Annotated in this window: 204 protein-coding genes, 4 tRNA genes and 2 pseudogenes (2 of these 210 cut by a window edge); 122 read left to right on the top strand and 88 right to left on the bottom strand. The window is 32.7% G+C overall.

The features are described from left to right. The 3 genes in view from FG167_RS03750 to FG167_RS03740 are tightly spaced (at most 10 nt apart) and all read left to right on the top strand, a layout consistent with a single transcriptional unit that may run on beyond the window. Positions 1 to 414, top strand: partial view of a polyprenol monophosphomannose synthase gene (locus tag FG167_RS03750; RefSeq protein WP_203460096.1) — the 3' portion only. It extends 309 nt beyond the left edge of the window; 414 of the gene's 723 nt are visible here — the last part of the coding sequence; its start codon lies off the left edge, out of view; it ends in the stop codon at positions 412 to 414. A gap of 10 nt (positions 415 to 424) precedes the next feature. After that, entirely contained in the window at positions 425 to 1,771 is a 1,347-nt protein-coding gene (locus tag FG167_RS03745) for a dihydroorotase (RefSeq protein WP_203460095.1), read from the top strand. Next, the gene (locus FG167_RS03740) at positions 1,771 to 2,178 is read left to right on the top strand and encodes a DUF4296 domain-containing protein (RefSeq protein ID WP_203460094.1); all 408 of its coding nucleotides are present in this window, start codon (positions 1,771 to 1,773) and stop codon (positions 2,176 to 2,178) included. Before FG167_RS03745 ends, FG167_RS03740 begins: the two co-directional genes overlap by 1 nt. 68 nt (positions 2,179 to 2,246) lie before the next feature. Here FG167_RS03740 and FG167_RS03735 read toward each other — a convergent pair whose 3' ends face one another. Continuing rightward, the gene (locus FG167_RS03735; protein WP_203460093.1) at positions 2,247 to 3,254 is read right to left on the bottom strand and encodes an NAD-dependent epimerase/dehydratase family protein; all 1,008 of its coding nucleotides are present in this window, start codon (positions 3,252 to 3,254) and stop codon (positions 2,247 to 2,249) included. A gap of 86 nt (positions 3,255 to 3,340) precedes the next feature. Between FG167_RS03735 and tyrS the strand changes: the two genes are divergently transcribed. Then, positions 3,341 to 4,648 carry a tyrosine--tRNA ligase gene (gene tyrS, locus FG167_RS03730; protein ID WP_203460092.1) on the top strand — a complete coding sequence of 436 codons (1,308 nt, stop codon included), beginning with the start codon at positions 3,341 to 3,343 and terminating at the stop codon, positions 4,646 to 4,648. Positions 4,649 to 4,855: 207 nt separating this feature from the next. Here the strand turns inward: tyrS and FG167_RS03725 are convergent, their stop codons facing one another. The 5 genes from FG167_RS03725 to FG167_RS03705 all read right to left on the bottom strand — a co-directional run bounded on the left by FG167_RS03725 (position 4,856) and on the right by FG167_RS03705 (position 10,453). Next, positions 4,856 to 5,296: a YHS domain-containing (seleno)protein gene (locus FG167_RS03725; protein WP_203460091.1), complete on the bottom strand. Its 441-nt coding sequence runs from the start codon at positions 5,294 to 5,296 to the stop codon at positions 4,856 to 4,858. A 51-nt stretch (positions 5,297 to 5,347) separates the two neighbouring features. After that, positions 5,348 to 6,328, bottom strand: coding sequence for an acyl transferase (locus FG167_RS03720; RefSeq protein ID WP_203460090.1), 981 nt, complete (start codon positions 6,326 to 6,328; stop codon positions 5,348 to 5,350). Between the two features lie 127 nt (positions 6,329 to 6,455). Continuing rightward, the gene (locus FG167_RS03715; RefSeq protein WP_203460089.1) at positions 6,456 to 7,994 is read right to left on the bottom strand and encodes a T9SS type A sorting domain-containing protein; all 1,539 of its coding nucleotides are present in this window, start codon (positions 7,992 to 7,994) and stop codon (positions 6,456 to 6,458) included. 336 nt (positions 7,995 to 8,330) lie between these two features. Beyond that, positions 8,331 to 8,510, bottom strand: a complete 180-nt coding sequence (locus FG167_RS03710) for a hypothetical protein (RefSeq protein ID WP_203460088.1) — start codon at positions 8,508 to 8,510, stop codon at positions 8,331 to 8,333. 155 nt (positions 8,511 to 8,665) lie between these two features. Then, the gene (locus tag FG167_RS03705; RefSeq protein ID WP_203460087.1) at positions 8,666 to 10,453 is read right to left on the bottom strand and encodes a T9SS type A sorting domain-containing protein; all 1,788 of its coding nucleotides are present in this window, start codon (positions 10,451 to 10,453) and stop codon (positions 8,666 to 8,668) included. A 251-nt stretch (positions 10,454 to 10,704) separates the two neighbouring features. On the opposite strand from FG167_RS03705, the gene FG167_RS03700 reads away from it, so the two are divergent. Beyond that, positions 10,705 to 11,388 (top strand): response regulator transcription factor, encoded by a 684-nt coding sequence (locus FG167_RS03700; protein WP_203460086.1) that lies wholly within the window; start codon positions 10,705 to 10,707, stop codon positions 11,386 to 11,388. A 77-nt stretch (positions 11,389 to 11,465) separates the two neighbouring features. Next, positions 11,466 to 12,509 (top strand): cell wall metabolism sensor histidine kinase WalK, encoded by a 1,044-nt coding sequence (locus FG167_RS03695; protein ID WP_203460085.1) that lies wholly within the window; start codon positions 11,466 to 11,468, stop codon positions 12,507 to 12,509. Here FG167_RS03695 and FG167_RS03690 read toward each other — a convergent pair. Continuing rightward, complete coding sequence (locus tag FG167_RS03690) at positions 12,492 to 13,544, bottom strand: glycosyltransferase (protein WP_203460084.1); 1,053 nt, start codon at positions 13,542 to 13,544, stop codon at positions 12,492 to 12,494. The two genes, FG167_RS03695 and FG167_RS03690, sit on opposite strands and share 18 nt — an antisense overlap. Before the next feature lie 68 nt (positions 13,545 to 13,612). On the opposite strand from FG167_RS03690, the gene trmB reads away from it, so the two are divergent. The 3 genes from trmB to FG167_RS03675 are packed head-to-tail and all read left to right on the top strand — an operon-like array spanning position 13,613 to position 15,250. Beyond that, positions 13,613 to 14,287, top strand: a complete 675-nt coding sequence (gene trmB / locus FG167_RS03685; protein ID WP_203460083.1) for a tRNA (guanosine(46)-N7)-methyltransferase TrmB — start codon at positions 13,613 to 13,615, stop codon at positions 14,285 to 14,287. Between the two features lies 1 nt (position 14,288). After that, entirely contained in the window at positions 14,289 to 14,918 is a 630-nt protein-coding gene (locus FG167_RS03680; protein WP_055442690.1) for a LysE family transporter, read from the top strand. After that, entirely contained in the window at positions 14,918 to 15,250 is a 333-nt protein-coding gene (locus FG167_RS03675; protein WP_203460082.1) for an MGMT family protein, read from the top strand. The genes FG167_RS03680 and FG167_RS03675 overlap by 1 nt, the downstream gene beginning before the upstream one ends. On the opposite strand, the gene FG167_RS03670 is transcribed toward FG167_RS03675, so the two are convergent. Next, positions 15,245 to 16,564, bottom strand: a complete 1,320-nt coding sequence (locus FG167_RS03670) for a Fic family protein (protein WP_203460081.1) — start codon at positions 16,562 to 16,564, stop codon at positions 15,245 to 15,247. The two genes, FG167_RS03675 and FG167_RS03670, sit on opposite strands and share 6 nt — an antisense overlap. A gap of 267 nt (positions 16,565 to 16,831) precedes the next feature. Here FG167_RS03670 and FG167_RS03665 point away from each other — a divergent pair, with 267 nt between their 5' ends. The 4 genes from FG167_RS03665 (at position 16,832) to FG167_RS03650 (ending at position 20,017) form a co-directional block, all read left to right on the top strand. Then, a complete protein-coding gene (locus FG167_RS03665) occupies positions 16,832 to 17,968 on the top strand; it encodes an Mrp/NBP35 family ATP-binding protein (RefSeq protein ID WP_203460080.1) in 1,137 nt (378 codons plus the stop codon). Positions 17,969 to 17,971: 3 nt separating this feature from the next. Further along, the gene (locus tag FG167_RS03660; protein WP_203460079.1) at positions 17,972 to 18,214 is read left to right on the top strand and encodes a NifU family protein; all 243 of its coding nucleotides are present in this window, start codon (positions 17,972 to 17,974) and stop codon (positions 18,212 to 18,214) included. Between the two features lie 310 nt (positions 18,215 to 18,524). After that, a complete protein-coding gene (locus FG167_RS03655; RefSeq protein ID WP_203460078.1) occupies positions 18,525 to 19,586 on the top strand; it encodes an NAD(P)/FAD-dependent oxidoreductase in 1,062 nt (353 codons plus the stop codon). A 98-nt stretch (positions 19,587 to 19,684) separates the two neighbouring features. Continuing rightward, positions 19,685 to 20,017 (top strand): 2Fe-2S iron-sulfur cluster-binding protein, encoded by a 333-nt coding sequence (locus FG167_RS03650; RefSeq protein WP_055442685.1) that lies wholly within the window; start codon positions 19,685 to 19,687, stop codon positions 20,015 to 20,017. 166 nt (positions 20,018 to 20,183) lie between these two features. Here the strand turns inward: FG167_RS03650 and FG167_RS03645 are convergent, their stop codons facing one another. From FG167_RS03645 to FG167_RS03625, 5 genes are all read right to left on the bottom strand, one after another. Next, the gene (locus FG167_RS03645; protein ID WP_203460077.1) at positions 20,184 to 21,083 is read right to left on the bottom strand and encodes a metallophosphoesterase family protein; all 900 of its coding nucleotides are present in this window, start codon (positions 21,081 to 21,083) and stop codon (positions 20,184 to 20,186) included. A gap of 208 nt (positions 21,084 to 21,291) precedes the next feature. Next, positions 21,292 to 22,470, bottom strand: coding sequence for an acyl-CoA dehydrogenase family protein (locus FG167_RS03640; protein WP_203460076.1), 1,179 nt, complete (start codon positions 22,468 to 22,470; stop codon positions 21,292 to 21,294). Positions 22,471 to 22,582: 112 nt separating this feature from the next. Further along, positions 22,583 to 23,242 (bottom strand): tRNA1(Val) (adenine(37)-N6)-methyltransferase, encoded by a 660-nt coding sequence (locus FG167_RS03635; protein WP_203461046.1) that lies wholly within the window; start codon positions 23,240 to 23,242, stop codon positions 22,583 to 22,585. Between the two features lie 56 nt (positions 23,243 to 23,298). Continuing rightward, positions 23,299 to 23,829, bottom strand: coding sequence for a ribosome maturation factor RimM (gene rimM, locus FG167_RS03630; RefSeq protein ID WP_203460075.1), 531 nt, complete (start codon positions 23,827 to 23,829; stop codon positions 23,299 to 23,301). Positions 23,830 to 24,023: 194 nt separating this feature from the next. Next, positions 24,024 to 24,521 carry a 30S ribosomal protein S16 gene (locus FG167_RS03625; protein ID WP_203460074.1) on the bottom strand — a complete coding sequence of 166 codons (498 nt, stop codon included), beginning with the start codon at positions 24,519 to 24,521 and terminating at the stop codon, positions 24,024 to 24,026. Between the two features lie 136 nt (positions 24,522 to 24,657). Between FG167_RS03625 and FG167_RS03620 the strand changes: the two genes are divergently transcribed. From FG167_RS03620 to FG167_RS03585, 8 genes are all read left to right on the top strand, one after another. Then, positions 24,658 to 25,710 (top strand): DUF6252 family protein, encoded by a 1,053-nt coding sequence (locus FG167_RS03620; protein ID WP_203460073.1) that lies wholly within the window; start codon positions 24,658 to 24,660, stop codon positions 25,708 to 25,710. Between the two features lie 135 nt (positions 25,711 to 25,845). Next, a complete protein-coding gene (dnaE, locus tag FG167_RS03615) occupies positions 25,846 to 30,231 on the top strand; it encodes a DNA polymerase III subunit alpha (protein WP_203460072.1) in 4,386 nt (1,461 codons plus the stop codon). Between the two features lie 215 nt (positions 30,232 to 30,446). Continuing rightward, entirely contained in the window at positions 30,447 to 30,764 is a 318-nt protein-coding gene (gene trxA, locus FG167_RS03610) for a thioredoxin (RefSeq protein ID WP_203460071.1), read from the top strand. Positions 30,765 to 31,012: 248 nt separating this feature from the next. After that, on the top strand, positions 31,013 to 31,942 hold the full coding sequence (locus FG167_RS03605; RefSeq protein ID WP_203460070.1) for a DUF58 domain-containing protein: 930 nt from the start codon (positions 31,013 to 31,015) through the stop codon (positions 31,940 to 31,942). An 81-nt stretch (positions 31,943 to 32,023) separates the two neighbouring features. Further along, positions 32,024 to 32,097 (top strand) — tRNA-Asp (locus tag FG167_RS03600). A 476-nt stretch (positions 32,098 to 32,573) separates the two neighbouring features. After that, the gene (locus tag FG167_RS03595; RefSeq protein WP_203460069.1) at positions 32,574 to 32,741 is read left to right on the top strand and encodes a hypothetical protein; all 168 of its coding nucleotides are present in this window, start codon (positions 32,574 to 32,576) and stop codon (positions 32,739 to 32,741) included. Between the two features lie 130 nt (positions 32,742 to 32,871). Then, a complete protein-coding gene (locus FG167_RS03590) occupies positions 32,872 to 34,881 on the top strand; it encodes a tetratricopeptide repeat-containing sensor histidine kinase (RefSeq protein ID WP_239004438.1) in 2,010 nt (669 codons plus the stop codon). Positions 34,882 to 34,899: 18 nt separating this feature from the next. After that, the gene (locus FG167_RS03585; protein ID WP_203460068.1) at positions 34,900 to 35,574 is read left to right on the top strand and encodes a response regulator transcription factor; all 675 of its coding nucleotides are present in this window, start codon (positions 34,900 to 34,902) and stop codon (positions 35,572 to 35,574) included. Positions 35,575 to 35,853: 279 nt separating this feature from the next. On the opposite strand, the gene FG167_RS03580 is transcribed toward FG167_RS03585, so the two are convergent. After that, on the bottom strand, positions 35,854 to 36,363 hold the full coding sequence (locus FG167_RS03580) for a DUF456 domain-containing protein (RefSeq protein WP_203460067.1): 510 nt from the start codon (positions 36,361 to 36,363) through the stop codon (positions 35,854 to 35,856). A gap of 121 nt (positions 36,364 to 36,484) precedes the next feature. On the opposite strand from FG167_RS03580, the gene FG167_RS03575 reads away from it, so the two are divergent. The 3 genes from FG167_RS03575 (at position 36,485) to FG167_RS03565 (ending at position 38,922) form a co-directional block, all read left to right on the top strand. Continuing rightward, positions 36,485 to 36,844 (top strand): BlaI/MecI/CopY family transcriptional regulator, encoded by a 360-nt coding sequence (locus FG167_RS03575; protein WP_055442671.1) that lies wholly within the window; start codon positions 36,485 to 36,487, stop codon positions 36,842 to 36,844. 2 nt (positions 36,845 to 36,846) lie between these two features. Further along, positions 36,847 to 38,286, top strand: a complete 1,440-nt coding sequence (locus FG167_RS03570; RefSeq protein ID WP_203460066.1) for a M56 family metallopeptidase — start codon at positions 36,847 to 36,849, stop codon at positions 38,284 to 38,286. Between the two features lie 219 nt (positions 38,287 to 38,505). Continuing rightward, a complete protein-coding gene (locus FG167_RS03565; RefSeq protein WP_239004437.1) occupies positions 38,506 to 38,922 on the top strand; it encodes an energy transducer TonB in 417 nt (138 codons plus the stop codon). Here FG167_RS03565 and FG167_RS03560 read toward each other — a convergent pair. From FG167_RS03560 to FG167_RS03550, 3 genes are read right to left on the bottom strand one after another with little or no spacing between them, the layout of a single operon-like run. After that, positions 38,919 to 39,650: a Bax inhibitor-1/YccA family protein gene (locus tag FG167_RS03560; RefSeq protein ID WP_203460064.1), complete on the bottom strand. Its 732-nt coding sequence runs from the start codon at positions 39,648 to 39,650 to the stop codon at positions 38,919 to 38,921. The genes FG167_RS03565 and FG167_RS03560 overlap by 4 nt on opposite strands. Before the next feature lie 51 nt (positions 39,651 to 39,701). Then, a complete protein-coding gene (locus FG167_RS03555) occupies positions 39,702 to 40,826 on the bottom strand; it encodes a glycosyltransferase (protein ID WP_203460063.1) in 1,125 nt (374 codons plus the stop codon). Next, entirely contained in the window at positions 40,823 to 41,794 is a 972-nt protein-coding gene (locus tag FG167_RS03550) for a lysylphosphatidylglycerol synthase domain-containing protein (protein WP_203460062.1), read from the bottom strand. The genes FG167_RS03555 and FG167_RS03550 overlap by 4 nt, the downstream gene beginning before the upstream one ends. A 38-nt stretch (positions 41,795 to 41,832) precedes the next feature. Between FG167_RS03550 and FG167_RS03545 the strand changes: the two genes are divergently transcribed. From FG167_RS03545 to FG167_RS03490, 12 genes are all read left to right on the top strand, one after another. Next, positions 41,833 to 42,468: an outer membrane beta-barrel protein gene (locus tag FG167_RS03545; protein WP_203460061.1), complete on the top strand. Its 636-nt coding sequence runs from the start codon at positions 41,833 to 41,835 to the stop codon at positions 42,466 to 42,468. After that, on the top strand, positions 42,468 to 43,022 hold the full coding sequence (ruvC, locus tag FG167_RS03540; RefSeq protein ID WP_203460060.1) for a crossover junction endodeoxyribonuclease RuvC: 555 nt from the start codon (positions 42,468 to 42,470) through the stop codon (positions 43,020 to 43,022). The genes FG167_RS03545 and ruvC overlap by 1 nt, the downstream gene beginning before the upstream one ends. Positions 43,023 to 43,081: 59 nt before the next feature. Beyond that, on the top strand, positions 43,082 to 44,233 hold the full coding sequence (gene hemW, locus FG167_RS03535) for a radical SAM family heme chaperone HemW (protein WP_203461044.1): 1,152 nt from the start codon (positions 43,082 to 43,084) through the stop codon (positions 44,231 to 44,233). A gap of 11 nt (positions 44,234 to 44,244) precedes the next feature. Beyond that, complete coding sequence (locus FG167_RS03530) at positions 44,245 to 44,997, top strand: cyclase family protein (RefSeq protein ID WP_203460059.1); 753 nt, start codon at positions 44,245 to 44,247, stop codon at positions 44,995 to 44,997. Positions 44,998 to 45,044: 47 nt separating this feature from the next. Further along, a complete protein-coding gene (locus FG167_RS03525; protein WP_203460058.1) occupies positions 45,045 to 45,656 on the top strand; it encodes a DUF4230 domain-containing protein in 612 nt (203 codons plus the stop codon). Positions 45,657 to 45,664: 8 nt separating this feature from the next. Further along, positions 45,665 to 46,027 (top strand): MmcQ/YjbR family DNA-binding protein, encoded by a 363-nt coding sequence (locus FG167_RS03520; protein ID WP_203460057.1) that lies wholly within the window; start codon positions 45,665 to 45,667, stop codon positions 46,025 to 46,027. A 140-nt stretch (positions 46,028 to 46,167) separates the two neighbouring features. Then, the gene (locus FG167_RS03515) at positions 46,168 to 46,446 is read left to right on the top strand and encodes an anti-sigma factor antagonist (RefSeq protein ID WP_203460056.1); all 279 of its coding nucleotides are present in this window, start codon (positions 46,168 to 46,170) and stop codon (positions 46,444 to 46,446) included. A gap of 56 nt (positions 46,447 to 46,502) precedes the next feature. After that, the gene (locus FG167_RS03510) at positions 46,503 to 46,781 is read left to right on the top strand and encodes an STAS domain-containing protein (RefSeq protein WP_203460055.1); all 279 of its coding nucleotides are present in this window, start codon (positions 46,503 to 46,505) and stop codon (positions 46,779 to 46,781) included. Positions 46,782 to 46,844: 63 nt separating this feature from the next. After that, positions 46,845 to 47,423, top strand: a complete 579-nt coding sequence (locus FG167_RS03505) for an alkylphosphonate utilization protein (RefSeq protein WP_203460054.1) — start codon at positions 46,845 to 46,847, stop codon at positions 47,421 to 47,423. Positions 47,424 to 47,631: 208 nt separating this feature from the next. After that, the gene (locus FG167_RS03500; protein ID WP_370568397.1) at positions 47,632 to 47,865 is read left to right on the top strand and encodes a DUF1272 domain-containing protein; all 234 of its coding nucleotides are present in this window, start codon (positions 47,632 to 47,634) and stop codon (positions 47,863 to 47,865) included. A 128-nt stretch (positions 47,866 to 47,993) separates the two neighbouring features. Continuing rightward, the gene (locus FG167_RS03495; RefSeq protein ID WP_203460053.1) at positions 47,994 to 49,292 is read left to right on the top strand and encodes an aminopeptidase P family protein; all 1,299 of its coding nucleotides are present in this window, start codon (positions 47,994 to 47,996) and stop codon (positions 49,290 to 49,292) included. A 1-nt stretch (position 49,293) separates the two neighbouring features. Further along, complete coding sequence (locus FG167_RS03490; protein ID WP_203460052.1) at positions 49,294 to 50,502, top strand: Xaa-Pro peptidase family protein; 1,209 nt, start codon at positions 49,294 to 49,296, stop codon at positions 50,500 to 50,502. 39 nt (positions 50,503 to 50,541) lie between these two features. On the opposite strand, the gene FG167_RS03485 is transcribed toward FG167_RS03490, so the two are convergent. The 8 genes and pseudogenes from FG167_RS03485 to FG167_RS03455 all read right to left on the bottom strand — a co-directional run bounded on the left by FG167_RS03485 (position 50,542) and on the right by FG167_RS03455 (position 57,185). Further along, entirely contained in the window at positions 50,542 to 51,867 is a 1,326-nt protein-coding gene (locus tag FG167_RS03485) for a S28 family serine protease (RefSeq protein WP_203460051.1), read from the bottom strand. A gap of 29 nt (positions 51,868 to 51,896) precedes the next feature. Beyond that, positions 51,897 to 52,328 (bottom strand): DUF4440 domain-containing protein, encoded by a 432-nt coding sequence (locus tag FG167_RS03480; RefSeq protein WP_203460050.1) that lies wholly within the window; start codon positions 52,326 to 52,328, stop codon positions 51,897 to 51,899. Positions 52,329 to 52,369: 41 nt separating this feature from the next. Beyond that, the gene (locus FG167_RS03475) at positions 52,370 to 53,326 is read right to left on the bottom strand and encodes an ornithine cyclodeaminase family protein (RefSeq protein WP_203460049.1); all 957 of its coding nucleotides are present in this window, start codon (positions 53,324 to 53,326) and stop codon (positions 52,370 to 52,372) included. Positions 53,327 to 53,423: 97 nt separating this feature from the next. Beyond that, positions 53,424 to 54,524: a DUF4407 domain-containing protein gene (locus FG167_RS03470; protein WP_203460048.1), complete on the bottom strand. Its 1,101-nt coding sequence runs from the start codon at positions 54,522 to 54,524 to the stop codon at positions 53,424 to 53,426. A 133-nt stretch (positions 54,525 to 54,657) separates the two neighbouring features. Beyond that, positions 54,658 to 56,061 carry a hypothetical protein gene (locus FG167_RS03465; protein ID WP_239004436.1) on the bottom strand — a complete coding sequence of 468 codons (1,404 nt, stop codon included), beginning with the start codon at positions 56,059 to 56,061 and terminating at the stop codon, positions 54,658 to 54,660. Between the two features lie 15 nt (positions 56,062 to 56,076). Then, positions 56,077 to 56,388 (bottom strand): annotated as a pseudogene (locus FG167_RS17495) (M56 family metallopeptidase); the annotation flags it as partial. A gap of 99 nt (positions 56,389 to 56,487) precedes the next feature. After that, on the bottom strand, positions 56,488 to 56,817 hold the full coding sequence (locus tag FG167_RS03460) for a hypothetical protein (protein ID WP_203460047.1): 330 nt from the start codon (positions 56,815 to 56,817) through the stop codon (positions 56,488 to 56,490). A 2-nt stretch (positions 56,818 to 56,819) separates the two neighbouring features. Then, positions 56,820 to 57,185, bottom strand: coding sequence for a BlaI/MecI/CopY family transcriptional regulator (locus tag FG167_RS03455; RefSeq protein ID WP_203460046.1), 366 nt, complete (start codon positions 57,183 to 57,185; stop codon positions 56,820 to 56,822). 120 nt (positions 57,186 to 57,305) lie between these two features. Between FG167_RS03455 and FG167_RS03450 the strand changes: the two genes are divergently transcribed. Beyond that, complete coding sequence (locus tag FG167_RS03450; RefSeq protein ID WP_203460045.1) at positions 57,306 to 58,679, top strand: M28 family peptidase; 1,374 nt, start codon at positions 57,306 to 57,308, stop codon at positions 58,677 to 58,679. Here the strand turns inward: FG167_RS03450 and FG167_RS03445 are convergent. Beyond that, complete coding sequence (locus tag FG167_RS03445) at positions 58,676 to 59,545, bottom strand: DMT family transporter (RefSeq protein WP_203460044.1); 870 nt, start codon at positions 59,543 to 59,545, stop codon at positions 58,676 to 58,678. The genes FG167_RS03450 and FG167_RS03445 overlap by 4 nt on opposite strands. A gap of 207 nt (positions 59,546 to 59,752) precedes the next feature. Continuing rightward, on the bottom strand, positions 59,753 to 61,141 hold the full coding sequence (locus FG167_RS03440; RefSeq protein WP_203460043.1) for a dipeptidase: 1,389 nt from the start codon (positions 61,139 to 61,141) through the stop codon (positions 59,753 to 59,755). Between the two features lie 115 nt (positions 61,142 to 61,256). Between FG167_RS03440 and FG167_RS03435 the strand changes: the two genes are divergently transcribed. Together FG167_RS03435 and FG167_RS03430 are read left to right on the top strand one after the other, a co-directional pair. Further along, positions 61,257 to 61,338, top strand: a tRNA-Leu gene (locus tag FG167_RS03435). A gap of 176 nt (positions 61,339 to 61,514) precedes the next feature. Continuing rightward, the gene (locus FG167_RS03430; RefSeq protein WP_203460042.1) at positions 61,515 to 62,507 is read left to right on the top strand and encodes a LacI family DNA-binding transcriptional regulator; all 993 of its coding nucleotides are present in this window, start codon (positions 61,515 to 61,517) and stop codon (positions 62,505 to 62,507) included. 107 nt (positions 62,508 to 62,614) lie between these two features. Here the strand turns inward: FG167_RS03430 and FG167_RS03425 are convergent, their stop codons facing one another. The 5 genes from FG167_RS03425 to FG167_RS03405 form a co-directional block, all read right to left on the bottom strand. Continuing rightward, the gene (locus tag FG167_RS03425; protein WP_203460041.1) at positions 62,615 to 63,535 is read right to left on the bottom strand and encodes a T9SS type A sorting domain-containing protein; all 921 of its coding nucleotides are present in this window, start codon (positions 63,533 to 63,535) and stop codon (positions 62,615 to 62,617) included. Between the two features lie 14 nt (positions 63,536 to 63,549). After that, complete coding sequence (locus FG167_RS03420; protein ID WP_203460040.1) at positions 63,550 to 66,429, bottom strand: alpha-amylase family glycosyl hydrolase; 2,880 nt, start codon at positions 66,427 to 66,429, stop codon at positions 63,550 to 63,552. A gap of 70 nt (positions 66,430 to 66,499) precedes the next feature. After that, positions 66,500 to 67,576 (bottom strand): SusE domain-containing protein, encoded by a 1,077-nt coding sequence (locus FG167_RS03415; RefSeq protein ID WP_203460039.1) that lies wholly within the window; start codon positions 67,574 to 67,576, stop codon positions 66,500 to 66,502. A gap of 16 nt (positions 67,577 to 67,592) precedes the next feature. After that, entirely contained in the window at positions 67,593 to 69,131 is a 1,539-nt protein-coding gene (locus FG167_RS03410) for a RagB/SusD family nutrient uptake outer membrane protein (protein ID WP_203460038.1), read from the bottom strand. 11 nt (positions 69,132 to 69,142) lie between these two features. Beyond that, positions 69,143 to 72,244 (bottom strand): TonB-dependent receptor, encoded by a 3,102-nt coding sequence (locus FG167_RS03405; protein ID WP_203460037.1) that lies wholly within the window; start codon positions 72,242 to 72,244, stop codon positions 69,143 to 69,145. A 224-nt stretch (positions 72,245 to 72,468) separates the two neighbouring features. Between FG167_RS03405 and FG167_RS03400 the strand changes: the two genes are divergently transcribed. The 9 genes from FG167_RS03400 (at position 72,469) to FG167_RS03355 (ending at position 87,087) form a co-directional block, all read left to right on the top strand. Beyond that, the gene (locus FG167_RS03400; RefSeq protein WP_203460036.1) at positions 72,469 to 73,509 is read left to right on the top strand and encodes a LacI family DNA-binding transcriptional regulator; all 1,041 of its coding nucleotides are present in this window, start codon (positions 72,469 to 72,471) and stop codon (positions 73,507 to 73,509) included. A 136-nt stretch (positions 73,510 to 73,645) separates the two neighbouring features. Then, a complete protein-coding gene (locus FG167_RS03395; RefSeq protein ID WP_203460035.1) occupies positions 73,646 to 75,019 on the top strand; it encodes an MFS transporter in 1,374 nt (457 codons plus the stop codon). A gap of 2 nt (positions 75,020 to 75,021) precedes the next feature. Further along, positions 75,022 to 75,678, top strand: coding sequence for a beta-phosphoglucomutase (gene pgmB / locus FG167_RS03390; protein WP_203460034.1), 657 nt, complete (start codon positions 75,022 to 75,024; stop codon positions 75,676 to 75,678). Between the two features lie 59 nt (positions 75,679 to 75,737). Continuing rightward, positions 75,738 to 78,044: a glycoside hydrolase family 65 protein gene (locus FG167_RS03385; protein WP_203460033.1), complete on the top strand. Its 2,307-nt coding sequence runs from the start codon at positions 75,738 to 75,740 to the stop codon at positions 78,042 to 78,044. A gap of 52 nt (positions 78,045 to 78,096) precedes the next feature. Further along, positions 78,097 to 80,055, top strand: coding sequence for a glycoside hydrolase family 13 protein (locus FG167_RS03380; protein ID WP_203460032.1), 1,959 nt, complete (start codon positions 78,097 to 78,099; stop codon positions 80,053 to 80,055). 42 nt (positions 80,056 to 80,097) lie between these two features. Then, positions 80,098 to 83,568, top strand: a complete 3,471-nt coding sequence (locus FG167_RS17405; RefSeq protein ID WP_239004435.1) for a TIM-barrel domain-containing protein — start codon at positions 80,098 to 80,100, stop codon at positions 83,566 to 83,568. Positions 83,569 to 83,575: 7 nt separating this feature from the next. Further along, entirely contained in the window at positions 83,576 to 85,228 is a 1,653-nt protein-coding gene (locus FG167_RS03365; protein ID WP_203460031.1) for an alpha-amylase family glycosyl hydrolase, read from the top strand. Positions 85,229 to 85,235: 7 nt separating this feature from the next. Next, positions 85,236 to 86,657: an alpha-amylase family glycosyl hydrolase gene (locus FG167_RS03360; protein WP_203460030.1), complete on the top strand. Its 1,422-nt coding sequence runs from the start codon at positions 85,236 to 85,238 to the stop codon at positions 86,655 to 86,657. Between the two features lie 10 nt (positions 86,658 to 86,667). Then, entirely contained in the window at positions 86,668 to 87,087 is a 420-nt protein-coding gene (locus FG167_RS03355) for a hypothetical protein (RefSeq protein ID WP_203460029.1), read from the top strand. A gap of 108 nt (positions 87,088 to 87,195) precedes the next feature. Here the strand turns inward: FG167_RS03355 and FG167_RS03350 are convergent, their stop codons facing one another. Next, the gene (locus FG167_RS03350; RefSeq protein WP_203460028.1) at positions 87,196 to 88,788 is read right to left on the bottom strand and encodes a kelch repeat-containing protein; all 1,593 of its coding nucleotides are present in this window, start codon (positions 88,786 to 88,788) and stop codon (positions 87,196 to 87,198) included. A 200-nt stretch (positions 88,789 to 88,988) separates the two neighbouring features. Between FG167_RS03350 and FG167_RS03345 the strand changes: the two genes are divergently transcribed. Next, a complete protein-coding gene (locus FG167_RS03345; protein ID WP_203460027.1) occupies positions 88,989 to 91,361 on the top strand; it encodes a GAF domain-containing protein in 2,373 nt (790 codons plus the stop codon). Between the two features lie 2 nt (positions 91,362 to 91,363). Here the strand turns inward: FG167_RS03345 and FG167_RS03340 are convergent, their stop codons facing one another. Further along, the gene (locus tag FG167_RS03340) at positions 91,364 to 92,560 is read right to left on the bottom strand and encodes a Pycsar system effector family protein (RefSeq protein ID WP_203460026.1); all 1,197 of its coding nucleotides are present in this window, start codon (positions 92,558 to 92,560) and stop codon (positions 91,364 to 91,366) included. Positions 92,561 to 92,652: 92 nt separating this feature from the next. Continuing rightward, the gene (locus FG167_RS03335) at positions 92,653 to 93,495 is read right to left on the bottom strand and encodes a hypothetical protein (protein ID WP_239004434.1); all 843 of its coding nucleotides are present in this window, start codon (positions 93,493 to 93,495) and stop codon (positions 92,653 to 92,655) included. Positions 93,496 to 93,634: 139 nt separating this feature from the next. On the opposite strand from FG167_RS03335, the gene FG167_RS03330 reads away from it, so the two are divergent. Both FG167_RS03330 and FG167_RS03325 read left to right on the top strand, forming a co-directional pair. After that, entirely contained in the window at positions 93,635 to 94,846 is a 1,212-nt protein-coding gene (locus FG167_RS03330; protein ID WP_203460025.1) for an NAD(P)/FAD-dependent oxidoreductase, read from the top strand. A 2-nt stretch (positions 94,847 to 94,848) separates the two neighbouring features. Beyond that, entirely contained in the window at positions 94,849 to 95,379 is a 531-nt protein-coding gene (locus FG167_RS03325; RefSeq protein ID WP_203460024.1) for a DUF1697 domain-containing protein, read from the top strand. On the opposite strand, the gene FG167_RS03320 is transcribed toward FG167_RS03325, so the two are convergent. Both FG167_RS03320 and FG167_RS03315 read right to left on the bottom strand, forming a co-directional pair. Beyond that, on the bottom strand, positions 95,368 to 95,946 hold the full coding sequence (locus tag FG167_RS03320; protein WP_203460023.1) for a TetR/AcrR family transcriptional regulator: 579 nt from the start codon (positions 95,944 to 95,946) through the stop codon (positions 95,368 to 95,370). The genes FG167_RS03325 and FG167_RS03320 overlap by 12 nt on opposite strands. Before the next feature lie 3 nt (positions 95,947 to 95,949). Beyond that, entirely contained in the window at positions 95,950 to 96,483 is a 534-nt protein-coding gene (locus tag FG167_RS03315; RefSeq protein WP_203460022.1) for a TetR/AcrR family transcriptional regulator, read from the bottom strand. A gap of 200 nt (positions 96,484 to 96,683) precedes the next feature. Between FG167_RS03315 and mvaD the strand changes: the two genes are divergently transcribed. The 14 genes from mvaD (at position 96,684) to FG167_RS03245 (ending at position 108,855) form a co-directional block, all read left to right on the top strand. Beyond that, the gene (gene mvaD, locus FG167_RS03310; RefSeq protein ID WP_203461040.1) at positions 96,684 to 97,763 is read left to right on the top strand and encodes a diphosphomevalonate decarboxylase; all 1,080 of its coding nucleotides are present in this window, start codon (positions 96,684 to 96,686) and stop codon (positions 97,761 to 97,763) included. Positions 97,764 to 97,811: 48 nt separating this feature from the next. After that, on the top strand, positions 97,812 to 98,741 hold the full coding sequence (locus FG167_RS03305; RefSeq protein ID WP_203460021.1) for a mevalonate kinase: 930 nt from the start codon (positions 97,812 to 97,814) through the stop codon (positions 98,739 to 98,741). A 15-nt stretch (positions 98,742 to 98,756) separates the two neighbouring features. Then, positions 98,757 to 98,975, top strand: a complete 219-nt coding sequence (locus FG167_RS03300) for a hypothetical protein (protein WP_203460020.1) — start codon at positions 98,757 to 98,759, stop codon at positions 98,973 to 98,975. Then, entirely contained in the window at positions 98,975 to 99,280 is a 306-nt protein-coding gene (locus FG167_RS03295; protein WP_203460019.1) for a type II toxin-antitoxin system RelE/ParE family toxin, read from the top strand. The genes FG167_RS03300 and FG167_RS03295 overlap by 1 nt, the downstream gene beginning before the upstream one ends. A 4-nt stretch (positions 99,281 to 99,284) precedes the next feature. After that, positions 99,285 to 100,196: a geranylgeranylglycerol-phosphate geranylgeranyltransferase gene (locus FG167_RS03290; protein ID WP_203460018.1), complete on the top strand. Its 912-nt coding sequence runs from the start codon at positions 99,285 to 99,287 to the stop codon at positions 100,194 to 100,196. 266 nt (positions 100,197 to 100,462) lie between these two features. Further along, entirely contained in the window at positions 100,463 to 101,338 is an 876-nt protein-coding gene (locus FG167_RS03285) for a pseudouridine synthase (RefSeq protein WP_203460017.1), read from the top strand. 147 nt (positions 101,339 to 101,485) lie between these two features. Continuing rightward, positions 101,486 to 101,920: a hotdog fold thioesterase gene (locus FG167_RS03280; RefSeq protein ID WP_203460016.1), complete on the top strand. Its 435-nt coding sequence runs from the start codon at positions 101,486 to 101,488 to the stop codon at positions 101,918 to 101,920. 471 nt (positions 101,921 to 102,391) lie between these two features. Beyond that, positions 102,392 to 103,789, top strand: coding sequence for an arginine decarboxylase (locus tag FG167_RS03275; RefSeq protein ID WP_203460015.1), 1,398 nt, complete (start codon positions 102,392 to 102,394; stop codon positions 103,787 to 103,789). Then, positions 103,779 to 104,720, top strand: a complete 942-nt coding sequence (gene speB, locus FG167_RS03270) for an agmatinase (protein ID WP_203460014.1) — start codon at positions 103,779 to 103,781, stop codon at positions 104,718 to 104,720. Before FG167_RS03275 ends, speB begins: the two co-directional genes overlap by 11 nt. After that, complete coding sequence (locus FG167_RS03265; RefSeq protein WP_203460013.1) at positions 104,710 to 105,684, top strand: deoxyhypusine synthase family protein; 975 nt, start codon at positions 104,710 to 104,712, stop codon at positions 105,682 to 105,684. Before speB ends, FG167_RS03265 begins: the two co-directional genes overlap by 11 nt. Beyond that, positions 105,684 to 107,219 carry a bifunctional GNAT family N-acetyltransferase/carbon-nitrogen hydrolase family protein gene (locus tag FG167_RS03260; protein WP_203460012.1) on the top strand — a complete coding sequence of 512 codons (1,536 nt, stop codon included), beginning with the start codon at positions 105,684 to 105,686 and terminating at the stop codon, positions 107,217 to 107,219. The genes FG167_RS03265 and FG167_RS03260 overlap by 1 nt, the downstream gene beginning before the upstream one ends. A gap of 71 nt (positions 107,220 to 107,290) precedes the next feature. Further along, complete coding sequence (locus FG167_RS03255; protein ID WP_055442629.1) at positions 107,291 to 107,605, top strand: hypothetical protein; 315 nt, start codon at positions 107,291 to 107,293, stop codon at positions 107,603 to 107,605. Between the two features lie 57 nt (positions 107,606 to 107,662). Next, a complete protein-coding gene (locus FG167_RS03250) occupies positions 107,663 to 108,076 on the top strand; it encodes a VOC family protein (RefSeq protein WP_203460011.1) in 414 nt (137 codons plus the stop codon). Continuing rightward, the gene (locus FG167_RS03245; protein ID WP_203460010.1) at positions 108,076 to 108,855 is read left to right on the top strand and encodes an RMD1 family protein; all 780 of its coding nucleotides are present in this window, start codon (positions 108,076 to 108,078) and stop codon (positions 108,853 to 108,855) included. Before FG167_RS03250 ends, FG167_RS03245 begins: the two co-directional genes overlap by 1 nt. A 102-nt stretch (positions 108,856 to 108,957) precedes the next feature. On the opposite strand, the gene FG167_RS03240 is transcribed toward FG167_RS03245, so the two are convergent. The 10 genes from FG167_RS03240 to FG167_RS03195 all read right to left on the bottom strand — a co-directional run bounded on the left by FG167_RS03240 (position 108,958) and on the right by FG167_RS03195 (position 116,833). Continuing rightward, a complete protein-coding gene (locus tag FG167_RS03240; protein WP_203460009.1) occupies positions 108,958 to 109,284 on the bottom strand; it encodes a multidrug efflux SMR transporter in 327 nt (108 codons plus the stop codon). 7 nt (positions 109,285 to 109,291) lie between these two features. Then, complete coding sequence (locus tag FG167_RS03235) at positions 109,292 to 109,684, bottom strand: ACT domain-containing protein (protein ID WP_203460008.1); 393 nt, start codon at positions 109,682 to 109,684, stop codon at positions 109,292 to 109,294. Further along, the gene (locus FG167_RS03230; RefSeq protein WP_203460007.1) at positions 109,685 to 110,458 is read right to left on the bottom strand and encodes a type 1 glutamine amidotransferase domain-containing protein; all 774 of its coding nucleotides are present in this window, start codon (positions 110,456 to 110,458) and stop codon (positions 109,685 to 109,687) included. A 210-nt stretch (positions 110,459 to 110,668) separates the two neighbouring features. After that, a complete protein-coding gene (locus FG167_RS03225; protein ID WP_203460006.1) occupies positions 110,669 to 111,232 on the bottom strand; it encodes a Crp/Fnr family transcriptional regulator in 564 nt (187 codons plus the stop codon). Between the two features lie 210 nt (positions 111,233 to 111,442). Continuing rightward, positions 111,443 to 111,721: a hypothetical protein gene (locus FG167_RS03220; RefSeq protein ID WP_203460005.1), complete on the bottom strand. Its 279-nt coding sequence runs from the start codon at positions 111,719 to 111,721 to the stop codon at positions 111,443 to 111,445. Positions 111,722 to 111,731: 10 nt separating this feature from the next. Continuing rightward, positions 111,732 to 112,295 carry a helix-turn-helix domain-containing protein gene (locus FG167_RS03215; protein ID WP_203460004.1) on the bottom strand — a complete coding sequence of 188 codons (564 nt, stop codon included), beginning with the start codon at positions 112,293 to 112,295 and terminating at the stop codon, positions 111,732 to 111,734. A 230-nt stretch (positions 112,296 to 112,525) separates the two neighbouring features. Next, positions 112,526 to 113,515 carry an SH3 domain-containing protein gene (locus FG167_RS03210; protein WP_203460003.1) on the bottom strand — a complete coding sequence of 330 codons (990 nt, stop codon included), beginning with the start codon at positions 113,513 to 113,515 and terminating at the stop codon, positions 112,526 to 112,528. Positions 113,516 to 113,655: 140 nt separating this feature from the next. Next, the gene (locus FG167_RS03205) at positions 113,656 to 114,420 is read right to left on the bottom strand and encodes a DUF6090 family protein (RefSeq protein WP_203461154.1); all 765 of its coding nucleotides are present in this window, start codon (positions 114,418 to 114,420) and stop codon (positions 113,656 to 113,658) included. Positions 114,421 to 114,606: 186 nt separating this feature from the next. Continuing rightward, entirely contained in the window at positions 114,607 to 115,428 is an 822-nt protein-coding gene (locus FG167_RS03200) for an alpha/beta hydrolase (RefSeq protein WP_203460002.1), read from the bottom strand. Next, on the bottom strand, positions 115,418 to 116,833 hold the full coding sequence (locus tag FG167_RS03195; protein ID WP_203460001.1) for a mannosyltransferase: 1,416 nt from the start codon (positions 116,831 to 116,833) through the stop codon (positions 115,418 to 115,420). The genes FG167_RS03200 and FG167_RS03195 overlap by 11 nt, the downstream gene beginning before the upstream one ends. A gap of 224 nt (positions 116,834 to 117,057) precedes the next feature. Between FG167_RS03195 and FG167_RS03190 the strand changes: the two genes are divergently transcribed. Then, a complete protein-coding gene (locus FG167_RS03190) occupies positions 117,058 to 117,405 on the top strand; it encodes a hypothetical protein (RefSeq protein ID WP_203460000.1) in 348 nt (115 codons plus the stop codon). A 262-nt stretch (positions 117,406 to 117,667) separates the two neighbouring features. Next, on the top strand, positions 117,668 to 117,988 hold the full coding sequence (locus tag FG167_RS03185; protein WP_203461039.1) for a RidA family protein: 321 nt from the start codon (positions 117,668 to 117,670) through the stop codon (positions 117,986 to 117,988). A gap of 183 nt (positions 117,989 to 118,171) precedes the next feature. Here the strand turns inward: FG167_RS03185 and FG167_RS03180 are convergent, their stop codons facing one another. From FG167_RS03180 to FG167_RS03160, 5 genes are read right to left on the bottom strand one after another with little or no spacing between them, the layout of a single operon-like run. After that, positions 118,172 to 119,662 carry a cellulose synthase family protein gene (locus FG167_RS03180; protein WP_203459999.1) on the bottom strand — a complete coding sequence of 497 codons (1,491 nt, stop codon included), beginning with the start codon at positions 119,660 to 119,662 and terminating at the stop codon, positions 118,172 to 118,174. Beyond that, positions 119,659 to 120,351, bottom strand: a complete 693-nt coding sequence (locus FG167_RS03175; protein WP_055442614.1) for a glycosyltransferase family 2 protein — start codon at positions 120,349 to 120,351, stop codon at positions 119,659 to 119,661. The genes FG167_RS03180 and FG167_RS03175 overlap by 4 nt, the downstream gene beginning before the upstream one ends. After that, entirely contained in the window at positions 120,352 to 121,260 is a 909-nt protein-coding gene (locus FG167_RS03170) for a toxin-antitoxin system YwqK family antitoxin (RefSeq protein WP_203459998.1), read from the bottom strand. Positions 121,261 to 121,297: 37 nt separating this feature from the next. Further along, positions 121,298 to 122,938 carry a 4Fe-4S dicluster domain-containing protein gene (locus FG167_RS03165; RefSeq protein WP_203459997.1) on the bottom strand — a complete coding sequence of 547 codons (1,641 nt, stop codon included), beginning with the start codon at positions 122,936 to 122,938 and terminating at the stop codon, positions 121,298 to 121,300. 10 nt (positions 122,939 to 122,948) lie between these two features. After that, a complete protein-coding gene (locus FG167_RS03160; protein ID WP_203459996.1) occupies positions 122,949 to 124,250 on the bottom strand; it encodes an NAD(P)/FAD-dependent oxidoreductase in 1,302 nt (433 codons plus the stop codon). Between the two features lie 257 nt (positions 124,251 to 124,507). On the opposite strand from FG167_RS03160, the gene FG167_RS03155 reads away from it, so the two are divergent. The 5 genes from FG167_RS03155 (at position 124,508) to FG167_RS03135 (ending at position 129,393) form a co-directional block, all read left to right on the top strand. After that, positions 124,508 to 125,224, top strand: a complete 717-nt coding sequence (locus tag FG167_RS03155; RefSeq protein ID WP_203459995.1) for a DUF547 domain-containing protein — start codon at positions 124,508 to 124,510, stop codon at positions 125,222 to 125,224. 29 nt (positions 125,225 to 125,253) lie between these two features. After that, complete coding sequence (locus tag FG167_RS03150; RefSeq protein WP_203459994.1) at positions 125,254 to 126,174, top strand: hypothetical protein; 921 nt, start codon at positions 125,254 to 125,256, stop codon at positions 126,172 to 126,174. A gap of 88 nt (positions 126,175 to 126,262) precedes the next feature. After that, positions 126,263 to 127,261: a glycoside hydrolase gene (locus FG167_RS03145; RefSeq protein ID WP_203459993.1), complete on the top strand. Its 999-nt coding sequence runs from the start codon at positions 126,263 to 126,265 to the stop codon at positions 127,259 to 127,261. An 80-nt stretch (positions 127,262 to 127,341) separates the two neighbouring features. Then, positions 127,342 to 128,532 (top strand): outer membrane protein assembly factor, encoded by a 1,191-nt coding sequence (locus FG167_RS03140; RefSeq protein WP_370568394.1) that lies wholly within the window; start codon positions 127,342 to 127,344, stop codon positions 128,530 to 128,532. Between the two features lie 123 nt (positions 128,533 to 128,655). Further along, a complete protein-coding gene (locus FG167_RS03135) occupies positions 128,656 to 129,393 on the top strand; it encodes a metallophosphoesterase family protein (RefSeq protein ID WP_203459991.1) in 738 nt (245 codons plus the stop codon). A 118-nt stretch (positions 129,394 to 129,511) separates the two neighbouring features. Here the strand turns inward: FG167_RS03135 and FG167_RS03130 are convergent, their stop codons facing one another. The 13 genes from FG167_RS03130 to FG167_RS03070 all read right to left on the bottom strand — a co-directional run bounded on the left by FG167_RS03130 (position 129,512) and on the right by FG167_RS03070 (position 142,542). Continuing rightward, positions 129,512 to 131,026 carry a carboxypeptidase-like regulatory domain-containing protein gene (locus FG167_RS03130; protein ID WP_203459990.1) on the bottom strand — a complete coding sequence of 505 codons (1,515 nt, stop codon included), beginning with the start codon at positions 131,024 to 131,026 and terminating at the stop codon, positions 129,512 to 129,514. A 73-nt stretch (positions 131,027 to 131,099) separates the two neighbouring features. Further along, positions 131,100 to 131,849 carry a TIGR04283 family arsenosugar biosynthesis glycosyltransferase gene (locus FG167_RS03125; protein WP_203459989.1) on the bottom strand — a complete coding sequence of 250 codons (750 nt, stop codon included), beginning with the start codon at positions 131,847 to 131,849 and terminating at the stop codon, positions 131,100 to 131,102. Continuing rightward, positions 131,842 to 132,768 carry a DUF547 domain-containing protein gene (locus FG167_RS03120; RefSeq protein ID WP_239004433.1) on the bottom strand — a complete coding sequence of 309 codons (927 nt, stop codon included), beginning with the start codon at positions 132,766 to 132,768 and terminating at the stop codon, positions 131,842 to 131,844. Before FG167_RS03120 ends, FG167_RS03125 begins: the two co-directional genes overlap by 8 nt. A 56-nt stretch (positions 132,769 to 132,824) precedes the next feature. Beyond that, positions 132,825 to 133,718, bottom strand: a complete 894-nt coding sequence (locus FG167_RS03115) for a sterol desaturase family protein (RefSeq protein WP_203459988.1) — start codon at positions 133,716 to 133,718, stop codon at positions 132,825 to 132,827. Between the two features lie 148 nt (positions 133,719 to 133,866). After that, positions 133,867 to 134,835 carry an arsenosugar biosynthesis arsenite methyltransferase ArsM gene (gene arsM, locus FG167_RS03110; protein WP_203459987.1) on the bottom strand — a complete coding sequence of 323 codons (969 nt, stop codon included), beginning with the start codon at positions 134,833 to 134,835 and terminating at the stop codon, positions 133,867 to 133,869. A 381-nt stretch (positions 134,836 to 135,216) separates the two neighbouring features. After that, positions 135,217 to 136,029 carry a purine-nucleoside phosphorylase gene (locus FG167_RS03105; RefSeq protein WP_203459986.1) on the bottom strand — a complete coding sequence of 271 codons (813 nt, stop codon included), beginning with the start codon at positions 136,027 to 136,029 and terminating at the stop codon, positions 135,217 to 135,219. Continuing rightward, positions 136,022 to 136,633 carry a TIGR04282 family arsenosugar biosynthesis glycosyltransferase gene (locus FG167_RS03100; RefSeq protein ID WP_203459985.1) on the bottom strand — a complete coding sequence of 204 codons (612 nt, stop codon included), beginning with the start codon at positions 136,631 to 136,633 and terminating at the stop codon, positions 136,022 to 136,024. Before FG167_RS03100 ends, FG167_RS03105 begins: the two co-directional genes overlap by 8 nt. Further along, entirely contained in the window at positions 136,626 to 137,138 is a 513-nt protein-coding gene (locus FG167_RS03095) for a rhodanese-like domain-containing protein (protein ID WP_203459984.1), read from the bottom strand. Before FG167_RS03095 ends, FG167_RS03100 begins: the two co-directional genes overlap by 8 nt. 33 nt (positions 137,139 to 137,171) lie before the next feature. Then, a complete protein-coding gene (locus FG167_RS03090; RefSeq protein WP_203459983.1) occupies positions 137,172 to 137,999 on the bottom strand; it encodes a metallophosphoesterase in 828 nt (275 codons plus the stop codon). 28 nt (positions 138,000 to 138,027) lie between these two features. After that, positions 138,028 to 139,377 carry a sodium:solute symporter gene (locus FG167_RS03085; RefSeq protein WP_203459982.1) on the bottom strand — a complete coding sequence of 450 codons (1,350 nt, stop codon included), beginning with the start codon at positions 139,375 to 139,377 and terminating at the stop codon, positions 138,028 to 138,030. Positions 139,378 to 139,423: 46 nt separating this feature from the next. After that, on the bottom strand, positions 139,424 to 140,488 hold the full coding sequence (arsS, locus tag FG167_RS03080) for an arsenosugar biosynthesis radical SAM (seleno)protein ArsS (RefSeq protein WP_203459981.1): 1,065 nt from the start codon (positions 140,486 to 140,488) through the stop codon (positions 139,424 to 139,426). 182 nt (positions 140,489 to 140,670) lie between these two features. Beyond that, positions 140,671 to 141,006, bottom strand: a complete 336-nt coding sequence (locus FG167_RS03075; protein WP_203459980.1) for an arsenosugar biosynthesis-associated peroxidase-like protein — start codon at positions 141,004 to 141,006, stop codon at positions 140,671 to 140,673. 81 nt (positions 141,007 to 141,087) lie between these two features. Next, positions 141,088 to 142,542 (bottom strand): membrane dipeptidase, encoded by a 1,455-nt coding sequence (locus tag FG167_RS03070; RefSeq protein ID WP_203459979.1) that lies wholly within the window; start codon positions 142,540 to 142,542, stop codon positions 141,088 to 141,090. A 136-nt stretch (positions 142,543 to 142,678) separates the two neighbouring features. Between FG167_RS03070 and FG167_RS03065 the strand changes: the two genes are divergently transcribed. From FG167_RS03065 to FG167_RS03050, 4 genes are all read left to right on the top strand, one after another. Continuing rightward, complete coding sequence (locus tag FG167_RS03065) at positions 142,679 to 143,920, top strand: sodium:proton antiporter (RefSeq protein WP_203459978.1); 1,242 nt, start codon at positions 142,679 to 142,681, stop codon at positions 143,918 to 143,920. Positions 143,921 to 143,925: 5 nt separating this feature from the next. Next, on the top strand, positions 143,926 to 144,696 hold the full coding sequence (gene xdhC, locus FG167_RS03060) for a xanthine dehydrogenase accessory protein XdhC (RefSeq protein WP_203459977.1): 771 nt from the start codon (positions 143,926 to 143,928) through the stop codon (positions 144,694 to 144,696). A 94-nt stretch (positions 144,697 to 144,790) separates the two neighbouring features. Further along, on the top strand, positions 144,791 to 145,798 hold the full coding sequence (locus tag FG167_RS03055) for a hypothetical protein (protein ID WP_203459976.1): 1,008 nt from the start codon (positions 144,791 to 144,793) through the stop codon (positions 145,796 to 145,798). Then, entirely contained in the window at positions 145,795 to 146,313 is a 519-nt protein-coding gene (locus FG167_RS03050) for a nucleoside-triphosphatase (RefSeq protein WP_203459975.1), read from the top strand. The genes FG167_RS03055 and FG167_RS03050 overlap by 4 nt, the downstream gene beginning before the upstream one ends. A gap of 454 nt (positions 146,314 to 146,767) precedes the next feature. Here the strand turns inward: FG167_RS03050 and FG167_RS03045 are convergent, their stop codons facing one another. The 5 genes from FG167_RS03045 to FG167_RS03025 form a co-directional block, all read right to left on the bottom strand. Beyond that, positions 146,768 to 147,142, bottom strand: a complete 375-nt coding sequence (locus FG167_RS03045; protein ID WP_203459974.1) for a hypothetical protein — start codon at positions 147,140 to 147,142, stop codon at positions 146,768 to 146,770. Positions 147,143 to 147,263: 121 nt separating this feature from the next. After that, on the bottom strand, positions 147,264 to 147,833 hold the full coding sequence (locus FG167_RS03040) for a GNAT family N-acetyltransferase (protein ID WP_203459973.1): 570 nt from the start codon (positions 147,831 to 147,833) through the stop codon (positions 147,264 to 147,266). After that, on the bottom strand, positions 147,833 to 150,169 hold the full coding sequence (locus tag FG167_RS03035) for a xanthine dehydrogenase molybdopterin binding subunit (RefSeq protein WP_203459972.1): 2,337 nt from the start codon (positions 150,167 to 150,169) through the stop codon (positions 147,833 to 147,835). The genes FG167_RS03040 and FG167_RS03035 overlap by 1 nt, the downstream gene beginning before the upstream one ends. Then, positions 150,162 to 151,571, bottom strand: a complete 1,410-nt coding sequence (locus FG167_RS03030) for an FAD binding domain-containing protein (RefSeq protein WP_203459971.1) — start codon at positions 151,569 to 151,571, stop codon at positions 150,162 to 150,164. Before FG167_RS03030 ends, FG167_RS03035 begins: the two co-directional genes overlap by 8 nt. Positions 151,572 to 151,731: 160 nt before the next feature. Continuing rightward, positions 151,732 to 152,205 carry a nucleoside deaminase gene (locus FG167_RS03025; RefSeq protein ID WP_055442587.1) on the bottom strand — a complete coding sequence of 158 codons (474 nt, stop codon included), beginning with the start codon at positions 152,203 to 152,205 and terminating at the stop codon, positions 151,732 to 151,734. A 315-nt stretch (positions 152,206 to 152,520) separates the two neighbouring features. Between FG167_RS03025 and FG167_RS03020 the strand changes: the two genes are divergently transcribed. The 8 genes from FG167_RS03020 to FG167_RS02960 all read left to right on the top strand — a co-directional run bounded on the left by FG167_RS03020 (position 152,521) and on the right by FG167_RS02960 (position 167,831). Continuing rightward, on the top strand, positions 152,521 to 156,852 hold the full coding sequence (locus FG167_RS03020) for a PAS domain S-box protein (RefSeq protein ID WP_203459970.1): 4,332 nt from the start codon (positions 152,521 to 152,523) through the stop codon (positions 156,850 to 156,852). 42 nt (positions 156,853 to 156,894) lie between these two features. Further along, complete coding sequence (locus tag FG167_RS03015; RefSeq protein ID WP_203459969.1) at positions 156,895 to 159,051, top strand: ATP-binding protein; 2,157 nt, start codon at positions 156,895 to 156,897, stop codon at positions 159,049 to 159,051. 69 nt (positions 159,052 to 159,120) lie between these two features. Further along, positions 159,121 to 159,489, top strand: coding sequence for a response regulator (locus FG167_RS03010; RefSeq protein ID WP_203459968.1), 369 nt, complete (start codon positions 159,121 to 159,123; stop codon positions 159,487 to 159,489). A 7-nt stretch (positions 159,490 to 159,496) separates the two neighbouring features. After that, on the top strand, positions 159,497 to 164,752 hold the full coding sequence (locus FG167_RS17395) for a PAS domain S-box protein (RefSeq protein ID WP_239004432.1): 5,256 nt from the start codon (positions 159,497 to 159,499) through the stop codon (positions 164,750 to 164,752). A 178-nt stretch (positions 164,753 to 164,930) separates the two neighbouring features. Then, complete coding sequence (locus FG167_RS02975; RefSeq protein ID WP_203459967.1) at positions 164,931 to 165,353, top strand: hypothetical protein; 423 nt, start codon at positions 164,931 to 164,933, stop codon at positions 165,351 to 165,353. A gap of 1 nt (position 165,354) precedes the next feature. Continuing rightward, complete coding sequence (locus FG167_RS02970; RefSeq protein WP_203459966.1) at positions 165,355 to 165,768, top strand: hypothetical protein; 414 nt, start codon at positions 165,355 to 165,357, stop codon at positions 165,766 to 165,768. After that, positions 165,755 to 167,599, top strand: coding sequence for a PAS domain S-box protein (locus FG167_RS02965; RefSeq protein WP_203459965.1), 1,845 nt, complete (start codon positions 165,755 to 165,757; stop codon positions 167,597 to 167,599). Before FG167_RS02970 ends, FG167_RS02965 begins: the two co-directional genes overlap by 14 nt. Before the next feature lie 52 nt (positions 167,600 to 167,651). Beyond that, entirely contained in the window at positions 167,652 to 167,831 is a 180-nt protein-coding gene (locus tag FG167_RS02960) for a hypothetical protein (protein ID WP_203459964.1), read from the top strand. A 312-nt stretch (positions 167,832 to 168,143) separates the two neighbouring features. Here the strand turns inward: FG167_RS02960 and FG167_RS02955 are convergent. Further along, positions 168,144 to 168,219: transfer RNA gene (locus FG167_RS02955), tRNA-Phe, on the bottom strand. 180 nt (positions 168,220 to 168,399) lie between these two features. On the opposite strand from FG167_RS02955, the gene FG167_RS02950 reads away from it, so the two are divergent. The 6 genes from FG167_RS02950 to FG167_RS02925 all read left to right on the top strand — a co-directional run bounded on the left by FG167_RS02950 (position 168,400) and on the right by FG167_RS02925 (position 176,187). Further along, on the top strand, positions 168,400 to 169,128 hold the full coding sequence (locus FG167_RS02950) for a type III pantothenate kinase (RefSeq protein WP_203459963.1): 729 nt from the start codon (positions 168,400 to 168,402) through the stop codon (positions 169,126 to 169,128). Beyond that, on the top strand, positions 169,128 to 170,441 hold the full coding sequence (locus tag FG167_RS02945) for a hypothetical protein (RefSeq protein WP_203459962.1): 1,314 nt from the start codon (positions 169,128 to 169,130) through the stop codon (positions 170,439 to 170,441). Before FG167_RS02950 ends, FG167_RS02945 begins: the two co-directional genes overlap by 1 nt. A 19-nt stretch (positions 170,442 to 170,460) precedes the next feature. Then, complete coding sequence (locus FG167_RS02940; RefSeq protein ID WP_203459961.1) at positions 170,461 to 171,789, top strand: hypothetical protein; 1,329 nt, start codon at positions 170,461 to 170,463, stop codon at positions 171,787 to 171,789. Further along, positions 171,789 to 172,340 carry an LPS export ABC transporter periplasmic protein LptC gene (gene lptC / locus FG167_RS02935; RefSeq protein WP_203459960.1) on the top strand — a complete coding sequence of 184 codons (552 nt, stop codon included), beginning with the start codon at positions 171,789 to 171,791 and terminating at the stop codon, positions 172,338 to 172,340. Before FG167_RS02940 ends, lptC begins: the two co-directional genes overlap by 1 nt. Positions 172,341 to 172,577: 237 nt before the next feature. After that, entirely contained in the window at positions 172,578 to 173,867 is a 1,290-nt protein-coding gene (locus FG167_RS02930) for a hemolysin family protein (RefSeq protein ID WP_203459959.1), read from the top strand. A 196-nt stretch (positions 173,868 to 174,063) separates the two neighbouring features. Continuing rightward, the gene (locus FG167_RS02925; RefSeq protein WP_203459958.1) at positions 174,064 to 176,187 is read left to right on the top strand and encodes a SurA N-terminal domain-containing protein; all 2,124 of its coding nucleotides are present in this window, start codon (positions 174,064 to 174,066) and stop codon (positions 176,185 to 176,187) included. 94 nt (positions 176,188 to 176,281) lie between these two features. On the opposite strand, the gene FG167_RS02920 is transcribed toward FG167_RS02925, so the two are convergent. From FG167_RS02920 to FG167_RS02910, 3 genes are all read right to left on the bottom strand, one after another. Next, positions 176,282 to 176,917, bottom strand: coding sequence for a hypothetical protein (locus FG167_RS02920; RefSeq protein ID WP_203459957.1), 636 nt, complete (start codon positions 176,915 to 176,917; stop codon positions 176,282 to 176,284). Between the two features lie 143 nt (positions 176,918 to 177,060). Next, a complete protein-coding gene (locus tag FG167_RS02915; protein WP_203459956.1) occupies positions 177,061 to 178,014 on the bottom strand; it encodes a GYDIA family GHMP kinase in 954 nt (317 codons plus the stop codon). A 42-nt stretch (positions 178,015 to 178,056) separates the two neighbouring features. After that, positions 178,057 to 179,349, bottom strand: a complete 1,293-nt coding sequence (locus tag FG167_RS02910; RefSeq protein WP_203459955.1) for a hydroxymethylglutaryl-CoA reductase, degradative — start codon at positions 179,347 to 179,349, stop codon at positions 178,057 to 178,059. A 190-nt stretch (positions 179,350 to 179,539) separates the two neighbouring features. Between FG167_RS02910 and FG167_RS02905 the strand changes: the two genes are divergently transcribed. From FG167_RS02905 to FG167_RS02890, 4 genes are all read left to right on the top strand, one after another. Continuing rightward, positions 179,540 to 181,738, top strand: a complete 2,199-nt coding sequence (locus tag FG167_RS02905) for a S9 family peptidase (RefSeq protein WP_203459954.1) — start codon at positions 179,540 to 179,542, stop codon at positions 181,736 to 181,738. Between the two features lie 53 nt (positions 181,739 to 181,791). Beyond that, the gene (locus tag FG167_RS02900; RefSeq protein WP_203459953.1) at positions 181,792 to 183,381 is read left to right on the top strand and encodes a peptide MFS transporter; all 1,590 of its coding nucleotides are present in this window, start codon (positions 181,792 to 181,794) and stop codon (positions 183,379 to 183,381) included. 44 nt (positions 183,382 to 183,425) lie between these two features. After that, positions 183,426 to 185,204, top strand: coding sequence for a peptide MFS transporter (locus FG167_RS02895; protein WP_203459952.1), 1,779 nt, complete (start codon positions 183,426 to 183,428; stop codon positions 185,202 to 185,204). A 74-nt stretch (positions 185,205 to 185,278) separates the two neighbouring features. Then, entirely contained in the window at positions 185,279 to 185,827 is a 549-nt protein-coding gene (locus tag FG167_RS02890; RefSeq protein WP_203459951.1) for a thioredoxin fold domain-containing protein, read from the top strand. A 32-nt stretch (positions 185,828 to 185,859) separates the two neighbouring features. Here the strand turns inward: FG167_RS02890 and FG167_RS02885 are convergent, their stop codons facing one another. The 5 genes from FG167_RS02885 to surE all read right to left on the bottom strand — a co-directional run bounded on the left by FG167_RS02885 (position 185,860) and on the right by surE (position 190,752). Next, positions 185,860 to 187,878, bottom strand: a complete 2,019-nt coding sequence (locus FG167_RS02885) for a ComEC/Rec2 family competence protein (protein WP_203459950.1) — start codon at positions 187,876 to 187,878, stop codon at positions 185,860 to 185,862. A 58-nt stretch (positions 187,879 to 187,936) separates the two neighbouring features. After that, the gene (locus tag FG167_RS02880; RefSeq protein WP_203459949.1) at positions 187,937 to 188,500 is read right to left on the bottom strand and encodes a C40 family peptidase; all 564 of its coding nucleotides are present in this window, start codon (positions 188,498 to 188,500) and stop codon (positions 187,937 to 187,939) included. Between the two features lie 8 nt (positions 188,501 to 188,508). Further along, a complete protein-coding gene (gene lpxB, locus FG167_RS02875; protein ID WP_203459948.1) occupies positions 188,509 to 189,627 on the bottom strand; it encodes a lipid-A-disaccharide synthase in 1,119 nt (372 codons plus the stop codon). After that, the gene (locus FG167_RS02870) at positions 189,628 to 189,909 is read right to left on the bottom strand and encodes a hypothetical protein (protein ID WP_203459947.1); all 282 of its coding nucleotides are present in this window, start codon (positions 189,907 to 189,909) and stop codon (positions 189,628 to 189,630) included. 66 nt (positions 189,910 to 189,975) lie between these two features. After that, a complete protein-coding gene (gene surE / locus FG167_RS02865) occupies positions 189,976 to 190,752 on the bottom strand; it encodes a 5'/3'-nucleotidase SurE (protein WP_203459946.1) in 777 nt (258 codons plus the stop codon). A gap of 188 nt (positions 190,753 to 190,940) precedes the next feature. On the opposite strand from surE, the gene FG167_RS02860 reads away from it, so the two are divergent. Then, on the top strand, positions 190,941 to 193,142 hold the full coding sequence (locus tag FG167_RS02860) for a carboxy terminal-processing peptidase (protein ID WP_203459945.1): 2,202 nt from the start codon (positions 190,941 to 190,943) through the stop codon (positions 193,140 to 193,142). 8 nt (positions 193,143 to 193,150) lie between these two features. Beyond that, positions 193,151 to 194,245 (top strand): ABC transporter permease, encoded by a 1,095-nt coding sequence (locus tag FG167_RS02855; protein WP_203459944.1) that lies wholly within the window; start codon positions 193,151 to 193,153, stop codon positions 194,243 to 194,245. A 53-nt stretch (positions 194,246 to 194,298) separates the two neighbouring features. Here FG167_RS02855 and yihA read toward each other — a convergent pair whose 3' ends face one another. Next, positions 194,299 to 194,904, bottom strand: a complete 606-nt coding sequence (yihA, locus tag FG167_RS02850; RefSeq protein ID WP_055442561.1) for a ribosome biogenesis GTP-binding protein YihA/YsxC — start codon at positions 194,902 to 194,904, stop codon at positions 194,299 to 194,301. Between the two features lie 127 nt (positions 194,905 to 195,031). Next, positions 195,032 to 195,796, bottom strand: a complete 765-nt coding sequence (locus FG167_RS02845; RefSeq protein ID WP_203459943.1) for an alpha/beta fold hydrolase — start codon at positions 195,794 to 195,796, stop codon at positions 195,032 to 195,034. A 296-nt stretch (positions 195,797 to 196,092) separates the two neighbouring features. Between FG167_RS02845 and mraZ the strand changes: the two genes are divergently transcribed. From mraZ to FG167_RS02730, 23 genes are all read left to right on the top strand, one after another. After that, a complete protein-coding gene (gene mraZ / locus FG167_RS02840) occupies positions 196,093 to 196,563 on the top strand; it encodes a division/cell wall cluster transcriptional repressor MraZ (RefSeq protein ID WP_055442559.1) in 471 nt (156 codons plus the stop codon). Next, entirely contained in the window at positions 196,550 to 197,446 is an 897-nt protein-coding gene (gene rsmH / locus FG167_RS02835) for a 16S rRNA (cytosine(1402)-N(4))-methyltransferase RsmH (protein ID WP_203459942.1), read from the top strand. Before mraZ ends, rsmH begins: the two co-directional genes overlap by 14 nt. A 170-nt stretch (positions 197,447 to 197,616) precedes the next feature. Then, positions 197,617 to 197,937 carry an FtsL-like putative cell division protein gene (locus FG167_RS02830; RefSeq protein ID WP_055442558.1) on the top strand — a complete coding sequence of 107 codons (321 nt, stop codon included), beginning with the start codon at positions 197,617 to 197,619 and terminating at the stop codon, positions 197,935 to 197,937. Between the two features lie 60 nt (positions 197,938 to 197,997). Continuing rightward, on the top strand, positions 197,998 to 199,959 hold the full coding sequence (locus FG167_RS02825) for a penicillin-binding protein (RefSeq protein WP_203461036.1): 1,962 nt from the start codon (positions 197,998 to 198,000) through the stop codon (positions 199,957 to 199,959). Then, positions 199,956 to 201,419: a UDP-N-acetylmuramoyl-L-alanyl-D-glutamate--2,6-diaminopimelate ligase gene (locus FG167_RS02820; protein WP_203459941.1), complete on the top strand. Its 1,464-nt coding sequence runs from the start codon at positions 199,956 to 199,958 to the stop codon at positions 201,417 to 201,419. The genes FG167_RS02825 and FG167_RS02820 overlap by 4 nt, the downstream gene beginning before the upstream one ends. A gap of 105 nt (positions 201,420 to 201,524) precedes the next feature. Next, positions 201,525 to 202,766 (top strand): phospho-N-acetylmuramoyl-pentapeptide-transferase, encoded by a 1,242-nt coding sequence (gene mraY, locus FG167_RS02815; RefSeq protein WP_055442555.1) that lies wholly within the window; start codon positions 201,525 to 201,527, stop codon positions 202,764 to 202,766. 48 nt (positions 202,767 to 202,814) lie between these two features. Continuing rightward, positions 202,815 to 204,197 carry a UDP-N-acetylmuramoyl-L-alanine--D-glutamate ligase gene (gene murD, locus FG167_RS02810; protein ID WP_203459940.1) on the top strand — a complete coding sequence of 461 codons (1,383 nt, stop codon included), beginning with the start codon at positions 202,815 to 202,817 and terminating at the stop codon, positions 204,195 to 204,197. 59 nt (positions 204,198 to 204,256) lie between these two features. Beyond that, positions 204,257 to 205,450 carry an FtsW/RodA/SpoVE family cell cycle protein gene (locus FG167_RS02805; protein WP_203459939.1) on the top strand — a complete coding sequence of 398 codons (1,194 nt, stop codon included), beginning with the start codon at positions 204,257 to 204,259 and terminating at the stop codon, positions 205,448 to 205,450. Positions 205,451 to 205,502: 52 nt separating this feature from the next. Beyond that, on the top strand, positions 205,503 to 206,609 hold the full coding sequence (murG, locus tag FG167_RS02800; RefSeq protein ID WP_203459938.1) for an undecaprenyldiphospho-muramoylpentapeptide beta-N-acetylglucosaminyltransferase: 1,107 nt from the start codon (positions 205,503 to 205,505) through the stop codon (positions 206,607 to 206,609). A 28-nt stretch (positions 206,610 to 206,637) separates the two neighbouring features. After that, positions 206,638 to 207,987: a UDP-N-acetylmuramate--L-alanine ligase gene (gene murC / locus FG167_RS02795; protein ID WP_203459937.1), complete on the top strand. Its 1,350-nt coding sequence runs from the start codon at positions 206,638 to 206,640 to the stop codon at positions 207,985 to 207,987. Next, complete coding sequence (locus tag FG167_RS02790; protein ID WP_203459936.1) at positions 207,980 to 208,702, top strand: cell division protein FtsQ/DivIB; 723 nt, start codon at positions 207,980 to 207,982, stop codon at positions 208,700 to 208,702. The genes murC and FG167_RS02790 overlap by 8 nt, the downstream gene beginning before the upstream one ends. Before the next feature lie 3 nt (positions 208,703 to 208,705). Next, positions 208,706 to 210,028 carry a cell division protein FtsA gene (ftsA, locus tag FG167_RS02785; RefSeq protein WP_203459935.1) on the top strand — a complete coding sequence of 441 codons (1,323 nt, stop codon included), beginning with the start codon at positions 208,706 to 208,708 and terminating at the stop codon, positions 210,026 to 210,028. Between the two features lie 31 nt (positions 210,029 to 210,059). Next, the gene (ftsZ, locus tag FG167_RS02780) at positions 210,060 to 212,114 is read left to right on the top strand and encodes a cell division protein FtsZ (protein WP_203459934.1); all 2,055 of its coding nucleotides are present in this window, start codon (positions 210,060 to 210,062) and stop codon (positions 212,112 to 212,114) included. A gap of 337 nt (positions 212,115 to 212,451) precedes the next feature. Continuing rightward, positions 212,452 to 212,901 carry a GatB/YqeY domain-containing protein gene (locus FG167_RS02775; RefSeq protein WP_203459933.1) on the top strand — a complete coding sequence of 150 codons (450 nt, stop codon included), beginning with the start codon at positions 212,452 to 212,454 and terminating at the stop codon, positions 212,899 to 212,901. Between the two features lie 220 nt (positions 212,902 to 213,121). Next, positions 213,122 to 213,244, top strand: a complete 123-nt coding sequence (locus tag FG167_RS17390; protein WP_239004431.1) for a GIY-YIG nuclease family protein — start codon at positions 213,122 to 213,124, stop codon at positions 213,242 to 213,244. 131 nt (positions 213,245 to 213,375) lie between these two features. Continuing rightward, positions 213,376 to 213,449: transfer RNA gene (locus tag FG167_RS02765), tRNA-Arg, on the top strand. A gap of 687 nt (positions 213,450 to 214,136) precedes the next feature. Further along, positions 214,137 to 215,714 carry a phage tail sheath C-terminal domain-containing protein gene (locus tag FG167_RS02760; protein ID WP_203459932.1) on the top strand — a complete coding sequence of 526 codons (1,578 nt, stop codon included), beginning with the start codon at positions 214,137 to 214,139 and terminating at the stop codon, positions 215,712 to 215,714. Between the two features lie 36 nt (positions 215,715 to 215,750). Then, positions 215,751 to 216,212, top strand: coding sequence for a phage tail protein (locus tag FG167_RS02755; protein ID WP_203459931.1), 462 nt, complete (start codon positions 215,751 to 215,753; stop codon positions 216,210 to 216,212). Continuing rightward, entirely contained in the window at positions 216,205 to 216,684 is a 480-nt protein-coding gene (locus tag FG167_RS02750) for a phage tail protein (protein WP_203459930.1), read from the top strand. The genes FG167_RS02755 and FG167_RS02750 overlap by 8 nt, the downstream gene beginning before the upstream one ends. A gap of 102 nt (positions 216,685 to 216,786) precedes the next feature. Further along, positions 216,787 to 218,583, top strand: a complete 1,797-nt coding sequence (vgrG, locus tag FG167_RS02745) for a type VI secretion system tip protein VgrG (protein ID WP_203459929.1) — start codon at positions 216,787 to 216,789, stop codon at positions 218,581 to 218,583. A gap of 12 nt (positions 218,584 to 218,595) precedes the next feature. Beyond that, a complete protein-coding gene (locus FG167_RS02740) occupies positions 218,596 to 218,892 on the top strand; it encodes a PAAR domain-containing protein (RefSeq protein WP_203459928.1) in 297 nt (98 codons plus the stop codon). A 241-nt stretch (positions 218,893 to 219,133) separates the two neighbouring features. Next, on the top strand, positions 219,134 to 219,649 hold the full coding sequence (locus tag FG167_RS02735; protein ID WP_203459927.1) for a contractile injection system tape measure protein: 516 nt from the start codon (positions 219,134 to 219,136) through the stop codon (positions 219,647 to 219,649). A 36-nt stretch (positions 219,650 to 219,685) separates the two neighbouring features. Beyond that, a complete protein-coding gene (locus FG167_RS02730) occupies positions 219,686 to 220,561 on the top strand; it encodes a zinc-dependent peptidase (RefSeq protein ID WP_203459926.1) in 876 nt (291 codons plus the stop codon). Here FG167_RS02730 and rpe read toward each other — a convergent pair. From rpe to FG167_RS02715, 3 genes are all read right to left on the bottom strand, one after another. Then, positions 220,558 to 221,220 (bottom strand): ribulose-phosphate 3-epimerase, encoded by a 663-nt coding sequence (rpe, locus tag FG167_RS02725; RefSeq protein WP_203459925.1) that lies wholly within the window; start codon positions 221,218 to 221,220, stop codon positions 220,558 to 220,560. The two genes, FG167_RS02730 and rpe, sit on opposite strands and share 4 nt — an antisense overlap. Positions 221,221 to 221,468: 248 nt before the next feature. Further along, positions 221,469 to 222,332 (bottom strand): RNA polymerase sigma factor RpoD/SigA, encoded by an 864-nt coding sequence (locus tag FG167_RS02720; protein ID WP_055442537.1) that lies wholly within the window; start codon positions 222,330 to 222,332, stop codon positions 221,469 to 221,471. 354 nt (positions 222,333 to 222,686) lie between these two features. Next, positions 222,687 to 223,325, bottom strand: a complete 639-nt coding sequence (locus tag FG167_RS02715) for a hypothetical protein (RefSeq protein WP_203459924.1) — start codon at positions 223,323 to 223,325, stop codon at positions 222,687 to 222,689. Positions 223,326 to 224,432: 1,107 nt separating this feature from the next. Here FG167_RS02715 and FG167_RS02710 point away from each other — a divergent pair. The 3 genes from FG167_RS02710 (at position 224,433) to FG167_RS02700 (ending at position 227,251) form a co-directional block, all read left to right on the top strand. Further along, positions 224,433 to 226,349: a peptidase M61 gene (locus FG167_RS02710; protein WP_203459923.1), complete on the top strand. Its 1,917-nt coding sequence runs from the start codon at positions 224,433 to 224,435 to the stop codon at positions 226,347 to 226,349. Positions 226,350 to 226,505: 156 nt separating this feature from the next. Continuing rightward, positions 226,506 to 227,045 carry a DUF2975 domain-containing protein gene (locus FG167_RS02705; RefSeq protein WP_203459922.1) on the top strand — a complete coding sequence of 180 codons (540 nt, stop codon included), beginning with the start codon at positions 226,506 to 226,508 and terminating at the stop codon, positions 227,043 to 227,045. Positions 227,046 to 227,047: 2 nt separating this feature from the next. Further along, on the top strand, positions 227,048 to 227,251 hold the full coding sequence (locus FG167_RS02700; RefSeq protein ID WP_203459921.1) for a helix-turn-helix transcriptional regulator: 204 nt from the start codon (positions 227,048 to 227,050) through the stop codon (positions 227,249 to 227,251). Positions 227,252 to 227,321: 70 nt separating this feature from the next. Here the strand turns inward: FG167_RS02700 and FG167_RS02695 are convergent. The 4 genes and pseudogenes from FG167_RS02695 to FG167_RS02680 form a co-directional block, all read right to left on the bottom strand. Continuing rightward, positions 227,322 to 228,146 (bottom strand): annotated as a pseudogene (locus FG167_RS02695) (IS3 family transposase); the annotation flags it as partial. Positions 228,147 to 228,172: 26 nt separating this feature from the next. Next, a complete protein-coding gene (locus FG167_RS02690) occupies positions 228,173 to 228,544 on the bottom strand; it encodes a transposase (RefSeq protein WP_055434618.1) in 372 nt (123 codons plus the stop codon). A gap of 95 nt (positions 228,545 to 228,639) precedes the next feature. After that, positions 228,640 to 229,806, bottom strand: a complete 1,167-nt coding sequence (locus FG167_RS02685) for a tyrosine-type recombinase/integrase (RefSeq protein ID WP_203459920.1) — start codon at positions 229,804 to 229,806, stop codon at positions 228,640 to 228,642. A gap of 91 nt (positions 229,807 to 229,897) precedes the next feature. After that, positions 229,898 to 230,686, bottom strand: partial view of a polyribonucleotide nucleotidyltransferase gene (locus FG167_RS02680; protein ID WP_203459919.1) — the 3' portion only. 1,467 nt of this gene lie beyond the right edge of the window; the window shows 789 of its 2,256 coding nt (coding positions 1,468-2,256); its start codon lies off the right edge, out of view; its stop codon occupies positions 229,898 to 229,900.

The following is a 230,686-nucleotide window of genomic DNA, read 5'->3' as shown; positions in this document are numbered from 1 at the left end:
ATTCGCTTATACAACACCTGTCATGTGGATGGAGCAGATTTAGCAATTGGTTCTCGTTATGTAAAAGGTGTAAATGTGGTAAATTGGCCTATGAGTAGGGTTCTACTTTCTTATTTGGCTTCCAAATATGTGCGTTTTATTACACGAATGAAAATTCATGATACGACCGCAGGATTTATTTGCTATAAAAGAGAGGTTTTAGAATCATTTGATTTAAATAAAATAAAGTTTACAGGGTATGCGTTTCAAATAGAAATGAAATTTAAAGCATATTGTAAAAAGTTTAAAATAAAAGAAATACCAGTTATTTTTACGGATAGGGCAAAAGGCGAATCTAAATTAAGTTCGGGTATCATTTCTGAAGCCATTTTTGGCGTAATCTCGATGAAATTTAAAAGTCTATTTAAAAAGTAAAATTAAGTTCATGCAACACAAACAAACACTTATTAAGAACGCAAAAATTGTAAATGAGGGTAGTATCTTTGAGGGAGATATTCTTATTGAAGGCGAATATATTAAAGAGATAAGTGAATCTATAAGCGCAAAATCTTCAGATGTTCACATATTTGATGCCGAAGGTAACTATTTACTTCCAGGTGTTATAGATGATCAAGTACATTTTAGAGAACCAGGATTAACACAAAAGGCAAATATAGAAACAGAGTCTAAAGCGGCCATTGCTGGCGGAATTACTTCTTTTATCGAAATGCCAAACACCAATCCGCAAACAACAACCATAGAAAAGCTTAACGAAAAATTTGAGATAGCTTCCAAAACGTCTTCTGCTAATTATTCTTTTATGTTTGGTGGTACTAATGATAATTTAGATGAAATATTAAAAGTAGACCCGAAACAAGTTGCAGCATTAAAATTGTTTTTAGGTTCGTCTACAGGAAATATGTTGGTGGATAATCCGGAAGTTTTAGAAAAAATATTTTCTAGTACTAAATTACTTATTGCTGTGCACTGCGAAGACGAAGCAACGATTAAAAATAATCTTGCTAAGTATATGGAAGAATTTGGTGAAGACATACCAATAAAGCATCATCCAGATATTAGAAGTGAAGAGGCTTGCTATATATCTTCTTCTAAGGCTATTGAACTTGCTAAAAAAACAGGTGCTCGACTGCATGTTTTTCATCTCTCTACAGCAAAGGAAACGAGTTTGTTTACCAATAAAATTCCGTTAAAAGATAAAAAAATAACTGCTGAGGTTTGTGTACATCACTTGTGGTTTACAGACGAAGATTACGATGCAAAAGGAACCTTTATAAAATGGAACCCTGCAGTAAAATCCCAAAAGGATAAAGATGGTTTATGGAAAGCTTTGTTAGATGACAGAATAGACGTTATTGCAACAGACCATGCGCCACATACTTTAGAAGAAAAGACAAATGTATATACCAAAGCGCCTTCAGGAGGACCTCTTGTGCAGCATGCGCTTCCTGCGATGTTAGAAATGCATCATAGAGGCAAAATTACGCTCGAAAAACTAGTAGAAAAAATGTGTCATAATCCTGCTATATTATTTCAAGTGGAAAAACGTGGGTATATAAAAGAAGGCTATTTTGCAGATTTAGTATTAGTAGATTTAAATAATCCTTGGACCGTTAAAAAAGATAATATTTTATATAAATGTGGTTGGTCTCCTTTTGAAGGTACTACTTTTAAATCTAGAATTACACATACCTTTGTAAATGGAAGTTTAGCATATAAAAACTTTAAGTTTTATGATGTTAAAGCAGCTAAACAATTAACATTTAATAGATAATGAGAAATTTTTTATATGCAATCTGTGTATTGTTATTGGTGTCTTGTTATAGCCAGCACAAACCTAAGAAACCAAAGAATCTTCTTTCTAAGGAGCAGATGGTTGATATAATAATTGGTGTGTCTTTGTATAACTCTGCAAAGGGAGTTAATAAAAAGGTGTTGGAAAGAAATGGCGTTAAGCTACAAGAACATATTTATAAAAAGCATAAAATAGATAGTGCTCAGTTTGCTGATAGTAATTATTATTATACATATCATCCTGAAGTGTATGAAGAAATATATAATATAGTTAGAGATAGTTTGAAAAAGCTAAAAGAAAAACATACTGCAATCGACAAAGAGGAAAGTAAACTAAAGAGAAAAAAAGATTCTATTAAACGTGCAAAGTTAAAGTCAATGCCTTAGGTAGATATTTTGAAAAAATCATTAAAGGATTTCTTTCTTCTAAAAATAAATCACAATACTAGACTAATTTATTGCTCTTTTAAAAATAATGCAGTAACCATTTCTATACTCTTTTCCATTGGTATAAAATGAAAGTCTAAAGCTTTACTAATTTTTTGGTTGCTATAATCTATAACAGATAAAGCGGTAACGGCATTTTGTTTTGTTAAGCTTCTTGGTTTTCCAGTTAAAAAACTTTTTAACCAATCTGCTCGCCAAGCCATTTCAAGCATTAATGACGAAGCTCGTTTTTGTGGTGCTTTCACTTTTAAATATTTCGCGGCAATTTCTGTGAAAAGTTTAAAACTTAAATTTTTAGCTACAATAACAAAACGTTGGTTTATAATATTGCTTTGCATGAGTTGAAGCATAGATGCTACAACATCTCTTACATCTACATATCCAGTAGTTCCAGTAACGTAATACGGAAATTCACTATACACCTTCTTAAAGAGTAATCCGCTACCAGACTTCCAGCAACCAGCCCCTATAATAATTCCAGGATTTACAATTACAGCATCTAATCCTTCTTGGGTACCACGCCAAACTTCCATTTCTGCACCATATTTAGTGATGCTATACACGTTATTATCTGCTTCCGGATTCCAAAACGTTTCTTCGTCAATTAAACTATTATCTTCAGGATTTCCTAGAGTAGCAATAGAACTTACGTAACACAGTTTTTCAATAGTATTAGCAAGACATAAATTAACAATATTCGCAGTGCCTTCAATATTTGTTTTTCTAAGTTTATGATAATCTTTTGGGTCGAAAGAAATAAGCGCTGCGCAATGGTACACATGGGTGATGTCTTTAAAAACTTCCGTTAAAACAGGAATATCTAATATATCGGCTTTAATCCATTCAATCGTATTAAAAAGTGTAGAAACGTCCTCCGTAAAATAAGAAAACACTTTTTTTACCGTGTGTAGCTTTTCTTCATTTCTATAAATAGCGCGAACCTTTTGGTCATTTTTAACCAATTCATACAGTAAATGTGACCCTACTAAACCTGTTCCTCCTGTAACTAAAATCATAAAGCTAAAATACTAATTTTGTAATTAGCTTTCCTCTTTTCAAGGATAAACATATCTTTGCTAGACTTTAGAATAAAATACAAGAAATGAACTATAATATAGTAGAAGAATTAACGTGGAGAGGAATGGTACATGATATCATGCCCGGAACAGAAGAGCAATTAAATAAAGAAATGACAACGGCTTATATTGGTTTTGATCCAACATCAGATTCGTTGCATATTGGTAGTTTAGTTCCTATTATTTTATTAATGCATTTAGAAAAAGCAGGACACAAACCAATTGCATTAGTTGGTGGAGCAACAGGAATGATTGGTGATCCTTCAGGTAAAAGCGATGAGCGTAATTTACTAGACGAAGCTACCTTAAACCATAATGTTGCAGGAATTAAAAGTGTACTATCTCGTTTTCTTAACTTTTCTTCGGAAGAAAAAAACGCGCCAATTTTAGTGAATAACTACGATTGGATGAAAACCTTTAGCTTTATTGATTTTGCACGTGATGTTGGTAAACGAATTACCGTGAACTATATGATGGCAAAAGATTCTGTAAAGAAACGTTTGTCTGGTGAAGAAGGAAACGTTGGTATGTCTTTTACAGAGTTTACTTACCAATTAATTCAAGGATATGATTTTTACCACTTGTATAAACAATACAACTGTTTATTGCAAATGGGAGGAAGTGACCAATGGGGAAACATTACTACAGGTACAGAGTTAGTAAGACGTATGAATGTTGGCCAAGAAGCGAAAGCATACGCCATGACATGCCCTTTAATAACAAAAGCTGATGGTTCTAAATTTGGTAAAAGTGAAGGCGGAAACGTTTGGTTAGATACCGACAAGACTTCGGTATATAAGTTTTACCAGTTTTGGTTAAACACAAGCGATGAAGATGCAGAAAAGTATATTAAAATTTTTACCTTTTTAGATAAAGATACTATTGATGCTTTAGTTGTGGAGCATAAAGAAATGCCTCATGTGCGTTTATTACAAAAACGATTAGCAGAAGAGGTAACTACATTGGTACATTCTAAATCGGATTTTGAAAATGCTGAAAAAGCTTCTAATATTTTATTTAGTAAGTCTTTTAAGGAAGATATAAATACCTTGGATGAAAATACTTTTTTAGATGTTTTTGAAGGTGTACCTCTAGCTGAAGTTTCTAAACAAGAAATTGAAGAAGGCCTAGATATGATTGCTGCACTAGCTGCACAAACAAACTTTTTAGCATCGAATGGAGAAGCACGAAGAGCTTTAAAGGAAAACTCGGTTGCGGTTAACAAAGAAAAGGTTAAGGAAGATTATAAGATTACTAATGACGATTTAATTAATGGTACGTATGTAGTTATTAATAAAGGAAAACGTAATACCTATATTATAAAAGCGGTTTAAGTTTTTACAACTATTATTTTAAATGCTTCTTCTTTTTTACTAAAGGAAGAGGCATTTTTCTTTTAGATTAAAACTCGAAAGTTTGGATAAAAAGAAGCCTGACTATTTTCATAATCAGGCTTTAAAAACTAACCAATTTACTAAAAAACTAATTTTTCTTTTTCTTAGCACTTATATAGTCGGTATTCTTTTTAATTACTTACAGTATTATTGTTTTATTTTTTCCCAATTTTTGTCGGCCTTGGTTTTTAATTCGTTCGGCTTTTCTTCGTTCCACAGTTCTAAGGTGTTGGTTCCCCAAGAATTATAAAAAAGATATAATTTACCATCTCGAATTTCAAAAGTTTCTGGGTCTATAGATACTTTTTTAGATTTCACTGCTACCGCATAGGCGCAATACCCTCCATATTGAGGTGTATAATTTTCAGGGTTTTCAATAAAGATATTTCGGTTTTTTTCAGAAGAAAATAAATACGTTACACCATCGTATTGTGTGGTGTATTTTTTGTTTCCTTCTACAGCTTCGTTGTTAAAGTATGCAACAACATCATAACCTGCTACAGCAACGCCGTTTTTTGTGTTATAATCTATTTGTTGTGCTTGGATTGTTCCTGTTGCGATAAAAAATAAAAAGATAAGCGTTCTCATAAGTTGTTTTTTTATGAGTCGTTTTAATCGAATACTAATTACATAAGAGAATTATAATACCATGAGGTTGCAACCTCTAATATCGCTATTATCGAATCTTCCTAGTATTTCAAAAGTACCATCTTTGCTTACTTTTGCTAAATCTTGTGTTGCTATAAAAGAACAGGAATTTATATTTGCTAAATCGATAACGTTTAGCCCACCAGTTTTTCCTGGTGTTTGTATAGATAAAGGATCTTCGGTATCACGAGTAAGAACACGCATCCAATTTGGACATTTAAAAACACCATTTCCTATAGAGTATGCTTGGCTTAATAATTCGGTCATACCATATTCGCTATGAATGTTTTGAACACCAAAACCTTGTTTTAAAATGTCGTGTAATTCTTCGCGTATTAATTCTTTTCGTCTTCCTTTCATACCACCAGTTTCCATGATGATGGTGTTTTTTAATTGAAATGTATGACTTTCCACTAGATCTAATAGTGCAAAAGAAACACCAATAAGTAATACTTTTTCACCTTGGCTATCTAGCGTTTCTAATTTGCTTTTTAAGGCGGAAAGATTATCTAAATAAAAGCCACTTTCGGGTTTATTAGAATGGTTAATCAAATCATGAACCATATAGACTAAAGAAGAACCTTCGCGTTCTAAGTAGTTAGGAAGTAAGGCAAGAATAGTATAGTCTTCTATGTTGCCATAAAAGTGTTTAAAACCGCTTCGGAAGCTTTCCTCATAAATAGAAACATTAGTCACCTGATGTTTGCTAGTTACGCTTCCTGTGGTACCACTACTTGTAAATGTTTCTTCAATTTCTTCCGAAGTACTCAATATAGCATGTGTTTTAAAAAAAGAAATTGGTAAAAACGGAATATCTTCAACACGTTTTACATCGCTAGAATGAATGTATAATAAATCGCAAAAAGAACGATATACAGCATTGTTTTCAAACTGAAATTTAAAAACTTGTAGTGCTACCGTTTCAAAATCTGTCTGACTTTTAATGTTGAAAATGTCTTTTGTGTTTATCATGACTATTTTGTCCGTTCAAGTGATTTTTAGTTTTTGAAAAACTAAAAATTATATCGAGAACAAAAGTAGGTAAAATAAAAAAGCGTCACTCTATGAGCAACGCTTTTTATAATATGTAAAATGGAAATTATTTAATCACTAATTTTTTAGTAGTACTATTTCCGTTTTGAGATACTTTTAAAATGTAAATACCACTAGTTAAAGAAGCAACATTTAAAGTGTTATTGCTTATTTCTTGATTCATTATTTGTTTTCCTAATGTATCAAATATAGTGACATTAATCTTTTGGTTTGTTTTGCTAACGATGTTTACAAAACCATTATTAACAGGATTTGGGTATATAGAAATTTGGTTAATAGAAGTTTCTACAATAGATAGTGTTGAACAATCTGCAGCAGTTCTTGTTCCTAATACAGGACAATCTCCATAAGCAGCTAATGCTACATTCGATATTTCCCAATCTGAATATCCGTCAGCTCCATTATCCACATATTGCATACCAATATAAAAATCTGTACCAGTTGCTGCAGATAAGTCGATTGAAATAGCACCTTCATCAGATCCCGTTAAAATTTGCGCGTTTGTCCAAGTTGAATTAGATGGACAACCACCATAATCACTGGTGTAATTGATAGATAATGGCGTATCTGAAAAGTTTTCATAAGCATCAAATGCTAAAGATAATCCAGAAACGCTAGAAATATCTAGAGGTCCAAAAACTAACCATCCATCTACAGCTTCTTCACAACCATTACCACAGTAACCGTTTGCTGTATATGTTCCATTGCTTTCTTCCCATACTGTACTTGTTTCTGCGTTAAATATTTCAAATTTATCAGTACCATTACTGATGTCAAAACAAGTATTTAAAGTAGGATCACAGTGATTAGAAGGTACTGTTCCAGAAGTAGAAAGCAGTCCGCAATCTCCTCCGTTAAAACTTAGATCCCAAGTACCTCCTTCAGATAACCCCGTAATTGTAATGATACCGTTTTCTGTAGCTGCAGGATTGTCTCCTCCAATCATACCCGTAGAAGTAGTTGTTAGGCTTGTTATAGAAGCGTCTGATCCTGTGTATGGGATTTCAATGGTTACTGTATCATTATCATTACCAACCGTATTCGAATTACACGTATAGCTTGCAGTATTGATTGCAACGTTACAGTTGATGCTAAAGCCTGTCCAAGAAATATCATCAATAATTACTTGTTTACCTGTTGTATTTGTAATTTCAATGGTTATATCTCCAGCAATGTTTAAGTTTGTTAAAGAAAAAATATGTTCGTCATAATCATCAAAAGATGCAGATGTTCCTTGAGACGTTCCGTTAATGAATAATTCCACTTGTCTTGATCCTGAACCTGTAAATCCTTTATATAGTTTTACTGAAAAGTTTTGAATACCTCCAGAAATTGTGCTTGAAGTTATTTTACTATTGTCTGAAGATTGTCTTAGCATTAAAGCTGGTAAGTTTATACCAGATTCATTATCGTCTCCATTTGCATCTCTAGACTCTATGTATGTCCAAGTAATGTTACTATTTGTGTTTGTGAAAGAACCATCATTGTAACCTGAGTTAGCATTAGAATTAGAGAAATCTTCTAACCCTTGTCCAAAGCTAAGTGTTGCTATCATGAAGATAACGATAAAGTAAATTTTTTTCATTTTTATTTTTTATAAATGTTTGTATCGCGAAAATAGTAGAATTATTATTATAATACCTATTGCGAAATGATAAATTTTATGGCTGTTTTGAATGATAAATTTAACGAAACAATTAATTAATGAAAACTTAAAACAAGGCATAAAAAAAGGCACTACAATTAAAGTAGCGCCTTGTATATTATTAGGGTCGTAAGCTAAAACCTGATCTCCAGATCCAGAAAGATTAATACCAGAGATGACAAATGTACCGAAGTTAGCTGTTCCTGCAACTATTGTAATGGCAGGTGAAGTCCATGTGGCAGTTCCTTCATTTGATCTAAAACCTCCAGCGGCTTTTCATCCATTATCCGTGAATATAATTACAGTATTGGCAGGGATTTCAACAAAAGTTACAAACGAAAAGCTGTCTGTGCCGTCAGAATTATAGCCAGTGAAAGCTATGTCTCCAGTTTGTAGTTGTGCATTAGCCGTAAGGATACATGACAATGTAAATAATAATAAGTAGATTTTTTTCATAATAAATAATTGTTTTTTTTTGCCTTGTTAAGGCAATTATATTGCCATTTAAAGATTAATATTAAGCAATTTTAAAAATTATTTTGACAAAAATATTACAAAAAAAAAGACTGGTAAATGAATACCAGCCTTTTAACAATAACTTAATATTGGAATTATTTTATCACTAATTTCTTAGTAGTAACGTTTCCGTTTTGTGATAGTTTCAAAATATAAACACCACTTGTTAAAGAAGCAACGTTTAAAACGTTATTGTTTACTGTTTGGTTGATTACTTGTTTACCAAGAATATCAAAAACAGTGACAGTAATTGCTTCGTTAGAAGTACTAGTGATATTTACAAAACCATTTGTAGTAGGGTTAGGGTATACTGCAAATGTGTTTTTGTTAAAGTTTTGTGTAGATAACGTAGTTTCAGAAAAGTTTTGAGAAATCACTAAATTATCAACAAGAACAGTTTCATTTGTAGATGAAGATGATTGTCTAAGTGAAAATGCTTCCATTGAATTTCCTGGATCTGCATCATCTCCACCTAATATAGAAGTGTCTCCAATAGCAGTAGCATCTATCCATAATTGCGTTAAATTAGCATCTTGATCATACATTACTATTGCACGATAAGTAGTTCCGAATGAAAGATCTGCAGCCCAAGTAGCTTCAGCAATGCTTGTTCCTGTAGAAATACCAACAGTATAATCACCACCAGAAGTAGCTTCTACGATATCAAGACGAGCTTTAAAACCAAACCCAGAGTCTTTAAAATGTGCAAAGTATTCAAAATCACTACCAGTAATTGGTGCACCTGGATCAACTACAGAAAAGTCTAATCCATAATAAATTTTTCCAGAAACTGGTGTAAAAGGTATAATTACATCTTCACTAGGTGCTCCTTGGTCAACCACAGCTTGTCCAGAAGCAACTAAGAAATCACCAGCAGTACCACCATTGGTTAACCAAAGCCCGTTTGGAATAAGACTACCATCTGCATAGGTAAAGTCATCTGTTATAGGTAGTGTATTTGAAGGTACACATGTTGCAGCAGTAATTGTACTCATTACATTACAAAGATTAGTGTCATTGGCAGTTATTATAACGTCAACTCCTTCGGTAAGTCCTGTAATAGTAATTGTACCTGTTGCATCTGTAGCAGGATCTCCACCACTTAAATCAACAGAACCAGCATCAGCAAATACTGTAAAAGCAGGGTTTCCTCCACCAGTAAAATCAATAGTAGCAGTATAAGTATCGACACCAGCAGTAATTGCGTCACATGTTGCAGAAGGATTAGTAAAACTAAAGCTACATGTTGGTGTTCCCCATGCACCTGGATCAAAATCACCAGGAGCTGTTCTTGGTGCATTTACATGAGATGTACAACCGGTTACATCCGAATCAGCCCAAACATTCCATTCTGCTTCATTAAATGTTGTTGCACCCATTGTTACAGAAGTAAGTCTTTCTGCTCTACCATCTTCATATTCTGAACAAGTACCAGTGTTATCTGTGTTTGTACCAGTCATACTATCATACACTCCCCAGAAATCAACTATAGTATCAGTTCCATCAATTAAAACTAAATCATCATCACCATTACTTCCAGCAACACCGTTATTTACAGCATCTAGTTGGTTAGCAGTCATTCCGTATACAGAAGCAAAAGTTCCAGAGGTATTATTATCATATGCTATAATATAGAAGCCACCAGCAGGAATAGATCCTGTTAAGTCTAAAGAAACGGAAACGGCATCACTTGCATTCGTGTATTTGTCAATTTGCCACCCGTTACCTTCAGTAAAGTCTACTGCAGAAGTACCTAAGTTATGTAATTCAATATAACGTGCATCCGCATTGTTATTTGGGTCAGCAATTTCCGTGATAATTACCTGTGCAAAAGAGACAGAAGTCATTAATACGGATAATAATAAAAAGTAAATTTTTTTCATAATTATGTTGTTTATAGTTAAGAATACAAATATAGGTAGAAATATGATTTTATCTATTATGAAAATTAAATATTCATGGTAATATAACATTCGCTATCTTCTTATGTATTAGATTTATAAAAAAATTTATCTATTTTAAAGGTTCTAAGTTGGTTATAGTGTGCCCTATGTTACTATATTGTTATTAGTATGTAAACTAGAACAGATTTTTACTATTAATTTTATCTTTACATTATCTTAACTTTAAATAAATGAAGAAGAAAGACATTAAAATATTACTAGTAGATGATGAACCAGACATTCTTGAAATTGTTGGTTATAATCTAACTACGGAAGGATATCAAGTTATTACAGCGGAAAACGGTATACAAGCAGTAAAAAAAGCCAAAAAGGAAAAGCCGCAACTTATTATTTTAGACGTAATGATGCCAGAAATGGATGGTATTGAAGCTTGCGAACAAATACGAAAAATAGATAGTCTAAATAATACGATTATTACTTTTTTAACGGCAAGAGGAGAAGATTACTCGCAAGTAGCCGGTTTTGATGCGGGAGCAGATGACTATATAACAAAGCCCATTAAACCAAAAGTTTTAGTTAGTAAAGTTAAGGCATTGTTGCGTCGCTTTAAAGAGGTTGATGGAAACGAAAATATTCTAAAAATAGGAAGTCTTATTATTAATAGGGAAGAATATAAAATAGAACTCAAAGGAAAGGAAATCATCTTACCAAGAAAAGAATTTGAATTATTATCTTTACTAGCCTCTAAACCTGGTAAAGTTTTTAAACGAGAAGATATTTTAGATAAGGTTTGGGGAAATGAAGTAGTTGTTGGAGGAAGAACCATAGATGTACACATTCGAAAACTTAGAGAAAAAATAGGGGATGACTATTTTAAAACCGTAAAAGGAGTTGGTTATAAATTTGTAGATTAATACTATTTTATACTTCGTATTTTAAAATTCATAAACAATTTAGGTTGTGTACATCCTTTTATAATTAAGTTAGTATCATGCAAAGAAAATTAAAAAGAACGTACAAGTTTGCTTTTAAAACAGCCTCGTACATCACTGTTTTTTTAACGCTCTTAATGAGTGTTTTTTTGTATATATTTTATATCCTAGATTGGATTCAAATTGTATTCATTGCTTTAACATGTTTTGTTTCTTCTTTTGTTATTATTCAGTATCGTGTAGAACAATTTATCTACAAACGTGTTAAAAAAGTATATGATGATCTTACCCTTTTAGAGTCTTCCACTTTAAAAAAAGAAAGAATTACCACAGATATGGCAACGCTTACTAAAGAAATAGATAAGTATGCCAAAGACCGTAAGCTAGAAATTGAAATGCTTAAAGTGCGTGAAGAATACCGAAAAGAATTTCTTGGTAATGTTTCACACGAACTAAAAACACCATTATTTACTGTACAAGGTTATATTTTAACCTTACTAGACGGTGCCGTAAAAGATGAAAACGTCCGCGATAAATATTTAAGTAATGCCAATAAAGGGGTAGACCGACTTATTTATATTGTAAAAGATTTAGATATGATTACTAAATTAGAAATTGGTGATCTAAGACTAAATATAGAGACTTTTGATATTGTAGAATTGATAGAAAGTGTTTTCGAACTTTTTGAAATGAAAGCCTCCAAAAAGAATATCACTTTAGCTTTTGATATCGATTATACAGAACCAATTCTAGTGAATGCTGATAAAGAACGAATAGAACAGGTGCTTACTAATCTTATTGTAAATTCTATAAAATACGGAAGCCAACAAGGTACCACCGAAGTGAGTATTGAAAACCTTATTAAAAATAAAGTGATTGTTCGTATAACAGATAATGGAGAAGGTATTGAGAAAAAACACATCCCAAGATTATTTGAACGTTTCTACAGAGTAGATAAAAGTGGTTCGCGTAAAGAAGGCGGTTCCGGATTAGGTTTAGCGATAGTAAAACATATTATTGAAGCACACGACGAAAAAATATACATAGAAAGTGAATTTGAAGTCGGAAGTGAGTTCTCTTTCACGCTAGAAAAGGCCGAATAACCTTTTATAATTCACATCATAGTCAAAATGCTTTAATCCAGAACTAGTTGCTACTGCTTGTAGTTTGTCAATGGTGAAATCTTCCTGTTTACAACTAGGCACAATACCTAAAACATCTAATCTTTTTGCTAAATATTCTTGTTCAAACTGCCCAGGAGTTGGTATAAAAAACGCTTTCTTTTCTAATTTTGCTAAATCCATTATGGTCGTATAACCAGAACGAGATAACACCAATGCGCTTTCATTTAATGTTTGCTCTAACAAATCACTAGTCATAAAGTTATAAATAGTCATATGGTCTTTTTGTAATTTGGTTTGGACTTCTTCAATAATTCCTTTTACAAAAACAATACTTCCTTTAAACGCTTTTAATTCCTCTAATAGCTTTACTTCTAGAAATGTACGTTGTGGTTCTGGTCCAGAAAGTATCACTAGTAAATCGGTAGTGATTTCTGTATCTTTTTTATGAAATCTACTTAAAGGTCCAAGATATTTTTTTGGTAATTCAGGCACATCCACATGACCAAGCTTTCCGCTTAAATTAGGTTCTCCTAAATTATCAGGAACCCAACAAACATCAAACTGTTGCATTATTTTTTGATGCATTTTAGTACTCAACCAAGTAGTGCTTCCGCTTAAAACCTGAAGTTGGTGACTTATAAAAACACAAGGCACATTTTTATTATGCAAACCAAGTCTGTTGTCACTAATAATTCCAGTTATATTATAGGTGTCAATAATTCCTTTGATTGCTTTTTTTTCCGCTTTAATAGCTTTCAAAACCTTAGGAGAATCTTTTAATAATTTCCATTTAAAAAGTTTCGCGTTTTTAGCATAAGCAATATTATAAGATGGGAGTTCTAGCGCTTCCAAATCAGGAAATTCCTTTTTTAGTAATTGCAAAGCAATCCCATCGCTAGCCAAAACAACTTCAAAATTATGTGCCAATAATGCACGAATAATTGGTATGCAACGGGTAGCATGTCCAAGTCCCCAATTTAGAGGTGCAACTAATATTCGTTTTTTACCTTTCATAAAAAACAAAGATAAGCATAAACAAGGCTCATAATATTTCCTTAATTTTGCCAAAACATTAAATAATTGTGGGAAGTAAAAATAAACTGAAACGTTTTAAAGAAAACGAAACTTTTAAAAACGTATTTGAGCCAACAAGAGAAGAGCTAGTAGATGCGCAATACAAATTAAAAGGAAACTGGTGTGCTACCTTTTTTGAAAATGATAACCCTTTAGTTTTAGAACTTGGTTGTGGTAAAGGAGAGTATAGCGTGGCTTTAGCTGAAAAATATCCAAATAAAAACTTTATAGGTATCGATATTAAAGGTGCGCGTTTTTGGCGAGGAGCTAAAACAGCAATCGAAGAAAATATACCAAACGTAGCTTTTATTCGTACACAAATTGAATTGGTAGAACATGTTTTTGCCGAAAATGAAGTAGATGAAATTTGGATTACTTTTCCAGATCCACAAATAAAATATAAACGTACCAAACATAGAATGACGAATTCTGAATTTTTAAAACGTTATAAAACGATTTTAAAACCAGACGGAATCATGAATCTTAAAACAGATAGTGAGTTTATGCATGGCTATACTTTAGGATTGTTGCATGGTGAAGGGCATGAGGTGTTATATGCAAACCATAATGTATATAAACAAGAAGGGAGTCCAGAAGAGGTAACCAGTATTCAAACCTTTTATGAAAGCCAATATCTTAAAGAAGACAAAGCAATTACGTATATTCGTTTTAAAATAAAATAGTTTGACTATAACCATTACTTTTTTTTTAGGATTACTTGTAGCTTTAGTTGGTGTAACTCCTCCAGGATTACTCAACATGACGGCAGCTAAAATTAGCCTAAAAGATGGGTATTCTAGAGGAATTACTTTCTCTATAGGAGCTTGTGTTATCATTATAATTCAAACCTATATTGGTGTGCTTTTTGCGCGCTATTTGAGTAGTCATCAGGATGTTGTAGATGTTTTGCAACGCGTGGCATTTATTTTATTTGTACTGATAACAATCTATTTCTTATTAATCGCTAAAACCGAAGATAAGCCCAAAGCAGAACTCAAAGTGAAAAGTAAAAAAAGTAGATTTTTTCAAGGTATGCTGCTTTCTGCTTTAAATGTTTTTCCTATTCCGTATCAGGCATATATGAGTATAACACTAGCTTCTTTTGGCTGGATGAGTTTCGAAAAAACAAGTATTTTTTCCTACGTTGCTGGAGCTGCAACAGGGAGTTTTGTGATTTTTTATATCTATATTTTCTTTTTCGATAAAATAAAAAGCAAGACACTTACTACCCAAAAAAGCATGAACTATCTTATAGGTGCTGTTACAGGAATAATTTCTATTATTACCTTGTTTCATATTATTAAAGATCTGTAATGCAAGAAAAGACATTAAATTTTTTCGAAAAAGTATATGAAGTCGCTCGCTTAATACCAGATGGTCGCGTTACCAGTTATGGTGCAATTGCAAAATATTTAGGAGCAGCAAAAAGTGCTAGAATGGTTGGTTATGCCATGAATGGATCGCATAATAAAGAAGATATTCCTGCGCACCGAGTAGTAAACCGAAAAGGCTTACTTACTGGTAAGTTTCATTTTGACGGAACAAACCTCATGCAGCAACTTTTAGAGAACGAAGGGGTTGAAGTGGTTGAAAATCAAATTCAAAACTTTGAAGCACTGTTTTGGGACCCTGCCAAGGAGTTATAAAATTGTTTTATCAAAGCTGTCTCCTTTCCAATAATTAAAACTCTTTTTGTTTATTGCAATTTTCTTAAGAAGGTCTATTTCTACTAACTCTTCAATATCTGTTCTTGCTGTTTGGTTAGTTATATTAAATGTGTTTTCTATTTCTTTTACCGTAAAAAATCGATTTTCATCTTCTTCAATTTTTTGAAGAATAATTGCTTGTCTTTCGTTGATGTTTTCTAATCGTAAATATTTAGCGAGTTTTGTTTGTTCCTTTTTCTTTTTTGCAACATATGTTTTTAACTCTTCAAAAGCACGCATTAAAACTTTAACTTGGTAATGAATAAAATAAGAAACATCCATACCATCTATTTCTGTGTATAGATAGGCTTTTTCATATTGCACTTTGGTTTTCATAATTACTCTGGAGATTGATAAGTATTCGGTTAACCAATAACCATTCTTCAATAAATACCAATAAAGAATAGCACGTGCTGTTCTACCATTTCCATCTACAAATGGATGAATATATCCTATTAAGAAATGAAGAATACTTCCTTTTACAATAGGATGAATAAAATCTTCTTTTGGGTTGTTATTAAAAAAATTGCAAAACGATTTCATTAAACCATTAAGTTCTTCAAAATTTGGTGGTGTATGGACAATCTCTCCAGTTAATTCGTTAACAACATTAACTTCGTTATTATCTCTAAATACACCAACGTTTTCATCTTCTAATGTGTTTTCTGTAACTAATCTATGAATCTCGTATAATTTTTCAATAGACATTTGATCGTCTTGATGCTCACTAATGTATTGAATGGTTTTGTAATTATTCAATATCATTTGCTCACTTTTGTTTTTAGGCTTTTTGTTTTTTAACAGCATGTCTTTAGCCTTAACACGTGTTGTTGTAGCGCCTTCTATCATAGATGAAAAAATAGATTCTTCCATGAGTGCATTATTTAAGTAATCTTGTTTGTCTAAGTCTGTAAGTAGTTTTTCTTTTTGTAAACCTGCGCCAAAGTTTGTGTCTAAGTATTGTAGTTTTTGAGTTAGATATTGATTAGTGTTAAAGTTTAATTTGATAAAGTTCTTGTTATCTATATTTACAGATCTTTCGCTTAATATTCGTTTGATTTTTATTAATTGCCAAATATCAGTTGATTTTGAGTTTTCAAATTTTAAATATTTGATTTTGTCCCAATAGAGATATTCTTCTTCAATTTTACTAATCGTTACATTTTTAATTCCACTAGAAAGTCGATACATAATTGTTGCATACCATAAATCTGTATTTGGTTCTATAGTTATTTCAGGTGCTTTTTCCATCATAATCTCTGTTATTTCCTAATTTAATAAAAATTTACAAATATCATCAAATATACAAAATATACTATTATTTCCTAATTTTCATAAAATTTACAAATAATTACATATTTTTTCTGTCTATAGTTTCCATCAATAATACTATAAAAAACTTCCAGCTTCAATCTTCTCACTTACAGCAATATTAATTATCTTTGCTGTTTAGAATAAATCTTAATAGAATTTGAAAGTTTTGTCTGTTTTATTAGACTCTATTTTCAATAGATATACCATATGAAAATCAATAAACAAGACGTATTAAAAGCGTTAGAAACCATTTCTGCTCCTGGTGAAGGACAAAACATGGTAGAAAGTGGTGCAGTTACTAACGTAATAACTTTTGGCGATGAGGTGGTTGTAGATATTACAATAGCAAACCCTAGCTTACAAGCAAAGAAGAAAACCGAAGTAGAAATTCTTCAAACCATTCATAGATTAGTTTATGAAAAAGCGAAGATAACAGTCAATATAAAAGTAGTAGCACCAACAAAATCTGCTCCTAATGTAATTAAGGGAAAATCGATTCCTGGAATTCAAAACATAGTAGCAGTAGCTTCAGGTAAAGGAGGTGTTGGTAAATCAACAGTTACCGCAAATCTTGCCGTTACTTTGGCTAAAATGGGATTTAAAGTAGGAATCTTAGATGCAGATATTTACGGTCCTTCTATTCCAATTATGTTTGATGTAGTTAACGAAAAACCATTAGCAGTAAATGTAGATGGAAAATCTAAAATGCGACCTGTAGAAAATTACGGCGTTAAAATTTTATCGATTGGCTTTTTTACAAAACCGGACCAAGCAGTAGTATGGCGTGGACCAATGGCTGCTAAAGCATTAAATCAAATGATTTTTGATGCCGCTTGGGGAGAATTAGATTTCTTACTTTTAGATTTACCTCCAGGAACAGGAGATATTCATTTAAGTATCATGCAATCGCTACCAATAACGGGTGCCGTTATAGTAAGTACGCCACAAAACGTAGCTTTAGCAGATGCTAAAAAAGGAGTCGCAATGTTTCAACAAGAAAGCATTAACGTTCCAGTTTTAGGAATAATTGAAAATATGGCTTACTTTACACCAGAAGAATTGCCAGAAAATAAATACTATATCTTTGGTAAGGAAGGAGCAAAACATCTTTCCGAAGATTTACAAGTGCCATTTTTAGGAGAGTTACCTTTAGTACAAAGTATTCGCGAAGCAGGTGACATTGGTCATCCAGCAGCATTGCAAACCGCAACAGCATTAGAGCAAGCATTCGAGAAAATAACACGAAATGTAGTGCAAGAAGTAGTGCGAAGAAATGATGATTTGCCACCAACCGAAGCGGTTAAAATAACAACAATGGCTGGCTGTTCAGCAGTAAAAAAATAATAAATGACTACAGAAGAACTAAGATTAAATATAGAAAAAGCCTTAGATGAAATTCGCCCTTTTTTACAAAGTGATGGTGGCGATATTTCCTTACTTTCTATAGAAGATGATAAAGTGGTAAAGGTACAGCTAGAAGGTGCTTGCGTTGGTTGTAGTGTAAATCAAATGACACTAAAATCTGGTGTAGAAATGACTATTAAAAAGTATGCACCGCAAATAGAACAGGTGATCAATATAGAGGCTTAATTGGGCGTGACCACAAGGGTCAGGCCTGCCTGCCGGCAGGCAGGCTTTCACTACTCGCTCTCTGCGAGGAGCTCAAACAAGCCGCTCTATCCCTGCCTGCCGGCAGGCAGGCTTCACGCAAACTGATAAATGTCATGAAACATGGTAATTATATTGCCTAATTTTGACATTATTAAAATACATAAAAAAGAACCTGCAAGGTTTCAAAAATCTTGTAGGTTTTTAATTGAAAAACAAGGTGATAATACCAAGATTGCTACCTTGAAAATGAAGTTAAATTAAAAAGATACCCACTTTCGTGGGCATTTATATGATTAAAACAGATATACTTATAATAGGAGCTGGTCCAACAGGATTATTCGCTGTATTTGAAGCTGGCTTACTAAAATTGAAATGCCATTTAATTGATGCATTACCACAACAAGGAGGACAATGCTCAGAGCTGTATCCTAAAAAGCCTATTTATGATATTCCTGCATATCCAGAAATTCTTGCCGGCGATTTAACCCATAAATTAATGGAACAATGCAAGCAGTTCGAACCAGGATTTACACTTGGTGAGCGTGCAGAAACCATAGAAAAACAAGAAGATGGTAGCTTTATTGTTACCACAAATAAAGGAACAAAACACCAAGCACCAGTAGTAGCAATCGCAGGTGGACTAGGAAGTTTTGAACCTAGAAAACCTTTAATACATAACATTGCAGCCTTTGAAGATAAAGGTGTGGAGTATATGATTAAAGAACCAGAATTTTATCGTGATAAAAAAGTGGTTATTGCTGGTGGTGGAGATTCTGCTTTAGATTGGAGTATCTTTTTAAGTGATATTGCTAGTTCCGTAACTTTAATTCATAGAAGAAATGAGTTTCGCGGACATCTAGATTCTGTAGAGAAAGTACAAGAGCTTAAAAATGAAGGAAAGATAAATTTAATTACACCAGCAGAAGTCGTTGGTATTTTAGGAGATAAAAAACTAAAAGGAATCGTAGTTAAAAAAGCAGAACATATAGAAAAAGAGATAGAATTAGAATGTGATCATTTTATTCCTCTTTTCGGACTCTCACCAAAGCTAGGACCTATTGCAAATTGGGGATTAGAAATAGAAAAAAATGCGATTAAAGTAAATAACGCATTAGATTATCAAACCAACATACCAGGAATCTACGCTATTGGAGATGTAAATACCTATCCAGGGAAATTGAAATTAATTCTTTGCGGATTTCACGAAGCAACGCTAATGTGTCAGTCTGCTTATCAAATAATAAATCCAGGAAAAAGATATGTGTTAAAATACACTACTGTTGCTGGAGTAGATGGGTTTGATGGAACACGTAAAGAATCACCAAAAGCAGTAGTAAAAAAAATAGAATAAGTTTACCGTATGCAGTCGCAGTAAATAGTTTTTACCCGAATGCATAAACAATCTCAGTGTAAAAATTAAAAAGATTCCCGCTTTCGCGGAAACTAAAGATGGAACAAGACATAAATATTAAAATAACAGATAGAGATGGTGTAACACATGAAGTGTTGGCGCCAACAGATATGGCAATGAACTTAATGGAAGTTGTTCGTTCTTACGAGCTTGCTCCAGAAGGTACTATTGGTATTTGTGGAGGTATGGCTATGTGTGCTTCTTGTCAGTGTTATGTTTTAAGTGAAACCGAATTACCAGAAATGCAAGACGACGAAGAGGCGATGCTTAGCGAAGCTTTTAATGTAAAAGATAATTCTCGTTTAGGTTGTCAAATTCAAATGACTCCAGCAATGGAAGGTTTAGAGGTAGAGCTTGCTCCTGAAAGTTAAGGGTTGCGTTAAGGATTGAAATGGCATCCTTTTTTGTCTGGTTGCGCGCAGTCGAAACCTATGAGATAAAAAAGATATAATGAAAAGCCTGACGCTACGAAGCTTAGTTATAAATAGTCTTTGAAGTACTTTCTTTAAAAGCGTAGTAGGGGAACGCCCAAATAAATTACCCTGTTTTATAATCTATTAGCTTTTTAGGGCCTTCTAATAATACACGTACAATTTTTAGAGTACCATCATCACTTGTGGCAATCTGCCATTTAATTAGTGAAATTGCGCCGTTTTCAATTTCAATTCCAGTAATGCTTCTTGGGTGTACACAACTACCATCATTAAAAAAAGCAATATCTCCAGGCTCCGGAAAACGTGGTCTGTGCGTATGACCAACCACAGTAATTAGATTGTCATTTTCTGTAATCCATTTTTTGGTTCTGCGCTCTACTTTAATAAGCTCTTTGTAGTTTTTTGCAGGACTTGTGGGATCTGCAATTCCCATAACGTTTAAAGGTTTCCAAAGTGCTCTAACTAGAAATCGACTCCATTTCCAAAAGGTGTAATTCCACCAATCTGCTTGATGTCCATGTGTTAAAAAGACTTCTTGTTGTGTTTCTGTATGCTTTAATATAATACCTTCATGGTATTCAATATCTTTAAAAAGCACTACGTCTTCACCAATTTTTGGGTCAAAATAGGTAGAAAGATTTTTCTTTACATATTCGGGATTCCGATATACCATATCGTGGTTTCCCCAAATCATATGTAAACGCTCTTGCTCATGAAATAATTTCATTAGCATATACACGTTTTTATGTGCTTCTAATATGGGTGTAAAAGATAAGTTTTCCCAAAGTTCATCACCATCTCCAATTTCCGCATAGCTAAACCCTTCCGCATAATAATTTTTTAAAGCATGGAAATAAATGTTTCGGTTGTTGGCAAAATCATCAGCAAAACTATTGTCTCCACGATGGCAATCGCTAAAAAGAATAAATTTCGAATCGTTATCAAAACCTAATACTTTCGCTTCTTTATACGCTCTATCTAATCTTTTTTTTGCTGAAAACATAAAGTAAATGTAAGTGATACCTTTTAGACTATGAAATAGTCAGAATAAAAAGATGTGATTTTAAATAAAAAATGCTTCCCAATTACGGAGAAGCATTTTATAAATTTTATTTCTAGATAGATTAGATCGCAATGAAATAATCAAACTTTATTTAATTATTCGTAATAACAATCCCGCAAGAGTGCGATAATTAAATAAGCCTTAGGCTTTACTTAAAAGCATTTAAGCCAGTAACATCCATTCCTGTGATTAGTAAGTGAATATCGTGCGTACCTTCATAAGTAACAACACTTTCTAAGTTCATCATATGTCTCATAATAGAGTATTCGCCACTAATTCCCATACCGCCTAACATTTGTCTAGCGTCACGAGCAATAGTTAAAGCCATATCTACATTGTTTCGTTTAGCCATAGAAATTTGTGCGGAGGTTGCTGTTCCATTTTCACGCATCACACCAAGTCGCCAAGCTAATAATTGTGCTTTGGTGATTTCGGTAACCATTTCTGCTAATTTCTTTTGTTGTAATTGAAATTGTCCAATAGGCTTGCCAAACTGGATACGCTCTTTACTGTAACGTAAAGCAGTATCGTAACAATCCATTGCAGCACCAATTGCTCCCCAAGCAATACCAAAACGAGCAGAATCTAAACATCCTAATGGTGCTCCTAATCCAGATTTGTTTGGTAATAGGTTTTCTTTTGGCACTTTTACATTATCAAAAATAAGCTCACCAGTAGCAGATGCTCTAAGTGACCATTTATTATGTGTCTCCGGCGTAGTGAAGCCTTCCATGCCACGTTCTACAACAAGACCATGAATACGACCTTCTTCATTTTTAGCCCAAACCACAGCGATATTACAAAAAGGGGCATTAGATATCCACATTTTTGCACCATTTAAAAGATAATGATCTCCCATATCTTTAAAATTGGTAACCATTGCGCCCGGATTACTACCGTGATCTGGTTCTGTTAATCCAAAAGAACCTATCCATTCTCCCGAAGCTAATTTTGGTAAGTATTTATTTCGTTGTTCTTCGTTTCCGTATTTCCATATTGGGTACATCACTAAAGACGATTGTACAGAAGCTGTACTACGAACTCCAGAATCACCACGTTCTATTTCTTGCATGATTAAACCATAAGAAATTTGGTCTAATCCAGCACCTCCATATTCTTCTGGTATGTATGGTCCAAAAGCGCCAATTTCGGCTAATCCTTTAACTATTTGTGTTGGAAATTCTGCTCTTTGTGCAAAGTCTTCAATAATAGGAGAGACATCACGTTTTACCCATTCTCTTGCTGCATCACGAACTAATTTGTGTTCTTCAGTAAGTAATTCATCAAGGTTGTAATAATCTGGTGCTTCGAATAAATCGGCTTTCATTCTAATTATGATATTTTAAGCTTCTAGTTTTTGAGAATTAATCAAAATAGAAGGCGTTATTTTATAAGTTTAACAAAAGTAACGAAATCGTTTTCATTGCCAAATATAAATATCACATTTTAAGATAAAAATCTTTCGTTAAATTAATGTAGTCTTTTGTGTATTGGTGTCTTGTAGTTTCTATAATAAGTTCTTCTTTTTGTATTTCGCTTTCGCGGAAAGAAAATTCTAAAAGACTTCGTTTTATTTCTGAAGTAGGCGAACCCTTGACATGTAAAATTCTATTCGGAAATAATTGTACTTTGGATGCTAATTCTATAAAATTAGCTTCTTCTTTAAACGGAATAACAACCGAAAAAATACCATCTTCTATTAATAAGGAAGCAACGCTTTCTGTTAAATGATGAAAAGGCATCGCATCTGAAAAACGTGCTAAATCGCGTTGCGTGCTTTCGGTTTTAAAGTCTTCGGAATAGAAAGGAGGATTCGATATAATCAAATCGTATTTATCTTCAATCTCTTCGGTAAATTCATCTAAAGCTGCGTGGTAACAAAAGAGCCTGTCTGCCCAAGGTGCATTTTCAAAATTATCGACACATTGCTCATACGCATGTTCATCAATCTCCATCGCATCTATAACTTCTGCTTGGCTACGTTGTGCTAGCATTAATGACAAAACACCAGTTCCTGCACCAATATCCAGAATAGCAAAAGGGTTTTGTTGAACAGAAGTCCAAGCACCAAGTAACACAGCGTCTGTGCCAATTTTCATTGCACAACGATCTTGGTTTACTTGAAACTCTTTAAATTGAAAAGGTTTTTGTGACACTATTCTTCTAAGTATAAATCAATCAATCCTTCAGGAGTTTCCACGAGAATTACTTTATTTTCTTTATCTACTTTTTTAATAAAATGGTCATTCATCGGAATTAAAATTTCAATACCATCTCTGTCTATTTCAAAAAGCGCTTGTGCTGTGGTATCATTAATTCCTGTAATAATTCCAACATCACCAAAGTTGGTGTCTTTAACCGTAAAACCTATAATTTCATGAAAGTAAAATTTATCGCCTTCTAGTTTTGGTAAAAATTCTAAAGGTAAATAGAGATTGCTTTTTAGTATCGCATCTGCATCTTCTTCGGTATGTACGTCTTCAAACTGGATACGTAATAATTCCGATTTATGTAATTGTGCATGTTCAATAAAAAAAGGAATAAGATTTCCTCTTAAATCAATAAAGACAGATTCTAATCCATCATAAATATCTGGCTCGTCCGTATCTAGTTTTACTAAAACTTCTCCTTTAAAACTGTACTTTTTTACAATTTTACCTAAAAAAAAACAATCTTCTTTTTTCATAATAATGCAATTATTGTGTCACACTGAGCGCAGTCGAAGTGTTTCGTACTAGTATAACATAGAGGTTTCGACTGCGATCCACCTGCCATGGATTGAAAATTGGACTGTTTACATGAAATAAACAATATTATTTCCAATAAAAAACTCCAATACAGAAATTGTATTGGAGTTTAAAAGTATAAAAAATATTTTTTTTATTCTTCTTCTTCGTTAGAAGCTTCTTCTGCAGGAGCTTCTTCTACAACTGGAGCTGCTGCTGCAATTCTAGCTTCGTTAGCTGCTTTTTCAGCTTCAAAAGCTTTCGCTTTTGCTTCTGCTTCCACTTTCGCTAAACCATCTGTTTTTGCACCAACTTTACCTTCTTTTTCTTCTAACCAAGCAGTAAACTTTGCTTCTGCTTGCTCTTCAGTTAAAGCACCTTTAGTTACTCCACCTTTTAAATGTTTTTTTAACAAAACACCTTTGTAAGATAAAATAGCTTTAGCTGTGTCAGTAGGTTGAGCACCATTTTCTAACCATGTTACAGCACCGTCAACATTTAAATCAATAGTTGCTGGGTTAGTGTTTGGGTTGTAAGCACCTAATTTCTCTAGGTATTTACCATCTCTTTTCGCGCGAGCATCTGCTGCTACGATCCAGTAATAAGGTTTTCCTTTCTTACCGTGTCTTTGTAATCTAATTTTTACAGGCATAATAATTAATTCATTGAGGTTCTCGACCTCTGGTTATTAATAAGTGCGCAAAGATACTATAAATAATTTATATTCATCTTTTATTATTAATCATTTTTTTTATGCTATTTTTAGGCTCTCAAATTATATAAAATTTATGAAAAAGGTATTCCTATTTGTTGTTACTGCTTTATTAATGGTTAGTTGTGGTGAAGAACTTGAGTTTAATACACCTGCTTTGCAAGGTAAAAAAGACGGTACGTTATGGCGAGCAGATTATTATAGTGCAGAAATTAATAGTAGCGGAGAGTTAATAATTAGTGGAGGAAGAGGAAGTGAGATCGTTACATTAAGAATGGGTGCAGCAGTTGGTACTTATGTTCTAGGCGAAGGAAGTTCTAGTGAAGCTGGTTTTACTAGTGTGCAAGATATAGCATATTCTACAAATAATGAACCAAGTGAGATTATACTGAATTATCCAGCCGATGGTGAAATTGTTATAGAAAAATATAGTGCTTCTGGAAGCAAAGTGTCTGGTACATTTTGGTTTAATGCATTTTCTGCATCTGGTTTAAATAAAGTGAATTATAGTCAAGGTGTTTTTTATGAAGTGCCAATTTCTGGTGGTGGAGGTTCTACGGTTGTTTCTTGTGATGGTGCTGTTATTGCTTCTCAAGCAGCTTTAACGATTTACGAAGCTACTAATAACACAAGTTCAGAGTATCCTCCTGCATGTAATGCATATAAAGCGGCATTAATGCAACAAATTACTAGTTGTGGTGATGATACCAATACCTTACAAGATATTATAGATGGTTTAGATTGTACGCTTCCTTGTGATGTAGCTACCGCTAATACCGATGCAGCTTTTGCAATTTACGATGTTACGGATAGCTCAAGTGCTGATTTTGCTTCCGTGTGTAATGCGTATAAAACAACATTAGAGCAGCAGATTGAAAGTTGTGGAGATGATAGTAGTGAGCTACAAGATATCATAGATGATTTAGATTGTGTTGAAGAAGTTGTCATTCCTGGAGGATGTCAAACTTGTTCTATCACTTCATTCCCTGATACCGAATATTGTGATAATGGTAATGGGACAATGACGGTATCAGTTAGTGGTGCTCCAGATACTACTATAGATATTCCTGGGGATTCTTTTAATGATTATATTCTAGCTCTAGAAAGCGCAGGATATTCATGTAATTAAATATTTAAAAACTATAAAAAACGCAATCAATTTGGTTGCGTTTTTTTTGTTTAAAACTGTTTATAACTTTCCCATATATAAAGGTCAATTTTTCGTAATTTTATCGTTCTCTTTTGTTTATAAGAAAACACCTCTATGTACTTAATTTTTGATACCGAAACTACTGGTTTACCGAAACGTTGGGACGCTCCAATTACTGACACAGATAATTGGCCTCGATGTATACAAATAGCTTGGCAATTGCACGATGCTATGGGGAACTGTATCGAAAGTCAGGATTATTTAGTGCAGCCAGAAGGGTTTAACATTCCGTATGATGCCGAAAAAATTCATGGTATTTCTACCGAATTAGCGCAAGAACAAGGAGTGCCTTTGGTCGAAGTTTTAGAGAAATTTAAGGTAGCTTTAGGGAAAACAAAGTTTGTGGTTGGTCAGAATGTAAAGTTTGACCTAAATATTATGGGAGCCGAATTTGTTCGTGGTGACGTAGCAAATCCATTACAAGAACTTCCTGTTTTAGATACGTGTACAGAGCATACCGCTAGTCTGTGTGAACTTCCAGGTGGTAGATATGGTAAGTTTAAATTACCAACTTTAACCGAGTTGCATCAGTTTTTATTTGATGCTCCTTTTGGGGAAGCGCATAATGCAACCGCAGATGTTGAGGCAACGACGCGTTGCTTTTTTGAGTTAATCCGTAGAGAAGAATATACCCTGGAGCAGTTGGATGTTCCTGAGGATTATTTTCAGAATTTTTCCGAAGCCAATCCAAAAACGATTCAGCTAATTGGTTTAAAACATATTAATCTGAAGCGTGAAAGTGCTAAGATTAATGAACGATTACAAAAAGCCCAAGCGACAGATCTTTCTTCGCAAGAAATAAAAGAAAATATAGCGAGTCTGCAAACCGTAGATTTTATGCATTTGCATAACCACTCGCAGTTTTCGGTATTACAATCTACCATTAGTGTTCCAAATTTAGTGGCTTCGGCAGCAGAATATAATATGTCTGCAGTCGCACTTACAGATCATGCGAATATGATGGGAGCTTTCCATTTTGTGAAAGCAGTAAACAATCATAATAAAAGTGTAAAAGCTAAAAATGCGGAGGCTATAGAGAGAGGAGATCCTGCAACATTAAACGAAATGAAACCTATTATTGGTGTCGAGTTTTTTGTTTGTGAAGATCATTTAGATAAAACAAGAAAGGATAATGGGTACCAAATTGTACTTATTGCTAAAAATAAAAACGGGTACCACAACTTAGCCAAACTATCCTCACACGCCTTTGTAAACGGATTTTACTATTTACCAAGAATTGATAAAAAACTAATAGAAGCGTATAAAGAAGATCTTATTTGTCTAACTGGAAATCTGTATGGTGAAGTACCAAGTAAGGTTTTAAATGTTGGAGAAAATCAAGCGGAAGAATCTCTAATATGGTGGAAAGAACTGTTTGGTGATGATTTATATATAGAGTTAATGCGTCATAATCAAGATGACGAAAATAGGGTGAATCCTGTTTTAATTAACTTTTCAAAGAAGCACGATATTAAACTCGTAGCTACCAATAATACCTATTATTGTAAAAAAGGAGATGCGAATGCACACGATATTTTATTGTGTGTGAAAGATGGGGAAAAGCAAGCTACTCCAATTGGTAGGGGACGAGGATATCGATACGGAATGCCAAATCAGGAATACTATTTCAAGTCTCCTGATGAAATGAAAAAACTGTTTAAGGATGTTCCTGAAGCGATTTCAAATATTCAAGAAGTTGTAGATAAAATAGAACCTTTTCAATTGGCTCGTGATGTATTATTACCTGCCTTCGATATTCCAGAAGAGTTTGTTTTTGAAGAAGACAAAGCAGATAACGGAAAGCGTGGGGAGAATAAATTCCTTAGACATTTAGTTTACGAAGGTGCCAAAAAGCGCTATGGCGAAGAACTTTCAGAAGAAGTTGTAGAACGTTTAGATTTTGAGCTTAGCGTCATTGAAAAAACAGGATATCCTGGGTATTTCCTTATTGTAGAAGATTTTATCCGAGAAGCCAGAAATATGGATGTTTCCGTAGGTCCTGGACGTGGATCGGCAGCAGGTTCTGTTGCAGCATACTGTTTAAAGATTACCAATATTGACCCCTTAAAGTATAACCTGCTTTTTGAGCGTTTCTTGAATCCGGATCGTGTAAGTATGCCGGATATTGATATTGATTTTGATGATGAAGGTCGTGGTCGTGTTATGGATTACGTTATCGAGAAATACGGAAGCAATCAGGTAGCACAAATTATTACCTATGGTACGATGGCTGCTAAATCTTCTATTCGAGATACCGCTCGTGTTTTAGATTTACCACTATTTGATGCCGATAGAATAGCCAAGCTAATTCCTAATATGTCTAAGTTAGGAAAGATTTTTGGTGCAGACGAAAAGAAGCTGAAAAGCATGTTTCGTGCGGAAGATTTAGAGAAAGTAAATGAACTTTTAAATATTTCGGATGGAGATGATTTACCAGCCGAAACCGTAAATCTAGCAAGAACACTAGAAGGGTCGGTTCGTAATACCGGAATTCACGCCTGTGGTGTAATTATTACACCAGATGATATTACGAAGTTCGTTCCAGTTTCTGTAGCAAAAGATTCTGGTTTGTATGTCACACAATTTGATAACTCGGTTGTAGAAGATGCTGGACTACTAAAAATGGATTTCTTAGGTTTAAAGACATTAACCTTAATAAAGGATACCGTAAAAATTGTAAAGCAAAAACATGATATTCTATTAGATCCAGATAGTTTTCCTTTAGATGATGTAAAAACTTATGAGCTCTTCCAAAGAGGAGAAACGGTTGGTGTATTTCAATATGAATCGCCAGGAATGCAGAAGCACCTTAAAGATTTAAAGCCAACAGTTTTTGAAGATTTAATTGCCATGAATGCCTTGTATCGTCCTGGTCCAATGGAATATATTCCTAGTTTCGTAAAACGTAAACATGGAGACGAAGAGATAGAATATGACCTTCCGGCCATGGAAGAATATCTTAAAGAAACCTACGGAATTACAGTATACCAAGAGCAAGTAATGCTACTTTCTCAAAAGCTAGCAGATTTCACCAAAGGTGAAGCCGATGTATTACGTAAGGCAATGGGTAAAAAGCAAATTGCGGTTCTAGATAAAATGAAACCAAAGTTTATTGAGCAAGCAAGTGCAAAAGGTCATGATGCAAAAAAACTAGAGAAAATCTGGAAGGATTGGGAAGCCTTCGCTAGTTACGCCTTTAATAAATCGCACTCTACATGTTATGCATGGATTGCGTATCAAACCGCATATTTAAAAGCGCATTATCCTGCAGAATATATGGCAGCGGTGCTTTCTAATAATATGAATGATATTAAATCGGTTACCTTCTTTATGGAAGAATGTAAGCGTATGAAATTAAACGTACTTGGCCCTGATGTGAATGAAAGTTTCTATAAGTTTTCGGTAAATCAAGATTATGCTGTCCGTTTTGGAATGGGAGCCATTAAAGGAGTTGGTCATGGTGCGGTAAAAACCATTGTCGATAACAGAGAAAAAGAACCGTATAAATCCATTTTCGATTTAGCAAAAAGAATCGATTTACGTGCAGCAAATAAAAGGGCTTTCGAAAACTTAGCGCTAGCTGGAGGGTTTGATGGTTTTGGCGATACACATAGAGCACAATATTTTCATGATGATGGTGACGGCATTACCTTTTTAGAGAAAGCAGTAAAATATGGTGCAAAACACCAAGAAAATGAAAACTCTGCACAAGTAAGTTTGTTTGGAGCAGCCAGTGATGTGCAAATTGCAGAACCCGAAGTGCCTCCTTGTGAAGAATGGGGAACCATGGAAAAACTAGCACAAGAAAGAGAAGTAGTAGGTGTTTATATTTCGGGACATCCTTTAGATGATTTTAAAACAGAAATGAAAACCTTCTGTAATGCGAATATTTCGTTGTTTAACGACTTAGACACCTACGTCAATAGAGAGCTTACCTTTGGTGGTGTGGTTAGAGATATACAGCATAGAGTAAGTAAGCAGGGTAAAGGTTGGGCAATGTTTACTATTGAAGATTATACCGATAGTTTTGAGTTTCGAATGTTTGGTGAGGAATACCTAAAATTCAGACATTTTTTAATGCAAAACAACTTTGTGTATGTTAAGATTTTTATTCGAGAAGGTTGGGTGAACAAAGATACCGGAAAGAAAAGTGATCCTAGAATGCAATTTAATAGTTTTCAGCTGTTGCATGATGTTATGGAAACCTATGCTAAAAAATTGTCTATTCAATTAAATATAAAAGAATTAGAAGAAGAAAAAATAAGAAAGTTGAAGGAGTTATTACAAATGCATCCAGGAAATCAAGCTTTAAACTTTGTGATTTATGATAATGCCGATCAAATTAAATTGCCAATGATTAGCCGAAAACAAAAAGTAAAGGTGAGTCAGGAGTTATTAAGTGAATTAGATGATCAACAAGTGTATTATAAGTTAAATTAGAACTCGCGCAAAGGATTGATGCGGCATCCTTTTTTGCTATTAAAAGTAAAAAAGATACAGCGGAAAGCCTGGTTTATGCGCCAAAATAAAAAAAAACAATAGACGAAAACAATACATCAATAAGCAGAACAAATAGGCAGTTTGTAAGCTTTGGTATATTTTTTGACTAATATTGCATATAAACAAGAAGTAAAATTCAATTAAAACATAAAATTATGGCATTAGAAATCACAGATGCAAACTTTGAAGAAACAGTATTAAAAAGCGACAAGCCAGTAGTGGTAGACTTTTGGGCAGCTTGGTGTGGACCATGTAGAATGGTTGGACCAATCATTGACGAAATTAGCACAGAATACGACGGTAAAGCGGTTGTAGGGAAATTAGACGTAGATGCAAACCAAGAATTTGCAGCTAAATATGGTGTGCGTAACATACCAACGGTATTAATTTTTCAAAACGGAGAAGTTGTAGGTCGTCAAGTAGGTGTTTCACCGAAAAAGACATATACAGATGGAATAGACGCGCTTTTATAGTATTAAAAGTAAAAGAAAAGATAAAAGGTTTGCTGTTATGGCAAACCTTTTTTAGTTTAGAGCTATTGTAATTTGAGCGTTTTTTATTTTGAAAAAAAAACAAAATAAAACCGGGCTTTACACTGTATCTTTTTTGCTTTAATGGCAAAAAAGGATGCCGTTTCAATCCATAACGCATCCATTTGGTTTTGTCCTTTTTAGTACAAAGCCACTTCTTGTTTTAAAAGAAGAAGCATTAATATATACTTATGAATTTAAGAGACGAACTAAATAAGGCTGGCGGATTTAAAAACCTCGAACTTCTTGCCAAGCAAGTGGTAGAAGGGTTTATATCTGGTATGCATAAAAGTCCGTTTCATGGATTTTCAGCAGAATTTGCCGAACATAAAATCTATAATCAGGGGGAAAGCACCAGACATATAGACTGGAAGTTATTTGCTAAAACAGATAAACTATACACCAAACGCTATGATGACGAAACCAATTTGCGTTGTCATATTATTTTAGATAATAGTAGCTCAATGCATTATCCCGAAATGCAAAATTTTTCTATAGATCATTTAAATAAAACGGCTTTTTCGGCATTAGCATCTGCATCCTTAATGCACATGTTAAAAAAACAACGCGATGCCGTAGGTTTAAGTATTTATAGTGATGCCTATGATTTTTACGCACCAGAAAAAGGAAGCGAGCGTCACCACCAAATGTTACTGAAACAATTAAGTGACGCGGTAATTACCAAAACGCTAAACAAGAAAACTGAAACCTACACCTATTTACATCTAATTGCCGAAAAGATCCACAGAAGGTCTTTAATATTCCTCTTTACAGACATGTTTCAAACGAGTGAAGATGAAGTACGATTATTTGAAGCATTACGTCATTTAAAGCACAATAAGCACGAAGTGGTACTATTTCATGTATTTGATAAAAGTAAGGAGCTAAGCTTTGATTTTGATAATAAGCCAAAGCGTTTTATAGATGTAGAAACTGGAGAGCACATAAATCTATACGCAGATAGCGTAAAAGAGAATTATGAAAAGGCGGTTTCGCAATATTTTGATGCTCTAAGATTAAAATGTGGCCAATACAGAATAAAATATGTGGAAGCAGACATAAATAAAAATTTTGATAATATCCTGACTACCTACATGGTAGAGCGTAGGAATTTTGTTTGATGAATTTTTTTTTAAAAAAACTCAAAAAAATGTTTGTAAAACTAAATATGCTATGTATATTTGCACTCGCAATAACGCAACGGTCTGGTAGTTCAGTTGGTTAGAATACCTGCCTGTCACGCAGGGGGTCGCGGGTTCGAGTCCCGTCCAGACCGCGAAAATTGCTAAAGCTTCTCCTCGGAGAAGCTTTTTTTGGCAATAAGATTTAGTTGTGTTGTTTGATAGATGTAAAAGTCTATCAATGGTTTAAGTAGTTAAACCGATGGAAAGCTTTCCTTTTTCACTTGTGAGATTGGGATGCTTTTTTGTTTTCTGCCCTTTTTTTTGCACATTAAATATTAAAACTATACCTTTGAGCGATAAAATAAGTATTTTATCGTGTTTTTTATTTTCTTAATTTTGGATTACTATATATTTGCCTTCCTTAATTAAGTTTTCTAAAGAATTGATTTCTAATTATTAAGGTTTTTTAATCCATTTTATTTATTCCCTCAATAAATTCAAAATAGACTAGGTGTCTACTTTGTCTTTTACAGTAAGTTTTCTAATTCTCTTGTATAAAGATATCTGCTTAAGTAGATGCCTTGTATACATTATATATAAAAGATTATTAACTATAAAATTAAATAAAATGAAATCCCTAAAAATTACAGTATTAGCAGTAGTAGTATGTGCAATCTTCGCATCTTTAACTCCACAAGACAAACCATCTCACGAAAAAGATAAAAATAGTGATGCTATTGTAAAAGTTACTCTTAAAAAAGAAAAAAAAGGAATTAAAATTCCACAACAAAGTTAAAATATACCACTTATATAGAAAAAAGGTATTTCAAAAGATATAGAGGTACCTTTTTTATTTAGCTAATTATTTATTTTGAATGTTGTTAAATTAAAAAAGTATAAATTTGATTTAACACATAAATAAATCATTGAATAAATTTTTTCTTTTTATCATTACGGTTCTAATTGCGTCTAATTTATTTTCTCAAAATAAAGAATTAGATAGTATTGTTATACTTCGAAATCTTGCTAATAATAATGAGATTGAAATAGCTATGCGTTTTGAATATGCTAGAAAAGCTATTGAGAATTCCTTAGATACAAAGCAAGATTCTACAGTATTAACAAGTAAAAGAGTACTCTCTTACCTATTTCTAATTCATGGAGATTATGATTCGTTATTTAAAATTAATCATGAAAATCGAAAATTAGCAACAAGAATACAAGATTCTTCAGCGCTTGCAAATGCAAACAATATTCTTGGTTTGTATCATCATATCAATGAAAAACATGATAGTGCTTATTACTATTATTTTAAAGCAGTTAAGCTATTTGAATCCTTACAAGATATAAGAAATCAAGGAGAAGTATTAGCCAACATGGCAGATATTCAAGAAACCGAAAGAGATTATATAGGTTGTGAAAACAATGCTATTAAATCTATTGCTTTAATAGAACAGTTGCCAGAGTATGATTATAACCTGGAAACTTTATGGTATGCAAATAATTTAATAGCTATAGTTTCTGCCGAATTAGAACAATACGACAAAGCCTTAGAATATTATAATAAGACACTTGCTATTTGTGATAGGATGGAGGATTCTTATGAGAAAAGATTGTTTTCTAATATCAATATAGCTGCTTTATACAGACGAAAAAAAGATTATATAACAGCAGAAAGACTGTATCAAAAGCTATATACAGATGAATCTGTTTATGCGTATGATCCAACCTCTTATTCCATGATTCTATCCGGATTGGCTAATGCAAAATTTATTAATAAAACTGCCAGTAATAGTGAAGTTAAAAGGTTATTTAATGAGGCTTATGCTATTAGTAAAAAAGAAAACGATGATGTTGGTCTTTTATCTATAAGTATGGATGTATCCGAATTCTATCTAGAAACAAATAATATAGATAGTGCTAGATATTATGCAGATAATGCATATCAAATTAGTAAAGAGTTAGTGGCAAATGAAACGATTTTAGAAGCGCTTCTACTAAAATCGAAACTAGAAACAGGAGATAAAGCGAAAACGAGTTTGAATGCCTATATAACATTAAGCGATAGCTTGCAAAAAGCAGAGCGTTCTATTCGAAATAAATTTGCTAGAATCGATTATGAAACCGATCAAATAAAAGCGGAAAAAGAACAAGTATCCAAGGAAAGATTTTTCTTCCTATGGATCTCTATTGGTTTATTAGTTACGCTTGCTTTGCTGTATATTATTTTTACACAGCGTTCTAAAAACAAAGAATTAAGGTTTGTACAGGAACAACAAGAAACCAATGAAGAAATTTATAATCTCATGCTGTCGCAACAAGATAAAATTGATGAAGCAAGAAGTACCGAAAAAAGAAGAATTTCGGAAGAACTGCACGATGGTATTTTAGGAAGACTTTTTGGGACTAGACTTAGTTTAGATAGCTTAAATATGAGTAATACACCAGAAGCTATTAGGTCTAGAGAAAATTACATCGATGAGTTACAAGCAATCGAACAAGAAATACGAAAAGTATCTCATGAATTAAATACCGATTTTGTTTCCGGATCCGGTTTTGCAGATATTATTAAAGCGCTATTAGAAACGCAAACAAAAGCGTATGGGTTGGACTATAAATTTACCCGCAGTGACTCTATACACTGGGATAATGTAAACAACAAAACTAAAATACACATCTATAGAATATTACAAGAATCGCTTCAAAACATCTATAAACACGCTAATGCTTCCATGGTGGAAATTAGCTTTAGTATAAAAAATAATGTAATTTGTATCACAATTACAGACGATGGTTCTGGTTTTGAAGTAAACAAATCCAAAAAGGGAATTGGTATTAAAAACATAACCTCCAGAGTAAAAGAAATTAAAGGAGTATTAAAAATTAAATCACAAATAAATAAAGGCACTACCATTGCCATTACTATTCCAATCTAGCAAAAAAGACCTAACCAAATGCAAGAAATAATTAATATATTAATGACAGATGACCATCCTATGATTATAGAAGGTTATCAAAATACACTTTTAGCAACCAAAAAGGAAACACAAGAATTACACATAGATATTGCAAATACATGTGATCAATCTATAGCATTAATGCAAAAGTCTATTGAGAATGAAAATCCATATAATATTTTATTTATGGATATTAGTTTGCCTCCTTCATCAGACGGAAAAATAACCTCTGGAGAAGACTTATCTAAATATGCTAGAACTATTTTACCTGAAGCTAAAATTATTATTCTAACCATGTTTAATGAACCATATAGAATACATAATATTATTAAAGAAATTAAGCCAGAAGGCTTTGTTATAAAAAGTGATTTAACTTCTAGAGAACTAGCTAGTGCATTTCAAGCAGTTATAAATAATCCTCCGTTTTATAGCACAACGGTTACTAAATATCTTAAAACGGCTTTAGATTCTGAAATTGAAATAGATGATATTGATAGAAAAATATTATACTTATTATCTCAAGGTATTAGAACAAAAAGTTTAACGAAACATTTAGGAGTATCTACAAGCTCCATAGAAAAGAGGAAAAAGAATTTAAAAGAGCTTTTTTGTATAACAGATAGTCAAGATGAATCATTACTAAATGAGGCAAGAAAAAAGGGTTTTCTTTAAAATTTGTAAGATATACCTTTTTCTAAATGTTAATTTTTCAATTTCTTTTCTTTTTTTTTACATCTTCAAACACTCTAAAACCTTGAATAGTATGGTTTTTCCGCAATCCTGTTACGGTTTTTCCGTAAGTGAGTTCTGTAGATTATGTATACCTTTGTACCATCAACAACGCATAATTAATTAGTCCCCCTCACATAAAATTATGTTGATTATAGCATGAATTAAGCCTTGTGATTTCATTTTCTTTGAAATTATAGGGCTTTTTCTATGTTCTTTTTTTTAAAAAGAAAAAATAACAGTTTTGTATTCCCAAAAGGTCATAATAAAAAATCCAAAGTAAACTACCGCAACAATAAACTTTAAAAAAGTCCCAGTTAAAAAACCTAAAAAGGAACCAAATGCAGCTTTTATTGCAGTTTTAGAATCTGCTTTATTAATTAACTCGCCTACTAATGCGCCAACAAAAGGCCATATAATAATACCAAAAAAACCAAATATTGGAAAGAATATAGAAATCAATAAACCCACTGTGGTTCCAATCATACCCGTTTTGCTACCTCCAAACTTTTTAGTACCAAGTGCAGGTATTATATAATCTAAAGCAAAAACAATAAGTGCTACCACTAAAGTAATTATCAAAAACCACATGTTATTAGGTACCGCTTTGGTTAGGTATAAAAGGAGTAATCCTATCCAGCTCATTGGCGGACCAGGAAGCACGGGAAGAAAACTACCTATAAGTCCGATAACTATAAAAAGAAAACCCAAAAGAGTTAAAAATATATCCATACAATTTTTATTATAAGACGAAGGTAATTAAAGAATGTTACATTTTTTATAACTAAATAATTAGTTTAAACTAATTATTTAGTTATATTTGCTTTATTAAACTAAAATTTTAGTTCTAAAAATGAAGCAACTTACCAAAGCAGAAGAGGATATTATGCAAGTACTTTGGCAACTAGAAAAAGCCAATGTAAAAGCTATTATAGAAGTATTTCCAGAACCTAAGCCAGCGTACAATACGGTTTCTACTATTGTACGAATTTTAGAAAGCAAAGGCTTTGTAGATTATGAGAAAATTGGAAAAGGACATGTTTACTTTCCCTTAGTACAACAACAGGAGTATAGTAACCAATCTATTAATAAGCTAGTGGATAATTATTTTCAAGGATCTTTTAAAAGTATGGTTTCGTTTTTTATGAAAAAAAATGATATTAGTTTAAATGAACTAGAATCGGTTTTAAAAGAAATCAATAAAAAAGAATAATTATGCTACACTATATTATACAAACCATAGCGTTTCAATGTTTCTTTTTACTTTTATATGATGTGTTTTTAAAAAGAGAAACCTTTTTTAATTGGAATAGATGCTACCTTCTTGGTACCGCTTTTTTATCCTTAATTATTCCTTTTATTAAAATTGAAAGCCTAAAAACGGTGGTTCCAAAAAACTATATGATTTGGCTACCAGAAGTGGTTTTAGGAAATCAAAATAATACTCTGATACAACAAGAAATTCCTGTTGTAATCTTGTCGAATATTGAAAGTGTATGGACTTGGACTCATCTTATGTATTTAGGAATTACCATTTCAAGTATGTTTTTTGTGTATAAGATTTTTAAAATTATGTATTTAATTCTTACAAACCCAAAGCGCAAGAAAGGAAACATTACACTAATTAGTTTATTAAATAAAGAAGATGCTTTTTCCTTTTTTCATTATGTATTTATAGGAAATAGTATTCCGCAAAAAGAAAGAGAAACCATTTTAATTCATGAGATGGTGCATGTACAACAAAAACACACTTTAGATTTATTGTTTTTTGAAGTATTGCGTATCCTATTTTGGTTTAATCCTTTAGTATATATGTATCAAAATAGGATAGCGAGTTTGCATGAATTTATTGCCGACGAAAAATCTATAAAACAACAAAGTAAGAAAGCATATTATGAAAACTTGTTAGGGCAAGTCTTTCAAGTAAAACAAATTTCATTCATCAATCCATTTTTTAAACAATCATTAATCAAAAAACGAATCGTTATGTTAAACAAATCAAAATCAAAAAAAACGAACCTAGTTAAGTATGTGTTTTTATTACCAATAATTGCAGGTATGTTAGTGTATACATCTTGTTCGCAAGAAGAAAACGCTGTAAATACAGATCAAGATTTTGACCAAGTTGTCGAAAAATTTAGAAACCAATTACAAACAGAAAATAGTACACTAAGCAAAGAAGAACGTATAGAGTTGGCAGAATACATTATTGACGAACTTAAAGCGAATGTAGAAGACAATGGTAAAACAAGCTCGGGAAGCATTACTGCATCTAGTTTTAATAGTAGTGATGAAGTGTCTTTTTCTGAAATTGAAAACGTACCTGTCTTTCCAGGATGTGAAGGCGAAATAGATAATAAAGAAAGAAAGAAATGTATGGCTTTGGAAATAAGCAAATTTGTAAATCAAAATTTCAATGTAAATTTAGCAAATGATTTAGGTTTAGAAGCTGGAAAACATAGAATTAGCGTTCAGTTTAAAGTAGATGAAAAGGGAAATGTAGTAGAAGTGAAAGCAAGAGCGCCACATGCAAAATTAGAGCAAGAAGCAATACGAATTGTAAGCTTATTGCCTAAAATGAAACCGGGAATGCATCTTGGAAAAGCGGTAACTGTGCCTTACGGATTTCCAATTCAGTTTCAAATAAAGGAGTAGCCTAATCAGATTATAGCGTATAAAAAACCGAAAGTTAGCTTTCGGTTTTTTGCTATTTATAGAATTAAACTTGAAGATAATTTAGTTATAGCCTCTTTGCTTCCTAGAAACAATACCATTTCATATAAAAATTGTACATTTCGGTTTCGTAAAAATTATATGCAAAGAATAGTTATTTTTTTTATTCTTATAAGTTTCACATCGTGTAACTATTTTAATGTGAAGAAAACATCTTCCGAAGCGATTCTTCAAGAAGAATTGCAAACATTTAATTGGAATGAAGTTGATGTTTATCCAAGTTTTGAAACATGTAATACTTCCGCAGAAAAAGAGGATAAGAAAAAGTGCTTTCAAAATACCTTAACGGAAGCTATTTATAAAAGTTTAGCAGCAGAAAAAATAGTGGTCACTCAAGATATTCAAGATACTATTTTAGTGCATTTTCAAATATCGGAAACAGGAGAGTTACATCTTATGGATGCTAAAATTGATTCTTTAACTATTGTAGAAATTCCGAATATGGAAATTTTATTACACCAAAGCTTAGATTTTCTTCCAGAAATATATCCAGCAATTAAAAGAGGACAACAAGTAAAAACACAGTTTACATTGCCTATTAGTATTCAAGTAGATTAATAGCGAATCGCCAATTTTTTCATCAGTCTTAAAATTTCTACATACAACCAAACCAAAGAAACCAAAAGGCCCCAAGTAGCCAACCATTCTTTGCTTTTAGGCGCTTTCCCTTTTTGTTTTTCTATATATTGAAAATCTAAAAGTAAGGTTAAGGATGCCACCACTGCTGCAATTACGTTGAATGCAATAGCTACTAAAGAGGTTCCCCAAATAAAAGATTGGATTCCGAAAAAACCTAAAATCCACGAAATAATATACACTAAAAAGATGCTGGAAGCAGCAGTAATAATGATGCTTTTTAGTTTTTGAGTTACCACAATAATTCTAGTTTGATACAGAAAAAGTATGGTGAAAAAAGTAATGATAGTAACACCAATAGCTTGGTAAGGCATGTTGGGAAATTTAGCATGTGCGAAACTACTTAATCCTCCTAGAAAACATCCTTTAGCAATGGCATATAAAGGCACTAAAAAGGATGCCCAATCATGTTTGTAGGATATAATAACGCTGATTATAATAGACGAAATAATTCCGCCATAAAGAAACCATTCAATATCAAATCCAGAACTGTAAAGACTCCATACATAAACTGTTATTGCAGCAATAATAGCAATACACAAAAGCGATTTTATAATAATACCCGAAACCGTCATTTTTGCAGAAGAAGACTTTTTATCATCCCAAAAATAATTTGAAAAAGCAGGATTCGATGTTTTATCTAAACGCATAGTAAATAAATTTTATTCTTGTAAAACTACAAAATATATAATGCAAAACCATTATTTGCTAAATGCTCTTCCTTTCCATTTATAATTAGAAAAAATCGAAATAAAAACAACGTAAACACTAAAAAAAGGGTAAAGTAAACAACTAAAAATAAAGGATGCTAAATAGGATTCTTGCTGGTAAAAACGAACTGTTTTAAACAACAGTAAGAAATCAATACTGCACTTTATTAAAAACAGATATACAAGCATATTAAAGTTGAAAACACCAACAATACTAAGTGTTAATCCGCAAATAAGAGATGCATTCATTAATAAAACGATAAGACCAACTACCTTGGCAAAGTTATTTTTATAGTTCGCAGATTTGGAAGCCCAACGTACCCGTTGCGAAATTAAATCGGTAGTTGTTTTTTCTGCTTCTGTAGTTACAATTGCATGTTTGCTTTTTAAATAGTGTACTTGCTTAGCATCTTGTTTTAAAGCCTTTTCTAATAAGAAAATGTCATCTCCACTTGCAATATTATTGTTTCCTTGAAATCCGTGAGCCGCTTTGAAAAAACTTTTTTTATATGCTAGATTTGCGCCATTACATAAAAAGGGTTTTTGCATACCAAATCCGCCAATAGTAGCACCTTGCAGGCTTAAAAAATCTAATAATTGAAAACGATCTAAAAACGAATGCACATTACTATAGGTAACTGGAGCAACAATAAAGTTGGCAGCATTTTTTTGAATAAAAGCATCAAAAGTATCTAGCCAGAACTTAGGTAAAACGCAATCGGCATCTGTAGTAACAATCCAATCGTGCTTAGCCAATTGTATTGCCGAAGTAATGGCATCTTTTTTTGGCGAATTACTTTCCCGCTTATTATTAATAATTTTTATGTTAGTTGTAGTGAATTTATCTGTTTTAATAACCGAAACCGAATTATCTTCAGAAGCATCATCCACCAAAATAACTTCAAATAAATGTTTTGGGTAGTGTAAAGCAGCAATAGATTTTAAAAGCTCGGGTAGATTTTCCGCTTCATTCCTAAACGGAATAATCACAGAAAACGTTGTCTTTGCTTCTACCTCTTCTAAAGGAAAAGGCTTCACTTTATCAAAACCAAAGGCCAAACTTCCTATTAAAAATAAGTACGCAAGCGTGATGCCAACAAAAATTAAAATCATCATGCTGTTTTGTTTTTTGGTAGGGTAAAGGTAAGCACATAGAAGCTTCCAAGTATGCTTGGTAAAACAAAATTTAAAATCCACATAAGTAGTACAATACTTAAAATGGTAAATTCATTTACGCCTACAATGGTGAAAATATACATAGCCACGCTACCTTTAATTAATACATCAAAAATAAATATGGAAGGGATTACAGATGCTAGTAAATACATACTTGTTATGGCAACCATGGCATGAAAATAAGAAACTTCAATACCGAAAATACCGAGTAAAAAGTAAAACTGAAACGAGAAAGTCAAGTATCTTAAAAGCGATAAAACAAAAGTCGAAACCTTAATTCTTATAGCAAGGTTTTTAATGAAGTCGATTACTTTTTCGATAGAAAAACCTTTTATTTTAAATCGTTTTTGTTTTAACCCGAAAATTGATAATATAGAAACAACCGAAATAATGATTAAGAATCTAGATACACGTAAAAAACTAAAATCTACCTGATATTCGGTGATAAAAAAATATAAACCAAAAACGCCAAAAAGCACTGTAATTGCCATTTGCATCATATTGCCAATGAAGTTTAAAAGCACGATGCGTTTTCTATAACTAGCGGAGAAATACAAAGCTTTAGCTCCATAATCTCCTATCCTGTTTGGTGTTAAAAGTGAAGCAGTCAAAGCGCCTAAACTTTGTTTTTGGGCTTCAAAAAAAGATATTTTTTTTATAGAAGATACTAATTCTTGCCATTTTAATATTTCTAAAAACCAATTAAAAAGGCTTAAAAAAATAAGAAAAATAACGTTTTTTAAAGAAAAAACATTGTTTTTGTGCAGAAATTCAATGAATTCGGTAAAATCTAAATCGTTGTTTGTGGTCAGTTTATTATAAATAAAATAAAAAGCACCAATTACAATACTTAATTTAATAAGTACAAAAAAGAATTGTTTAGTTTTGTAAGGTAGTGCTCTATACATTGTGTACTAAAATGCGCAAATTAAAACAATATTGCCTTATGACGATACCATTTAAAACATTTAAGTCCTCCATATTTTTTTTTCTATTAAGTTTCATTGCTGTTTCCGGATTTTCGCAAAGCGAAACGAGTACCTGGAAAGCACAATTTGCTGTAGGAATTAATAGTCCGAGTCAAACTGCATTTGTTTCTACTTTTGAAGCAAAACCAATAAATTTCCCAACTGTTCATATTGGACTACAACGTATGTTTAGTAGAAATTTAGGAGCGAAAATAGATTTTGGTTATAATAGACTTTCCAATGCAAGTAATTCACCAGAATTTAAAGTCAATTATTCTAGAGTAAATTTACAAGCGGTTTATGATCTAGAAGGTTTAATACGATTACCTCAAAACTATGCTATCATGGCGCATGCTGGACCCGGATTTACTTTTGTAAAACCATTAGGTGATTATACAGATAATAAAGAATCCTTTTTAAATGCAATGGCTGGTTTGGAGTTTCATTACGGAATTTCACAAAGCCTTTCCCTATTTTTAGATACTTCGTATATCTTTGCATTTAGTAGTGATTATGATAATGTTTCAGACGGATTTGGAACTTTTAACGGAAACCTTGTAACAGCAACCATAGGTATTTCTATTTCATTAAGCGGTTGTTACTATTGCGAATAATGAGCGAAGAAAGAATTATTTTAGGAATTGATCCAGGAACAACTATCATGGGTTTCGGACTCATTAGAGTGAAGAATAAGAAGATGGAATTCTTGCAATTAAACGAACTAGATTTAAAAAAATACAAGGACCATTATCTAAAACTGAAGCTTATTTTTGAACGTACTATAGAATTAATAGATACACATCATCCAGACGAAATAGCAATTGAAGCACCTTTTTTTGGAAAGAATGTACAAAGTATGCTGAAGCTTGGTCGTGCACAAGGAGTAGCGATGGCAGCAGGACTTTCTCGTGAAATACCAATTACAGAATATCTGCCTAAAAAGATAAAAATGGCAGTTACTGGAAATGGTAATGCTAGTAAAGAACAGGTTGCTAAAATGCTGCAAAGTTTATTGGGTTTAAAAACACTACCTAAAAATCTAGATGCAACAGATGGGTTAGCGGCTGCAGTTTGCCACTTTTATAATTCTGGAAAAATTACGGTAGGTAAAAGCTATTCTGGTTGGGATGCTTTTGTAAAACAGAATGAGGGTCGCGTGAAAAAGTAAAAAGTCGCAGTATTCAGCTATAGTATTAGCTTAAAATCGTTAATTTAAAATCAAAAATCATCTCAGGAATCTATATACACATACCATTTTGCAAGCAAGCTTGTCATTATTGCGACTTCCATTTTTCTACTTCTATGAAGAAGAAAGACGAGTTAATAGATGCACTAATTATAGAGTTACAGCTTCGTAAAAACGAATTGCAAGATCAAGAAGTAGAAACTATTTATTTTGGAGGAGGAACACCTTCATTACTTAGCAATGAAGAATTGGTTTTGTTAATAGAATCTGTATATACGAATTATAAAGTATCCGCAAATCCCGAAATTACTTTAGAGGCAAATCCAGACGATTTAACCGAACAACGAATTATCGCATTATCAAAAACGCCAATCAATAGATTAAGCATCGGAATCCAATCTTTTTTTGAAGACGATTTGAAAAGCATGAATCGAGCACATAATGCAAAAGAAGCAGAAAAGTGTTTAGAGTTTGCAACGCAATATTACGATAATATTACTATTGACTTGATTTACGGAATTCCTAATATGAGCCTTGAAAAATGGCAAGCAAACCTGGAAAAAGCATTTCGTTTTGGGATAAACCATATTTCAAGCTATGCCCTAACTGTAGAACCTAAAACAGCCTTGGCTACTTTTATTAAAAAAGGAAATTATCCACCAATAGATGAAGAGCTCGCATTAGAACATTTTAATCATTTGGTTGCAGAAACCGAAAAGCAAGGTTTTGTACATTATGAAATTTCAAATTTTGGAAAGCTTAACTATTTTTCAAAACATAATACTAGTTATTGGCAAGGCAAAACCTATTTAGGTATCGGACCTTCGGCACATTCGTTTCATCAAACAAAACGTAGTTGGAATGTTTCCAATAACAGTATATACATCCAAGAAATACAAAATAATACGCTTCCAAATACGGTAGAAATCTTAAGTGTTTCAGATCAATATAACGAATATGTAATGACTGGATTACGTACTATTTGGGGTGTTTCCTTGCAAAAAGTAGAAAATGATTTCGGAGTAGATTATAAAAAGCATTTGTTGAAAGTTTCACAAAAATACATAGAGGAAGAATTGCTTGTCACTTCGAGTGATTTTGATGTGAATCAAAATAGTATCGAGAAGTTAAAAACAACACAAAAAGGTAAATTTTTAGTCGACGGAATTGCGTCTCAACTCTTCGTGATTTAGTATATTTGGGTATGATAGCAACTATAGAAACCAATTCAAAAAAATATAAGATAGATTTTTCTAAACCTTTAGATATTTCTATTCCTCTAATCGCTTCAAAAAACAATGTAAATGCGTGGTATTTAGCCGAGCCAACTATAATGCCGGTTCAGGACGAGGGCTGGACAGCAAGTGTAAAAGAAGGTGCGAGTATTAATTTTAATAATATATCTTTCAATCCGCATGCACATGGTACACATACCGAATGTGTTGGTCATATTGTGGAAAAAGTACACTCTGTAAATAAAGGTTTAAAGAAGTTTTTCTTTTTAGCGGAAGTCATTACTGTAGCTCCAGAAAAACTAGGTGACGACTTTGTAATCTCTAAAAAGCAGATCCAATTTGCATTAGGAAACAAAAAACGAAAAGCAGTAGTGATACGTACGTTGCCAAATACTAGCGAAAAGTTATCGGCACAATATTCACATACCAATCCACCTTATTTATTAGAAGATGCTGCAATATATTTAAGAGAAAAAGGTGTAGAGCATTTGCTAATAGATTTACCAAGTGTAGATAAAGAAAAAGACGAAGGCAAGCTTTTAGCACATAATGCATTTTGGAATACCAAAGGAAAAGTGCGATTGGGCGCAACAATAACCGAATTTATTTTTGTGCCAAATAATGTAAATGATGGAACGTATTTTCTTAATTTACAGATAGCGCCTTTTGAAAACGATGCTTCACCAAGTAAGCCAATTTTGTACGCACTTTTAAACGAGTAATTTTTGGTATGTAAATTGCTTATAAAAGAATAAAACCAATTAAATAAATGGAAGCCTTTTTAGGAATTATTATAGGAATATTAGCAAGTTTAGGTGTTGTTACTTATTTTAAATCGTTTAAAAATAAACAACTTGTAAACTCCCAATCTTTATTGTTATTAGATAAAGTAAAAACAGTTTGTAAATTTATTACTGTAGAAGGTGACTTCGCCGAAATTTACCATTACGAAGATGTGAAAGAACGTTTTTTGAAAATGGTAAATAGTAAGAAGAAAGCTCTGGTTATAATAAACGCTAAAGCATATGTTGGTTATGATTTAAGTAAAATTCAATTAGAAGCAGATAATAAAAACAAACGCATTATTCTAGCGCATTTTCCGCAGCCAGAAGTATTATCTGTAGAAACGGATTTAAATTATTACGATAAAAAAGACGGTTACTTTAATAAGTTTGAAGCTTCCGATTTAACCGGATTAAACCAAGAAGCGAAACAACATATTTTAGATAAAGTTCCAGAAAGTGGTTTAATACAAGCCGCACAAAAAGAAGCTTTACAAACCATTTCTTTAATGGAAAGTATTGTAGAAACTATTGGTTGGAAACTGGATTATTCCGCATTAAAATTAGAGGAAGCTCCGGTAAAGAAAATCGAAGAATAAATCGAATCATGAACATAGAACAACTTCGGGACTATTGTTTAAGTAAAAAAGGAGTTACAGAACATTTTCCTTTTGATGAAACGACGCTTGTATTTAAAGTGCAAGGAAAAATGTTTGCTTTAACCTCTTTAAAAGCTTGGGAATCTGGTACACCATCTATAAACTTAAAATGTGATCCAGAGTATGCACAAGAACTTCGTGGAACATACCAAAGCATTGCCCCAGGATATCACATGAGCAAAAAACATTGGAATACCATTCAATTAGATCAAACCGAACTAGACTCTTCGTTTGTAATACAATTAATTAATCATTCGTATGATTTGGTAGTTAAAGGGTTATCCAAAAAACTTCGAGATTCTTTAAACTAATGCATGAATAATATTACGATTTTTCACCTTCAACAATTTATACCGTATTTCATCGAACATATTAGGTGTAACTAATAATAAATCACATATTTACATAGATTAATAGCGCTTAATATTTTATAATTTAAAACATTTAAAAGATGGCACTAGAAATCACAAATTCACTAAATACGTTTAAAGTAACAGGAGTTCTTAATAAAACAAACGTAAAAAAATTTCAAATTTATTTCCAAGATATTTTTAGCACAACGAATGAGTTGGTTATTAATATTGACGAGCTTAAAAGTATAGATCGAGAAGGTGTTTCCGCTTTCGAGAACATCTACAAACAATCCTTAAAAGCACATAAACCTTTTTTTATTACTGGTATAGGAAGCAAAGAAATATTCGATGATATAACAACTATCGATGCAGCCTAATTATTAGTAAATAGTCGATTATAGCACCAAATCCTATTACCAAATAAAAGAAAATTATGAAACTTAAAATTACAAATAGTAACAATATATATAAGGTACAAGGAAACCTTATAAAGATGAATATACCCATTTTTAAAAACGAATTAAAAGATGTTTTTAATCAGGCAGATACAATTGTGTTAAACCTACAAGAGTTAACTAATATTGATAATCAAGGCGTCGTTGCAATTGCTCAATTGCATAACGAAGCACTTTCTAAAAACAAAAAACTTTCTATAGTTGGCCTAGAAAATGGCCAGCTATCTAATCCTTTTAAACCGCATCAAGTAGCTTAACAGCATTTCTGCTTGCTGTACTCTAAGAATAAATGTACTTTTGTTTTTCAAAAATGTACTTAAATGAGTTTAGAAAGAGAATTAAATAAACGCGCAGATGGTAAGTGTGAATTATGCCAAAATGAAGAGCATTTACAACTATATACTTTAGCGCCTAGAAAAGATCAAAGCCTTATAGAAACCCTTACCGCTTGCAAGACCTGCGTAGATCAAATAGAAGATCCAGAAAGCACAGACCCTAATCATTGGCGTTGCTTAAATGATAGCATGTGGAGCGAACACCAAGCCGTACAAGTTGCAGCATGGAGAATGTTATCCCGTTTAAGAAAAGAAGGATGGCCTCAAGATTTATTAGACATGATGTATCTAGAAGAAGATGTTTTAGAGTTTGCAAAATCTACAGGTGAAGGAGAAGACGAAGAAGGAAAACTAATTCACAGAGATGTAAATGGTGTTGTTCTAGAAACAGGAGATTCTGTAGTACTTATAAAAGATCTTAAAATAAAAGGATCTAGCCAAGTTGCTAAACAAGGAACTGCGGTTAGAAATATACGTTTAGATCGTGATAACGAAACCTATATTGAAGGTAAAGTTGGACCAACACTAACCGTTATTATTACAGAGTACGTAAAGAAAATATAGGTTTATGGCATTACCTTTTGTGATACTTCCAGGTTGAAAAAACCTTCAGGATCACAAAACGTCAGGCTATCCACTATACTTGCCTGCCGGCAGGCAGGTCTTTTTATGAAAAATAAAAAGGATGCCGTTTCAAATGCGAAGCACTCACGATTTCTTTACAAATAAAATGTATGAGTAATCCTTAACGCAAATCATCTTAACAAACCATATGTTAGAAATAAGACCAACTTGCGAACATTGTAACAAATCATTGCCTTTTTATTCTAAAGAGGCAATGATTTGTACTTTTGAGTGTACCTATTGTACTGCTTGCGCAAAAGAAGTCTTTAAAAATATATGTCCAAATTGTGGAGGTAATTTTACGTCAAGACAATTCGTCCAGAACATTTATTATCCAAATATCCAGTTTCAACTACAGTCGTTCATAAACCTAAAGACATAGAAGCGCATTATAAAAAATACCATTTATAAGTTTTTTGTTTTTCTTCTTCTATATTTCTTTCCGAAGTATTGTAAATACTAAAAGCGTATTTATATATAATACTTTTCATCCCTACAAAAGCATTACCTATGAGATACCAACCAATTCCGAATACCTTATTCCAAAAAAACAGAAAGCATTTCATTTCTAAAATGGAACCAAATACTATTGCTATTCTTACTTCTAATGATGTCAAGCATAATAATGCCGATGATATCATGGGCTTTACACAAAACAATGATTTGTTTTATCTCTCTGGAATAGACCAAGAAGAAACCATTCTAGTTTTATATCCAGATGCGCATAAAAAAGAGAACAAGGCTATTTTGTTTGTCAAAGAAACCAATGAACAAATAAAAATTTGGGATGGTGAAAAACTAACCAAAGAACAAGCAACAGAGGTTTCTGGAATTTCTAGAGTAGAATGGGTGCAAGACTTCGAAATGCTTTTACAATACATGGCTTTTGAAGCAGATGGTTTTTATCTAGGGCATAATGAATATTTAAAACGCGCAACAAAAGATCAGGAAACACAGCAAGATAGAATGATACAATGGTGTAAAAAGAAATATCCTTTACATAATTATCATAGAGCTGCAAAGATTACTAGAGATCTACGTCCCGTAAAATCGGAAGTAGAAATTGCACAAATGCAAAAAGCGGCAGATATTAGCGTGGTTAGTTTTAAACGCGTTTTAAAATCGTGTACACCTAATATAAATGAATACGAGTTAGAAGCAGAGTTAATCTATAATTTAGTAAAATCTGGAGCAACAAGACACGCATTCAAACCTATTGTAGCTTCTGGTAAAAATGCTTGTGCATTGCATTATAATGCCAATGATGCTGTTTGTAAAGATGGTGAAATGATACTTATGGATTTTGGCGTTTGTTATGCAAATTATAATAGTGATACTACTAGGTGCTTTCCGGTAAATGGAAAATTCAGTAAAAGACAAAAAGAAGTATATAGTGCCGTTTTACATTGTTTAAAAGAAGGAAGTAAGCTTTTAAAACCAGGAGAGCTTCCATTAGATTATGAAAAAAGCATGGCAAGCTTAGTAGAAGCGGAGTTGATAAAACTAGGATTGTTAGACGCAGATGCGGTTGCTAATCAAGATCCCGAAAAACCTTTATATAAAAAATATTTCATGCATGGTACTGCACACCATATCGGATTAGACGTACATGATGTTGGCTTATATTCTCGCGCTATTGAAGTGGGAATGGTACTTACTTGCGAGCCTGGGATTTATATTCCAGAAGAAGGTATTGGTTGCCGATTAGAAAACGATTATGTAATTACAGAAAACGGAAATAGGAATTTAACAGCAGCAATGCCCATTGAAATAGAGGAGATTGAGGCTATAATGAATAATGGAAAATAATATGATAGGAATAGGAGGATCCACAATAGAAGCAGAATTAAAGGCTATAAAACCAACAGCACATTTAGTACAGCCCATTCAAAAAGAAGAGTTTCAACAACGAATGGATAAAGCTTGTATACTTATGCAAGAGCAAAATGTTCCAGCGTTGTATTTACATGCAGGTACCAATTTATTCTATTTTACAGGAATGAAATGGAGTGCAAGTGAGCGTATGGTTGGTGCTTTATTATTTCCAAACGGGAAGCTTATTTATATTGCTCCCGAATTTGAAAAAGGAACGATTTTCGATTTCATGCTAATAGAAGGAGATGTTAAAGGTTGGGAAGAACACGAATCTCCTTACCAATTATTCACAACACTTTTAAAAGAAAACGGTGTAGATTCTGGAGCTATTGCTATGGATGAGGCAACACCATTTTTTGTTTTTGATGGCATTAGAAGCTGTCAGGATTCTTATACTTTAGTAAGTGCGAAAGCTATTACTGCAGGGTGTAGAATGATTAAATCGGAAGCAGAGATTGCTATTATGCAACATGCTATGAATATCACTTTAGAAGTGCATAAAGCAGTAGCTAGAATTTTATACGTAGGAATTTCAGCCAAAGAAGTCACCGATTTTATTAACGAAGCACATATAAAATACGGAGCGACTTCAGGATCTTATTTCTGTATCGTTTTGTTTGGTGTAGATTCGTCTTTTCCGCATGGCGTAAAAACACCGAAAGATTTAGAAGAAAACGAAGTGGTTTTAGTCGATACAGGTTGTATGCTACATGATTATATTTCAGATATTACAAGAACCTATGTTTTTGGGAAAGCAAATGAAGAGCAAACGCATATCTGGAACATTGAAAAAGAAACACAACAAGCTGCTTTTGATGCTGCGCAATTAGGAAATACGTGTGCTGATGTGGATAACGCATCTAGAGTGGTTCTAGAATCTCACGGATTAGGACCAGATTATAAATTACCAGGATTGCCACATCGAACAGGACATGGTATCGGATTAGGAATTCATGAATGGCCATATATTGTTAGAAACGACAAAACGGTTTTAAGAGCAGGAATGACCTTTAGTGATGAGCCAATGATTTGTGTTCCAGATAAATTCGGAATCCGATTAGAAGACCATATTTACATGACAAATGATGGTCCGAAATGGTTTACAAAACCAATGCATAGTATTGATAATCCATTTGGGATTTAAAGAAAACGGAAGAAGATTATTCGATAATAATTTGCTGCCTTATTCTTTTAGCCAACCATCAATAATAGTATAAATTCTGTTTTTGGTTTCCGGGTTAAAACTTTTGATTCTTGTAGTGTGACTTCCTTTTGGGTTTACAAATTTATAAACTTCTCTTTGTGAAGCATCTTCCGTAAGTTCCACAGCAGTTGCACTCCAAGAATCATATTCACCATAAATAAACAACATGTCTTCTGCAGAAGTATCTATAAAAGATTTAATTTCTTGCATCGGTTTCAGGTTGTAGTTTTTTGAAATGCCTTCCGGAAAAGCCCAATCAAATTTATAAATTTCTTCGGTGTTTAAATAGGCTTTAAAAGGAGCCGTTTCATACCCGTAAATTCCTTGTTCTGTTAAAGCAGCCCAAAAATAAGGTTGTAAATCGGCAACAGCTTCTTCGTCAAAAAAGCCATAACCAACAACGTCTATTAAATGGTTGTAGATGTTTTCGATGCTTGGATTTTCAGTAGGAATACTAGCTATGGGAGTTCCCCATTGCCAAAAAGCAAACGAGTATTCTAGAATCGTATAATCTATAGCTTTGTCTACACCAAACTCCCAAGTCATGCCTTTTTCTTCTCCAATATTTTTCATCATTTCTAAAAGGGCACTTCTATTTTCAAAGCATAATTTTTGAAAGGCTGTAATCTTTTCGCGTTCTTCTTTAGTACCTACATTCTTTAAAAACGAATATACTCTAGGATCTTCTCTTTGGTAATTTAACGGGCCAACATAACATACACTTGCGTCTACATTTTTTGGAAAATATCTGCGGTGTGCCATCGTAGTTTGACAGCCTTTAGAAATTCCTGTAGAGACAAATTTTGCGTCAGGATATATCGCATTTTTTATTCCTGTAATTATATTTTCTTGGTCTTTCGCTGCGTTTTCAATGGTTAACGTGTTCCAGTCTATATTTTCAGGACGCGAATTATTAAAGTAACGATGTTCAATAGTTAATTGATTCGCTTGGTAATGATCAGCTAATTCTCCAGCTCTTTCAGAACCTATTCCATAACCACGAAGTTCTACAATAACGGGTTTGTTTTTATCTTCAAAACCTAAAAAGACACGTTGTTTAAATGTACCTTTAGATAAATCATTATGATCTATTGGTTGCTGAAACCATATTTCGTAATTTTCATCAAAGTGACTTACTGGATTGTGTTTTTCAATACTTACCACATTTTTTATGGAAGCTAGTTTCTCAAAATTAGAAATTTCAATAGCAATTTCAGAAGGAACTTTATCAGTAACTTGAGAAGTTTTACAACTAATAAATAATAGGACTAGAGATATTATAAAGTAAGATCTAATATTTTTCATGTTAGTTATTTTTTTAGTTTTTCAGAAAATTAGCAAGAAGTATCTGCGATAATTTTCCATTCCCCATTTATTTTTTTAAATATAATCATAAAAACACCATTTGCATCACCTACTTTTCTTTTTAAATAGTATGTTCCCATAACCCAATAATTCCCATCACTAATTTTTGAAATATCCTTTATTGTAAAGGTTAAAGTACCAGCATGTTCTTTTGTAGGATATCCTTTTTTGTAGTTATCTAGTGTTTGTTGCCATCCTTTTGTTAGTCCGTTGCTACCATAAAATTTTAAAGAATCACTTTTCCAATAGCCTTGCATAAAACCTTCCAAGTCATTATTAGACCAAGCTTTTTCTTGTAGTTTCATAACAGCTATAATGGCTTCCTGATCTTCTTTTACGATGGTTTGAGAAGTGCAAATGCTAACATTAATGAAACAAAGTAATAGGATGATTTTTTTCATAATTTCTAGTCCGTTTTAGAACGTGTATTTTGTGTTAGGCTTTATTCCTTTGTGAATTTATTATAGTAATAATTAGCGGCAGCTAAATCTTCTATACCGTGGCCAACAGATTTAAAAACAGTTATTTCATTATCGTTCTGTCTGCCTTTTGTTGAATTAGAAGTTAAACTGAATAAATCCCCTTTTATATCTTCCTCTTTAAGGATTCCATTTTTAAGGGGAGTAACCATGTCGCCACTTTCTTTTAATCCGCCATAAGTATCTACGTAAACGGAAGCCTTTTCTATGGTTTCGTCATCGGCTTCCCGCATGTCCACTTTATAAGCACCAACTAAATCGATATGTTGGCCTTTTTTTAAATATTTCCCTAAAATCAATGGTGTTGTAGAAAGTGTAGCGGAGGAAATAATATCTACATCCGATATTTTTTCTTCGATCGTTTGGATTGCCTGAACGGTAAAATTTTCATTTTTTAAATTGGAAGCAATCTCTTTCGCTTTTTCAAAATTTCTTCCCCAAATATACACTGTTTTTATAGGTCTCACGGAAGCGTGTGCTTGAATTAGATTTGCCGACAAAGCGCCTGATCCAATCATGAGCATACTGCTAGAATTTTGTTTAGATAAGTAAACGGATGCCAAAGCCGAAGCTGCAGCTGTGCGTTTAGCAGTTAAACTTTTAGCTTCTAATATAGCCTTAATGTTTCCTTTAATAGCATCTAAATAAATATAGATTCCTTGAATAGCAGGTAAATTGAATTGTCCGTTTTCAGGATGCACTGTAACTATTTTTACTCCTGCATTTTTATCCGGATGCCATGCAGGCATTAATAAAAGCGTAGCGTCTTTTTTAACTGTAGGATTTGGGAAATCATGGTGGTGACGCATAGGTACCATAATACTTTTATCAGAAAAGGATTGTTTTATTTCTTGAATCAATTCTGTAAAAACAGTGTTTTGTTCTATAAAATCTCCATCGATTTGTAGTATGTTTTTCATAACTATAAAAGTAATGAAATCTTAAGTTTTAACCACTATGTAATTAACCATCCAATAAAATTATATACCATATAATACAAGTTGATATTTGAAGTTTTTATAATATTTTAGTCTGTTTGGTATAAAAAGTATCTTGTTGTTTTTTCATTAGTTCACGAGCCATTTTCTTTTTGTAAGCGTAGATTTCTTCTTCTTCCGCAATGTCTTTGTATACTTTATCATTTAATAAAGTATCTGCTTCCAGCATTCTTTTTTCTTGATGCACTTGTTGTGTGGTCCAGGTTCTAATTTTATGTTCTTCGTTTTCAAACTTAAAGTCGTATTCTCCTTTTGTTGATAGTAATTTTGCGATAATAGGAGAAGTTTCAATTGCTAAAAACAATAAGAATATGAATAGACTTGGTAGCCAAGGCAATTGATTTAATGCATTTACTCTAGCCATTAAACCATCAAAGCCATCAATAATAGGTTGTGTAGTTGCCACTTGTGTTTCGTAATCTGTTTTAAGCTGTGCTATTTGTGCTTCGTTAGTTGCAATTTTTTCTTTGTTTGTGGTTTTTAATTCTTGTAATTCGGCTAAAGCAGCATCGTGTTTATCTCGTTTTTCTTTGTACACAGGACCTTTGCCTAAAAGTTTGGTTCCTGCAGTTCCTTCTGCTTCGTTAATAAAGATGGCGTACAATTCGTTTAATTCGGTTTCTTTGGTGTCTATTTGGGTTTGCAAAGTGGTAATGCTGTTTTCTAAAGCTTGGACTTCTGGGGTAAATTGTAAGGCTATTTGATCTTTGTTAGCAAGTGTTAATTCGTTTTTTTGTTCTAAAAGGACTTGATTAATTTCCTTTTCAAAAATCTTTAATTCTAAGGGTTTAGAGATAACTATTGCTATAATAATAGCCAATATTATTCTTGGAGAAGCTTGGATAAATTCATCCATAAAACGATCTCTTTTTTTTATGGTAGAAACAATAAAACGGTCTAAATTAAAAATGAGTAATCCCCAAATAAGTCCGAAAAATATAGCCGTATATAGATTATCGAAAACCGTAAAAAGCGCATAACTAGAAGCTGTAAATGCCATGATTGCAGTAAAGAATACAGTAGCTCCAATTCCTGCGTATTTGTTTTGCTCTCCATTAGAGCAATCTTTTAAAATATTGGTATCTGCGCCAGAGCAGATAATGAAAAATTGTTTTAACATGATTTGATTGTTTTGATTGATAGATGATTGTCTATTAGAACGCTAACTATACTATTTTGTTACAGTTTTTCTCAAAAAAAAGACCCTTCAGGTTTTTAAAACCTGAAGGGTCTGAATATTGGAATGGTTACCTCTAATCTAGTAGCACTCCTTTTTCATTAACTTTTTTTCCGTATCTATTAAAATACGTTATTTTTTTATTTTTAACAACATAGAAATAAGTAGTACCATTTATTTCTACATATCCATTTTTGTCTTTTTGAGTATTCGATTTTACGTCTTGTAATGTTTCTACTTTAGTGATCACTTTTCCGTTATCATCGGTAATCACTGGATGTGTAGTTATGTTTACCATGGGTTTTTTAAAACCTTTTGTTTGCGTAGAAATACTTAAGTCATCATCGTTTTTTATTATTTCAATAGCTTTATCGGATGTGATTTTCTTCCCTTCAAAATAAAAATTAGCATCTTTTTTTGCCATTTCGACTACGTGATCTAATGGAGACTTTGGCGGTGGCGGCGGCGGAATGTTAGAAACTTCCCCTTTTAATACTTTAGGTGCTGGAGGAGGAGGGGGTAATATATTTCCTTTATCATCCGTAATATATCCATCCTTGTTGTAATAGGTTTTTTTACCATCATTTACCGTAAAATAATGGGATTCACCATTGTCTAGCATTTCGTAACCAGATTCCACACTTTTTGGTGTTTTGTTAATGATTTCATTTAACGTTAATTTTTTTCCTTTTTCATGTTGTGGAACTTTTGTTGGAGGCGGTGGAGGAGGAATGTTACTTACTTCTCCTTTTTTAACAATTGGGGAATGCGAATAATTTTTGTCGTTTTTATCTACTAAAGTAATTAGTATTGGCGGAAATTTATCCGTTTCGGTTTTTATATTAAACAACTGAACAATGGTTCCAATTTCCAAATTATTTAGTTGGTTTTTCGCTTCTTCATTTAAAATGTTTCCTGTTATTCTTACTGTTGGTTTTCCGGCTATTTTAAAAAGGAAACTCTTGATATTTTGATTGGTAGTTGTTCCTAAAATCAGATTTTCAATTCCTTTTTTAGATAGGTTTACTTCACAGGCACCATTACATGTAATTCCGTTTATTGTAGGAAGTGTTTTTTTTGAGTAATCTGTATTGTCTTGAATATAAGCATTTTCAGAAAGTATAATTTTGTTTAAATTATCTTTTGTTTTGCTCATTATTTCTTTAATGATTTCATAATCAATTGCTCCAGAAGTTTTAATTTTTAAATCCGATTTTTTGTTACCAGTTATGGTTTTAAAATCATCTTTTAAATTATTAAAATTGGTTTCCTTTCTATTTAGTGATAGTTTAAAAGGATTTTTTTGTACTTCCAACTCTGGAGTTGTGGTTTGTGAATTTTCTGAAGAAAATTCTACTTTAGTTTGTACTTCTTTCTCAACCTGTTTTTTAGTGCTAAAGCTGAAAATTAAGAATGCTAATAGTGGCAGTAGTAATAAACTACGAAGCCAAAAGGTTTGTTTGGATGTTTGTGTTTTCATAACTGTAAATCGTTTTTTGATGGATGAATAATTGATTGCGTGTTCTAAGGTTAATTCTTGCTGGTTTGATGAGAACGATAACAAGATTTTTTGATAATTAGTACTTTCTATTCCGTTGTTAATAACTGCTTGGTCCGCTAAAAATTCATGGTTTAATTTTATGTCTTTCTTTAAGATGTAGACCAAAGGATGAAACCAAAATATTATTTGTAAGACCTCTATAAAGAGTATGTCTATACTGTGTTTTTGTTTGGCGTGTGTTTGCTCATGAAGTAAAACTTCTTTTGGGATTTCGTTATTTTCAAATTTTGTTTTATTGAAGAAAATGTAACTAAAAAAGGTGTGTGGTACTATGAAATCTTTTAATAAAACACTGATAAAATCGTTTGTTTTTTGCTTCGGATTTCTCCTTATTTTTAAGGCTATTTACGTTAGGTTGTATACAAATCGTATTAAAAATAATAAAACTCCTATTCCGTAAATGCTCCATAAAACTATAGGTAAATAGTTTGTTGGCTCTTTTAGGATTGGGTTTTGGCTTTCAGAAAAACCTGTTACTTCAGAAATATTGGTTAAAGCATTTTGAGGCTCTATATATTCTATAAAAGTTATAAAAGGAATGGTAATAGAAACCAATACAACACCTAATAAGTAAATGCGTTTAAATTGATGGTTACTTGTTCTTTCTAAAAATACTTTATAGAAAGCAATAAAAGCAAGCAAACATATACTGGATTTTAATAGTGCGATTTCCATGACTATTTGTTTTTTATTTCTAGATCTATTATAGCTCTTAAATCTTCTAATTCTTTTTTAGATAGATTGGTTTCTTTTGTAAAAAAAGAAGCAAATTGCGAACTGCTATCGTTAAAAAAGTTCTTTATTAATCCGTTTACATGTTTAGAGAAATAATCTTTTTTCTTTACTAAAGGATAATATTCCCGTGAATTACCAAAAAGAGTGTACGCAATAAATCCTTTGTCTGTCATGCGTTTTAAAAGCGTCGCAACCGTTGTATTTGCTGGTTTAGGTTCTGGATATGCTTCTAGTAAATCTTTCATAAAAGCCTTTTCTAATTTCCAGATATGATTCATTAAATCTTCTTCTGTTTTGGATAATTGCATCTCTACATGTTTAGATTGTTCTCTACAAATGTAGAATATAAAATTCAATTCTACAAGTGTAGAGCAAAAATACTTTTATTTGCATTATCTTTACCCTGAAAAATTATTGCTATATATTTTATGAAAAAAAATCACCTTGTCCTTTTGTGTGTACTACTTATTTCTTCTTTTGTAAAGGGGCAAACTATTGCAGAAGTAATACAGCAAATGGATTTAGATTCTTTACAACTTACCTTAAGAGAGTTTACAGGAGAACAGCCTACTATCATTAACGGAAACGAGGTGGCTATAGCCAATAGAGTTCATTCTAATAATGAATTGGCTGCAGATTATTTATACCAGAAATTAGATCGATTAGATAATATTACGGTAAGCAACCAGCTAATTGATGGTGAGGCGGGAAGGCGAAACATCATCGGGACTCAATTAGGTAAAACCAATCCGGATAACATATATATTATTTGTGCACATTACGATTCTGTAGCAGGTTATTGTGCCGATGATAATGCATCTGGAACAGCTACAGTTTTAGAGATAGCAAGAATTTTATCTACCCAATGCCTAGATAATACTATTGTGTATGCACTTTGGGATGAAGAGGAAATAGGTCTGAAAGGAGCACAATATTATGCCAATCAAGCGGCTGCAAATAATGACAATATTTTAGGTGTTTTAAATATTGATATGATGGGTTATGATGGAAATAATGATAATAATTTTGATATTGATGTTAGAGATGTTGCAAACTCTTTAACTATGAAAGATGATATCATTTCTATTTTGAATACGCCGGAATACGGATTTACATTAACGGTAAACGTGGTAAATCCGGGGACTAGTTCTAGTGATCATTCTAAATTTTGGAATAAAGACTATTCTGCTGTTTTGGTTGGAGAGTCTTGGGAAACGAATGATGAAACGCCTTTTTATCATAGTTCAAATGATAGATATAGCACTTTAAATTTTCCATATTACCATGAGCTTTCTAAATTGATTATGGGATATATGGTAACCAAAGCTGGACTTATAAATATAGATAATACCGTTAGTCAGAATGCAAATACTTTAACCGCTAATCAAAACGGCGCGTCTTATCAATGGGTGAATTATGCTACCAACACGAATATTGCAGGAGCAACAAACCAAAGTTATACACCAATAATTAATGGTAATTACGTTGTAGAAATTAGTTCTGGTGCTTGTGTTGAAAGGAGTATGCCTATTACTGTTACTTCTTTGGGAATGGAAACGTTTAGCGATAGTGATATTTTGTTATATCCTAATCCGGTGAAAACGAATTTGATGGTAGAAATACCTGCTAGTTCGGATGCAGTAGTTTTGGAGTTATATGATATCACAGGAAAAAAGATACTAGATAAAACATCTTCGGGAACGAAGACTGTATTAGATTTAAGTGCTTTAAGTAATGGCGTTTATTTCTTAAAAATACGTACAAATAATAAATACAAGATTTCTAAAATTGTAAAAGACTAATCCGTTTTTTTCTTTTTAGAGCGTACACTTTCTATAATAACCGTAGCAATTATTAAAGAACCACCAATGTAGGTGTTAAACGTTGGTATTTCGTTTAGAAAAATATATGCTAAAATTATTCCGAAAACGGGTTGTGTACTGCTAATTATACTTGCGGTACTCACGCTAAAATACTTTAGCTTTTTTATAAATAATGTATGTCCGATTGCCGTAGTTAATAAAGCTAATATAAGTACATAAGGATATTCTGTTTTTATGGAGCTAGTATCTTTGAAAAATAAGAATGGTGCCAATAGTACCGTCAGTATTAATAACTGATACACCATTAATGTGGTACCATTGTATTTAGCTACATGTTGTTTTAATATCAGAATTCGTAAGGCATAAAAAACAGCAGAAAGAAGCCCTAAAAATACTCCTTTTACATTCGAATTTTCTAGATTAAAATCTGGAGCAAGAATATAAATGCCTAAAAGCACTAGTATTCCTAATACGATATGTATTGGATCGAATTTTATTTTAATAAATAAAGGTTCTAAAAGTGCAATAATAACCGGAAAGGTATACAAGGAAAGCATTCCCAAGGCTACATTAGATAGTTTGAGCGCATAGAAATAGGAAATCCAATGTGCTCCCATAAAAAAGGCACTTAGAATAAAAGGAAGCCTGTCTTTTTTAGAATGAAGCTTTAGGTCTATTGTTTTATACCTGCAATACGCAAAAAGGATTATAAAAGCTAATGCACTTCGCCACCAAACAAGTACTTCGGTAGGCATGTCTATATATTTACCTAAAACACCAGAAGTACTTATAAAGCAAGTTGCTAATGTAAGTTCTAATAGATGTTTAAAGTGGCTATTCTTCATTTAATAGTTATGTCTGCTTTGTGTTAGCAATTGCAATGGCATCCTTTTTTGTGAAGCTCTTATTCTTGAAATTTAAACATTTTAGTATTAATAAATTTATGTGTAAGATCCCAAAACAAGTTTGGGACTGCTTCGCAGAAAAGATATAATGAAAAGTGCGACCTCCTTTTGCTTATTAAAAAAGCAGAAGGAGGTAACACCCAAATACTATTTATTTAGTTCTGTAAAATAGTGGTAGAAATAAGGAATAGTTTCAATACCTTTTAGGTAATTCCATACGCCGAAATGCTCATTTGGTGAGTGAATAGCATCGCTATCTAAACCAAATCCCATTAAAATAGTTTTACTTTTTAATTCTTTTTCAAACAAAGAAACAATAGGAATACTTCCTCCGCTACGTTGCGGAATTGGCGTTTTTCCAAAGGTATCGGTATATGCTTTACTTGCTGCTTTGTAACCAATACTATCGATAGGCGTTACATAACCTTGTCCGCCATGATGCGGAGTAACTTTTACGGTCACGCCTTTAGGAGCAATGCTTTCAAAGTGTTTTTTAAAGAGTTGTGTGATTTCTTTCCAATCTTGATTTGGTACTAAACGCATCGATATTTTTGCAAATGCTTGGCTTGCAATTACGGTTTTTGCGCCTTCACCAGTGTAACCTCCCCAAATTCCGTTAACATCTAAAGTTGGTCTTATCGAGTTTCTTTCGTTGGTAGAATATCCTGCTTCCCCATAAACAGCGTCAATATCTAATGCTTTTTTATAGTTTTCTAAAGAGAAAGGTGCTTTTGCCATTTCTGCTCTTTCTTCTGTACTAAGTTCTTCTACATTATCGTAAAAACCAGGAATGGTAATATGATTGTTTTCATCATGTAAAGAAGCAATCATTTTGGTTAATACGTTTATTGGGTTTGCAACTGCACCACCATAAAGGCCAGAGTGTAAATCCCTATTGGGACCAGTAACTTCTACTTCTACATAGCTTAAGCCACGTAATCCGGTAGTTATAGAAGGTGTGTCTTTGGCAATCATTCCAGTATCTGAAATTAAAATAACATCGTTACTTAGTTTTTCATGGTTTTCTTTTACAAAATCGGCAAGACTTGCACTACCTACTTCTTCTTCCCCTTCAATCATGAATTTCACGTTACAAGGCAATTGGTTGGTTTGCGTCATAAGCTCCATGGCTTTAACGTGCATATACATTTGTCCTTTGTCATCACAAGCACCACGAGCAAAAATTGCGCCTTCTGGATGTAGTTCTGTTTTTTTAATAACAGGTTCGAAAGGAGGAGAATCCCATAAGTTAATTGGATCTGGTGGTTGCACGTCATAATGACCATAAACGAGCACTGTTGGCAAGTTTTTATCAATGATTTTATCACCATATACGATAGGATATCCCTTAGTTTGACAAATTTCTACGTTTTCACAGCCTGCTTTTTCAAGACTGGACTTAATTTCGTCTGCTGTTTTTAAAACGTCCTTCTTGTATGCAGAATCTGCGCTAATAGACGGAATTTTAAGTAGTTCGATCAATTCGTTTAAGAATCTATCCTTGTGCTGATCGATATATTTTTTAATGTCTTTCATAATAAAATTGCGGTTTTTGTAAAAGTACAAAAAAGGGGTATAATTTTCTTTATTTAGATGTTATGAATATTAAAAGTATTGTTTATATTTGCAATCCGAAATTATCGGATAAGTTGCAGGCGTGGTGGAATTGGTAGACACGCTAGACTTAGGATCTAGTGCCGCGAGGTGTGAGAGTTCGAGTCTCTCCGCCTGTACAATTAAAGAAGCTTCTCTGTTTAGGGAAGCTTTTTTTATGTGTAATTTATGCGCTTTTTTACTTTTGAAATGACGTCTAATGTTATAAAAAGGAATAAAAGAAGTATTTTTACTAAATAGAGTAGTACGTTTTCAGGATACTGTAAACGATTAAATAAATAAAACCGCGATTTAAATGCCATCAAACAGAACAACTTTAGCTTCTATTGCTCAGGCTTTAGAGATTTCTATCTCTACAGTTTCTAAGGCGCTTTCTAATAGTTCAGAAATTGGTGCCGCAACAAAGAAAAGAGTTTTAGAATATGCAAAAGCTAATAATTATACACCAAATAGCTTTGCATCTAGTTTTAGAAAAGGAACTACAAGTACTATAGGATTAATAATACCTAATATACTAAACCCGTTTTATGCTAAAGTATTAGTTGGGGTAGAAAGCTATTTAGACGACAATGGTTATAAATTAATTACTTCTATTTCTAATGATCTTATTGAAAAGGAAACGAAGAACATTTCTGTAATGTCTAGTGGTTTTGTGGATGGATTAATTTTGTGTGTTTCTAAAGAAGCGGAACAAAAAAATGAATATCAGCACATTAAAACATTAATTGATAATGGGACTCCCATAGTAATGTTCGATAGAATTTGTGATGAGTTGGAATGTGATAAAGTGATTACAGATGACTTTCAAGCTGCTTTTGATGCCACAGAATTCTTAATACAAAAAAGAGATTGTAAACATATAGTAATAACCTCAAAAACAAATAACTTACACCATTTAAACCTAAGAAGAAAAGGATTTGAAGCAGCTATTGAAAAACATAAAGCTGCTGTAAAATGTACTGTGATTACAGATGAGAGATCCAAAGGTTTAAAACAAAAGCTGAAAGAATTATTAAAAAAAGATGCTAGTATTGATGGTATTTTTGGTTTAAACGAAAAAAGCGTTTTACATGCTATTTTGCTTACTAATAAATTACAGAAAGCAAATAGTAATATAACAATAACTGGTTTTTGCAACGATATGCAATTAAAGTATGATTCTTCTCTTATTGTAATCAATCAAAATGCGAAAGAAATTGGTAAGGAGTCTGCGAAGTTATTATTAGAAAGAATAAAAAGTAAAGATAAATCTAGTTTTAAAACCAAAACGATAGCTATAGGTCTTTAGAAAACAGCATTAAAAAACAGAAAAAGTTTAGAAAAAATATAATAAAAAGCGCAATCCAGAAAACTGGTTGCGCTTTTTTTAGTTAGAACTTAAATTCTATTTAGATATTAAAATTTAATTAGTTTAGTGGTACTTAATTGTCCTAACGTATTTTTAATTTTTGTTAAATAGATTCCGTTTGCTAATTCGGAAACCGTAAAAGTGGTGTTTTTTCCAAAAGAACCTTTGTATTCTTTTACCAGTTTCCCCGAAATATCAAATATTTGAAGACTAGTAATTTCCTTGTTAACTTTAAAGGAATTGTTTGTTGGATTTGGAAACATAGAAACCATATGCTCCTTAGCATTTTTTGGTGTACTTAATGTATTTGCATACACATACTCGCTAGTTGGTTTCCAAAAAATGTTCTGGTTAGCGGAACCATTCCAATCATCTGCAAGATAAATGGAATAGCCAGTGATGTTTGAATTGTTTAAAGTTACCGTAAACATTGCTGCTCCATCATTAATAGATACTTGCATTGTTGTTGCCGTTTGCAATGTAAATTTGAATTTATAATCAGCATACGTTGTAGCTCCACTTATAGTTGTTACATCTACAGTTCCTCCATTAGATATAATTTCTATAGGGTCAAAGGCACCTTCATTACCATCCATATTTACTTGTACAGCATAATTATTGTGTCTGTCTGTCCAAGAGGAAGTAGCAGTAGGACTTGATAAAAGAGCAATGCCAATTTGGCCGTATGCTCGAGTAGCGCTAACTATTGTTGTAAAACTATCTCCTATAGCCATTGTTGACCCGGTACCTCCTGGTAACCCTGTTTCGGTGAAGTTTCTAAAAGCTACAACTTCCTTTCCATCATAATTGGCCCACATTCCCAGATTTTCTGTTCCATCATCATAGACTCCAGCACCATTAGCAACTATATTATAGTGTGCTTGTCTTTGGGGGTAATTAATGGTTGTTTGTGCATTTAATAATATGGTTGCTCCTAAAAAAAGGAATGTCGTATATATTTTTTTCATGATTTTTATATTTTTCAGTTAATAATAAGGCGTTTAGAAACAGAAGTAGCGTTAGATTCTATTTTTACTATATATAGACCTTCTGCTAGTTGAGAAATATTAAAATCGGTGTTCTTTGTAAATCCACCATGGTATTCTTTTACTAGTTTTCCAGAGATGTCAAATATTCTAAGATTAGTAATGTCTTTATTTAATTTAAAAGAATTACTTGTTGGATTTGGGTATAATGCAAATTCCGATTCTTGTTGATAAGCATTTATGCTAAGAGTAGAAGATTGATTTCCGAAAATTCTAAATTGACCAGCAGGAATAGTAATGGTTGTTTGTATAGATTGAATAGTAGTATTTCCTGTTTCATCCATTAAATCATACCAAGTCCCACTTGTCGGGAAGCTGGTGTTAACCGTTTGCGAAACCACATCAAAGTTTGCTAAAACAATCACATTTCTTAATGCTGTAGTAGGAATAGAAGTATCATAAATATCGATTCTTGGTGTTAAGCTTCCAGAACTAATAGTGTAATCTCCTTCAAAAACAGGTTCGTTAATTTTTAAATAATTGATTCGAGACCAATCCCTGTACACTTGACTTCTAGTTGCATCTGCTTCCCAGTTGTCTGCCCATTGTGGTTGCGGTTTTGTATCTAATTTACAATCTCCATCTGTTCCACCTGGTTCATTTACAGTTCCGTTATTACATGTGAATATAGAGTTTTCCATACCTAATTCTCCAAAATGCCATATCATTTTTGGACCAGGAATAGTTAAACTTACAGCACCCAATGCCGACATTCTTGAAATTGCTACATTTAAATCTGTTACATCATGAGAAGAATTAGAAGCATTACCATATCTTACATTTTTATACATTAAACGTTCTTCATCATGGCTTTCTGCATAACCAACTAATCTAGGCGCATCAAAGCCTCTAGCGACATGGCCCATGCCGTCAAAATTATTATCCGAATTATACCCCATTGTTAATTGGTTATACGGATTAGTCAATTTCCCCCAAAGCATAATTCCTTTTGGTTCCGTATCTGTAAGTCTGTAGTTTGCCCATTCTGTTTCTTCTTGTGCGCTTCCGCCAAAACCTAAATGTTCAAAAATCACATAATGTGTTGGATCTAATGACCAAGAATAATCTGCATATTCTTTTAAGATAGCAACACGATCTGCTTGGTATGCGTTTGTTTGCGAATCACTACCGGTTGCATTTTGTGTAAACCCTTTAGTTAAATCCCATCGTAAACCATCAATTTTGAATTCTTCTACCCAATGTTTAACTACACGTTCCACGTAGTGTTGTGTTAATTCCGATTGGTGATTAAAATCAGAACCAACACTATAACTATGTCTTGCTGTGGTGTTAAAATACGGGTTTTCTGTACTTGGTTCTCCCCAACCGTCGCCATCTGCATCGTTCATCCACATTCTGTTCATAGGATTTCTACCAAAAGCATGGTTTAGAGCAACATCTAAAATTACAGCAATATCATTTTGGTGACATAAATCGATAAATTCTTTGAATTTGTCTTCCGTTCCATAAAACTTATCTAAAGCTAAATGAAAAGAAGTGTTGTACCCCCAACTTTCATTACCTTCAAATTCCATTACTGGCATAAGTTGAATAGCATTCACGTTTAAATTTTTAAAATAATCTATTTTATCGATTAAGTCTTGATAATTTCTATCGGCATCAAAATCTCTAATTAAAACTTCATAGATTACTAAATCTTCTTTTTTAGGTTTTTCAAAATCTGTAACCACCCATGAATAATCTGCTTGTCCGGTTTCTAATACCGTTACTTCACGTTCCTGTCCAACAGGATATGCTGGTAAGTTTGGATAAGTGGAAGCAGGGATCCATGGATCATCAAAAGGAGATAATACTAAAGTAGAAAAAGGATCTGCTGTTTTTACCATAGCGGGTGAATTAGCTATAGGAGATTGATCCATAACCCAATATTGGTACGTTTCTATTTGATTAGGAGTTAAATTGGTAAGTTCCAACCAAAAGATACCAGTTGCTGGATCTTTTTTCATTAAATCAGAATTAGTAGGTTGGTAGTTATTAAAACTACCGGCTACATATATATAATCTTTATTCGGAGCCTCTAAAACAAGAGTTGCTTTAGTGTTATCCGAAGTATTGTAGTTTATACCGTTGTCCAAGCCATTAGGTACGTTTTCATTAACAGGTGTGGCATTTACTAATGCCGAAAAATGTTTTATGATAGTATCAGAACCTTGGGTAATAGTTAAAGTATAGTACTGGTTTTCGGTAATGTTAGTATGTGTAAAATTATAGCTAGTTACGCCATTTAGTGTGTTTAAAACGCTGCCGTTAGAGCTTAATGTGTAGTTTGCATTTCCGTTTGTATTTGTAGCTTCTATGCTTAAGTTACTTCCAGAATTTAATTGTGTAACACTGCTTTCTAATGGGTTTGTTAAATTAACCTGAAAGGTCCCTACATTATATATAAAGTCAACGCAGCCATTATCTTTAAATTCTTGGCTTCCATTTTCATTTCTAAATACCATACCTAATTTGGTAGCAGAAGATGCTTGTGCTGCAGATAAGGCATAGTATGTTTCTGGAACAAAGGAAATACTCCAAGTACCATTTCCATTATTTGTCATTGCTCCAACACCATCGTCTTGTCCCCAGTTTCCAATGGCATTATAACCAAAGGCATTGGTGTTATCTCCAATTCCAGAGTGTAAATAAATAGTTGTGGGGTTATTAAAGCCATTACAATCTGTGTCTGTTGAATTGGCATCAACAGTAATGGTAATGCTTTCATTTACATTAAAAGGAAGCGGTGAGATACTTACTTGAGCTTGCGCAAATAAAGATACCAGTAATGCTAGTGAAAAGTAATATTTTTTCATTTTTAAAGAATTTTAAATTGAATAAAAAAGGCTTTGATAATATTCAAAGCCTTTAAAAAATAAAAGAGTATTAGTTTAAGGTTAAACTATAAGTGTAGTTTCTTGGTGTGCTTAAATCTAAAACAATAGTGTAATTTCCTGCAGATGGCACAGGAATATTTGTGCCAGAATTAAATTCTAAAACACCATCACCTTCATCATCTCCGTAATTCCAATCCCAACCGTCATTAGATCTGAATTTAATTTCTTCGGCAGTTAAGTCCATAGTAAGTGTCCACGTAGAAGTTGCACTATCGTAAGTCATATCTGTGTCATTATCCCAAGAACCTGTTGCAGAACCAATAACACCCCAGTTGTGGATTGTTTCTGAATATGTCAATGCTTCTGTATCTGCTTGAATAAAGTAATATCCAGCACCATCTGGAGCACCAATATTACCTTCGCCATCTGCAATTAAAGCTTCTGTGTAAGTTCCATCTGCTCCAGATGCGTCACCCCAATCTGTATTTCCCCATTCAAAATTACCATCTGCATTTGTTGCGATAAATTTATGATCGCCATCTAGCCAAACATATCCTTCAAAGTCCGTTTCTCCGTAGGCAGAAGCAAATAAACTAGGTGCTGTAGGAGGATCCCAACCTTGATGATTTCCAGGTACACCAATTTTTGGTGCTTCCGTTGTATATGGAGTAATAGATATAGTCACGATTTCTGAGAATACAGCTTCTGAACCATTAGTACCCGTAGAAGATTTAATACGCATATCTACATCTCCAGGAGAAAAAGGAGTTAGACTTAGGGTCCCAACAGCTATGCCATTTAATTCTTCGTTAGTCCAAACTAAATAATTGGTGGTAGTTGTTGCTACATCAAAAGATGTTTCAAAATCTGTTCCTGCTGCTGCAAATTGTAATGTGTAATCTATTGCCGTAGGTACATTGTATACAGCATCTTCCCAAACTACAGTAGTTGCGGTAACAGTAGGGTTTGCAATATCTAAAACAATGGAAGTTCCAGATGTTGGTAAATTAATAATTGCGGCTCTTGATTCAGATGGAAGTATTTCAAAATTAGTATCATCTTCATCGCAAGAGTTAAAGCTAATTAATGCAATAGCTGCTATTAATACGATTTTTAAATTTTTCATTTTTATGTTTTTTAAATTAATAACCAAGATTTTGTGTTAGATTAGGATTTGCTTGTAAAGCGGTAGACGGAATAGGAAATACATTGTACGTGGAAGGAATGGAAGTACCATTAAGGGTGTTTCCTTTCCAAGGCCATAAGTAACTTCCTCCTGTAAACATGCCAAAGCGTATTAAGTCGGAACGTCTATGTCCTTCTAAGTTCAGTTCTCTTCCTCTTTCGTCTATTAAAAAGCTTAAAGTAAGATCACCCATTCCTATAGCATCTGCATTAGAACGTGTTCTTACACTATTTACATAGGTAAGTGCATCATTCATATTTGCATTTGAAGCACCTCTAACGGCACATTCTGCATACATTAAATACGCATCTGCTAATCTGAATAATGGGAAATCTGTACTTGAAAAAGAAGAAGCTAATGAAGTACCATTAAAATTGGTGTTTCTAAATTTAATAGAAGGATATCCATCAGTCCAAGTTGTGTAATCTGTCATTTCATATTCATGACCTTCGGTCCAAAATAGACTTGCTCTTACATCATTTGAAGTAGATAAATCTCCAAATAGACCATACCAGCCTTTAGATGCTCTATGTCCTCCCCAACCTTCTGTTGCACCAAATTCGCTTAAAGGCATGGTGTCAGAATTTAAATTTCCATTCACAATATAGGTTGTGTTTCCAAAACTCTGACTTACAACAGCATCAGCAATTAAAGGAAAAATGATTTCATTAGATGTATTATTATCAGCAGAAAACAAACTCACAAAATCATCTGCTAAGGTGTGACTAGAAGCAATCACCACGTTTAAATAAGTAGCAGCATCATTGTATCTAGCAGTTCCTGTATATACTTCAGCATTTAAATATAATTTAGATAGTAACATCGCTGCAGCGCTTTCTGTAGCTCTACCATACGTGTTGGTTGCAGGTAAACTAGATTGAATAGCTAATAATTCAGCTTCTGTAAAATCAAATAATTCTTGTCTTGAAGCTTCAGGTAACGGATTTGTTTCTCCGAAATTTTCTTGTGTAGCTAAAACACCTTTTCCAAATACATCAATTAGATAATAGTATGCTAGAGATCTAATAAATCTTACTTCCGCAAGTATTTGTTCTTTATTATCAACATCTACATTTTCTAAAATAGAAAGTAAATTGTTACACTGAGGTATGGTAAAGAAAATTCTGTTATACATATATCTAAAAAACTTGTTTTCAGAATTCCAGTCAGAAGTTGTAGTTAATTGATCTAATCCATTATCTCCCCAACGGTTTTTCATACCATCTGCGGTGAAATCTTGTAGATTCACAATTCCTCTTAGAAATGGAGACTCCCCTGGATCATCACTAATATCTGAACTTCCAGGTCCATCTGCGCCAGAAAGTGCAAAGGATGCATAAAGTCTAGATAAAATACCTTCAACGGCATTTGGGTCTTGAGCTAATAGATCTTCCAATGAAAGTTCTACTTTTGGCTCTGTATCTAATTCATTAGTACAACCTACAAAAAGCAGGATACTAAGACTAAATAAATATTTTAAAATGTTATTTTTCATAGTTAATTTTATTAAAAATCAATGTTAACTCCTAGATTATACACCGTTGCTCTTGGATAGAAATTGGTGTCAATTCCACCAAAATTTTCAGGATCTTGTCCGCTATAATTTGTAATAATAAAAGCATTATTTACAGCGCCATATAATTTAATAGTTGTGTTTTTAAATAGGTTATTAGGAAGCGTATATCCTAAAACAATATTTTCACATCTTAAAAAAGCAGCCTTTTCTAAAAAGTAATCGGAATATTGAATAGGGTCTCTAATTTCGGTAAAAGCTAAATCTGCTTCGCCTGAATAATAGTCTAAAGTATTATTTAAAGATTGCTGATCTAAAGAAACTGCATTTTGAATAACTCCAGCAGTTAATCGTCTAGAATTATATACTTCTCCATCTAGCTGTCCTCTAAAACTAGCTCCAAGATCCCAGTTTTTATAATTCATATTTAAACCAAAACCAAAAGTCCAGTTAGGTTGTATTGCTCTATAGTATCTATCCTCTTCATTAATTTTATTATCCCCATTTAAATCTACAAAACTTCCAAGAATAGGATTTCCATCGATATCATATACTTGTTTTAATACCCACGCAGAACCTGCTTGTTCTCCAACGGCGTGTCTTAATAAATTGTTACCTGTACCAATTGGTAAACCGCCACCTGCAGGTGTTTGCTCAATACCTTTTAAGTCGGTAACTTCATTAATGTTATATGCAATGTTTCCGTTTAAGGATAACTCAAAATTATCTGTACTTATAGGATTTAAATTTAAACCTAATTCAAAACCTTTACTATCTGTAGAACCAACATTTTGTATTAGCAAATCACTTAATGCTTGTCCTGGAGGTACATTAGTTACTACTAATAAATCGGTAGTTTCTCTTTTAAAGATATCAAAAGAACCGCTTATAAGACTATTTTTAAAGAAATCAAAATCGATACCTAAATTATAAGTAGTTGTTTTCTCCCAAGTTAAGTCAGGATTAAACTCTTTAGCGTTATATAAAGTAACACCTTCTATAAACTGACTGTTTGGTGATCCAATTATAAAAACTGGTATAGATGGGAAGAAACCTACTTGTCCGGAAACATCTTGGTTACCCGTTTTACCCCAACCTAATCTTACTTTTAAATCGTTTATAACGTTTACATTTTGTAAAAAAGATTCTTCTTTTAATTTCCACGCTAATGCAGCCGATGGAAAATAACCCCAACGATTTTCTTCGGTAAAGAAAGAAGAACCATCCGCTCTCATCGATAGCGTTACTAAATATTTATCTCCTAAATTAATATTAGATCTTCCAAAGAAGGACTGTAAATTTAAAAGGCTGAAATATCTATTGTTAGGATTTGCAGTATCGATGTTTGGAATACGTACTCCAGAAACTTCATCGTTTCTAAATTCGTCTCTATTTCCATCGTTTTTAAAATTTTGATATGCATAACCTGCTTGCACATTATAGGAATTTATAAATCCATCTAAATCTTTGGCATAATCTAAATAAGATTCCCAAGTAGTATTCGTAATATGTTGACGTTCTCTACTTGCTACACCAGGATTAAAGATATACGTTCCTGTAGGTTCGTTAGGGTCTGGTACTAAAGTGTACGTTGCTAGTGCGTTTTCTTGAAAACTTTCTTTTGTTTTCGCTCTTGACGCTTCTAATCCAAAATTTGTTACCGCTCTTAATTCTGGTAGAAAATGAAATTTATAATCCAATTCTAAACTTCCTAAAATTCTATTTACACGTTGCGGGTTAGAACGTTGTTCTAATAACGCTAAAGGATTACTCGATCCAACTCTTCCATTAGGTAAGTTAGTGTCTGAAGCTGATAATATTTTACTGTAGTAACCACCAAAAATGGAGTTTGAATCGTAAACAGGTTTTGTTGGGTCCATAGAAATGGCTCCACCTAAAGCGCCACCTTCGTCGATAGAATTTTTATTTACAAAAGTTCCTTTTGCATTAAAGTCAATCTTAAGATGATCATCAAATAATTTTGGTGTTAATCTTAAGGAAGCGGTAACACGTTCGTAGTCATTTTCTTTTACAACACCTTCACTTTCATTGTAACCTACAGATGCTCTAAATGGTATTTTTTCAAATAAGTTAGCTCTTACACCAAAGTTATAATCTTTATTAATAGCTGTTCTATAAATAACGTCTTGCCAATTCGTGTCATAAATTGCTCTGGGTCCATTTGGTGTATCAATAATTTGAGATACTTTTTCATTGGTAGAAACAGATCCAACAGGAACTCCTAAAAGGCCCGTTTTTTCTGGGTAATACTCACTAATGAATTTCACGAAATTAGCGCTATCCATTACAGGTACATAGTTGTCATTACCAATATTACTTATAGATGTGCTAGCAGAAAAGTTGTATTTTGCTTCGCCAGAGGTTCCTTTTTTAGTCGTAATAATAAGAACACCATTAGATGCTCTCGATCCATAAATTGCCGTTGCCGAAGCATCTTTTAGAATACTAAAGCTTTCAATGTCATTAGGATTAATCAGGCTTAAAGGATTTCCTACACCAGAAATACCTCCATTATCCATAGGAACTCCATCAATTACAATTAACGGATCATTCTTTCCTCCTAATGATGTTCCTCCTCTAATTCTAATATTCGGAGAAGCATCTGGTTGTCCACCAGAACTTGTGATTCTAACACCTGCAGCTTTACCTCTTAAAAGCTGTTCTGCCGATTGAATGGAACCTTTATTGAAATCTTCTGAAGTGATAACTTCTACAGATCCCGTAAGGTCTTCTTTTTTAACACTACCATAACCAATAACTACAACTTCATCTAAGCTAGAAGCGTCTTCTATTAAGGCTACATTTATTGTTTGTTGTCCGTTATAAATAATTTCTTGCGCAATAAAGCCTATATAAGAAAAAACTAAAACGTCTCCGTTATTTACGTTAACTTCATATCTTCCATCAAAATCTGTAGCAGTTCCTCTAGATGTGTCTTTGATAATCACATTCACACTAGGAAGTGGTAAAGATGAGGATTGTTCAGTTACAGTTCCTTTTACGGTACTTTGTGCTATCATACACAAAGGAAAAACCAGTAGAAAAAACAATAAGCCATTTAACTTTGTTTTCATAAAATAATTTAATTAGTTATTAATTTAATTAGTTATATTTTCACTTCTCGATGTTAAAACTATGTAAATTTTATGTAAAGATTTAACCTAGGAAAAAGAAAACATTAGCGCAAACGTTTTCGTGTTGAAAACTTTTTAAAAAATGAGAGTTTTATATAAAAAACAAGTAAAAATTATTACTTTGGTAATTAAATAATAGCTTTATTGAGCAATTAGTAAAATTTATGAAACGAAAAGTTACCCTAAAACAGATAGCAAAAGAATTAGACGTGTCTATTTCTACTGTATCCAAAGCACTAAGAAATAGTAAAGAAATAAGTGAAGATACCAGACAAAAAGTTCAAGCATTTGCTAAACTCTATAATTATAGACCAAACAATATTGCACTGAGTTTAAAGAATAGGAAAACAAAAACGATAGGTATTATTATACCAGAAATTGTGCATCATTTTTTCTCGAAAGTTATTCGAGGTATTGAGTTGGTTGCCAATAAACGTGGTTATAATGTTATTGTTGGGTTATCTAACGAGTCTTTCTCTAAAGAGGTTATAAATATGGAAATGCTTGCCAACGGTAGTATAGATGGTTTTATATTATCTATTGCAAAAGAAACATTGCAACAGCAGGATTATCATCATTTTACCGAAACTATTAATCAAGGTATGCCCATTGTAATGTTTGATAGAGTTGTAAATGAAATAAAATGTGATAAAGTTATCGTTGATGATGCTGAAGGTGCTAAGCAAGCAGTAACAAAGTTAATTAATAACGACTGTAAAAACATTGCGATTATTACAACAATGGACTATGTTAGTGTTGGTAAATTAAGAACCCAAGGCTATTTAGAAGCGCTAGAAGAACATAAAATAAACCCAAAAGCAAGTTTAATTTTAAAAGTACATGACCAATTATTATCTGAAGATCATTTAGATTCTTTAGAAATAGAAATTGAAAATTTATTTAAAAACAATAAAAATCTGGATGGTATTTTTGCCGTAAATGAACTCTATGCACTTACCGCAATGAAGGTGGCGAGGAAGATGCATTTAAAAATTCCGGAAGACATTCAAATCATTGGTTTTACAGATGGTGTACTGTCTAAACATGCCGTTCCTGCGCTTACAACTGTAAGTCAGCACGGACAAAAAATAGGGGAAAAAGCAGCCGAATTATTAATCAATAATTTAGAAAGAGAAGACGAAGAAGATATCTACGAAACCGTAGTTATTGAGACCGAATTAATAGAACGAGAATCCACCAAATAAAAAAATAACACAGAATATTTAAAAACTTTTATATATTTACACCCAAATCAAAACTTATATTTTTACTTCTCAGGTAATTTAGTTTTGATAAGTAAAATGCTTATCAGAATAGTATTAATTATAAAATATACTATTAATGAAAAAGCGCGTATTAGGTTTTTGGGAAATCTGGAACATGAGTTTCGGTTTCTTGGGGATACAATTCGGATTTGCACTACAAGGAGGCTTTATGTCTCGAATTTTTCAAACCCTAGGAGCAGAAAAAGATGCCATTCCATTATTATGGATTGCTGCACCTTTAACTGGTTTATTGGTACAACCAATTATTGGTTATTTAAGTGATAGAACATGGAGTGTTAAATGGGGAAGACGTAGGCCTTATTTTTTAATTGGAGCGATATTAAGTTCCATTGCATTATTTTTTGTGCCACACTCTCCAACACTTTGGATGGCGGCAGGATTTTTATGGATTCTCGATGCTTCCATAAATATTTCTATGGAACCCTTTAGGGCCTTAGTAGCAGATAAACTTCCAGAATCACAACGGTCTTACGGTTTTGTGATGCAAACACTAATTATAGGAATTGGTACTTGGGTTGCAAGTAATTTACCTTGGCTAGTTTCTCAATTAGGAGTTAGTAACGAAGCTGCTTCAGGTGTAGTGCCAATGTCTGTAAAAGTCGCATTCGCAATTGGTGCTTTTGTGTTTTTAGTCAGTATTTTATACACCGTTTTTACTACCACAGAATATCCTCCTGAAGACATGGAAGAATTCGAAAAAGAAAAAGCGAAGAAAAATCAATTCCTTCCAGATATTTTAAATAATATAGGAAACATGCCACTTACCATGAAAAAGTTAGGTGTCATTCAATTCTTTTCCTGGTTTGCATTTTTCACCATGTGGAGTATGGCAAATCCAGCACTTACCGAACATGTTTTTCATACTCCAGCTCCAATTGAAGCTGCTTTTGATATGACTAATGCCTTACAATCGGAAGCTTTTAATGTAGCAAATACAGCATTTCAAGAATCTTCAAATGCAGTAGGTTCTGCTATGGGAGTTTACGGATTATCCTCTATGGCATTCGCTTTATTGCTAACTTTTTATACTTCAAAAAGACGCATCAATAGAAAACTGGTACACTTGAGTTCTTTAATCTTAGGAGGCTTAGGATTTCTATTCATGAGCTATACGTCACCCGAAAATTTAAAATGGTGTTTTGTATTAATAGGCTTTGCTTGGGGAAGTATTCTTTCTATGCCGTATGCCATGTTATCTAGTTCTGTAGATCCTAAAAAAATGGGTGTCATTATGGGAATCTTCAATATGTTTATTGTAATCCCACAAATTATTGCAGCGCTTGGCGGAATTAATTTTGTGTCCGGATTATTAGGAGAAGAAGCTATTAACGCAATGACAGTTGCAGGAATAAGTCTAATAATTGCAGGACTTTGCAACTTGTTAATTACCAATAAAAACGCAATTACATATCAAGCAGAAGAAATATAAAAATGAATAAAAAAGGATTCATATTCGACCTAGACGGTGTTATTGTAGATACTGCAAAATATCATTTTTTAGCATGGAAAAAACTAGCTAAAAGTATAGATGTAGATTTTACACACGAGCAAAACGAACAACTTAAAGGTGTTAGCCGCGTAAAATCACTCGAAAAAATATTAGAATGGGGAAATAAAACCATTTCCGAAGAACAGTTTAACAACTTAATGGCTAGTAAAAACGATGACTATTTAAGTTTTATAGCTAAAATGGATGATAACGAGATTCTGCCAGATGTGCCTAAGATTTTAGATTATTTAATCGCTCAAGAACAACCTGTTTCTTTAGGTTCAGCGAGTAAAAATGCACGTCAAATTTTAGAAAAAGTAAACTTGATGAACAAGTTTAACGCTATTGTAGATGGTAATGATGTTAGTAAAGCGAAACCAGATCCAGAAGTGTTTTTAATTGCTGCAAAACATTTAAATATCAAACCTGAAGATTGTATTGTATTTGAAGATTCGGTAGCAGGAGTACAAGCTGCAAATACTGCTAATATGATTTCTATTGGTATTGGTGAAAAAGACGTGTTACATGAGGCCGATTATATTTTTTCAGACTTTACGGAAATAGAAAATAGCTTCATTCAAGAATTAATAAATAGATAAAAAAGCTGAAGGTCGCAAGTAAAACAATAGTTGTGCCTATCATCAAAAAAATATAAAAAATGAATCAAGATTATATACAACCAGACAATTGGTCTATAATTGAAGAAGGTTTTGATGCAGATCGCGTAAAATCTTCAGAAAGTTTATTTAGCATCGGAAATGGTGCTATGGGCCAACGTGCTAATTTTGAAGAGAAATATACAGGAGCCACCTTTCAAGGAAGTTATATTGCAGGAGTTTATTATCCAGATAAAACGAGAGTAGGTTGGTGGAAAAATGGATACCCAGAATATTTTGCAAAAGTTCTTAATGCGCCAAATTGGATAGGGATTAACGTACTGGTAAATAAGGAGCAATTAGATTTATTTACTTGTAAAGAAGTGAGAAACTTTCGTAGAGAATTGAATATGAAAGAAGGTTGGCTTTCTAGAAGTTTTGTAGCAATACTTTCAAATAATGTTGAGGTTGAAGTGAATACAAAACGCTTTTTAAGTTTAGATCTAGATGAGGTTGGTGCTATTAATTTCAACATAACACCTATAAATGGCGATGCAGAAATTACTTTTCAGCCGTATTTAGATGCAGGAATTACCAATGAAGATACCAATTGGGACGATAAGTTTTGGGATACTTTAAAGGTGTCTTCAGAAGGTGAAAGAGCTTTTATTGAAGCAAAAACCATGAAAACAGGTTTTCATACTTGTGCTTTTATGGAATCTTCGGTTTTTATAAATAACGAAAGACAAGACCAAAAACCAGAGGTAGATAAACAGGCTAATACTATTGCGTTTAGCTATACCGTTTCTGTTCTAGCAAACAAAACAGCAAGCATTCATAAATTTGGTGGCTATACGGTAGACAGAAATCACAATAAAAATCAATTGGTTTTCGCAGCAAATAAGGCTTTAGAAACTGCTACAAAATTAGGGTTTCACGCACTTTTGGCGAATCAAAAAGAGGCTTGGTCTAAAATATGGGAAATGTCAGACATCACTATTGATGGCGACGTAAAAGCACAACAAGGAATTCGTTTTAATATCTTTCAATTAAATCAAACCTATTTAGGTAAAGATTCTACCTTAAATATTGGCCCGAAAGGATTTACAGGAGAAAAATATGGGGGAAGTACCTATTGGGATACCGAGGCATATTGTATTCCTTTTTATATGGCTACTAAAGATCAAAAAGTAGCGCGAAGCTTGCTTAAATATAGATATAATCATTTAGATAAAGCGATTGAAAATGCTGGAAAATTAGGCTTCAAAAACGGAGCAGCATTATATCCAATGGTAACTATGAATGGGGAAGAATGCCATAATGAATGGGAGATTACCTTTGAGGAAATCCACAGAAATGGAGCCATCGCTTTCGCTATTTATAATTACTATCGTTACACAGGCGATTTTAGCTATATTCCAGAAATGGGATTAGAAGTCCTTATCGGAATTGCAAGATTCTGGCAACAACGTGCAACCTTTTCTACAGAGAAAAATCAGTACGTTATTTTAGGTGTTACCGGTCCAAATGAATATGAAAATAACATCAACAATAATTTTTACACCAACTATTTAGCAAAATGGTGTATCGATTATGCTATAGAAAATATTGAAAAAGTAAAAGAAGGTTATCGCGAAGACTATTTGCGTATTACTGGTAAAACCAAAATCACACACGAAGAGCTTGATCACTGGAAAAAAGTAGCCGACAACATGTATTTTCCATATTCTGAAAAGCACCAAGTGTACTTACAACAGGATGGTTTTTTAGATAAGGAATTAATTACCGTTGCAGATTTGCCAAAAGCAGACAGACCAATCAATCAAAAATGGAGTTGGGACCGAATTTTACGTTCGCCTTACATCAAACAAGCAGATACCTTACAAGGTTTATACTTTTTTGAAGATCAGTTTTCAACCGAAGAATTAAAACGTCATTTCGATTTTTACGAACCATTTACCGTACATGAAAGTTCACTTTCTCCTTGTGTACACAGTATTCAGGCTGCTAAATTAGATCAAATGGATCAAGCATATACGTTCTATTTACGTACTTCTCGTTTAGATCTAGACGACTATAATAAAGAGGTCGATGAAGGTCTTCATATTACTAGTATGGCTGGAACTTGGATGAGTATTGTAGAAGGTTTTGGTGGTATGCGTATTAAAAATGACATGCTAAATTTTGAACCTCGTATCCCAAAAGAATGGGAAGCATATTCTTTTAAAGTAAACTTTAGAGATCAGATTTTAAAAGTGAATGTATCCCAATCAGAAACGACTTTTGAGTTAGAAGGTGATACCGCTTTAAACATAGTAGTAAATAGCAAACCTGTAACGGTTTCTCCAGATAATTTGGTGAAAGTATAATAGAATTTATCCTGCAGGGTTATTATAACCTTGCAGGTATAAAACGAATAATATGAGATTTTTAAAACACATTTTAATACTTATTATAGTTACAAGTAATGTGTCGTGTGAAAATATTAATGAAAAAAAAGGTGCTACGGAAGTCGTTTTCGAAGTTAAAAACGATATCGAAAGAGTGGAGCCTCCTAATTGGTGGATTGGTTTTAAAAACACACAAGTGCAATTGTTGGTAAAGCATCCAAATATTTCGGAAGCAGTACCAAGTATCCATTATGATGGTGTTTCTATTGCAAATGTTCATAAAGCAGATAGTCCAAATTACCTGTTTATAGATGTAACTATTTCAGAAAACACGAAAGCAGGACAATTCCATATTTATTTTGATTTTAAAAACGAAAAACAACTCGTATATACTTATTCCTTAAAGAATAGAGAGCGAGATGCTACCGATTTTCAAGGTTTTGATAGTTCGGATGCTATTTATTTAATTACTCCAGATCGTTTTGCAAACGGTGATACTTCTAATGATATTTTTTTAGATACTTCTGGTATTAGCGAAAATGGTGAAAAAGTTAGCCTTTTAAAAGAAGCTACTATCAATAGAAAGGATGATTACGCAAGACACGGTGGAGATATAAAAGGAATGATACAGCATCTCGATTATATAGAGGAGATGGGTTTTACGCAAATTTGGTCTTGTCCTTTGTTGACTAATGATATGCCAACATCTTCGTATCATGGTTATGCGATGACCGATTTCTATGAAGTAGATCCGCGTTACGGAACATTAGAAGATTACAAAGCATTTTCCGCGAAAGCGAAAGAAAAAAGTATTGGTCTCATCATGGATCAAGTGGCTAACCATTGCGGAAGCGAACATTGGTGGATGCAAGATTTACCGTTTAAAGATTGGGTGAATCAACAGGAAAGTTTTGAGCAGAATAAACCTTTAAATAATTCCAATCACAGACGTACAAGTAATCAGGATTTGTATGCTTCTAAAAAGGATAAAAAAGAAATGGCAGAAGGTTGGTTTGTATCGGCAATGCCAGATTTAAATCAGCGAAATGCGTTTATGGCCAATTATATTATTCAAAATAGTATTTGGTGGGTGGAAACCCTAAACTTATCCGGAATAAGACAAGATACCTATCCATATCCAGATAAAGATTTTATGTCTAATTGGGCTGGTGCGATTATGAACGAATATCCAAATTTTAGTATCGTTGGTGAAGAATGGAGTACCAATCCATTGCTAATTGCATATTGGCAAGAAGGTCACGAAAATAAGGATGGTTACGTTTCTAATTTACGTTCTACAATGGATTTTGCAATGCAAAAAAATATAGTAGATGCCTTAAATGAAGACGAATCTTGGGATAACGGACTCGTTAAAATGTACGAAGGTTTAGCAAATGATTTTGCATACGCTTCACCAAAAGATATTATGATATTTCCAGATAATCATGATATGAGTCGCATTTTTACACAGCTTAAAGGGGATATACCAAATACCAAAATGGCGCTAAGTTATCTGTTGACTTTACCAAGAATTCCGCAGATTTATTACGGAACAGAAATCTTAATGAACGACTTTGAAAAACCAGGAGATCATGGTTTAATTCGTACCGATTTTCCGGGCGGTTGGAAAGGAGATTCTATAAATGCTTTTTCAGGAGAAGGATTATCAGATGCACAAAAAGACATGCAGTTATTCCTTAAAAAAATACTGAACTATAGAAAAACAAGTGACGCCATTCACAACGGAGAAACCATTCATTTTGCACCTTATATGGGAACCTATTTTCTTTTTAGAAATATCGATGGAGAAACCGTAGTACATATTGTTAATAAAAATAACGAACCAATTAGTTTAGATTTAAAACGCTTTGAAGAAGTTGGTTTGCAAGGGAAAACATTAAAAAATATAGTAACTAATGAAACTTTTGTTTGGGAAGATGAAATAATCTTAAGCCAAAGAGGAAGTTTACTATTATCCACTAAATTATAAACTAAATGTCACCTCGAGCGCAGTCGAGAGGTCTCCAACGAAATGAAAAACATTATATACATACTATCTTTTTTGCTATTTCAAATAGCATCGGGGCAAGTCACAATTATCGTAGAAGAGCTACCTAAAGAAACAGCAGAAAATACTTCTATTTTCATTTCAGGGAGTTTTGAAGGATGGTCTGGTGGGAAAAAAGAACAAAAAAATGGCGTCTATTCCATTACACTTCCGAAGCAAGACGGACAAATAAACTTCAAGTTTACACAAGGTTCCTGGAAATCTGTGGAGTGTTCTAAAAAAGGCTTAGCAATAGAGGATCGTACGTATACTTTTGATAAACCAAACGATACTATTACGGTGAAAATCGCTGGTTGGGATCATCTATTCGAAGTAAAAAATGCAGCAACAGTTTCTGAAAATGTAACTGTTTTATCCGAAGATTTTGATATTCCACAATTACATAGAAAACGCCGTGTTTGGTTGTATTTACCTGCAGATTACGAAACATCTAATGCGGATTATCCTGTGGTTTACATGCACGACGGACAAAACCTTTTTGATGCGAGTACATCTGGTTATGGTGAATGGAATGTAGATGAAACACTGGATAAATTATTTAAAGAACAAAATTTAAAATTAATTGTAGTTGGTATTGATCATGGAGGTGACAAAAGATTAGACGAATATTCTCCATGGAAACACCCAGAATATGGAGGTGGAGAAGGCGATGCATATCTGGATTTTATTACGAATACATTAAAACCTTATATCGATGCTCATTATAATACCAAAAAAGATAAAAGCAATACTGCCATTTTTGGTAGCTCGATGGGCGGATTAATTTCACATTATGCAGCATTAAAATATCCAAACATTTTTGGTAAAGTTGGTGTGTATTCTCCATCGTATTGGTTTGCTCCAGAAGAAGTAAACACATTCTCAAAACAGCATGGGGATATTCAAGATACTAAAATGTACTTTTTAGCTGGCGGAAAAGAAGGAACAAATACTTCTCGAACCGAAATTAGCCAAACTGTAACCGATATGAATAGTATGATCGGTCTTTTGCAATCCAATGGATTTCCTTCAGAAAACATCCAATCTAAAATCGTTCCAGAAGGCAAACACAACGAAGCACTTTGGCGTAGTAATTTTGAGGAAGCAATCACTTGGCTATTTCAAGATGCTATTAAAAAAAGGGAATTTGTCGATGCCAATTTTAAGGATAATAAATTGCAAGTAACCGTTTCTGATGGAACATACAAAATGCAATTTTATTCTCCAGAAATTATAGAAACTACTTTTGTTCCAACAGGAGAAACGTATAATAAAGAGTCACATGCGTTGGTTTTAACCGAAGCTTTTTCATATGTTAAGCACAAGGAAAGTGACGCGGAAATCATTTTTACTGCGAAAGATTTATCTATTAAAATTACGAAAGCACCTTTTCATATTTCCTATTGGTTCAAAGGAAAAGAAGTGACTTCCGAAAAAAATGGCTATCAAAAAACAGACGAATTGGAAACCATTCAATTAAACCTAACGCCAGATGAAGTTTTATATGGTGGTGGTGCAAGAGCTTTAGGAATGAACCGAAGAGGAAATCGCCTGGAGCTATATAATAAAGCGCATTATGGTTATGAAGATCGCAGTGCATTAATGAATTACACGATGCCAATTGTTGTGTCTTCAGAGAAGTATTTAATCCATTTTGATAATGCGCCAATTGGCTTTTTAGATTTAGATTCTAAAGCAAATAACACCTTGACTTATGAGACTATTTCTGGTAGAAAAACCTATCAAGTTGTGGTGGGCGATTCTTGGTTAGATCTTACAAAAAACTACACCAAACTTACAGGCACACAACCTATGCCACCGCGATGGGCTTTAGGGAATTTTTCTAGTCGATTTGGTTACCATTCCCAACAAGAAGTGCAAGAGACTGCACAAAAATTCAGAGAGGAAAACATTCCGTTAGATGCAATAATTATTGATATTTTCTGGTTCGGAAAAACCATAAAAGGCACGATGGGAAACCTAGCTTTTGATCGCGATTCTTTTCCAAATCCGAAGCAAATGATAAAAGGCTTAAAAGACAATAACGTACAAACCGTTTTAGTTACAGAGCCTTTTGTGTTAACCACTTCCAGCCGTTGGGACGAAGCGGTGAAAGAAGATGTTTTAGCCAAGGATTCTATTGGTAATCCGTTTACCTATGACTTCTATTTTGGAAATACCGGATTGATAGATATTTATAATCCGAAAGGAAAAAAATGGTTTTGGAATATTTATAAAGACCTAGCAGATTTAGGTGTTGCAGGAATTTGGGGAGATTTAGGCGAGCCGGAAGTGCATCCTAAAAGCTTACTACACGCAACAGGAACTGCCGATGAGGTACATAATATTTACGGACATAATTGGGCCCAGTTAATTCAGGAAGGATACACCTCCAGTTTTCCAAATACAAGACCTTTTATTTTAATGCGTGCAGGAAGTTCTGGTTCACAACGGTTCGGAATGATTCCTTGGTCTGGAGATGTGAATCGCACTTGGGGCGGTTTGCAATCTCAACCAGAAATTGCATTGCAAATGGGAATGCAAGGTTTGGCTTTTATGCATAGCGATTTGGGCGGATTTGCAGGTGATAACTTAGATGATGAACTTTATGCACGATGGTTGCAATATGGCGTTTTTCAACCTATTTACAGACCACATGCACAAGAAGAAGTTCCGGCAGAACCTGTGTTTAGAAGTGATAAAGCAAAAGCATTAGCTAAACAAGCTATCGAATTAAGATATAAATTATTGCCGTACAATTATAACTTGGTATTTGAAAACAACCAATCTGGAGCGCCTTTAATGCGACCACTATTTTTTGAGGAAGTAGATAATTCCAAATTGCAAACGATAGCTTCCACATACCTTTGGGGAAATGATTTTCTAGTTACTCCAATCGTTAATCCGAAACAAACAGAAGTGGATGTTTACTTTCCTAAAAACAGCAATTGGTATCATTTTTATACCGATGAAAAAGTCAGCGGCGGACAAACACTTTCCGTGAAAACGGTAGAAAATAGTATTCCTACCTACGTTCGTGGTGGTGCATTTATTCCAACAGCAAAGTCGATGCAGAGCACTTCAGAATATGATGGAAATACTTTAGATGTACATTATTATTTTGACGAAACCGTTTCCAATAGTGAACGTACCGTATATAATGACGATGGAACCACAAAAAATGCTTTTGAAAAAGGAGCATTCGAAATTTTAAGATTGGAAGCAGAAACAACGAAAAAATATTTAGAAATAGATTTTGAAGCCGAAATAGGTTCTCGTTATTCCGCATCCACTAAAACAATAGAATTGGTGATTCATCATTTTCCTAAAGCGCCAAAGCAATTAAAATACAATGGAAAAAAAGAGGCTTTCCAATACGATGAAGCTTCGAAAATATTGCGTTTTAATGTGCAATGGAATACTTCGGAAGAAGGCGAAGCACAAATTAAATACTAAGTAAGAAATGAGAAAAAGCATCCTTTTAATAGCGACTATAGTACTTGTTTTTGGTTGTAATTCCGAAAAGAAAACAATTCCGGAAATAGCAAAAGAGACCCCATTTGTTTGGGAAGCAGCAAACCTGTATTTTTTGTTAACAGATCGTTTTAATAATGGTGATCAGACCAATGATGTTAATTACGACAGAACTAAAGAAACTGGCGTTTTACGTGGTTTTGAAGGAGGAGATTTAAAAGGAATTACGCAAAAAATAAATGACGACTATTTTACAGATTTAGGAATCAATGCCATTTGGATGTCGCCAATTGTAGAGCAAATTCACGGAGGAACAGATGAAGGCACGGGAATTACGTACGGGTTTCATGGCTATTGGACAAAAGACTGGACCAATATCGATGCTAATTTAGGAACCGAAGCGGATTTGAGAAATTTAGTAGATGCAGCGCATAAAAAAGGTATTCGTGTTTTACTAGATGCCGTTATCAATCACACAGGTCCTGTAACCGAGAAAGATCCGGTTTGGCCAAGCGATTGGGTGCGAACTGGACCGCAATGCGACTACAAAAATTTTGACAATACCGTGACTTGCACTTTGGTTAAAAACCTTCCAGATATTAAAACCGAAAGCAATGAAGATGTAGCATTACCGCCTCATTTAATTGCAAAATGGAAAGCAGAAGGTCGATATGAACAAGAAGTTGCAGAGCTAGATGCCTTTTTTGAAACCCATGATTATCCGCGAGCACCTCGTTTTTACATCATGAAATGGTTAAGCGATTATATTACCGACTTTGGTATTGATGGCTACAGAGTAGATACAGTAAAGCATACAGAAGCTTATGTTTGGCGGGAGTTTAAGTCCGTTTGTGATAACGCTTTCGCGGAATTTAAAGAGGAAAATCCAAACAAAGTGTTAGACGATACTGATTTTTACTTGGTTGGTGAATTGTATAACTACGGTATTTCCTCAGGAACCATTTTTGATTTTGGAAATAAAAAAGTGGATTATTTTACCGATGCTTTTAATAGTCTAATCAATTTTGAGTTTAAATGGAATGCAGCACAGCAATCTTACGAAGAGCAGTTTAAAAATTACGATAGTATTTTAAATAGCACATTGAAAGATTATAGTGTTTTAAATTATTTGACTTCGCATGACGACGGACAACCATTTGATAAAAACAGAGAGAAAACATTCGAAACGGCAACGCGATTGTTGTTGTCTCCTGGAATCTCTCAAGTTTATTATGGAGACGAGTTAGCTAGAGATTTAACTATTGAAGGTACGGTTGGAGATGCCACTTTAAGGAGTTTTATGAATTGGGAAGAAATTTCTCAAAAACAAGATTTACTAATCCATTGGCAAAAATTAGGTCAGTTTAGACGTAACCATCCTTCGGTTGGAGCAGGGAAACATCAAATGATTAGTGATTCGCCATATATTTTCAGTAGAAAGTATACCAAAGGGGATTTTAAAGACCAAGTCATTATAGGTATCGATATTCCAAAAGGAGAACATCGTATGGATGTGTCTTCTGTTATTAAAGACGGACAAAAAGTTACTGATTTCTATTCCGGGAAAACCTTCGAGGTTAAAAACGGAACCATTACGATTACTATAGATACAAACATCATTTTATTAGAAGAATTTAAATAACAAACTCATGAGAAAAATAATTGCATTATGCTTACTAGTAGCAGTTTTTGCTTGTAAAGAAGAAAAGAAACAAACAGAAGAAATAGCTGTCGTGGAAGAAAAGGTAAGTCTTAAACCTATATCCGATTCCGATTTAGAAACAGCTGTGATTTATGAAGCAAACATTCGTCAATATTCATCAGAAGGAACTTTTGAAGCGTTTACCAAAGACATTCCGCAGTTAAAACAATTAGGAGTAAAAGTAATTTGGTTGATGCCCGTTTTTCCTATTTCAGAAACAAAACGTAAAGCAACAGGAGGAGAAGATAGTAAGTTTGCAACCGATTTTCCGGAAGCAGAACAAGGTAAATATTTAGGTAGTTATTATGCGGTTTCCGATTTCACAAAAATCAATCCGGAATTCGGAACCATAGAAGACTTCAGAGCATTAATACATACAGCACATGATAACGGAATTTATGTGATTTTAGATTGGGTACCAAATCATACTGGTTGGGATCATACATGGTTAAAAACCAATCCGGAGTATTACACGCAAAATGAAAAAGGCGAAGTGGTGCATCCAGTAGATACCGATTGGACAGATGTTGCAGATTTAAATTACGACAATCAAGAGATGCGCAAAGAAATGATTGCAGACATGAGCTATTGGCTAACCAAAGAAGGTGTGGATGGTTTAAGATGTGATGTTGCGGGATCTGTACCAGCAAATTTTTGGGAACAAGCGATTCCGGAACTAAGAGCGCAAAAAGATATTTTTATGTTAGCCGAAGCTTGGGAGCCAGAACTGATGAAAGAAGGATTATTCGACATGGCTTATGGTTGGGATAGACATCATGCTATGAATCATATTGCACAAGGAGAAAAGGATGCTGCCGAATTTGCTAATGCAGTACAAGCCGATTTGGATAGATATGAAGCAAATGATATTCTTATGAACTTTGTAACCAATCACGACGAAAATTCTTGGAATGGAACCATAAAAGAACGTATGGGCGATGCTGCAGAAACCATGACAGCTTTAAGTTATGTAACACCAGGGATGCCTTTGATTTATTCGGGACAGGAATACGATTTAGATCATAGATTACTGTTTTTTGAAAAGGATAGCTTTCCACATACCAAAGGAAAAATGTGGCCAGTTTTAGAAAAACTTGGAAAACTAAAGGGAACTAGTTCTGCATTGCATGGAGGAAAAGATGCTGCTTCTTATGAGAAAATAGAAGTTGGTAATAGCAATGTTTTAGCATTTGCACGAAGTAAAAATGGAAGTACTATTATATATATCGCAAACCTATCGGATGAAAGTTTAAAAGCAAACTTACCACAAAAAGGAAAGTACATCGATTATATGTCGAATACCGCACTGGAACTTGATGGAAATGCAATTGCATTAGGTCCTTGGGAATATAAAATATTACTACAATAAATCTTAAAACATGAAAAATATTCTAATTATATGTTGCTTTATTTTTTTTAGTAGTAACTGTTTTTCGCAAGTAGGGGTTGGTACAACAGCGCCTAAAAGTACTTTAGATATAAATGGAAATCTCTCTGTAAAGCATATCACCTTAATTGGTAATGGGACTGCTACAGATATTGATAATGGTGTTTATTTGTCTATCAATCCGCAAGCTACAGATCAGGAATTTAGGCTTCCAAACCCGATAACTTTTCCTGGGAGAGTATATATCATTAGAAATATTAATAATTCGAATACTGCAAAGCTAACTACTATTGCTGGTGCTTTGTTTCCTAAAGGATCCACAATAGGAAGCTCGGAAATTTATATGTATGAAAATAACTTGAGAACCATCACGGTAATTAGCGATGGTGTAAATTGGACGTATATGGATTAAATATACAATCTGTGCCTATTAAAAAATCTCTTCGTGTAGCAATACACCAAGAGATTTTTTCTTTTAAATCTTTTCAAAAAGAACCCTTTAAGACGTTTCAAATAGGGCTTATGTTTTAATGATTTTTATTGTTTCACTAATCTGCGAATCATTTTTCACTTGTATAAAATAAATGCCTTTTGAAAAATTAGAAATATTAAAAGGATGTTCCTCGCTAAAGTCGCCATGAAATACTTTTATAGATTTTCCTGTGATATCAAAAACGTTCAATTGTGTGCTTTTTTTATTTATCTGAAAAGTCGATTTTGTAGGATTAGGATACACCTTAAGTGTTTTTAAATCGTCGGGATTAGCAATAGATAAAGTTGGGTTTAGCGTACCTTCTAAGGCTATATTTAGTGTCGTATTGTTATTGTACGTTACTTGTACATTACCATTACTCATACTTTGTGAAGTGTCGTTTAAAACCGCTTGAATAATTAAATCTTGATTCGCACCTAATAGTAAATTGCTATACGTACTATTTAAAGTATAATTCACTCCCGAAATCGTAATATTATCAATATAAGTTCCTGTCGTTCCTGCGCTATTAGATAGCGTAATAGGAATAGTTACAGATCCATAACTTGTTCCATATTCAAAAGTCTTTGTGGTTTCACCTGCAGCAAAAACACTATTTACATTAGGACTTCCTGTTGGGCTATTTGCTCCAAAATACTCCATTTTTTTTATAGAAGTACCTCCGCTAGAACCAGCAATCACATGTATGCCACCTCCAGAAACTATTCCTTGAATACCATGTCTGTAGTGATTTAGATTGTCTTTGGTGGTCCACGTACCTGTTACAGGATTAAAAGCTTCTACAATATCACGTTGCCCATTGTTACCTGTTGCACTTCCAAATGTAGTTTCGCCACCAATAACATAAATTTCATTTTGAAATAAAACAGTTGCAGCTCCAGCTCTGGGAGTAGGTATATTGCTACTAGCAGCTAAGGTAGACCAAAGATTGGTGTTCAAATCATACACATCTACTTCGGGAATTTGAGGAGCAAATAATCCTCCCGCACCACCAGTTAGTCTGCCTCCTAAAGCATAAAGTTTGTCATTATGTACCACAGCATGAAAGTGATCTCTAGCATGTGGCGCATCTGTTAAAGCTGTAAACGTTCCAGTGGCAGGATCAAATACATCCATATAAGCTACATATCCTCCTCCATGTCCATATACGTTCCCTCCAATTAAATAAAATTTATTGTTATGCAAGGCTAAACCAGCTGCGCCACGTTTTCTTGCAGTAGGTAATTCCATACCTTGAATCCATTGTTGACTTGCAGGATTATACATGTAAATGTAATCGGCATTCAGTTCAGGATTGGGTTCATTTGTTTTAAATGCGCCTATAACCCAAATTAAACCTTCATAAGTAATCGCTTGAAAATGGTTAAAATCTACAGGAGCGATACCTCCATTAGACCATGTGTTCGACGCGTAATCATAAACATCTAATACGCGAGGGGATTCTCTACCTCCAAAAAGGAAAAATTTATCTCCAGCTTGCGTGAATCCACACTCATGCCTTGCAACATAACTTTCATCTTCATTGGTATCTGTCCATACTTGGGCCGAAACGTTGCTGGTACTGCTTATGAATCCAAAAAGTAAAAGGTAAAAGAATGCTTTTTTAGTAAGATTTTTCATGTTGTTTGTTTGATGTAATAGCTTAATACACAGTAAATTTATTAAAATTAAGAGTTAAAAAAGAAAAAACAGCGTTTAATTCGTCTTTTTAGTTTGAAAATTTAAAATGTAATTCAATAATGATTAATAAGCTGTTAAGGTTACCGACTTACTACGACTAAAGAATATATTTGTATTTTTATACTATAAAGTAAATTTAAATGGAAGCAATTAACCAGTCAGAATCACCAATGCATTTAAAGATTAGCTTCAATAAGCTATTGGATCATTATGAGGATTTAGCAACAAGTTCTGATGCATTTATTGCAAAACAAGCAAAGCGAGTTTTAAAAGTAGCAGCTCCTTATCCTGTGCTTCGGGAAGGATTTACCGATTATAAATTGCTAGATAAATATAAAAACGAAATTCAAATTATTCTTCAAGATTCGTTTAGTCCTGTTTTAACCAGAAATGAAATTAAAACGGCTTCCATACCTTTTGAAGATGTTATTTTTAATTCTTCAGAGCGTTTTAAATCAATAGTTAAAACTGCAGGAGAAGATTTTGAATTGCAAATAAAGAACATGCCTGAAGACGATAGGTATATTCTTTATTGTACTATAATTTTAAATTTCTACTACGGTTATTCCTTAGATTTTAAAAGACCTTTTTATTACGAAATACCGGATGCTAAAGGTATTATGCGATATTATAAGATTTTATATAATGCAGATTTCACGCAAATAATTCCCAATAAAAATGCGCCTAAAATTACACAAGAGGATTATGATGAGTTATTAGATAACTTTGAAAATATGGAGAAGTGGAAAGCAAAATTCCCTCCAAATAGTTATACGTTTAAAGGCTTTGTAATTTCTAATATGTTTGATGTTACAGACGATCAATCTATTTCCAATATTAAATCTTCTTTAATTGGTGAAAACAAACGTAAAGACGAAAGCTTTATGGAAGGCTTTCATGATATTTTTCGTTCCTTATTAGGTTTAAAAGATATACGTGTAGGATTTTCTGTGTATAATAAAGAAGATAAAACTTTCGAACGTGTTTATGGATCAGGTATGCATAGTTTTTTACTTAACGACATAGCTGCTTCTAAATGTTCAGATACCTTATGTAAATGGTCCTATAATAGACTTTTAATAGAGAAGAAATATTTTTCTGTTTCTAATGTACCTCTTATGTTTGAAAAAACAAAAGGGGAAATTCCACATATAAAAGTACTTCATGAACAAGGAATACAAAGTGCTATTTTTGCACCTATTGCTAATAAGGATGGCGTTATGGGGATTTTCGAGATTGTTTCAGAAAAACCAAAAATTCTGAATAGTATAAATGCTAATAAGCTTACCGATATTATGCCTTTTATCGTTTCGGCTGTAGAGCGTTCTAAAAATGAAGAAGAAAATCTAATAGAAGCTATTATTCAGCAAGAATGTACATCTATTCATTCTAGTGTAAATTGGCGTTTTGTAAAAGAGGCTAAAAAATTTATAAGAGCAAAGTTAGAAGGTGAAGTTCCAAATTTTAATAAAATTGCTTTCGAAAATATATACCCATTATATGGTCAGATTGATATTAAAGGATCTTCAGAAGCTAGAAATTGGGCAACACAACAAGATTTAATATTGCAATTAAATGCTGTTAAATCGATTATTGAAAGCGCTTTAGAAACAGAGAGTCTTCCAATTTACGACCAGTTTATATTTCAGATAAATAAATATTTAAAGGGACTTGAAGATCATTTTCAGGTAGATAGCGAGCAGCAAATCACCTCCTTTATTAATGATGATATAGAGCCTGTATTAACGCATCTTGTTTCGGTAAATGCATTAAAAGAAGCCATAGAATCCTATTATATAAATATAGATGATACTGTTAAAGTCGTTTATAAACATAGAAAACAATATGATGATACCGTTGCTATAATTAATAAAGAAATGGCCATATTGTTAGACAAAAAGCAGGTTTCCGCACAAAAAATGTATCCGCATTATTATGAGCGTTTTAAAACAGATGGCGTGGAACACAATATGTATATTGGTGAGTCGATTACTAAAGAAGACAGCTTTAATCCAATTTACTTATATAATTTACGTCTGTGGCAATTACAAGTAATGTGCGAAATGGAGAATAGCTATTATCAGATGAAAAACGATTTACCTGTTGCTTTAGATGTTGCTTCTATGATATTGGTTTTTAATCAGCCATTATCTATAAGTTTTAGAATGGACGAAAAACAGTTTGATGTAGATGGAACTTATAATGCTAGATATGAAATTGTAAAAAAGCGTGTCGATAAGGCTTTTATAAAGGGAACCACAGAACGTATTACACAAAAGGGAAAAATAACCATTGTGTACTCGCAGAAACAAGACGAAATAGAATATTTGCGATATATCCAATTTTTACAATCTAAACATTATTTAGATACCGATGTAGAGATTTTAGAATTACAAGACTTACAAGCAGTGACTGGTTTAAAGGCTTTGCGAGTAAGTGTATTGTATCATAAAAACAAGGATGATAAAGCTTTTTATACCTACAATGATTTAATGAAAGAAATTAAGGCTTAAGGCTAAATTCCGGCAGTTTGAAAAGCAATTGCAAAAGCAATAACGCTACAAATAATTCCAATCATAAAAACGGTGTACGTAACACGTAGTATTTTGTATTTTCTATTTAAAACCAAACCTAAAAAGTAAAGATCTTTTTTCATGGCAGAATACAAATAGTCTTTGTCTTTCATCATTTCACCCATTGCCCATTCAAATTCATCTAATTTCATTTTATGAAAATTACCAAAGAATAATAAGTTTACTTTTTTATTAGCAACATCCTCTTTGGTGAATTCTCCTCTGGTTACATTTGGTCTAGTTGCTATAACAGACAAAATCATGGAAGTAACTGTAAATAACACAAAAATTACGGTAGGATAAATAAGGTATTGGTTTGAAGGATTATCTAGTTTCGGTAGAAGATTTGCTAATACTAGAGAAACTATAATCGCATTTACAGATAGTAAAATATTTGCTTTTGTATCTGCAATATCACTAAGAGTAATGTGATTTTTAAGTGTTACTCTAAACATGGTTTCTATACCACGTTCTGGAGTTTCGATTTTATTTTTTTTAAATTGGAGTTCTTCTTTTTTCTGTTTTAACTTCGCAGTATTTGTTTTTAATTTGCTCTGTTCTTTAAGTAGTTTGGCAAGGTTTTTACTCTTTCTTTTTTCCCAAAGGGAAACTGCTAAATCACTATTAAATTTATGCTTTTTAGTTAGAAAATTTATGTTTTCCTCTAGCCATTCTGCATTGGTTACCTTTTTATTAGATATTAATTCTAGCTCCTTTTTTAAAAGTAGCGTAACATCACTAAAATTCTTACTTCCAACATGTGCACAATCCGCATCGCGAATAAACTCTTCTAGCTGTGTTTTTGGTGCATAATCCATTTTAGTTGCTAGAATTAAATCGTTTACAACCTTAATATCTTCAGGAGTACAATGCTGTTCTTTTAAAAAAGCGGTTGCTATAGCTGCACTATGTTTTTCGTGGTCTTCGATACTTTTAGTAAAACCAACATCATGAAACCAAGCACTAATTATTAATAGTTTTTTTTGGGCAGGATCTATATTCGCTAAGTCCGCTAATTCTGTTGCTTTTTTGACAACGTTTTGCGTATGCGTCAAATTATGATAAACAAAAGCATGGTCTAAATCTGTGTTTAAAAGGCTAACAACATGTTTCTCTACTTCAGCAATAAGATGGTCCATAAAAAGAGGTGATTTTGAGTAAAAATACTAAACTTTAATTAATGTTTAGTAAACGGTTATTTTAGTCGAAAATTATACAAATGCTTACCGTATTAATTTAAAGAAAATTCATATAAATTTCCTCCAGCGCCATGTGCTTTTTCATCGGTAATATAAACGGTGTTATTGTCTTTAAAAGAAATGCCTTCTTTTTGTGATTCATAACTAAAAGGAAATTCTTTTATAGTACCATTAAAGAAATCATTCCCTTTAAAGTTTGTAAAAAGTAAAACCGATTTCTGATTTAATAAAACCATTTTTGTGCCATCGGGACTAATATCTGCTGCTGTTATCCAGCAACGTAAATCGGAGCAATTAGAATACGTTCCTAAAAGTTCAGCTTCATGCATTCCAGGGTTTGCAGGGATTTTATATACACTCGTTTTTCCGAAATCGTCCTTTACGCGACTTTTGGTAAATAAATAAAAGCTGTTGTTGTGATAGAAAAAAGCTTCGCAATCAAAATATCTTTTATTCTTTTTTGGCGGAAATTTTTCTTGATCTGGATATTTAAAAGAAATACGCTCTATTTCTACCGAAGCATCGCTTTGTAAATTAGAAGCATTTACTTTTAATATAGCTAAGTTTTTGCGTTTACTTTCGTTGTTTCCAAAATCGCCAATATAGATATTTCCTTCCGGATCACTTGCTAGATCTTCCCAGTCATGGTTTTTAGCTTCAATTTCTAATTCTTTTTTAATTTTCCCTTTTGTATCAAGTCCAAATAATTTTGGTTTGTTACCACTATCGTTTACCATCCAAATGAAATCCGAATTCGAAACGACTTCTGTACCAGAAACTTCGTTTAAATCGGAAGGCAGATCTATTGCACTCTTAAATTCTTTGGAGCCACAACTTGCGTATAAAAATATTATTAGGATAAGGAATTTATTCAAAGCAGTTTTTCATTTATTAATGTTAAATTTACGTGGTTTTTAAAAGATTATGAAACATCCATAACTAAAACCATATAATCAAAGATAAGGATTAAATGGATGCTACATGTGACCTATGAAAAACAATAGAAATAAACACATGAAACAAAAAGATGTAATTATTATTGGTGGAGGTGCGGCAGGTTTTTTTGCAGCAATTAATATAGCCGTTCAAAACCCAGAATTAACCATAGCCATTCTAGAAAAAGGAAAGGAAGGTTTGCAGAAAGTGAAAATTTCTGGTGGCGGACGCTGTAATGTCACGCATGCCGAATTTATTCCTCAAGAATTGGTTTTAAATTACCCTAGAGGTGAAAAAGAATTATTAGGCCCTTTTCATAAATTTATGACTGGTGATACTATTGCTTGGTTTGAAGAACGCGGCGTAGCATTAAAGATTGAAGAAGACGGACGTATGTTTCCAGAGTCTAATACCTCACAAACCATTATTGATTGTTTTTTAAACGAAACGAAGAAACATCTGGTGGAAGTTTTATATAGCCAAACCGTAAAATCGATTATAAAAGATGGTGATGCTTGGACTGTTATCACGCAATCGGAAGAATTTTCAGCAAAAAAAATACTGGTAGCCACAGGGAGTAGTCCTAAAATGTGGAAACTTTTAGAAACGCTAGATCATAAAGTGATGCAACCAGTACCTTCGTTGTTTACCTTTAATATTAACGATAAACGCATCAAAGATATTCCTGGAGTAGTTGCTCAAAATGTAGAAATACAGGTAGTTGGTACCTCGTTGTTTTCCGAAGGACCACTACTAATTACACATGTTGGTATGAGTGCGCCTTCTATTTTAAAACTCTCTGCTTTTGGTGCTTTAGAGCTTGCAGCATTAGATTATAAGTTTACTATTGAAATTAATTTTATTAAAATGGCTTTGGAAGATTGCTTAGAGGCTTTAAAAGGTTTAAAATTAGATCTAGCTAAAAAATCAGTTTTAAAAGCACCACAATTTGATTTACCAAAGCGTTTATGGCAGCAATTGGTTTTGGCTTCCGAAATAACGGAAGAAACCCGTTGGGCAGATTTAAATAAAAATCAATTAGAAGCACTTGCTGCACAATTAACCAAAGCGCATTTTAATGTAGATGGGAAAAGTACCTTTAAAGATGAATTTGTAACGGCAGGAGGAATTGATTTAAAAGAAATAAACTTTAAAACCTTTGAAAGTAAACTACATAAAAATCTATATTTTGCAGGGGAAATCATTAATATAGACGCTATTACTGGTGGTTTTAATTTTCAAAATGCATGGACAGGAGCGTATATTGCTTCCCAGCACATTTCTAAATAAAAATGAAAACATACGTCGCTTTATTACGAGGAATTAATGTTGGAGGACACAAAAAAGTGCCTATGGCAATATTGCGAGAGTTGTTAACCAAAGCAGGTTTACTTAATGTGCAAACCTATATACAAAGTGGGAATATTGTTTTGCAGTCTTCCAAAGAAAACACAAGAGTTATAGAGGATAAAATACATAAAGCAATACAGTCTCATTTTCAATTTGAAGTTCCTGTTTTAGTAAAAACAAAACAAGAATTAGAGTCCGTTTTTGAGAATTCTCCTTTTGATGAAGTCAAAAAGATAAAAAGCTATTTTATATTATTGCAAGACACACCAAGTAAAGAGTTGATAGAAGATGCTTCCAAAAAGGAATATAAAACCGAAGAATTCAAAATTACAAATGCCTGTATTTATTTGTATAACGAAGCGGGTTACGGAAAATCAGAATTCAATGCTAATTATTTTGAGCGTGTACTAAAAACAGCAGCAACAGCAAGAAACTATAACACCATGGTGAAGTTGTTATCCTTATGCAAATAATTTGTTATCAGAATATTTTATAGCATCCCAACAAGCTTCAATAGACTGGTCTATTTGTTTTTGATCCATTGGTAATTCTTCTTTAATTTTTAGTTTTACAACAGAAGATATAAGTCCGTAGCATAATTTCATAATTAGTGTTTCGTCCATGTTTTTCACTCTTTTCTCTGTAATTCCTTCTAAAAAAAAGTCTGTTATTTTTTTATAGAATGGTACTGTCTTTTTTACCATTTCGGGAGTGATAATTGGAGGGACACCAACGTATTCAATAAAATAAAAAGCTAAAGGATTACTTGTGAAATAGTTGTACATGTTATGTAGCTTAGTGGTGAACTTTTTTTTATAAGTATCATCCGGCTTCATGTTTGTTAGGAGAACGACGCTTAAATCTTTGTAAACCATCAAAAATATAGCTTCAATAATTTTCTCTTTAGTTTCAAAATAATGATAAATGGTACCTACAGCGACATTGGCTTCTTTAGCTACTTGAGACATAGGTGTGGCATGATAGCCTTGTTTAACAACAAGCTCTAACATGGTTAATATAATACGTTGTTTTTTATCCATGAATTACTTCTCAATTTTTCTTACAGCATCCCAAGAGGCACTTGACGCTTGCTCGATTTGGGAATCCATCATGGGTAAAACCCCATTTAATTTTAAATGCACAGCAGCAACAACATTACTGTAAGCTATTTGTACTAATAATGTGATATGCATGTCTTTAAGGAAACCTTCTTTGATGCCTTTCCAGAAAAAAGCTGCATGCGGTCTATAATGTATTTTTGTTTCTTCAATTAATTCTATAGGTATGATTGGAGCTTTAGCTATATGTTCATAAAAATGAAAGGCATATGGATTGCTTACATAATAATGAAATAAATCGACCCAGTATTTTTTAAATACTTCTTCCGGATTTTGGTTTTCTTCTTTTAGAATTAGAATAGTACCAAAATCTTTTCTAATCATTTTATAAATTTCACAAAGAATATCTTCTTTGTCTTTAAAGTAATTATAAATGGTGCCTATTGCAACGTTTGATTCCCTAGCTACTTGGGACATTGGTGTTGCATTTACACCTTGTTTTACTACAAGTTCTAGCATTGTAATAAGGATTCTTTGTTTTTTATACACAGATTATTGATTGAATAGTCATTCGGTTTTCCAATCTACAAAAAATATGTTTTCTACTTCTTTTTTTAAAAGTATTTACGATGAAATACATAATGTTTTCACTTTTTTAGAATAAAATCTATACTTGCATGCTATCTAATAAACTATATTTGCATACTAATTTGTACAAAATGGAAGCCTCTTCGTTTATATTTTCAAAAAAGAATACAATACCTAGTAAAGGACAATTTACATGGTCTTCTCCTAGCAATATTGCATTGGTTAAATATTGGGGAAAAAAAGAAAACCAAATACCAGAAAATCCATCTATTAGTTTTACACTAGATGCTTGTAAAACGAAAACAACTTTAAGTTTTACGAAAAAAGAAAATGATGATTCTTTCTCTTTTGATGTGATTTTTGAAGGAAAAAAGAACCAAGATTTTAAACCAAAAATTGAAACCTTTTTTAAACGTATTGAAGCATATCTACCTTTTTTAAAAGACTATCATTTTACTATTGAAACAGAAAACACCTTTCCGCATAGCTCAGGAATTGCATCTTCTGCTTCCGGAATGAGCGCTTTGGCACTATGTTTAATGAGTATAGAAAAAGAAATGAATCCGGAAATTACTCCAGAATACTTCAATCAAAAAGCTTCTTTTTTAGCAAGATTAGGATCTGGAAGTGCTTGTAGAAGTATAGAAGGCGATCTTATTGTTTGGGGGAAGCATCCAGACATAGAAGGTAGTTCGAATCTTTATGCTGTAAAATACCCATACCAAGTACATGATAATTTTAAAAAATATCACGATACTATTCTTTTAGTAGATAAAGGTGAAAAGCAAGTAAGCAGTACCGTTGGTCATAACTTAATGCATAATCATCCTTTTGCACAACAACGTTTTACGCAAGCGGAAGAAAATATGACGAAACTTATAGCCGTTTTAAAAACAGGAGACTTAAAAACGTTTATAGAAATCATTGAAAGTGAAGCCTTAACACTTCACGCTATGATGATGACAAGCATGCCTTATTTTATTTTAATGAAGCCAAATACTCTTGAAATAATTAATGCGATTTGGGCGTTTAGAAAGAAAACAGGATTGCATATTAGTTTTACTTTGGATGCAGGAGCAAACGTACATGTATTATATCCAGAAAAGGAAGCTGCAGATTGTATCGAATTTATTAAAAATGAATTAGTTGCGTATTGCCAAAATGGTCACTATATTTGTGATAGGATTGGTTTTGGAGCAAAAAAACTTTAGTTTTTTTGGCTTCTGCTAGCTGAGACTAAATACTGAACACTATTTTTTATGAAAGGACCTCTTTTTTACTCGAAAATTTTACTCTTTGGTGAATACGGAATCATTAAAGACTCTAAAGGATTATCTATTCCTTATAGTTTTTATAATGGCGCTTTAAAAACCGATGAAAATCCATCTACCGAAGCTGTGAAATCTAACGCTAGTTTGAAAAACTTCGTTTCGCATTTAAAACAAATAGAGGAAGAGATTGTTGTTTTTAATTTAGAACAATTACAAAAAGATGTCAATGCTGGTATGTACTTTGATTCTTCTATCCCACAAGGATATGGTGTTGGTAGCTCTGGCGCATTAGTAGCTGCTATTTATGATAAATATGCACAAGATAAAATTACAGTACTAGAAAATTTAACACGTGAAAAACTATTAAAGTTAAAAGCTATTTTTTCTGAAATGGAATCGTTTTTTCATGGTAAATCTTCCGGATTAGATCCTTTAAATAGCTATTTAAGCATTCCAATTTTAATACATTCTAAAGATAATATTGAAGCAACAGGAATTCCTTCGCAAACCAATAATGGTAAAGGAGCAGTGTTTTTATTAGATAGCGGAATTATAGGTGAAACTGCACCAATGGTTAGCATTTTTATGGAAAACATGAAGCATGAAGGCTTCCGAAGTATGCTAAAAGACCAATTTATAAAACATACAGATGCTTGTGTTGACGATTTTTTAAAAGGAGATATAAAATCGCTTTTTAAGAACACGAAACAATTATCTAAAGTGGTATTAAATAACTTTAAACCAATGATACCAAATCAGTTTCATGAACTTTGGAAAAAAGGAATTGAAACTAACGAGTACTACTTAAAACTTTGTGGTTCTGGTGGTGGTGGTTATATTTTAGGATTTACAGAGAATTTAGAAAAAGCAAAACAATCGCTTAAAGAGTATAAGTTAGAAGTGGTGTATAATTTTTAACGTGTAGAAATAAGTATGAATTCTGAAGCATCAAAAATAGCACTTGTAAAAATGATTCTTAATATTGAGAATGATACTTTCATTCAGAAAATAGCAAGATTTATAAACCAAGAAAAAGATGATTTTTGGAATGATTTATCTACTTTAGAACAAGAAGAAATTCTTTTAGGTTTACAGCAATTAGAAAAAGGGGAGCGTATTTCATTTGACGATGTTTTGAAAAAAATATCCTAATGAATGTTTATTTTTCACCAATTGCAGCACAAAAATTAATTAAACTTTCAACATACTTATTAGAAAATTGGAATAAAAAAGTTCGTGATGCATTTGTTGAAAAGTTAAAAAATAAAATGCAACAAATTTCAATATATCCGCAAAGTTGTAACGAGTCTAAAACTACAAAAGGGCTTTTTAAGTGCGTTGTAACCAAACAAACAACAATATATTATAGAATACACGAAGCAAAACAAGAAATAGAAGTTGTAACTTTATTTGATACTAGACAGCATCCTGTAAAATTAACAAAGCATTTAAAATAACGCTATGCTTTCCAGAAAACAAAAACACATACTTTTAAAATTCTTTAGCATGTTTTCTGTGGTAAGAGGCTACAATATTCTAATTGTTGTACTCGCACAATACGTAACATCTATTTATATTTTAGCACATGATAAACCTTTAAGAGAGGTAGTTTTAGATGTAAACTTACTCATGCTCGTTCTAGCTTCTGCAGCAACCATAGCAGGAGGTTATATTATTAATAATTTTTACGATTCAGAAAAAGATCTAATAAACAGACCGCAAAAATCAATGTTAGATAAATTGGTGAGTCAAAACACCAAATTGTCTTTATATTTTGTGCTTAACTTTCTTGCGGTAATCATGGCAAGTGCCGTTTCGTTTAAAGCAGTAGTGTTCTTTTCATTGTATATTTTCGCTATTTGGTTTTATTCTCATAAACTTAAAAAGCTACCTATTATTGGTAATCTGACTTCTGCAATACTGACTATCACACCGTTTTTTGCCATTTTTATGTACTATAAAAATTTTGAACATGTCATTTTTGTACATGCAGCATTTCTGTTTTTAATTGTTTCTATGCGAGAATTAGTAAAAGATTTAGAAAATATAAAAGGAGATTTAGCACTTAATTATAAAACCATACCAATTATTTACGGCGTAAAAGCATCCAAAGTAATGCTTACTATTTTAAGTGCATTAACACTTGTTCCTGCTTATTTATTAATAAACAAGTATCACATTGGTAAGATGGATTATTTCTTTTACCTAAGCATAGCGTTACTCATTGTGTTTTTAATGCTACTCTGGAAATCTACTTCTAAAACACAATTTTTAATACTTCATAATATTTTAAAATTTATCATAGTATCCGGTGTATTTAGCATTTTACTAATAGATGTAGATTTGCTTTTAAACAAACTCGTTTTACTATAAATTATGGCGTTTGTTATTTCGCTAAAGCTACGTAGCAACGCGCTTTTCACTATACCTGCCTGCCGGCAGGCAGGTCTTTTTTCTATAAGTTTTGATTAGTTATCTTCCATCTAAATATATTTAGATTTCCATAATCTCAAAAAAGGATGCCGTTGCAATCGCTAACGCAAGAAATCGGAAGCATCAAAAATCGTAAATCCGCAATCGTAAATCATAATATATACTATATCTTTGCAGCTTTAAAAGAAATAATACATTAAAGAGCAATGAGTAAGCCAAGAGATAGTAAAAGCAAAGGGAAGCTTTCCGGACGTGGGAATAGTAATACGCGTAGCCAAAGCAATGAAAGAGGAAATGCTCCAGTAAAAAAGAAAGCGGCAGTAAATAAAACGCAAAAGCCACAAAAAGTACAAAAGCCACAAAAAGCATCAGATCCAGATCAAATGCGTTTAAATAAATACATCGCAAATTCTGGTATTTGTTCTCGTAGAGATGCAGATATGCATATTGCAACAGGTTTAGTTTCTGTAAACGGAAAGGTCGTTACAGAAATGGGGTATAAAGTAAAGTTAGAAGATGAGGTTCGTTTTGATGGATCTAGAATAAATCCAGAGAAAAAAGCATACGTTCTACTAAACAAACCAAAAGGTTTTGCAACCACTACAAGTGAAGGTAAAGGACGTACGGTTATGGATTTAGTTGCTAATGCAACCAATTCACGTATTAAACCAATTGGTAGATTAGGTAGAAATAGTAAAGGGTTATTATTATTTACCAATGATGATTTGGTTGCTAAAAAATTCACCAATTCTAAAAATGGTGTACCTCGTTTATTCCAAATAGAATTAGATAAAAACCTGAAGATAGAAGATCTTAAAAAGATTAGAGAAGGTTTTAGAATAGAAGGAAAATTAATAACTGTAGAAGAAATTAGTTATATCGATGGCGCTTCTAAAAAAGAAATTGGTCTTAAAATTAAGAACACAGGAAATACAGTACTTCGTGCTATTTTTGATAGTTTAAAATACGAGATTGTAGCTGTAGATTGTGTTGCAATAGGGCACCTTACCAAAAAAGATCTTCCTCGTGGTCACTGGAAACATTTAACAGAACAAGAATTGAATACTTTAAAGATGTTGTAGTATATAATACTATTACTAAAAACCTATTATAAAAAAAATGCTTCTAATCTAGAAGCATTTTTTTTTGCTATTATCTGAAGATATACAAACAAATTTGAAGATTAATAAAGAATCCATTAAGTTTATAGAAAACTAAATCACTAGAACATGACAGAAGAAAATATAGCTTTCATAAAGAAAACATTTGAAGAGACTATTCCATTGCATAAGTTTATAGGTATTAAAATAGAAGTACTCGAAAAAAACTATGCTAAGGTTAGCGTGCCTTTTAAAAAAGAACTGGTTGGTGATTTTAGAAACAATAGATGGCACGGAGGGATTATAGCTACCGTTATGGATTCTGTTGGAGGCCTTCTTGGCGGTGTGCATTTCACATCATTAGAAGATAAATTAGCGACCATCGATTTACGAGTAGATTATCTTAAAGGAGCTAAAGCAGAAACGGTTATTGTAGAAGGAAAGATTGTAAGACTAGGAAATAGAATACTAGTTACTAAAATGAAAGCCTTTCAAAATGAAATATTAATCGCCGAAGGTAAAGGGGTTTATAATTTTATTAGAATGGATAAAAAAATGGATTAATTGGTGAGCTATCGTGTTTCGTTAACGATTTTGTATGTTAACGAAGTTAGCCTTTTTATCTTTCAAAATCAAGTAACGGAAAGGGCGCAAAACCGCTTCAAAAAAAAATAAAAAAATTTTTCAAAAAAGTGTTGCAATTCAAAAAAAAGTATTTCATTTGTATTGCATTTAGCTGAACAAAGTGAACACTGTTTCTATGTTCGGGCTTTTGGAAATTAGGAAGTCATATTCAAAAGCAGCTTACAGATTAAGCGACCGAATTTTAAAGCTAACTTCCGAGTATTCTTCTATTAGTGCTAGCCAGCATCAGTACGGTTTTGTGCCTACTACAGAGCTAAAAATTCAAGTTTGATTATTTTTAATGTGTAAGTCTTTATACCTTTAAGTGCCTTTTAATGGTCATTTAATATTTAATTTTTACTAGCTTAACGTCATGTTAACCTATAACTTTTACATTTATCTTTAAAAATAATGAATACAAAATATATTGATCTAATCGATCAAACTTTCGATTTTCCTCAAGAAGAATTTAAACTGGAAGAAAATAAATTACGCTTTCACGATATCGACCTAATGAAATTGGTGGAAGAACATGGAGCGCCTTTAAAATTCACCTATTTACCGCAAATATCTAACAATATTCAACGTGCAAAACAATGGTTTGCAGATGCTATTAAAAAACATGATTATAAAGGGAATTACAACTATTGCTATTGCACTAAAAGTTCTCATTTTAAACACGTGTTACACGAAGCGCTAAAGAATGATATTCATATTGAAACCTCTTCGGCTTTTGATATTGATATTGTAGAAAACCTTAAAAAAGAAGGAAAAATAACAAATGATACCTATGTAATTAGCAACGGGTTTAAACGTGCACAATACGTTACAAATATTGCTAGACTTATAAATAACGGACATAAAAACGCGATTCCTATTATCGATAACTATGAGGAGATAGATTTACTTTCTCAAGAAATAGACGGTAAATTTAATGTGGGAATTCGTATTGCTTCCGAAGAGGAACCAAAGTTTGAATTCTATACCTCTCGTTTAGGTATTGGTTATAAAAATATTGTACCTTTTTATAAAAATCAAATTGCAGAGAACAAGAAAGTGAGCCTTAAAATGTTACACTTCTTCATTAATACAGGAATTAGAGATAATGCGTATTACTGGAACGAACTGCAAAAATGCTTAAAAGTATATACTAGCTTAAAAAAGATTTGTCCAACTTTAGATAGTTTAAATATAGGTGGAGGATTTCCTATTAAAAACTCCTTGGCTTATGATTTTGATTACGCTTATTTAGTAGACGAAATTGTAAATCAAATTAAAATAACTTGCGAAGAAGAAGGTGTAGCTGTACCAAATATTTTTACAGAATTTGGAAGCTTTACCGTTGGGGAAAGTGGTGGAGCGATTTATGAAATACTGTATCAAAAACAGCAAAATGATCGTGAAAAATGGAACATGATTAACTCCTCTTTCATTACCACATTACCAGATACTTGGGCAATTAACAAACGCTTTGTGATGTTACCACTTAACCGTTGGGACCAAAGTTATGAGCGTGTTTTGCTTGGCGGACTAACTTGTGATAGTGATGATTATTACAATAGTGAGCAACATATGAATGCCATTTATTTACCAAAATATAATAAAGATAAACCATTATATATTGGCTTTTTTAATACAGGAGCATACCAAGAAACTATTGGAGGATTTGGTGGCTTACAACACTGTTTAATACCAACTCCAAAACATTTATTAATTAATAAAGATACAGAAGGAAATCTTATTACCACTGTATTTAGCGAACAACAAAAAAGTGAAGACTTACTTAAAATTTTAGGTTATGGAAACTAAAACTTATGCTGGTATTCCAGAAGAATTAGCAAAATTAGACAAAGCGAAAATTGTACTAATTCCTGTGCCTTATGATGGTACAAGTACATGGCAAAAAGGAGCAGATAAAGGTCCGGAAGCATTTTTAGATGCTTCTGCTAATATGGAACTTTATGATATTGAAACAGGTACTGAAGTATACCATCAAGGGGTACATTTAGTAGATGCTGTAACAGAAAATAGTTCTCCAGAAGCTATGGTAGAAGCGGTACATCAAGTAACAAAAAAGTACATTAAAAGAAACAAATTCGTAACCATCTTTGGTGGTGAACATTCTGTATCTATTGGTACGGTTCGTGCTTTTAACGAAATGTTTCCAAGCCTAACTGTTTTACAATTAGATGCACATGCAGATTTGCGTAAATCGTATGAAGGTTCTACGTGTAACCATGCTTGTGCTATGTACGAAGCTAGTCAAAATACCAACCTAATTCAAGTAGGTATTCGCTCTATGGACGTGATGGAAAAAACAGTTATGGATGCAGATAAAACGTATTTCGCTCATGAAATGGCTGTAGATGATACTTGGGTAGATGCTGCTATTGATCAAATGACAGAAAACGTTTTTATCACTATAGATTTGGATGTTTTTGATCCTTCTATCATGCCAAGTACTGGAACACCAGAACCAGGAGGTTTGTTATGGTATGAAACTATGGAGTTTTTAAAACAAGTTTTTGAAGAGAAAAACGTTGTAGGTTTTGATATCGTAGAACTTTGCCCTAATAAAATAGATAAATCTTCCGATTTTCTTGCAGCAAAACTATACTATAAAATGTTAAGCTATAAGTTTCAAAATGAAGAAGCAGAAGAGGTGTATGACAACTCTTTTGACGATGAGAAAGTAAATAAAAATAACAATACTAAATTTCAAGACGAAGATGCGTACTAAAGGACCAATTTCACAGTTTATAGAAAAACACTATTTACACTTTAATGCAGCAGCTTTAGTAGATGCAGCAAAAGGGTATGAAGCACAATTAGACAGTGGTGCAAAAATGTTAGTATCTCTTGCAGGTGCAATGAGTACCGCAGAACTTGGTAAAAGTTTTGCAGAAATGATTCGTCAAGATAAAGTACAAATCATTTCTTGTACAGGAGCAAATTTAGAAGAAGATATCATGAATCTAGTAGCACATTCACACTACAAACGTGTGCCTAACTATCGGGATTTAACACCACAAGATGAGTGGGATTTATTAGAAAAAGGATTAAATAGAGTTACAGATACGTGTATTCCAGAAGAAGAAGCATTTAGACGTTTACAAGAACATATTGTAAAGATTTGGAAAGATGCAGAAGCTAATGGTGAACGTTATTTACCACATGAATACATGTATAAAATGTTGCTATCAGGAGTATTAGAGCAATATTACGAGATTGATTTAAAAGACTCTTGGATGTATGCTGCTGCAGAAAAAAATCTACCAATTGTTTGTCCGGGATGGGAAGACAGTACGATGGGGAACATTTTTGCAAGCTACGTGCTTAAAGGAGAATTAAAAGCAAGCACCATGAAATCTGGTATTGAGTACATGACGTTTTTAGCAGATTGGTACACAGATAATTCACAAAAAGGTATTGGTTTCTTCCAAATTGGAGGAGGAATAGCTGGTGATTTTCCTATTTGTGTAGTACCAATGCTGTACCAAGATATGGAAAGACCAGAAACACCATTTTGGAGTTATTTCTGCCAGATTAGTGATTCTACAACAAGTTATGGTTCGTATTCGGGAGCAGTACCAAATGAGAAAATTACTTGGGGAAAACTAGACATAGATACACCTAAGTTTATTATTGAAAGTGATGCAACTATCGTTGCTCCGTTAATTTTTGCTTATCTTTTAGATCAGTAATGGACACAAATAAAATTGATAATATAGAGCTTAAGTACCTAACGGTTAATGATTTTGAAGAGCTAAAAGAAGCTACTTTAGAATCGTATGGCGGTGTGCTTAATTCGTACTGGAAAAAACACCATATAGAAGAATTAACCTCTATGTTTCCAGAAGGTCAGGTAGTAATTAAGATAGATGGAGACATTGCAGGTTGTGCATTGTCTCTCATTGTCGATTATGATTCTATTGATGATGAACATACGTATGAAGATATTATTGGTGGAAAATCTTTTAAAAATCACGATCCGAATGGCGATGTGCTTTATGGTATCGATGTGTTTATAAAACCACAATACAGAGGTTTACGTTTAGGTAGAAGATTGTACGATTATAGAAAAGAGGTTTGCGAAAACTTAAACCTAAAAGGAATTGTTTTTGGAGGAAGAATGCCAAACTTTCATAAGCATACCGATTTAACTCCGAAGCAATACATTGAAAAAGTAAAGCGTAAAGAAATTCATGATCCTGTGTTAAACTTTCAAATTTCTAACGACTTTCATCCAGTTCGTGTATTAAAAGGATATTTAGAAGGTGATACAGCTTCCAACGAATATGCCGTTTTGATGGAATGGGATAATATCTATTATACCAAACCAAACAAAAAGGCAAGTTCTGTAAAAAGTATTGTAAGACTTGGTTTGATTCAATGGCAAATGCGTCCGTATAAAGGGCTAGAAGATTTAATGCAACAAGTAGAATATTTTATAGATAGTGTTGCTGCGTATCGTTCTGATTTTGCTGTGTTTCCAGAGTTTTTTAATGCGCCTTTAATGGCCGAGTTCAACCACATGCACGAGCCAGATGCTATTAGAGAGTTGGCAAAATTTACCGAAGTCATTGTAAAGAAAATGCAACAGCTTTCTATTTCGTATAACATCAATATTATTACGGGTAGTATGCCAGAAGTAGTAGGTGATAAGTTGTATAATGTGGGTTATTTATGCCGAAGAGATGGTAGTGCAGAGCGTTATGAGAAAATTCATGTTACTCCAGACGAAGCGAAAGTTTGGGGCATGCAACGCGGAAACAAATTACAAACCTTTGAAACAGATGCTGGTAAGATTGGGATTCTAATTTGTTATGATTCCGAGTTTCCAGAATTGTCCCGTTTGTTAGCAGATGAAGGTATGGATATTTTATTCATTCCTTTTTTAACAGACACGCAAAATGGCTATTCTCGTGTACGATTATGCGCACAAGCTCGAGCTGTAGAAAACGAGTGTTATGTGGCTATTTCTGGTAGCGTTGGTAATTTGCCAAATGTGAATAATATGGATATTCAATACGCGCAATCCGCTGTATTTACACCTTGTGATTTTTCATTTCCTAGTAATGGTATCAAAGCAGAAGCGACTACCAATACCGAAATGATTCTAGTTGCAGATGTAGATTTAAGTTTGTTAAAAGAACTGCATTCTTTTGGAGCAGTAAAAAATTTAAAAGATAGAAGAAAAGATTTTTACGATGTTATTAGAATTAATAACAATAAATAATATATTTAAACTTTCAAACATTAATTATAGGATTAGATTTGCGCTTTCGCGGAAATGAAAATAGATTTTAAATGGCAAATAAAAGAGACAACCTAAAACGAGTAATTGTAGATTTTAAAAAGCTAACACCAGAAATTTTAGCTTTATTAGTAGAAAGATATCCTGATGGTTATGATGATGACCAAGTAGTGTCTTTTAGAAATGCTAAAAATGAACTAATTGAAGCAATTGAAGTAACAACAGAAGACACCAAGTATTTGGTTAAAGTCAGTACAAAACTGGAAGTTACTATGGAGAATTATGATGAAGATGATTATGAGGATTTTGATGAAAGTGATCCAGAAGCTGTTCAAGATCCAGAAATTTCAGACGAAGATTTAGATTAAAAATATACATCACATGATTTTATTTTGTAACTTAATATTACATTTAAAATCAAGTATATGGAAACATCATTTCACATGTCATTACCATGTTTAAGTGTAACAAAAACGAAAGATTTTTACACAAAAAGCATTGGTGCTTCCTTAGGAAGAACGACTAAAAACTGGGTAGATATTAATTTGTTTCATCATCAATTAACGTTTATTAAAGCCGAAAAATTTCACTTTAATAACCCTAATTATGTGTTTGAAGGTAAAATATTACCATCTTTTCACTTTGGTGTTATTGTAGATATAGAAACGTGGGAGCGTATTTATGCGAAACTAAATACACAAAATTTAGAAGTAGTTACAAAAGCCACTTTCTTGAAAGATAAACCTGGAGAACATCTATCCTTTTTTGTAAAAGACCCCAACGATTATATGTTAGAATTTAAAAGTTTTAAAGACCCAAAACAAATGTTTATCTCATAATGTACAAAGTTGTTGCTTATCAAGTAGCACACACTATCCACATAAAAGCTAGTAAACAGCAATTGCAATGGCAGTTGCTGTTTCAAGATAGTGACGAGCTGTATTATAAAAGCTCCGAAAACAAATTCATCTATATTTTTCAATACGGAATGGTTAGTTTTTTTAACATGAATGCTTCCGAAATAGAAGTAGCGTTAGAAGAAATAAAACCTTTTTGTACTACTTATTTTTCTGAAAAACTTTCCGAAGATATTCAAATAGAAGTACAAGAAAATGCATTGAAAGTTGAGTTTAATAAAGTGATTCTGCCAGAATTAAATGATGAAATGATTCGTTTAGTAATGCTAAATGCTTCACAGTCTGTAGCCTTAGATCGTTATGCAGATATTACCGAAGAATTACTTATTGAAACCCATGAGCATACCAAATATCTCGAAAATAAAGGGAAGTTAGATATTTCAGGAAATACCTTAAAACGCTTTATAGGAAGGGTGCTGAATATTAAAAATAGGATTTCAGAAAATCTGTACATTTTTGATTCGCCAGATAGTACTTGGGAAAACGAACAGCTCAATAAACTAAATCAAGAACTAAAAGTTTCTTTCGATTTAAAAGATAGATATCGTTTAATTCATGACCGCATTGAAATTATTAAAGAAAACTTAGAGCTCTTTAAAGATATCATGGATCATAAAGAAAGTAGCCGATTAGAATGGATTATTATCATTCTTATTGTTATCGAAGTTGTCGATATGTTTATTGCTAAAATTTTCTTTTAATAGCGTTTTTAACCTTTCGGAACTATTTTAAAAAGGAAACAAAATCAAACCTAATCCATACTTTTTCGATGTGAAATTATATGGATTGGGTTTATTTATGTTTTAATGCGAAACTACTTTCAGTCCAATAATGGAACAAATTAAAGTGGTAATAAAAAATATGCGAAGAAAATTCACCGGTTCTTTAAACACCAGAATACCAAGTAAAACGGTTCCGACCGCTCCAATTCCTGTCCAAACGGCATAGGCAGTTCCAATAGGTAAACTTTGTGTAGCCTTCATTAAAAGTCCCATACTAATGAAAAGCGAAATGAAAAAACCGATATACCATAAATACATTTCATTTCCTGTGGCATCTTTTGTTTTTCCTAAACAAAAAGCAAATGCGACTTCAAAAAGACCAGCAATAATTAGGAGTATCCAATTCATTTGTTCTCTATTTTGAAAAGGCATTTAAAACTTCCATTGCTTTTTCGGTGTCTTTTTTATCGACAAAAATATGGTCGTGGTAAAACGCAGCAACTACATTACAACTAATATTTTTTTTGGTTAAAGCACTAGCAAAAGCCGCTGTTAAACCTACTGCCTTTAAAGAAGAATGTGCGGTAAGTGTAATCCAGGAAGCAATAAACGAATAGTCTAGATTTAGTTGGTCTGCAACTTTCTTTTTAGCAATAATGGTAGTGCTTTCTTCCTCTTTAAAAGTCATTACAACTTGGCTCCAATTTATTTGCTCCAAATTATCTGTTTTGCAAAATACATATTCACCAATATTGTGTTTCGGTTTCATGGATTTTAAAAGCGTGTCTAAGTTTGTTTCTCCGTTCATCTATTTTGTGCTTTTAGTTAGTCTTTGTAGTTCTTTTAAGGTAGCCTCCCCAACACTATGTGCAGATTGTGGGTTTTGACCCGTTATTAATCTTTGGTCGGTTACCACGTGTTTAGTAAAAGGCGCAGATTTTTCAAAAATAGCACCACGAGTAATCAAGGTATCTTCTAGTAAAAAAGGAACTACATCTTCTAGTTTTACTTTAACCTCTTCCTCATTAGTAAAGGCATTTACTTTTTTGCCATCTACTAAATACGATCCATTACTTAATTTAATATTTACAAGTCCAGCAGGTCCATGACATACAGCACTCACAACACCATTGTTTTCATAAATCTGCTTTGCAATCTCGGCAAGCGCGGTGTTATCTGCAAAATCCCACATCGCTCCGTGACCACCTGCATAATGAATGGCTATATAATCTTCCGGATTGACCTCCTTCGGTGTTTTTGTGTTTTCAATTTTATTGCGATACACATCGTTATCCCAAAATTTTTTATTAATGGCATCCGTCATATCAAATGCGTCTACGGGAGCTTTTCCACCTTTCGGACTCACAAAATCTATTTCATAGCCAGCAGTGTGTAATACATCCCAAGGATGCGAAACTTCTCCTAGATAATATCCCGTTTTATTTCCTGTATTTCCTTTTTCACTATGACTGGTAACTACAAATAATATTTTTTTTAATGCTTTGGCTTCCGTTTGTTCTGCTACTTTTTCATCTGCTTTTGCAATAGAATTATCTGATTTGTTTTTGGTATTACAGCTCATAAGCAGCACCATAAATAAGGATAAGAAAAGCGGCGTTTTAATTTTTGTAATCTATGACATATCTATTATATTTTAAAATTATTTTTTTAGATTATTCCCATTTCTTGAAAAGTGAAAAGAATTTTTCAGCTTCAAAGGAAGAATAATGCAACAAGGCAAAATTCTTAAAGATTAGGGAGAAACCATTTAACAAATGATAAAAAAGAAATCTTATTGTATTTCCGCTCTAATTCTACTTAAACTAACTTGGGTAATACCTAAATAGGAAGCAATGTGCTTTAGTTGCACACGTTGAATAATGCTAGGATGATTTTTAAGAAGTGCTATATATCTATCGGTTGCAGTATTAAATTGTAAAGCGATAAGTCGTTCTTCGGATTTAATAAGTTCAAATTCTGCAAATTTTCTTCCCCAATTGGCCATGTGAATATCTTCTAAAAAGAGCTTTTGAAGTTTTTCTGTTATTAATTCGTAGAGTTCGCAATCTTCCAATAATGCTACATCTTCATATCCTTTTTTAGTATTGACATAACTTTGCATCGAAACAATAGGATCACCTTCTTTACCAAACCAGAAAGTAATTTCATTATCCTCGGAATATGCATAGGCTCTTGCTATTCCTTTTTTGATAAAATAAATGCTGGACTCCACTTTATTTGCTTTAAATAAAACATGTCCTTTTGGAAACTTTACTTCACTAATGTGGCTTTTTAAAACCTGTTTGGAAGTCTCCGGAAGTACATAAATCTGATCAAGAATTTTGTCTATTAGCATTTTGGGGTTTTGGTTTGAATATTGGGATTGCAATCGCTTTTATTCAATTTAGAATAAGAGGTGTCATTTTCGCCTCTGTTTTTGTTTAAGCATCTAATTTAGCAAATTAAAACCGAACTTTCCTGTTGGCAGGCAAGTAGAAAGTTTACTAGGATTTTCGGGAGTAGGCGAGAACCAAGTACAAAATACACACGTAGTTTGTATCTGATGTTAAACTCGTTTTCTTCCTATAAAATAATAGATTATCGAACCAATATTTAAAAAAGCAATTAAACCTATTGTCCATAATGTTTTTTGTTTTGTACTTAGTTTTTTGGATTTGTTTATCTCCAGGACTCCAAGGGTTAAAAATATAAAAGTTAAAATCACTCCTATTATTAAAAAAGAATTAGCGAAAATTGAATGGTTGTCTAATTTTAAAACGGTACCAATTATTGAGAATATTAATGAGCCTATAAAACTAGTGTGGATAAATATTTTATTTTTCATTTATCAAATATTATTTTATGATTTGAATTAACGATGGATAGGTTTTCTGAAAGTTGTTCTTTCTTATTTTGATTACCGATATGATTGGTATAATTATATTTAAAAGGTATAAACCAATAATAATATAACCTAAGGAACTAAATGTTTCATAATGCATTATTTTCAAAAATGCGTATCCAATAACTATTGTAGATGTTACGAAAGTCCAAATAATTTGAAAGTTTAAAACGTTCGCGCCAATATTTTTTAATCCAATAATTTTATCTTTTTTGGTTAACCATAAAATCAATGGTAATATAATGTTACCAATAGGAATAAATAAAAAAGTGAGAACGGAAAGATGAAAATAGATCAAAAAATTGTTATCATTCGTTTTTCCATAATCCAGAATATCCTCGGCGTTTATTTCTAATACTTCGCAAATTAGATGGAGTGTTTTTCCTCGAGGTTCATTTTGATTGGTTTCAATTCTTTGAATAGTTCTCAGATTAATTTTTGCTAAATCTGCCAATTCTTCTTGAGAAAGACCTTTCATCTTTCGTGCTTCTTTGACTTTCTTACCTATTTCATTCATAGTTTATCTTTTAAAAATGTCTCACAAATCTAAGTCTGAAAGGGTATAGTTGATAACGGTTTAATTGCGACATTTTTACGACATTTCTGTCTAATATCTGATTTTGTTGGTAATTTGTGCTAGTGATGTATGGTTTTGTTACTAAAGTTAGTAAATAAATTACAGATAGAAAGTCCGTGAGGGTTTTCGTAAGTAGGCTAGGACTAGCAATGGATTATGTGCGTTGTTGCCTAAAGTTTTTTTATTTCCGATGTTTTACCATTCCATTTAATTCTTATTTTTTCTTGATGTCCAATTAATGTGATTTCATAGGAATTATTTTTTTCATTCCAGTTTAATTTTAATATATCTTCATCCATTGCAAATTCATTATTTAGATAGAATTCAAGAACTTTCGTTTTGTGGATTACTTTGTTATTATTGTCAGTAAAAATCAAAAAAAAATATTCTGGATATCCTAAATGATATGCTCCGTCATAACCATCATATTGACCAACGATTTCAACTTTCTGATTTAGATTTACTAATTCTCTCGACATAGAAAAGTCGTGAATATCTATATCGGTATAGTAATATTCCCCATTGATATTGATCCTATTCCAAACACAATTTGTTAAATCTTTAAATTTGAGTTTATAAAAAGTAGAATCAATTCTAACTTGAGTTAAATTCTTTAGTATCCCAACTGGCTTTAAATCATTCAGTTTGTGATTTTCGAAAAGTACAATTTCTCTATTTTGTGGATTTAAAAAGTAAGGAAACTCCTTAGCGTTTAATATCTCTATATTTGGTTGAATAATTGGTAAGTTTTTATTCAAATATTTTTCAGAACCGCTATTAGACTCAAATGTTCCTTCTTGTTGATTATCATAGTCGTAAGTTTTGTAATATGCTTCCTTTCCAGAATACCATATGTCAGGTTGTTCTGTTGTTAAAAAACCTCCAAAAACATAACCTTGATTTTGGTTGTTGTCAAAACTTCTTATTTTTATCCATTCTCCAATAATTTTTTCCCCTTTATCAATTATAGTCATTTTGATTCCAGTTCTTTTTGAAATCATAACCATAGTATTATTAGGAAGATGATAAGTTTTATTAGATTCCAAAGAAGGTTTGTCTCTTACATTTAACCCGCTTTCTGCTGATACATACATACGGTTTTGCCCAAAACTATGTATCGTAAATAGAAGAAGTATTATGATTGTAATTTTGTTTTTCATAATTGTTGCCAAAGGTTTTGTATATGTTTTGTTGCGTGGCTTAAACACCTAATTTAGCAAATAAAAACCGAATAGAAAATCCGAAAGGATTTTCGTAAGTAGACCAGGGCTAGACATTAATTATAAACGTCTTAAGTTATTTATTTTTTCAATTCAGAATTTATCAATTTTAAAATTGCATCAACTTCTTTGCTTAAAGGCTCATAGATTTGTCTGGTCGTCATTTCTGATGCCGATTTAAATACGATTAGATGGTTTAATAGCTTTATCGAATTAAACAACGATTTATTATTTACTGAATCTAAAGATGTTTCCCAATTAAAATCCGGACTACCTAACTCTGTAATTATTTTTTTGAAACTACCTGATTTTAGGATTTGCGTTGTAATGTCTTTTCTAAATTGGTTAACTTCATTTTCCTGTTGCTCATTTCGTTCTATCCAACTTCCAAATCCAGCAAGATGATGTTTTAATTCGATATTTTGAATAAGTTTTAATTCTCCTGAACTTAACATTTCAGAAAGCACACCTGAACTTTGAACAAAGTTTATTTCTCTTGCAAGGGCTCCAGATATATTTATTGCAATTGTTCGTTCAGAAATTGTATCTAGAGTGCTAACTTTAAATGTCTGAATCACTTTTTTTGTACCTGTAATTATTTGGGCATTTAGAGCTATTACATTATTTAGTTCTTTTTTGTTTTCTTTAAATTCCTCTTTAAGTGCAATAAGATTTAATCTTTCGGCATTTCTTTCTTTGACTTTTATATTCCAATTATTGATTTGTAATGCAATCAAAATTCCAATCACGACAAGTACAATTTCGCCGATTGCATATTTAAAATATTTTCCAGTTTTACCTTCGGAAAGTAAGTTTTGTCTAATCTTTCTAAAAAACTTTATCATTAATTTATGTTTTTGTTTGTCTTAAGTCCGCAAGCGGCTATGGCAACCAAATGTCCACTGGACATTCGATTTTGTTTCACAAAATTATGTTTCAATAATCTAAAGAATTTAATCATTGGTTAGTGGTTTGTGGTAATGAAGCACAACCCAACGTGTTTCTTTAGTTTGTAATAAATCTTACCTTTTTTAAAGAATGACTTTTAACAAATCGTAATAGGCTTTGGTAATATGCAAACCATTATGTCCAGCGTCTGTAATTGGATGCAGTGTTATGTTTTTAGGATTTAAAGCCTTTAGTTTTTTGGTATTCGTTTCTGGATTTATTAAAAAATCTCGCGTACCATAACAGATATGTATCGGACATTTTACGGCTTTTACAAATTGATAAGAAGGTATATCATAACGCATTAAAAACTTAGGTACTGGAGGGGCAATCTCATCAGCAATTAAGGTTTGCCAAGAATAATAAGGTGCATTTAAGATCAGCATTTTCGGATTGTTTTTTGAGGCTACATAACTCGCCATTCCTGTGCCTAATGAAAATCCTAAAACCGTAATTTGGTCTTCGCTATAACGCATTTTTGTATACTCGTATACTTTTTGTGCATCTTGTAAAAGTGCATCGCTATTGCTATAATTGCCATCGCTTTTTCCGTAATTTCTATAGTCTACAAAAAGCACATCGTAATTGTTCTCTAAAAATAAATGTGCGCGTTTCCCCCAATCATGTATCGCTCCTGCATTACCATGAAAATATAAAATAACTCCTTTAGGTGCTTCCGCTTTAAAAAGAACAGCGTTTAAAAAAATATCTTTTTCTACTTCAATATTTACTTCTTCAAAAGGTTCTTTAAACTGAAAAACATAATCTTTTTCTAAGTGTTTCGGATTAAAAAAGAAGCGTTCCTGTTTAAAATATAAAAACACCAACGAGAAGAGATACAGCAATATCAACGCTACAACAGTTCGCTTAAAGCGTCTTAATAATTTTTTAAAATTAATTTTCAATAGATTTTCTTTTTATGAGCTCATACAAAAATACACTAAAAACAATAAGATACTCTAATGCAATAATATATAGGTTTTCCGACTTGTCTGCTTTGTCAATTTGTATATATGCTAAGTAACTTAGAATGATAGCAAAACTCCAAACTAACGGGAATTTATAAGTGGTAAAAACAGAAAGTATTAATAAGGTTGCTACATACCAAGGATGTATGGTTGTGCTTAAAAATAAGTAAAAAGCAAATGCAAATAGCATCGATTGTATGAGTTGTTTGGTACTGGTATTCTTTTTGAAAAACGCCAAATATAAAACGAATAAGAGTACTAAAATAGGAAGGGTTTTACCAATAATTGCAATTTCGTTATAGCCTCTAAACCAATAGCCAATTTCTCTAGCGATGTAATAAATACTTGCGTTAAATTCAAAATTCTGAAACCATAAACCAACCGTTTGTGCATAGTTGTTTATAAATTCGGAAGAATAAAAAGGAAGAAATAGAAGTAGTGTAGTAAAACCAACAATACTATAAAATGTTATTAATCTTGTCATGCTGAGCGCAGTCGAAGCACCTGTGTCTTCTGAAGATTTTTCCGTTTCACTAGAAAGGACCATCGGTTTCCTGAAATATTTAAATAACAAAGGCAAAAACAACAACGGAATTAGTTTTACCGAAATCGAACATGCAAAAACCACAGCTGCTTGTTTCCATTTTCCAATATGCAGTAGATATAAACTCCAAACTAAAAAGAAAATCATAACACCTTCAAAATGTAAATTCCCCGTAAGTTCTATAATGATAAAAGGATTTAAAATGTACCAGAAAATATTTTGTACTGGCAGTTTTAGTTTTTCAAGTAGCTTTTTTCCAAAGTAAAGGGTACCAAAATCTGCAGCAATAATTAATAACCTTAAAGCCATAGCAGCACCTAAAATACTTTTGCCTCCAAAGATTCCTGCAATCACAAAACAAAGCTGGTTTATTGGTGGATAGTTAGTAAAGTGGCTTCCATTTAAGGTTCCCATTCCTGCATATAATGCTTCGGCTTGATGTACGGGTAATTCGTTATTTGTTAGAAAAGATTCTGGTGTGTATAAATACGGATTGAAACCTTCTAGTATCATGCGTCCATCCCAAATAAAACGATAAAAGTCTTGTGATAAATTAGGAATGGCAAGAATAAATATAGCTCGAAATATAAAGGCAGTCCATGCTAAAAATTTAAAATTGTTTTTGTTAATACTAACCAGTTTGTAAAATAAAATAAACAAAGCAACATACAGTGTAATTAGCTTTATGTAATCTGTTCTTACTAAATTATAGGCAAAAGAATAGTAAAATAATATACATGCTAATACCAATAAAATAGAAGGTTTTCTGAGTTTTAAAAAAAAGGTGTTGTAAAGCATGGATCAAATATAAATATTATTTGTTTGTCGGCTTTATAGGTTTAAAATTACTATAGTATTTAAAATAACAAGGAGTGAATTTTTCTTTGCGTAAAATAGTTATTAAACTCATAATTAGGTGTTTATACGCTGTTTTGGTTTTTAAAAAATATGTAAGTTTGTTATATGCAGTAGATTACATTATGTAGTTAATAAGCTGTACCTATTAAAAAAAACTAAAGATCATGAAACCAAATAATACTTTAATTGGCATTCTAATAGTCTTCTTCTTATTGTTTTTAATAACAAAAAATAAAAAAGCAACAGAAGCAGCATCTAGCTATAACGTTTTTGAATTGGAAGAAGTTGTGAAAAAAATAACCGACAATTTAGGCGTATATGAAGCTATTTGCCGTAATATAGGTAACAAAGGGGAATTGGATACCACTTACATAGCTAATGCGGAGGAAAGAACACCAGAAGATAGAATTGGCATTAAAAACTTTAAAGAAAACTATACCTATAATATAGTAGAATCTAAAAAGAAATCCTTCCAATTATTGGGTCTTTTAGACAAGTTGATGAAAAGATAAATTTTAGATTAAAAAAAGAAAATCAGAAAACTAAATATAATAGTAAATAAACAATTACCAATATGAAAAAACAAAGCAATCTTTCTAAAAATGTATTCCTAATTCTATTTCTTTTCTCTATTGCAGTTAGCATGTAAAGTTGCAAACAAGAGGAAAAAGAAATGATAGTAGAAAAAGAGATAATTGTTAAAACCGAAACGCAGAATATTTTTTACTTCGACCAGAGGTTGAAAAAGCGTACGGATATTCTCATGCCGTAAAAATTGGAAATGCCATTAAAATTTCTGGAGCTGTAAGTATGGATGATGAAGGAAACCCTACAGCTATTGGTGATTTAGGACAGCAAATGAAAAATTGTTATGCCGATTTAGATAAAATTTTAAAACATTACGGTTGCACATTTGATGATGTGGTTGTAGAAAATGTTTTTACGACAAACATGGCTTTGTTTTTAGAAAATGCAGCCTATCGAAATTCTATTTATACGAAACAATTTCCAACTGGTTCTTGGCTTGGCGTTAAAGAATTGGCAGTGCCAGAATTCCTGATTGAAATCGAACTAGAAGTGCATAAAATGGAGTAATGAACTGCGTTAGCGATTGATGCGGCATCCTTTTTTTGCGTCTGTTCGAGTGCATTTGTGAAGTATGAGCAAATTGGTATCGAGAACAAGGCAAAAAAGATATAGCGGAAAGCGCGACTTTTTATGATGCTGTAAGGTTTTGGAAACCTGGCAGGATTAAAAAAAGAAACGCCCAAATTATAACTAGGCTTTAGAGGTTAAGGATTTTAAAAATACAAATCCGAAACCTAAGAAAAGCATCAGGTGAAAAGGGAATAATCCAAAATCGCCACCTTGATCACCAACTACAAATGCGCTATACATACCAAATGCGAAATACAGCATGAGGATACCTTCTATAATCACATGTGCCGATATGTTTTTCTTTAAGTATTTGTTGCCTTTCCAGCTATCGGTAACTTTATTAATATTAAATTTTGGTGTACGTACAAAATCACTACGCTTACCAAAATGACCTTCTAAAACAGCAATAGAGTTATGCAGAGAAAAACCCATTGCGATAGAGAAAAAGGTAAAGAAAAGTCCAATGTATTGTATAAAGTTCTTTAACGAACTACCATATATTTTTTTAAACATAAACCAGTAGCAAACAAAGAAAATAAGCGTGCTTATTACAAAGAAACTCATCACGTAAAAATAGTTTTTTAAGTGTGCGTATTCGTTTTTAATATATAGCATTGGGATACTTAAAATGGCAACAATAAGTACGTTTAAAAACATGGTAGAGTTTAATAAATGTAGTAAGCCGTGCATTTTTGTTTTTGCAGAAATGTTTTTGCTTTTAAGCACTTTAAACATCATTTTTCTAAAGTTTTCTGCGCCTCCTTTATTCCATCGAAACTGTTGCGAACGTGCTGCACTAATTACTACAGGTAATTCTGCAGGAGTTTCTACATCTTCTAAATATTTAAATTTCCAGTTTTTAAGTTGTGCTCTGTAGCTTAAATCTAAATCTTCGGTTAACGTATCTCCTTCCCAGTTTCCTGCGTCAAGAATACATGCTTTTCGCCAAACACCTGCGGTACCATTAAAGTTAATAAAATGTCCTTTACTATTTCTACCTACTTGCTCTAAAGTGAAATGTGCATCTAAGGCAAAAGCTTGAATTTTTGTTAGTGTAGAGTAGTTTCTGTTGATGTGCGCCCAACGGGTTTGTACCACGCCAATTTGTTTGTCTTTAAAATGCGGAATGGTTTGTAGTAACCAGTTTTTATTAGGAAGGAAATCGGCATCAAAAATGGCTATATATTCTCCTTTTGCAATTTTTAAACCTTCTTTTAAAGCCCCAGCTTTGAAGCCTTCTCTGTTAGATCTGCAAATATGAATGATATCTAAACCTTGTGCTTTTATTTTTTCAATTTGAGCAGCTGTAGTTGCAATAGTTTCGTCTGTAGAATCGTCTAAAACCTGAATCTCTAACTTGTCTTTTGGGTATTCTATTTTTGCAATATTATCTAGCAAACGCTCCATAACATACAACTCGTTATACACCGGAAGTTGTATGGTTACGTAAGGAATTTCGTCTGGATTATTAAAGTCTAATTGCGGCGAATTATCTTCCTTCTTTTGTGCAGCAATATAATTGAACAACAGATTAAGTTGTGCTATTGCATAAAAGAAAATAAGCAACAATGCAATCGAATAGATAATGATGATTGTGGTTTCTAAAATCATTTTTTAAAGCTGTATTTAAAAATCCATCCAAGGATTTTAATTCCTGCAAAAACGCTTCCTTTTACAGTTCCTGATACTTTAGAAACCCCAATTCGGTTTCTGTAGTTTACAGGTATTTCTATATATGTTAATTTTTGTTTTAAAGCTTTTAGTTGCATTTCTACAGTCCAACCATAAGTTTTGTCTTCCATTTTTAAAGCTAAAAGTTTGTCGTATTTAATGGCTCTAAATGGTCCAAGGTCTGTGAATTTTGCACCAAAAAAGACTTTCATTAAAAAGGTTGCTAGCCAATTACCAAAAACTTGTTGTGGTGTCATAGAACCTAATTCCCGAAGTTCTTTCACTCGTGCTCCAACTACAAAATCGGTGTTATTATCAATAATTGGTGCTACTATTTTGGTTAATTCTTCCGGAAAATCGCTATAATCGCCATCCAGAAAAACAACAATATCTGGTTGGCTTTCTTGTTTTGAAATGTAATCCATCCCTTTTAAACAAGCGTATCCATAGCCTTTTCTGTTTTCGGTTAAAACGGTTGCACCAGCATTTTTTGCATTCGCTTCTGTAGCATCAGTAGAGTTATTACTAACCACAATAACTTCATCTACCGTTTTAGGAATGTCATGAATAACATTCGCAATAGAGTCTTGTTCGTTATAAGCAGGTATTATTACTTTTATTTTGGGCATTTACTTAAGATCACTTAATTTATTTTCTCTTTTAAAAGTGGCCAAATCAGTCCACGTTTTAATTTTTTTTCCTTCTGAAAATTTACTGGCAGAAACTAGTTTCTCGTTTTTATACATCAAGCAATAGCCGTTTTTTTGATTGTCTTTTAATTGACACCTATGATTCACTTTTTCCATGTTATCATAAAACAACCACCAATCTGCTTTTTTTCCGTTCACATAATGACCTTCTTTTTCTTTAGTGCCATTGGTTTTGAAAAAGGTCCAATAGTTGGTTTCTATACCAACTTTGAAATACCCTGTTTTCTTTTGTTTTCCATTATCGAAATAATAAACCCAAAAGCCATCTTCTTGTCCGTTTTTAAAAAGACCTTCCGATTTTAGGGTGCCATTTTGATAATAGTTTTTCCAGTATGCTGTTGGTTTTCCGTGTGCAAAGTTACCTTCTTTTTTTAGTATACCGTTAAAATGATAGAATTTCCAATAATTATTAAAAAGGCCTTTGCTGTAATTGCCTTTGTACATTAGGTTTCCATTGCTATGATAGCTTTCCCAACAACCAGTTTTTAAGTCGTTTTTGAAATGTCCAAATTTATTTCGCGTATTATCTGAATAGAAGTAGGTCCAAAAACCAGATCGTTTTCCGTTTAAAAAATGCCCTTCGGCTTTTAGGTTTTTATTGTCGTAATAAAATTTCCAAAAGCCATCTTCTAGATTTGCATTAAATACACCTGCTTTTTCTAAGTTTCCGGTTGGGTAATAATATTTCCAATACTCGATTTTATGCGTGTTTTCTATCCAACCTTCCGCTTTTATTATACCATTCTTATAATATGTTTTGACATACGTTTTTTCCGCGAAAGCGTTACAACTTGCCAACAATAGGAATAGGTATAGTATCTTTTTCATAGAAAGTTAAATCCGAAACACGAGCAAATACAAGCACTTAGTTTTTATTTAATAAGTCCATAAGGTCTACATCGTTTCCTAATAATACTTCAGTCGGATTAATTCTTCCATCCATACTATCATTTTCTAATTTTAATACACCTCTTGGGCAAACTGCGCTACAAACACCGCAACCAACGCAACTAGAACGTACAATATTTTCTCCTTTTTGCGCATACGCACGAACATCGATCCCCATTTCACAACTGTTAGAACAATTCCCACATGAGATACATTGTCCGCCATTGGTTGTAATTCTAAATCTAGAAAATAAACGTTGTTGGATTCCCATGATAGTTGCCATTGGACAACCCATTCTACACCAAGTTCTGTTTCCTAAAATAGGATAGAATCCAGTACCGATAACTCCAGAAAATATAGAACCAATTCCGAAACCATAAAAGCTTCGTAATGCGCTATCAAAATTATAGGTGTTTTGGTTTAAACCGAAAGAAAAATAGCTAGCATTAATTTTTATCTGACTTAAGTCGAAGAAAGAAAAGAATACCAAGAAAGCAATCGTTAAAATATAAAAACCAATAGCTCCTTTAAAGGCACTTTTGTTTAATTCTTCTCTTTTATAATACAGTATTCCTGCAAGTAAAACGGTTAAGAATACACCAATACTAATTAAGAATGCGCTTTTTGTAAACCAGTATTTTTCAGAATCGTAACCTAAATAAGTAGATATTACGGCCACTGTTGTTACTACCGAAAATACAAGGACAGAATTAATCATCCATCTTTCAAATTTCCATGCTTTTGTGCTTTTATCACTTAAATGTCTAAACGCATCTCCTGCAGTTTCTGCCAATCCGCCACAACCACATACCCAAGAACAATACCAACGTTTACCATATTTGTACGTTAGGAATGGGGAAATAACAAAAATCATTACCACACCTAAGATTAAGAAAAATAACCCAACAGTTTGTGCATTGATAAACTGATCTACTCGCCATTGATCAAAGGCATAGTAGTTTAAAGGCCACATATTTTTAAGATCATTATAAGGTAGTGAGAAGTCGTCTGAATTTAAACGCGCCATTAATTCTGGAATCACAAAGGCAAATGCGGTTTGAAAAAACATTACCGATGCGGTACGTAATTGCTGATAGCGGTTGTGTCTGTATTTTAGCATGAACTTATACCCAAAGGCTAAAATAGCGACGGTATATAAGGTTCCGTAAACAAACCACTGACTGGCGTTATTACCGCTTAATAGGTTGCTTAACGGATCGAAAAGTGCAACTAAACCAGTATTTGCAGCACCATCAACTCCTAATCCCAAGTATTTAGGAAAGAAATAAAGTACGATATAAAATGTCGTTAAAAAAACACCTAATGCCCAACCAAGAACACCTCGTGAGGATATGGATTTAAACCAAGCACCATCATTTTTTATACCTTCTAATTTGGTGAGATACGCTTCTCGAGAGTATACAACGGTTCCGCCAATAATCAAACCTAAGGATATGGTTAAGAAAACCGCTCTGTTAGGAAAGTCTACATTAAATACAGCGAGAATTAGTATAAATAATCCAATTAATCCAGTGGCTAAGGCTATTTTTTGTTTGGTCGTTATATTTAAGGCATCTGGTGTTGCCAAAGACATACTGTGATCTATTTTATTGCTCATTTTTTTAGGGTTATGCTGTTTGTAATTGTTTGGTGTAAGCAGCTAGAATGTCTTTTTCAAAATGCTTGTAAAATTCTGGATCAAAGTTAGCTTCCGGTAGATTTTTCATAACATAATCTACATCGCGTTTTTCGGTTAGCCAACGGTCAAATATTTCATGACGCATTCTAATTCCGAAGGTATTAATACCTAAAAAAGTATTATTTGTAGTGTCATAACATACCGTAATACATTTGGTGTCATCTTCGTGTTTCCAATGAAAATGCGCTTCGTTTTCTCTTGGTTTTGCATATACCCAACCATAGGTTTGGTATTCGATATCTAAGAATTTAGCAGAGTTAAACCAATGTCTGGGTTTGTATTCTATTCTATTACCACAAATGGTTTGCGCTAAAGTTTCTCCCATCATTCTTCCAGTATACCAAACAGCTTCAATAGGTCTGCGTTCTCCAATACCACTATCGCGTTGCTCGGCACAATCGCCAATCGCATAAACATCTGGAATATTGGTTTCTAAATGTCTGTTGACTAAAACACCTCTATTAATTTCAATAGTGGAAGATTTAAGGAAATCGATATTTGGGGAAACACCTGCGGTTAAACCAACAACATTACAGTCTATTTCTTCTTCAGTTTCGGTAATAACGATGGATTTTACTTTGCCGTTTTCATCCGATTTAATTTCCTTTAAATTGAAACCTAATCGTAAATCGATATGGTGATTTTTTATATGTCTATTAATCATCGCGCTTTCTCCTTCTGGTAAAACACCGTTCCAAAAACTATTTTCTCTAACTAAAAAAGTTACGGGAATACTTCTAGAGTTTAGCATTTCGGCTAATTCAATTCCTATTAATCCGCCACCAACAATAACCGCACGTTTACAGGTTTTGTTGTCTGGTGCATTACGCTCTATACTATCTAAATCTTGTTTGCTATATAAACCTTGTGCACCTTCTAAATCTTGTCCTGGCCAACCAAATTTGTTAGGTTTACTTCCAGTCGCAATTACTAATTTGTCGTATTGTAAGCTGTCGCCTTCTGCAAATTGCAGTGTTTTAGATTCGGTATCTATGGAGGTTACAAAACCTTTTTTTAATTCGATGCGATTTTTTTCCCAAAACGAATTCTCATAAGGTTGTGTATGCTCAAACTTCATATGTCCCATGTATATGTACATTAGTGCAGTACGCGAGAAAAAGTAATCTGTTTCGGCAGAGATGATAGTGATCTTTTTATTGGAATTTTTTCGAATATGTCGGGCTACTGTTACGCCGGAAATACCATTTCCTATAATAACTACATGTTCCATATTTTAGTTTGGTTTTTTAATTCTATTGTGATTAGGTCGTTATACAAGATAAAAACTTAATCTGAAGGAGGTATTTAGAATAGATATAAACTACGTGGCTTTGTAAGGTTTTTTCAAGCATGGAGACCAGAGTTTTTTTAATATTTTTTTGAAAGTTTCTAGAGGTGTTTTAGACTGAAGCGAAAGTTATACCGATTAAGATATTCGTTTTGTCTGCATTTTTTAGGAGTAACAGAAAAGAATTAAAACATATTAAAATGAAAAAAATAATACTAGTAGCATTAATTTTATTAGGAGGTTTTTCCGCGAAAGCGCAAAACTTAGAAACCTTTTTTACACAAGCGGATGCTTTTTTTAAAGCAAATGTTTTACACGGAAAAGTTGCCTATGATGCGATAAAAAAAGATACCAAATCTTTAGATGCCGTTTTAAAAATAGCGGAAGGAATAACGGTTTCTAAAAGTGATACCGCAAATTACCAAGCCTTTTGGATAAATGCGTATAATTTATCGGTAATTAAAGGATTGGTGGATAACTATCCAACAAAATCACCATTAGATGATAGTGGTTTTTTCGATAAGACATTACATCATGTAGCGGGTAAAAAAGTATCCTTAAATACTATAGAAAACAAGTTGTTACGAGCAGAATTTAAAGATCCTCGATTTCATTTTGTTTTAGTTTGTGGCGCTGTTGGTTGTCCGCCATTAATTAGTAAAGCATACTTACCAACTACTTTAGAAGCGCAATTACAAAAGCAAACACAATTGGCTTTAAACGGAGATTATTTTATTAAAGTAAATGCTAAAAATAAAAGTGTTGCTGGTTCTAAAATATTAGAATGGTATAAAGAAGATTTTACGAAGAACGGTAAAACTGAAATAGAATATATAAATACCATTAGAACCGAAAAAATACCAACAGATTATAAGCTAACGTATTTTGAATACAACTGGAAAATAAACAACCAATAACTAACTAAGAATAAAACGAAATCATAAAAATGAAAAAAGTAATCGTATTAGCAATCGCATTAGCAATAAGCTTTGTTGGGTTTGCACAAGAAGAAAAAGAGCCAGCAAGAAGTAATGTTCAGGAGTTTACACCAAGTAAATTATTAAATAAAGGGCAATGGGATATTAAATTTTTTAATAGCCTGTATACACAAACAAAAAAAACAGGAGCAGGAACAGGGAAATCTTTTGATATTGATAGAGAGAATTTTTTCACCAATACCACTGAGATTTATACTGGGGTTAGTAAAAATGCAAGAATTAATGTTGGTTTGATTATTCAGGTACGAGCAAATAATTATGGCGGACAAGACGCTTTTAGTGTTTTCGATTTTGAAAACAACGGTGTAGATTCTAGAAGCGGTTTGACAACTATAGCGCCTTCTATTAGAGTGCAACCTTTTGCAAGTGTGCCTAACTTCTCTTTTACAAGTTCGGTGTATTTACCAATCTTTAAAGACAAAGATGTTCCTGCATATTTAGATAAGAGAAGTACGTTTTGGGAAACAAAATTTTTCTACGATAAAACGTTTGGTGGTGGCGATTGGCAAATATTTACGGAAGCCGATTTCGGATTTAATTTTGGGGAATCCACTTCAGATGCTATTGCAAGTGGAGATGCTGTTAATGTAGGTGAGCGTTTTGCTAATAATAGTTTGTTTCTTCCGGTAAGTGCTTTTTTAAGTTATTTTCCATCTTCTAAATCTACCTTGTTTGTAAATGCACAACAAGCATTTTTAATAGATTTAGGAAATGATTTTGAACAAAATTATACGCAATTAGGTTTTGGTGGTAAATACCAATTGACCAAAGTGTTAAATTTAGAAGCTTCTTATGGTAAAATTGTAAGAGGAAATAATTTTCAAGGACTAGGTAGTACTTTTAGTTTAGGACTTAGAGCATTACTATAAAAACAGGAATATTTTTAAAAGTGTTTAGAAAAAGATCCGGCTGTATTAGCGGGATCTTTTTCTTATATTTCGTGAATAATAGAATAGTATGAAATACATAAAGCTTCTTTTTACAGCTATAATCTGCACGTTACAGTCCTGCTCATCACAAACAAAAATTAATGGTGTAAGTTTTGTAGCTTCCAGAACTGCTGTAACAGAAGAACATGTAAATCCGGTAAAAGATATTAATGCCAATTTTGCTGCAGTAATGCCTTTTGGGTTTATTAGAGAACTGGAACATCCCGAAGTTGTTTACAATACGGAGAGGCAATGGTATGGAGAAAGTAGAGTAGGCGCTGAACAGTATGCAAAAAGCTTAGAAGCAAAAGGCATAAAAATAATGATTAAACCCCAAATTTGGGTTTCTCGAGGGCAATTTACGGGTTACATAAAAATGGAATCCGAAACGGATTGGGAAAAATTAGAAAGTTCGTATTCTAGTTTTATTCTTGAGTATGCAAAACTAGCCCAAGAAATTAATGCCGATATCTTTTGTGTTGGTACAGAGTTAGAACAATTTGTAACCAACAGACCAGCATATTGGAGTGCACTAATTGTAGAGATAAGAAAAGTGTACAAAGGAAAACTCACCTATGCAGCAAATTGGGACGAGTTTAAACGAACTCCTTTTTGGAGTCAGTTAGATTATATTGGAGTAGATGCTTATTTTCCGGTTAGTGCTAGTAAAACACCAACGGTAGCAGAATGTTTGGAAGGTTGGAAAATGCATAAATCCGTAATAAAAGAGATTTCAGATAGATATAAAAAACCAATTTTATTTACAGAGTTTGGTTATAGAAGTGCCGATTACGCAGGGAAAGAACCTTGGAACTCTGAAAGAGGTTTGGATGTTGTAAACCTGGAAGCACAGAATAATACAACTATTGCATTATTTGATACTTTTTGGAAAGAAGATTGGTTTGCAGGAGGATTTGTATGGAAATGGTTTCACGATCATGCCAATGTTGGCGGAGAAAAAAACAATAGGTTTACACCGCAGAATAAGCCTGTAGAAAAAATAATTAAAGCATATTTTCAAGCCTAAAAAAGATGTGGAATAGAAAAATAGTTATACTAATTATTGCTTTCATATCTACTTTTGCTGTGGCCCAGGATAAAGTTATTTTGGATTTAAAAATTCAAGGTAATAAAAAACTAAAGTCGTCTCTAGTTAAAAAAATATCTAAGGCAAAAGCAGGAAAAGTTTTAGATTCCACTATTTTAGAAGAAGATATTAAACGATTAAAACGTTTGCCAGCTGTTGCTCACGCGTATTATCAAGTGTTTTTTTCGCATAATAATAGTTATAATGTGTTTTATAATATTGAAGAGAATTTCACCATTATTCCTTCGGTAAGTATTTATACCACCAATGATGATGAATTTGCTTATCGTTTGGGTGTTTATGAGTTTAATGCATTAGGTCAGAATATTATTTTTGGCGGTTTTTATCAGAAGGATATCTTTAGTTCTTATGGAATCAATTTCAGAGCCCCTTTTTTATTTAGTAGAGAATTTGGTTTAGCAATCAATCATCAAAACTTAAATACGGAAGAGCCAGTTTTCTTTAATGGTACTACTGCAAATTACAAGTACAAGAATAAATCTTATGAAGTTTTAACATTATATCAGCCTAATTTTAAGAACCGTTTTGAAATAGGTGTGAATTATTTTTTAGAGGAATATAACTATATAAATGGTGCTACTAATCCTTCGGTGCCACAAGAACTGTCTATTAATAAATTATTATATAAAGGTATTTATGAGTTTAATAATCTGGATTATGATTACCAATATGTGTCCGGATTTAGAAGTTTGTTTAACATACAATATGTCACTGCAACGAGTCAAGATGTCTCTGATTTTGTAATTGGATGGAATGATTTACATTATTACAAAAGAGTAGGAGGTAAAGGAAATTGGGCAAGTAGATTGCGCGTTGGTTTAGCAACTAATGATGAAACTCCATTTGCTCCTTTTTCTGTAGATAATAATGTCAATTTAAGAGGTGTTGGTAATACCATTGATAGGGGTACAGGCGCTATTGTTGTGAATACCGAATATAGACACACGTTATTGGATAAAGATTGGTTAGCCATTCAAGGGAATGCTTTTATAGATGCTGGTACTTGGAGAAATCCTGGTGGAGATTTAGGTGATTTTGGGGAGTCCAAAAATATTAGAGTGTATCCTGGTTTTGGTTTTAGATTCATACATAAACGAATCTTTAATGCCGTTTTTAGAATCGATTATGGCTTCGGAATTACTAAAGGAGAAACACAAGGTTTAGTCTTTGGAATCGGGCAATATTTCTAAATCACCAATATTAATGTAATAAAGAACTAACGTTTTAATAAAATACTAATTTTTGTTTTGAAGCCTAGAATGCTAATATTTACCATTCGTTTTTTAACTATATATTTTGCTACCAAATAATAAATGAAACATAATAGAACACTTGCAATAGGAGATATTCATGGCGGACTAAAAGCCTTGGAGCAATTATTAGAACGCATAGAAATTAAGAAAGAGGATCGTTTTATTTTTCTTGGCGACTATGTAGATGGTTGGAGTGATTCAGCACAAGTGATTCAGTTTTTAATTGCATTTGCAAAAGAATATGAATGTGTTTTTATAAAAGGAAATCATGATGTTTGGTGTGAACTATGGTTAGAAACCGGAACCATAAATGAAACGTGGTATCTACATGGAGGAAAAGAAACCATAGCGAGTTATAAAGGGGTTTCCGAAGCCGATAAAAAAGAACATCTCCAGTTTTTTAAAGACATGTGTCTTTACCTAGTAGATGATGAAAAAAGATTGTTTTTACATGCCGGATTTACGTCTATGCATGGTGTGGAAAGAGAATGGGATACTGTAAATTTTTATTCTGATAGAACGCTTTGGGAAATGGCGTTAATCATGGATAAAAGCATCACAAAGGATTCTATTATTTACCCAAATAGATTAAAGCATTACTACGAGATTTATATCGGACATACACCAACCACGAACTTTAATTTATATACACCAACCAATGCTATAAATGTTTGGAATGTAGATACCGGAGTTGCTTTTAAAGGGAAGCTTTCTGCATTAGATATAGATACTAAAGATTTTTTTCAAAGTGAAGAGGTGCACACTTTATATCCTAATGAAAAAGGGAGAAACAAATAATCTATTTACTCAATATGCTTTCTATAATAAGCATATAAATCTTCTGCGGAAGCACCTAAAACCTTCTTTGTATAAATAGCCAAGAAGTGATATTGTAGTTTCCAGTCATTAACTTGATTTACTCGATACTTTTAAAGTTTTTAATTGCTTGATTTGGTTCTATTACGTTATATCCTTCCCAGAAATCAGGATCGTAGTGAGGTAAGTAAGTTGGCTTAATAGCTGCTTTTTCTTTAAAATTATTAAAAGTCTCTTTGGTAATATTATCGTTTTCAAAAACAACTAATTCTTTTTTGTTAATGTTTGTTATCTTTAAATTTATGTTCGCAGAAACCTCATTTTGTTTACGTCTTCCTTTTACATTTTTGTTTTTTTCAATAATTTTTAGTGGTCTTTTAATTCCAACACTTTCACCATCTACAATTTCAAAATATTTTAAACCGTATGTATCTGCTTTGTTTTTTTCGTAAATGATTGTACCTCTTTGTAAATAATGGTTTACAGATACTCCCAATAGACTAAAATCTCGAAGTGCTTTTACGTTTTCATAATCTAAACGAATAATAGCGAAATCATCTGTATTAACATACATCGTGCCTTTATAATCTTCACCTCGTTTTGGTTTAAAAGCAATTTTATAAACAAAATTACCATTTAAAAAAGCATAGTCTAATAATTCAAATTCGTATCTATTAGACTTATGAATGATGTTTAGGTTGGAGTCTTCATTTAAAAATCCTTTATTTTCTAAGTTAGATATTGTTATTTTTCTGTACTTTATAAAGTTTTCTTTACGCTCTTTTTCTTCCTTTTTTTTAGCCTCTAAATATGCGACAGATTCTTTTTCTTCTGGAGTTTCAAAAAGGGAAGAATCTATTTCTGTTTTGGTTCCAAACCAACCTGATTTTATTTTAAAATAAGAGTCTCTTTTTATATGTTTTCTTGCAATTGCATTAAACTTTTCTTCGAGTTTTTCTGAATCTATTTCATTGTTTTTATCGTATAATTCGGAGGCTTTTATTATATCTAATTTACTGATAGCATCTGTGTCATTATTTTTATAAAGTACTCCTAGGATTTCTGTATAATTACTCGATTTTTTAGGTAATACTCGTAATATACTATCTATGAAATTTTGATTGAATTCCGGAATGGTTGTTTTTTCAATGACAACATTATTTTTAACAATATTCGAGTGGTATGATTGTCTGAAAAATAGTTTGCTTTTTTGTGGATCATGACTATAGTTTGTTGGTAAACTGTCTTTTATGAAGTCTATAATCTCATCCATGGAATAATTTTTATTGCTAATTAAAACCTCGTCTAAGTCAATAGATTTCGGACTTAAAGAAATAATACTATCTGTGACACTTTTAATAGATAGTTGTTTCGTCTCATAACCTAAACAGCTAATGAATAAGGAATCTGATTTAGTGAATTTTTTCTTAATATTTAAATGAAAAACCCCAAAATCATTACTTATAACTCCGCTGGTATTATTTAGCGAAATTGTTGCATAAGGTATAGGGTTTTGGGTTATAGAGTCTATTATTTTTGCAGCAATTAAATCTTGTGCATGAGAAAGGTTTATAATACCAAAGAATAATAAAAGGCTAAAGTAGAGGTGTTTCATCTATATTTTTTTACGAATATATAGATTGTCAATACCTAAACATTCATTTTAATTTAATCTTAAGTAAATTTTATTACTTTTTAACATTTATGTAATTGTTGTAATATTTATATAAATCTTCCGCACTTGCACCAAACCATTTCTTAATATAGATCATCCAAAAATGATATTGTAATTTCCAAACTCCATGTATTTCATATAGTCTTGCTGAGGTTTGTATTTTTTTATTAATGACTACAAATTCCTTTCTAGTATAAAGCGCATTAATTAAAATATAGTCTTCGTAAATAGTGAAAGTCTCATCATAACCTCCAATTTCGCTAAATAACGTTCTTGTAATAAACTGACTTTGGTCACCACCGCGACAAGCTTTCCAATTAAATTTAGTAAACCAACTTGCTATACCTAACCACCAATGATTACTTTTAAACTGAAGCCTAAAACAACCCGCAAGATTTCCTTTTTCAACTTCATTTAGTAGTAGTTGGTCAAAGTTTTTCGGCGGAAAAGAATCGGCATGTAAAAAATATAAAAGATCTCCGGAAGCTGCTTTCGCACCAAGATTCATTTGTTTAGCTCTTCCTTTTTCTGAATTTATTAGGTAGATGTCTGGTGGAGCGCAGTCGGAATCTATTGGAGACCTTTCGGTGAAAACAGCCCCGAAATTAGTAACGATTTTTTGCGAACCATCTGTACTTCCGCCATCTGCCACAATAATCTCTGCAATATTTTGTGGTGTACTTTTTTCCAATAGATGCTCTAGCAGATTTTTAATGTTTTCTGCTTCATTTAACATTGGAATAATAATGGAAATTTTAGTCATTCAACTCCCAGTTATAATCTTTGTAGCTTTTTTTAGCTTTGGAATCGATTTTTACTTCGGAATATGTATTTAAGAAATCTATAAGGCTTCCGTTTTGTTTGAAGTCTTTAGAAAACCATTGAAAAATCTTCGAGATTTTAATTTTATCGGAAGCTATTTCATTTCTATTAGCATCTGCCAAAAATGCTTTGGTAGCATTGGTTAATTGTGCTTCTAATTTGGAAGCTGTGAAGGCTTCGTTTTGTAATTTCGGACAAGAAAAAGAGGCGCAAACAATAGCGAAATGAATTCTTGGCTCTTCCATTTTACGAAGTATTTCATGCTCAATTTCGTTTAAATTATACCATTTTTCACCAAGTTGCCAAAGGCGTTGGTCCCAAGGATCTTTAATATCTTTGATGCTTTTTATAGGATAATTTCTAATAATTAAATCCACTGTCAATGCGTTGTATGCGTTAATCCAATAAGCTAGTTTGTCTTCTTTGGTCCAAGCTTCCGTTGGAAGGTTTTCGGATAAATGAGTAATGTAGTCTCTTAATTGATTTTTACTTTTTTTGAAGCCTAGATAATCAACGTTACCATTATCTGAAACATGTTCACCAAGTAACCATTCCCATCGGTGATGATTTAGAAGGTGTAGATTTGAAGTAATACTATCTTTTTTATTTATGCTAACGATAAGTCCAGGCATTTTTATAGTTGTATTCTCTCCAATAATTATTGCTTTATTATTTTCTTCGACAACTTCTTCCGAAGCGTCAGAATCTTCTTCAACTTCAGCTTCCATTTCGACTTGTTTCGCGGTTTCCGAAACAACTATAGTTTCCACTTTTACTATTTCTTGATCTGTTACAACTTGTTTCGCACTACAACAAGAAGTAATTAGAATTGCAAAAAAAATAAGACTAAAATGTTTCATGTTATTTGTTTTTCTATTTGTCAATTCAGGTTACTTTACCTTACATAAGAAGTGACTTATTTAGAGGTGTTTTTATGTAAAGGATATAATTCTTGATGAATAAAATCTTTTGGAAAATCTTCATCTCCTTCAAAACCTAGTTCTATATCTCTACCGTCATAAGGTATATGGTTTGTCTTAAAAAGATAATCCCAAATACTTAATGTAATGCCGTAGTTAATACCATATGTCGTTCCTTCAGGAAGCTCTTTTACATGATGCCAAATGTGCATTTTCGGATTGTTAAACACGTATTTTAAAAAGCCATAATCCCAACCTAAATTAGCGTGGTTTAAGTGTCCGATGGTAATTGCGAAAAAGTGAACAATTGCCACATCTTGCGCGTCGAAACCACCAATAATTGCAAGAGGAATATATAAAATAGATTTATAGATTACAGGTTCCATCCAATGGTAGCGTAAATGTGCTGCAAAGCCCATTTCTTTCACCGAATGATGCACTTTATGGAAGTTCCAAAACAGAGGAACACGATGCAATAAACGATGCGTATTCCATTGCATAAAATCGCTCACCAAAAAGAAAATAAATAAGCCTAACACTTTAGGTAAATCATCTACATCAAACAATTGGAAGCTAGAAATAGATAAACCGACTATGCCTAAAATATCATTAAAAAATGTTGCTGCAGTATTGGATAAAGCAATAAGGACAATAAGATTTAGTATAAAGAAATTGAAAAACATATAAAAAGTATCCAGCCAAAAATCTTTTCTAAAAATAGATTGATTTTTACGCCAAGGAAAAGCAATTTCTAAACCCCAAACGACTAATGAAATTACAATTAATCCGTAAAAATAATTATCCCAATGGTTAAGGGTAATTAGCTCATTTTTCAGGTAATTGAAATATCCCGAATAGGAATTTTTTATGATGTCTATGTATTTTTCCATGTTTTCATTCCTGCGAAGACAGGAACCTTGTTTTGTTAGTTCTTAAATATTTTATTTTTAAAATTTTTCGACTACGCTCAAAATGACATGCAATGTGTTGTGCAATTGTTTAAGTTATCATTCATGAGATTCCTGCCTTCGCAGGAATTTAACAACAACCTCCACCATCATAATGGAAAGTAGATTCTGAAAAGTAAATGTCGTCTCTGTTTAATGCTTGTAATGCTTTTGCTGTTTTATCGCAAATTGCCAATGGTTGATTTTTTAATAATATATGTCCTTCTTTATCATCAAAATAATCTTGATCGCCATAATAAATAGCAGCTTTTCCAGTAAAAATACAAGGTCCATCTTTTGGCATTGGATCTTTAATAGCAGCTACTTCAATAGATTCTATATAGATTAATTCTTCTGTTGGGTAGGTTTTAGGATCTAGAATTCGGTATGGTTTTCTAGCTCTAATTTCAATAGTTCCAAAACCAGCATCGGTTAGTGCTTTTACGTACTCTGCAATTGGTAAGCTTCCACTTAAGCATAAAGCTCTTAATCTTTCGTCGTTACGTAAAGTATCATTCATTGGTTGCTCGCAAGTAGGATCGCTCATCACCAGTTTTCCATGTGGTTTTAAAACACGATACATTTCTTCTATTGCCTTCTTTAAATCTTCCGCTTTAAAAATATTGAATAAGCAGTTTTGCGCAGCAACATCAATAGAGTTATCGGCTACATTAAGGTTTAATGCATCTCCTTTTACAAGGTCTACAAATTCCGATTTAAACCAAGGATTTTGTGCTTCGGCTTCGATAAAGTTTTTACGAGAAGCTTCTAGCATTTCGTCCACAACATCAATACCGACAACACCACCTTTTTGGCGATTAAAATATGCGAATTGTAAAAGTTCCATTCCGCCACCAACACCAACATAAAGCATTTTAGGATTGTTGGTTAAATCACGAGCGTGCACTGTAGAACCACAACCATAATTCATTTCTTGCATTATTTTTGGGATTTTTAATCCTGGTAATTCCCAAATAGGATTCGTAGTACAGCATAATCCAACATCTGGAGTTAGTGCTGCTTCTTTGTATACGTCGTGTGTGGTTTCTAGGTAACTCATGTTTTCATTCCTGCGTAGGCAGGAATCTTTTTATTAATTATTAATATTATTTTATATTCATTTTGTCTGGATACAAAACGAATCAAAAAATCAAATTGAAATGAGGAATTTTTTATTCCTTTATTGGGAATAAAAACCAAAAACTAAATCTAAATTTTTTCCAAGGCTTCAAAAATTTTTAACGATTTAATTTTTATATTCTGCATTTCAATGGTCAATGCTTAGGCATTGATTTGGGACTTGATTTTTTGCCTTTAAAATTCAAATCCTATGTTTTTTTTCATCCTAGTAAGCGCGTTAAGGATTGAGGCTTTGTTGGAGCTCCTCGCAGAGAGCGACTGTCGAAAGCCTGACCCTTGTGGTAACGCCCTAATTATTTTACTAAATACTTTTTATTAATTCCTTAAACAATGTAATCATGTCTGGTTCTGCTTTGGCAGCCATGGCAATAATTTCATTAATGTTTACAGGTTTTAGATTACTTGGGTCGCATTCATCGGTTAAAACTGACACTGCTGCGGTTTTTAATTTTAAATGATTAGCAACAATAATTTCTGGAACCGTACTCATTCCAACGGCATCTGCACCAATAATTTTAAGCATTCTATATTCTGCTCTTGTTTCTAATTGCGGTCCAACAACACTTGCGTAAACACCTTCGTGTAGTTTTATGTTGTTTGCTTTGGCTATAGTTTTAAAGGATTCATTAATTTTAGCATCATAAGGTGCGCTCATGTCTGTAAAACGTTCCCCTAATTCTGAAACTCCTTTGAATGCTAGAGGAGAGCTTCCTTGAAGATTGATGTGGTCTTCAATTAACATTAATTCGCCTTTTTTATAGTCGGTATTTATTGCACCAGATGCATTAGAAACTAATAAAGTGTTAATTCCAAGTTTTTCCATAATACGAACAGGGAAAGTAACATCTTGTAAAGTATAGCCTTCATATACATGAAAACGTCCTTGCATAACCACCACTTTTTTTCCTGCTAATTCACCATAAATAAGTTTTCCTTTGTGAAATTCTACGGTTGCTGTTGGAAAGTTTGGAATGTGATTATAGCTTGCTTCTGCAATAATTTCTATTTCATCAATAAGTTGTCCGAGTCCGGTACCAAGAATAATTCCAATTTCTGGTTTGTCAAAACCTTTCTCTTGCAAGTATTCTACAGTTTCGTTTATAAATTTAATCATCTGTAAGTATTAATTTTTTTAATGTGGAATTGTTTTCCATATCTTCAAAAGTATCAATATCATTTAACTTTTCTAGTTGATGGATTTTAAATTTGTGTAAATCTTTTGTGGTGTCTTTAAAAACGGATGAAGTGCCCCATTTTTTGTCTTTAAAAACTTCTTCGTGAAGCGTTTTCATCCCTAATAAATAATAACCTCCATCTTCGGCAGGACCAATAATAACATCGCGTTTGTCTAACTTTTGAAAAGCTTCTTCAATGTATTTTTCTTTTAAATCGAATAGATCACTACCAACAATAATCACTTTTTCATAGCCTTTGGCGAAGCCGTTTTGAAATGCATGCAGCATTCGTATTCCTAAATCTTCTCCTTCTTGTAAGTGTTTTTGGTAGATGGTATTATCCCAAATATCTTGATTATGGATTGCTACAGAGTAATAAACCGCTTTGTCGCTATCTATATTTCTAATTGTTTTTTCGGTGTGTTCTAGTAAAAAGCTGTAAATGTTTAATGCAGAAGCATCACCAATCGTTTTTGCTAAACGTGTTTTTACTTTACCAAGTTCTGGATTTCTTGTAAAGACGATTATAAGGTTTTTATTCATCTTCTTTTTCTTCTTTAAAAATTCTATTTCCTTTTAAGAGCCATTTGCTCCATGTTTTAGAAAATGTATGTACGTCTTCGGTTTCTTTTTCTTCTAGATTATATACTGGGAAGTTATTGTTTTTCCATTCGAAAATCCCTCCATATAAGTTTAAAACATTTTTATATCCTGCTTCTTGGAGTTTTTCTGCAACATCTTCCGATCGAATTCCTAAAGAACAATAGACCACTATTTGTTGCTCTTTGTCTTTTAAAATTTTAGTAGTTTCGGCTAAATTAAAATGATTGTAACCAACAAATATTGCATCTTGAAGATGACTGGTGTTATATTCGTCTATTTCTCTTGCATCCAAAATAATTGCTTCCGTTTTAGGCATAGCCAATTCTTGCACAGAAATATAAGGAACACTTTTAATATTGTGTTTTTTCAATAACTTTTCAAGAGACTCTTGCGCGTGAAGCGAGAAGGAGGTAAATATGAGTAAAAATAGCAATACGGATTTCATATGTTTTATATCAAAAAAATAAAGTTAATCTTTTTATAGTTGTATTTCTAAACCTTGTGCATTACTTTCTGCAATAGGTAATATTTCGGTGTTGTCCCAAATGCCTGTAACAATGGTTTTTGCATACGCTTCTGGTAGTAAGCCGTTTTGCATTAATGCGTTTGTTAGCTGATGATTATAGTTTAACGTATGATGGTTAAAGCTTAGTTTATTGTCTTTATCTTCTAAAATAGCATACCATACGCTAGGTTTTCCGTCATTTGCAGGCATACCAATAACACCAGGATTTAACCATAATTTATCTTCTTGTGATTGGTGAAAAGGTAAACCGCAATGACCTGCAATAATAACCTCGCTTTTGGTCGCGTTAAAATTTGTTTGCTTACGTTGCCAAGGTGAAGATTTAAAAAGGAATTCGGAAGTATTAAAATAAGAACCATGTACAACCATTACTTGTTTTTTGGCATAAGTAAACTGAATATAATTAGGAAGCGTTGCTATGTAATCTAAGGATTCTTTTGAAAGTTTACTTTGTGCAAACGGATACCAAAGTTGCGAAAAGCCATAACAACGAGAACCTTCTTTAAAGTCGCAACCACAATCTTCTGCTCCTTCGCGTAATTGTATTTCTACATTACCAACAATGCTTTTGGCTTTCCAATCTTGAAAGTATTGTATGGTTTCTTCTGGTTGTGCGCAATAGCCAATAATATCACCAGTACAAATGCAGTTTTCGGGACGGATGTTTTCGTTTATAGCCACTTGTTTTAAAGCTTCTAAGGCTTGAAGGTTACTATAAACGCCGCCAAAAAGCAATACTTTTCCTGATATTTTTCCTAAGTCTTCTGTATTTGAATCCATAATTTTTTTCTACGAAAGTGAAAATTTTTTATAGGTTTTGTTTGTTGTTATTTATCCATTTCGGAAGGAAATACAAGACACAACAACTTAGTATTCCCCATACATTTACCCAAAGTAAATCTGCGTATTTTCCGTTGGTATAAATGAGTGCCTTCGGAAAAATTTCAAACAGTAAAATAAAACCAAATATCAAGCCACAAATAGTACTCAAGTAAAAACTAATTTTTGGCACTTTGATATTCCAGAAAATAAAAACTGGTGTTAGGCCAATCACCATAGTTCCTGAAATGGTAGTTGCAGATAGTATTTCTACATCTAGAAAAACTGGTAACGTTCCTAGAATAGCAATTGCTGCCATAGATGCTCTTCCGAAAGACACATCATTTATCATTCCTAAATCTACAGCTAGTAATTTGGAAAAGGAGGAAAACGTGGAGTCTAATGTGGAGGCAGCAGAAGTTATCATTATAAAATTAATCACTAATAATATAATCACGCCAAAAGCTTTACCCACTTCTACTGCAGCTTGCCCTTTAAAACCTTGGGTTTGTGCATAGACACCAATTATGCTGAAAAGTATGATACAGATTGCACCGAGTACACTTGCCCATAAAAAACTTTTTCTAGTGACTTTAGGAGAACTAATAAAAGCTCTATCTGTTAAAACTGGGTCATGAAAAGGATAGCTAAAGGATTGAATAATGGCTGCGAAAAATAGGTTTAATCCCAGTTCGAAACTCCAAGTTCCTGAAGTAACAACATCTTTTACGTGGAAGGTTTCTATGGAAAATATATTCCAAAGAATGATTAGTAATAAAATGGCAAACAAAACCATTTGAATAACATCGGTAAAAATGGAACTGCTTAGTCCGCCTTTTATAGCATACGCTAAAGTTAAAGCTGTGAAAATTATAATAGACCAATAGTAGTTTGCACTACCAATGTCGCCAAAATAACTACCAATTACCATGGTGTTACTCCAAACTTCATTAAATAGACGAACAGCAATAAGCATAGAAAATAGTGCCATGGCACCTTTACCAAATTTGGTAGTTAAAAAGTGATGGATGCTTGTGAATCCGCCAATAGTCCGTAATTTATAAATAAGCAATCCAGCAACTGCAAAGGATAAATAATAACCAGCATAAGCTACACCGCCAACAATACCAAAATCTAAACCTAGGTTTGCGGCATTGGTAATACTCTTGGCGAAAATCCAAGAAATTATAAGACTACCAGTAAGTATTAAAGTGTTTGGTGCTTTTTTTTTACGAACAGCCTTAAAAAATTGATCTGTAGTTTTTGCTAAAGGCGAAATAAAAAAAAGCACTACACTCGATACAATGATTAGTGTCCATTGGTAATTTAAGACGCTCATTTAGTAGTGTGAGTTATAGATGGTTTGTTAGAAAGCATTATTCTGTTTAGGCAACACTACCTTGACAGCTGCTTCCAGCTCCTGCAGTACAACCGTAACAGTGTTGTGAAATGATAATGTTTCGTCCTTCTAGCAGTTCTGTTTTGTACTGCGAGATGTGTTTCGATTTACTATTTACTGGTAATTCTAGCATTTGATTAAAATCGCAATCAAATAAATAACCATCCCAGCTTACCGATAAGGTATTGGTGCACATTACGTTTTGTACCGCAGTTGGATTATACGCTTCTACTAAAGAATACATGTAATCTTCGTAGTTTTCGGAAGCTATTAAATAATCTAAAAAACGCGCAATTGGCAAGTTTGTAATCGCAAATAAGTTATGAAACTGTATACTGAAATCTTCTAGTAAGGCTTTTTTAAAGTCTTTTTCCATGGACATTTGGTCACCAGGTAAAAAGGCTCCGGAAGGATTGTAAACTAAATCTAATTTTAAATCGCTTCCTGGCATACCATAACCAACAGCATTTAGCTCTTGTAAAGCTTTTATGGACATATCAAAAACACCTTCACCACGTTGTTTGTCGGTTTTTCCTCTAGTCCAGTGTGGCATAGAACTTACGACATGTATGTTGTGCTTTTTGAAAAATTCTGGTAAATCGTGATACTTTTTGTTCGCACGAATAATGGTTAAGTTAGAGCGTACAATAAAATCTTTAACTCCGATTTTGGAAGCTTCTTCTACAAACCATCTAAAATTAGGATTCATTTCTGGAGCGCCTCCTGTTAAGTCTAAAGTATGTGCGCCTGTTGTTTTTATAACATCCAAAATTTGTTGCATGGTCTCTTGTGTCATGATTTCCTTTCGGTCTGGACCTGCGTCTACATGGCAATGCTCACACACTTGATTACACATGTAACCAACGTTAATTTGTAGTATTTCTAATTTTTTCGCTTGCAGCGGAAATTGACCAGTTTCGGAAATTTTATCTTTAAAAGTTGGTAATTCACCACTTTTAAATATGCCATTAGAGAGTATTTCTAATTGTTTGTTTGCAACAGCTAATTCGCTTTCTTGCTTATGAAGGGATTGTGTTTTTAATTTTGGCATATGTATTCCCCACGAAGGTGGGAATCTTTTTATTATTGCTATTAAATTTCATGAGTTCCCCACTTTCGTGAGGATTTCTGCGTTAGGGATTGCAATGGAAATCCTTTTGCTTTTTTTGCAAAAGATTGTATTGGAAAGCCCGACACTACATAGTTTTTACGGAGTAGTGTAACGCCCAAATTTTAACCATCTAATTTGTTTACTTTATTCATCATTTGCACACCATGCACCAAGGTTGCTCCACTTTTAATTGCTGCGCCAACATGAATGGCTTCCATCATTTCTTCTTTGGTGACACCTCTTTGCAGTCCGTCTTTGGTATACGCGTCAATGCAATAAGGGCATTGCTCTGTGTGGGCAACGGCTAAGGCAATAAGTGATTTTTCACGAGCAGTTAGGGCGCCTTCTTCGAAGACTTTGGAGTAATAATCGAAGAATTTATTTCCTAGTTCTTCACTCCATTCGGTGATTTTCCCAAACTTTCTTAAATCTGCTGGATCGTAATATGTTTTTGGCATCTTGTCGTTTTAATATATTCCTAAAAAATGAATATACAGTTTATGTCGAAAAGAACTATAAAACATAACAAAAAATTATTTTTACTTGAAGTTGGTTTTTAAAAAGGTTTCGGCGTTTATAAATAGTACGCGATCTATGATTTCTTGTGCCGGAATTTGATTGATTGGGATTAAATCTTGCTGGTGGTCTTTTAAATAAGCTTCGGCTCTTTCTACCAAATAGGGTTCTATGTCTTTGATGTTTTCGCTGGTCCAAAGTCCTTTAATCGGGTTTACAATACCATCAAAATCGGACCCAATAGCGAGCGTTTCCCAGCAAAAGAGATTGTTTTTGTTTAGAATTTCTGCGCAATGTTGTATTTGGTTCCAGATGAGTTCGGACTTATTTCGCAATCGACTTTTTTTGTTTGGCATGTAAATTCTAGAACTCTTAACGGCTTTTTTGCTTCCTATTCGTCGTTCGTCTAGTTGTAAGCCAAAGATTCCTTTAGATTTTGCAATACGAAGTATTTCGGCGTCGTAAAAATTAATATCTAAATCGCTAAATTGATTGCTTAAAGCGGAATCTTTTTCGTTCCATTCTTCAATAGAACGTTTTCCATTTGCAGCACCATGACTTACAATTATTGGAATGTTTTGGTCGGCATATTTCGTTTCTAATAAATGATAGTATGTTTTTCTTGATGCGGTACTCATGTGTTTTACGTCTATGAGTATGCGTTCATTATTGGTGTTATCTAGAAGTTTATCGATTACTTTAAAACCAAGATCGGTAATGTCTGTATTTAATCCTCTATTTTGATTGTCTTTTATGGCGCCAATATTAATGCTTCTTGCATGTCCGCAAATTTCATTGTAAAAATGATGTGCTAAGGTGATGAAAAGAGGTTTGTGGTCCCAATTTTTTACTTCTTCTATATTGTTTAAAACGGTTTGTTCGTCTCCTGTGTTTTTGTCTAAAAGTAATCCGGTTTCAAAAGCATGTGCGCCTTCAATCGTTGGTACTAGGCTAATTATTTTTCTGGTGTCTGTAGATTTTGCAATGTTTTCTTCTACTTCAGAAAAACTATTCGTCATTCTGTAGGTGTAGGTCACATCTCCAATCTTTTGGGCAAAATTATCTAGTTGTAGATAGTAATCGTATTCAAACTTCAGATCTTGAAAATAGCTATTATGACTTCTTATATTGTCAATTCTAGAATGACTAACTCCTGCTGCAAGGTTGGTTAAAATATCGGAAACAAACTTAAAGCCTAGCATTCTTTTTTTTAGGAAATGTTTTTCAAAAGGATATAATGAAATCACAACCACTTGGCAATTTGCTTTTGCTAATGCGCTTAAATCGGTTTGTGTAAATTTAGTTAGCGTTAGTATTTTATTTACTTGACGTTCTAGAAAGTTAGGCGGACTATAATGCCAGATAGAATTTTTTCTTCCCGCATTTAAGTGGTTTTGTTTTGTTGGTTCGTATTTAAAACTCTTGCCGTAAGGTTTTAAAGCTGGATGACAATGCAAGTCTATATATACCCTTTTCATGTTTTCTATGTATTACATGCTGTTCGCTATTCCATATTGGTTGGTGTGATGCCTTATTAGCATGCTGGTTTCATAATCCGTAATTAATGATAGTTAAAAGATATAAATTTTTAAATTAGCAATAAATATATTTTTTATGGATTATTTTGTAATCGCCTCTATACTAGTACTTATATCTGCCGTTTTTGGTTATATAAATGTACGATTTTTAAAAATGCCTAACACTATTGGCTTAATGCTAATTACTATTGTGTTCACACTTGCCGTATTTGCGTTAAGTTATTTTGATGATACTTTATTAAATGCGGAGAAGTTTATCATAACACAAATTGATTTTAAGTCCGTTTTATTAGATGTCATGCTTAGTTTTTTACTTTTTGCAGGAGCTTTGCATACTAATTTTGAACAACTAAAAGTACAGCGATGGCCTGTTTTAGCTTTTGCTACATTTGGTGTTTTAATTTCCACATTTTTAGTTGGTGTCATTATGTTTTATGCATTGCCAATTGTGGGGTTACATGTAGATTTTATTTACTGTTTATTATTTGGTGCTTTAATATCACCAACCGATCCTATTGCTGTTTTAGGAATACTTAAACAAGCAGGAGCACCAAAAAGATTGGAAACCAAGATTGTTGGAGAGTCTTTATTTAATGATGGTGTTGGTGTTGTTATATTCTTAACCATTTATAAAATTGCCGACTTAGGAATTGAAAATGTTAGCGCTTTAGAAGTAGTTGAATTATTTGGTTTAGAAGTTATTGGCGGTATTGCTTTAGGTTTAATTTTAGGATGGATTACCTACAGATTGATGAAGTCTATAGATGATTATGATATTGAAGTAATTATCACATTAGCTGCTGTTATGGCAGGAACAGTATTAGCGCAAAAGTTGCATATTTCGGCGCCTTTAGCAATGGTTACTGCTGGATTAGTTGTAGGTAATGATACGGTTCGGGATTCCGCAATGTCGGAAACCACAGAAACCTATGTCGATAAGTTTTGGGAGTTGATAGATATTCTTTTAAATACCCTTTTATTTGTCTTGATAGGAATGGAAATGTTAGTGTTAACTTTTGAATTGGAATATTTATTGGCAGGTTTAATCGCGATACCTTTGGTGTTATTGTGTAGATATATTTCTTTATTAATACCTATTAAATTCTTTGAGAAAAAATTAGACTTCGTACCAAAAACGAATTTAATTATGACTTGGGGAGGATTGCGTGGCGGAATTTCCATCGCACTAGCTTTAGGTCTTACGCAAGTAATGGAGCGTGATTTGTTCTTGGTAATTACCTATGTGGTTGTGGTGTTCTCTATACTATTTCAAGGGATGACGGTTGGTAAGCTGATTAAAAAATTAGAAGTCAAATAACTTTTATGCAAAACTGGATTACTCTTTTAGCAGAATTTAAAGAAAAACATATACCTGTAGCGTTCATTACCGTTACAAAATGTTTAGGTTCAACGCCATGTGTGGTTGGTTCTAGAATGCTTGTTACTAAAGACAAGCAAATTCACGGAACCATTGGAGGCGGAAAGCTAGAATTTAAAGCTATAGACGAGGCAATAATTGCATTGCAAGAGAATAGAATTATCGAATCCAGCTACACTTTAGGTCCAGAATTTGAACAATGCTGCGGCGGAAAAGTAGAATTTATAATAGAACCTATGCATCAATCCCCAGAATTATTTTTATTTGGAGCAGGACATATTGGCGTTGAAATCTGTAAACTATTAGCCGATACACCTTTTAAAGTACATCTAATAGATTCTCGTGAGGATTGGTTTTCTAACCTAGAATTAGATGCAAATATTACCACACATCAAACTAGCGAAACAGATTTTAAAACCTTTAATGACGCCGTAAAATGGGGGAGTAACAGTTATGTGTTAGTGCTAACGCATAACCATGCTATCGATTTTGATATTATAGCGATGGCTCTAAAAAACGAAACTAAATTCTTAGGGTTAATTGGTAGTAAAACAAAAAAAGTCCGTTTTAATAACATGCTTATTAAAGAGATGGATATACCTGAAGGAATGACCAATGTGGTTTGTCCGATAGGTTTAGATATTGGAGGAGATACACCAAAAGAAATAGCGATTAGCGTAGTTGCGCAATTACTTCAAGTGTATTATAAAAATTAATACAATAAGATTCCTAGTTGTCAGACTGAGCTTGTCGAAGTCTTAACAAAGAAGGTTAAAAAATAAAAGATTCCTGTTTTCGTAGGAACTAAAGATGAAAAACAACAAATCCATCATCGATAAACTAACCGCGCTTTGGGCTTTAAACGAGTCTGGACTTGGTGGTTTTCTACATGTGTTTAATTCGCCATTCACTGGATTAATTGTTGGAGGAATAGCCGTTTTACTCATTAGCTTAATCGCTTTTTATGCCGAAAATAAATGGAAATCTATTTTAAAAGCACTAGTAATTGTCTTGATTATTAAGATGGCAGTGAGTCCGTATTCGCCATTTACAGCCTATATTTCTGTGAGTTTTCAAGCTGTTTTTGGAGCCTTTTTGTTTTCTAATTTCTCATGGAAAGGAATAACATTAATCGTTTTAGGAATGATAACCTTCTTGCAATCTGCACTTCAGAAATTATTAAAATTAACTATTATTTATGGTACAGATTTTTGGGAAGCTATCAATATTTATGGGACTTGGATTCAAGAAAAAATCAACTTTATTACTCAAACATCTGCAACATCCGTTTTAATAACTATTTATCTTTTGGTGTATGGCATTGGCGGACTGCTGGCAGGAATATTCATTAAAAGTATGATTGGTATTATTTCGGAAAAAGAGGAAACGAGTTTCTCTTTAGTAGCTTCCGTTTTTACTTCGGAAGAAAAAAAAACAAAAAAGGGATTGAAGTCTAAAGTAATTTGGATTTGGTTAATCACAGTCGCAATCATTGTTTTGGCATTTACTTTTTTTGGAGGCACTTTATTCGGATGGCAAAAAGCAATATATATTATTGCGAGAAGCTTTTTGTTTTTAATGCTTTGGTATTTGGTTTTAGGGCCTTTTGCGCTAAAATTAATCAGGAAATATCTTGCAAAAAAAGAATCGAAGTATCAAGACGATATTGCGAATGCGATGGATTTGTTTCCGTATTTCCGACAGATAATTTCCTTTACATGGAAAGAAACAAAATACCTAAAAGGCTATACCAGATTTAAATATTTTATAGCGAATAGCATTTCTAATTGTATTCATTTTAAAATCCCTTCGGAATGATTTATATACTTACAGGAGCGATTAGAACTGGGAAAACAACCGCTTTATTCGATTGGATTAACGATAGGGATGATGTCGATTGGATTAACGATAGGGATGATGTCGATGGATTGTTATGTCCGGATAATGAAAATGGAAAACGATATTTTTTGAAAATAAAGAAGAACGAGGATTTTAATCTAGAAGCGGAAGCTGAAGTTGAATCTGAAGATGTTATTACAATAGGAAGCTTTAAATTTTTAAAAGCGGCTTTTAAAGAAGCGAATGATTATTTGATTTCTACTGCTTCAGAAACTGAAAATCGATATCTAATTATTGATGAAATAGGGAAACTAGAATTGAATAAGGAAGGCTTGCATCGTTCCGCGGAAGTATTAATTCCAAAATATATGTTGGATGAAAATCAACATCTCCTTTTTGTAGTTCGAGATTATTTGTTGGATGCTGTTTTGAAACATTATGCTATTACTGAGTATTCGCTTTTGGGAAAGGAAGATATAAAATGGTTTGGATAAACCTGTAAAGACTGAATATGGATATTTTTAATTTATTGTATTTAGCGATGCCGAAGTTGGCGTTTTCCATCAACTGCTTTTGTGGTTTTTTTATTATTTGTTGGTGAAAAACACCAACAAAGGCGCAACTGCTTTTTGGTCTTTTTTTTTATTTTTGTTGGTGGAAAACACCAACAAAGGCGCATTTATCGTATTAAGCGATGCCATAGTTGGTGTTTTTCACCAACTGCTTTTTAGATTATTTTGTTTTATGTTGGTAAAACACCAACAAAAGGCGCAACTGTGTGATGTGGTTGATTAAAAAAAACACATCCTTAATAAGTTCTGCTCGGTATCTTCAATAAAAATATATTTTCGTTTGAATATCCCTTAATGGGATAGTAGTACCAAAGTTTATTTTTAGGAATGTCCCCTCGAGGGGACTTTAGGGGTGTTCAGGAAAGGGATGGGGAATCTAGGAGAAAATCGTCTCACTCAAAGCATAATAAATCGCCATAATTGCTGAAAACACAGCGGATCCCATAAAACGCCATTTCAATTTAAATCGGTTTTGAATAATATAATTCGCAGTAAATGAAATAGGGATATTTACCAAAAACGACCAAAAGGCAATCTCTAAAAGGTGAAAACCAATCGCTTCAAACTGACCAGAAAATAATTTAATAAACAATAAATGTCTAGCAATCCACAACGGATTAAAATAAGCGATAGCCAAAATCGTTTTGGTTAATGTTGCTTTAATGCCTTTTAAGAACTGTGTCTTTTTTACAATCCAATCGAAATAATTTGGAATTTCAAATGCGTAAAATGTTGCACCAATAAACATCATACCTAATAAACGATACCAGGAAAACTCATGTAATAACAGTGCAGCAATAGTATCTCCAGCACAGTAAATAAGTGCACCTTTAAGGATGTTTTGTTTTTTGTAATGTAGTTTGATAATCTATCTAGTTTAAATCTGATTTTATTAAGCAATAAATTTCACTATCTAAAAATTGACCATCATAATAGAAGTTTTCTCTAAAATGTGCTTCCAATTTAAATCCAAATTTAAGTAATATTGCTTTTGAGTTTTTATTTTCGGTATTGACATTAGCTTCATAACTGTGAAGATTTAAGTCGTCAAAACCAAAACGAATTAGTGTATTGAAAGCTTCAGTCATGTAGCCTTTTCCCCAAAAGTCTGGATGTAAAATATAACCAATTTCACCTCTTGAATTTTGTCTGTCAATTCGCCAAATTCCGAAATCACCTATTGGTTTATTACTGCTTTTTTCAATGATAGTCCATGTAATTCCTTTGCGTTCATGGAATGCATTATTGTAGCCTTCAATTCGCTTTTCGGTATCTTCAACTCGTTTAGGAATTGCAGTATCCATATATTTAGAAACAGCGTTATGACTTCTCGTATTTAAAAGTGTTTGCGCATCTCCTTTTTTATAAGCTCTGAAAAGAAGTCGATCACTTTCTAATTCTGGAAAAACATCAAAAACTTGCTCGTTAACCTGTGTTTTCATTATAATTTATACTTGTTTTCATACAAACTCATCAATACCTTTTCAGGTGTCATTGGTGCATGAAATTGTAAATCGTAGTTTGGATTAAAAGCTTTTATAGCATTTTGAAGCGCAAAATAAGCGCCAATTCCATACATTAAAGGAGGTTCTCCAACGGCTTTCGATTTTAAAATAGCCATATCATTTCCTTCCGTTTCTACTGGAATCACTTCTACTGTTTTTGGTACAGAAAAGATATCCGGAACTTTATATGTAGATAGTGCGTTAGACAATAATCTTCCGTCTTTATTATAGGCAATCTCTTCCATGGTCATCCAGCCAATTCCTTGAATTAATGCGCCTTCTACTTGTCCTAAATCAATACCTTCACTCATGCTTTTCCCGTAATCGTGTACTATTTTCACGGAATCAAATTCATAAGTACCACGCGTGCAATCTATGGTTGTTGTGGTGATGGCTGTTCCGTAAACGTGATAAGCAAAAGGGTGTCCTTTTTCTTTTGTTTTGTCAAAGTGAATTTCAGGCGTTGCATAATGTGCATTTTCCGTCAAAGCAACACGTTTCAACATGGCACTACTGATGAGGTTTGTCCATGATAATTCGGATTTCTTTCCGTTTACAAAAACAGCTTCCTTTTTTAAAGATATACTGTCTTCCGAAACATTTAAGTCTTCCGAAGCTACTGTTTTTAATCTTTCCACTAAAGCATTACAAGCCATTAAGGTTGCTTTTCCATTTAAATCTGCAGTAGAACTCGCGGCAGAAGGTGATGTGTTTGCAACTCTAGTGGTATTGGTAGTTTCGATCTTAATCTTTTCCATAGAAACAGAAAATACATTGGCAGCAATTTGCATCATTTTGGTGTTTACACCTTGCCCCATTTCTACGGCTGCAGTACTAATACCAATGCTTCCATCTAAATAGATATGCACCAAAGCACGTGCGTGATTCATAGGTGTGTTGGTAAACGAAATACCAAAAGTAATTGGCATAAACGAAATCCCTTTTTTAAACGCGGTATTGTTTTTATTGAAGTCCGCAACTTGTTGTTCTAAAACGTCACTATTGAATATTTTTTTAGCAGCATGCCATGTGTTTTTGGCTTCTACTTTTTTAGCTATTTGTCCGTACGAAAATGTATCGTTTTCGTCTAGTAAATTCGCTTCTTGAATTTTTCTTGTTGAAACTCCAATTTCATGAGCAGCTTTCGCAATTGCCGACTCGATTACAAACATACCTTGTGGGCCACCAAAACCTCTAAACGCAGTATTTGGTGGTAAATTGGTTTTGCAACTCAATACTTTTGTGGTTACGTTTGGTACGTAATAACTGTTGGTAGCGTGAAATAATGTGCGTTCTGCAATAGCGGGAGATAAATCTGCTGCGGCACCAGAATTTTGTAAAAATTCCGTTTGGTAGGCTAGTATTTTTAAGTCTTTAGAAAGTCCGATTTTATACGTGCTTTCATACGGATGCCGTTTTCCAGTCATGCGTAAATCGTCATGACGATTCAATATTAATTTCACCGACTGATTTAAATGATAAGTAGCCAAAGCAGCCATCACAGCCCAAGGAGTAGCTTGGTCTTCTTTACCTCCAAATCCGCCACCAAGACGTGTCACATCGACTTCAATTTTATGCATCGCAATACCTAAAACTTTCGCTATAGTTTTTTGTACAGCCGTTGGGCCTTGTGTAGAAGAAGTCACTTTTATGTTACCATTTTCCATAGGTTCGGCATAAGCACCTTGCGCTTCAATGTATAAATGTTCTTGTCCGTTAGAAAAGGTTTCCCCTTCAAAAACATAGTCGCAATTTGCGAATGCTTTTTCGGTATCTCCTAAACTAAAAGATCGTGGAGCATTGATAAAGCTTCCTTTTGCTTTTGCTTCTTTAGCAGTGGTAATTACTGGTAAATCTTCAATTTTAATTTCGATTAAAGCTCTTGCTTTTCTTGCAATAAATTCCGATTCGGCAACAATTAAAGCAATTGGCATTCCCCAGAAATGCACTTCCTCTTCAGCAAATAAAGGTTCGTCAGCAATAATACCACCAATTTCGTTTTCACCAGGAACATCTTTGTAGGTGAAAATACGCTCAACACCTTCCAAAGCTTTCGCTTTAGAATAATTGATACTTTTTATTTTTCCGTGTGCTTTTGGTGCATCAAAAACTACTGCATGAAAGGTGCCTTGTCTAACGTTTATGTCATCCACATACAGCGATTCTCCACGAACATGCGTGTAGGAGTCTAAGTTTTTAATGCTTTGTTTTAATGATTTTGAAACGGCATCTAACTTCGTGTCTAGTACTTTATTTTCTTTGTTTTTATGCATGTTGAATAAAGTCGTTTAATGTGAATTTCTTCGGAAATAAAGCTGTGAAATGTGCAAAGAATAATTGTCTTCCTAGCAAACGTTTATAGTCGCTTGTGCCACGAACATCGCTAATTGGTGCGATTTCCTTTTGAAGTATCTCGTTAGCTTCCAATATCGTTTCAGAGGTGAGTGGTTTTCCTATTAAAAATGTTGAGGTATTGTGTAAATACTTCGGAATAGCGGCAACGCCACCAATAGAAACGTGCGCTTCGGAAATCGTTTCCTTTTTAATTGAAATATGAATAGCCGAATTGACACTAGCAATATCTAAATGGGTTCGTTTACAAACTTTTTCGAAATTGAAAAAAGAATGTTCGGTTGGTAATTTAAATTGGATGCTCTTTAAAAGTTCATCGTCTTTTAAATCGTATGTTTTGTAACCTTGATAAAAATTTTTCAAGGAAATTGTTCGTTCTTTTTCTTTGGAATTTAATATCGTAATAGTACTATTAAGCGATAAAAAGAATATGGTCATGTCTCCAATTGGTGAAGCATTAACTAAGTTTCCTCCTAAGGAAGCCATATTTCTAATTTGTTCTGAAGAAACTAATTTTAAGTGTTTTCTTAAGTTTGGTAAAATACTGTTTAATTCGGTGTGATTCCATAAATCGGAAACCGTAGAGTTGGTTCCAATGGTGCAAATGTCGTTTTCAATAGAAATGCCTTTTAAATAGTCTTTTTCGGCAATAAGATGTACGTCATTGTCTGCTAAACTATCTGCTTGTTGCACGTATAAATCGGTTCCTCCAGAAACGTATTTTCCTTTTGGTTGCTTTAAATCTTTAATTTCAATGTCTTTTAAACGTTTCGGAATACTTTCAAAATAATTTGGAATGAATGCATTTTCAATGAGCCAATCCAAAGTAGTTTCCTTTTTGTTTTCTAGTTTTTCAACCACTTGATGCGCTGCTTTTTCAATGGATTTATATCCTGTGCACCTGCAAATATTTCCGCTTATAGCGTCAATAGCATTACTGTAATTTTTATCCGAATTAGACAAAGCAAAACCAGTTAAAGCAACTACAAAACCAGGAGTGCAAAATCCGCATTGTGTTGCGTAATTTGCTTTCATAGCTTCTTGCGCTGTGGTTAGTTTGTTCTTTAGGTTTGTGCCTTCCACCGTTACTATATGCTTGCCATGCGCATTTCCTAAAGGAGAAATACACGATGTAATACTTTGGTATTCTATAGTGTCGTTTGTTAACGTACCTACTAAAAGTGTACAAGCACCGCAATCGCCTTCACGACAACCAATTTTGGTTCCTGTGAGACGTTGTTGGTAGCGAACAAAATCCAATAAAGTAGTTCCGGAATGCTCCGAGGTTTTAATGGTTTTGTTATTTAAGATGAAGGTGATCATGTTGGTTGTTTCAATGGTAAATAAATAGGAAACCTAACTATGTGGTTCGTTCGAGTGAAATTCCTTTTTTGGAATTTTGTATCGAGAAGTTTTTGATGTTTCCAGATTTTTAATGCGTTTGTACCGCATTTTGATCACTCGAACGGACCTAATATATTGTTTAATACTCCGTTTTATCTTGTTTTTTAGTCCATTCTTGAAAAGGTTCTAAAGCAATTTCACGCGCTAATTGTTCGAAAGGAATGCTTCTTTCGGCATAAGGTAAAGGGATTTCTTTGTAAATAAATTCATCATCAAATCCAATATTTGCCGCATCTACTTGATTGCTTCCATAATATACTTTATCTGGTCTAGCCCAGTAAATAGCACCTAAACACATAGGGCAAGGTTCGCAAGAGGTGTAAATTTCGCAACCGTCTAATTGAAAAGAATCTAAATTTTTGCACGCATCTCTAATAGCGGTAACTTCTGCATGTGCAGTAGGATCGTTTGTTGAGGTTACTTTATTGTTTCCGCGTCCTACAATTTTTCCGTCTTTAACAACTACACAACCAAATGGTCCACCTTCATTGTTATTCATTCCTTTTAAAGCTGCGTTTACAGCTTCTTTCATAAATTGGTCTTTATTACTCATTTTGTCTTTTTTTTCTAACAAGCTAATATACTATTTTTAAATAGTGATTAATAGAAAAGAAATTCAAACTTCATACTTGTAAAAATGGAGAGTAAATATTTTAATTATTAACTATTATTAAAATGTGTCTAACATGGATTGGTATTTAGTTGTGTCTCTTAAACCTTGTTATTTCTAACGATATTATAAATTTTCGTGTAATTGCTTAGTTATCAGTATGATTTTATTGGTTTGTAGCTTTAAAAATCAATTATTCTTGTTGCTTTTAAAGTAAAAAGTGTATTTTTAAGGCCCCTAGCTTAACCGAATCATCATATGAGTATATATACTATAATACTGATTGAGTTTTTACTCATATCTTCTAGTATTCTTTTATTATTTAAATTTAGAAACGTATTAGGATTAGCTCCTCTATATCTTTTTTTAGGAGCTGTTAGATATTTACAAGCCCTTTCTGGGGACATGATAAGCTTTACTGTTTTAGATGAGCTAATAATTTATCCAACATCCGTTATTATATTTAGTTCGCTTTTATTTGCGGTCTTATTGATTTATATTAAAGAAGGTGTTACTAGTGCTAGAGCTCTTATTTTAGGAATTATTATTTCCAATCTCCTTTTGTCCGCATTGTTTGGTATTATGCATTCGGAAAACTTGGTGGATATAGAATCTACCTTTGCTTTTTTAGTAGACGATAAGTATTTCATTACTGGTACAGTCTTGTTGTTTCTAGATTTTCTATGTCTAGTAATAATCTATCAATTTTTGATTTCAATAATCAAAAAGCAATTTTTCTTTTTTACACTCTTTATTTCACTATTAGTAGTTTTTGTTTTTGACGCGTTTATTTTTAATACAACGCTCTACTTGGGAACTGCTGATTTTTATAATTTATTAGTAGGTAACCTTATAGGTAAAGTTATTGCTGCGCTAGTATTTTCTGTCATTCTATATGTTTATTTAAAGTATATAGATAATGAGAAAAGTAATACTTCTTTTATTGCCAATCAAGAGCGTAATGTTTTTTCCATATTGAGGTATGAAAAAAAATATTTACAACTAAAGACTGAAAAGCAAGAATTGGAGAAAAATTTAACCTCTCAATTAGAAACTTCTTTAAATAGCATTTCAGGTGGTTTTATATCTCTAGACACTAATTGGTGTTATACGTATGTTAATAAAAAAGCTGCGGAACTTTTGGGGCGATCTTCAGAATCATTAATAGGAAAACACATTTGGACCGAGTTTCCGGAAGGTGTAGGGCGTTCTTTTTATAAGGCGTATTATAAAGCTGTTGAAACACAAGAAACGATATACTTTGATGATTATTATGAACCGCTAGATAAATGGTTTGAGAATAGAATTTACCCATCTCCAAACGGATTGATAATCTATTATACAGATATCTCCAAACAGAAAAAAACAGATGCTAATAATCAAATGTTACTGTCTTTAATAGAGACTAATGAGGATTTTATTGGTTTAGCAACTTTAGAAGGAGAGCCTCTTTATTTAAATGATAATGGTAGGCAATTAATGGGATTAGGGCCGGATGAAAAAATGCCAGCTTCTATTTCTGATTTTTTTCCCGAAGATTATCGGGATAGGATTGCCAATGAGCACATGCCTAGTATTTTTGAATCTAATGGATGGAGCGGAGAAACACACTTTAAAAATTTAAAAACAGGAGATTTAATCCCTACGGAAATGTCTGGTTTCTTAATTAAAGATAAGGTAACGGACAACCCTATAGCATTAGGTGTAGTTGCTAAAGATATTACTGCCCGTAAAGAAGCTGAAGATAAGTTAAGAAACAGTGAGCAGTTATTTAAACGTTTAACATCTAAAGCACCAGCTGGGATCTACCAAACAGATGCAGAAGGTTCTTGTAATTATGTAAACGAAAGATGGTTAGAATATGCAGGGTTGTCCTATGAAGATGCTATGGGGCCTGGATGGGCCAAAGCTATTCATCCCGATGATGAAGCAAGAATTCTTAAAGAATGGGAGGTATATGTTTTATCTGGAGAAAGTGAACTTGAAACCGATTTTAGGTTTCTCCATAAAGATAATAAGGTCGTATGGGTGTCTGTTAAAACGATAGGAACCTACGATGCACAAAATAATTTATATGGCTATATAGGAATGGCTATTGATGTTACAGAAAAGAAAAAAGCAGAACAAAAATTAATAAATAGTGAGCAGTTATTTAAACGATTAACATCTAATGCACCGGTTGGAATTTATCAAACAGATAAAGATGGTGTTTGTAATTATGTTAATGAAGAATGGATGAAATATTCAGAAATGACCTTTGAGGAGTCCTTAGGTTTTGGTTGGTCCAATGCTATTCACCCAGAGGATAAAGATAGGATTATGGGAGAATGGGGACAAGCAGTTTCTACTGGGGTTGACTTAGTTTCCGAATTTAGATTGCTAAATAAAAAAGGAGAAACAAAATGGGTTTCCGCAAAAGCAACTAGCTTATTTAATCATAATAATGAATTGTATGGTTATATAGGAACGATTGTAGATGTTACAGAACGTAAAGAATCTGAAGAAAAGTTAATAAATAGTGAGCAATTATTTAGACGATTATCATCTAATGCACCTGTTGGAATTTTTCAGACCAACAAAGATGGTGCTTGCAATTATGTAAATCAAGAATGGATAAAATATTCTGGAATCCCTTTTGATGAAGCTTTAGGTCTTGGTTGGCAAAACGCGATACACCCAGAAGATAAAGATAGAGTTATTGATATATGGCAAAAAGCTATTTCTTCAGGAACCGAATATAGAACAGATTTAAGATTTCTAAATCGAGAAGGTGTAACCACATGGCTTTCTGCTAAAGCTACTGGTTTGTATGATGCTAACAATGAGTTGTATGGTTATATAGGAACGCTAATCGATGTTACCGAACGTAAAGAAGTGGAAGATCAAATCATTAAAAACGAAAAGTATCTAGATAACATACTAAACAACATTGGTGATCCTGTTTTTGTGAAAGATGAGCAAAGTAGAATACTATTGGTCAATGATGCGTTTTGTTCTATTTTTAATGTAGAAAGGGCTGCTGCAATTGGTAAAACTTTAGCAGAAAGTGTTTCTGTAAAGGAAAGAGATCTTTTTTTACAAAGAGATAAGCAAGTTCTAGTGACTGGTATGGAGAGTGTTAGTGAAGAAACTTTAACATTAAAGGGGAAAGGATCAAGAATAATTTCAACAAAAAAAACAAGATTTATTGATGTTGCGGGTAATCAATTTTTAATAGGAATTATTCGAGATGTAACCGAGCGTAAAAAAATAGACGAAGAAATCAGGAAGGCACATCAACGTCTTACAATGCATTTAAATAACTCTCCGTTAGCAGTAATTGAATGGGATGAGAATTTAATTATTTATAACTGGTCCGTACAAGCTGAAAATATATTTGGTTGGAAAGAGCAGGAAGTTGTAGGAAAACATTTTAATGATTTAAATCTCGTTTACGAAGAAGATTATGCATCCACAGAGATTATTTCTTATCAATTAATGAATGGAATAGTAAAAAACAACAAGATTATTAATCGTAATAATACCAAAAATGGAAAGGTGATTTATTGCCAATGGAATAATTCTGTTTTACAATCTCCAGATGGACAAGTAGAAACTGTTTTGTCTTTGGTGCAGGACGTTTCAGAACGCATAGAATCAGAACAAAATATAAAAGAGAGTGAGGATAAATTCTCTAAAGTGTTTGAGTCAAATATAATTGGTTATTCTATTGTTAATAAAAATCAAATAAGGATTGATGTTAATGAGGCTATGGCGAATATTTTTGAAACCACTCGAGAGAATTTAATTGGTAAATCTTTTAAAGAAACTAAGGTCGAAGTGCTCAATTCGGCGTACTACGAACAAAAAGAAAGGTTAATAGAAAAAGTATTAAAGAATGGTTTTTTAAGTAATGAAATCATGACTAGAACTTTAACAAGTGGAAAGAAAATAATCTTATCAATTTCTGCTGAAGCCCTTGATATTGTAGGCGAAACTCATTGGTTGATTGCCGTAATAGATATTACAAGTAAAGATAAAGCAGAAATAGCATTAAAAGAAAATGAAGAAAAATTCTCTAAAGCTTTTGAATCCAATGTTGTAGGGAAAGCTATTCTTAATAAAGAAAAAAAGATTATTGAAGTAAACAAAGCGTTTGCAAACATTGTCGGGTTTGAAAGAGAAAACATGTTAGGGAAAACAGCAGAAGAAATAGTATTGTTCGATCTAGATAGTCCAGATAATAAAGAAAATGAAAATAAGCTATGGGGGCAATTTAGTGAAAAAGGGTATGTAACCAATATGGAATTAAAATACATAATGGAAGCGGGAAGAGAGCTTTTTGTATTAATATCTTTACAAGCGCTTCAGTTATATAATGAAGGACACGTTTTGTTCACTGTTTTGGATATAACAGAAAAGAAAAATGCCGAAGCAGAATTAGAAAAATACAGAAATAATCTGGAAGAACTAATTGAAGTAAGAACCGAAGAGGTGCATTTAAAAAATAATCAATTAGAACGTATGAATAAATTATTTGTTGGGAGGGAATTAAAAATGAAAGAGTTGAAAGGTATTATTAAAGAGTTGCAGTTAAAAAATGACAAATAAAACCACCGTAAAAAAAAGTAATCTATTTAATTTTGCTTTATTATGAACAAAAGTAATTCACCTCTTTTTTTTAAAAAACCTTTGGTTTTAGGACTCTTTGTTTTTTTTATACTGCTTTTTACCACACAATATGTTGCTTATCAGGAGTATGTGATAAACAATAATGAGCAAAAGCGAGAAATAAACAATCAAGCAAGTTTAATAAAAGAAAAACTGCAATCGCTAGTCATGTACAGTTATTCTGCTACAAAATTATTAGAATATATTGTGGAAAGAAATGGAATTCCTGAAGATTTTGATAACATAGCCGCAGAATTACTAGGTAGAAGTAAGTATTTTGATGTTGTAGAATTAGTAGATGGTAAGGGATTTATTACGCATGTTTATCCTTTAGAGAATAATGAAGTTATTGGTTTTAATATTCTAACAAGTCCCGAAGCACGAAGTGGATCAGTCACTACCATAAAAAGAAGAGATTTTTTTATCGCAGGCCCAGTTAATCTAAAGCAAGGCGGTGTTGGTATGGTGAGTAGGCAGCCTATTTTTATAGATGATAAATTTGTTGGGTTTTCTGCGGTGGTTACCAAAATTTCTACATTTTTTAGTGAGCTAGTTGTTGAAAATTCGGAAGAAAATCGTTTTATTTATCAGTTGTCTAGGGTAAACCCTGAAACGGGGAATGAGGATTTTTTTTTAGAAAATGATATCTCTCCTTATAAAGAATATGCGATACCTGTAGAAATGTCTATAGGAGAATGGAAGCTGTATGTTGTGCCATTAGAAAAAACATTTAATACGGCAATATGGTCCTCTGCGGGTGGTGTTGTATTAGCCTTTTTTAGTGGTTGGATCGTGTGGTTTTTTGCAGGGCGATCTGCTCGGTTAAATAATTTGATTACTTCGAAACTTTCAGAACAGGAAAAACACTTAAAGTTAGTTTATGACATCACATCCGAAAAAGTTAAAAAAAGCGAAGCATTATTTAGAAGTTTAGCTTCTAATGCCCAAGTAGCTATCTTTTCTTCAGATAATGAAGGAATGATTAATTATGTAAATGACGAATGGATGAAATATTCTGGTATGACATTTAAAGAGGCAATGGGTTCTGGCTGGATAAATGCCATACATCCAGAAGATAAAGATAGGGTAATGCATGAATGGCAGCAGGCAGTAGTATATGGAAGTGATTTTAATTCGGAACTGAAGTTCTTAGATAAAAAAGGAAATACCACTTGGCTTATTGTTAAAGGCAGCAAGCTAATAGATGCACAAAACAATATTTATGGGTATATTGGTACTGCTTCAGATATTACAGAAAGAATTCAAAACGAAAAAGAATTATTAAATTATAAGAATAATCTAGAGAAATTAGTAGGCTTAAGAACCGAGGAGCTTAATGATAGTAAAGAAGCTTTATTAAATCTTTTAGAAGATATAAATCTCCAATCTGCCGAATTAGAAAAAGAAAAGGTGAAAGCGCAGTCAGCAGATTTAATGAAGTCCGCATTTTTAGCAACCATGTCGCATGAGTTGAGAACACCAATGAACTCTATTATTGGGTTTACAGGCATATTATTAAAAGAATTGGCAGGGCCGTTAAATACAGAACAAAAAAAGCAACTCTCCATGGTAAAAGATAGCGGTTCACATTTATTAGGTTTAATTAATGATATTTTAGATATTTCTAAAATAGAAGCAGGTAAGTTAAGAGTTTCCTTTTATCCTTTCGATTATCTAACAACATTAGAAAAAACAATAGACTTTTTAATGCCACAGGCTTCAAAAAAAGGGATTGAATTACATACAGAAATTTCTAATTTTGATATTACATTAGTAAGTGATGAAAGGCGTATTGAACAGATTTTATTAAACATACTTTCTAATGCCATTAAGTTTTCTGAAAAAGGAGGTATACAAATTAAAGTAAATGTTAAAGATGATGTGCTTATAACTCAAATTATAGATCAAGGAATTGGAATAAACGAAAAGGATATTAATAAATTATTTATGCCTTTTATTCAGTTAGAAGGCGGTCTTAGTAGAAAGCATGAGGGTACAGGTCTTGGATTGGCTATTAGTAAAAATTTAATCGAAAAATTAGGAGGCACAATTCAAGTAGAAAGTGAACTAGGAAAAGGTAGTAACTTTATAATTCGGTTTCCGATAGAGTATTCCTGTAATAATAAATTTAATTATTAATTATTTTTAAGACCAATTTTAATATATTTAGCGCTTAACTTATTGATATTAAATTTTATACACGTAAAAATGAAGCCTGCCATTTTAATCATAGAAGATAACGAACAAAATATGTATATGCTTTCGTATTTGCTTACAAGTAGTAATTATGATGTAATTAAGGCTTATAATGGAGTGGATGGATTACATTTAGCACATGAAAAACATCCTGAAATTATTTTGATAGATATTCAATTACCAGATATGGATGGTTATGAAATATGCAGTAAATTAAGGTGTAATGGTTTGCCAAAAAGTACTGTTATTATTGCAGTGACATCATATGCTATGGGAGGAGATAAAGAAAAAGCAATGGAAGTTGGCGCAAATGGATATATAGAGAAACCTATTAATCCAGATACTTTTGTGAAACAAATGGAGTGTATATTTAAAGCATAATTAAGGGATGAAAACTATATTAATAGTAGATGATACTTTTGAAAATCTATATTTACTAAGAGTTATACTGGAAGAAGAAGGCTATTTAGTTGTAGAAGCTAGAGACGGTAAAGAAGGTTTAGAAAAATTACATATAAATAAAGTAGACCTAATAATCTCAGATATTTTAATGCCTGTTATGGATGGCTATCTATTTTGTCAGGCTTGTAAAAAAGAAGAATTATTTAAGGATATTCCTTTTGTTTTTTACACCTCTACATATACAGAAGCACTTGATGAAGATTTTGCACTAAAATTGGGAGCGGTTCAATTTTTAAGAAAACCAGCAGATCAAAATAAAATACTATCTGTAATTCAAGAGGTTTTTGCTGAAAATAAACCAGAAGAAAAAGTTGTAAAAAATGTAGAATTTAGTGAAGAAGAAGTTTTAAAGCTTTATAGTAAGCGACTAATTAGTAAGCTTGAACAAAAGAAAATAGACCTTGAAAGTGAGGTTCTAGAACGAGAAAAAGCACAACGATTATTAATACATAAAAATGAAATACTAGATTTAATTGTAGTAAACACACCTTTACATGAAATCTTTGATCGATTACTTTTAAACTATCAGTCTATATATCCAGATTATTATGGATCGATTAGTTTGTTAGATCCAGACGGTATACATCTTGATTTAGTATCTTCACCTTCATTGCCAGAAGCATACAGTTTATCTATAAAAAGAATTCCTATTGGAGCGAATGTAGGTTCTTGTGGTACAGCAGCATTTATTAAAAAACCGGTTGTTGTGTCAGATATAAGCACCGATGTTTTATGGAAAGATTATAAAGATATTGCATTAGAATACGATTTAAAATCTTGTTGGTCTATTCCAATTTTTTCCAAAAATAATACGGTTATAGGTACTTTTGCTATTTACAGCAAGTCTATTAGCGCACCTTCTTTTAGTGATATTAGAGAGCTTAATTTTACTGTGAGTTTAGTTAATATTGCGCTTGAGAAGATTAGAATTGTAAATGAAATTATTAAAAAAGAAGAATCATACAAAGCATTAGTAGATCAAGCTAGTGACGCTATAATAACGTACTCTTTAGATGGAACAATATATGATTATAATAAAGCTTCTTATACTAACTTAGGGTATACCGATGAGGAGTTTTTGAAATTAAATATTTATGATTTCAATATAGGAGAGTTTGTTCAAGATTCAGAGAATCATGGAAAATTACTCCAAGGGGAAGCTATTGTTTTTCCCAGAAAATTTAGACGAAAAGACAATTCTTTATATGAAGTTGAAGTATCTGCAAAATTGCAAAAGGATGGTAAAATCCTTGCTATTGCACGGGACATTACAGAGCGTAAAAAAGCAGAAATAAAAATACAGGAAAGCGAATACCATTTAAGACAATCTCAAATAGTTGGTAATATAGGATCTTATGTTATAAATTTAAAAACAATGACTTGGGAAGGGTCTGCGTTTTTATATAATATTTTTTGTATCGATAAAGCGTACGCTAAAACGATGGAGGGCTGGACAGAACTTATTCATCCAGAGGATAGAGAAGAAATCTCCAGCTATTTTGAATTTTGTGTTATAAATAATAAGAAATTTAACAAAGAGTACAGGATTTTAAAGCAAGATTCTAAAGAAGAGTTTTGGGTACATGGTATTGGGAAATTGATTTTTGATGATAAAGACAATCCTGCAAAAATGATTGGTACTATTCAAGATATTACCCAGCGTAAAAACATTGAATTAGACTTAAAAAAAGCCAATGAATTCTCTTCTAGTCTTTTAAATGGAATGCAGGAAGGCTTAGTAGCTATAAATTTAGAATCAGAAATAATTAGTGTAAATCCATCTTTTTGTAAAATGACAGGTTTTACAGAAAAAGAATTAATAGGAGTGAAGCGTCCATACCCGTATTCACCATCAGAATTTGAAAAAGAGAATAGTGAGCGCTATAAATTATTATCACAAAATATTAATAAAAAGGAATACGAAAACGTCTATATGCGTAAAAACGGCGAACGTTTTCCTGTACATGTTTTAATTTCTAGCATTTATGATGATAATGGCGTAAAAACAGCAAATTTCTCTACGGTACAAGATATTACAGAACGTAAAAAGGCTGAAATAGATTTAAAACTTGCTAAAGATTTTTCTGAAAACCTTATTCTAAATTTAAACGAAGGTTTGTCTGTAGTGAATTTAGAAGGTGTGCAAATAGAAGCAAATCCAGCGCTTTGTAAAATGTTGCGTTTTACAAAAGAAGAATTAGTTGGTCAAAAAGCCCCGTTTAATTATTGGCCACCAGAAAAGCAGGATGAAATTCAAGAAACCTATGCAAACATACTAAAAGGGGAATATAGTAAAGTCGAGTTAACTTTAATGCGAAAAAACGGAGAGCGATTTCCTGTTTTAATGTCAGCTTCATTTGTTAAAAATAATAAAGGAGAAATTATAGCTAATATTGCTACAATACAAGATATATCACAACGTAAGCAAGCAGAAAAAAAACTGCAAGAAAACGAAAGATCATTGTTAGAAGCTCAAAAAATAGCAAAAATTGGTAGCTATAGCTTAAATCTGAAAACACAAAAAATAGAAGCTTCCACAGCTTTTAGAAAAATTTTAGAGATAGATGAAAATGTGGATTTATTCTTTAAGGATTGGGCAGATATTATTCATTCAGAGGATGCGGTTTTAGATAAAGAAATGTTTAAAAAGAGTGTGGAAACAGGAGAAGCATTTGATTTAGAATTTAGAGTAATAACAAAAAAGAAAAAGCAATTAAAATGGATTCATGCTTTAGGTCAAGTTATTAAACATGCAGATCAGTCTATTGAGTTTTTTGGAACTATTCAAGATATATCCCAACGTAAACAGTCAGAAGTACAGCTTTTGGAGAGTGAATATAATTTAAGGCAATCTCAAATAGTAGCTCATATTGGTACCTATTCCGTAGATGTTAAAAAGGCTACTTGGGAAAGTTCAGATGTATTGGATGAGATTTTCGGGGTCAAAAAATCTTTTGTTAAAAGCGTGGAAAGCTGGATTTCTATTGTTCACCCAGAAGACCAAGAAGCAATAACAAACTATTTTGAAATTAATATTTTAAAAAATCATGAAAAGTTTAATAAAGAATATCGAATTTTAAAAGTAGATAATAAAGAAGAGGTATGGGTACATGGAATTGGTGAATTGGTTTTTGATAGCAATGGTAATGCTGAAAAATTAATAGGAACCACGCAAGATATTACCGAACGTAAAAAAACAGAGTTAGACTTAAAAAGAGCCAATGAGTTTTCAGATAACCTTGTAATGTCTATGCAGGAAGGTTTGCTTATAGTAGACTTAGAGGGAGCTATATTAAAAGTAAACGATTCACTATGTGATATTTTAGGCTATTCGGAAAATGAACTTATAGGTCTAGAATTGCCATATCCATTTGCGCAAGAGAAGGACCGTGAGAATATGTTGAGAATTAAGAGTGAGGTAGCAAAAGGCGAAGCGCTATCCTTTCAATTAGAATTTGTTAAAAAAGATGGAAGTAATTTTGTAGCTTCATTTTTAACAGGGATTATAAAAAACGATGAGGGAGAAACTGTAGCTATATTTGCAACAATTAAAGATGTTTCAGAAGAGGAGAAAGTTAAAAAAGCACTAGAAGATATTGCTGTAAAATCAACGCAGAAAAAGGATGTTATTTTAAAACTAGCTGCGCTTATTGGAGAGGATTTTAATTCTTCATTAAAAAAGATTGCAGTTACATCTGCTGAGGCTTTGGATGTAGATATTGTGACTATTTGGGAATATAAAAAGAACCAATCCGAACTGGCTAGTAGGTTGTTTTATAATGCTGCAGATGATGTATTTAAGGAATATGAGTTATTGATAGATGAAGAGAAATTCCCAAATTATTTTAATGCTTTTAAGAATAAAAACAGTATTAATATAGCGGACGTAAATTCTAATCCGATAACTAAAGCTTTTGCAACACAGTTTTATATTCCTAATAAAATATCTTCTAGAATTGATGTGTTAATTCATGGTAGTGATAATTATTATGGTATTATTAGTTTTGAGAGTAAGTTAGAAAACAGAGTGTTTAGTGCGGATGAAGAAAGCTTTGTTACCTCAATAGCTAGTATTGTGTCTTTAATGATTGAAAGCTCTGAACGTAAAATAGCAGATAATAAAATAGTAATTACGAATCAGAAACTTACAGAAGCTAATAGAGAGTTAAATACCTTAAAAGAGCAGTTAGAGCAGGAAAATGTTTATTTGCGTAATGAGTTAGATTTAGTATTTAACTATGAGGAGATGGTGTACGGAAGTGAAGCATTTAGTAACGTGTTAACAGAAGTTGAAAAAGTAGCACCAACAACCGCTACGGTATTATTGTTAGGAGAATCTGGTACTGGAAAAGAATTGTTAGCTAGAGCAGTGCATAATACTAGTTCGCGTAATAATAAGCCATTAATTAAAGTGAACTGCTCTGCAATACCTAGAGAGTTAATGGAGAGTGAGTTGTTTGGTCATAAAAAGGGTTCGTTTACAGGAGCGATAAATGATAAAGTTGGAAAATTTGAATTAGCAGATGGTGGTACTTTATTTTTAGATGAAATTGGCGAGTTACCTTTAGATATGCAGCCCAAAATATTAAGATTTTTACAAGAAGGAGAAATTGAGGTCGTTGGTGGAAGTAGCGGATTAAAGAAGTTAGACGTTAGGGTAATTGCGGCAACAAATAGAAACCTTAAAGAGGAGGTTGAGAAAAAACAATTTAGGGAAGACTTATTTTTTAGACTTAATGTCTTTCCAATTGAAGTTCCGCCATTAAGAGAACGAAAGGATGATATTCCTTTGTTGGTAGAGCATTTTGTAGATAAATTTAATAAGGCTTACGGAAAGAGCATTAAATATATTACAGATGATGCTATGAGTCAATTGAGAGCATATAATTGGCCAGGGAATATTAGAGAATTAGAAAATTTAATAGAACGAGCTTCTATATTATCAAGTAAAGAAACATTAGTGATTCCAGGTTTTGAATCTTCTACACAAAAAGTAAAACCAATTAACAACCAAGATTTATCTTTAGACTCTGTGCAACGTAATCATATTGTTCAGGTACTTGAGCAATGTAATTGGAAAATTAGCGGACCAAAAGGAGCAGCAGTTATGCTAGAATTAAAGCCTAGTACTTTGCGAGATCGAATGACTAAATTAGGGATTTCAAAAACCAAAAGCAACTAACGGAATACCGTTACCACGTATTATTCCTTTCGGAACTAACGGTATGTCGTTAGTTTTTGTTCTTCCTTTTTTTTAAAACAAGATTTTAATAGGTTGATTATTAGTATTTTACAAATGTATTTTATTTTAAAATATATTTTGGCACTCCTATTGAATTTAGTTTTTCAAAATGATAATAATGAAAAACGAAATACGAATCAATAATATTAAATTTTGGGTAGACCAAAATATTATTTATTGTAAGTTGTATAATAATTCTGAAGTAAATTATTCCTATAATGATTTTGAGAATTTATTTCACGAATCTATTTCTAAATTATCAAATGGCACTTATTTGCCTATAATATTTAATTTTAAAGAGATTGATAATCCTCTTTTAGTTAAGCTATTTAAACTTTTATCTAACAATCCTAAAATAAAAAATGCTGTCTTGTCAAAAGCATTTTTAGTAAAAAGCTATAAGCAAAAAATTCTTCTTTCATTTTATGTCCTCTTTAGTGATTCTAATGTGCCAAATTTAATTTTCAAAAATTCAAATTCAGCCATACAATATAGTGATCAAAATTATGCGGTTTTTAATTCTAAAAACAGTGATAATTAGTATGGATAATATAATCAAAATAGGAAATTCGAAATTTTGGACAGATAGTGGTATTCTTTACTGTCAGTTTAGAAACAATAGTACTAATTATAAATTTGGAACAGAAAGCGTAGCATTATTTATACATGCAATAGATAAATTATGTAAAGGAAAACCTATGCCTTTTTTAATAGATACAAGAGATTCTCAAGGGACTTTTACGCGTGAATCTGCTAATTTATTGGCGAATTCACCAACCTTAGTGAAACTTAGGATGTCTGAAGCTTATGTTTTTAATACTATTGGAATTAAATTAGTGGTAGCTTCTTATAAAAGAATTTATGAGCCTAGCACACCTTTTAGTGTGTTTAATAATCTAGAATCTGCAAAAGCGTATTGTGTAGAAACTATAAATAATTTTTATGGAAGCAATTAAATATAAACTACCAAATACATTTAATGAGAACGTGCTTAATGATTTTATCGAGAACTCTGTAGTTACTTTAACAGATTCATTTGGAAGAATTGAATTCGCAAATCAAGCATTCTGTGATATTTTAGAATGTAATACTAATAAGCTTATTGGTGAAACACACGAGTTGTTAAGGTCTCCTCTACACGCCGAAAAAAAATATAAAAACTTGTGGAGAACCATTAAAATGGGGAATAAATGGAGTGGTATTTTAAAAGATGTATCCGCTACAGGAAAAATGTTTTGGTTAGACACCACCATTATACCTATGCAAAATAATGGAGAAAAGGCTTTAAGGTACCTGTCTATTTATAAGGATGTTACAAGGTACTATATCGATAATGAAGCACTTTTACAGCGTCAGTTACTAAATGAGAGTTTTTTAAAAGAAATGCCTTTCCATGCCTTTACGGTTTCAAGACATGGTAAAATTTTAAATGCAAATAAGTCTTTTTGTAATAAAGAAATTGAAGAATTAATTAATACGTATATCTATGATTATTTTATTCCTGTAAATTTCGAATCCTTTAAAAAAAATGTAGATAAAGTCTATACCGATAAATTAACACACAAGTTTGAGTTATATGATTTTGATTCCAACGGAAAAAAAATATTCTTTTCTGCCATAGTTTCTCCTAATTATGACCGTTTGGGTGCCATTGTCTCTTCAACCATTGCTTTGCATGAAATCACGAAGTTTAAAGGGGTTAGTGAAAACCTTATCAATAGTGAGGCTAAATTTAGAACCATCTATAAGTCTATTAATGTTGGGGTGATTGTAGTAACAAATGATAAAGGTAATGTTACAGAATGGAATAAGGGAGCAGAGGCTGCTTTTGGATATAAAGAGAAAGAAATAATTGGTAGATCATTAACTGTTTTAATGTCTAAAAAATACAGAAATGGTAATATAAAAGAATTGTTAAGAGCAGTACAGCAAATAAAGAATAAGCAGAATGTTGAAATAGTAGAAATGTGTTGTTTGCGTAAAAACGGAGAGCAATTTCCGGTAGAGTTTGCATTGAGCAATGGGAGTGTAGGTGAAAATGATTTTTATTGCGCAATGATGGTGGAAATAACACATCGTAAATCTCTAGAAAATAAACTGAAAAGAAAAACCGAAGAGCTAGAGTTGTTTTTATGTCGTTCTGCTCAAGATATTAAAGCGCCAATATCTTCTATAGAAGAAGCGCTTAGTTTGCTAAAAGAAGAGCCAGACGAGGACAGATTAGCTCTTTTAATAGGAATGTTAGATCCTATTATAAAAAACGGAAAGGAACTCTCAGAAAACCTTTCTCAAGTATCTAAAGTTAAGGTTAAGAAAAAAGAAATAAAAAAAATTGATTTTTCTGAAACTATTAAGAGTACGCTAGTGTCTCTAAATGGTGCTAGTAAATTTAAGAACATAAAGTTTCATGTGGATGTTGTAGATGATTTTGGATTTAATTCAAATCCGGAAATGATAGATTCTATTCTTCAAAATTTAATTAACAATGCTATAAAATACTCTAAAGAGCAAAAAGAAAACGAAAAATCTTTCGTAAATATTAAAGTAAAAACATCGCTAGAGGAAGTGGAGATTAGCATTGAAGATAATGGCGTTGGTATATATAAAAATAATATTAATAAAATTTATGATTTGTATTACAGAGCTAACAAGTATGAAGAGCCTGGGCATGGTTTAGGTCTTTATATTGTTAAAAATGCGGTAGATAACTTAAATGGGATGATAACTGTTAATAGCAGTGTTAAAAGTGGCTCTATTTTTAAAGTGGTTTTACCTACTACTCTCTAAATACAATTAAATAGATGAATATAATAAATGGACTAAATAAAATTAAATAGATATGTTATCTCAATCAACAAATTCTCAAGATTTTGAAAAAGTAAATACAGAAAATTCTTGTATAGATTATATTAGTGAATCGCCAATAACTAGTGCATTTGAAAAAGGTTTAGTCGAGTTTAGACCATACCTTAAGAAATTCGACTTTGAGGCAGAAGATGTTAATATGAAAATTAACTAAAAGAAGCGCTAAAAGAAGCTCTAGTAAAATGGTTGCTTTGCATTAGTGGTTTTATTCGATAAAAGAAAACAAGCTTACTTTAAGGTTGCATTTTGTGCTAGTCTTTATTTAAAAAATATAATAAAGGGTAAATCTCTTTTTATGCGTTACCATGCTAGTTGTGATAAAAAAAATAACGGACATAAAAAACAGTGTGTTTTAAATAAATATATAAGGGTTTATTACAGAAGATTGGTTAGTTATAAGTTGCTTGATTATTTAATAGTCGTTATAAAAACCAAAAAACCCGATTCATTTGAATCGGGTTTTTTTTGGTGGTGCCTCCAGGAATCGAACCAGGGACACATGGATTTTCAGTCCATTGCTCTACCAACTGAGCTAAGGCACCAGTAGCATAAAATTGCGAGTGCAAATATAGACACCTTTTTATTATTCACAAAGGAAAAATTGAAAAAATTTTTATTTTTTTTTATTGAAATCTAAAATATGGCTTTAAGTAATTATTAAAGTGGAATTTAGAATATTTTTTATAACGCATTTTGTAAATTTGAAGCTTTAAGAAAAAAATATGAACTTAATTATTGATGTTGGAAATTCTTTTGTCAAAATTGCTGTTTTTCAGCAGGATAAGATGATTTATAGCTGTAAGGTGAAAAGTAAAGAGGTTTCAAAAACATTAAGAAAGATAAGAAAAGAATATAAAAATATTAATAAAACTATTTTTTCTTCCGTTGGAAAATTAAGAAAAACAGATATTGCTTATCTTGAAAAATATTATGACATACTTGTCTTAAATCATGAAACGAGTATTCCTTTTACAAATTTATACAGCACGCCAAAAACCTTAGGAATTGATAGAATTGCTTTAGTTAGTGCTTCTGTGCAACAATTTCCAGATAAAAATGTTTTAATCATTGATGCAGGAACTTGTATTACTTTTGATTTTATTACGGCTGAAAATGAATATCTAGGAGGTGCAATATCTCCAGGGATACGAATGCGTTATAAAGCATTAAATCATTTTACAGCAAATTTACCGTTATTAGATACAGAGATGCCAAAAAGTATTGTTGGAGACGCTACAGCGACCTCGATGCATTCTGGTGTTGTTCAAGGTGTTTTGCTTGAATTGGATGGGGCAATTCAGAAATATAAGTTAAAATACCCTGATTTAACAATTATTTTAACAGGAGGAGACGCTAATTTTTTGTCTAAACAATTAAAAAGTAGCATATTTGCCAACTCAAATTTCCTTTTAGAGGGATTAAATTTTATTTTACAATATAATACACACTAATGATAAAAAAACTGGTTATAGTTTTTATTGCTTTTTTCGCAATTCAAAGTTTCGCTCAAGAAGGTACTTCTTCACCATATTCGTTTTATGGAATTGGTAGCCTTAAATTTAAAGGTACAGTAGAAAATAGAAGTATGGGAGGGCTTAGTATTTATACAGATAGTATACATGTTAACCTAAGAAATCCTGCCTCCTATGGAGGGAAAAATGTGTCGCAATTTCCATATAATGACGAAGGTAGACCAATGACGTTTTCTGTTGGAGGTGGTCATAACTCTACAAAGCTTGAAAGTGATGCTAACAGTGATCGTACTTCATCTTCCACTTTCGATTATATAGCTGTTTCGTTACCTTTAGGGAAATTAGGGATTGGTTTTGGTTTAATGCCTTATACCTCTGTTGGATATAAGTTAGAAAACTATAGTGATGATGGAATTGTCAATAAATATAAAGGGGAAGGTGGTGTTAATAGAACCTACTTATCTGCAGGATACCAATTAACAGATGCTTTAAGTGTTGGTGTAGATGCACAATATAATTTTGGAAACATAGAAGGAAGTACTATTGAGTATGTGTACAATGATGGTGATTTAGTGCAATACCAAACAAGAGAAGATAATAGATCAGACTTAAGTGGTTTAAGCTATAATCTTGGTGTTACGTATAAAACGAAATTGAGTAATAAATTAGAATTAACTTCTGGAGTAACCTTTTCTCCTAAAAGTGATTTAAAATCTAAAAACGAAAGATCTATTAATACTATTAATATTAATCCTACTTCAGAACAAGAGTTTGTAATAAATACATTAGATGCAAATCTAGAAGAAAAAGGATTAAAAGAAACTACATTAACATTACCTGCTACCTTTTCTTTTGGTGTTGGTATTGGTGAAGCCAGAAAATGGTTTGTAGGTGTGGAAAGTGTTTTTCAAGAAACTAGTAAGTTTAGTAATGCGCTTTATACTTCTGCTAATACAGAAACAACTTACGAAAATGGTAATACCTTTTCTTTAGGTGGTTTTTATATCCCAGATTATAATGCATATAAATCCTATTTAAAACGTGTAGTTTATCGTGCCGGATTTAGAACCGAAAAAACAGGATTAGTTGTAAATGGTGAGTCCATAGATGAGTTTGGCATATCTTTTGGAGTAGGATTACCAGTTGGCAATATATTCTCTAATGCAAACTTAGGTTTTGAAGTTGGTAAACGTGGAACAACTAACAAAAATTTAATTCAAGAGAATTTTATTAATTTCCAATTAAGTTTATCTTTGAACGATAGATGGTTCCAAAAAAGTAAATATGATTAACACCAAAAACATTAAGAAGATGAAAACGAAAATTACACTAATAATAATCTTATTTCTAGGACTAGGTTTTGGCTTTGCTCAAAACGAAGAAGCAATGACTAAACTTTCGATCTTTCACGAATATGTGAAAGCAGGGAATTATGACGCAGCTTATGAGCCTTGGATGGAAGTGCGTACTAAATACCCGAAATTTAATAACGCAATTCCAGTAGATGGTGAGAAAATATTAAAGCATAAAATTGAAAATTCTACAGGAGCCGAAAAAGTTGCTTATATCAATGACCTTTTAAAACTTTGGGATGAAAAGTTAGAGAACTTTCCAAGTAAAACGAAAGTTGGAGATCTTTTATCAGACAAAGCTCAATTAATGTATGATTACAAAACCGAATTAGGTTTAAGTGATGAACAAGTGTACAATGCATTTGATAAAGCATATACTACAGATTTAAAAAACTTCAGAAATCCTAAAGCGTTATACATCTATTTCTCATTAATGGTAGATTTATATGATAGTGGAAAAAAATCTGCACAAGATCTATTTAATAAATATGATGATGTTGTAGATAAAATGGATACAGAAATAGAGAAAAACTCTGATGGTCTTAATAAACTTATTGCTAAAGAAGAAGCAGGAACTTCTTTAACTAAAAAAGAAGGTCAATATAAAAGACAATACGAAGGTTATTTAAGAGTGTTTGATCAAATTGCAGGCAGTGTAGATGCAAAATTAGGAGATAGAGCAAACTGTGAAAACTTGATTCCTTTATACCAAAAAGATTACGAAGAAAACAAGAATGATGGTGTTTGGTTACAAAGAGCAATGAACAAGTTATATGAAAAAGGATGTAAAGAAGATCCAATGTTTGTTAAAGTGGTAAAACAAAAAAACAGCATTGAACCAAACGCAAAAACATCATATTACTTATACTTAATAACAGGAGAGCAACAATACTTTGATCAAACGTTACGTTTAGAAACGGATCCTTTTAGAAAAGCTAAGTTATACAATACAATAGCTAGAGACTTTAAACAAAAAGGTAGCTACGGTAAAGCAAGAGAATTCTTTATGAAATCTTTAGCTGCTAACCCATCAGATAAAAAACCATACGATCAGATTGCTAGAATGTATGCAGCTAGTGCAAACAGTTGTGGAGATACAAACTTTAACAAAAGAGCTGTATTCTGGTTAGCTGCTGCAGAAGCAAGAAAAGCTGGTAGTACTAGTTTAGCTAAGAATTATGAAGCTAAAGCTCCAAGTAAGTCAGAGATTTTCTCTTCTGGAAAAGCAGGACAAACTATTAATATTGGATGTTGGATTGGTAGAAGTATAACCGTACCAAGCATATAATGCAAAATAAAAGTTTATATATAAATAGCATAGCCACAGTTTTAACTGTGGCTATGCTTTTTTCATGTAAAAGCAACTTTAACGAGGTGCAAAAGATAGGTGTTTCAGAAAATCAACCCATTGGTATTGCTGAAAATATCAACCTGAAATATACAGATTCTGGTAGAGTAACAGCAAATCTTATTAGTCCGAAAATGCTAGACTTTACCAATAGAGATTTTGGGTATAATGAGTTTCCTGATGGTATTATCTTACACATGTATGATGATTTAAATCAAAAAAACACCGTTATAGCAGATTATGCTATTTCATATAAAGAAACAAACCTCATAGATCTACAAGGTAATGTGGTGGTGACTTCACATAAAAAAGACACCTTATTTGCAGAGCAATTGTACTATGATCAAACCAAAGAATGGTTGTTTACAAACAAACCAGTAACCTTTAGACAAGGTAGAGACCTAATAAATGGGAAGGGGTTTGATTCCGATTCCGAATTTAAACAAGCACAAGTTTTAGAAATAGATGGTATTATCACACTTGAGGAATAATACTTATCTTTGCTAATAATAACTTTCAACCTAAATATCAAAAATGAAAACCGCTAAGTTTTTTCAATATATATACTTGTTTTTCGCCGCATTATTTTTGTATGATGCCGTTTCTAATTGGAGTATAGATAAAAACAGAACCTATATATCTTTGGCTTTTACAGCTTTAGCGATATTTATGTTTTTCTTTCGCAAAAAGTTCAACAAAAAATTTGAAGACAATAATAACGCGAAGTAATGAGTATTTACGTTGTTATAATCATTGTTTGTTTAATACTTTCTGCCTTTTTTTCGGGTATGGAAATCGCGTATGTATCTTCTAATAAAATACATATAGAAATAGAAAAAAAGCAAGATGGCTTTTTAGCAAAAATACTTTCTAAACTTACTGTAAAACCTTCTAAATTTATTGCAACCATGTTAATTGGTAACAATATAGCATTAGTTGTTTATGGTTTTTTTATGGGAGACTTGTTGGTAAATTGGTTTCATTCTATGTTACCATCCAGTAATAGTATTGTGAACTATCTATTTGTAGATTTTAGTTTATTAACACAAACTATAATTTCAACTATTGTAATATTAATAACAGCGGAGTTTTTACCTAAGGTTTTCTTCCAAATCTATGCCAATTCTTTATTAAAAATATTGGCTTTTCCTGCATATATATTTTATGTGCTATTTACTTTTATTTCCGACTTTGTACTTTGGATTTCTGATTTTGTACTAAAGAAGTTCTTTAAAACCGAAGGAGATCAAGTGCAACTAGCTTTTACTAAAGTAGAACTAGGTAACTATATTAGTGAGCAAATGGAATCTGTAGAAGAGGACGATGATATTGATACCGAAATTCAGATTTTTCAAAATGCCTTAGAATTTGCTGAGGTAAAGTCTAGAGAAGTAATGGTACCTAGAACAGAGATTATTGCTGTAGAACTTAATGAATCTCTTAAAAATCTAAATAGTATTTTTACCGAAACAGGTTGCTCTAAAGTGATCGTCTATAAAGAAAATATAGATGATATTTTAGGCTATGTACATTCTTTCGAGCTTTTTAAAAAGCCTAAAACAATAAAATCAATCATACTTCCTGTTGAGTTTGTGCCAGAAACCATGCTAATAAATGATGTGCTTAATGTGTTAATTAAAAAACGTAAAAGTATTGCCGTTGTATTAGATGAATATGGAGGGACTTCTGGTATTATGACTGTTGAAGATATTGTAGAAGAACTCTTTGGTGAAATTGAAGATGAGCATGATACTATAGTTTTGATAGAAGAAAAATTAGACGAAAAGCATTTTAAGTTTTCGGCAAGAATAGAAGTCGATTACATAAACGAAACGTTTAAAATTAATTTGCCAGACGAAGAAAATTACGAAACGCTTGGAGGATTAATTGTTGCACATACCGAAGAAATACCTGAAAAGGATGAGGTTGTAATTATAGAGAATTTTCAATTTACCATCTTAGAAGTTTCAAATACAAAAATAGATTTAGTAGAACTTAAAGTTTTAGAAGACGATTAGTCTATAGTCCCAGTTTTCAGTATCAGTAAACAGTTTTAGCTTAAAAATTTCCGTTTTAACTTCCGCTTTAAGCGCTGTTTTAAATTCAAATTCGGATACAGATTCCATTTCAAATTCATTTTATACAAATAACCTTTTATTATTAAATAGAAAATGGTATTTTCGCCCACTATATTGAATAAAATTTATACCAAAAATGGCAATTTTAAATAACATTAGAAAACAATCATTAGTACTAATAGCAGTTATTGCTTTAGCATTATTCTCATTTGTATTAGCAGATTTGTTTAAAAACAGTGATGCACTTACAGCAAAATCACAAAATGTAGTCGCTACAATAAACGGCAAAGACATTACTCGTGAAGCTTTTATGCAAAAAGTAGAAGCAATGCAACGTCAAATGGGTGGAAACGGAACTAGCACACAAGCTATGAATAACGTTTGGAACCAAGAAGTACGTCAAGCAGTAATGGAAACACAATTTGATGCTTTAGGTTTTACAGTTGAAAAGGACCAAATGCGTGATTTATTAAAAACTAGCTTAGCTAATAATGCAGATTTTCAAAATGAAGCAGGTGTTTTTGATGAAAATAAAATGAATGAGTACATTGCTAACTTAAAAGAGACTTCTGCAGTAGCATACCAACAATGGATTGATTATGAAGAAGGAGTAGCTGCAAACGCACTTAACCAAAACTATGTGAACATGGTTAAAGCAGGAATGGTTGGTACACTTGCTGAAGGGGAATTACAACATAAATTAGAAGGAGACCAAGTAGATATTAAATTTATTCAAGTTCCTTTTTCTTCTATTGCAGATAGTACCGTTACTGTTTCTAATAGTGAGATCACAAATTACATGAACAGCCACGTGAAGCAATATACAGTAGAAGCTTCTAGAGATATCAATTATGTACAGTTTAATGAAGTTGCATCTCTTGAAGATGAAAATGCAATTAAACAAAACTTGAGAAATCTTTTAAAAGATCAAATAGTTTATAATGAAATTACAAAAAGAAATGATACGGTTTCTAGTTTCTTAAAAGCTAAAGATAACGAGCTATTTGTTAATGCTAATTCAGATATTAAATTTGATAACCGTTTTATTAAAAAGGCAGATTTACCAACAGCAGTTGCAGATAGTATTTTTAATTTAAATGTAGGTGAAGTATTTGGACCATATAAAGACGCAAACCACTTTAAAATTTCTAAAGTTGTTGCAGTAACTCAAATGCCAGATTCTGTAAAAGCTAGACATATATTATTACCTTTTGTAGGGTCTCGTTCTGCAACAGCAGAAACAGTGCAAACGAAAGAGCAAGCTAAAGTAACTGCAGATAGTATTATGAACGTTGTTAAATCTTCACCTTCTAAGTTTGTTAGCTTATTAGATTTTTCAGCAGACAAAGTAAGTAATGAAAAAGAAGGAGTTCTAGATTGGTTTACATACAATGCAATGGTTCCAGAATTTAGAGACTTTGCTTTTGAAAATAATACTGGTGACTTTGGTGTTGTTGAAACTGTTTTTGGTTTTCATATCATTGAAATTTTAGGACAAAAAAATATGCAACGTACTATTAAGGTAGGAACAATTGCAAGAAAAATTGAGCCTAGTGAAGCTACCATTTCTAAAGTATTTAGAGATGCTGCTAGTTTTGAAAATGCAGTTGCAAACGGAAAGTTTCAAGATGTAGCTAAAGAAAATAACTATGCGGTTCGTCCGGTAAACGGAATTAAAGTTTTAGATGAGAATATTCCTGGTTTAAATAACCAAAGAGCACTTGTTCGTTGGACATTTGAAGAAGATGCAGAAGTTGGTGATGTTAAGAAATTCGCAATATCTAATGGTTTTGCAGTAGTACAATTAACTGCTAAAAACAAGGCAGGTTTAATGAATATACAAGATGCATCTGTTACTGCGTTACCAGCAATACGTAAAGCTAAAAAAGCAGACATGATTAAAAGTAGAATTTCTGCAACTACATTAGAAGCTTTAGCAAGTGCAGAAGGACAAACCATAAGAACTGCTTTAGCGGTTAATATGAAAACGCCAACCGTTACAGGTGTTGGTAGAGAGCCTAAAGTTGTAGGTGCTGCTTTTGGTTTAGAAGAAGGAGAAACTTCTAAATTAATTGTTGGTGAAAACGGTGTTTATATGGTACAAGTAACTAAAGCTACTCCAGCGGTAGAATTAGCAAACTACCAAGCTTTTGCTAACCAAGTAGGACAACAAAAACAAACAGCAATAGATTCAAGATTATACACAGCTTTAAAAGAAGCTTCTGATATTGAAGATAACAGAGCAAATACAGTGCAATAGTAATAGCATAATGTATTATAAATATAAAAGCCCTTTTAGAGAAATCTGAAAGGGCTTTTTTTATTGGTTCTTCGAAACTTGTTTTAGGATAGATTTATTGTAATTTCCTTTTCCAATATAGTATGTAAATGGTTCCAATAATAGAAGGTAAGATCCAAGAAAGGATGCTTCCAATGCCTAATCCTGCAACTATAAATGCAGTAACAGAGGCTATGAATGCTCCAATCATCTTTCCTACATGATTTTTCAACCAACCATTTTTGAGCGCTTTAAAGTTTTTGTAGAATATAAAATCTTTTATGGTTAGTAAAAGTCCGAAACCACCAAAAATGAGATAAAGGATGTTTCCAGTTATTTCTTGGAATAATCCATATAGCCCAAATAAAATCATCGCTATAGATAGGAACATCATGCTTCCAGAAATTATTTTATCTATAGCATTAGCATACAGTTTACTTTTAGATTTAAATGTCAATATTTGGTTTCCAGAAATCACTAAGTAAATAGTAAAAAGACCTATTAAACAAAGAAAAGTGTTTCCGTGATTTGGCATAAAAGTAATAGGAATGGAAATTATGGAGCTAGTTATCATCCCTATAGAAAATAGCTTTCCCATTCTTTTATGCGGAATACTTCCTTTCTTCATTATAATACTTCCAATTCCAGATATTAATCCTAGTCCGCCAAAAAAGGCATGTATGTAAATGAAAATTTTAATTGTTTCTTCCATGATATCTTGTTTGTTTTAACAAGGTAAAATTCAGGATAAAACAAAGGATGTTCAAAAGGGAGTTTCTGAAGTGTCGTATTTAAGTGATAAGTTGTAAACAAACGAAATCATGCTGAACTAGATTCAGCATCTAATACTAACACTTAATAAATACTTGCAACCATTTCATCAAAGGCTAAAATAGTATCAAAACCTTTATTCTTAAAGTATGCTGTCGGATTGGTTTTAGAACTCACCAAAACAAAATCTCCTCCCCAAGCACCAAGACTTTTAATGCTTCCTTTAAAGTCGTTAAAAAGAACTTCTTTAACAGGTTTTAAGTGTATGATTTCTGAAATGATTTGTTCATGCTTTTCTATTAGAATATCGAAAGCATCCAGCGTCTTACAAGTAATCATGTCTTTGGTTATTGCATCTATTTCTGCAAGAGCTATTTCTAGATTAAAGTTGTTCTTTTTGTATTGCGCAATACCATCTCTACTATTTTGCTTTTTGTTTAAATGCACAAAATATAAATGTTCTTTAAATGAAGGATTAAAAGAAATTGGATTTACGGTGCGTTTGTCGTTTCGAGCTTGTCTAGAAATCGCACTATTATGCAATTGATACGTAATTGCCGAATCGTTTTGTGCACAAGCAATATCATAACCGCTTCCACCGAAGGTTTTCTCTAATAATTGGTATGCATCTACATTTGCCCAACTCGCAATATTATGGATTAGCGTAGAAGATGTGCCAAGTCCCCAGTTTTTTGGGAATTCTAATAGCGTAGTTATTTTAAAGCCTTTCTTGTCTTTTAAAAGCTGCGGATTAAGTTCTTGAGCTGCTTGAAGGATTTCTAAAAGTCTATTAGAAATCTCGTTGTCATTTTGAGTATGTAGAGAAATCTCATTGTTCTCAAAATGAAATTCTGCTTCAAACCAAACCTGCTTCTTTTCATCGAAACTTTTCCAGGTAATTGTAGGTGCTTCTATTTCTTCAACAACTAAACTCTGTCCGAATTTTGTAGGTACGGCAAGTGCTAAAGCACCATCTAGAACTACATATTCTCCAGTAAGTAATAATTTTCCGCGGCTATAAAAAGTTTGATGCTTCATGTGGAATTTTTCGATAAATTCGAAAGGACAATTTATTCGTTGTTATTTTTTCAATCTTAAAGCATTAAAAGCTTCTACAACCGCGCTATGCGTAACGGTGTTGGTTTTAAAATGATGTACCATCTTTTCTTTTTCAGCTTCTGTAGCTTCCATTTGGTTTAAGATATTCATCAAGTGCATTTTCATGTGTCCTTCTTGAATTCCTGTGGTGGTTAAAGAGCGTAAAGCACCAAAATTTTGTGCTAATCCGGCAACAGCAACTATTTGCATTAACTCCTTTGCGCTTGGTTTATGTAAAAGTTCTAAAGCTAATTTTACTAAAGGATGCAAATTCGTTAATCCACCAACGGTTCCTAATGCTAACGGGATTTCCATCCAAAAGGTAAATACCCCATTTTCAATTTTAGCATGAGTCAAACTACTATATTTTCCGTTTCTAGCAGCATAGGCATGCACGCCAGCTTCGACTGCTCTAAAATCGTTTCCAGTTGCTAAAACCACAGCATCAATTCCATTCATGATTCCTTTGTTGTGTGTCACTGCTCTGTATGGTTCTACTTCTGCAATACGAACAGCTTGAACAAATTTTTCAGCATCAAAATCGTCTTCTGGTAGATCTTCTAATTTGCAACTTACTTCTGCGCGAACTAAACAATCGGGAACGTAATTAGATAAAATACTCATTACAATTTCTATGGTGTCTTGTAACTGTTTTTCCGCTTCCGCTTTAAACGTTTTAGCAAATTGCTCTAAACAAGAGTTTATAAAATTGGCTCCCATAGCATCTTGTGTTTCAAAGGTTGCATGTAGTTGGTAATAGCCAGAAATGTCTTCGGTTTTATCTTTTAAAACAATATCTAAAACACCTCCACCACGTTTTTCCATATTCTTGGTTATGGGTTTTACATCTGTAATCAGTTGTGTTTTTATGCGGTTAAAAAAGGTTTCCAATGTTTTAAAATCTCCAGAATACATAAAATGTACTTGTCCGATTTTAGTGGTAGAAAGTACTTTTGTTTTAAAACCACCATGTGCTAACCAGAATTTGGCAGCTTTACTAGCAGCAGCAACTACTGAACTTTCTTCGATAGCCATTGGTATGGTATGCATCTTGCCATTTATTAAAAAATTAGGCGCAACACCAAATGGTAGATAATAATTGGTTATCGTATTTTCTATAAACTCATCATGTAAGTTTTGAAGGGTTATATTGGTGTTCCAATATTGCTTTATAATTTTTTTAGCTTCCTCCTTATTTGAAAAATAAGTTTCTACAATCCAATCTATCTTTTTAGATTTCGTTAACTTAGAAAAGCCAGAAATAGGTGCACTCATGTACTATGTTTTTGAAACACAAAGATAGTATTCCAATTTTTAATGGTTTTCATTTAAGTAACTTAAGTTTTTGTAACTTAAAACCGAAGCTGTTTTTAGTATTTACAACTTCAATTTACTGTTAATGTTTACGGTTTTTTGCTTATTTTTTAGTAAACTTGACATTCATTTCATAAAATCATTATTTTTAATGCGAACTTTTAAATTCTTCCTATTTAGTTGCCTTTTTATAACTGCAATCTCTACAACAGCGCAAACTAAAAACATTTCACTTGAAGATATCTGGAATGGTTCTTTTAGAACCGAAAGAATGGATGCTTTGCATTCCATGAAAAACGGACAACAATACTCTGTTTTAAATTTTGATAGAACTTCAAGAATCACAACAATAGATGTTTACGATTATAAAACACTAAGTAAAGTGAAAACTCTAGTCAGTTCTGCTAACCTAGAAGCTATACCTTATTTTTCAGATTACACGTTTAGTGATGATGAAAGTAAGATTGTTTTAGCTACAGATGTGGAGTCTATTTTTAGAAGATCTACCCTAGGGAAGTTTTATGTGTATGATACTAAAAATGCTTTGGTAACTTTAATTGCTGAAGAAAAAATACAAGAACCAACCTTTTCACCAGATGGAACTAAGGTAGCTTATGGTTTAAATAATAATTTATTTGTTAAAGATTTGAATTCCGGTGAAACGAAACAAATCACTTTCGATGGCGAAAAAAATAAAATTATTAATGGTATTACCGACTGGGTTTATGAAGAAGAATTTGGATTTGTTCGCGCTTTTGAATGGAATGCGGCTAGTGATAGATTAGCGTTTATACGATTTGATGAAACGGAGGTTCCTGAATTTTCTATGGATATTTATGGATCGGCTTTATACCAAACACAGCAAGTTTTTAAATACCCAAAAGCAGGTGAAAAAAATGCTGTTGTTTCTTTGCATTTATACGATTTGAAATCGAATAAAGCTTCCGAAGTAAAATTAGAAAAAGCCTATACTGATTTTTATATTCCTAGAATAAAATGGACGAATGAAGCAAATGTCTTAAGTGCGCAATACATGAACAGGCATCAAGATGAATTAGATCTTTGGATGATTGATGCTAAAAAAGGTAAGACAGATTTAGTGTTAGCAGAAAAGGATAAAGCCTATGTAGATGTAACCGATAATCTTACTTTTTTAAAGGATAATAGCTTTATTTGGACGAGCGAAAAGGATGGGTATAACCACATTTATCATTATGATAAAAAAGGGAAACTTATCAATCAAATCACTAAAGGAAACTGGGAAGTAACCAGTTACTATGGTTTTGATGAAAAAAATGATGTTATATATTATCAGTCTGTAGAAAATGGTTCTATAAATCGAGATGTATATAAAATTGATTTAAACGGAAATAATAAAACAAGACTTACAAAAAGCACAGGAACAAATAATGCTTCGTTTAGTGCAGATTTTACATACTTCATCAATACGTTTTCTAACGCAACAACTCCGCCAGAATATACACTAAACAATGCCTCGACTGGAGATTTAGTGAAAAGTATAAAAGATAATGATGCACTTTCTAAAAAAGTATTAGCGTATACCACTTCTAAAAAGGAATTTTCAACCATTAATGTAAATGGTAACGATTTAAATATGTGGATGATTAAACCAGCAGATTTTGATGCGAATAAAGAATACCCATTATTTATGTATCAATATTCTGGACCAGGATCACAACAGGTTGCAAATCGTTGGAATGGTGCAAATGACTATTGGTACCAACATTTAGCACAACAAGGTTATATTATTGCTTGTGTAGATGGAAGAGGAACAGGTTTTAAAGGAGCCGACTTTAAAAAAGTAACGCAAAACGAATTGGGTAAATACGAAGTTGAAGACCAAATTGAAGCTGCTAAGCAATTAGGAGCAAGGTCTTATATTGATGCTTCTAGAATTGGAATCTGGGGTTGGAGTTATGGTGGTTTTATGAGTAGTAATGCATTGTTTAAAGGAAACGATGTCTTTAAAATGGCTATTGCTGTTGCTCCTGTAACTAGCTGGAGATTCTATGATTCTATTTATACCGAACGTTATATGACTACACCTCAAGAAAATGCAAGTGGTTATGATGACAACTCGCCAATAAATCATGTAGATAAATTAACAGGAGATTTTCTTTTAATTCACGGTACAGCGGATGATAACGTGCATGTGCAAAACACCATGCGAATGGTAGAAGCTTTGGTACAAGCCGATAAGCAGTTTGAGTGGATGATTTATCCAGATAAAAATCACGGTATTTATGGTGGTAACACCAGATTGCATTTGTATAAAAAAATGACAAACTTTATTAACGATAAGCTTGGAGATAAAAGACTTAAGAAATAAGTTAACAAAGAACAAAAAAATATTAAAGGATAAACTAACTAAAATAAATAAACATGGAATATAAATTTGGAGGTTCTGCGGAGAATCAAAAAACAGTTTTAGGACATCCTGCTGGGTTGTTCGTGCTTTTCTTTACAGAAATGTGGGAGCGTTTTTCTTACTATGGAATGCGTGCTTTATTAGTACTGTTTTTAGTATCTACTATTATAGATGGTGGATGGGAATGGAGTAGAGCCGATGCATTAGTTCTTTATGGATGGTATACAGGACTCGTTTATTTAACCCCAATTATTGGTGGTTTTATAGCAGATAAATTTATGGGGTATCGAAGAGCTGTTGTGCTTGGAGCCTTTATTATGACCTTAGGTCATGCTTCCATGGCATTAGAAGGAATTACATCTATGTTTTTCTATGCTGGATTAACTTGTCTAATTATTGGAAACGGTTTTTTTAAACCAAATATTTCTTCCATGGTTGGTCAATTGTATAAAACACAAGGAAAAGAGAAAGATGGTGGTTATACCATTTTCTATATGGGAATTAATGCAGGCGCATTTTTAGGTATTCTTTTATGTGGTTACATTGGAGAAAATATAGGATGGCATTTTGGTTTTGGACTTGCTGGTGTTTTTATGTTTTTAGGAATGTTACAATTTTATTTCACTCAAAAAATATTTGGAAAAATTGGATTATCACCGAAACAATCGGAAGATTTTGAAGACGTAATAGAACATAGTGTTGAAAAATTAGAACATAACATTGAAGAAGTTATTGAAGAAGCAGAAAGCTCTAAAGTAGTAAGAGATAGAATGTTTGTAATTGGTGTCTTTTCTTTATTCGTCGTGTTTTTCTGGTGGGCTTTTGAACAAGCAGGTGGTTCTATGACCGTTTTTGCAGCAGATTATACAGATAGAGCTTTAGTTGGTAGTGCAGCGATGACTTTTAAAATCGTGAATACCATAATAACAGTAGTGCCAATGTTGGTAATTACCTATGTTTTAGCAATGCTGTTTAAACAAACATTTAGTAAATACTCTTTAGCAAATATATTATTAGGTTTAAGCTTCGTGATTATTTGGATAATTGTAATTTGGATGTTAAATAGAGAATTTCAATCGGATGCAACAGAAGTTCCTGCGTCATGGTTCTCTGTATTAAACTCTTTATTTATTATTTTGTTTGCACCATTGTTTTCTAAGCTTTGGGAAAGTAAATTAAATCCTTCAGGGCCAGTGAAGTTTGCAATAGGTTTACTATTAGTAGGTTTAGGATTTGGAATTTTAGCTTATGGAGCATCTGCAATTCCAGATGGAGCAAAAACAGCTTCTGTTAGTTTAATATTCTTAGTTGGTGCCTATTTCTTGCATACTATGGGAGAACTTTGTGTTTCACCAGTTGGGTTGTCATACGTTAGTAAATTAGCACCTGTTAAATTAGTGAGTTTAATGTTTGGTATTTGGTTTACTGCGAATTTCTTTGCCAACCTTTTAGGAGGTTTTACAGGAAGTTATATAGATCCAATTTCAGAAAAATATGGACTGTCCAATTTCTTTTTAATATTTACTGTAATTCCAATTGCAGCAGCTGTAATTATGTTACTGTTAACGCCTATGCTTAAAAGAAAAATGCACGGAATTGAATAAGTAAAGGATTAGATAAAACAGAACTAACTTAATTAATTATATACATGAATACAGATATAGAAAATCTATTTAAAGACAAAGTAATTGGACATCCAGCTGGATTGTTTGTATTGTTTTTTACGGAAATGTGGGAACGTTTTTCATTTTATGGAATGCGTATTCTTCTAGTGTTATTTTTAACAGCTCCTTTAATAGGTGATAATCCTGGATGGGAATGGCCAAGAGAACACGCTTTAGCATTAATTGGTACCTATGCATCCCTTTTATATTTAACACCAATTGTTGGTGGTTGGGTTGCAGATAAGATCACAGGTTATAAATGGGCAGTTATCATTGGTTGTTTTGTCATGATGCTAGGTCACGCATCTATGGTTTTTGAAACGCAATTTACTTTGTATTTAGGTCTAGCATTATTAGTTATTGGTACCGGTTTTTTCAAGCCGAATGTGACTTCAATGATTTCTGAAATGTATAAAGGCAAAGAGTCTAAAAAAGATGGAGCATACACCATATTTTATATGGGAGTAAATGCTGGAGCATTTTTTGGTATGATGCTTTGTGGTTATTTAGCAGAAAATATTGGATGGTCTTGGGGATTTGGTCTTGCAGGGATTTTTATGTTCTTAGGAATGTTACAATTCTGGTTAGCTAAAGACTTATTTGGACAAATTGGTGAAAAGCCTTCTAAAGTCTACGAAGTAGAATTGCCACAAAACATCAATGAAGTTAGTCCTACAGAACATAATCCAACAGAAGAAAAATTAAACCCTTTTACAGGAGTAGATAAAGTATTAATAGTGCTTTCTGCTTTAGGTGGAGTTTTATATTTATTTAATGATCCAATGTCTAAAGTTGGAAATGTGAATATGCTAGATTTTAGTATTGGAGGTTTAGACGGTTCTAACGTTACCATACTTACTGCACTTGTTTTATTTTTATATTTAATAATTACAAGAATTTCTAGATATTCAAAAATTATAAGAGACAAAATTATTGCGGTTTCTATTTTTGGAATTTTTACCGTATTTTTCTTTGCTGCTTTTGAGCAGTCTTTAGGGTCGATGACCATTTTTGCTAGAGATTACACAGATAGAGTTTTAGTAGGTTCCTCTGCAATGATATTTAAAATTGTAGATTTAATCTTAACAGTAGGGCCTTTAGCAATTATTACTTGGGTTCTGTATTTATTGTTTAAGAAAACATATTCTAAAATCCCATACTCTAACATTGTTTTAAGTTTAGCATTTGTTGCACTTTGGGGAATTGTTATTTGGAAAGTGAACAGAGAATTTAGCAAAGATGCTACAGAAGTGGGAGCATCTTGGTTTGGTATTTTAAACTCCTTCTTTATTATTACATTGGCTCCTCTATTTTCTAAATGGTGGGAAAGTAAATACAATCCTAGTGCTGCCATGAAATATGGCTTAGGACTAATACTTTTAGGTTTAGGATTTGGTGTTTTAGTAATGGGTACCATGGGAATTGAGCAAGGAGCACAAACAGCTTCTGTGAGTATGTTCTTTTTAATATTTGCATATGTATTCCATACTATGGGAGAACTTTGTATTTCGCCTGTTGGACTGTCGTATTTAAGTAAATTGGTGCCAGGAAGAATGATTGGTTTTATGTTTGGTATTTGGTATTTAGCCATTGCTATCGGACAAAAAGCAGCAGGAACCATGGGAGGAATGATTGATAAGATTTCGGAAGAACACGGTTTATCCACTTTCTTTTTAATATTTACACTAGTACCAATTGCTGTTGGTTTGGTATCGATCGTTTTAAACCCTATTCTTAAAAGATTAATGCATAACGTAAAATAATTTGTAATTTTGGAATAGTCTTTGAGACTGTAATTCTGAAAAGATACAAACCACAAATAAGTTATTTATATACAATGAAAAATTTAGCACTTACACTTTTACTCGCAGTTTTAACCATTGGTTCTATTACTGCACAAGAAATTAAATGGGTTTCTTTTGAAGAAGCTTTAGAGCTTCAGAAGAAAGAACCTAAAAAAATCCTGATGGACATGTATACCGAGTGGTGTGGGCCATGTAAAATGTTGGATAAAAACACCTTTCAAAATAAGGAAGTTGCAGCGTATGTAAATGAAAATTTCTATGCGGTAAAGTTTAATGCCGAAGGTAATGAAGTTGCAAACTATAAAGGAAAAGAATATACCAATCCAAGTTATGATCCTGCTAAAGCGAAGAGACGTAATAGCGCGCATCAATTGGCTAGATTTTTTCAAGTAAATGCCTATCCTACTATTGTATACTTAGATGAAAAGGCTGAGTTGATTGCTCCTATAAAAGGATATCAAACGCCAGTTCAAATAGAATTGTACTTAAAAATATTTGCGACTGACGACTATAAAGAACTAAGTACGCAAGATGCATTTGATGCATATTATTTAGCATTTAAACCAGAATTTAAAGGATAAATTTTGGTATTCTGAACTTGTTTCAGAAGCGATTATTCTAATATAAAAGCTCCCTTTTTACCAGTTTGGTGAAATGGGAGTTTTCTTTTTTTACAAGTATCTTCCCAACGTGCTACATACGATTTGTAATTGCTACCATCTGCAATAATGCTTTTTGGTTGTATAGAATCAATCAGTCTTTCTAAATTTATCTTTGGCGAATTTCGTAATAAAACAAAATCCGGTTGCACACTTTTTAGGTTATAAATACCAAGGCTGTCCACTATTAAGATTTTATGGTTTCGGTATAAAAAGAGATCTCGTAAAGTGTCTTCTTTAATCGTTTCCGTAAAATTAGCAACAGCAAAAGTACCTATGGTTTTGTTATTGGTAATGGAATCTAAATTATGAAAAACCTGTAGCGTTTTATTTCCTTTTACACCTATAATCGTGTTTCTGCTTTTCTGAAAGACGATAAAAGCATTCTTGCTATTTTCATATTTAGTATAAATAATGGCTATTTGTAAACTTAATATGGCAAGACATAAATACACCAAAGTAGTATAGTTTCTCTTTACATATATCCTCACTATTGCTATGATTATTAAATACGAAGTAACCACATAAAGGATATGAAAAGGGATGCCTTGAAAGAGGAATTGTTCCTTACTCGCAATCCATTCAAAAAAAGTATTCATTAAGCTAATAATACTTCCGAAACTATCTGATAAAAATTGTGGTAAGGCATTCAATAAAGCCAAAAGAATTACTATAATGCCACTAGCAAGAATAATTCCTATCAACGGAATCACCACAATATTAGACAACCAAAACAGTCCTGGAAACTGATGAAAATAAAACAAGCTAATGGGTAAAACACCAAATTGTGCTGCAATGGTAACGGTAGTAATTTGCCAAAGTTTATCGGTGACCCAAAATCTTGGTTTCCAAATTTTGTAAAGTATAGGCTGAATAGAAACAATGGCTAAAACCGCCATATAACTTAACTGAAAACCCACATCAAACAGAAACAAAGGCTTGAATAGTAGGATGAAAAAAACGGAAATAGCCAAGGTGTTATAAATGTTACTAGGTCGTTTTAAATGCATGCCAATAGCAACAACACTAAACATGGTTGCCGCTCTAATAATAGAGGCAGATGCGCCCGCAATGAGCGCATAACACCAAAGAAGGATTAGAATAATAATCATTTTTAAGATTTTTCCTTTTTTAATGCGTTCTAAAGGTTTGAAAATGGTGTTTAATAACAGTAACAAAATACCAACATGTAAGCCAGAAACAGCAAGAATATGAATAGCGCCAGCGTTTACATAATTAGTGTAAATATGCTTACTTATGTTTTGTCGTTGTCCTAAAATTAATGCGTTAATTATGGATAACTCATCGGCTTTAAAATGATGTTTTTTAAGCTTTGAGTTTATAGTATTTCGCAATAGACCAGCATAACCAATTGGTGTGTGTATGGTTTCGCTTACGCGGAAAAGAGTAGAACTACTAGCATATATTTGATGATAGATATATTGTTTCTCTAAATACTTTTTATAATCGAATTGATCCGGATTCAGAGCAGCGGTTACTTCCTGAAAACCTTTGGTTGTAATTAAAATGGCATCTATATCTGGCTTTTTAGGCAGACTATCTTTCCTAAGGTTTAATAAAGCCTTTCCAGTAACGAATTTGTCATCTATTTTGAGAATGTCTACTACATATTTATCATTATAATTACCAGGTTTTAAGATTTCTTTTATCCGAAAGGTTATCGGTTTGTTTTCACTATTCCAATGAGAATAATGATTCTTGAGATTTTTCTGATTGTGAAAATTTGTGCTTAGAATACCTAAAGAAATTGTAGTGAAGCAGGCTAAAACTCCGAACCAAATGGTTTTTGTAAACTGTTTTCTAGAAAGGAATACCGAAATGCTTAATAGTAAGAAAAGTAGAAGCGTACTATATAAAGAGTCTGTTACAGGTATGCTAATGTAATAGGCTAAAACGATGCCTATAATTAGACAAGCGCTTAGTTTTATTACAGTAAAATTTAGAATCTTCATATATAAATATAGTAAATAATCTATATTTATAACGAAAATATTCTACATTAAAAAGATTCTATAATATGCGTCTGGCTTGTACATAAGCCAAATACCAATAACGTTCTGCTAAATTGGAGATCATTACACCTCTGCTGGTGGATGCATGAATAAACTCTACGTAACCAATTCTTGAAGTAGTTACAATGCCAACATGATTTACTTTTCGGCTGTTCTTTTTTGTAGCAAAAAAAATCAAATCACCTTCTTGTACTTCTTTTAAGTCTATCCAATCGCCAGTTGTAGATAAACCATGTGTAGTTCTAGGAAGTGTAATGGCTTCTTTTTTAAACGAAGTATATATCAATCCAGAACAATCCATCCCTTTTTTGGTGGTTCCTCCATACTTGTATTTTACTCCTTCAAAAGTTTTTGCATAATCTATAATACTTGCTACATCTGCATTACTTTTTGTAGTAACAGTTTTTGTTGTAGCAGTTTTAGTATTTGATTTTTTTGGAGTCTTTTTTTTAGAAACTGTTTTGGTTGTTCGTGCTTTTTTGGTAACTACACGTTTGTTTTTACTAGATTTACAAGCGGAAAAGGAAATAAAAAGAATAAGAATTAGGGCAATTTTTTTCATGTACAAATTTAAGTATTTGGTGATATAGCTTTATAAATAAGTTTTGCAGTTTTCTCACTGGCACCTTTTCCTCCAAGCTCTTTTTCTAGTTCGTAATAATTTAAAAAGTATTTGGTTCTTTGGTATGGATCTAGAATGCTATCTAATTCTTTTTTTAAGCTTTTTTCGTTGAATTCCCCTTGAATTAACTCCGTAACCACTTCTTTATTCATGATTAAGTTCACCAAAGAAATAAACTTTAATGTGATGATACGTTTTCCTATTTGGTAGGATAGCCAGCTACCTTTATAACAAACAACTTGTGGTACTTTAAATAGTGCGGTTTCTAGTGTTGCAGTTCCAGATGTAACTAAAGCTGCGGTGGACACACTAAGTAAATCGTAGGTTTTATTAGAAATAAAAGTGACGTTTTTAGTGGTTATAAACTGCTGATAGAAACTATACTCCTGACTTGGAGCTCCTGCAATTACAAATTGATAATCCGGATAGTCCTTAACAACACTAAGCATTACCGAAAGCATTTTTTTAATTTCTTGTTTTCTACTTCCAGGAAGTAATGCAATTATTGGTTTATCGTTAAGTTGGTGTTCTTTTCTAAAGGTGTATTCATCTACTTGCGTTCTATTGGCAATAGCGTCAATTAAAGGATGGCCAACAAAATGTACATTGTAATTGTATTTCTTGTAGAAATCTTCCACAAACGGAAGAATAACATACATGGCATCTACATTTTTTTTAATTTTTTCCACTCTATTAGCGCGAGATGCCCAAACTTGTGGTGAAATATAATAATGGGTTTTAAATTTTTGCTCTTTTGCCCATTTTGCAATACGAAGATTAAAACCAGAATTGTCAATGAAAATAATAACATCTGGTTTATAGGCAGCAATGTCTTTTTTACATAATGAAATGGCTTTAAATATAGAGTTTATATTTAAAAGCACTTCTGCAAAACCCATAAAAGCTCTTTCCTTGTAATGTTTTACCAAAGTACCACCAACACTTTGCATAAGGTCTCCTCCCCAAAATCTAAATTCGGCATGTACATCTTCTTTTTGTAATGCTTTCATTAAGTTAGAGCCATGTAAATCTCCCGAAGCTTCTCCTGCAATAATGTAATACTTCATTTATATAAATTTAAAAAGAAGGGTTAAGATTGCAATACATATAGTTGCGATAAGCACGCCTTTAGCACGATCATCTTGTTTTCTACTTAAAAAGAAAAAGAAAGCAATAAGATTTAAAACCGCACCTAAACTTATGAGTTTACTAATAAAACCTTGTGCGTTAGCCGTTTCTATAGCTTCCATAAAATTACCTCCTTGTCCTAATACTTTAGTCGCAATAAATAAACCTATAATGTTGGCAATAAAACCAACAATTAAACCAATTGTAATATCTTTTTTCATCTTTAGTTTCCGCGAAAGCGGTAATCTTATTTTTTTATTTCCGCAAAAGCGGAAGTAATTAATCGTTTATTTGTTTAAATCCCAAGTATTCAATTTGGCTATACTGTGATGTGCTGTTAAGTCAAATTGCACAGGTACCACAGAAACATAACCATTTTGTAAAGCCCATTCGTCAGTATCTTCTCCTTTGTCTAAATTAACAAATTTTCCGGTAAGCCAATAATATTCTTTGCCTTGCGGACTAACTCTTTTATCAAATTTTTCGACCCAATTTGCTTTTGCCTGTCTGCAAATTTTCACGCCTTTAATAGCTTTTTTCTCTAATTTAGGAAAATTCACATTTAAAATAACACCTTCTTGTAAACCATTTTCTAAAACATTTAGTGCAATATTTTTAACATATTCTTTAACCGATTCAAAGTTGGCATTCCAGTTAAAATCTAATAGCGAAAAACCTATCGACGGAATCCCTTCTAATCCTGCTTCAATAGCAGCGCTCATGGTACCAGAATAAATTACATTAATAGAAGAGTTAGAGCCATGATTAATACCCGAAACACATAAGTCAGGTCTACGGTCCAATATTTCGCTAATTCCTAATTTCACACAGTCGGCAGGTGTGCCAGAGCAACTATATTCTCTTTGTTTGCCATTATCTATAGTTACTTGTTCTAAATATAGCGTAGAATCTAGAGTTATGGCGTGACCCATTCCACTTTGTGGACTGTCTGGAGCAACAACAACAACCTCACCTATGGTATTCATTACCTCTATTAATGCTCGTATTCCAGGGGCAGTTATGCCATCATCGTTGGTAACTAATATAAGCGGTTTTTTTGTCATGTAGCGTCCTTTTTTTGCTATGCTAAAATACATATTTTATGTAGTATATACTCCATATTTACGGTTTAACAAAAAATTAGTACCTATTCGTTTTAATTGGCACAGTTTTTTCTTTAAATTAGTAAATTGAGACAAACCCCCTAAATTAAGCTGTGTATGGCTTAAATTAATTAATGCATTTAAGAAAAATGAAAAAGAAATATAATGTGTTTATCCTATTGCTTTTATTAGCATTTGCATCTTGTAGTTTTACTAGTAAGACTTTTGATGACCCGGATAAAGATAAACTCCTAATACAAGTGATTACCTACGTTTTAGAACGTGGTCATTTTGATCCTAAAGTTTTAAATGATGATTTTTCAGCTGCTGTATATACTGATTATCTAGAGCAACTAGACCCTTTAAAACGTTATTTTTATAAATCAGATATAGACGAATTTGAAAAATATAAAACAGAGTTAGATGATCAACTGAAAGCGTATGATATCGCTTTTTTCAACCTGACACATGAACGTTTATTGAAACGTATTGAAGAAACTAAAGCCATTTATAGGGATATCTTAAATAAACCATTTAATTATGCTGTAAATGAAACCTATAATTCCGATTATGAAAAGTTAGAATATGTAAAGAATAAAAAGCAAATGAAAGAACGTTGGAGACAACAACTTAAGTTTACTACTATTTCTAATTATGATGAATTAATTTCTTATCAAGAAGGTTCCAATAAAGCTTCAAAAGGAAAAATAGGTATTAAAAAAGATGGTACTTTTATAGATTCAGAAGATAAAAGTACAACAAATAAATCACCAGAAAAAAAATCATTAGCACAATTAGAAGAAGAAGCAAGAGCAGAAACTTTAAAATCTATTGATAATTATTATAATGATTATATAGACGATCAACAACGTAAAGATTGGTTCTCCATATATGTAAATGCTATTGTGGAAGAATTTGATCCACATACATTCTATTTTGCGCCAGAAGATAAAGATCGTTTTGATCAACAAATGTCTGGAAAGTTAGAAGGAATTGGTGCTAGATTATCTAAGAAAATGGACAACACTAAAATTGTAGAACTTATTTCTGGAGGTCCAGCTTGGAGAGGGAAAGAATTAGAAGTTGGTGATATTATTCAAAAAGTACGTCAGGAAGGTGAAGAGCAAGCCATCAATATTGTAGGTATGCGTTTAGATGATGCTATAAAACTTATAAAAGGCCCAAAAGGAACAGTAGTTAATCTTACTGTTAAAAAAGTAGATGGAACTATAGAAGATATTGCTATAACTAGAGATATTGTAGAGTTAGAAGAGACTTATGCTAAATCATCTATAGTTAAAAACAATGATAAACGTTATGGAGTAATTAATCTTCCAAAATTTTATGTAGATTTTGAAGACTATAAAAAACGTAATGCTGCAAGCGATATTAAGCAAGAAATTGAGCGCTTAAAAGAAGAAGGTATGGAAGGCCTAGTTTTAGATCTTCGTAATAATGGAGGAGGATCTTTACAAACCGTTGTAGATATGGCTGGTTTATTTATTAAAGACGGACCAATTGTACAAGTACGATCCACAGGAGAACCAAAAGAGGTTTTAAAAGATAAAGATAAATCGATTAGTTGGGATGGACCATTAGTGATTTTAGTGAATGAGCTTTCAGCATCTGCTTCAGAAATATTAGCTGCTGCAATGCAAGATTATAAAAGAGCAATTATTATAGGAAGCAAGCAAACCTACGGGAAAGGTACCGTACAAAACGTTTTGGATTTAAATAGAATGGTACGTAATAACTCACAAGGGGATTTAGGAGCTTTAAAACTTACTACACAAAAATTCTATAGAATAAATGGAGGTTCTACGCAATTAGAAGGCGTAAAGAGCGATGTGGTTGTTCCAGACAGATATAGTTTTATTGATGTTGGAGAAAAAGATCAGGAAAATCCATTGCCTTGGGATAAGATAGATGCTGTAGATTACACTTTTTGGGATAGCTATTTTGATTATGATACTACCATTAAGAAGAGTCAGGAACGTATGAGTAATAATGCGCAATTAAAGCTAATTGAAGAAAATGCAAAATGGGTAAAATCCAGAATGGATGAAAACGTTCATGCTTTAAATTATAAAGCATACAAGCAAAAAATAGAATTAACAGAAGAAGAAGCAAAACGATTTGATAAATTATCGGAATACCAGACAAATCTAACTTTTGAGTCTTTACCTTACGAAAGTCAACTATTTGCATCAGATTCTATTTTGAAAACGAAAAGAGATAGATGGCATGAAAGTCTTAGTCAAGATGTGTATATCGAAGAAGCATTACATGTTTTAGAAGATTTAAAAATGTCTTATAGTATTGAAAAAATAGCTACTACAGTAAAAGACTAAATAAATTTATGAGTAGTACAACAAACTCATTAAGTGCATTAGCGCTCCAAAAATTTAAAAACGATTTTTGGGGCGTTTTTAGTTTCGGGTTTATCGTGTTAATTGGACTAGTATCTATTTTTGCATATGCAATCGCTCCAGATAATTCGCAATATGCAAATCAGATGCATTTGTCTATACATTCCAAAAAACCGGGATTTAAAGTCCAAATGCTAACTATTCCTTCAACAATTAAAAACGATCAAGGTTTTTTAGATACCCTTTTCTTCGGAAAAAAAAATACAGAAACCGAAATTCCTATTACCAGTTATACCATAGAACAAAATAGTATAGTCTATACCGAATATGCTTCCGATGGATTAGTTGGAGTACAAAAAACAATAGATTTTAAAGGATTAGATGCGGCTCAATTAAAAGCATTAATAACGACTAAAACCTTCCTCTTTGGAACAGATAAATACGGAAGAGATTTGTTAAGTCGAATTTTGGTTGGTGCAAGAATTTCATTTTTTATAGGTTTTGTTGCTGTTTTTATATCCTTAGTTATTGGCGTTTTTATGGGAAGCATTGCAGGGTATTTTGGTGGTAAAGTAGATGCATTTATCATGTGGATTATTAATGTAACTTGGTCTATACCTACGCTATTATTAGTTATTGCAATTACACTTGCTTTAGGTAAAGGTTTTTGGCAAGTCTTTATTGCTGTTGGCTTAACTATGTGGGTAGAAGTGGCTAGAGTGGTAAGAGGGCAAATTATAAGTGCTAAAGAAATGCAATATGTAACCGCAGCAAGAGCTTTAGGTTTTAATGATTTTAGAATTATTACCAGGCATATTTTACCAAATATAATGGCGCCAGTAATTGTGATTTCGGCAGCAAATTTTGCAGGAGCTATTTTAATAGAAAGTGGTTTGAGCTTTTTAGGAATTGGTGCGCAACCACCAATGGCAAGTTGGGGAGCAATGATTAAAGATCACTATAATTATATTATTCTAGGAAAGCCATATTTAGCATTAATTCCGGGATTATGTATTATGACTTTAGTGATGGCTTTTATGCTAATTGGTAATGCGCTACGTGATGCTTTAGATGTAAAGAATTAAATAGTTCTCAATCTCCATTTGTAGAAATAAGTTGTTGGCATTCGGCTGCAATCTTATTCCAATTCCATACTCGAATTCAAAGATTCTATATACTCTAATACTTCTTCTTTACCAACATTGTTAGAAGATGAAGTGATAAAGTAATTAGGTACTTCTTCCCAAGTTTCTAATAGAATTTTCTTGTAGTCTTCTACGTGGTTTTCAATCGCTTTAGGTTTTAACTTATCTGCTTTAGTAAAGATGATAGAAAACGGAATACCATTTTCTCCTAAATATCGCATAAAATCTAAGTCTATTGGTTGTGGTTTATGTCTTATGTCTACTAAAACAAAACCAGTAACTAATTGTTCACGTAAAGAAAAATACTGCGTAATAAATTTTTGAAACGTCTTTTTTGCAGATTTAGAAACACGTGCATATCCATAACCTGGTAAATCGACTAAATACCATTCTTTGTTAATTATAAAGTGGTTTATTAGTTGTGTTTTTCCTGGTCTTCCAGATGTTTTTGCAAGACTTTTTCTGCTAGTAAGCATGTTAATAAGTGACGACTTACCTACATTACTTCTACCAATAAAAGCATATTCAGGAATATTGTTTTTTGGGCATTTAGCAACATCAGAGTTACTTAATATAAATTCTGCAGATTTTATTTTCATCGCGATAGTGTTTCCTTGAAAACAGAAACCTCATTAAATTAGTACTAAAAAGTTCAAAGGTAAAGACATAACAGTAAGTTACCAAAATAGTAACCATAAAAGAGTGGCTAGTCTTTTTGTAAGTATATTATAAATTTTGCTTCTTCAACCAATCATCAAGAATTTGGTTAAATTTTTCTGGATGTTCCATCATGGCAGCATGACCACATTTGTCAATCCAAAATAAATCAGAATTTGGTAATAAAGCATTAAATTCATCGGCAACTTCTGGTGGAGTAACCGTGTCGTTTTTTCCCCAAATAATACAAGTAGGTACTTGCATTTGTGGTAAATCACTAGCCATATTATGTCTAATGGCACTTTTTGCAATTGCCAGTGTTTTTATAAGTTTGTTTCTGTTGTTTACAGTTTCGTAAACTTCATCCACAATTTCTTTGGTTGCTACAGCCGGATCGTAAAAAACGTCTTGTGCTTTCTTTTTTATTACTTCATAATCGCTACGTTTTGTGTAGCCTCCTCCCATTGCACTTTCGTATAAACCAGAACTTCCTGTAATTACTAAAGCTTTAACTTTTTCAGGAAACAGTTTTGTATGGTATAAGCCAATATGGCCGCCTAACGAATTCCCCAACAAAATCACATCCTCTAAGCCTTTATATTCAATAAAGTCATGTAAGTATTTTGCGAAAGTTTTTACATTCGTTTTTAGTAAAGACATGCTGTAAATTGGCAATTCAGGTATAATAACCTTGTAGCCTTTTTTGCTAAAATAGTTAGTGACAGCATCAAAATTACTCAATCCTCCCATTAGTCCATGAAGTACAATTATAGGATTACCTTCTCCAACCTCAATATAGCTGTAATCCTTCTCTTTTTTTAAGCGATGCATCATGAATTAGTTAATCATTTCTATGAAAAACAAATATAGTTAATTCATTCAAATTATAACAACTTAAATAAAAACAGTGTAAGGAGTTTCTTAAAAGAGATGTTAACAATCGTTTTTAAGTTTTCCACCCACAAGTTAACCCGCTGTGAGCTAGTGATTTTTGGGCTTTAACCCATTTTGTAATCGAAGGAAAGCTTCGTTTAGTCGAAAATTTATTAACAATGTGGTAAATAGTGGTAAATAGTGGTAGAATTTTCAATATATTTGACTCTTAATCGTTTTAACAGGTAAAAGTTACAGTGAACTCATTAATAGGAACATACGAATGCAAGGTAGATGCAAAAGGAAGGCTTATGCTTCCTGCTGCGCTTAAAAAGCAGTTGTCTCCTGTTTTGCAAAATGGATTTGTGCTTAAACGAGCAGTTTTTCAGCCTTGTTTAGAATTGTATCCTATGAGCGAATGGGAAGCCTTGATGGGTAAAATGAATAAGCTTAATCGTTTTAAAAAGAAGAATAATGATTTTATAAGACGATTTACCGCAGGAGTGAAAATAATTGAGGTAGATGCAACAGGACGATTATTAATCCCAAAAGACTTGGTGGCTTTTGCAGATATAGCAAAAAATATCGTGGTTTCTTCTGCAATTAACATTGTGGAGATTTGGGATAAAGATAAATATGAACAAGCCATTGATGATGCAGCTGTAGATTTTGCAGACTTAGCAGAAGAAGTAATGGGACAAGACGATGAAGAAGATGGAATATCATAACCCAGTTTTATTAAAAGAAACCGTTGAGGGTTTAAACATTGTAGAAGATGGTATTTATGTGGATGTTACTTTTGGAGGTGGCGGACATAGTAAAGAAATATTAAAAAGACTTGGCGCTAACGGAAAATTATTTGCTTTCGATCAAGATCCAGATGCCCTTGAGAATACTATAGAGGATGAACGCTTTACTTTAATTCATGAGAATTTTAGACACATGAAACGTTTTTTAAGGTTTTATGGTGTAAAGCAAGTAGATGGTGTTTTGGCAGATTTCGGAGTTTCATCACATCAGTTTGATGTTGCAGAGCGTGGTTTTTCAACCAGATTTGAAGCAGATTTAGATATGCGAATGAATCAGAAAGATGCAATTTCTGCATTTCACGTAGTTAATGATTACGAAGAGGAAGAGTTGAAGCAAGTGCTTTTGCAGTATGGTGAATTAAGACAAGCTCCAGCAATGGCGAAAGAAATTGTTGAACAAAGAAAAGAAGCCCCAATAGTAACTAGTGATCAGTTAAAAAAAGTTTTAAAACGCTTTTTGCAACATAAAAAAGAGAATAAGGTTTTAGCGCAGATTTATCAAGCTATTCGCATTGAGGTAAATCAGGAAATAGAAGCTTTAAAAGAGTTTTTACTGCAGACGCCTGATGTTTTAAAGTCTAATGGTCGTTTGAGTTTTATATCGTATCACTCTCTAGAAGATAGGTTGGTAAAACGTTTTATAAGAAATGGATTGTTTGAAGGAGAGCCAGAACGAGATATGTTTGGGAACTTTGAAGTGCCTCTTAAAAAGGTTGGCGGATTAATAGTGCCAACAAGAGAAGAGATAAAGATAAATAATAGAGCTAGAAGTGCTAAACTTCGTATTGCTCAAAAAGTATAATTCCTGCAAGGTTTCAAAAACCTTGTAGGTATAAGTAAAACCGAAAAAAATTAGATGGAGCAAAGCGAAATCTAATTAGTGAAATAGTAAATGTCGCAACCGAGTCAGGAATGAAATTCGTGTATTCGTGGCAAAAAAAAATAAGATTCCTGCCTTCGCAGGAACTAAGCATGAAAACAAATATCTATAGCATATTAAAAGGAAGGTTTCTAGTGAGCGATGATGCTTTTAGAAACTGGAAAATGATTCTGTTTATTTCTGGGTTAGCTATAGTGATGATTGCAAGTTCGCATAGTGCAGATAAAAAAGTGCACGAAATTGCGAAACTAAATAATCATGTTAAAGAGCTTCGTTCTGCGATGATAGATGGACGAGGTAGGTTAATGAAGCTTAAAAAAGAGTCGTTTTTAGAAGGAAAGATGGCTGGGAAAGGAATTGCTATTTCAGAAGTTCCACCAAAAAAAATAAAAGTTAAATCACAAAAAGAATAGTTCCCTTTGGCAGCAAGCGAAAAGAACATATTAAACCGATTGTATTTCATAGCAGGATGTATGTTCATCTTCGCTCTAGCAGTCGTGTTTAAACTTTTGACTATTCAGTTTGTGCAAGGGGATAAATACAGGGAGTTAGCAGGTAAGCGCACTATAAAAAATGTGGTTATTCCTGCGAATCGCGGTAATGTATATTCTGTTAAAGGTAATTTGTTAGCAACATCAATTCCTAAATATGATATTAGAATTGACGCTATAACACCTTCCGCTAAAACTTTTGAAGAAAACTTAAAGCCTTTAAGTGAGGCACTTTCTAAATACTCAGGAAAACCTGCTTCGTATTATCAGAAAGAATTACGTAAAGCGAGAGCGAATAGAAATAGATACTATTTGTTAGCTCGGAATATTGGCTATTCGGATTATATCCAATTTCGCAATTTTCCAATGTTAAAGCTTGGTGCTTTTAAAGGTGGTCTTATTGTAGAGCAAACTACCAAACGTGAGCATCCAATGGGTGGAATTGCAGAGCGTACTATTGGTTATGAGCGCACAGATGAAGATGGAAATGTAACACGACCAGGAATTGATGGTGCTTTTGGAGTAAAATATTTACGAGGTACAGATGGTGAAAGGTTGAAGCAAAAAATTGGTAAAGGACAATGGAAGCCAATTGTAGATTACAATCAGATTGAACCAAAAGATGGTTTAGATGTGTACACCACTATAGATGTTAATATTCAAGATATAGCACATCATGCGCTTTTAAAACAATTAGAGTATTACGAAGCTGAGCATGGTTGTGTGGTGGTGATGGAAGTGAAAACGGGTGAGATAAGAGCAATTTCTAATCTTGGTAGAACGAGTAAAGGTGGTTATTACGAAAAACTAAACTATGCAGTTGGTGAATCGCATGAACCTGGATCTACATTTAAAGTGATGGCTTTAATGGCTGCTTTAGAAGATAAAGTTATTGATACATCAACAGTTGTTGATACAGGAAATGGGAAGAAGAGGTTTTATGGAAGAACGATTAGCGATTCGCATCGTGGTGGTTTTGGTGAGATTTCTGCAGCACGAGCTTTAGAGGTTTCTTCGAATATTGGTATGGCTACAATTATAGATGATAACTATTCTAAGAATCCAGAAAAATTCCTAAAAAGATTAAGAAAATGGAAATTAGATCAGCCGTTAGGAGTTTCTATTATTGGTGAAGGCGCGCCAGTAATACCAAAACCTGGTGATGCTATTTGGAGTAGAAACGCATTACCATCTATGGCTTATGGTTATAATATGCAGTTAACACCATTGCAAACCTTGGCTTTTTATAATGCCATTGCAAATAATGGGGAATTAATAAAACCGAGATTTTTAAAAGCAGTAAAAGAGTTTGATAGAGAAATTGAAGTTTTTGAAAAAGAAGTAATCGTAGATGAAATTTGTAGCGAAGAAACACTTGCGCAAATAAAAGATATTCTTAAAAATATTGTGGTTAGAGGAACCGGTAAAAAGTTATACTCCGAAACTTTTTCCATGGCAGGGAAAACAGGAACGGCAAGAACAGATTACGCAAACAACGAAGAATGGAAAAGAAATCCGAAATATATTTCGTCTTTTTCAGGATATTTTCCGGCAGAGAATCCTAAGTATTCTTGCATTGTAGTTATCCATAAACCAAGTACAAAGGTTGGGTATTATGGAGCAGATGTTACAGGTCCAGTATTTAAACGTATTGCGCAAAAAATATTTACAGATACGCCAATTGTAGATGAAGTGGAATCTCTGGAAGTGCAAAACGCTTCGGTAGATGATGAGTTTGAAAGCTATTACAAAACCGCGCAAACGTATAAAACAATTATGCCAAGTGTTATTGGTTTACCTGCAATGGACGCTATTTCCTTGTTAGAAAATATGGATGTAGATGTGAAAGTAAAGATTTCGGGTTCTGGTATTGTTAAAAAGCAATCCGTAGATAAAAATACTAAACTTAAAAATAAACAAACTATAGTTTTAGAAGCATCGTGATAGATTTTAAAGACATATTATATAAGGTAAATATCAATGCAGTTGTTGGTAGCACAGACGTGTTTATACGAAACATTGCTTTCGATTCTCGCAAAATTGCTATTAGTGATGCGTTTGTTGCAATTAAAGGGTCTGTAGTAGATGGTCATGATTATATAGATCTTGCGATAAAGCAAGGGGCAATGGTAGTTGTGTGTGAAATAATGCCGCATAATTTTAACCCTAAAGTGACCTATGTGCAAGTGCAAGATGCTACCAGAGCATTGGCAATTATGGCATCTAATTATTATGGATCGCCATCTAAAAATCTAAAACTTGTTGGTGTTACTGGAACGAATGGAAAAACGACTATAGCTACACTTTTATACCAGTTATTTAAAAATGCTGGATATAAAGTAGGCTTGCTTTCTACGGTGAAAGTGATGGTGGATAATAAAGAATATAAAGCTACGCATACCACGCCAGATTCTTTAACGATTAATCGTTATTTAAAAGAAATGAATGACGAAGGTGTAGAGTTTTGCTTTATGGAAGTGAGCTCACACGGAATTCATCAAAATAGAACGGAAGCACTTCATTTTGAAGGCGGAATTTTTACCAACCTATCGCATGATCATTTAGATTATCATGACACATTTGCCGAATACCGCGATGTGAAAAAATCCTTTTTTGATAAGCTTCCATCTGAAGCATTTGCACTAGTGAATGCCGACGATAAGAATGGAATGGTGATGCTTCAAAATACAGTCGCAAGAAAATACACCTATGCCTTAAAAAGCTATGCAGATTACAGAGCGCAAATTTTAGAGAATCAGTTTAGTGGTTTGTTGCTTAAAGTGGAAGATGCGGAGGTTTGGACTAGACTAATTGGGGAATTTAATGCATACAATGTGTTAGCTATTTACGCTACTGCGGAATTGTTAGGTCTTGAAAAAGTGGAAATTCTTCGTTTAATAAGCGAGTTAGAAAGTGTAAGTGGAAGATTTCAGTATTTGATTTCTGAAGATAAAATTACTGCAATTGTAGATTATGCGCATACACCAGATGCTTTGCAAAACGTGTTAGAAACCATAAATAGTATTCGCACCAAAAACGAAGAGCTTATAACGGTTGTTGGTTGTGGAGGGGATAGAGATAAAACGAAAAGACCAAAAATGGGCAATATTGCTTCGGTTTTAAGTACTAAAGTGATTTTTACAAGCGATAATCCTAGAAGCGAAGTTCCGGAAACAATTATTGAAGAAATAGAAGCAGGTGTAGATCCTGTAAATTATAAAAAAACCTTGTCTATTGTAGATAGAAAACAAGCAATTAAAACAGCTTGCCAATTAGCAGGTGCTAATGATATCATATTAATAGCAGGAAAAGGGCATGAAACTTATCAAGAAGTGAATGGCAAGCGTCATGATTTTGATGACTATAAAATAGTGCAAGAGTTTTTAAAACAATTACAAAAGTAGATTTTGTCATTTCGCACTTGATGCGGAATCCATAAGAAATAAAAATTAATTAAAGAATGTCATGCTGAGCTTGTCGAAGCATCTCAAAAAAACAAACAATAAAGAATGCTGTATTACCTATTTGAATATTTAGAAAAACAATACCAGTTTCCTGGGGCATCACTTTTTGGGTTTATCACCTTTAGAGCGGCTGTTGCTATTATATTATCTCTGTTGTTTTCTACAATATTTGGTAAACGTATTATCCGTTTTTTACAAAAACAGCAAGTTGGAGAAACTATTAGAGATTTAGGTTTAGAGGGGCAAGCAGAAAAGGCAGGAACGCCAACCATGGGTGGAATCATTATTATTCTTGCCACGTTAATTCCGGTATTACTACTTGCAAAGTTGGAAAACACCTATATCATTCTGTTAATTGTTACCACCTTGTGGATGGGAACCATTGGTTTTATTGACGATTATATCAAGAAATTTAAAAACGATAAAGAAGGTTTAAAAGGAAGGTTTAAAATTTTAGGACAAGTAGGTTTGGGTATTATTGTAGGTGCTACTTTGTATTTTAATCCGAATGTTACTATTAAAGAGAAACTTCCTGTAGCACAACAACAGGAGATTTTAATTGAAAATCCAAATGCCTTACCTGGAAAGTTTTTTGCTGCGGAGGAGCAATCTACTAAAACAACAATCCCTTTTGTAAAAGGAAATGAATTTGACTATGCCGATTTAATTACTTGGATTCATCCGGAAGCAGCGAAATATGTTTGGATCATTTTCATTCTGGTTTCCATATTTATTATTACTGCAGTTTCTAATGGTGCAAATCTAACCGATGGTATTGATGGACTCGCGGCAGGAACTTCGGCTATAATAGTGCTTACACTTGGAATATTTGCTTTTGTGTCTGGACATATTGTTTTTTCAGATTACCTGAATATTATGTATATACCAAGAATTGAAGAAATCACCATCTATATCGCTGCATTTGTTGGAGCACTAATTGGTTTTTTATGGTACAATGCATATCCGGCCCAAGTATTTATGGGAGATACAGGAAGTTTGACTATAGGAGGTATTATTGCAGTTATAGCAATCGCAGTCCGAAAAGAATGGTTAATCCCTGTTTTATGCGGAATATTTTTAGCGGAAAACCTATCTGTAGTGATGCAAGTAGGTTGGTTTAAATACACAAAGAAAAAATATGGTGAGGGACGACGCATTTTTAAAATGTCGCCTTTGCATCATCATTATCAAAAATCAGGATATCACGAAAGTAAAATTGTTACCAGATTCTGGATTGTAGGAATCTTATTAGCAATTGTATCTATCGTAACACTGAAAATTAGATAAATAATTTGTCATTCCTGCGAAGGCAGGAATCTTTTGAAATGAAAAGGAATGACTAAAAAGAATTTAATTCAGCCGGATGAAAAGCCCTCCTTTGGAGGGGGTGGGAGGCTCGTCATATTAGGAGCAGGTGAAAGCGGAGTAGGAACTGCGCTTTTAGGAAAAGCAAAAGGCTATGATGTTTTTGTTTCCGATAAGGGAGCAATAAAAGAGAAATATAAAGAAGTTCTTATACATAATGAAGTGGAATGGGAAGAGCAAAAGCATACAGAATCTAAGATTCTAAATGCAGATGTGGTAATGAAAAGCCCAGGAATTCCGGAAAAGGTTGCTATCGTACAGCAGTTAATTCAGAAGGGTATTCCTGTTATTTCAGAAATTGAATTTGCAGCGAAGTACACCAACGCAACTATAGTTGGTATTACTGGAAGCAATGGAAAAACAACAACAGCTACGCTAACAGATCATATTTTAAAACAAGAGTTAAGCGTTGGTTTAGCAGGTAATATTGGAGACAGTTTTGCAAAACAGGTTTTAGAAGATGATTATGAAAACTATGTATTAGAGATAAGTAGTTTTCAGTTAGATGGTATCGTTGATTTTAAACCGAAAATTGCTGTAATAACCAACATTACGCCAGACCATTTGGATAGATATGATTATCAATTTGAAAATTATATCGCTTCAAAATTTAGCATTGCCAAGAATCAAACAAAAGAAGATTATTTGATTTATGATGCAGACGATGAGGTGATTACCGATTGGTTAAAAGCACATCCAGTACAATCCACATTATTGCCGTTTTCACTAGTAAAGAAAATTGAAAATGGCGCGTATTTAGAAAAAGAAAACATAATAATAACAATAGATAACAACCAAATAATTATGCCAACAAGCAAAATAGCATTAGAGGGTAAACACAATGTTAAAAACGCAATGGCTGCCTCGACAGTAGCACATTTATTAAAAATAAGAAAACAAACTATTCGTGAAAGTCTAGAGAATTTTCAAGGTGTAGAGCATCGTTTGGAGCATGTGTTAAAAATTAACAAAGTGCAATATATCAACGATTCTAAAGCTACTAATGTTAATGCAACGTATTACGCACTAGAAAGTATGGATGCGCCAACAGTTTGGATTGTTGGAGGTGTGGATAAAGGAAATAATTACAATGAATTGTTCTCTTTTGTAAACGAAAAAGTAAAAGCAATTATTTGCTTAGGTGTAGATAACGAAAAGTTAATGAGCACTTTTGGAAGTATGGTGGATGTTATTGTGGAAACGCAATTTATGAGTGAAGCTATAAAAATTGCTTATAAGATAGCAGAATCTGGTGATAATGTATTGTTATCTCCTGCTTGTGCTAGTTTTGATTTGTTTGAAAACTATGAAGATAGAGGAAGACAATTTAAAGACGCAGTAAGAAGTTTATAATACAATAAATAAGTGAAATGTCATGCTGAGCTTGTCGAAGCATCTCATTAAAATAAGAAATGCAAGAAATATTTAATAACATAAAAGGGGATCGGTTAATTTGGGCAATAGCAGCGCTATTGGCTATATTTTCATTTTTACCTGTGTATAGCGCAGCGAGTAATTTGGCTTACGTTGGCGGTACAGGTAATACTTTTTCTTTCTTTATTAAGCACTTTATGCATTTGTTTCTAGGGTTCACCATCATGTATGGTGTTCATAAAATTCCGTACAGATATTTTAGAGGCTTATCTATGGTTATGATTCCTGTAGTGCTAGTATTATTGGTTGTTACTATGCTGCAAGGAACCACAATTGAAGGAGCTAATGCAAGTCGTTGGATACAAATACCTATAGTGAATATGTCTTTTCAGACATCTACATTGGCAGCAGTCGTGCTTATGGTGTATGTGGCTAGATATATGTCTAAAATACAAGAGAAAGAAATTACTTTTGCCGAAACGATTTTGCCACTTTGGATGCCTGTATTTTTAATATTAATACTTATTCTTCCGGCGAATTTTTCAACAGCTGCCATTATGTTTGTTATGGTAGTTATGTTGGTGTTTTTAGGAGGTTACCCATTGCGTTACTTAGCTGTGATTATTGGTTCTGGTATTTTTGCATTGGTACTTTTTGTATTGGTTGCAAAAGCATTTCCAGACGCGATGCCAAATAGGATTGATACGTGGATGAGTAGAATTGATAGTTTCTCTAATGATGATAATACAGAAGCAGACTATCAAATAGAACATGCGAAAACAGCAATTGCTTCGGGTGGAATTCAAGGTGTTGGACCAGGGAAAAGTATTCAGAAAAACTTTTTACCACAGTCTTCATCCGATTTCATTTTTGCAATTATTGTTGAAGAATATGGTTTAATTGGAGGTTTGTTACTCATGATATTGTACATGTGGCTATTGTTTAGAATTGTCATTGTAGCTCAAAAATCAGATAGCCTTTTTGGTAAACTTTTAGTGCTTGGTGTTGGTTTGCCAATCGTTTTTCAAGCACTGATAAATATGGCAGTTGCAGTAGAGTTATTTCCAGTTACCGGACAAACATTACCATTGGTTAGTAGTGGAGGAACTTCTATTTGGATGACCTGTTTGGCAATTGGTATTGTGTTAAGTGTAAGTGCTAAAAGAGAAGAAGATAAAAATAAAGAAAATTTAGAAGACAATCCGTTGGAAGTACTTTCGGAAGCCATCTAAATAATAAATAAACTGTCACCTCGAGCGCAGTCGAGAGGTTTTAATAATATAAGTGAAACAAAAAACTAAAACATATAAAATCATATTATCTGGAGGAGGAACAGGAGGACATATTTATCCTGCAATCGCCATTGCTAATGAATTAAAATCTCGTTTTCCGAACGCGGAGTTTCTGTTTGTTGGTGCAAAAGATAGAATGGAAATGGAAAAAGTGCCTCAGGCTGGTTATGCTATCAAAGGACTTTGGATTTCTGGTATTCAGCGTAAGCTTACATTAAAAAATCTAATGTTTCCATTTAAGCTTTTAAGTAGTTTATATAATGCGAAAAAAATTGTAAAACAATTTAAACCAGATGTAGTTATTGGTACCGGTGGATTTGCAAGCGGACCATTATTACAAATGGCAGTTTCCAGTGGTGTTCCAGGATTAATACAAGAACAAAATTCGTTTCCAGGAATTACTAATAAACTGTTATCAAAAAAGGTGCAAAAAATATGTGTTGCTTATGATGGTTTAGAACGTTTTTTTCCGAAAGAGAAAATGATTAAAACGGGTAATCCGGTTCGTCAAGATTTATTAGATATCGACTCTAAAGTAGCGGAAGCTAAAAAACATTTCAATCTAATTGAAGGAAAGAAAACCATTTTAGTAATAGGTGGAAGTTTAGGAGCAAAACGTATTAATGAGTTAATAAGAGAAGAGCTAGATTATTTTAATACGCTAAACATGCAAGTGATTTGGCAATGCGGAAAACTGTATTATAAAGCGTATAAGATTGATGGTAATGAAAAGCATGTGCAGCTTCATGAGTTTATTAATAGCATGGATTTAGCGTATGCAGCAGCAGATGTTATTATCTCTAGAGCAGGAGCAAGTTCGGTAAGTGAATTGTGTATTGTTGGTAAGCCAGTGATTTTTATTCCGTCACCAAATGTTGCCGAAGATCATCAAACTAAAAACGCTATGGCCATTGTAAATGAAAATGCAGCCATGCTAATTAAAGAGAGTGACTTGATTGTCGATTTTGAAAACAAGTTTACACAACTAATGGCTTCTCCCGAAAAGCAAAAGGAGTTAGGCGAAAACATAAAAAAATTAGCATTAGTAAATGCAACAAAACAAATAGCAGACGAAGTAGAAAAACTATTAAATAAATAAGATTCCTGCCTTCGCAGGAATGAAAAAAATGAACTTAAACAACATACATAACATCTATTTTATTGGCATTGGAGGCATTGGCATGAGTGCGCTTGCACGATATTTTCATGCGAGCAATAAAAAGGTTGCAGGTTATGATAAAACCCAAACAGAAATCACAGATGGTTTGGTGGATTTAGGTATTGAAGTTCATTTTGAAGATTCTATTGCAAATGTTTCGGATTCGTTTTTAAATTATGATACTACGCTAGTGGTATATACGCCAGCAATTCCGAAGGATAACAAAGAGTTGACATATTTTAAAAATGATAAAAATTTCACGGTTTTAAAACGTTCTGAAATTTTAGGATTAATTACAGAAAACACTTATTGTTTAGCTGTTGCAGGAACACACGGTAAAACAACAACGACAAGTATTCTAGGGCATTTATTATATGAATGTGGTGTAGAGTTAACAGCCTTTTTAGGAGGAATAAGTGAAAACTATAACTCGAATTTAATTTTAAACGGAAACAAAGTTTCTGTAGTTGAAGCAGATGAATTTGATAGATCCTTTTTAACCTTATCTCCAGATTTAGCATGCATAACATCTATGGATGCAGATCATTTGGATATTTATGGGGATGCTTCCGAGTTAATAAAAACATTCAAAGATTTTTCAGAAAAAATAAAACCAAATGGAAAACTATTTATTAAAAACGGTTTGCCTCTTGAAGGAATTACCTACGGAATTGAAGATGATTCCGATTATTCGGTAAACAATATAAAAATAGAAAATGGTGCCTATGTGTTTGATGTGAAAATGCCAAATGCAACACTAGAAAGAGTTCAATTTAACCTGCCTGGTAGACATAATTTGTCGAATGCATTAATAGCCTTGGCGATGGCTGCAGAATATGGTTGCCCTCACCAGCAGCTCGCCAAAGGTTTAGCATCTTACAAAGGAGTGAAGCGCAGATTTACGTATCAAATAAGAACCGAAGAATTGGTTTTTATTGATGACTATGCGCATCATCCAGAAGAGATCAATGCAGTACATCAAGCAATTCGTGAAATGTATCCTAATAAGGAAGTGTTGGTAGTTTTTCAGCCGCACTTGTTTTCTAGAACACAGGATTTTGCAGATGATTTTGCTACAAGTTTGTCACAGTTTGATGAAGTGTTATTGTTGGATATTTATCCAGCAAGAGAGATGCCAATAGAAGGCGTGACTTCTAGTTGGTTATTAGAAAAAATAAAAAATAAAAATAAGCAGCTAGTTGCTAAAAACGAATTAGTTGCAAAAATAAAAGAAAGCAAAGTACAAATAATTTTAACGCTTGGTGCTGGAGATATTGGAGCAGAAGTTAAACATATAAAAGAAGCGTTGTATGTCTAGAATTAACTGGAATTACGTAAAAACCTTTGTACTGCTAGTGTTAGTAGTGTTTTTGTATGCTTTTTCGGCAAATAAAAATAAGGTCCGAAATGTTTCTGAGCCTCAAGTGCAATTTTTAGGAGATAATAACCTATTTATAACGCAAGCTAATGTTAGTAAGTTGTTAATACAAAATCAACAAACAGTGACAAAGGCGTCGAAAGAAATTTTAGATTTGAACAAATTAGAATCTGCCCTGAATTCTAATCCTATGATAAAATCTGCCGAAGTGTATCTTTCTGTAAATGGGGAACTTAAAGCAGAAGTTATACAGAAAAAACCTATAGCTAGAGTTAGTACTTCTACGTCGTATTACATAGATGATCAAGGTGGTTTCATGCCATTGTCTTCTAATCATGCAGCAAGAGTACCTTTGGTAACCGGTTTAGTGAGGAAAGATGCGTTAGATAATGTGTTTAAAATTGCAGAAAAGATTAATAAAGATCCTTTTTTAAGCAAATATGTTATTGAAATTCATCAAAACGATGACAATAGCTTTCATTTAAAACTAAGACAATCTACCTTTGTAGTGCAATTAGGTAAATTAAATCAATTAGATAAAAAGATAAATAACCTTAAGGTGTTTTATCAAAAGGCGTTAAAAGAAAAAACACTTAATAGTTACAGTAAAGTTAATTTACAATTTGATAACCAAGTAGTGTGCACCAAAACGTAAACTATGGAGAATAATATAGCAGTAGGATTAGATATCGGAACCACAAAAATTGTGGCTATGATTGGTCGTAAAAATGAATATGGTAAGGTCGAGATTTTAGGTATTGGTAAATCTAAAAGTCTTGGTGTACATCGTGGTGTAGTAAATAATATTACCCAAACCATTCAATCGATTCAATTAGCAGTGCAAGAAGCAGAAACTGCTGCAGGAACAAAAATTGAAGGTGTAACCGTTGGTATTGCAGGTCAGCATATACGAAGCTTACAGCATAGCGATTATATTACTAGAGCAAATTCTGAACTAGTAATAGATGAAGAAGATATCGACCGATTAATTAATCAAGTGCACAAGTTAGTGATGCTTCCTGGAGAAGAGATTATTCACGTTTTACCACAAGAATATAAAGTAGATGGTCAAGCCGAAATAAAAGAACCAATTGGGATGTATGGCGGCAGATTGGAAGCGAATTTTCATGTGGTAGTCGGACAAGTTTCTTCTATCAGAAATGTAGGAAGGTGTATACAAAGTGCGGGATTAAAGCTAGAAGGAGTAACACTTGAACCTTTAGCATCGTCAAACGCAGTATTAAGTCAGGAAGAAAAAGAAGCAGGAGTTGCTCTAATTGATATAGGAGGAGGGACAACTGATTTAGCCATTTTTAGAGATGGAATAATTCGTCATACTGCTGTAATTCCTTTTGGAGGTAATGTAATTACAGAAGATATAAAAGAAGGCTGTTCTATTATTGAAAAGCAAGCCGAACTTTTAAAAATAAAATTTGGATCTGCATGGCCTGGAGAAAATAAAGACAATGAAATTGTTTCTATTCCGGGATTAAGAGGTAGAGAACCAAAAGAGATCACATTAAAAAATCTCTCTAAGATTATACATGCTCGCGTAGTAGAAATTGTGGAGCAAGTATATGTAGAGATTAAAAATTATGGTCACGAAGAGCAAAAAAAGAAACTTATTGCAGGAATTGTTTTAACAGGTGGTGGCGCACAATTAAAACATTTAAAGCAATTAGTAGAATATATAACAGGAATGGATACCAGAGTTGGTTTTCCTAATGAACACCTTGCAGGGAATAGCGATGATGAGATTACAAGTCCGTTGTTTGCTACCGCTGTAGGTTTAGTGATGGATGGTTTAAAAAGAAATGAAAGAAAGAAAGCCGAAGTTGTAGAAGAAGAATCTGATGTTCTAGAAGAAGAAACAGAAGAAACAACGGAGGAAATAGAAATGAAACCACCAGTAAAAGAAAGACGTTCGTTTTTAGATAAACTAACCGAGAGAGTAAAAGATTTTTTAGATAACGCAGAGTAAAGTAATAAGTAAGAAAATAAAACCGAAATTCATGAGCAGCAACAAAGAATTCGAAACCAATATAGCATTCGATTTACCAAAGAATCAATCCAATGTGATAAAAGTTATTGGAGTAGGTGGTGGTGGTAGTAATGCTATCAATCACATGTTTCAACAAGGTATTAAAGGAGTAGATTTTGTAATCTGTAATACAGATGCACAAGCACTTCAAAATAGTGGTGTACCCAACAAAATTCAATTAGGTCTTAACCTTACCGAAGGTTTAGGAGCAGGAGCAAATCCAGATGTAGGAGAGCAATCTGCTATAGAGAGTTTTGAGGATCTACAACGTATGTTAGATACCAATACCAAAATGATCTTCATTACCGCAGGAATGGGTGGAGGAACAGGAACAGGAGCAGCTCCAATTATTGCTAAAATGGCTAAAGATTTAGATATTTTAACAGTTGGAATTGTAACGATGCCTTTCCAGTTTGAAGGAAAAATGCGTAACGAACAAGCGCAAAATGGTATTGAGAAATTAAGAAACGTAGTCGATTCATTAATCGTAATTAACAATAATAAACTTCGTGATGTTTATGGAAATCTTGGTTTTAAAGCAGGATTCTCTAAAGCAGATGAAGTATTATCTACTGCAGCACGCGGTATAGCAGAAGTTATTACACATCACTACACACAAAATATTGATTTACGTGATGCTAAAACGGTATTAAGTAGTAGTGGAACTGCTATTATGGGTTCTGCTAGTTCTTCCGGACAAAATCGTGCGCATGAAGCAATTCGTAAAGCATTAGATTCTCCATTATTAAACGATAATAAAATTATAGGAGCCAAAAACGTATTGTTGCTAATCGTTTCTGGAGCTCAAGAAATTACTATTGATGAAATAGGAGAAATCAATGATCATATTCAAAACGAAGCTGGTCATGGTGCAAATATTATTATGGGTGTTGGTGAAGATGATTCTTTAGATGAGTCTATTGCAGTAACCATTATAGCAACAGGTTTTGATATTGAACAACAAGATGAAATTTCAAATACCGAAACTAAAAAGGTTATTCACTCTTTAGAAGAAGAGCAAACCTTAGAGCAAGATTTAACTAAAAAAGATAAAAGTCCAGCAATTATAACTCCAAATATTGAGTTAGAAAAAAAGCCGGAACCAGTAATAGTAAAGCACACTTTAGATCTAAATGAATTAGAAGATGCTTTTGAAACACGAAGAAAAGGAGTTTCAAAACCATTAAGTTTAATTCCAACTTCAGAAATCATTAAGAACATGCATGTTGTTTATGATGAAGTCGTTGCAACTAAAGATGTACAAGCAGAAGATAAATGTTTTGCAGACGATGATTTTGAGGAAGATGTTTTTGAGGATGTTGAAGACGATTTTGTAATCACTAACGCAACACCAACTGTTGAAGTAACGAATCAATTTGAAGAAGAAGAGCAACAAATTACGCTAACTTTCGATATGCCATTAAGTGAACCAATAGCGCCTGTAGTTCAAGATATTCAAGAGGTTCAAGAAACTAAAGAAGTAATTCGAGAAGAAAAAGTAGTTCATAATTTAAATGCAGAAGAAATTAAAGATTTACCTGTAAATGACTTTATCGAACTTGTAAATGTAACTGAAACAAATAAAGATGGCGAAATACGTTATGCTTTAGATGATTATTTAGAATTTGAAGCTACTAGCGAACCAAAGAAAAAGGAACCAATAGTAGAGGTTGTAGATAAGGTTTTAGAAGAAGAAATTGTTTTTGAAAAGAAAGTAGTGCAAAAACAAGTTGTGGAAGAGCAAGTGGAAGAAATTGACCCAATGAACAGTCCGATTTCAGACATGCTAAAAGAAAGAGCAGAAGAACGCAGACGTAAAATGAAGGACTTTAATTATAAATTCAATACTGCCAAGATTGATGATATAGAAAAGATTCCAGCATATAAACGTCAAGGTGTAGACTTGCAAGATGTACAACATTCATCACAAAGAACCAGTATTTCTGGTACTACTTTAAGTACAGATGATAATGATGATATGTTATTAAGAAGTAATAATTCGTTTTTACACGATAATGTAGATTAATGAAACTCTATTTTTAAAAGACGTAGTCGCATTAAAAATAGTAAGTTGAATTAATCCCAAAGTATTTTGGGATCTTACTAAAATATGCAGTCGTATGGAAAGTGAATAGTGGAATTAATTCCATTTTTATAACGGAATCTCATAAAATGAAAAGTTAAGTTTAGTGTTTAATTTCAACTAACCCGAAAAACTCACCCAGAGGTTTTTCGGGTTTTTGCATTTCCACGAAAGTGGGAATCGCATTAATTAAACTATTTATTGTAGTGAAATGCTTGAAAACTGTGTACTCTTAAATGCTCACTTTTTTATATCTTCGCAATTCAAAATAAAAAAGATTATGAGCTTACAACAAGATATAATGACAGCTATGAAAGCTGCAATGAAATCTAAAGATCAAACAGCATTAGCTGCTTTAAGAGCAGTGAAATCTGAAATTCTTTTAGCGCAAACAGAAACAGGATCTAAAGAAGAAATTACAGAAGATCAAGAAATAAAAATACTTTCTAAATTAGTAAAGCAACGTAAAGATAGTGCGGCTATTTTTTCGGAACAAAATAGAGAAGATTTAGCAGAACCAGAAATTGCTCAAGCGGCAGTAATTAGCCAGTTTTTACCAGCACAATTAAGCGAAGCTGAAATAGAAAAAGTAGTAGTAGAAACTATTGCAGTAACTGGAGCAGTAGGTATGAAAGATATGGGGAAAGTTATGGGAATGGTAAATCAAAAACTTGCAGGACAAGCAGATGGTAAAACAATCTCTACTATTGTAAAAGCTAAATTGTCTTAAAATAAGTCATTGCGAGGAGTAAAACGACAAAGCAATCTGTAAAATAAAAAACTAAATTTTTTATTGGTATGTCTTACGGAACGCAGTCGAAGTGCAAAACGCAATAAATAAAATATAGATAAATAATAATGAGATTCCTGCTTTCGCAGGAATTTGATGGCCTCGTAGTTCAACTGGATACCTGCCTGCCGGCAGGCATGGAATATCAGATTTATCGCGTATGAAATCTTATTACACATATGTTTTGGAAAGTGATATTGATGGAAGGCTATATAAAGGGCATACAGATAATGTTGAAAAGCGGTTAAAAGAGCATAATGCCGGAAAAACTAAATCGACTTAAGGTTATATTCCTTGGAAATTAGTTTACTTTGAAACTTTTAAAACAAAACAAGAAGCTATTCTTCGCGAAAAGTATTTTAAAACTGGCAATGGAAGAGAGTATTTAAAGAGTAAAATAAATAAATAATTAATGGCCTCGTAGTTCAACTGGATAGAATATCAGATTTCGGCTCTGATGGTTGGAGGTTCGAACCCTCTCGAGGTCACGAATAAAAAGAAAAGTTGCATGTCAAATCAAGCTCGCTTGAATTTGTAAATGCAACTTTTCTTTTTTCAAAGCGGAGCTTTAGAGGAGAAACGAGCAAAGCGAAGTTAGCGCTCTTTTAAGCATGTCAAATCAAGCTCGCTTGAATTTGTAAATGCAACTTTTCTTTTTTCAAAGCGGAGCTTTAGAGGAGAAACGAGCAAAGCGAAGTTAGCCCTCTTTTAAGCATGTCCAATCAAGGGCCCTTGAATTTGTAAATGCAACTTTTCTTTTTTCAAATCAGAAAAAAGAATAAACAACTTTCCACTTTCAAAGAACATTTTATAGCGCTAATACTTTCTTTTTCTAGATGTTGGCTTTTCAACATGTTTCGCAGATATATTCCTTTCTATTAAGGTATATGTTTTTAACTTATTTTTATGTAACTCGCTTAGCTTCAAATAATTTCGTACATTTAAGTTCTCCCGCAGGCTTCAGAATTCATTCTGTTGGCACTGAATAAAACTACTAATAGCAGGATGGTATGTAAATACTGTCTTAGATTTTTATTGCTATTATTTAGTAAAAATGGAAAAGCCATTAGTTACGTAATTACAAGGCTAATCATAATCTGTATACGCTCCGTTTTTCGAATGCTATCAATAGAAATTATTCTTTAATTAGGAAGTTTTTAGTAAAATAGAATCATATGACAGCAAAATTGAAAACACCGGGAGTTTATATACAGGAAGTAAATGCATTTCCAAATTCTGTGGTTCCTGTGCCTACGGCAGTTCCTGCATTTGTTGGCTATACACCTCAAGCTTACTTAGATGGGAAAACCTATTTTAATGTGCCTACAAAAATCAAATCTTTCGCCGAGTTTCAAGCCATATTTTGCTATCCAGAGACTCCAACTTTAGCAACTCCAAAAAAGCAATATCATCCAGAATATTATCTGGTAAAGCAGCAACAAGAACCAGAGATAGGGAGTTACATGAAAATTGCTGGTGATTTCTATGCTATACTACCAGATGCTAATACTATTTACTATATGTATAATAGCGTCCGGCTGTTTTATGAAAACGGAGGTAGTGATGCTTATATTGTATCTGTTGGTTCGTACGGATCTCCTTCTAAAAAACCAATACGCCTTGGTGAGCCAATGGTTAATCGTAATGTGCGCTTAAACGATTTGCAAAATGGTATTGCTTTGTTAAAAAAGGAATCCGAACCAACCATGTATATCTGTCCGGATGCAACGTTACTTTCCGTTGCAAATAATGGTGCACTTATGGAAGTGATGCTACTTCAAAATTCGGAAATGGAAACAGCAATTAGCATTTTTGATGTTATTGGAGGAAATGCTCCAGATCCAATAATGTATACTGACGATATTGAGTCTTTTAGAAATAATACAGGCGTTCAAGGTTTGAGTTATGGTTGTGCATATTATCCTTTTATAGGAACTATTATTATGCAAGAAACGGATATTGATTTCACTAATTTATTTGGCGGTGATATAAAAGCCTTAGAAAGTATATTACTTGCAGTATCCGATGCTAACGAAAAAACGTCCGAAATTCTAAAAATTATTGAGAATCCTAAGAATAGTGATTTAACTACAGCACAACTAAATGAAGCATTATTAAATGCAAGTCCTACCTATTCCTTAATCATTAGAAATGTTTTAGCAGAAGCAAATATGCTTCCTCCAAGTGGTGCAATAGCAGGAGTTATTACGAGAATAGATAATCAAGAAGGCGTGTGGAAAGCACCAGCTAATACTTCAATAGTTAGCGTTGTTTCCTTGCCTATTGAACTTTCAAGCGAACAGCAACAAGGTTTAAATGTAGACGCTGTTTCGGGTAAATCCATTAATGCCATTCGTGTTTTTAACGGAATAGGAATTTTAATTTGGGGAGCACGAACATTAGATGGTAATAGTAATGATTGGAAATATTTGCCTGTACGCAGAACACTTATATTTTTAGAGCAGTCTTGTAAATTGGCAACGCAAGCGTATATGTTTGAGGCTAACGATACAAATACTTGGAAAGCAGTAAAAGGTATCATTAATAATTTTTTAGTCTCCATTTGGAGAGAAGGAGGACTTGTAGGCAGTAGAGCAGAAGAGTCCTTTTTTGTAAGATGTGGCTTAGGTGAAACCATGACCAGTCAAGATATCTTGAATGGCGTTATGATAGTTCAAGTTGGTGTTGCTGTGATACATCCAGCAGAGTTCATTGTTTTTTCATTCCAACAAGAAATGAAAATATCCAATTAAAATTTTTAATAACTAACATAAAAAACATTAAATAATATGGCAGACGATGGAAGTAATCTAGGGAACACTTGGCCAATGCCAAAGTTTAGATTTGAGGTCGATCTTGGATCTGAACTTAAAGGCGTGGCTTTTCAAGAAGTTTCAGGAATGGATGTAGAAAATCAGATTATAGAATACCGAAAAAGTGATAGTTCGCTTTTTTCTACTGAAAAAATGCCTGGGATAGTAAAGTATGGCAACATTACGATGAAACGAGGTGTATTTATCAATGATAATACATTTTGGAAATGGCACGATGAAATTACGATGAATACAATCCAAAGACGAACAGTGCTTATTAAACTACTCGATGAAAGCGGAGCAGTTACTATGCAATGGCTACTTAACAACGCTTGGCCAACAAAAATATCGAGTACAGATCTTAAATCGGATGGTAATGAAGTCGCAGTAGATACACTAGAAATAGCGCATGAACAATTAATAATAACAAATGGTTAAGCAAAGTGATTATCCCGTTGGCTTTTATTTTAAGTTGACTTTTAAAGAAGAAGATATAGGGTTTCAAGAAGTCTCGGGTATTTCAAAAGAAATAGGAGTTGAAGAAGTCGTTTCCGGTGGCGAAAACCGACTTAAATATCGATTACCTACAATCACTTCTACTCAAAATTTAGTTTTAAAAAGAGGAATAGCAGCTGCGGATTCTGAGCTAATAAGTTGGTGTAAAAGTACGATGGATGAAGGGTTAACCAATCCGATTATACCTATGGATGTTTCCGTAAGCTTAGTAAATAAAGAAGGTTTTTCATTAATATCTTGGACTTTTTATAACGCATATCCAGTGAAGTATTCGGTTTCAAATTTAAGTCCAGATCCTAATGCTATAGCTATTGAAAGCTTAGAATTTGCTTATACTTATTTTGAAGTTACTTACTCCTATGGAAACGACGTCTTTTCTGTAAGTGTTTTTTAGGATAACGGTTACAACGCAATGGAATACCAACATTAATGGTGTGCAAAAAGATATCGTTAATCTGAAAATAATAATTTTTAAACTTTAATTCATAATAAACCAATGACAGAAACAACTAATATATCAAGAGGAGAAATAGTCACCTTATCTGTGGAGGTGGAAGGCAGTTTAATTCCAGAGGTAAATCAAGTATATTCTATTAAAATAGAATTTGAAGTAAATAAAATAAGTAGTGCTAAAATTGTGATTCTAGATGGTGATGTTAGTACAGGGGAATTTGATGCAAGTTCCTCGAAAACGTTTCTTCCAGGTAATGAAATTAGTATTAAAGCGGGATATGATAATGAAAATAAACTTCTTTTTAAAGGCGTTATCTGTGAGCAAAATATTTGTGTTAATGGTCAAGTTGGATCTTCATTGGAAGTGATATGTTATGACATGGCTATTAAAACAACAGTAGGTAGAAAAAGTGAAACTTTCACAGATCAAAAAGATAGCGATGTGTGGCGTTCTATAATAGGCAATTACTCTGGTCTTTCTGAAAACATATCTTCAACAAACCTAATTTACCCACAGCAAGTACAATATGATACTACAGATTGGGATTTTATAGTATCTAGGGCAGAAGCCAACGGTTTTATAGTAACAACTATTAACGGTAAAATTTCTATTCAAAAACCGGATGCCAATACTACTTCTGTTTTAAACATAGAATATGGTAATAACCTTTTGGAGTTGCATGCTAACCTTAATGCGATAAATCAGATAAATGCTGTTAAGGCTAGTTCTTGGGATTATGGCAGTCAAGAATTAATTCAGAAGGAAACTAATAATACATATTTTGGTCCTGGTAATTTATCTAGTTCGAAACTTTCAGAAGTGGTAGGATTATCTACTTTCGATTTACAATCGCCAGCACCAATTAAAAACGATGAACTTGAAAATTGGAATCAAGCACAACTAGTAAAAAGCAATTATTCAAAAATTCAAGGGGAAGTAAAATGCCAAGGAAATTCTTCAGTTCAAATAGGAAATTATATCACTTTAAGTGGCGTTGGAAGTCGTTTTAATGGCGACCATTTAGTTTCCAAAGTAGTACATGATATTTCTGAAGGAAAATGGATAAGCGAATGTGCTATCGGACTTTCAGAAGCATGGCTTTCCAAACAGGATAATGCCAAAACAATGCTTCCTTCCAATCTGCCTTCTGGTGTTAATGGATTGTTTACAGCAACCGTGAAAAAGATAGAGGAAGACCCAGAAAGTCAGTTTCGAATTTTGGTAGATGTACCATTATTTAATGCATCTAGCGACGGACTTTGGGCAAGGCATTCTAGTTTTTATGCTTCCAATAATTCTGGAGCTTTTTTTATGCCTGACATAGGTGATGAGGTTGTGGTTGGGTTTTTAAATGAAGATGCTAGGTTTCCAATTATTTTAGGAAGTCTATATAGCAATCCTAAGTTAAAACCGTCGGAAGGTCTAAATCCGAATTCGAACAATGACATTAAAGCGATAGTATCAAGATCTGGTATTGAAATTGTTTTTGATGACAAAAATCGAAGATTTACCATAATTACTCCTTATCAAAATACCATTGTATTGGATGATAATGGAGAGCAAATCAAGATACAGGATCAAAACAGCAACCATATCATTATGTCGCCAGACGGTATTTCCTTAAAAAGTCAAAAGAATATATCCATAAAATCGGAAAACAGAGTTTCTATAATGGGGAAAAGAGGGATTTTGTTAGAATCCAATGCAGATATAATTAGTAAGGGTTTAAATATTCAGCATAGGGCAAATGTAGCATTTTCAGCAGAAGGAAATGCTTCCGCTAGTGTGGAATCCTCAGGACACTTAACGCTCAAAGGAGCAATGGTAATGATAAATTAAACAAAAAAAGATATGCCAGCAGCAGCAAGAATAACCGATTTTCATATATGTCCAATGACAACGCCAGGAGTGGTTCCTATTTCGCATGTTGGCGGACCAATTATTGGGCCAGGAGAACCAACAGTACTTATTGGTGGTTTACCAGCAGCAAAAGTTGGAGATAACTTAGTTTGTGTTGGCCCACCAGATAGCATTGCTACAGGATCTGGGACTGTTTTAATTGGTGGAATGCCAGCAGCAAGACTTGGAGACGTAACAGCACATGGAGGAACAATTATTACAGGAAGTCCTACGGTGCTAATTGGATGAGGATAGGGTTTAAAATTAATAGAAATTTAAAGGCAAATCAAAAACTATTCGAAAGTAGGAAAACTAAAGTAACGGATACGCTATTTCTAGAAATAGTGTGGCTGCAAAAAGTGATTAATCAAGGTATTGCTAGTTATCGGAAGGAGTTTAAAAAAGAAAATAAAACGATTAAATAGGAGTAATAGTTAAGAGTATTAAAGAAAATCCTGAAGTACTTATAAATAACTAAAAGAATAATAATATGAATTTAAACAATGCTGTTTCTGTTACTAACTCAGGCTTGGTGCTTTTAAGTGGGTATTTTTCAATGCTTTTTGAAAAACTTGATCTTACCACAAATAATAGTTTTATAAATATAGAATCGCAGTTAAAAGCAGTTCATTTTGTGCAATATTTAGCAACCGGAATGGAGCAAACTCAAGAATCGTACTTAGCATTCAATAAAGTGCTTTGTGGTATTTCGATTACTACTCCCATACAAGATGCAATCGAAATTTCAGAGGATCAAAAAAAACTTATGGATGGGTTGATTGGAGCCGCAATAAATCAATGGCCAGCAATAGGACAAAGTTCTTTGGACGGTTTTAGAGGTAATTGGCTTATTAGAGATGGGTTACTTTCTGAACAAGAAGATCGTTTGGAAATAACTATTGAAAAGAGAGCCTATGATATATTAATTACTAAAGCACCTTTTTTCTTTTCAGTCATTCAATTTCCTTGGATGCTAAAACCATTACATGTAACTTGGCCTTATTAATTTTAGCATAAATTATATAAAGCCTACTTAAACTATATGATTAACTTCCTTTTACTGCAGCAAGAAAGCCCAAACAATCCTGCATTTACAAATACCATTTCTGTAGTGTTGATTGTTATCGGCGGTTTATTACTTTGCAGAGGCTTGTTTAAGTTTGTAGAAGGTTTTTATGTTGATTTTATAGCAAAAAAGCCATTGTTTAGGCATATGCAACTATTCACTAAAGACCTAGACGAAAAACAAAAAGGAATTTTAGAAAAAGATTTTAAATTTTATAAACGGCTAGATGCAAAACAGCAAAAATACTTTAGACACCGTGTATATAAATTTATTTCACATGTAGATTTTGAAGGAAAAGAAGGTTTTGTAATAGATCCAGAGAAAAAAGTACTGGTTGCAGCAACTGCCATTATGCTCACTTTTGGATATCGAGATTATGCCATTAGCTTGGTAGATAAAATCTTAATTTATCCGGCTGTTTTTTATTCTAATGTAGACAAAAATTATCATAAAGGGCATTTTAATCCGGGTTACAGAGCAATCATTTTATCATGGGAAGATTTTATTCATGGCTACCAAGTAGAAGATGATAACCTAAATCTTGGTATTCATGAGTTTGTACATGCTTTGCATTTAAGCTATTTAAATTCTAAAAATGCTAATGATATTAGTGCTCATATATTTACTACTAGCTTAGAAGAACTAAATACATATATTAAATCTAAAGGGAATCTTAAATTAATAATGAAAGATTCATCCTATTTTAGAAGCTACGCTTTCGAAAATGATTTTGAGTTCACAGCAGTAATCATCGAGAATTTTATAGAAACACCAAGAGAGTTTCGCTCTAAGTTTCCAAAAATATATGCAAAAATAAAAGAGATGTTAAACTTTGATTTTCCTGGTTATTAAGAATTAGCTAGTTTTTTTAGATTAGCAATAGTAGCAGTTGGATTAGCACTTTTAAAAACATGACTTCCAGCAACAAAAGCATCCGCTCCAGCTTCTACTAGCTTTTCTATATTTTTATCGGTAACACCACCATCAATTTCAATTCTAGTATCTAAACCTTGCTCGTCAATCATTTTTCTGAGTTTTCTCACTCTGTTATAGGTCATGTCTTCAAATTTCTGTCCGCCAAAACCAGGATTAATCGACATTAATAAAACCATATAACATTTTGGTAAAATATCTTCTAAAACGCATACCGGAGTCGTTAAGTTTAAAACCACACCAGCTTTACAACCAGCATCTTCAATTTGCGTAAGCGTTCTATGTAAATGCACTGTAGATTCATGGTGTACCGTAATAATGTCTGCGCCAACTTTTGCAAACTCTTCAATGTAGCGTTCTGGTTTTTCAATCATTAAATGTACATCTAATGGCTTTTTGGCATGCTTTTTAATAGCAGCAATTACTGGCATTCCGTAAGAAATGTTTGGCACAAAGTGACCATCCATAACATCAATATGAAACCAATCGGCATCACTATTATTAACCATTTCTGTATCGCGTTGTAAGTTGCCAAAGTCTGCAGCAAGCATAGAAGGAGCAATTAATTTTGTAGCCATTTTTTATTTTTGTTGTGTTTGCACAAATATAGAAAAGTCTTTTATAAACTCCATTCCCTTTGCGAAGGGATTTAGATATGATAGTTTTCATGCTTTGGTAAGCATTACAGAAAGGCTTAAAATGAGTGAACCCAGAGTAATCAGCTCTGGGTTCTTTCATCAATCAAAAAACGAACAGTTATGTGGTACTCAATTTCTCGAGTATAAACTGTTTGTTACGGTAATTTAGTCGTAATTATTATAAATTACTAACCTAAATAAGTTTTTAATATTTTACTTCTAGACGTATGTTTTAATCTACGAATAGCTTTTTCTTTAATTTGTCTTACACGCTCACGAGTTAAATCGAAAGTTTCACCAATTTCTTCAAGAGTCATTGGGTGTTGGTTTCCTAAACCAAAGTATAAACGAATAACATCTGCTTCACGAGGCGTTAATGTTTCTAGTGCACGCTCAATTTCGGTACGTAAAGATTCATGTAATAAATCACGATCCGGGTTTGGAGATTCACCAGAGTTTAATACATCATATAAGTTAGAATCTTCTCCTTCAACTAAAGGCGCATCCATACTTACGTGACGACCAGAATTTTTCATAGACTCCTTAACATCGTTAATAGTCATGTCTAATTCTTTCGCAATTTCTTCTGCACTTGGAGGTCTTTCATGTGCTTGTTCTAAAAATGCAAACGTTTTATTGATTTTATTAATAGAACCAATTTTATTTAAAGGCAAACGTACAATTCTAGATTGTTCTGCTAATGCCTGTAAAATAGACTGTCTAATCCACCAAACAGCATAAGATATAAATTTAAAACCACGCGTTTCATCAAAACGTTGTGCAGCCTTAATTAAACCTAAGTTACCTTCATTAATTAAATCTGGTAAAGTTAAACCTTGGTTTTGGTATTGCTTAGCTACAGAAACCACAAAACGTAGGTTAGCCTTTGTCAATTTCTCTAAAGCAAGTTGATCTCCTGCTTTGATACGTTGTGCTAATTCTACTTCTTCGTCTGCTGTAATTAAGTCAACTTTTCCAATTTCCTGTAAATATTTGTCTAATGATGCGGTTTCTCTATTGGTAACCTGCTTGGTAATTTTAAGTTGTCTCATCTAATGTTCTCGTGTAAAAATTTGTGTGAATAAAACGTTCTATATAGTTATACGCAGAAAGAGCAGTAAATGTTACAAAAAAGTTTATTTATTTTTTATTCTTTGTAAATCAAAGCATTAATAAAGATTTGGGCGTTCCCTTTTTAAATCTAAAAAGGTTTTAAAACGTCAGGCCTGCCTGCCGGCGGGCAGGCTATCACTACTCGCTCTCTGCGAGGAGCTCAAACATACCGTTCTATCCTTAACGCGAATATACTTATGGTTTATTCCAAATTTGGTAACTAAGAAAAGAAAATTCAATTTTTAATAGGCAATGAAAAGTACTGGCGTTTATTGCGGAATCTTACTTTTTATTTATTTTATACGGGTGTTGTAGCACGTTTTTTTATTCCGTTCAAATTGATTTTCGTTTTCCAATCTTTTTATAATCTTATTCAATTTATTGTCTAATTGTATGATTTTTAATTCATTATTTGATTTGAAGTTCAGGTTTTCGTTTTCTCCAGTTAAATTATAAATGTCAAATTCGTTTTGATATTTTGTTTTTCCGTCATTGATAATATAATTCCGAAAGCAAGAATGAGAAACTGAAGAAAATGTTTCTTGGTCAATTTTATAATTTCCAACTTTTCCCGTTTGTAATTCCAACGTGTTCTTTTTTAGAAATTCATTTGCTTTAAAATCTAAAATCTCCACAATATTAAACTCACTACAATTATCAAATTTTTGGACATATGATTTTCCTTTTATAGTCCAAAAAATATAAATGTCATATTCGGAATAACAATTTTTGCAATCTTTTTCATTCGGCATTTCAATCCGAATTCCGCCTACACAATATTTTTTAAGTCCGATGTAATTTATTTTTTTCGCATCAAAGCTTTCCGTTATATTCTGAAAATTATATTCCGTTATTACCTTTCGCTCTATACTTTTTTTAGAAGCACAAGAGCTTAAAATAAGAATTAATATGAATTGGATTGCGGTTTTCATAAATGTGCTACAACGTGGTTGTATAAAAAGAGTTGCGTTTTTGTGTGCGAGGATTTTCCGTAGGAAAATCAGATGTAGCAAAAGAGCAACGATCTTTAAATTTAGTTCTAAATATAGCAATTTTTTTTATGCGTTGTTATATACTTTTGCGATAGAGTAGAGTGAGAGCGTTTTGAAAAAATTCCGAAATAGTTTTCCAAGATTTTTAGAGTTGGATTTAATTTCTTAAAACTCAAAAAAATCGCGGAAAGAAAACCAGGCTTTTTTCCGCATAAGTGATTTTCCATTTGAGTGATATTTTCGCGGAAGTAAAATCAGTATTATATTCAGTTTTCACAAACAAGCTAAAATTCCGTTTGAGTGAGATTCAGAGTTTGTTTTCAAATTCAAAGTTTGAGTAAGAAAAAATTCCGATGAATTATGATTTTAGTAATTCGGTTTTATTAGGAGTTACAATTTCAGAGCAATTGTATATAACGGTCTTGTATAAAAATAGTTGCGTTTTTGCGAGCGAGGATTTTCCGTAGGAAAATCAGAAGTAGCAAAAGAGCAACGACTTTAAAATTAGTTCTAAATATAGCAATTTTTTTTATGCGTTGTTAGCTACTTTTACGAGACATTCGAGTAAGTACGCTTTTTTTCTATTCCGCTGAATTGCTCAATTCTGAGTGAAGTCCGAAAAGTGATCTTGTTTTTTTAATTCCGTTGGAGTGGTTATTCCGCAACTAGTTAAATTCCGCAAGAGTAAATTCAGCAGACGAGTAAATAATTCCGTAATATTTGATTCCGATTTTGAGTGGTTTTTTCAGCGTAAAGCTTGGCAGAATTTTGGTTGGTAATTTTTCCGAGTAATTGTAGCTAACGTTGTTGTATAAGGTTAGTTGCGTGTTTTAAGCAGTGAATTTAGTAAATAAAACACGAACCAAGAAAGTCCGCTTGGACTTTCGTAAGTAAGCGATTTGCTAGCAATTAATTTTATACGGTGTTGGCAAAAGTTTTTTACTTTACAATTTTCTCTATGTATTAAAATTATTTATAAAAGGAAATATATTGTTGTTATTCAATAATTTTATTAAGTTTGCAACTTAAAATATAAAAATTAATAAAATGAAAATTAAGAAAATATTATTAGTGTTAATTTTACCAGTGCTTTTTACGCTTATTGCATCGCTATCTGGCTGTGTATCTGTTACTCCAAGAAAAAATGATTTAGCAATTAACAATCCTATTGAAACAACATTGGATCTAACAGCAGTAGTAGGCGACAAAGTGCCAGTAACTATTAACCCTGGTCGATTTACTGCAGAATCAGTAACTTATAGATTGCCAAGAGTAATACAAGGAACCTACTCCATTAGTGACTTTGGAAAATATATTGATGATTTAAAAGCGATTGATTATCAGGGGAATGAATTATCTGTAACCAAATTAGATGAGAATACCTGGTCAATTGCAAAAGCTTCAAAATTGGATAAATTAATATATTACGTTAACGATACTTTTGATACTGAAACTAGTGGTGGAATTGGTGGAGGACACCCAGTTTCGCCATCAGGCACAAATATAGAAACAGATAATTTTGTATTAAATCTCCATGGGTTTATAGGCTATTTCGATTCTTTAAAAAACAACCAATATACCTTAGATGTTACCTCGCCATCCCATTTTGTGAGAACTTCATCTTTGAAGAACAAAGGAACAAAGATCAGTGCTGATGGCCAATATTTAACAGACAGTTATTTTGCAACACGTTATTTTGATATTATTGATAACCCAATGATGTATGGGAAATTAGATGTTGAAGAATTTATGGTTGGGAATATCAAAATTGGATTAAGTGTTTATTCTCCAAATAAAGTACATACAGCTGCAAATCAAAAAGAAACTGTATATAAAATGATGCAAGCTCAAAAGCAATATTTAGGAGATCTTAACAGCACAAATCGATACGATATATATTTATATTTATCTGAGGAAAATGAAACTTCTCCAAAAGGAATGGGTGCATTAGAACATCACACATCAACAGTAGTTGTATTACCAGAGTCATCATCTAATGAAGAATTGGCAGAATCCATAATAGATGTTGTTGCACATGAATTTTTTCATATTGTTTCTCCATTATCCGTACATTCAGAGGATGTTCATTATTTTGATTATAATAATCCAACATTTTCAAAGCATCTTTGGATGTATGAAGGTGTAACTGAGTATTTTGCACAGCACTTTCAAGTATATGAAGGGTTAATAGATAACACAACCTTTTACAATACCGTAATGTCAAAGATTAACAATTCTAAAAACTTAAATGATGCACTGAGTTTTACTGAAATGAGCGAGAATGTATTGGAGGAACCGTATGCATCTCAATATTATAATGTTTATATGAAAGGTGCATTAATAGGTATGTGCATGGACATCTTAATACGCAAAGAAAGTAACGGAAATAGGAGTTTACTTTCATTAATGAAAGAATTATCTGCAAAATATGGCAGAAACAAACCTTTTATGGATGATAAATTTATAGACGAAATTACAGCAATGACCTATCCAAGTATTGGGAATTTTTTAAAAACACATGTTGAAGGTAATGTGCCAATTGATTATAGTAAATATTTTGCAATGGTTGGTTTAGCTTTGGTCGAATCTGAAACTCCTACAAACTACATTTTTGCTGGAGGACAGAATATAATTTTTGACGCAGATGAAGAAAAAAACGCTATGTTTTTCACTCGCATGGCATTAAATAATTCATTTTGGAAAACACAAGGCGTACAAGCCGGTGATATAATAAAAAAAGTAAATGAAGTAGAATTAAACATAGCAAATGCTCAACAAATTATTGGTGGTATGTATGCTTGGAAAGAAGGACAAGATGTCTCATTAGAACTTGAACGTAATGGAAATCCTGTTTTGATTAAAACAAAATTAACTAAAGCATACGGTAAGAGTGTTTCTTTAATTGAGAATGATAAAGCTACTATAGAACAAAAGGAAGTAAGGAAAGTTTGGTTAAATAAATAAGATTTTTCTTACAGTCAAAGGATGCTAAATGGTGTCAAATTATGTAAAATGTTAAAAAAAAAACATCAATTACTATTAAAATTTTAAGTGATGATGATTTAAAGAAAATAAAATTATTATAAACTTGTTATATTTCCAACTAATTATTTAAAATTAATGAAAAAAATTATATCTAAATGTGCACAAGCTTTTTTTTATGTGTTTAGTACTTGTTTTGTTTTTATATTCCTACTGTCTATATTATCTTTTTTAGAAAAATACTTTGGTTTTGATATGCCTTTTGTTGCTGTTTTAGAGGGTAATGAAAATTTTAACGCTCAGATTACAATACCTTTCATTAATGCCGTTTTTTCTTATAATTTCTCTTACAGTATATTATTTATGTGGCTGTGGTTGTTGTTTTACTCCATCTATTTTTATACACTAAAAGATTTTTTTCAAATTTTCACAAAAAATAATTTATTTAATAAGGAATCATTAAAAAAACTTATTATATTTTTCAGGTTAAATCTTATTCCTTTAGCTATAAATATTTTGGTTGTTTTGTATAGTTCTTTAAAACAAAAAAATGAAAATATTGAAGAAGAACTTATTATGATTTTCATTCACGGTTGTGTGGGTATAATAGTATATCTGTATATTGATGTATTTAAAAAAGGTATTCAATTACAAGAAGAAAATAATTTAACAATATAAGTATGGCAATTATAGTTAATTTGGATGTCATGCTGGCTAAACGAAAAATGAAGAGTAAAGAGTTAGCTGAAATTATTGGGATAACTACAGCAAACTTATCTATATTGAAGTCAGGTAAAGCTAAAGCAATTCGTTTTTCGACCTTAGAGTCAATTTGTAAAGCTTTAAATTGTCAACCTGCTGATATTTTAGAGTATATTGAATAAGAAAAATCTTTAGAGTCTGCTTTTTCTTCAAATGTCTTGTCCTGAAATATGGCTACAGGTTAAAATTGAATTAAGCTGATAATTTATATACCATATTTGGTGTTTTATAATCTAAAGATAAATGTAATCTTACTTCATTGTACAAATTAATTGCATTTTTTGCAGCTCTCTTTGCGTGACTCACGTTATCAAAGGTTTGGTCTAAATAAAATTCATCTTTTAAAATTCCATTTACACGTTCTGCCATTGCGTTTTCGTAACAATGATTTTCTTCAGTCATACTAATATCTATCTTTTTTCTTTTAAGAATTTGTGTGTATACATTGCTACAATACTGTATTCCTCTATCCGAATGATGAATAAGTTGCTTAATGTTTTTAGCTTGATAAATTGCCTTCTTAAGCGCTCTTACACATCCATTTAACTCTAAACTATCACTTAGGTCATAACCGACTATTTTTCTGGAATGCATATCTGTTATTAAAGCCAGATAACAAAAGCCCTTTATGGTTCTAATGTATGTGATATCAGATACCCAAACTTGGTTCGCTCTAGTAACTTCTAGGTCTTTTATAATGTTATTGTATTTATAAAAACGATGATAAGAGTTCGTAGTTCTAGCACTGGTTTTCTTTCTAAGTGTAAGCATATTATATTTCCTAAGTACTTTGAATAGTGTATCTCTACCTACTTTAATGTTAGCTTTAACAAACTCTTTATCTAAGGACCTGGTAAGTTTGCGAACACCTTCTCTAGGAAGGGATTTGCGTCTTTTTCTAACAATATCTATAATCTGTTGTTCTAGTTTTAAACGCTTATCAGCTCTGTTTTTATGCTTGTAATAAGCATTGCGTTTAAGTCCAAAACAATGGGTTATAGTTGTTAAAGAAGCAAATCCCTTAGATCTTTTTTTAGCTTTACTTAAGGCTTTATACTTAGCTTTTTTTTTAGTTCATTAACTGATTTATAACCAAGATCTTCAGCTGCTACTTCAAGATAACAATCCTGTACCATAGCATCGAGATCCTTTTTAAGTAGTAGTTTTTTAAGTTGTTCAACCTCTTTTTGAAGTGCTTTTATTCTAGATATTTCGTCTTTTGTTTCCACTTTTACTCTGGTGTTCATTAAGTCTTTACGATTATACTTTTTAATCCACACGTTTACTGTTGTAGGTGCAATAGAGTAGAGTTTACAAAGTTCACTCTTTGTGTGTTTTCCGATTGTAAGTTCGGCTAAAATTTTTAATTTAAAAGGCTCACTGTAACGTCTAATTACTTTGTCATTTCTATACATAATGTTTAAAATTATGTAGCCTTATTTCAGGACGGGTCAAAATTATTGCCAACGTGTTATATCATCACATTTATTGATTATATCCCGTAAATAGATCAGGATATCGTTAGTTTTGTGTTGACGTTATCCTGTAAAGATAATTGTTTAATTGCATTATCCAAAGGGCTCTTTATTTGTTGTAAATCTTTTCTAGATACATGTGTATAAATCATTGTGGTTTCTGGTCTGCTGTGGCCTAGTAGTTCTTGTATGTAACGAATATCTGTACCTTGTTCTAACATATGTGTGGCATAACTATGACGTAAAGTATGTGGTGTTACCGGTTTTAGTATTCCAGCAGCTTTAGTGTTTCTTGCAAGAAATGCACGTATAGATCCTGCAGTGTATTTACCGCCTTTAGGGTTCTCTATAAAATATTGTTTTGGTGCATAGGTATTATGATAATTTTTCAATAATGGGAAAAGACTTTCGGCGATAGTAGTGTATCTGTCTTTTCTGCCTTTTGAGTTTTTTACATATAACTGCTTTCTTCTAAAATCAAAATCACTAAGTTTTAAATCTATAATTTCTCCTATGCGTAATCCAGAGCCATAAAGCATTGCTATAATGGTACGATGTTTTAAGTTTTTTGTTACTTGTAATATGGAAAATACTTCTTCTATACTTAATACAATTGGAAGTTTTTTGTCTTTTTTAGGCATATAGACTTTATCTATATCTATAGAACATGCAGGGTAGAAATAAGCAAAATGCTTAAAACCACTTACCATTTGTCTATGTGTGCTAACTGCATAATTTAATTTATCAACCGTCCATTCTATATAATGCCTTACATCGTTTTCATTAAGTTCGTTGACAGGTTTTGAGTCTGTAAAGCGTAAAAATTCGAGTATAAAACCTCCATAAGCGGCAATAGTACTCTTGCTAAATCTTTTTCCTTTTAAAAATTCTAAAAAGTGACTATAGACTTCCGTTTTTTCTTTGTTTAAAGGGTTTAGCTCTACTTTGAGACCTTTGCTGTATCGTGGAATACTATTTTTATTAGGACTTTCTAAAAGGCGTAAGTTTTCTTTTTTAATGTAAACTTTTAGTTCTTGTAGTCTAACCTCGTCATAATAAATATAAAATGTTCTGTGTGTTTTGGTCCAATACACACCATTAAATTTTTTTATATATTCTTTGACTTCAAAATTATAAGCAAATTTAATCGCGATACAACTTTTTGCATTATGTATAAATGGTTCTAGTGTTATGGAATTCATGTTGTTATAATAAAAAATTATAACTAAAGATATAAAAAAAAGCCCATCAAATTTTTGATGGGCTTTTAAATATATTAAGAGTGAAAAAGAATTAATCTTCTTTTTTATCTTCTCTTGGTTTTCTGTCGTCACGTCTGTTATCACGACCTCTATTGTCACGAGAACCTCTGTTATCACGAGAAGCAGGACGTTTATCGTCTCTTGGTGGTCTTTCAACAAAACCTTCTGGTTTTGGTAAAATAGCTTTTCTAGAAACTTTTTCTTTACGAGTACGTTTGTCTATACCAAAGTATTTTACATCAAAAACGTCTCCCATGTTTACAACATCTGAAACATTTTCTGTACGTTCCCAAGCTAATTCACTTACGTGAAGTAATACTTCGTTTCCTGGAGCATCCATATACTCAACAACAGCACCAAAATCTAACATTTTGATTACTTTTACTTCGTAAATACTACCCACTTCAGGTTTAAATAATAAAGAGTCTATTTTTGCCATAACAGCATCAATTCCTTTACTACCAACACCTAATATTTCAACAATACCTTCTTCAGTCACAGGGTCTTCGTTAATAACGATAGTAGTCTCTGTTTCTTTTTGCATCTCTTGAATCACTTTTCCTCCAGGTCCAATTAACGCACCAATAAATTCGTTTGGTATACGTCTTGTAACCATTGTAGGCGCATGATCTTTAACTTCTGCGTTAGGAGTTGCAATAGTATCTGTTAACTTACCTAAGATGTGTAAACGACCATCACGAGCTTGCGCTAATGCCGATTCTAATACATCATAAGAAAGTCCTTTTACTTTAATATCCATTTGACAAGCAGTAATACCTTTAGTAGTACCTGTTACTTTAAAATCCATATCTCCTAAGTG

Origin of the sequence: Lacinutrix sp. WUR7 (genome assembly GCF_016864015.1) — a bacterium.
Taxonomy (GTDB): Bacteria; Bacteroidota; Bacteroidia; order Flavobacteriales; family Flavobacteriaceae; genus Oceanihabitans.
This window is presented reverse-complemented; position numbering and strand designations above follow the sequence as displayed.

Coding starts and splice junctions, on each gene's coding strand:
- FG167_RS03720 (WP_203460090.1), bottom strand. CDS start 6,328: ATGATAAACACAAAAGACATTTTCAACATTAAAAGTCAGACAGATTTT.
- arsM (WP_203459987.1), bottom strand. CDS start 134,835: ATGAGTTACCTAGAAACCACACACGACGTATACAAAGAAGCAGCACTA.
- FG167_RS03595 (WP_203460069.1), top strand. CDS start 32,574: ATGAAATCCCTAAAAATTACAGTATTAGCAGTAGTAGTATGTGCAATC.
- FG167_RS03240 (WP_203460009.1), bottom strand. CDS start 109,284: ATGAATTGGATACTCCTAATTATTGCTGGTCTTTTTGAAGTCGCATTT.
- FG167_RS03705 (WP_203460087.1), bottom strand. CDS start 10,453: ATGAAAAAAATTTACTTTTTATTATTATCCGTATTAATGACTTCTGTC.
- FG167_RS02860 (WP_203459945.1), top strand. CDS start 190,941: ATGAAAAAGAAATATAATGTGTTTATCCTATTGCTTTTATTAGCATTT.
- FG167_RS03150 (WP_203459994.1), top strand. CDS start 125,254: ATGAAAAAAGTAATCGTATTAGCAATCGCATTAGCAATAAGCTTTGTT.
- vgrG (WP_203459929.1), top strand. CDS start 216,787: ATGACAGAAACAACTAATATATCAAGAGGAGAAATAGTCACCTTATCT.
- FG167_RS03235 (WP_203460008.1), bottom strand. CDS start 109,684: ATGAACGGAGAAACAAACTTAGACACGCTTTTAAAATCCATGAAACCG.
- FG167_RS02890 (WP_203459951.1), top strand. CDS start 185,279: ATGAAAAATTTAGCACTTACACTTTTACTCGCAGTTTTAACCATTGGT.
- lpxB (WP_203459948.1), bottom strand. CDS start 189,627: ATGAAGTATTACATTATTGCAGGAGAAGCTTCGGGAGATTTACATGGC.
- FG167_RS02830 (WP_055442558.1), top strand. CDS start 197,617: ATGAAAACAAATATCTATAGCATATTAAAAGGAAGGTTTCTAGTGAGC.
- FG167_RS03315 (WP_203460022.1), bottom strand. CDS start 96,483: ATGCTAGAACTTGTAGTAAAACAAGGTGTAAATGCAACACCAATGTCC.
- FG167_RS03645 (WP_203460077.1), bottom strand. CDS start 21,083: ATGTTTTCAGCAAAAAAAAGATTAGATAGAGCGTATAAAGAAGCGAAA.
- FG167_RS03285 (WP_203460017.1), top strand. CDS start 100,463: ATGAGTAAGCCAAGAGATAGTAAAAGCAAAGGGAAGCTTTCCGGACGT.
- FG167_RS03125 (WP_203459989.1), bottom strand. CDS start 131,849: ATGACTAAAATTTCCATTATTATTCCAATGTTAAATGAAGCAGAAAAC.
- FG167_RS02920 (WP_203459957.1), bottom strand. CDS start 176,917: ATGGAAGAAACAATTAAAATTTTCATTTACATACATGCCTTTTTTGGC.
- FG167_RS03525 (WP_203460058.1), top strand. CDS start 45,045: ATGGAAGCCTTTTTAGGAATTATTATAGGAATATTAGCAAGTTTAGGT.
- FG167_RS02790 (WP_203459936.1), top strand. CDS start 207,980: ATGTCTAGAATTAACTGGAATTACGTAAAAACCTTTGTACTGCTAGTG.
- rsmH (WP_203459942.1), top strand. CDS start 196,550: ATGGAATATCATAACCCAGTTTTATTAAAAGAAACCGTTGAGGGTTTA.
- FG167_RS03275 (WP_203460015.1), top strand. CDS start 102,392: ATGAATACAAAATATATTGATCTAATCGATCAAACTTTCGATTTTCCT.
- ruvC (WP_203460060.1), top strand. CDS start 42,468: ATGAGCGAAGAAAGAATTATTTTAGGAATTGATCCAGGAACAACTATC.
- FG167_RS03740 (WP_203460094.1), top strand. CDS start 1,771: ATGAGAAATTTTTTATATGCAATCTGTGTATTGTTATTGGTGTCTTGT.
- FG167_RS03255 (WP_055442629.1), top strand. CDS start 107,291: ATGGCAAATAAAAGAGACAACCTAAAACGAGTAATTGTAGATTTTAAA.
- FG167_RS03440 (WP_203460043.1), bottom strand. CDS start 61,141: ATGAAAGACATTAAAAAATATATCGATCAGCACAAGGATAGATTCTTA.
- FG167_RS03120 (WP_239004433.1), bottom strand. CDS start 132,768: ATGAAACATTTTAGTCTTATTTTTTTTGCAATTCTAATTACTTCTTGT.
- FG167_RS03325 (WP_203460024.1), top strand. CDS start 94,849: ATGAAAACATACGTCGCTTTATTACGAGGAATTAATGTTGGAGGACAC.
- FG167_RS02750 (WP_203459930.1), top strand. CDS start 216,205: ATGGTTAAGCAAAGTGATTATCCCGTTGGCTTTTATTTTAAGTTGACT.
- FG167_RS02965 (WP_203459965.1), top strand. CDS start 165,755: ATGGAAGCAATTAAATATAAACTACCAAATACATTTAATGAGAACGTG.
- FG167_RS03250 (WP_203460011.1), top strand. CDS start 107,663: ATGGAAACATCATTTCACATGTCATTACCATGTTTAAGTGTAACAAAA.
- FG167_RS03550 (WP_203460062.1), bottom strand. CDS start 41,794: ATGTATAGAGCACTACCTTACAAAACTAAACAATTCTTTTTTGTACTT.
- FG167_RS03160 (WP_203459996.1), bottom strand. CDS start 124,250: ATGGAACATGTAGTTATTATAGGAAATGGTATTTCCGGCGTAACAGTA.
- FG167_RS03055 (WP_203459976.1), top strand. CDS start 144,791: ATGAAAAACAACAAATCCATCATCGATAAACTAACCGCGCTTTGGGCT.
- FG167_RS03405 (WP_203460037.1), bottom strand. CDS start 72,244: ATGAAAACAAAGTTAAATGGCTTATTGTTTTTTCTACTGGTTTTTCCT.
- FG167_RS03400 (WP_203460036.1), top strand. CDS start 72,469: ATGAAACGAAAAGTTACCCTAAAACAGATAGCAAAAGAATTAGACGTG.
- FG167_RS03665 (WP_203460080.1), top strand. CDS start 16,832: ATGAAAATCAATAAACAAGACGTATTAAAAGCGTTAGAAACCATTTCT.
- FG167_RS03515 (WP_203460056.1), top strand. CDS start 46,168: ATGGCACTAGAAATCACAAATTCACTAAATACGTTTAAAGTAACAGGA.
- FG167_RS03695 (WP_203460085.1), top strand. CDS start 11,466: ATGCAAAGAAAATTAAAAAGAACGTACAAGTTTGCTTTTAAAACAGCC.
- FG167_RS02805 (WP_203459939.1), top strand. CDS start 204,257: ATGCAAGAAATATTTAATAACATAAAAGGGGATCGGTTAATTTGGGCA.
- FG167_RS03520 (WP_203460057.1), top strand. CDS start 45,665: ATGAACATAGAACAACTTCGGGACTATTGTTTAAGTAAAAAAGGAGTT.
- FG167_RS03635 (WP_203461046.1), bottom strand. CDS start 23,242: ATGAAAATTGGCACAGACGCTGTGTTACTTGGTGCTTGGACTTCTGTT.
- FG167_RS02895 (WP_203459952.1), top strand. CDS start 183,426: ATGAATACAGATATAGAAAATCTATTTAAAGACAAAGTAATTGGACAT.
- FG167_RS03360 (WP_203460030.1), top strand. CDS start 85,236: ATGAGAAAAATAATTGCATTATGCTTACTAGTAGCAGTTTTTGCTTGT.
- FG167_RS03690 (WP_203460084.1), bottom strand. CDS start 13,544: ATGAAAGGTAAAAAACGAATATTAGTTGCACCTCTAAATTGGGGACTT.
- FG167_RS03470 (WP_203460048.1), bottom strand. CDS start 54,524: ATGTTAAAACAATTTTTCATTATCTGCTCTGGCGCAGATACCAATATT.
- FG167_RS03490 (WP_203460052.1), top strand. CDS start 49,294: ATGATAGGAATAGGAGGATCCACAATAGAAGCAGAATTAAAGGCTATA.
- FG167_RS03010 (WP_203459968.1), top strand. CDS start 159,121: ATGAAGCCTGCCATTTTAATCATAGAAGATAACGAACAAAATATGTAT.
- arsS (WP_203459981.1), bottom strand. CDS start 140,488: ATGCCAAAATTAAAAACACAATCCCTTCATAAGCAAGAAAGCGAATTA.
- FG167_RS02950 (WP_203459963.1), top strand. CDS start 168,400: ATGAACTTAATTATTGATGTTGGAAATTCTTTTGTCAAAATTGCTGTT.
- FG167_RS03280 (WP_203460016.1), top strand. CDS start 101,486: ATGACAGAAGAAAATATAGCTTTCATAAAGAAAACATTTGAAGAGACT.
- FG167_RS03350 (WP_203460028.1), bottom strand. CDS start 88,788: ATGAAAAATCTTACTAAAAAAGCATTCTTTTACCTTTTACTTTTTGGA.
- mvaD (WP_203461040.1), top strand. CDS start 96,684: ATGGAAGCCTCTTCGTTTATATTTTCAAAAAAGAATACAATACCTAGT.
- FG167_RS03530 (WP_203460059.1), top strand. CDS start 44,245: ATGATAGCAACTATAGAAACCAATTCAAAAAAATATAAGATAGATTTT.
- FG167_RS03050 (WP_203459975.1), top strand. CDS start 145,795: ATGATTTATATACTTACAGGAGCGATTAGAACTGGGAAAACAACCGCT.
- FG167_RS02845 (WP_203459943.1), bottom strand. CDS start 195,796: ATGATGCATCGCTTAAAAAAAGAGAAGGATTACAGCTATATTGAGGTT.
- speB (WP_203460014.1), top strand. CDS start 103,779: ATGGAAACTAAAACTTATGCTGGTATTCCAGAAGAATTAGCAAAATTA.
- FG167_RS03450 (WP_203460045.1), top strand. CDS start 57,306: ATGAAAAAAAATCACCTTGTCCTTTTGTGTGTACTACTTATTTCTTCT.
- FG167_RS03265 (WP_203460013.1), top strand. CDS start 104,710: ATGCGTACTAAAGGACCAATTTCACAGTTTATAGAAAAACACTATTTA.
- FG167_RS03475 (WP_203460049.1), bottom strand. CDS start 53,326: ATGAAAAACATACTACAAATCGATGGAGATTTTATAGAACAAAACACT.
- lptC (WP_203459960.1), top strand. CDS start 171,789: ATGCAAAATAAAAGTTTATATATAAATAGCATAGCCACAGTTTTAACT.
- FG167_RS02730 (WP_203459926.1), top strand. CDS start 219,686: ATGATTAACTTCCTTTTACTGCAGCAAGAAAGCCCAAACAATCCTGCA.
- FG167_RS02710 (WP_203459923.1), top strand. CDS start 224,433: ATGAAAATTAAGAAAATATTATTAGTGTTAATTTTACCAGTGCTTTTT.
- FG167_RS03045 (WP_203459974.1), bottom strand. CDS start 147,142: ATGATGTTTATTGGTGCAACATTTTACGCATTTGAAATTCCAAATTAT.
- FG167_RS02775 (WP_203459933.1), top strand. CDS start 212,452: ATGAGCTTACAACAAGATATAATGACAGCTATGAAAGCTGCAATGAAA.
- FG167_RS03710 (WP_203460088.1), bottom strand. CDS start 8,510: ATGAAAAAAATCTACTTATTATTATTTACATTGTCATGTATCCTTACG.
- FG167_RS03670 (WP_203460081.1), bottom strand. CDS start 16,564: ATGATGGAAAAAGCACCTGAAATAACTATAGAACCAAATACAGATTTA.
- FG167_RS03505 (WP_203460054.1), top strand. CDS start 46,845: ATGAGTTTAGAAAGAGAATTAAATAAACGCGCAGATGGTAAGTGTGAA.
- FG167_RS17390 (WP_239004431.1), top strand. CDS start 213,122: ATGAAATCTTATTACACATATGTTTTGGAAAGTGATATTGATGGAAGG.
- FG167_RS03380 (WP_203460032.1), top strand. CDS start 78,097: ATGAGATTTTTAAAACACATTTTAATACTTATTATAGTTACAAGTAAT.
- FG167_RS03170 (WP_203459998.1), bottom strand. CDS start 121,260: ATGAAAAAGATACTATACCTATTCCTATTGTTGGCAAGTTGTAACGCT.
- FG167_RS03210 (WP_203460003.1), bottom strand. CDS start 113,515: ATGAAAAACAAAATTACAATCATAATACTTCTTCTATTTACGATACAT.
- FG167_RS03095 (WP_203459984.1), bottom strand. CDS start 137,138: ATGAAATCCGTATTGCTATTTTTACTCATATTTACCTCCTTCTCGCTT.
- FG167_RS02690 (WP_055434618.1), bottom strand. CDS start 228,544: ATGTATAGAAATGACAAAGTAATTAGACGTTACAGTGAGCCTTTTAAA.
- murC (WP_203459937.1), top strand. CDS start 206,638: ATGAACTTAAACAACATACATAACATCTATTTTATTGGCATTGGAGGC.
- FG167_RS03510 (WP_203460055.1), top strand. CDS start 46,503: ATGAAACTTAAAATTACAAATAGTAACAATATATATAAGGTACAAGGA.
- FG167_RS03155 (WP_203459995.1), top strand. CDS start 124,508: ATGAAAAAAATAATACTAGTAGCATTAATTTTATTAGGAGGTTTTTCC.
- FG167_RS03605 (WP_203460070.1), top strand. CDS start 31,013: ATGAATTTAAGAGACGAACTAAATAAGGCTGGCGGATTTAAAAACCTC.
- rpe (WP_203459925.1), bottom strand. CDS start 221,220: ATGGCTACAAAATTAATTGCTCCTTCTATGCTTGCTGCAGACTTTGGC.
- mraY (WP_055442555.1), top strand. CDS start 201,525: ATGCTGTATTACCTATTTGAATATTTAGAAAAACAATACCAGTTTCCT.
- FG167_RS03570 (WP_203460066.1), top strand. CDS start 36,847: ATGCTACACTATATTATACAAACCATAGCGTTTCAATGTTTCTTTTTA.
- rimM (WP_203460075.1), bottom strand. CDS start 23,829: ATGAAAAAAGAAGATTGTTTTTTTTTAGGTAAAATTGTAAAAAAGTAC.
- FG167_RS02900 (WP_203459953.1), top strand. CDS start 181,792: ATGGAATATAAATTTGGAGGTTCTGCGGAGAATCAAAAAACAGTTTTA.
- FG167_RS03655 (WP_203460078.1), top strand. CDS start 18,525: ATGATTAAAACAGATATACTTATAATAGGAGCTGGTCCAACAGGATTA.
- FG167_RS02720 (WP_055442537.1), bottom strand. CDS start 222,332: ATGAGACAACTTAAAATTACCAAGCAGGTTACCAATAGAGAAACCGCA.
- FG167_RS03130 (WP_203459990.1), bottom strand. CDS start 131,026: ATGAAACACCTCTACTTTAGCCTTTTATTATTCTTTGGTATTATAAAC.
- FG167_RS03100 (WP_203459985.1), bottom strand. CDS start 136,633: ATGAATAAAAACCTTATAATCGTCTTTACAAGAAATCCAGAACTTGGT.
- FG167_RS02760 (WP_203459932.1), top strand. CDS start 214,137: ATGACAGCAAAATTGAAAACACCGGGAGTTTATATACAGGAAGTAAAT.
- xdhC (WP_203459977.1), top strand. CDS start 143,926: ATGCAAAACTGGATTACTCTTTTAGCAGAATTTAAAGAAAAACATATA.
- FG167_RS03485 (WP_203460051.1), bottom strand. CDS start 51,867: ATGAAAAATATTAGATCTTACTTTATAATATCTCTAGTCCTATTATTT.
- FG167_RS02970 (WP_203459966.1), top strand. CDS start 165,355: ATGGATAATATAATCAAAATAGGAAATTCGAAATTTTGGACAGATAGT.
- FG167_RS03715 (WP_203460089.1), bottom strand. CDS start 7,994: ATGAAAAAAATTTACTTTATCGTTATCTTCATGATAGCAACACTTAGC.
- FG167_RS03115 (WP_203459988.1), bottom strand. CDS start 133,718: ATGGAAAAATACATAGACATCATAAAAAATTCCTATTCGGGATATTTC.
- yihA (WP_055442561.1), bottom strand. CDS start 194,904: ATGAAAATAAAATCTGCAGAATTTATATTAAGTAACTCTGATGTTGCT.
- ftsZ (WP_203459934.1), top strand. CDS start 210,060: ATGAGCAGCAACAAAGAATTCGAAACCAATATAGCATTCGATTTACCA.
- FG167_RS02960 (WP_203459964.1), top strand. CDS start 167,652: ATGTTATCTCAATCAACAAATTCTCAAGATTTTGAAAAAGTAAATACA.
- ftsA (WP_203459935.1), top strand. CDS start 208,706: ATGGAGAATAATATAGCAGTAGGATTAGATATCGGAACCACAAAAATT.
- FG167_RS03735 (WP_203460093.1), bottom strand. CDS start 3,254: ATGATTTTAGTTACAGGAGGAACAGGTTTAGTAGGGTCACATTTACTG.
- trxA (WP_203460071.1), top strand. CDS start 30,447: ATGGCATTAGAAATCACAGATGCAAACTTTGAAGAAACAGTATTAAAA.
- FG167_RS03700 (WP_203460086.1), top strand. CDS start 10,705: ATGAAGAAGAAAGACATTAAAATATTACTAGTAGATGATGAACCAGAC.
- FG167_RS02930 (WP_203459959.1), top strand. CDS start 172,578: ATGAGTATTTACGTTGTTATAATCATTGTTTGTTTAATACTTTCTGCC.
- pgmB (WP_203460034.1), top strand. CDS start 75,022: ATGAATAAAAAAGGATTCATATTCGACCTAGACGGTGTTATTGTAGAT.
- FG167_RS02940 (WP_203459961.1), top strand. CDS start 170,461: ATGAAAACGAAAATTACACTAATAATAATCTTATTTCTAGGACTAGGT.
- FG167_RS03500 (WP_370568397.1), top strand. CDS start 47,632: ATGTTAGAAATAAGACCAACTTGCGAACATTGTAACAAATCATTGCCT.
- FG167_RS03020 (WP_203459970.1), top strand. CDS start 152,521: ATGAGTATATATACTATAATACTGATTGAGTTTTTACTCATATCTTCT.
- FG167_RS03640 (WP_203460076.1), bottom strand. CDS start 22,470: ATGAAAGCCGATTTATTCGAAGCACCAGATTATTACAACCTTGATGAA.
- FG167_RS03355 (WP_203460029.1), top strand. CDS start 86,668: ATGAAAAATATTCTAATTATATGTTGCTTTATTTTTTTTAGTAGTAAC.
- FG167_RS03320 (WP_203460023.1), bottom strand. CDS start 95,946: ATGGATAAAAAACAACGTATTATATTAACCATGTTAGAGCTTGTTGTT.
- FG167_RS03040 (WP_203459973.1), bottom strand. CDS start 147,833: ATGAAAACACAGGTTAACGAGCAAGTTTTTGATGTTTTTCCAGAATTA.
- FG167_RS03180 (WP_203459999.1), bottom strand. CDS start 119,662: ATGATTTTAGAAACCACAATCATCATTATCTATTCGATTGCATTGTTG.
- FG167_RS03480 (WP_203460050.1), bottom strand. CDS start 52,328: ATGAAAAAAATCATCCTATTACTTTGTTTCATTAATGTTAGCATTTGC.
- tyrS (WP_203460092.1), top strand. CDS start 3,341: ATGAACTATAATATAGTAGAAGAATTAACGTGGAGAGGAATGGTACAT.
- FG167_RS03030 (WP_203459971.1), bottom strand. CDS start 151,571: ATGATCACCTTCATCTTAAATAACAAAACCATTAAAACCTCGGAGCAT.
- FG167_RS03545 (WP_203460061.1), top strand. CDS start 41,833: ATGACGATACCATTTAAAACATTTAAGTCCTCCATATTTTTTTTTCTA.
- FG167_RS03135 (WP_203459991.1), top strand. CDS start 128,656: ATGAAACATAATAGAACACTTGCAATAGGAGATATTCATGGCGGACTA.
- FG167_RS03660 (WP_203460079.1), top strand. CDS start 17,972: ATGACTACAGAAGAACTAAGATTAAATATAGAAAAAGCCTTAGATGAA.
- FG167_RS03305 (WP_203460021.1), top strand. CDS start 97,812: ATGAAAGGACCTCTTTTTTACTCGAAAATTTTACTCTTTGGTGAATAC.
- FG167_RS03165 (WP_203459997.1), bottom strand. CDS start 122,938: ATGAGCAATAAAATAGATCACAGTATGTCTTTGGCAACACCAGATGCC.
- FG167_RS03365 (WP_203460031.1), top strand. CDS start 83,576: ATGAGAAAAAGCATCCTTTTAATAGCGACTATAGTACTTGTTTTTGGT.
- FG167_RS02705 (WP_203459922.1), top strand. CDS start 226,506: ATGAAAAAAATTATATCTAAATGTGCACAAGCTTTTTTTTATGTGTTT.
- FG167_RS03430 (WP_203460042.1), top strand. CDS start 61,515: ATGCCATCAAACAGAACAACTTTAGCTTCTATTGCTCAGGCTTTAGAG.
- FG167_RS03145 (WP_203459993.1), top strand. CDS start 126,263: ATGAAATACATAAAGCTTCTTTTTACAGCTATAATCTGCACGTTACAG.
- FG167_RS03345 (WP_203460027.1), top strand. CDS start 88,989: ATGGAAGCAATTAACCAGTCAGAATCACCAATGCATTTAAAGATTAGC.
- FG167_RS03445 (WP_203460044.1), bottom strand. CDS start 59,545: ATGAAGAATAGCCACTTTAAACATCTATTAGAACTTACATTAGCAACT.
- FG167_RS03085 (WP_203459982.1), bottom strand. CDS start 139,377: ATGAGCGTCTTAAATTACCAATGGACACTAATCATTGTATCGAGTGTA.
- FG167_RS03580 (WP_203460067.1), bottom strand. CDS start 36,363: ATGGATATATTTTTAACTCTTTTGGGTTTTCTTTTTATAGTTATCGGA.
- FG167_RS03025 (WP_055442587.1), bottom strand. CDS start 152,205: ATGAGTAATAAAGACCAATTTATGAAAGAAGCTGTAAACGCAGCTTTA.
- FG167_RS03410 (WP_203460038.1), bottom strand. CDS start 69,131: ATGAAAAATAACATTTTAAAATATTTATTTAGTCTTAGTATCCTGCTT.
- FG167_RS02755 (WP_203459931.1), top strand. CDS start 215,751: ATGGCAGACGATGGAAGTAATCTAGGGAACACTTGGCCAATGCCAAAG.
- FG167_RS03340 (WP_203460026.1), bottom strand. CDS start 92,560: ATGGACCATCTTATTGCTGAAGTAGAGAAACATGTTGTTAGCCTTTTA.
- FG167_RS03650 (WP_055442685.1), top strand. CDS start 19,685: ATGGAACAAGACATAAATATTAAAATAACAGATAGAGATGGTGTAACA.
- FG167_RS02685 (WP_203459920.1), bottom strand. CDS start 229,806: ATGAATTCCATAACACTAGAACCATTTATACATAATGCAAAAAGTTGT.
- FG167_RS03560 (WP_203460064.1), bottom strand. CDS start 39,650: ATGCGTTTAGATAAAACATCGAATCCTGCTTTTTCAAATTATTTTTGG.
- FG167_RS03070 (WP_203459979.1), bottom strand. CDS start 142,542: ATGAAAAGGGTATATATAGACTTGCATTGTCATCCAGCTTTAAAACCT.
- FG167_RS03460 (WP_203460047.1), bottom strand. CDS start 56,817: ATGGAAATCGCACTATTAAAATCCAGTATATGTTTGCTTGCTTTTATT.
- FG167_RS03675 (WP_203460082.1), top strand. CDS start 14,918: ATGCAAGAAAAGACATTAAATTTTTTCGAAAAAGTATATGAAGTCGCT.
- FG167_RS03455 (WP_203460046.1), bottom strand. CDS start 57,185: ATGCAATTATCCAAAACAGAAGAAGATTTAATGAATCATATCTGGAAA.
- FG167_RS03425 (WP_203460041.1), bottom strand. CDS start 63,535: ATGAAAAAAATATATACGACATTCCTTTTTTTAGGAGCAACCATATTA.
- FG167_RS02870 (WP_203459947.1), bottom strand. CDS start 189,909: ATGAAAAAAGATATTACAATTGGTTTAATTGTTGGTTTTATTGCCAAC.
- FG167_RS03395 (WP_203460035.1), top strand. CDS start 73,646: ATGAAAAAGCGCGTATTAGGTTTTTGGGAAATCTGGAACATGAGTTTC.
- FG167_RS03555 (WP_203460063.1), bottom strand. CDS start 40,826: ATGATGATTTTAATTTTTGTTGGCATCACGCTTGCGTACTTATTTTTA.
- FG167_RS03620 (WP_203460073.1), top strand. CDS start 24,658: ATGAAAAAGGTATTCCTATTTGTTGTTACTGCTTTATTAATGGTTAGT.
- FG167_RS03495 (WP_203460053.1), top strand. CDS start 47,994: ATGAGATACCAACCAATTCCGAATACCTTATTCCAAAAAAACAGAAAG.
- FG167_RS02700 (WP_203459921.1), top strand. CDS start 227,048: ATGGCAATTATAGTTAATTTGGATGTCATGCTGGCTAAACGAAAAATG.
- FG167_RS03295 (WP_203460019.1), top strand. CDS start 98,975: ATGAATGTTTATTTTTCACCAATTGCAGCACAAAAATTAATTAAACTT.
- FG167_RS02735 (WP_203459927.1), top strand. CDS start 219,134: ATGAATTTAAACAATGCTGTTTCTGTTACTAACTCAGGCTTGGTGCTT.
- surE (WP_203459946.1), bottom strand. CDS start 190,752: ATGACAAAAAAACCGCTTATATTAGTTACCAACGATGATGGCATAACT.
- FG167_RS03105 (WP_203459986.1), bottom strand. CDS start 136,029: ATGATTAAATTTATAAACGAAACTGTAGAATACTTGCAAGAGAAAGGT.
- FG167_RS03230 (WP_203460007.1), bottom strand. CDS start 110,458: ATGAGCTGTAATACCAAAAACAAATCAGATAATTCTATTGCAAAAGCA.
- FG167_RS02925 (WP_203459958.1), top strand. CDS start 174,064: ATGGCAATTTTAAATAACATTAGAAAACAATCATTAGTACTAATAGCA.
- FG167_RS02715 (WP_203459924.1), bottom strand. CDS start 223,325: ATGAAAACCGCAATCCAATTCATATTAATTCTTATTTTAAGCTCTTGT.
- FG167_RS03725 (WP_203460091.1), bottom strand. CDS start 5,296: ATGAGAACGCTTATCTTTTTATTTTTTATCGCAACAGGAACAATCCAA.
- FG167_RS02945 (WP_203459962.1), top strand. CDS start 169,128: ATGATAAAAAAACTGGTTATAGTTTTTATTGCTTTTTTCGCAATTCAA.
- FG167_RS03220 (WP_203460005.1), bottom strand. CDS start 111,721: ATGAAAAATAAAATATTTATCCACACTAGTTTTATAGGCTCATTAATA.
- FG167_RS03245 (WP_203460010.1), top strand. CDS start 108,076: ATGTACAAAGTTGTTGCTTATCAAGTAGCACACACTATCCACATAAAA.
- FG167_RS02880 (WP_203459949.1), bottom strand. CDS start 188,500: ATGAAAAAAATTGCCCTAATTCTTATTCTTTTTATTTCCTTTTCCGCT.
- FG167_RS03585 (WP_203460068.1), top strand. CDS start 34,900: ATGCAAGAAATAATTAATATATTAATGACAGATGACCATCCTATGATT.
- FG167_RS03175 (WP_055442614.1), bottom strand. CDS start 120,351: ATGCCCAAAATAAAAGTAATAATACCTGCTTATAACGAACAAGACTCT.
- FG167_RS17405 (WP_239004435.1), top strand. CDS start 80,098: ATGAAAAACATTATATACATACTATCTTTTTTGCTATTTCAAATAGCA.
- FG167_RS03195 (WP_203460001.1), bottom strand. CDS start 116,833: ATGCTTTACAACACCTTTTTTTTAAAACTCAGAAAACCTTCTATTTTA.
- FG167_RS03065 (WP_203459978.1), top strand. CDS start 142,679: ATGGATTATTTTGTAATCGCCTCTATACTAGTACTTATATCTGCCGTT.
- FG167_RS03075 (WP_203459980.1), bottom strand. CDS start 141,006: ATGCCAAAAACATATTACGATCCAGCAGATTTAAGAAAGTTTGGGAAA.
- FG167_RS03090 (WP_203459983.1), bottom strand. CDS start 137,999: ATGGATTCAAATACAGAAGACTTAGGAAAAATATCAGGAAAAGTATTG.
- FG167_RS02825 (WP_203461036.1), top strand. CDS start 197,998: ATGTTCATCTTCGCTCTAGCAGTCGTGTTTAAACTTTTGACTATTCAG.
- FG167_RS03015 (WP_203459969.1), top strand. CDS start 156,895: ATGAACAAAAGTAATTCACCTCTTTTTTTTAAAAAACCTTTGGTTTTA.
- FG167_RS02910 (WP_203459955.1), bottom strand. CDS start 179,349: ATGAGTGCACCTATTTCTGGCTTTTCTAAGTTAACGAAATCTAAAAAG.
- FG167_RS03625 (WP_203460074.1), bottom strand. CDS start 24,521: ATGCCTGTAAAAATTAGATTACAAAGACACGGTAAGAAAGGAAAACCT.
- murD (WP_203459940.1), top strand. CDS start 202,815: ATGACTAAAAAGAATTTAATTCAGCCGGATGAAAAGCCCTCCTTTGGA.
- FG167_RS02855 (WP_203459944.1), top strand. CDS start 193,151: ATGAGTAGTACAACAAACTCATTAAGTGCATTAGCGCTCCAAAAATTT.
- FG167_RS02905 (WP_203459954.1), top strand. CDS start 179,540: ATGCGAACTTTTAAATTCTTCCTATTTAGTTGCCTTTTTATAACTGCA.
- FG167_RS02975 (WP_203459967.1), top strand. CDS start 164,931: ATGAAAAACGAAATACGAATCAATAATATTAAATTTTGGGTAGACCAA.
- FG167_RS03215 (WP_203460004.1), bottom strand. CDS start 112,295: ATGAATGAAATAGGTAAGAAAGTCAAAGAAGCACGAAAGATGAAAGGT.
- FG167_RS17395 (WP_239004432.1), top strand. CDS start 159,497: ATGAAAACTATATTAATAGTAGATGATACTTTTGAAAATCTATATTTA.
- FG167_RS03205 (WP_203461154.1), bottom strand. CDS start 114,420: ATGATAAAGTTTTTTAGAAAGATTAGACAAAACTTACTTTCCGAAGGT.
- FG167_RS03300 (WP_203460020.1), top strand. CDS start 98,757: ATGAATTCTGAAGCATCAAAAATAGCACTTGTAAAAATGATTCTTAAT.
- FG167_RS03415 (WP_203460039.1), bottom strand. CDS start 67,576: ATGAAAAATTTAAAAATCGTATTAATAGCAGCTATTGCATTAATTAGC.
- FG167_RS03225 (WP_203460006.1), bottom strand. CDS start 111,232: ATGCTAATAGACAAAATTCTTGATCAGATTTATGTACTTCCGGAGACT.
- FG167_RS03465 (WP_239004436.1), bottom strand. CDS start 56,061: ATGAAAACACAAACATCCAAACAAACCTTTTGGCTTCGTAGTTTATTA.
- FG167_RS03745 (WP_203460095.1), top strand. CDS start 425: ATGCAACACAAACAAACACTTATTAAGAACGCAAAAATTGTAAATGAG.
- FG167_RS03420 (WP_203460040.1), bottom strand. CDS start 66,429: ATGAAAAAATATTACTTTTCACTAGCATTACTGGTATCTTTATTTGCG.
- FG167_RS03035 (WP_203459972.1), bottom strand. CDS start 150,169: ATGCATAAAAACAAAGAAAATAAAGTACTAGACACGAAGTTAGATGCC.
- FG167_RS03330 (WP_203460025.1), top strand. CDS start 93,635: ATGAAACAAAAAGATGTAATTATTATTGGTGGAGGTGCGGCAGGTTTT.
- FG167_RS03575 (WP_055442671.1), top strand. CDS start 36,485: ATGAAGCAACTTACCAAAGCAGAAGAGGATATTATGCAAGTACTTTGG.
- FG167_RS02740 (WP_203459928.1), top strand. CDS start 218,596: ATGCCAGCAGCAGCAAGAATAACCGATTTTCATATATGTCCAATGACA.
- FG167_RS03260 (WP_203460012.1), top strand. CDS start 105,684: ATGGACACAAATAAAATTGATAATATAGAGCTTAAGTACCTAACGGTT.
- FG167_RS03190 (WP_203460000.1), top strand. CDS start 117,058: ATGAAACCAAATAATACTTTAATTGGCATTCTAATAGTCTTCTTCTTA.
- FG167_RS03385 (WP_203460033.1), top strand. CDS start 75,738: ATGAATCAAGATTATATACAACCAGACAATTGGTCTATAATTGAAGAA.
- FG167_RS03290 (WP_203460018.1), top strand. CDS start 99,285: ATGCTTTCCAGAAAACAAAAACACATACTTTTAAAATTCTTTAGCATG.
- dnaE (WP_203460072.1), top strand. CDS start 25,846: ATGTACTTAATTTTTGATACCGAAACTACTGGTTTACCGAAACGTTGG.
- FG167_RS02915 (WP_203459956.1), bottom strand. CDS start 178,014: ATGAAGCATCAAACTTTTTATAGCCGCGGAAAATTATTACTTACTGGA.
- FG167_RS02885 (WP_203459950.1), bottom strand. CDS start 187,878: ATGAAGATTCTAAATTTTACTGTAATAAAACTAAGCGCTTGTCTAATT.